This window comes from Pseudomonadaceae bacterium SI-3 (assembly GCA_004010935.1).
Classification (GTDB): Bacteria; Pseudomonadota; Gammaproteobacteria; order Pseudomonadales; family Pseudomonadaceae; genus Stutzerimonas.
This window is the reverse complement of record CP026511.1, coordinates 3,046,308-3,272,517: the sequence shown is the minus strand read 5'-3', so window position 1 is coordinate 3,272,517 and position 226,210 is coordinate 3,046,308. Positions and strand designations below refer to the sequence as shown.

Annotated in this window: 223 protein-coding genes, 6 tRNA genes, 1 other RNA gene, 3 pseudogenes and 1 riboswitch (2 of these 234 only partly in view); of the genes and pseudogenes, 156 read left to right on the top strand and 77 right to left on the bottom strand. The window is 60.2% G+C overall.

All coding sequences use genetic code 11. The features are described 5' to 3' along the window. Positions 1-92, top strand: the 3' portion of a protein-coding gene (locus tag C1896_15330) for a hypothetical protein (protein ID AZZ47694.1). It extends 682 nt beyond the left edge of the window; 92 of the gene's 774 nt are visible here — the last part of the coding sequence; its start codon lies beyond the left edge, outside the window; it ends in the stop codon at positions 90-92. Positions 93-187: 95 nt separating this feature from the next. Here C1896_15330 and C1896_15325 read toward each other — a convergent pair whose 3' ends face one another. Then, positions 188-574: an ester cyclase gene (locus C1896_15325; GenBank protein ID AZZ46149.1), complete on the bottom strand. Its 387-nt coding sequence runs from the start codon at positions 572-574 to the stop codon at positions 188-190. A 110-nt stretch (positions 575-684) separates the two neighbouring features. Beyond that, positions 685-1,788, bottom strand: a complete 1,104-nt coding sequence (locus C1896_15320) for a DUF2855 domain-containing protein (GenBank protein ID AZZ47693.1) — start codon at positions 1,786-1,788, stop codon at positions 685-687. A gap of 85 nt (positions 1,789-1,873) precedes the next feature. On the opposite strand from C1896_15320, the gene C1896_15315 reads away from it, so the two are divergent. Continuing rightward, the gene (locus tag C1896_15315) at positions 1,874-2,503 is read left to right on the top strand and encodes a TetR/AcrR family transcriptional regulator (GenBank protein AZZ46148.1); all 630 of its coding nucleotides are present in this window, start codon (positions 1,874-1,876) and stop codon (positions 2,501-2,503) included. A 444-nt stretch (positions 2,504-2,947) separates the two neighbouring features. Next, the gene (locus C1896_15310; GenBank protein ID AZZ46147.1) at positions 2,948-3,691 is read left to right on the top strand and encodes an SAM-dependent methyltransferase; all 744 of its coding nucleotides are present in this window, start codon (positions 2,948-2,950) and stop codon (positions 3,689-3,691) included. A gap of 201 nt (positions 3,692-3,892) precedes the next feature. Here C1896_15310 and C1896_15305 read toward each other — a convergent pair whose 3' ends face one another. Both C1896_15305 and C1896_15300 read right to left on the bottom strand, forming a co-directional pair. Next, complete coding sequence (locus C1896_15305) at positions 3,893-4,336, bottom strand: hypothetical protein (protein AZZ46146.1); 444 nt, start codon at positions 4,334-4,336, stop codon at positions 3,893-3,895. 275 nt (positions 4,337-4,611) lie between these two features. Beyond that, positions 4,612-5,307, bottom strand: coding sequence for a GNAT family N-acetyltransferase (locus C1896_15300; protein ID AZZ46145.1), 696 nt, complete (start codon positions 5,305-5,307; stop codon positions 4,612-4,614). Between the two features lie 315 nt (positions 5,308-5,622). On the opposite strand from C1896_15300, the gene katG reads away from it, so the two are divergent. Further along, positions 5,623-7,854, top strand: a complete 2,232-nt coding sequence (gene katG / locus C1896_15295; GenBank protein ID AZZ46144.1) for a catalase/peroxidase HPI — start codon at positions 5,623-5,625, stop codon at positions 7,852-7,854. Between the two features lie 212 nt (positions 7,855-8,066). Here katG and C1896_15290 read toward each other — a convergent pair whose 3' ends face one another. The 3 genes and pseudogenes from C1896_15290 to C1896_15280 all read right to left on the bottom strand — a co-directional run bounded on the left by C1896_15290 (position 8,067) and on the right by C1896_15280 (position 11,926). Continuing rightward, positions 8,067-8,414 carry a cupin gene (locus tag C1896_15290; protein ID AZZ46143.1) on the bottom strand — a complete coding sequence of 116 codons (348 nt, stop codon included), beginning with the start codon at positions 8,412-8,414 and terminating at the stop codon, positions 8,067-8,069. A gap of 188 nt (positions 8,415-8,602) precedes the next feature. Then, positions 8,603-10,569: pseudogene (locus tag C1896_15285) on the bottom strand (methyl-accepting chemotaxis protein). Positions 10,570-11,026: 457 nt separating this feature from the next. Then, entirely contained in the window at positions 11,027-11,926 is a 900-nt protein-coding gene (locus C1896_15280) for an EamA family transporter (GenBank protein ID AZZ46142.1), read from the bottom strand. A gap of 355 nt (positions 11,927-12,281) precedes the next feature. On the opposite strand from C1896_15280, the gene C1896_15275 reads away from it, so the two are divergent. Both C1896_15275 and C1896_15270 read left to right on the top strand, forming a co-directional pair. Next, positions 12,282-13,301: a sterol desaturase gene (locus tag C1896_15275; GenBank protein AZZ46141.1), complete on the top strand. Its 1,020-nt coding sequence runs from the start codon at positions 12,282-12,284 to the stop codon at positions 13,299-13,301. 193 nt (positions 13,302-13,494) lie between these two features. Further along, positions 13,495-14,538, top strand: a complete 1,044-nt coding sequence (locus tag C1896_15270) for a hypothetical protein (protein ID AZZ46140.1) — start codon at positions 13,495-13,497, stop codon at positions 14,536-14,538. Between the two features lie 248 nt (positions 14,539-14,786). Here the strand turns inward: C1896_15270 and C1896_15265 are convergent, their stop codons facing one another. Then, positions 14,787-15,509: an NAD(P)H dehydrogenase gene (locus tag C1896_15265; GenBank protein AZZ46139.1), complete on the bottom strand. Its 723-nt coding sequence runs from the start codon at positions 15,507-15,509 to the stop codon at positions 14,787-14,789. 117 nt (positions 15,510-15,626) lie between these two features. On the opposite strand from C1896_15265, the gene C1896_15260 reads away from it, so the two are divergent. From C1896_15260 to C1896_15250, 3 genes are all read left to right on the top strand, one after another. Further along, positions 15,627-16,532, top strand: a complete 906-nt coding sequence (locus C1896_15260; protein ID AZZ46138.1) for a LysR family transcriptional regulator — start codon at positions 15,627-15,629, stop codon at positions 16,530-16,532. A gap of 200 nt (positions 16,533-16,732) precedes the next feature. Beyond that, positions 16,733-17,305 carry a TetR family transcriptional regulator gene (locus C1896_15255; protein ID AZZ46137.1) on the top strand — a complete coding sequence of 191 codons (573 nt, stop codon included), beginning with the start codon at positions 16,733-16,735 and terminating at the stop codon, positions 17,303-17,305. Continuing rightward, complete coding sequence (locus C1896_15250; GenBank protein ID AZZ46136.1) at positions 17,302-18,282, top strand: EamA/RhaT family transporter; 981 nt, start codon at positions 17,302-17,304, stop codon at positions 18,280-18,282. The genes C1896_15255 and C1896_15250 overlap by 4 nt, the downstream gene beginning before the upstream one ends. 11 nt (positions 18,283-18,293) lie before the next feature. Here C1896_15250 and C1896_15245 read toward each other — a convergent pair. From C1896_15245 to C1896_15220, 6 genes and pseudogenes are all read right to left on the bottom strand, one after another. Next, positions 18,294-18,573: pseudogene (locus tag C1896_15245) on the bottom strand (transposase). 174 nt (positions 18,574-18,747) lie between these two features. Next, positions 18,748-19,275: a hypothetical protein gene (locus C1896_15240; GenBank protein AZZ46135.1), complete on the bottom strand. Its 528-nt coding sequence runs from the start codon at positions 19,273-19,275 to the stop codon at positions 18,748-18,750. Between the two features lie 336 nt (positions 19,276-19,611). After that, positions 19,612-20,133: a transposase gene (locus C1896_15235; protein ID AZZ46134.1), complete on the bottom strand. Its 522-nt coding sequence runs from the start codon at positions 20,131-20,133 to the stop codon at positions 19,612-19,614. A 269-nt stretch (positions 20,134-20,402) separates the two neighbouring features. Then, the gene (locus C1896_15230; GenBank protein AZZ46133.1) at positions 20,403-22,121 is read right to left on the bottom strand and encodes a reverse transcriptase; all 1,719 of its coding nucleotides are present in this window, start codon (positions 22,119-22,121) and stop codon (positions 20,403-20,405) included. A 308-nt stretch (positions 22,122-22,429) separates the two neighbouring features. After that, a complete protein-coding gene (locus tag C1896_15225) occupies positions 22,430-23,677 on the bottom strand; it encodes a ribonucleotide-diphosphate reductase subunit beta (GenBank protein ID AZZ46132.1) in 1,248 nt (415 codons plus the stop codon). 479 nt (positions 23,678-24,156) lie between these two features. After that, complete coding sequence (locus C1896_15220; protein AZZ46131.1) at positions 24,157-27,051, bottom strand: ribonucleoside-diphosphate reductase subunit alpha; 2,895 nt, start codon at positions 27,049-27,051, stop codon at positions 24,157-24,159. Between the two features lie 881 nt (positions 27,052-27,932). Between C1896_15220 and C1896_15215 the strand changes: the two genes are divergently transcribed. Further along, positions 27,933-28,655: a DNA-binding response regulator gene (locus C1896_15215; GenBank protein AZZ47692.1), complete on the top strand. Its 723-nt coding sequence runs from the start codon at positions 27,933-27,935 to the stop codon at positions 28,653-28,655. Beyond that, positions 28,652-30,253, top strand: a complete 1,602-nt coding sequence (locus tag C1896_15210) for a two-component sensor histidine kinase (GenBank protein ID AZZ46130.1) — start codon at positions 28,652-28,654, stop codon at positions 30,251-30,253. Before C1896_15215 ends, C1896_15210 begins: the two co-directional genes overlap by 4 nt. Before the next feature lie 125 nt (positions 30,254-30,378). Here the strand turns inward: C1896_15210 and C1896_15205 are convergent, their stop codons facing one another. Next, a complete protein-coding gene (locus tag C1896_15205) occupies positions 30,379-31,092 on the bottom strand; it encodes a 4'-phosphopantetheinyl transferase (GenBank protein ID AZZ46129.1) in 714 nt (237 codons plus the stop codon). A gap of 173 nt (positions 31,093-31,265) precedes the next feature. Continuing rightward, positions 31,266-32,168, bottom strand: a complete 903-nt coding sequence (locus C1896_15200; GenBank protein AZZ46128.1) for an ArgP/LysG family DNA-binding transcriptional regulator — start codon at positions 32,166-32,168, stop codon at positions 31,266-31,268. A gap of 123 nt (positions 32,169-32,291) precedes the next feature. Between C1896_15200 and C1896_15195 the strand changes: the two genes are divergently transcribed. Then, on the top strand, positions 32,292-32,918 hold the full coding sequence (locus tag C1896_15195) for a hypothetical protein (GenBank protein AZZ46127.1): 627 nt from the start codon (positions 32,292-32,294) through the stop codon (positions 32,916-32,918). A gap of 155 nt (positions 32,919-33,073) precedes the next feature. Further along, positions 33,074-35,797, top strand: coding sequence for a hybrid sensor histidine kinase/response regulator (locus tag C1896_15190; protein AZZ46126.1), 2,724 nt, complete (start codon positions 33,074-33,076; stop codon positions 35,795-35,797). 139 nt (positions 35,798-35,936) lie between these two features. On the opposite strand, the gene C1896_15185 is transcribed toward C1896_15190, so the two are convergent. Continuing rightward, complete coding sequence (locus C1896_15185; protein AZZ46125.1) at positions 35,937-37,733, bottom strand: gamma-glutamyltransferase; 1,797 nt, start codon at positions 37,731-37,733, stop codon at positions 35,937-35,939. A gap of 285 nt (positions 37,734-38,018) precedes the next feature. On the opposite strand from C1896_15185, the gene C1896_15180 reads away from it, so the two are divergent. The 5 genes from C1896_15180 (at position 38,019) to C1896_15160 (ending at position 44,545) form a co-directional block, all read left to right on the top strand. Continuing rightward, a complete protein-coding gene (locus C1896_15180; protein ID AZZ47691.1) occupies positions 38,019-38,921 on the top strand; it encodes a cysteine synthase B in 903 nt (300 codons plus the stop codon). Positions 38,922-38,954: 33 nt separating this feature from the next. Continuing rightward, on the top strand, positions 38,955-40,310 hold the full coding sequence (locus C1896_15175; GenBank protein AZZ46124.1) for a 23S rRNA (uracil(1939)-C(5))-methyltransferase RlmD: 1,356 nt from the start codon (positions 38,955-38,957) through the stop codon (positions 40,308-40,310). A gap of 99 nt (positions 40,311-40,409) precedes the next feature. Beyond that, positions 40,410-42,656 (top strand): GTP diphosphokinase, encoded by a 2,247-nt coding sequence (locus C1896_15170; protein ID AZZ46123.1) that lies wholly within the window; start codon positions 40,410-40,412, stop codon positions 42,654-42,656. 410 nt (positions 42,657-43,066) lie between these two features. Continuing rightward, the gene (locus C1896_15165; GenBank protein AZZ46122.1) at positions 43,067-43,897 is read left to right on the top strand and encodes a nucleoside triphosphate pyrophosphohydrolase; all 831 of its coding nucleotides are present in this window, start codon (positions 43,067-43,069) and stop codon (positions 43,895-43,897) included. Positions 43,898-44,005: 108 nt separating this feature from the next. Next, positions 44,006-44,545, top strand: a complete 540-nt coding sequence (locus tag C1896_15160) for a DUF2058 domain-containing protein (GenBank protein ID AZZ46121.1) — start codon at positions 44,006-44,008, stop codon at positions 44,543-44,545. A 481-nt stretch (positions 44,546-45,026) separates the two neighbouring features. Here the strand turns inward: C1896_15160 and C1896_15155 are convergent, their stop codons facing one another. Further along, entirely contained in the window at positions 45,027-45,701 is a 675-nt protein-coding gene (locus tag C1896_15155) for a phosphoribosyltransferase (protein ID AZZ46120.1), read from the bottom strand. A gap of 3 nt (positions 45,702-45,704) precedes the next feature. Further along, positions 45,705-47,036: a carboxylic ester hydrolase gene (locus C1896_15150; protein AZZ46119.1), complete on the bottom strand. Its 1,332-nt coding sequence runs from the start codon at positions 47,034-47,036 to the stop codon at positions 45,705-45,707. Between the two features lie 184 nt (positions 47,037-47,220). Between C1896_15150 and C1896_15145 the strand changes: the two genes are divergently transcribed. After that, positions 47,221-47,454, top strand: a complete 234-nt coding sequence (locus C1896_15145) for a hypothetical protein (protein AZZ46118.1) — start codon at positions 47,221-47,223, stop codon at positions 47,452-47,454. Between the two features lie 7 nt (positions 47,455-47,461). Here the strand turns inward: C1896_15145 and C1896_15140 are convergent, their stop codons facing one another. From C1896_15140 to C1896_15115, 6 genes are all read right to left on the bottom strand, one after another. Beyond that, the gene (locus C1896_15140) at positions 47,462-48,118 is read right to left on the bottom strand and encodes a DEAD/DEAH box helicase (GenBank protein AZZ47690.1); all 657 of its coding nucleotides are present in this window, start codon (positions 48,116-48,118) and stop codon (positions 47,462-47,464) included. 251 nt (positions 48,119-48,369) lie between these two features. Then, positions 48,370-50,988, bottom strand: a complete 2,619-nt coding sequence (locus C1896_15135) for a DNA ligase-associated DEXH box helicase (GenBank protein ID AZZ46117.1) — start codon at positions 50,986-50,988, stop codon at positions 48,370-48,372. Beyond that, a complete protein-coding gene (locus C1896_15130; GenBank protein AZZ46116.1) occupies positions 50,985-51,518 on the bottom strand; it encodes a hypothetical protein in 534 nt (177 codons plus the stop codon). Before C1896_15130 ends, C1896_15135 begins: the two co-directional genes overlap by 4 nt. After that, positions 51,515-53,224: an ATP-dependent DNA ligase gene (locus C1896_15125; GenBank protein ID AZZ46115.1), complete on the bottom strand. Its 1,710-nt coding sequence runs from the start codon at positions 53,222-53,224 to the stop codon at positions 51,515-51,517. Before C1896_15125 ends, C1896_15130 begins: the two co-directional genes overlap by 4 nt. A 223-nt stretch (positions 53,225-53,447) precedes the next feature. Next, positions 53,448-54,464: a DNA ligase-associated DEXH box helicase gene (locus tag C1896_15120; protein AZZ46114.1), complete on the bottom strand. Its 1,017-nt coding sequence runs from the start codon at positions 54,462-54,464 to the stop codon at positions 53,448-53,450. Positions 54,465-54,621: 157 nt separating this feature from the next. After that, entirely contained in the window at positions 54,622-55,176 is a 555-nt protein-coding gene (locus C1896_15115; protein ID AZZ46113.1) for a hypothetical protein, read from the bottom strand. Positions 55,177-55,427: 251 nt separating this feature from the next. On the opposite strand from C1896_15115, the gene C1896_15110 reads away from it, so the two are divergent. Continuing rightward, positions 55,428-55,967, top strand: a complete 540-nt coding sequence (locus tag C1896_15110; protein AZZ46112.1) for a DUF3087 domain-containing protein — start codon at positions 55,428-55,430, stop codon at positions 55,965-55,967. Positions 55,968-55,981: 14 nt separating this feature from the next. On the opposite strand, the gene C1896_15105 is transcribed toward C1896_15110, so the two are convergent. After that, positions 55,982-56,182 carry a hypothetical protein gene (locus C1896_15105; protein AZZ46111.1) on the bottom strand — a complete coding sequence of 67 codons (201 nt, stop codon included), beginning with the start codon at positions 56,180-56,182 and terminating at the stop codon, positions 55,982-55,984. A 92-nt stretch (positions 56,183-56,274) separates the two neighbouring features. On the opposite strand from C1896_15105, the gene C1896_15100 reads away from it, so the two are divergent. The 3 genes from C1896_15100 (at position 56,275) to C1896_15090 (ending at position 62,947) form a co-directional block, all read left to right on the top strand. Beyond that, positions 56,275-58,566, top strand: a complete 2,292-nt coding sequence (locus C1896_15100) for a beta-glucosidase BglX (protein AZZ46110.1) — start codon at positions 56,275-56,277, stop codon at positions 58,564-58,566. 288 nt (positions 58,567-58,854) lie between these two features. After that, positions 58,855-60,372: a glucan biosynthesis protein G gene (gene mdoG / locus C1896_15095; protein ID AZZ46109.1), complete on the top strand. Its 1,518-nt coding sequence runs from the start codon at positions 58,855-58,857 to the stop codon at positions 60,370-60,372. Then, positions 60,365-62,947, top strand: a complete 2,583-nt coding sequence (locus tag C1896_15090) for a glucans biosynthesis glucosyltransferase MdoH (protein AZZ46108.1) — start codon at positions 60,365-60,367, stop codon at positions 62,945-62,947. The genes mdoG and C1896_15090 overlap by 8 nt, the downstream gene beginning before the upstream one ends. 54 nt (positions 62,948-63,001) lie before the next feature. Here the strand turns inward: C1896_15090 and C1896_15085 are convergent, their stop codons facing one another. The 6 genes from C1896_15085 to C1896_15060 all read right to left on the bottom strand — a co-directional run bounded on the left by C1896_15085 (position 63,002) and on the right by C1896_15060 (position 67,614). Beyond that, the gene (locus tag C1896_15085; GenBank protein AZZ47689.1) at positions 63,002-63,670 is read right to left on the bottom strand and encodes a cytochrome C; all 669 of its coding nucleotides are present in this window, start codon (positions 63,668-63,670) and stop codon (positions 63,002-63,004) included. An 11-nt stretch (positions 63,671-63,681) separates the two neighbouring features. After that, a complete protein-coding gene (locus tag C1896_15080) occupies positions 63,682-64,662 on the bottom strand; it encodes a copper resistance protein CopB (GenBank protein ID AZZ46107.1) in 981 nt (326 codons plus the stop codon). Next, on the bottom strand, positions 64,652-64,987 hold the full coding sequence (locus C1896_15075) for a hypothetical protein (GenBank protein AZZ46106.1): 336 nt from the start codon (positions 64,985-64,987) through the stop codon (positions 64,652-64,654). The genes C1896_15080 and C1896_15075 overlap by 11 nt, the downstream gene beginning before the upstream one ends. Before the next feature lie 11 nt (positions 64,988-64,998). Beyond that, a complete protein-coding gene (locus C1896_15070) occupies positions 64,999-66,804 on the bottom strand; it encodes a copper oxidase (GenBank protein ID AZZ46105.1) in 1,806 nt (601 codons plus the stop codon). Positions 66,805-66,884: 80 nt separating this feature from the next. Beyond that, positions 66,885-67,328, bottom strand: a complete 444-nt coding sequence (locus C1896_15065; GenBank protein ID AZZ46104.1) for a DUF411 domain-containing protein — start codon at positions 67,326-67,328, stop codon at positions 66,885-66,887. A gap of 22 nt (positions 67,329-67,350) precedes the next feature. After that, positions 67,351-67,614 (bottom strand): copper chaperone, encoded by a 264-nt coding sequence (locus tag C1896_15060; protein AZZ46103.1) that lies wholly within the window; start codon positions 67,612-67,614, stop codon positions 67,351-67,353. A gap of 218 nt (positions 67,615-67,832) precedes the next feature. On the opposite strand from C1896_15060, the gene C1896_15055 reads away from it, so the two are divergent. The 3 genes from C1896_15055 (at position 67,833) to C1896_15045 (ending at position 70,509) form a co-directional block, all read left to right on the top strand. Then, positions 67,833-68,516, top strand: coding sequence for a DNA-binding response regulator (locus C1896_15055; GenBank protein ID AZZ46102.1), 684 nt, complete (start codon positions 67,833-67,835; stop codon positions 68,514-68,516). After that, positions 68,516-69,880 carry a two-component sensor histidine kinase gene (locus tag C1896_15050; protein AZZ46101.1) on the top strand — a complete coding sequence of 455 codons (1,365 nt, stop codon included), beginning with the start codon at positions 68,516-68,518 and terminating at the stop codon, positions 69,878-69,880. The genes C1896_15055 and C1896_15050 overlap by 1 nt, the downstream gene beginning before the upstream one ends. A 173-nt stretch (positions 69,881-70,053) precedes the next feature. Further along, positions 70,054-70,509, top strand: a complete 456-nt coding sequence (locus C1896_15045; GenBank protein AZZ46100.1) for a hypothetical protein — start codon at positions 70,054-70,056, stop codon at positions 70,507-70,509. Positions 70,510-70,532: 23 nt separating this feature from the next. Here C1896_15045 and C1896_15040 read toward each other — a convergent pair whose 3' ends face one another. Further along, on the bottom strand, positions 70,533-71,150 hold the full coding sequence (locus tag C1896_15040) for a hemolysin III (protein ID AZZ46099.1): 618 nt from the start codon (positions 71,148-71,150) through the stop codon (positions 70,533-70,535). A gap of 24 nt (positions 71,151-71,174) precedes the next feature. Next, on the bottom strand, positions 71,175-71,861 hold the full coding sequence (locus tag C1896_15035; protein AZZ46098.1) for a DUF4197 domain-containing protein: 687 nt from the start codon (positions 71,859-71,861) through the stop codon (positions 71,175-71,177). Between the two features lie 346 nt (positions 71,862-72,207). Here C1896_15035 and C1896_15030 point away from each other — a divergent pair, with 346 nt between their 5' ends. Further along, positions 72,208-72,645: a hypothetical protein gene (locus C1896_15030; protein ID AZZ46097.1), complete on the top strand. Its 438-nt coding sequence runs from the start codon at positions 72,208-72,210 to the stop codon at positions 72,643-72,645. Between the two features lie 16 nt (positions 72,646-72,661). Here the strand turns inward: C1896_15030 and C1896_15025 are convergent, their stop codons facing one another. From C1896_15025 to C1896_15010, 4 genes are all read right to left on the bottom strand, one after another. Further along, positions 72,662-73,783 (bottom strand): hypothetical protein, encoded by a 1,122-nt coding sequence (locus tag C1896_15025; protein AZZ46096.1) that lies wholly within the window; start codon positions 73,781-73,783, stop codon positions 72,662-72,664. Positions 73,784-73,900: 117 nt separating this feature from the next. Further along, positions 73,901-74,299, bottom strand: a complete 399-nt coding sequence (locus C1896_15020) for a hypothetical protein (GenBank protein AZZ46095.1) — start codon at positions 74,297-74,299, stop codon at positions 73,901-73,903. 166 nt (positions 74,300-74,465) lie between these two features. Beyond that, complete coding sequence (locus C1896_15015) at positions 74,466-76,949, bottom strand: glycerol-3-phosphate 1-O-acyltransferase (GenBank protein AZZ46094.1); 2,484 nt, start codon at positions 76,947-76,949, stop codon at positions 74,466-74,468. Between the two features lie 171 nt (positions 76,950-77,120). Further along, entirely contained in the window at positions 77,121-77,597 is a 477-nt protein-coding gene (locus C1896_15010; GenBank protein ID AZZ46093.1) for a hypothetical protein, read from the bottom strand. 153 nt (positions 77,598-77,750) lie between these two features. Between C1896_15010 and C1896_15005 the strand changes: the two are divergent. The 3 genes and pseudogenes from C1896_15005 to C1896_14995 all read left to right on the top strand — a co-directional run bounded on the left by C1896_15005 (position 77,751) and on the right by C1896_14995 (position 78,695). After that, positions 77,751-78,269, top strand: a pseudogene (locus tag C1896_15005) (ABC transporter). Next, positions 78,266-78,484: a hypothetical protein gene (locus C1896_15000; GenBank protein ID AZZ46092.1), complete on the top strand. Its 219-nt coding sequence runs from the start codon at positions 78,266-78,268 to the stop codon at positions 78,482-78,484. The pseudogene C1896_15005 and the gene C1896_15000 overlap by 4 nt, the downstream one beginning before the upstream one ends. A 1-nt stretch (position 78,485) precedes the next feature. Then, positions 78,486-78,695 carry a cold-shock protein gene (locus C1896_14995; GenBank protein AZZ46091.1) on the top strand — a complete coding sequence of 70 codons (210 nt, stop codon included), beginning with the start codon at positions 78,486-78,488 and terminating at the stop codon, positions 78,693-78,695. A 218-nt stretch (positions 78,696-78,913) separates the two neighbouring features. Here the strand turns inward: C1896_14995 and C1896_14990 are convergent, their stop codons facing one another. Next, the gene (locus C1896_14990; GenBank protein AZZ46090.1) at positions 78,914-80,569 is read right to left on the bottom strand and encodes an electron transfer flavoprotein-ubiquinone oxidoreductase; all 1,656 of its coding nucleotides are present in this window, start codon (positions 80,567-80,569) and stop codon (positions 78,914-78,916) included. A gap of 330 nt (positions 80,570-80,899) precedes the next feature. On the opposite strand from C1896_14990, the gene C1896_14985 reads away from it, so the two are divergent. The 7 genes from C1896_14985 (at position 80,900) to C1896_14955 (ending at position 86,757) form a co-directional block, all read left to right on the top strand. Next, on the top strand, positions 80,900-81,649 hold the full coding sequence (locus C1896_14985) for an electron transporter RnfB (protein AZZ46089.1): 750 nt from the start codon (positions 80,900-80,902) through the stop codon (positions 81,647-81,649). After that, complete coding sequence (locus C1896_14980; GenBank protein AZZ46088.1) at positions 81,650-82,579, top strand: electron transfer flavoprotein subunit alpha; 930 nt, start codon at positions 81,650-81,652, stop codon at positions 82,577-82,579. Positions 82,580-82,705: 126 nt separating this feature from the next. Next, a complete protein-coding gene (locus tag C1896_14975) occupies positions 82,706-83,530 on the top strand; it encodes an amino acid ABC transporter substrate-binding protein (GenBank protein AZZ46087.1) in 825 nt (274 codons plus the stop codon). A 48-nt stretch (positions 83,531-83,578) separates the two neighbouring features. Next, a complete protein-coding gene (locus tag C1896_14970) occupies positions 83,579-83,878 on the top strand; it encodes a hypothetical protein (protein AZZ47688.1) in 300 nt (99 codons plus the stop codon). After that, on the top strand, positions 83,875-84,681 hold the full coding sequence (locus C1896_14965; GenBank protein ID AZZ46086.1) for a hypothetical protein: 807 nt from the start codon (positions 83,875-83,877) through the stop codon (positions 84,679-84,681). The genes C1896_14970 and C1896_14965 overlap by 4 nt, the downstream gene beginning before the upstream one ends. Positions 84,682-84,795: 114 nt before the next feature. Next, positions 84,796-86,226 carry a PLP-dependent aminotransferase family protein gene (locus C1896_14960; protein ID AZZ47687.1) on the top strand — a complete coding sequence of 477 codons (1,431 nt, stop codon included), beginning with the start codon at positions 84,796-84,798 and terminating at the stop codon, positions 86,224-86,226. Positions 86,227-86,247: 21 nt separating this feature from the next. Further along, entirely contained in the window at positions 86,248-86,757 is a 510-nt protein-coding gene (locus tag C1896_14955; GenBank protein AZZ46085.1) for a hypothetical protein, read from the top strand. A 13-nt stretch (positions 86,758-86,770) separates the two neighbouring features. Here the strand turns inward: C1896_14955 and C1896_14950 are convergent, their stop codons facing one another. Further along, positions 86,771-89,350 carry a bifunctional diguanylate cyclase/phosphodiesterase gene (locus tag C1896_14950; GenBank protein ID AZZ46084.1) on the bottom strand — a complete coding sequence of 860 codons (2,580 nt, stop codon included), beginning with the start codon at positions 89,348-89,350 and terminating at the stop codon, positions 86,771-86,773. Positions 89,351-89,488: 138 nt separating this feature from the next. Further along, positions 89,489-89,656, bottom strand: coding sequence for a DUF2897 domain-containing protein (locus C1896_14945; GenBank protein ID AZZ46083.1), 168 nt, complete (start codon positions 89,654-89,656; stop codon positions 89,489-89,491). Positions 89,657-89,817: 161 nt separating this feature from the next. On the opposite strand from C1896_14945, the gene C1896_14940 reads away from it, so the two are divergent. Continuing rightward, positions 89,818-90,513, top strand: a complete 696-nt coding sequence (locus tag C1896_14940) for an orotidine-5'-phosphate decarboxylase (GenBank protein AZZ46082.1) — start codon at positions 89,818-89,820, stop codon at positions 90,511-90,513. 44 nt (positions 90,514-90,557) lie between these two features. Here the strand turns inward: C1896_14940 and C1896_14935 are convergent, their stop codons facing one another. After that, a complete protein-coding gene (locus C1896_14935) occupies positions 90,558-91,562 on the bottom strand; it encodes an NADP-dependent oxidoreductase (GenBank protein AZZ46081.1) in 1,005 nt (334 codons plus the stop codon). 30 nt (positions 91,563-91,592) lie between these two features. Then, positions 91,593-91,778 carry a hypothetical protein gene (locus C1896_14930; GenBank protein ID AZZ46080.1) on the bottom strand — a complete coding sequence of 62 codons (186 nt, stop codon included), beginning with the start codon at positions 91,776-91,778 and terminating at the stop codon, positions 91,593-91,595. Here C1896_14930 and C1896_14925 point away from each other — a divergent pair. After that, positions 91,777-92,538: a short chain dehydrogenase gene (locus tag C1896_14925; protein AZZ46079.1), complete on the top strand. Its 762-nt coding sequence runs from the start codon at positions 91,777-91,779 to the stop codon at positions 92,536-92,538. The genes C1896_14930 and C1896_14925 overlap by 2 nt on opposite strands. Before the next feature lie 14 nt (positions 92,539-92,552). On the opposite strand, the gene C1896_14920 is transcribed toward C1896_14925, so the two are convergent. Continuing rightward, a complete protein-coding gene (locus C1896_14920; GenBank protein AZZ46078.1) occupies positions 92,553-93,749 on the bottom strand; it encodes a hypothetical protein in 1,197 nt (398 codons plus the stop codon). 300 nt (positions 93,750-94,049) lie between these two features. Between C1896_14920 and C1896_14915 the strand changes: the two genes are divergently transcribed. The 18 genes from C1896_14915 to flhB all read left to right on the top strand — a co-directional run bounded on the left by C1896_14915 (position 94,050) and on the right by flhB (position 109,440). Further along, positions 94,050-94,379 (top strand): flagellar hook-basal body complex protein FliE, encoded by a 330-nt coding sequence (locus C1896_14915; GenBank protein AZZ46077.1) that lies wholly within the window; start codon positions 94,050-94,052, stop codon positions 94,377-94,379. Positions 94,380-94,394: 15 nt separating this feature from the next. Continuing rightward, positions 94,395-96,182: a flagellar basal body M-ring protein FliF gene (locus tag C1896_14910; protein AZZ46076.1), complete on the top strand. Its 1,788-nt coding sequence runs from the start codon at positions 94,395-94,397 to the stop codon at positions 96,180-96,182. Continuing rightward, positions 96,175-97,191, top strand: coding sequence for a flagellar motor switch protein FliG (locus C1896_14905; protein ID AZZ46075.1), 1,017 nt, complete (start codon positions 96,175-96,177; stop codon positions 97,189-97,191). The genes C1896_14910 and C1896_14905 overlap by 8 nt, the downstream gene beginning before the upstream one ends. 17 nt (positions 97,192-97,208) lie before the next feature. Then, positions 97,209-97,997 carry a flagellar assembly protein FliH gene (locus C1896_14900; protein AZZ46074.1) on the top strand — a complete coding sequence of 263 codons (789 nt, stop codon included), beginning with the start codon at positions 97,209-97,211 and terminating at the stop codon, positions 97,995-97,997. Then, entirely contained in the window at positions 97,987-99,345 is a 1,359-nt protein-coding gene (gene fliI / locus C1896_14895) for a flagellum-specific ATP synthase FliI (protein AZZ46073.1), read from the top strand. The genes C1896_14900 and fliI overlap by 11 nt, the downstream gene beginning before the upstream one ends. Before the next feature lie 3 nt (positions 99,346-99,348). After that, entirely contained in the window at positions 99,349-99,801 is a 453-nt protein-coding gene (locus C1896_14890) for a flagella biosynthesis chaperone FliJ (protein ID AZZ46072.1), read from the top strand. Between the two features lie 174 nt (positions 99,802-99,975). Beyond that, the gene (locus C1896_14885) at positions 99,976-100,281 is read left to right on the top strand and encodes an anti-sigma factor antagonist (GenBank protein AZZ46071.1); all 306 of its coding nucleotides are present in this window, start codon (positions 99,976-99,978) and stop codon (positions 100,279-100,281) included. Further along, on the top strand, positions 100,281-101,987 hold the full coding sequence (locus tag C1896_14880) for a fused response regulator/phosphatase (protein ID AZZ46070.1): 1,707 nt from the start codon (positions 100,281-100,283) through the stop codon (positions 101,985-101,987). The genes C1896_14885 and C1896_14880 overlap by 1 nt, the downstream gene beginning before the upstream one ends. Then, a complete protein-coding gene (locus C1896_14875) occupies positions 101,980-102,372 on the top strand; it encodes a histidine kinase (GenBank protein ID AZZ46069.1) in 393 nt (130 codons plus the stop codon). Before C1896_14880 ends, C1896_14875 begins: the two co-directional genes overlap by 8 nt. Positions 102,373-102,494: 122 nt before the next feature. Next, positions 102,495-103,736, top strand: a complete 1,242-nt coding sequence (locus tag C1896_14870; protein AZZ46068.1) for a flagellar hook-length control protein FliK — start codon at positions 102,495-102,497, stop codon at positions 103,734-103,736. 203 nt (positions 103,737-103,939) lie between these two features. Continuing rightward, entirely contained in the window at positions 103,940-104,470 is a 531-nt protein-coding gene (locus tag C1896_14865; GenBank protein AZZ46067.1) for a flagellar basal body-associated protein FliL, read from the top strand. A gap of 12 nt (positions 104,471-104,482) precedes the next feature. Then, complete coding sequence (locus C1896_14860; GenBank protein ID AZZ46066.1) at positions 104,483-105,454, top strand: flagellar motor switch protein FliM; 972 nt, start codon at positions 104,483-104,485, stop codon at positions 105,452-105,454. Between the two features lie 40 nt (positions 105,455-105,494). Continuing rightward, on the top strand, positions 105,495-105,965 hold the full coding sequence (fliN, locus tag C1896_14855) for a flagellar motor switch protein FliN (protein AZZ46065.1): 471 nt from the start codon (positions 105,495-105,497) through the stop codon (positions 105,963-105,965). A 1-nt stretch (position 105,966) separates the two neighbouring features. Next, positions 105,967-106,386 carry a flagellar biosynthetic protein FliO gene (gene fliO, locus C1896_14850; GenBank protein AZZ46064.1) on the top strand — a complete coding sequence of 140 codons (420 nt, stop codon included), beginning with the start codon at positions 105,967-105,969 and terminating at the stop codon, positions 106,384-106,386. Continuing rightward, positions 106,386-107,162: a flagellar biosynthetic protein FliP gene (gene fliP, locus C1896_14845; protein ID AZZ46063.1), complete on the top strand. Its 777-nt coding sequence runs from the start codon at positions 106,386-106,388 to the stop codon at positions 107,160-107,162. The genes fliO and fliP overlap by 1 nt, the downstream gene beginning before the upstream one ends. Before the next feature lie 19 nt (positions 107,163-107,181). Beyond that, positions 107,182-107,451 carry a flagellar biosynthetic protein FliQ gene (gene fliQ / locus C1896_14840; GenBank protein AZZ46062.1) on the top strand — a complete coding sequence of 90 codons (270 nt, stop codon included), beginning with the start codon at positions 107,182-107,184 and terminating at the stop codon, positions 107,449-107,451. A 36-nt stretch (positions 107,452-107,487) separates the two neighbouring features. Then, positions 107,488-108,267: a flagellar biosynthetic protein FliR gene (locus C1896_14835; GenBank protein ID AZZ46061.1), complete on the top strand. Its 780-nt coding sequence runs from the start codon at positions 107,488-107,490 to the stop codon at positions 108,265-108,267. A gap of 36 nt (positions 108,268-108,303) precedes the next feature. Next, positions 108,304-109,440: a flagellar biosynthesis protein FlhB gene (gene flhB / locus C1896_14830; protein ID AZZ46060.1), complete on the top strand. Its 1,137-nt coding sequence runs from the start codon at positions 108,304-108,306 to the stop codon at positions 109,438-109,440. A gap of 229 nt (positions 109,441-109,669) precedes the next feature. Here the strand turns inward: flhB and C1896_14825 are convergent, their stop codons facing one another. After that, positions 109,670-110,191, bottom strand: coding sequence for a superoxide dismutase [Cu-Zn] SodC1 (locus C1896_14825; GenBank protein ID AZZ46059.1), 522 nt, complete (start codon positions 110,189-110,191; stop codon positions 109,670-109,672). A gap of 204 nt (positions 110,192-110,395) precedes the next feature. Between C1896_14825 and flhA the strand changes: the two genes are divergently transcribed. From flhA to C1896_14750, 15 genes are all read left to right on the top strand, one after another. Continuing rightward, a complete protein-coding gene (flhA, locus tag C1896_14820) occupies positions 110,396-112,516 on the top strand; it encodes a flagellar biosynthesis protein FlhA (GenBank protein AZZ47686.1) in 2,121 nt (706 codons plus the stop codon). Positions 112,517-112,532: 16 nt separating this feature from the next. Then, positions 112,533-113,810 (top strand): flagellar biosynthesis protein FlhF, encoded by a 1,278-nt coding sequence (gene flhF / locus C1896_14815; protein AZZ46058.1) that lies wholly within the window; start codon positions 112,533-112,535, stop codon positions 113,808-113,810. Between the two features lie 91 nt (positions 113,811-113,901). Beyond that, positions 113,902-114,732: a MinD/ParA family protein gene (locus C1896_14810; GenBank protein AZZ46057.1), complete on the top strand. Its 831-nt coding sequence runs from the start codon at positions 113,902-113,904 to the stop codon at positions 114,730-114,732. Between the two features lie 14 nt (positions 114,733-114,746). Next, on the top strand, positions 114,747-115,472 hold the full coding sequence (gene fliA, locus C1896_14805; protein AZZ46056.1) for an RNA polymerase sigma factor FliA: 726 nt from the start codon (positions 114,747-114,749) through the stop codon (positions 115,470-115,472). Between the two features lie 105 nt (positions 115,473-115,577). After that, entirely contained in the window at positions 115,578-115,964 is a 387-nt protein-coding gene (locus C1896_14800; protein AZZ46055.1) for a chemotaxis protein CheY, read from the top strand. 23 nt (positions 115,965-115,987) lie between these two features. Continuing rightward, positions 115,988-116,782, top strand: a complete 795-nt coding sequence (locus C1896_14795) for a protein phosphatase CheZ (GenBank protein AZZ46054.1) — start codon at positions 115,988-115,990, stop codon at positions 116,780-116,782. Between the two features lie 12 nt (positions 116,783-116,794). Further along, positions 116,795-119,005 carry a chemotaxis protein CheA gene (locus tag C1896_14790; GenBank protein ID AZZ46053.1) on the top strand — a complete coding sequence of 737 codons (2,211 nt, stop codon included), beginning with the start codon at positions 116,795-116,797 and terminating at the stop codon, positions 119,003-119,005. 47 nt (positions 119,006-119,052) lie between these two features. Next, positions 119,053-120,153, top strand: a complete 1,101-nt coding sequence (locus tag C1896_14785) for a chemotaxis response regulator protein-glutamate methylesterase (GenBank protein ID AZZ46052.1) — start codon at positions 119,053-119,055, stop codon at positions 120,151-120,153. Next, positions 120,153-120,893 carry a flagellar motor protein gene (motC, locus tag C1896_14780; protein AZZ46051.1) on the top strand — a complete coding sequence of 247 codons (741 nt, stop codon included), beginning with the start codon at positions 120,153-120,155 and terminating at the stop codon, positions 120,891-120,893. The genes C1896_14785 and motC overlap by 1 nt, the downstream gene beginning before the upstream one ends. Before the next feature lie 139 nt (positions 120,894-121,032). Further along, positions 121,033-121,860 carry a flagellar motor protein MotD gene (locus C1896_14775; protein AZZ46050.1) on the top strand — a complete coding sequence of 276 codons (828 nt, stop codon included), beginning with the start codon at positions 121,033-121,035 and terminating at the stop codon, positions 121,858-121,860. Positions 121,861-121,950: 90 nt separating this feature from the next. Beyond that, positions 121,951-122,739: a cobalamin biosynthesis protein CobQ gene (locus C1896_14770; protein AZZ46049.1), complete on the top strand. Its 789-nt coding sequence runs from the start codon at positions 121,951-121,953 to the stop codon at positions 122,737-122,739. Between the two features lie 86 nt (positions 122,740-122,825). Further along, positions 122,826-123,650, top strand: coding sequence for a chemotaxis protein CheW (locus C1896_14765; protein AZZ46048.1), 825 nt, complete (start codon positions 122,826-122,828; stop codon positions 123,648-123,650). A gap of 85 nt (positions 123,651-123,735) precedes the next feature. Then, positions 123,736-124,215: a chemotaxis protein CheW gene (locus C1896_14760; protein AZZ46047.1), complete on the top strand. Its 480-nt coding sequence runs from the start codon at positions 123,736-123,738 to the stop codon at positions 124,213-124,215. A 3-nt stretch (positions 124,216-124,218) separates the two neighbouring features. Further along, entirely contained in the window at positions 124,219-124,632 is a 414-nt protein-coding gene (locus C1896_14755; GenBank protein AZZ46046.1) for a DUF2802 domain-containing protein, read from the top strand. Between the two features lie 145 nt (positions 124,633-124,777). After that, a complete protein-coding gene (locus tag C1896_14750) occupies positions 124,778-125,218 on the top strand; it encodes a sulfurtransferase (protein ID AZZ46045.1) in 441 nt (146 codons plus the stop codon). Here C1896_14750 and C1896_14745 read toward each other — a convergent pair. Together C1896_14745 and C1896_14740 are read right to left on the bottom strand one after the other, a co-directional pair. Continuing rightward, positions 125,199-125,522, bottom strand: a complete 324-nt coding sequence (locus C1896_14745) for a flagellar biosynthesis protein FlhB (GenBank protein AZZ46044.1) — start codon at positions 125,520-125,522, stop codon at positions 125,199-125,201. The two genes, C1896_14750 and C1896_14745, sit on opposite strands and share 20 nt — an antisense overlap. After that, positions 125,519-127,042, bottom strand: a complete 1,524-nt coding sequence (locus C1896_14740) for a flagellar hook-length control protein FliK (protein ID AZZ46043.1) — start codon at positions 127,040-127,042, stop codon at positions 125,519-125,521. The genes C1896_14745 and C1896_14740 overlap by 4 nt, the downstream gene beginning before the upstream one ends. Positions 127,043-127,171: 129 nt before the next feature. Between C1896_14740 and C1896_14735 the strand changes: the two genes are divergently transcribed. From C1896_14735 to C1896_14665, 15 genes are all read left to right on the top strand, one after another. Then, positions 127,172-127,807: a heme ABC transporter ATP-binding protein CcmA gene (locus C1896_14735; protein AZZ46042.1), complete on the top strand. Its 636-nt coding sequence runs from the start codon at positions 127,172-127,174 to the stop codon at positions 127,805-127,807. After that, positions 127,804-128,475 (top strand): heme exporter protein CcmB, encoded by a 672-nt coding sequence (gene ccmB, locus C1896_14730; protein AZZ46041.1) that lies wholly within the window; start codon positions 127,804-127,806, stop codon positions 128,473-128,475. Before C1896_14735 ends, ccmB begins: the two co-directional genes overlap by 4 nt. A 155-nt stretch (positions 128,476-128,630) precedes the next feature. Further along, positions 128,631-129,383 carry a heme ABC transporter permease gene (locus C1896_14725; protein AZZ46040.1) on the top strand — a complete coding sequence of 251 codons (753 nt, stop codon included), beginning with the start codon at positions 128,631-128,633 and terminating at the stop codon, positions 129,381-129,383. Then, complete coding sequence (gene ccmD, locus C1896_14720) at positions 129,380-129,556, top strand: heme exporter protein CcmD (protein ID AZZ46039.1); 177 nt, start codon at positions 129,380-129,382, stop codon at positions 129,554-129,556. The genes C1896_14725 and ccmD overlap by 4 nt, the downstream gene beginning before the upstream one ends. Then, a complete protein-coding gene (locus tag C1896_14715; GenBank protein AZZ46038.1) occupies positions 129,553-130,020 on the top strand; it encodes a cytochrome c maturation protein CcmE in 468 nt (155 codons plus the stop codon). Before ccmD ends, C1896_14715 begins: the two co-directional genes overlap by 4 nt. Beyond that, positions 130,017-131,990, top strand: coding sequence for a heme lyase NrfEFG subunit NrfE (locus tag C1896_14710; GenBank protein AZZ46037.1), 1,974 nt, complete (start codon positions 130,017-130,019; stop codon positions 131,988-131,990). The genes C1896_14715 and C1896_14710 overlap by 4 nt, the downstream gene beginning before the upstream one ends. Before the next feature lies 1 nt (position 131,991). Beyond that, entirely contained in the window at positions 131,992-132,522 is a 531-nt protein-coding gene (locus C1896_14705; GenBank protein AZZ46036.1) for a DsbE family thiol:disulfide interchange protein, read from the top strand. Further along, positions 132,519-132,992 carry a cytochrome c-type biogenesis protein CcmH gene (locus C1896_14700; GenBank protein AZZ46035.1) on the top strand — a complete coding sequence of 158 codons (474 nt, stop codon included), beginning with the start codon at positions 132,519-132,521 and terminating at the stop codon, positions 132,990-132,992. The genes C1896_14705 and C1896_14700 overlap by 4 nt, the downstream gene beginning before the upstream one ends. Next, positions 132,989-134,209 (top strand): c-type cytochrome biogenesis protein CcmI, encoded by a 1,221-nt coding sequence (ccmI, locus tag C1896_14695; GenBank protein ID AZZ46034.1) that lies wholly within the window; start codon positions 132,989-132,991, stop codon positions 134,207-134,209. The genes C1896_14700 and ccmI overlap by 4 nt, the downstream gene beginning before the upstream one ends. A 27-nt stretch (positions 134,210-134,236) precedes the next feature. Continuing rightward, positions 134,237-134,668: a hypothetical protein gene (locus C1896_14690; protein AZZ46033.1), complete on the top strand. Its 432-nt coding sequence runs from the start codon at positions 134,237-134,239 to the stop codon at positions 134,666-134,668. A 126-nt stretch (positions 134,669-134,794) separates the two neighbouring features. Continuing rightward, on the top strand, positions 134,795-135,091 hold the full coding sequence (locus C1896_14685; GenBank protein AZZ46032.1) for a flagellar protein FliT: 297 nt from the start codon (positions 134,795-134,797) through the stop codon (positions 135,089-135,091). A gap of 402 nt (positions 135,092-135,493) precedes the next feature. After that, positions 135,494-136,963: a sigma-54-dependent Fis family transcriptional regulator gene (locus C1896_14680; protein AZZ46031.1), complete on the top strand. Its 1,470-nt coding sequence runs from the start codon at positions 135,494-135,496 to the stop codon at positions 136,961-136,963. 116 nt (positions 136,964-137,079) lie between these two features. Continuing rightward, positions 137,080-138,282, top strand: coding sequence for a PAS domain-containing sensor histidine kinase (locus tag C1896_14675; protein ID AZZ46030.1), 1,203 nt, complete (start codon positions 137,080-137,082; stop codon positions 138,280-138,282). A gap of 4 nt (positions 138,283-138,286) precedes the next feature. Then, a complete protein-coding gene (locus tag C1896_14670; protein ID AZZ46029.1) occupies positions 138,287-139,693 on the top strand; it encodes a sigma-54-dependent Fis family transcriptional regulator in 1,407 nt (468 codons plus the stop codon). A gap of 67 nt (positions 139,694-139,760) precedes the next feature. Beyond that, positions 139,761-140,423 (top strand): thiopurine S-methyltransferase, encoded by a 663-nt coding sequence (locus C1896_14665; GenBank protein ID AZZ46028.1) that lies wholly within the window; start codon positions 139,761-139,763, stop codon positions 140,421-140,423. 110 nt (positions 140,424-140,533) lie between these two features. Here C1896_14665 and C1896_14660 read toward each other — a convergent pair whose 3' ends face one another. From C1896_14660 to C1896_14645, 4 genes are all read right to left on the bottom strand, one after another. After that, a complete protein-coding gene (locus tag C1896_14660; protein ID AZZ46027.1) occupies positions 140,534-141,178 on the bottom strand; it encodes a DUF2959 domain-containing protein in 645 nt (214 codons plus the stop codon). A 121-nt stretch (positions 141,179-141,299) separates the two neighbouring features. Further along, the gene (locus C1896_14655) at positions 141,300-142,172 is read right to left on the bottom strand and encodes a protease HtpX (protein AZZ46026.1); all 873 of its coding nucleotides are present in this window, start codon (positions 142,170-142,172) and stop codon (positions 141,300-141,302) included. A gap of 114 nt (positions 142,173-142,286) precedes the next feature. Next, positions 142,287-142,730, bottom strand: a complete 444-nt coding sequence (locus C1896_14650; protein AZZ46025.1) for a hypothetical protein — start codon at positions 142,728-142,730, stop codon at positions 142,287-142,289. A 6-nt stretch (positions 142,731-142,736) separates the two neighbouring features. Continuing rightward, complete coding sequence (locus C1896_14645; protein ID AZZ46024.1) at positions 142,737-143,948, bottom strand: pyridoxal phosphate-dependent aminotransferase; 1,212 nt, start codon at positions 143,946-143,948, stop codon at positions 142,737-142,739. A gap of 191 nt (positions 143,949-144,139) precedes the next feature. Between C1896_14645 and msrB the strand changes: the two genes are divergently transcribed. The 3 genes from msrB (at position 144,140) to C1896_14630 (ending at position 145,997) form a co-directional block, all read left to right on the top strand. Further along, entirely contained in the window at positions 144,140-144,538 is a 399-nt protein-coding gene (gene msrB / locus C1896_14640) for a peptide-methionine (R)-S-oxide reductase (protein AZZ46023.1), read from the top strand. 32 nt (positions 144,539-144,570) lie between these two features. Next, positions 144,571-145,053 (top strand): glutathione peroxidase, encoded by a 483-nt coding sequence (locus C1896_14635; protein AZZ46022.1) that lies wholly within the window; start codon positions 144,571-144,573, stop codon positions 145,051-145,053. A 65-nt stretch (positions 145,054-145,118) separates the two neighbouring features. Further along, positions 145,119-145,997, top strand: a complete 879-nt coding sequence (locus C1896_14630) for an AAA family ATPase (GenBank protein AZZ46021.1) — start codon at positions 145,119-145,121, stop codon at positions 145,995-145,997. Between the two features lie 172 nt (positions 145,998-146,169). On the opposite strand, the gene C1896_14625 is transcribed toward C1896_14630, so the two are convergent. Both C1896_14625 and C1896_14620 read right to left on the bottom strand, forming a co-directional pair. Continuing rightward, positions 146,170-146,853 carry a glutathione S-transferase family protein gene (locus C1896_14625; GenBank protein AZZ46020.1) on the bottom strand — a complete coding sequence of 228 codons (684 nt, stop codon included), beginning with the start codon at positions 146,851-146,853 and terminating at the stop codon, positions 146,170-146,172. A 93-nt stretch (positions 146,854-146,946) separates the two neighbouring features. Then, the gene (locus C1896_14620; GenBank protein AZZ47685.1) at positions 146,947-147,702 is read right to left on the bottom strand and encodes a hypothetical protein; all 756 of its coding nucleotides are present in this window, start codon (positions 147,700-147,702) and stop codon (positions 146,947-146,949) included. A 225-nt stretch (positions 147,703-147,927) separates the two neighbouring features. Here C1896_14620 and C1896_14615 point away from each other — a divergent pair. Both C1896_14615 and C1896_14610 read left to right on the top strand, forming a co-directional pair. After that, positions 147,928-148,003: transfer RNA gene (locus C1896_14615), tRNA-Glu, on the top strand. Positions 148,004-148,009: 6 nt separating this feature from the next. After that, positions 148,010-148,085: transfer RNA gene (locus C1896_14610), tRNA-Gly, on the top strand. Positions 148,086-148,277: 192 nt separating this feature from the next. Here the strand turns inward: C1896_14610 and C1896_14605 are convergent. Beyond that, entirely contained in the window at positions 148,278-148,568 is a 291-nt protein-coding gene (locus tag C1896_14605) for a transcriptional regulator (protein ID AZZ47684.1), read from the bottom strand. 330 nt (positions 148,569-148,898) lie between these two features. Between C1896_14605 and C1896_14600 the strand changes: the two genes are divergently transcribed. Genes C1896_14600 through C1896_14590 form a run of 3 tightly spaced genes read left to right on the top strand, consistent with a single transcriptional unit; the run spans position 148,899 to position 149,969 of the window. Then, positions 148,899-149,333, top strand: coding sequence for a YeeE/YedE (locus C1896_14600; GenBank protein ID AZZ46019.1), 435 nt, complete (start codon positions 148,899-148,901; stop codon positions 149,331-149,333). A 2-nt stretch (positions 149,334-149,335) separates the two neighbouring features. Then, a complete protein-coding gene (locus C1896_14595) occupies positions 149,336-149,755 on the top strand; it encodes a hypothetical protein (GenBank protein ID AZZ46018.1) in 420 nt (139 codons plus the stop codon). Positions 149,756-149,768: 13 nt separating this feature from the next. Further along, positions 149,769-149,969, top strand: coding sequence for a DUF2892 domain-containing protein (locus C1896_14590; GenBank protein ID AZZ46017.1), 201 nt, complete (start codon positions 149,769-149,771; stop codon positions 149,967-149,969). An 84-nt stretch (positions 149,970-150,053) separates the two neighbouring features. On the opposite strand, the gene C1896_14585 is transcribed toward C1896_14590, so the two are convergent. The 7 genes from C1896_14585 to C1896_14555 form a co-directional block, all read right to left on the bottom strand. Next, on the bottom strand, positions 150,054-150,434 hold the full coding sequence (locus tag C1896_14585) for a sulfurtransferase (protein ID AZZ46016.1): 381 nt from the start codon (positions 150,432-150,434) through the stop codon (positions 150,054-150,056). A gap of 20 nt (positions 150,435-150,454) precedes the next feature. After that, positions 150,455-152,206, bottom strand: coding sequence for a sodium-independent anion transporter (locus tag C1896_14580; protein ID AZZ46015.1), 1,752 nt, complete (start codon positions 152,204-152,206; stop codon positions 150,455-150,457). After that, on the bottom strand, positions 152,203-153,954 hold the full coding sequence (locus C1896_14575) for a TIGR01244 family phosphatase (protein AZZ46014.1): 1,752 nt from the start codon (positions 153,952-153,954) through the stop codon (positions 152,203-152,205). Before C1896_14575 ends, C1896_14580 begins: the two co-directional genes overlap by 4 nt. Before the next feature lie 22 nt (positions 153,955-153,976). After that, the gene (locus tag C1896_14570; protein ID AZZ46013.1) at positions 153,977-154,840 is read right to left on the bottom strand and encodes an MBL fold metallo-hydrolase; all 864 of its coding nucleotides are present in this window, start codon (positions 154,838-154,840) and stop codon (positions 153,977-153,979) included. Positions 154,841-155,021: 181 nt separating this feature from the next. Then, positions 155,022-155,753 (bottom strand): ABC transporter ATP-binding protein, encoded by a 732-nt coding sequence (locus C1896_14565; protein AZZ46012.1) that lies wholly within the window; start codon positions 155,751-155,753, stop codon positions 155,022-155,024. After that, a complete protein-coding gene (locus tag C1896_14560; GenBank protein ID AZZ46011.1) occupies positions 155,746-156,966 on the bottom strand; it encodes a hypothetical protein in 1,221 nt (406 codons plus the stop codon). Before C1896_14560 ends, C1896_14565 begins: the two co-directional genes overlap by 8 nt. A 5-nt stretch (positions 156,967-156,971) precedes the next feature. After that, positions 156,972-158,156 (bottom strand): efflux RND transporter periplasmic adaptor subunit, encoded by a 1,185-nt coding sequence (locus C1896_14555; GenBank protein AZZ46010.1) that lies wholly within the window; start codon positions 158,154-158,156, stop codon positions 156,972-156,974. Between the two features lie 242 nt (positions 158,157-158,398). Between C1896_14555 and C1896_14550 the strand changes: the two genes are divergently transcribed. Continuing rightward, positions 158,399-159,328 (top strand): hypothetical protein, encoded by a 930-nt coding sequence (locus C1896_14550; GenBank protein AZZ46009.1) that lies wholly within the window; start codon positions 158,399-158,401, stop codon positions 159,326-159,328. A gap of 70 nt (positions 159,329-159,398) precedes the next feature. On the opposite strand, the gene C1896_14545 is transcribed toward C1896_14550, so the two are convergent. Next, a complete protein-coding gene (locus tag C1896_14545; protein ID AZZ47683.1) occupies positions 159,399-160,385 on the bottom strand; it encodes an FAD-binding protein in 987 nt (328 codons plus the stop codon). A 303-nt stretch (positions 160,386-160,688) separates the two neighbouring features. Here C1896_14545 and ffs point away from each other — a divergent pair. The 18 genes from ffs (at position 160,689) to C1896_14455 (ending at position 174,961) form a co-directional block, all read left to right on the top strand. Further along, positions 160,689-160,785: signal recognition particle sRNA small type (ffs, locus tag C1896_14540), an RNA gene on the top strand. Positions 160,786-161,075: 290 nt separating this feature from the next. Continuing rightward, entirely contained in the window at positions 161,076-162,251 is a 1,176-nt protein-coding gene (locus C1896_14535) for an elongation factor P maturation arginine rhamnosyltransferase EarP (protein ID AZZ47682.1), read from the top strand. 133 nt (positions 162,252-162,384) lie between these two features. Next, a complete protein-coding gene (gene efp, locus C1896_14530) occupies positions 162,385-162,951 on the top strand; it encodes an elongation factor P (GenBank protein ID AZZ46008.1) in 567 nt (188 codons plus the stop codon). A gap of 824 nt (positions 162,952-163,775) precedes the next feature. Continuing rightward, a complete protein-coding gene (locus C1896_14525; protein ID AZZ46007.1) occupies positions 163,776-164,846 on the top strand; it encodes a 3-deoxy-7-phosphoheptulonate synthase in 1,071 nt (356 codons plus the stop codon). Between the two features lie 94 nt (positions 164,847-164,940). Then, complete coding sequence (locus C1896_14520; protein AZZ46006.1) at positions 164,941-165,612, top strand: 3-methyladenine DNA glycosylase; 672 nt, start codon at positions 164,941-164,943, stop codon at positions 165,610-165,612. Between the two features lie 150 nt (positions 165,613-165,762). Beyond that, a complete protein-coding gene (locus C1896_14515; protein ID AZZ46005.1) occupies positions 165,763-166,128 on the top strand; it encodes a DUF2946 domain-containing protein in 366 nt (121 codons plus the stop codon). A 102-nt stretch (positions 166,129-166,230) separates the two neighbouring features. Continuing rightward, positions 166,231-166,785: a putative natural product biosynthesis protein gene (locus C1896_14510; protein ID AZZ47681.1), complete on the top strand. Its 555-nt coding sequence runs from the start codon at positions 166,231-166,233 to the stop codon at positions 166,783-166,785. Positions 166,786-167,197: 412 nt separating this feature from the next. Further along, complete coding sequence (locus tag C1896_14505; GenBank protein AZZ46004.1) at positions 167,198-167,377, top strand: hypothetical protein; 180 nt, start codon at positions 167,198-167,200, stop codon at positions 167,375-167,377. After that, positions 167,374-169,014, top strand: coding sequence for a cytochrome d terminal oxidase subunit 1 (locus C1896_14500; protein ID AZZ46003.1), 1,641 nt, complete (start codon positions 167,374-167,376; stop codon positions 169,012-169,014). Before C1896_14505 ends, C1896_14500 begins: the two co-directional genes overlap by 4 nt. 10 nt (positions 169,015-169,024) lie before the next feature. Further along, positions 169,025-170,167, top strand: coding sequence for a cytochrome d ubiquinol oxidase subunit II (cydB, locus tag C1896_14495; protein ID AZZ46002.1), 1,143 nt, complete (start codon positions 169,025-169,027; stop codon positions 170,165-170,167). Between the two features lie 55 nt (positions 170,168-170,222). Beyond that, positions 170,223-170,348, top strand: a complete 126-nt coding sequence (locus C1896_14490; GenBank protein ID AZZ46001.1) for a cytochrome bd-I oxidase subunit CydX — start codon at positions 170,223-170,225, stop codon at positions 170,346-170,348. Beyond that, complete coding sequence (locus C1896_14485; protein AZZ46000.1) at positions 170,329-170,622, top strand: Cyd operon protein YbgE; 294 nt, start codon at positions 170,329-170,331, stop codon at positions 170,620-170,622. The genes C1896_14490 and C1896_14485 overlap by 20 nt, the downstream gene beginning before the upstream one ends. 70 nt (positions 170,623-170,692) lie before the next feature. Then, positions 170,693-171,154, top strand: coding sequence for a hemoglobin-like protein (locus C1896_14480; protein AZZ45999.1), 462 nt, complete (start codon positions 170,693-170,695; stop codon positions 171,152-171,154). A 14-nt stretch (positions 171,155-171,168) separates the two neighbouring features. After that, positions 171,169-171,744 carry a hypothetical protein gene (locus tag C1896_14475; protein ID AZZ45998.1) on the top strand — a complete coding sequence of 192 codons (576 nt, stop codon included), beginning with the start codon at positions 171,169-171,171 and terminating at the stop codon, positions 171,742-171,744. Between the two features lie 137 nt (positions 171,745-171,881). Beyond that, positions 171,882-172,529 carry a peptidase P60 gene (locus tag C1896_14470; GenBank protein AZZ45997.1) on the top strand — a complete coding sequence of 216 codons (648 nt, stop codon included), beginning with the start codon at positions 171,882-171,884 and terminating at the stop codon, positions 172,527-172,529. An 83-nt stretch (positions 172,530-172,612) separates the two neighbouring features. Then, complete coding sequence (locus tag C1896_14465) at positions 172,613-173,143, top strand: hydrolase Nlp/P60 (GenBank protein ID AZZ45996.1); 531 nt, start codon at positions 172,613-172,615, stop codon at positions 173,141-173,143. A 70-nt stretch (positions 173,144-173,213) separates the two neighbouring features. Then, positions 173,214-173,534 (top strand): hypothetical protein, encoded by a 321-nt coding sequence (locus C1896_14460; GenBank protein ID AZZ45995.1) that lies wholly within the window; start codon positions 173,214-173,216, stop codon positions 173,532-173,534. Positions 173,535-173,695: 161 nt separating this feature from the next. Further along, positions 173,696-174,961, top strand: coding sequence for a sodium:proton antiporter (locus C1896_14455; GenBank protein ID AZZ45994.1), 1,266 nt, complete (start codon positions 173,696-173,698; stop codon positions 174,959-174,961). Between the two features lie 48 nt (positions 174,962-175,009). On the opposite strand, the gene C1896_14450 is transcribed toward C1896_14455, so the two are convergent. Next, complete coding sequence (locus C1896_14450) at positions 175,010-175,813, bottom strand: DNA repair exonuclease (GenBank protein ID AZZ45993.1); 804 nt, start codon at positions 175,811-175,813, stop codon at positions 175,010-175,012. Between the two features lie 160 nt (positions 175,814-175,973). Next, positions 175,974-176,191: riboswitch (cobalamin riboswitch) on the top strand. Positions 176,192-176,300: 109 nt separating this feature from the next. On the opposite strand from C1896_14450, the gene btuB reads away from it, so the two are divergent. The 12 genes from btuB to C1896_14390 are packed head-to-tail and all read left to right on the top strand — an operon-like array spanning position 176,301 to position 187,606. Further along, positions 176,301-178,175 (top strand): TonB-dependent vitamin B12 receptor, encoded by a 1,875-nt coding sequence (btuB, locus tag C1896_14445; protein ID AZZ45992.1) that lies wholly within the window; start codon positions 176,301-176,303, stop codon positions 178,173-178,175. A 35-nt stretch (positions 178,176-178,210) separates the two neighbouring features. Beyond that, entirely contained in the window at positions 178,211-178,780 is a 570-nt protein-coding gene (locus tag C1896_14440) for a hypothetical protein (protein ID AZZ45991.1), read from the top strand. Beyond that, positions 178,777-179,388, top strand: coding sequence for a cob(I)yrinic acid a,c-diamide adenosyltransferase (cobO, locus tag C1896_14435; GenBank protein AZZ45990.1), 612 nt, complete (start codon positions 178,777-178,779; stop codon positions 179,386-179,388). The genes C1896_14440 and cobO overlap by 4 nt, the downstream gene beginning before the upstream one ends. A gap of 46 nt (positions 179,389-179,434) precedes the next feature. After that, on the top strand, positions 179,435-180,730 hold the full coding sequence (locus C1896_14430; protein ID AZZ45989.1) for a cobyrinate a,c-diamide synthase: 1,296 nt from the start codon (positions 179,435-179,437) through the stop codon (positions 180,728-180,730). Then, positions 180,727-181,377 (top strand): 5,6-dimethylbenzimidazole synthase, encoded by a 651-nt coding sequence (gene bluB, locus C1896_14425; GenBank protein ID AZZ45988.1) that lies wholly within the window; start codon positions 180,727-180,729, stop codon positions 181,375-181,377. Before C1896_14430 ends, bluB begins: the two co-directional genes overlap by 4 nt. Continuing rightward, complete coding sequence (locus C1896_14420) at positions 181,374-182,285, top strand: cobalamin biosynthesis protein (GenBank protein ID AZZ45987.1); 912 nt, start codon at positions 181,374-181,376, stop codon at positions 182,283-182,285. Before bluB ends, C1896_14420 begins: the two co-directional genes overlap by 4 nt. Continuing rightward, a complete protein-coding gene (locus tag C1896_14415) occupies positions 182,278-183,270 on the top strand; it encodes a threonine-phosphate decarboxylase (protein ID AZZ45986.1) in 993 nt (330 codons plus the stop codon). Before C1896_14420 ends, C1896_14415 begins: the two co-directional genes overlap by 8 nt. Continuing rightward, entirely contained in the window at positions 183,267-184,736 is a 1,470-nt protein-coding gene (locus C1896_14410) for a cobyric acid synthase CobQ (protein AZZ45985.1), read from the top strand. The genes C1896_14415 and C1896_14410 overlap by 4 nt, the downstream gene beginning before the upstream one ends. Next, the gene (locus C1896_14405; protein AZZ45984.1) at positions 184,733-185,254 is read left to right on the top strand and encodes a bifunctional adenosylcobinamide kinase/adenosylcobinamide-phosphate guanylyltransferase; all 522 of its coding nucleotides are present in this window, start codon (positions 184,733-184,735) and stop codon (positions 185,252-185,254) included. Before C1896_14410 ends, C1896_14405 begins: the two co-directional genes overlap by 4 nt. Further along, positions 185,251-186,300: a nicotinate-nucleotide--dimethylbenzimidazole phosphoribosyltransferase gene (gene cobT / locus C1896_14400; protein AZZ45983.1), complete on the top strand. Its 1,050-nt coding sequence runs from the start codon at positions 185,251-185,253 to the stop codon at positions 186,298-186,300. Before C1896_14405 ends, cobT begins: the two co-directional genes overlap by 4 nt. Continuing rightward, the gene (locus C1896_14395) at positions 186,297-186,890 is read left to right on the top strand and encodes a histidine phosphatase family protein (GenBank protein ID AZZ45982.1); all 594 of its coding nucleotides are present in this window, start codon (positions 186,297-186,299) and stop codon (positions 186,888-186,890) included. The genes cobT and C1896_14395 overlap by 4 nt, the downstream gene beginning before the upstream one ends. Continuing rightward, positions 186,875-187,606: an adenosylcobinamide-GDP ribazoletransferase gene (locus C1896_14390; GenBank protein ID AZZ45981.1), complete on the top strand. Its 732-nt coding sequence runs from the start codon at positions 186,875-186,877 to the stop codon at positions 187,604-187,606. The genes C1896_14395 and C1896_14390 overlap by 16 nt, the downstream gene beginning before the upstream one ends. Before the next feature lie 9 nt (positions 187,607-187,615). Here C1896_14390 and modC read toward each other — a convergent pair whose 3' ends face one another. The 4 genes from modC to C1896_14370 are packed head-to-tail and all read right to left on the bottom strand — an operon-like array spanning position 187,616 to position 190,970. Further along, positions 187,616-188,707 (bottom strand): molybdenum ABC transporter ATP-binding protein, encoded by a 1,092-nt coding sequence (gene modC / locus C1896_14385; protein AZZ45980.1) that lies wholly within the window; start codon positions 188,705-188,707, stop codon positions 187,616-187,618. Further along, entirely contained in the window at positions 188,704-189,393 is a 690-nt protein-coding gene (gene modB, locus C1896_14380) for a molybdate ABC transporter permease subunit (GenBank protein ID AZZ45979.1), read from the bottom strand. The genes modC and modB overlap by 4 nt, the downstream gene beginning before the upstream one ends. Positions 189,394-189,396: 3 nt before the next feature. Next, complete coding sequence (gene modA, locus C1896_14375) at positions 189,397-190,149, bottom strand: molybdate ABC transporter substrate-binding protein (protein ID AZZ47680.1); 753 nt, start codon at positions 190,147-190,149, stop codon at positions 189,397-189,399. A gap of 8 nt (positions 190,150-190,157) precedes the next feature. Next, positions 190,158-190,970, bottom strand: coding sequence for a molybdenum-dependent transcriptional regulator (locus tag C1896_14370; GenBank protein AZZ45978.1), 813 nt, complete (start codon positions 190,968-190,970; stop codon positions 190,158-190,160). A 156-nt stretch (positions 190,971-191,126) separates the two neighbouring features. Between C1896_14370 and C1896_14365 the strand changes: the two genes are divergently transcribed. Continuing rightward, the gene (locus tag C1896_14365; protein ID AZZ45977.1) at positions 191,127-191,675 is read left to right on the top strand and encodes a glutathione peroxidase; all 549 of its coding nucleotides are present in this window, start codon (positions 191,127-191,129) and stop codon (positions 191,673-191,675) included. A gap of 38 nt (positions 191,676-191,713) precedes the next feature. On the opposite strand, the gene C1896_14360 is transcribed toward C1896_14365, so the two are convergent. Beyond that, complete coding sequence (locus tag C1896_14360) at positions 191,714-193,036, bottom strand: Long-chain fatty acid transport protein (protein AZZ45976.1); 1,323 nt, start codon at positions 193,034-193,036, stop codon at positions 191,714-191,716. Between the two features lie 174 nt (positions 193,037-193,210). After that, on the bottom strand, positions 193,211-194,056 hold the full coding sequence (locus tag C1896_14355; protein AZZ45975.1) for a sulfurtransferase: 846 nt from the start codon (positions 194,054-194,056) through the stop codon (positions 193,211-193,213). Between the two features lie 144 nt (positions 194,057-194,200). Between C1896_14355 and rnd the strand changes: the two genes are divergently transcribed. The 12 genes from rnd (at position 194,201) to C1896_14295 (ending at position 204,071) form a co-directional block, all read left to right on the top strand. Then, on the top strand, positions 194,201-195,325 hold the full coding sequence (gene rnd / locus C1896_14350) for a ribonuclease D (GenBank protein ID AZZ45974.1): 1,125 nt from the start codon (positions 194,201-194,203) through the stop codon (positions 195,323-195,325). Next, on the top strand, positions 195,322-195,615 hold the full coding sequence (locus C1896_14345) for a hypothetical protein (protein ID AZZ45973.1): 294 nt from the start codon (positions 195,322-195,324) through the stop codon (positions 195,613-195,615). Before rnd ends, C1896_14345 begins: the two co-directional genes overlap by 4 nt. Before the next feature lie 85 nt (positions 195,616-195,700). After that, a complete protein-coding gene (locus C1896_14340) occupies positions 195,701-196,111 on the top strand; it encodes a hypothetical protein (GenBank protein AZZ45972.1) in 411 nt (136 codons plus the stop codon). Between the two features lie 125 nt (positions 196,112-196,236). After that, the gene (locus C1896_14335) at positions 196,237-196,686 is read left to right on the top strand and encodes a YcgN family cysteine cluster protein (protein AZZ45971.1); all 450 of its coding nucleotides are present in this window, start codon (positions 196,237-196,239) and stop codon (positions 196,684-196,686) included. Positions 196,687-196,738: 52 nt separating this feature from the next. Then, on the top strand, positions 196,739-197,965 hold the full coding sequence (locus C1896_14330) for a hypothetical protein (protein ID AZZ45970.1): 1,227 nt from the start codon (positions 196,739-196,741) through the stop codon (positions 197,963-197,965). A 62-nt stretch (positions 197,966-198,027) separates the two neighbouring features. Next, positions 198,028-199,032: a low-specificity L-threonine aldolase gene (locus C1896_14325; protein AZZ45969.1), complete on the top strand. Its 1,005-nt coding sequence runs from the start codon at positions 198,028-198,030 to the stop codon at positions 199,030-199,032. Between the two features lie 179 nt (positions 199,033-199,211). Further along, on the top strand, positions 199,212-201,836 hold the full coding sequence (locus C1896_14320; GenBank protein ID AZZ45968.1) for an alanine--tRNA ligase: 2,625 nt from the start codon (positions 199,212-199,214) through the stop codon (positions 201,834-201,836). A gap of 150 nt (positions 201,837-201,986) precedes the next feature. Then, positions 201,987-203,222, top strand: a complete 1,236-nt coding sequence (locus C1896_14315) for an aspartate kinase (protein ID AZZ45967.1) — start codon at positions 201,987-201,989, stop codon at positions 203,220-203,222. Positions 203,223-203,402: 180 nt separating this feature from the next. Beyond that, positions 203,403-203,588 (top strand): carbon storage regulator, encoded by a 186-nt coding sequence (csrA, locus tag C1896_14310; protein AZZ45966.1) that lies wholly within the window; start codon positions 203,403-203,405, stop codon positions 203,586-203,588. A 62-nt stretch (positions 203,589-203,650) separates the two neighbouring features. After that, positions 203,651-203,741, top strand: a tRNA-Ser gene (locus C1896_14305). Positions 203,742-203,850: 109 nt separating this feature from the next. Beyond that, positions 203,851-203,927, top strand: a tRNA-Arg gene (locus C1896_14300). Between the two features lie 67 nt (positions 203,928-203,994). Then, positions 203,995-204,071, top strand: a tRNA-Arg gene (locus C1896_14295). 49 nt (positions 204,072-204,120) lie between these two features. Here the strand turns inward: C1896_14295 and C1896_14290 are convergent. Further along, positions 204,121-204,612, bottom strand: coding sequence for a DUF4124 domain-containing protein (locus C1896_14290; protein AZZ45965.1), 492 nt, complete (start codon positions 204,610-204,612; stop codon positions 204,121-204,123). A 313-nt stretch (positions 204,613-204,925) separates the two neighbouring features. On the opposite strand from C1896_14290, the gene mgtE reads away from it, so the two are divergent. The 4 genes from mgtE (at position 204,926) to C1896_14270 (ending at position 209,705) form a co-directional block, all read left to right on the top strand. Further along, entirely contained in the window at positions 204,926-206,374 is a 1,449-nt protein-coding gene (gene mgtE / locus C1896_14285; protein AZZ45964.1) for a magnesium transporter, read from the top strand. A gap of 137 nt (positions 206,375-206,511) precedes the next feature. Next, positions 206,512-206,754, top strand: coding sequence for an oxaloacetate decarboxylase (locus tag C1896_14280; GenBank protein AZZ45963.1), 243 nt, complete (start codon positions 206,512-206,514; stop codon positions 206,752-206,754). Positions 206,755-206,776: 22 nt separating this feature from the next. Then, positions 206,777-208,558: an oxaloacetate decarboxylase subunit alpha gene (oadA, locus tag C1896_14275; protein ID AZZ45962.1), complete on the top strand. Its 1,782-nt coding sequence runs from the start codon at positions 206,777-206,779 to the stop codon at positions 208,556-208,558. A 10-nt stretch (positions 208,559-208,568) separates the two neighbouring features. Beyond that, complete coding sequence (locus tag C1896_14270) at positions 208,569-209,705, top strand: sodium ion-translocating decarboxylase subunit beta (GenBank protein ID AZZ45961.1); 1,137 nt, start codon at positions 208,569-208,571, stop codon at positions 209,703-209,705. 193 nt (positions 209,706-209,898) lie between these two features. On the opposite strand, the gene C1896_14265 is transcribed toward C1896_14270, so the two are convergent. The 3 genes from C1896_14265 to C1896_14255 form a co-directional block, all read right to left on the bottom strand. After that, complete coding sequence (locus tag C1896_14265) at positions 209,899-210,225, bottom strand: Arc family DNA-binding protein (protein ID AZZ45960.1); 327 nt, start codon at positions 210,223-210,225, stop codon at positions 209,899-209,901. 208 nt (positions 210,226-210,433) lie between these two features. After that, positions 210,434-210,622 (bottom strand): hypothetical protein, encoded by a 189-nt coding sequence (locus C1896_14260; protein ID AZZ45959.1) that lies wholly within the window; start codon positions 210,620-210,622, stop codon positions 210,434-210,436. A 32-nt stretch (positions 210,623-210,654) separates the two neighbouring features. Next, on the bottom strand, positions 210,655-210,855 hold the full coding sequence (locus C1896_14255; GenBank protein AZZ45958.1) for a hypothetical protein: 201 nt from the start codon (positions 210,853-210,855) through the stop codon (positions 210,655-210,657). A 260-nt stretch (positions 210,856-211,115) separates the two neighbouring features. Between C1896_14255 and C1896_14250 the strand changes: the two genes are divergently transcribed. After that, a tRNA-Arg gene (locus tag C1896_14250) sits at positions 211,116-211,192 on the top strand. Positions 211,193-211,817: 625 nt separating this feature from the next. Here C1896_14250 and C1896_14245 read toward each other — a convergent pair. From C1896_14245 to C1896_14230, 4 genes are all read right to left on the bottom strand, one after another. Beyond that, positions 211,818-212,567, bottom strand: coding sequence for a pilus assembly protein PilZ (locus C1896_14245; protein AZZ45957.1), 750 nt, complete (start codon positions 212,565-212,567; stop codon positions 211,818-211,820). Positions 212,568-212,640: 73 nt separating this feature from the next. Continuing rightward, a complete protein-coding gene (locus C1896_14240; protein ID AZZ45956.1) occupies positions 212,641-213,111 on the bottom strand; it encodes a flagellar biosynthesis protein FlgN in 471 nt (156 codons plus the stop codon). Between the two features lie 44 nt (positions 213,112-213,155). Further along, positions 213,156-213,485 carry a flagellar biosynthesis anti-sigma factor FlgM gene (gene flgM, locus C1896_14235; protein ID AZZ45955.1) on the bottom strand — a complete coding sequence of 110 codons (330 nt, stop codon included), beginning with the start codon at positions 213,483-213,485 and terminating at the stop codon, positions 213,156-213,158. 104 nt (positions 213,486-213,589) lie between these two features. Next, a complete protein-coding gene (locus C1896_14230) occupies positions 213,590-214,342 on the bottom strand; it encodes a flagella basal body P-ring formation protein FlgA (protein AZZ45954.1) in 753 nt (250 codons plus the stop codon). Between the two features lie 169 nt (positions 214,343-214,511). Here C1896_14230 and C1896_14225 point away from each other — a divergent pair, with 169 nt between their 5' ends. The 12 genes from C1896_14225 to C1896_14170 form a co-directional block, all read left to right on the top strand. Then, entirely contained in the window at positions 214,512-215,444 is a 933-nt protein-coding gene (locus C1896_14225) for a chemotaxis protein CheW (GenBank protein AZZ45953.1), read from the top strand. Between the two features lie 37 nt (positions 215,445-215,481). Continuing rightward, positions 215,482-216,306 carry a protein-glutamate O-methyltransferase CheR gene (locus C1896_14220; protein AZZ45952.1) on the top strand — a complete coding sequence of 275 codons (825 nt, stop codon included), beginning with the start codon at positions 215,482-215,484 and terminating at the stop codon, positions 216,304-216,306. Positions 216,307-216,508: 202 nt separating this feature from the next. Further along, positions 216,509-216,913: a flagellar basal body rod protein FlgB gene (locus tag C1896_14215; protein ID AZZ45951.1), complete on the top strand. Its 405-nt coding sequence runs from the start codon at positions 216,509-216,511 to the stop codon at positions 216,911-216,913. A gap of 14 nt (positions 216,914-216,927) precedes the next feature. Next, complete coding sequence (gene flgC, locus C1896_14210; protein AZZ45950.1) at positions 216,928-217,371, top strand: flagellar basal body rod protein FlgC; 444 nt, start codon at positions 216,928-216,930, stop codon at positions 217,369-217,371. A gap of 18 nt (positions 217,372-217,389) precedes the next feature. Next, a complete protein-coding gene (locus tag C1896_14205) occupies positions 217,390-218,070 on the top strand; it encodes a flagellar hook assembly protein FlgD (GenBank protein AZZ45949.1) in 681 nt (226 codons plus the stop codon). 31 nt (positions 218,071-218,101) lie between these two features. Beyond that, positions 218,102-219,424, top strand: coding sequence for a flagellar hook protein FlgE (locus C1896_14200; GenBank protein AZZ45948.1), 1,323 nt, complete (start codon positions 218,102-218,104; stop codon positions 219,422-219,424). Positions 219,425-219,616: 192 nt separating this feature from the next. Then, positions 219,617-220,357: a flagellar basal-body rod protein FlgF gene (flgF, locus tag C1896_14195; protein AZZ45947.1), complete on the top strand. Its 741-nt coding sequence runs from the start codon at positions 219,617-219,619 to the stop codon at positions 220,355-220,357. 46 nt (positions 220,358-220,403) lie between these two features. Further along, positions 220,404-221,189, top strand: coding sequence for a flagellar basal-body rod protein FlgG (flgG, locus tag C1896_14190; protein AZZ45946.1), 786 nt, complete (start codon positions 220,404-220,406; stop codon positions 221,187-221,189). Between the two features lie 29 nt (positions 221,190-221,218). Next, the gene (locus C1896_14185; GenBank protein AZZ45945.1) at positions 221,219-221,914 is read left to right on the top strand and encodes a flagellar basal body L-ring protein FlgH; all 696 of its coding nucleotides are present in this window, start codon (positions 221,219-221,221) and stop codon (positions 221,912-221,914) included. A 13-nt stretch (positions 221,915-221,927) separates the two neighbouring features. After that, positions 221,928-223,031: a flagellar basal body P-ring protein FlgI gene (locus tag C1896_14180; protein AZZ45944.1), complete on the top strand. Its 1,104-nt coding sequence runs from the start codon at positions 221,928-221,930 to the stop codon at positions 223,029-223,031. 10 nt (positions 223,032-223,041) lie between these two features. Continuing rightward, positions 223,042-224,241, top strand: coding sequence for a flagellar assembly peptidoglycan hydrolase FlgJ (locus C1896_14175; protein ID AZZ45943.1), 1,200 nt, complete (start codon positions 223,042-223,044; stop codon positions 224,239-224,241). 2 nt (positions 224,242-224,243) lie between these two features. Further along, positions 224,244-226,210, top strand: partial view of a flagellar hook-associated protein FlgK gene (locus C1896_14170; protein ID AZZ45942.1) — the 5' portion only. Its footprint extends 106 nt past the window's final position; 1,967 of the gene's 2,073 nt are visible here — the first part of the coding sequence; the start codon lies at positions 224,244-224,246; its stop codon lies beyond the right edge, outside the window.

Below are 226,210 nucleotides of genomic sequence, written 5' to 3'. Positions count from 1 at the left end.
CCACCATCGTGGCGGTGAATGCCGAGTCGATGTTCCGTCAGCTCAACGAAATGACCCGCCTCTACGCCGGACTGCACGACAACCAGCTTTGAATCCTGCTCCCGGTGCGTTTGACGATCAGGTGCGCCGGGATTCGCCAGCACCGTACCAGTCGGTCAGTCGCAGCGCATTCTGACGGCCCACTCGATCAGAGTTGGTCGCCAACAGCTGCCTTATCGATCACGGACCAGACGTTCCGGATCTTTCCCTCGCTGAACGCGTAGAACACGTTTTCGGTGAAGGCAACCCGTTTTCCGTTGACTGCAAAGCCGAACAAGTCCGCTATGGGCGTGCAGTCGAACAGCAGCTGCGCCGCCACGTGGGGCGGTTCGGCGATGAGCAGGCCAATCGTGAACTGCAAATCGGGAATCGCTCGAAAGTCCTCTTCAAGCATCCGGCGATAGCCACCCAGCCCCACGAAGTTGCCGTTGTAATGCACCTCGTCATGGACGAAGTGACCCAGCTCCGGCCAGTTCAGGCTGTTCAAGCAGGCGATGTAGCCTTCGTAGCAGTCGGTGATCTCGTCGCCAGTCATCATCGCTCCTCAGCGTCAGTCTGATAATCAGGCTAGCGACTTGCGCAATAGACGCCAGCCGCACGCTCAATGCGTTCGGCTGGCACGCCATAAACGGCAGTGTTAGCGGGTCAGTCGAGGACCACGGCGTGGCCTTCCAACGGATTGATATCGCCTTTGATCAAGGACTCGGACAGCGTTTGTGCCGCTTCAAGGCCGGCGTGCTCGTTCACCTGCATCCAGGGCTGCTGCGCATCGCTCACCCGAGCGATAAAGGCCAGCTGCGCTTCGTTGAAGCGGCGTGTCACCTCGGCAGGCCCCCAGTCGGCGTTGCGTTTCTTGATCTGGTAAGGCGCGAAATAGGGCTGTGGTTGCGGTCCGGCCAACGTCTGGTCACGTTTGCTGTATTCATGGCTTTGGGCAGACCCGGCGTAGCAGTCGTACACCAGAGCGTCTTTGAAATGTCCATGGATCTGCTGGCGAAGGCTGGCGCTACCAGAGAAGTCCACGTACAGCGTGAGCACGCTCGGGTCCAGCGAGGCGAGCTGGTCGTAGCCAAGCGCCTGGCGGTAGCAACCCAGGCGTTGTACGAAATCGATGTTGCCCGGGGAGGTGAGGCCGATCAGCTGCACGGCTGGATTGTCCTGCAGGCAGAACGCAGTCCCGTACGCCGTCTTGCTTGAGGCGCTGGAGACCAGGATCTGGCGCGCACCGAAGAAGGCGTTGTCATCGAGAAAGTCGGCCAGCATGAACGAGGTGATGAACAGCGGGCGCAACAACATCTGGTAGTTCTCGCTCTCGGCGCGATAGGCGTCATCGCTGCTGATGCGCTGGTACTGGTTGTAGGCTGACGTGAGTTCAAGTCGATGCTCGGCACCGTCGTAGAATCCGCGCTCGGAGACCCGCACCGGTTGCATGACCAGATGGCTGGCGATCGGCCAGAAGCCATAGAATCGCTCGCCCTTCGCCAGGCCATCGACGGTGCTCTCCACGACCTCGGCGAACCCCCAGGCAGGCATGTGAAACCACTCGGCATCGCCCGTCGGGAAGAAGTCCCAGTAGCGCAGGTGAGGGGTTTCGCCGAATGCGGCGTAAGTGACATTGTTCGTCGTCAGCGCCAGTCGGCTGATGCGCAGCAGGGCTTCGCCGGGTTTTAGCTCAGGCATCGCCTGGGTCTGAAGGCGAGTCTGCTCCATGTTTTTCTTGTTGTTCTGCAACTGGCGGATGACGCTCATCGATGGCACCTTGGGTTCGTAAATGGACGGCATTGACTGTAGCCCTTTCGTTTCTCCGCCGGGTTCGGATTTCATGAACACACGATTGCCGAGCGCCAAGCCGCTCAAACGGCCCACTCAGCAGCGCGCCAAGGTCACCGTTCAGGCGATTTTCGACAGCTATGTTCGGATATGGCAGCGCGACGGCTGGTCTCGATTGACGACCCGGGCGGTCGCGCTGGAAGCCGGTGTGGCCATCGGCACCCTGTACGACTATTTCCCGAGCAAACACGCGCTGCACTCAGGCTACGTGCGCTATTGCGTCGAGCAGTTGCTGGAGGCCATCGAGGCGCAAGCCGTAGCGCCAGTCGCCCTTGCCTGGCCCGAGCGCATCCGGCGCTTGGTGCGCACCTTGGCCGGGGCCGAACCTCAGCTGCCCTGGTTCCACCCGGACATGCTCGAACTGGAAACGCTGGTGGCTGAGCCCAAGCACCAGCGCCGGGTCTATGAGGATCTATTGGGCGCCTGGCAACGCGTCATTGACGCGGCGACCGACCTGCCGGCGCGCCCGTCTGCTGCAACCCTGGAAGCGCTTCATCTTTCGGTATGGGGCGGACGCCGCTACGCGATGCTGGTGCAGCTCGAAGCGGATCGGATGAGCGATTGGGCCGGCTGCATGGAACAGCTGTGCCTATACACGCTTGAGGGCACGCGCGGCTCAATTGGTCATGAATGACAGTGGTGATGACGTTTGCTGTGGCTCAGATCCCGAATCTGGGAAAAAGCAAATGTGATTGCCCTTGGAGCAGGCGATGCACCACGTTCACTGCCCCCGCGAGACTCATGCAGCCAGCGATGGGTATGTAGCGCACAGTCGCGAATTCCGTGCTCAGCGATCTACCCGCCGGTCGTTTCATCTTGCATGCGGGGATTATTCGATCGCTCGCATGTACATCCAAGCGTCGAGGCGAAACCTGCTGTTTGCATCAGCGGTGTTTCGGATGCTTACAAGCGGCTATGGGGAGATGCCTGCTATCGGCAGTAGTGGGCGTTCGCTGGGCTAAAGTCTTCATGGTGTTCGCTGCCGTCATCGACAGCGTCACGCCTGGCGCGACGCCGGTTTCAACTGGCGATATGATGCGCGCCCGCCAACGCTCCACGCATACTTCATCAGGCCATCATGCCCGGCACCGCCATCTATACCGACCTGTCGGGTTACTACGACCTCATGTGCGCCGATATCGACTACCGCGCGCAAAGCCACTGTGTTCATCGTCTGCAGAAGCTGTTCGGTAACGGCGGCAACCGACATCTGGATCTCGCCTGTGGCACAGGTCCGCATGTACGGCACTTTCTTGATGCTGGCTATCAGAGCAGTGGGCTCGATATCAATCAGCCCATGCTGGACAGGGCGGCCGTCCGCTGCCCGGAAGCTGAGTTTTCACGTCAGGACATGTGCGGCTTCACCGTGGCTCAGCCAGCCGATCTGATCACCTGCTTCTTGTATTCAATTCACTACAGTGCCGAAATCGCACGATTGCAGGCCTGCATCGCCAGCGTGCATGGCGCATTGGCAACCGGTGGGCTGTTTTGCTTCAACGCCGTCGACAAACACACCATCGACAACGCGTCATTCGTAGCGCACGACGCGAACCATCCCGATGGGTTGTTCAGCTTCAGCTCGGGTTGGCACTACGCTGGGGCGGGCGAGCAACAGCTGTTGAAACTGCGGATCGAAAGAACGACAGCAGGGCAAAGTCAGACATGGCACGACGAGCATCGCATGGTGGCGGTGAGTTTCGCCGAGCTGAGCAAGCTTTTGCAGCCGTACTTCGACGTGCACGTGCTGGAGCACGATTACGAAAAGATCCTGCCCTGGAACGGGACGTCCGGGAACGCAATCTTTGCGTGTGTGAAGGCGTAACGGGCTGGCATTGACGCGAGGTTTACCGTTTAGCACCCAAGTTAGGCTTTGCAACGATGGAGCTGTTTATCTAGTTTTCGGAACGCGCGATGCTTGTATATCAACAATAAAAAGCCCCGCATTTGCGGGGCCTTTTACATCTGCTTTCATCGACTGTCTAAGTCGAAAACTGAATCACCTGCGTACCGTTCATAGGGGCTGTCAGCGAGCGAGTTCGGTATTCGACACGGCCTTCTGGCCTTCGCTTTCAGCGACTTCGGTCAGCTTGGCACCGCCGACGAACACTCCCATTTTGATTGACTGGCGAACATAGTGGTTCTTGCCGCCTTGCGCGTTCAGCTCCAGCAGGTTGTCACTGAATTCCGATTCGGTGGCAAGCGTATGCGGGCCCGGCGAGACGAGGCGGTAGAAGTAAGTGTTTGCTGCAGTTTCGCCGATGACTTCTCCGTCTATCTTCACTGACTTCTTGAGCGCGGCTCCGAGCATTGAGTCGCGGAATATATACAGACCGGCCTGATCTTTCGGTGGTGCCGGGAAGGATTTGAACGCCTGGTCCTTCTCGGGAGATTCCATCGGTACCGACGCGCAGCCGGTCAGTACGGCGAAGCTCAGCGCTGCGGCGCTCATCATGAAGTGCTTGAACATATGTACTCGTTCCTGAGTGTAAGGCTGAAGCTGGTTAGCTATTAAATTGCCAGCACGCGCACATTAACCTTGGAACTTATACGGACAAGGCTTGCAAATCGATTTGGTGCTGTGGATCACGTTTTTCCAGGGGGACCGGATAGGCGGTGAACCAGTCAGCTAGGGATGCACAGTGACCGCGGCCGAATTAATTCCCGTCTCAAAAAGCATCTGTCAGCTGCATCGGATGGAAAGTAAACAGCCGTACGGCAAATGGGTTTGCATGCACAGTCAAATCAATGCAACCGATTGGCCGTCGAGGACGTCTGCGTCAGATGAATCGCCTGTTGAGCCAGCTCATCGAGTAATTGATCGCGGCTTTTTTCCGCGTCGCTCATGGCTTCGGCGCCGTGTTGTTTGACCAGATAGTTATGAATCTGGCGAACTTCCTCTGACTGGAAAATGGGCACCAGGTCCTGCACCGCCACCAGACCGCTGGACGCCTGGCTCCGGGTGTTCATGACGACCTGAGGGCCACGGGCCGCCAACGGCTGAAAGCCCAGCGATTGAAAGTACGGCACCTTGCTCGCCACGCACGCCACTTCTCCATGCGGATAACGCGCCAGCATCGCCTCGACCATGGCCCGCCCGATGCCCTGCCGGCGATGGCTGGATGGCACCGCCAGATAGAGCAGCGCACTGGCCTCTGGGTCGTCCACGTAAGGCAGATAGAGCGCAAAGCCGAGCAGACGCGCCGGGTCTTCGGCGTCCAGCGCCATGATCAGTTCGGGCTTGCCGTTCTGCGCGCCGTCCATGCTGTCCAGATAGCGATGCACCTCGAAGCCCACCACGTATTGATACAGCTGATACAGCGGGTTGCTGGATGGAAGCGAAACCGGGCTTATGTCGCTGAGATAGTCCACCACCATCTGCAGCAGCTGGCTCTCCATCGATTCCGGCGGTGGGGTATCCAGGTGGGCGAGGGTGAACATGGGCTTGGCTCCGGACGGGGTGGAACGCCGAATTGTACCGGGCGTCACAGGTGAACGACGACGCAGAAGAAGGATTCCCACTTATCTGCAGTGACATAGAGGGCAAACCTATCGTGGCGATAGGCAAATATGCTGTTCACCGCTTTGCATGCCGCGGCGCGCTATGAAGCCGCTTGATAGCAGCATGTTTAGAGCGTTTTAAAGATTATGGCGACAATAATCCGTTAGTTATGTCGTTCAGGCTGCCTGGGACTGTTTGCTAAGTTCTGTTCAGCGGCGCTCGAACGCGTCAACGACAACCCTAAGGAGCAGAATATGAATGCTGAAACTGGAGAAAACACTGGTGGCGGCTGCCCGTTCGGCCACGGCGCTGGTGCGCCACGCAAACGCCCGAGTAATAAAGACTGGTGGCCCGAGGCACTGAGCCTCAATTCACTCAACCAGCACTCGCCGCGCTCCAATCCTTATGGTGGCGATTTCGACTACGCGGCCGCGTTTAAATCCCTCGATCTTGATGCGGTGATCGCTGACCTGCATGCCCTGATGACTGACTCTCAGGACTGGTGGCCTGCAGATTTCGGCCACTACGGCGGCCTGTTCATCCGGCTCGCCTGGCATAGCGCCGGTACCTACCGGATCACCGATGGCCGCGGCGGCGCTGGCGGTGGCCAGCAGCGTTTCGCCCCGCTCAACAGCTGGCCGGACAACGCTTCGCTGGACAAGGCCCGGCGCCTGCTGTGGCCGATCAAGCAGAAATACGGGCGCAACCTCTCGTGGGCCGACCTCTACGTGCTCACCGGTAACGTGGCGCTGGAATCCATGGGCTTCAAAACCTTTGGCTTCGCTGGCGGCCGTGCCGACACCTGGGAGCCGGAAGAACTCTTCTGGGGGCCGGAAGGCACCTGGCTGGGCGACGAGCGCTACAGCGGCGAACGCCAGTTGCACCCGGGTCTCGGCGCCGTACAGATGGGCTTGATCTACGTGAACCCGGAAGGCCCGAACGGCAACCCGGACCCGAAAGCCTCAGCGATCGACATTCGTGAAACCTTCGCCCGCATGGCGATGGACGATTACGAAACCGTCGCGCTGATCGCCGGTGGTCACACCTTCGGCAAGACCCACGGTGCTGGCGACCCCTCGCTGCTGGGCCCGGACCCGGAAGGCGCTGTGATCGAAGATCAGGGCTTGGGCTGGCGCAGTCGGTTCCAGACCGGAGCGGGCGCAGACGCCATCACCTCTGGCCTCGAAGTCATTTGGAGCCAGACGCCGACCCAGTGGTCCAACTACTTCTTCGAAAACCTGTTCAACTTCGAATGGGAGCTGACCAAGAGCCCGGCCGGCGCGCACCAGTGGGTCGCCAAGGACGCACCGGAGGTCATGCCGGACCCGTTCGATCCGAACAAGAAGCGCAAGCCGACCATGCTCACCTCCGACCTGGCACTGCGCTTCGATCCAATCTACGAACCGATCTCGCGGCACTTCCTGGAGAACCCGGAGGAGTTCGCCGATGCGTTCGCCAAGGCCTGGTTCAAGCTGACCCACCGCGACATGGGGCCTATTGGCCGCTACCTCGGCCCGCTGGTGCCGCTGGAAACACAAATCTGGCAGGACCCGATTCCCGAGTGTGACCATCCTCTGATCGATGAAGCCGATATCGCTGCGCTGAAGCAGAAGATTCTGGGATTGGGCTTTTCCGTGTCTGAACTGGTGTCGGTGGCCTGGGCTTCGGCATCGACCTATCGCGGCTCGGACAAGCGCGGCGGCGCCAATGGCGCGCGTATCCGCTTCGCACCGCAGAAAGATTGGGAAACCAACAACCCGGCGCTGCTGGCACGTGTGCTGGAAAAACTGACCGAGGTCCAGACCGAGTTCAACGCGTCGGCAACCGGTGGCAAGAAGGTCTCCATGGCCGACCTGATCGTGCTGGCCGGCTGCGCCGCGATCGAAAAAGCGGCTCAGGATGGCGGTGTGAATGTCACCGTGCCGTTTACACCGGGTCGGATGGATGCCTCGGAAGAGTGGACCGATGCGCAATCCTTCGAAGCGCTACGCCCGGTCGCCGATGGCTTCCGCAACTACTACCACGAGTCGCATTTCATGGCGCCCGAGGAAGCGCTGGTCGACAAGGCGCACCTGCTTCGCCTCAGCGCGCCGGAAATGACCGCGCTGGTGGGCGGCATGCGGGTACTGGGCGCCAATGCAGACGGTGGCCAGGAGGGCGTCTTCACCGACCGCGTGGGGACACTGTCCAATGACTTCTTCGTCAACCTGCTGAGCATGCAGAGCGAGTGGGTCGCAACCGAGCACAAGAACCGCTACCAAGGGCTTGACCGCAAGACCCGCCAGCCCACCTGGACCGCCACCCGCGTGGACCTGATCTTTGGCGCGCAATCGGAGCTGCGTGCGCAGGCCGAGGTTTACGGCATGGCAGACGGCAACGAGAAGTTCGTGCAGGACTTCGTCAAAGCCTGGGACAAGGTGATGAACGCTGACCGGCTCGACATCGGCAAACCTGCCGATAACTTCAGCCAGAAGCTCTCAGCGTAAGGCAACAAGGCGGCGCCTTCGAGGCGCCGCCGACGCTGTCATGCACCGCGACGCAGAGCGGGCGACTGTAATGGTTGCCTGCGGCGAGCGGCTTCTTTTGATCCTTCCGGCGGTCCAGTCCTGGCCCGCCCATCGCGCAGCTGGCGGACGGCTCAGCTGTTCGGCCGACGCTGCCGTAGCACCAAGTCGATGCGCGGCCTGCGCATGTTCATTCAGGCAAACACGAAGTACTTGCGGACGGTCTCTACAACTTCCCAGGTGCCGGTCATGCCGGGTTCCACCACGAAGATGTCACCCGCCTTGAGGTGGATGGGCGCCAAGCCGTCGGGCGTGATGATGCAGTAGCCTTCCTGGAAGTGGCAGTACTCCCATTTGACGTATTCCACGCGCCATTTGCCGGGCGTGCAGATCCATGTCCCCATGATCTTGCTGCCGTCATCGGAGGTGTAGGCGTTGAGGTTGACGGTGTGCGGCTCGCCTTCGATTCGCTCCCACTTGCAGGCATCGACGACAGGCATGGGCTGGGTATCGCGCAGTACGGTGATCGGTGGGTTGGCCATGGGGCGCTCCGGGTAAGACGTGATCGGGCGCTTACCATAGGGCGCCGCTGCCTTTGCCGGTTGTCTGGGGTCGACGCCGGGATGCCCATCAGCGCAAGGAGCGTCGTTGGGCACGCGGTCGTCTTCTGCCAACGCGTAACCTGTCACAGCCGAGCGGGGCAGCCCCGAAGGGCTGGCCGCTTCAAGCGTTACTGCGTGCGGAAGCGCCCGACCAGCTGCCGGAGTGCGCTGCTGAGTTGCCGCTGCTGCTGGGAGTAGCTTTCGACCTCCGAGGCCTGGCTCGATACTTGGGCAACCGCGTCGCTGATGGCCACCACGTTCCGGTTGATGTCCTCGGTGACCAGATGCTGTTCCTCGGTGGCAGTGGCGACCTGCGTGGTCATGTCACGGATCATCTCGACTGCATTCTCGATCTCTTCGAACGCTCCCATGACCTCACCGGACAGCTCGATGGCTTTGCTCGATTCGGTCAGGCTGCGATCCATGCTCGCGGTCACCTCGCTGATGCGGCTGACTAGCAGGTTGAGGATCTTGTTGATTTCGCCGGTTGAATCCTGGGTGCGCCTGGCCAGATTACGCACCTCGTCGGCCACCACGGCGAAGCCGCGTCCCTGTTCGCCGGCACGTGCCGCTTCGATGGCCGCGTTGAGCGCCAGCAGGTTGGTCTGTTCGGCGATCTGCTGGATGCTCGACAGGATGGTGTTGATGCTCACCGTTTCGCGCTCGAGCTCTCGAATCACCTTGCTCGAACTCTGAATGCTGGCGCCAAGATCGTTCACCCCTGCGGTACTGCGAGCGATCACCTCCTTGCCATTGCGCGTCGCGTCCAGACCCTGCGCGGAGACTTCCGCCGTCTTGACACAGTTGTGTGCCACCTCGTTGGCCGCTGAGGCCATCTCAGTGACGGCGGTGACGATCTGCTCCACCGCGCTCGACTGGCGCTGCAAGCTGTCCGACATGGCGGTGGTGCGCTCGTTGGTCTGGCTTGAAACGCTGTCGATGCTCACCGCGTTGTCCTTGATGACGGTGATCATCGACTGCGTCGACTCGATGAACTGGTTGAACCACTTGGCCAATTCGCCGGTTTCGTCCCGGGCCAGCACGGGGAGGCGGTGGGTCAGATCACCCTCGCCCTGGGCAATCGTGCGCAGCCCGTCCTTGACCAGATTGATCGGAGTGACGATGCGGTTGGCAAATATGACCCCGGCGATACCGAACAGCACCACCAGCACGGCGCACGCCACCAGCGTCAACCACGCCAGCCTGCGCGCGCCGGCCAGGATTTCGTCGACCTGCATGAAGCCGATGAACTTCCAGCCCAGGGTCGGCGAGGTGAAGACGTTGGCCAGATAGTCGACGCCATCGATGTTTACCTCGATCAGGCCGTTCTCTGTGTTCGCGATGTTCGCGACGTAATCGCCTGGCAGCTCGCTGAGCTTCTTGAAGTTGTTCTCGGGTTGGTGGCCGTCGACCAGCAAGGTTCCGCTGTTTTCGACAAGCATGAAGAAACCGGTCTCGCCGAAGCGGGTTTTCTGGACCATGTCGGTCAGTGCCTTGAGCGACACGTCCGTCGCCACGACCCCAGCGAAGTTACCAGCCTGGTCCTTGAACGCTTTAATCACCGACACGTAGACGGCGTCGTCCGGTTCCCAGTAATAGCCATCCAGGCGCGTCAGCTGGAAATTGGCGTCCTTGCCCAGGGTAAACCAGGGACGTCCGCGTGGGTCCCAGTCGCCGTAGTCTGCGGTGCCCGGCCACTCTACGTAGCCACCCTGGGCGTCGCCCATGTAGACGTAGCCGAAGTTCGGGTTGTTGTTACCGATACCGGAGAAGTAATCGAAGATCTGTTTTTCGCGGCCGCCGTTAGCCGTGGCGGTGGCGCCGGGTTTGCTGGGTGATCCGAAGTAGGTGGTCAGCTCACCAGCCTCGGTGTCGCGGACGGCGGCAAAGTCGGCCATGGCCGACACGGTATGGCTGACCGAATCGAACAGGGTCACGAAGGTATTGTTCACCACTGGACGTCCAGGCTGCTGCTTTCCTGAAACTGGACCTTGGCCTCCTCGGTTACGTTGCGGATGGTGAACAGGGCGACGACAAGGACCGGAACAAGCGTCGCGACCAGAAAGCTTGCTAGCAGTTTGTGTTTTATTTTCATTGTTCAACGGCCTCTGGCCAGTTCATCAAGACGTCCACGCCGACCTGCGCTTCGTCCCTCGGGGAACCCTCGCGCAATCCAGTGCGCTTCGCGGCCGCGCACGCCCGATTCCTCGTCGAATCGATCGCTGGCGAGTCGCGGCCGGCAAGACGTTATCGGCACGGGTCTGTCAAGCCTTGAGGTGACCCCGCACTTTTCCGTCCGATGCGCTTATTGCGCCAGGACGCGGCATACAGGGACACCGGGTGTTTCGATGCACGTCACCTCACGGGCGCTCAGCCAAGCGCCATCGGCAGTTTCTCCAGGGGCCGTATCGGTCTGTGAAGTCTTGATCCGCTATCGCTGCTCAGTCTTCCGCGCTTCGGCGCTTATCGGTGGCCGATCTGCGGCCGGAGTGGTCGCGGTCCCGCAGCGACTTAAAGGCGGCACCCGGCGCTTATGGCGTCTCCCTTGCCGGTCACTTGTCCGCTACCAGGCAAGGCTTCGCGCCGGGGCGGGACGGTCCGGGCGATGCGGGGCGCCGACGCAGGCTCAGTCCGGCGTGAACCACCAGTGTCGCGATGACCAGCGCGCCGCCATAAAGCGTCGAGGTTGCGGGTGTCTCGTTCAGGAAATACCAGGCCCACAGCGATCCCAGCACGCTTTCCAATAGATAGAAGAGCGCGACTTCGGCAGACGGCAGATAGCGGGTCGCGTTATTGATCAGCAGCGTGGCCAGCGGCATCTGGATCAGGCCCATGATTGCCAGCGCCCAATAGCTCGTCGTACCCAGGCCCAACGGCTCGGCCTTGGGCCAGGCGATCAGCGCAGCCGCCAGGCCGCCGAGCGCGATGAGGGGCATCCGTTCGATAGCGCGATGGCGGCGCAGCAGGGTGAGATTGGCGCCCACCGCGGCGGAGGACAAAAGTGCATAACCGTTGCCAGCCAGATCGGTGGGGGTGAAGGCTCCGGCGAAGACCACCATGATCCCCAGCGCCGCCACGCCGATGGCCAGCCAGGTGTGCAACGCCACCGACTCGCCCAGGAAAAAGCGTGTAAACAGGGCGGCGAACAGGGGCGCTGTGCTGAGCACGACCACCACGTTGGCCACCGTGGTATGGATGACCGCGAGCACGAAAAAGATCGAAGTAAAGGCCAACAGCAAGGCCGAGGCGGCGCTGATCAGCGGTTGCGCCTTGAGACTCGCCCGGCTTTTGGTCGACAGCGAGAACGCACCCAGCGCCAGAAACATCAACAGGCCCCGCCAGAACACAATGCTCCAGCCATCGGCCTGTGCCAGGCGCACCAACAGGCCATCGAAGCTGAGTACGACGATGCCGCTGCTCACCAGAAGCAGGCCGCGCGTTGAATCGTTCAATCGTGGCTCCTCCGGTTACCGCTGCCCAGCGCCTGTCGTTGCCCGGGCGCGGCCTCCCTCTAAGCCGCGTCCGGACGCTGCGGCCATGATGGCTTCTTTGTTCGCCAAGCACCTACCCAGAAGCGCCCCGGCACACTGCAGTTCGCGACTTCAGGGGCTGCTATTGCTTGCCCTGCGGCGTGGCAGCCGATCCGTAAGCGGCCGTATTGGCCGGCGCATGTCACGCCGTCAGATCTCTCCCCACGAGCGCCTCGAAGGCCAAGTTATCCGTTCTTGCGGCTGATAAAGATTCGCATATACGAGCCGTTTCGCATGGCCCTATAATCCGCGACTCATTTTTTGAGGCGGCCAGACCATGGGCGTTCTTGAATCCCTCCATCATTACCTTGCCGAACCGCTGATCGAGCAGTTTCTCAGTGTTTTCGATCTGAATGGCCGTCTCGGCGTGCTGTTTCTTGCCATCTCCTACGCCACCGCTTATGGCCTGTTTCGCTTCCGATCGAGCCGCGGCCTGACTGACGCACCCTCGTTCTGGCAGTTCATCGGTGGGAATAGGGTGCACCTGCACCGTTCGGCCCTGCTCGATTACCGCTACTACTTTGTGCGCGGCGTCATAAAGGTGTTACTGGTGGTCCCCATCGTAGGCCTGGTTGACCCCTACATCCTCCGCTCGGGCGACTACATCAGCTTCTTCACCAACCTGTGGGGCGAGCGGCCACGGGTCGGGCACAACCTGTCGCTGGCGCTGCTGTATGGGCTCGGCGTATTCCTGATCAGCGACTTCACCCACTACTGGGTTCATCGCGCCTTTCACTGCAGTTGGCTGTGGGAGTTTCACAAGGTCCATCACTCGGCGCCGGTGATGGTTCCGCTGACGGCGAGCCGCGTCCATTTTCTGGAAAAAGTAGTCGGCAGGCTCGTCGATCTGGTTTTCCTCGGCGCCTATGCCGGTGCGTTCTGGTATGTCTGCGGCGGGGAGATCAGCCGCTACACCCTGTTCGGCGTGACCTATCTGGTATTCATCTTCAACGGCCTGGCCTCGAACCTGCGGCATAGCCATGTATGGCTATCATTCGGGCCGCGCCTCGAACACATCTTCAACAGCCCAGCCCAGCATCAGATTCACCACAGCGATGGCCCGCGGCATTTTCACAAGAACTTCAGCACCAACCTGTCACTGTGGGACTGGATGTTCGGCACCCTCTACGTCACCAGCCTGGTGCCGGAACGCATCGAATTCGGCACTGCCGAACGCGACTCGCATCGCTACCTGACGCTCTACAGCCTGATCGTGATGCCCTTCGTGGACACGGCACTCAAGCTCGTATCCCGCCGGCGCGCCTTCATTACGCCGAACAGCGCTCCCGACGCCTGAGATTGGCGCTGGCTTCTGCTCATAACTGGGCGAACGGGGCGGCTGTGTTGCTAGACGGGTTCGATCTGCCTCTGCTGATGGGAGCTCACCGGCGCCCTGGCAAGCGCCGCCTGCAGCTTCGCCACCCTCGCCCCCAACTTCACCTAGCAATTCGATAGCTGGCGCGAGGCAGTTAGATTCAACCGTTCGGTTTATGGTTGGCGGAGAAGCCGCAGGCTATGTTGCGCATGCCGCGCCGCAACAGGTCTGTATTCCCCAATCCTCGGCGGATTGGTTGTGGGAACAGGATGTGAACCACTATCCCAAATGGAGCTACACCATGTTCAATAAAAAGACCCTGCTCGCCCTTCTTATCTCTGCCGCTGCTGCCAATGCCATGGCCGCGTCCAGCGAAGCCTACGTAGACCAGGATGGCAACAATCAACAAGCTACCGTGACTCAGGAGGGCGGCGCCCAGCTCGCTCTGGTCTTCCAGGACGGTGAAGGCAACATCGGTACTACCTATCAAGCTGGCTCCGACAACCGTTCCGGTGTCTACCAGTCGGGCAATTTGAACACGGCTGCTGTTTCACAAAACAGCGTGAACTCGGACTCCACGGTCGCTCAATCTGGCATCGCGAACAACGCCGAGATCAAACAGGTTGCGGCTAACAACGCGTCGCTCGTTTTCCAAACGGGCGAAGCCAACAACGCCGAGGTTACTCACGGTGGCGGCGGCGGCCACTACTCCTTGGTGACTCAGAACGGCTTGAGCAACGATGCCACCCTGAAGCAAGGTGGCAATGGAAATTGGTCATATATCACCCAAGCCGGTAACGACAACAAGGCCAATGTCGGACAGTACGGTAATAACAACCTGTCAGACGTATCTCAGAACGGTAACGACAACGTCGCCACCGTCAGCCAGAAAGATACTGGTATCGTCAATGCCGACCAGATCGGAACGGGCAACGAGTTGCTCGTTACCCAAGGCGATTTGGCCGTCGCAGATATTCTCCAGACTGGTGAATTCAACGACGTTGAAATTGAGCAAAAAGGCAGTGGCAATTACGCCAATGTCGACCAGTACGGTCAGTCGAACAACGCCGAAATCGGCCAATCTGGCACCGATAATAATGCCTATATCGTTCAAAGCGGCGTGAGCAACATGGCCGTCGCTATGCAGTCTGGCGTGGGTGATCTGGCCTCTATCATCCAGGCTGGTTCGAACAACATGGCTACCGTTACTCAGAAGTAAAAGTTACTGCAGTGACACCCAGCCCGGCGAACGCCGGGCTTCTTGTTTTTAGCCGACGGAGAATTGCAGCGGCTATCGAAGCGGTTTGGCGCGCTTCGTCGACGCAGTACCGGTGGCCGCATGAACAGCTCTCGCTGAGCACGCGGCGTTGCAGCAAGCTGGCCGGCAGCGTGTGACCTCCTTGTCTGGAGCTGGTCTTCAAGGCTGGAATCGCGCAACGCCTGCTGCATCTGCTCAGTAGTTTGCGCTCAGCAAGCCTCAGCCTGTCGTTCGTAGGGCTGACTCAGAGGCGTCGCGTCAAGCGTCCCCTGTAGCTCCGCCACTAACACATTCACCTGACGCAACGCCTCGGCCACAGAGGCCGCCAACACGTCGCCGCCTGTTTCCTGCCCTTCGATGGCAATTTGGTGGATGCGGGTGATGCCGATGAAATTAAGAGCGGTCACCAGGTTCGGCTCCAGGTGGTTCATGTGCGCCATCTCGCCGCCGGGGCCGAAGCCGATGCCACCCCTTGCGCTGAGGATGACCGCATGCCGTGGTCGGTCCGCCAGCAAGGGTACGTAAGGTTCAGGTAGTTTGGTTTCGTCGACATCGACCGTCCGGCCCGGCCGCACGATCAGGTCAATCCAGGCCTTCAGCGCGGCGGGCATGCCGAAGTTGTAAAGCGGCGTGCCGATGACCAATACATCGGCGGCGATCAGCTCATCGACCAACTGGTCGCTTTCCGCCAATGTTTCCGTCATCCAAGGCTCACGGCGTTCTTCCGGCGTGAAACTGGAGGCGATCCAGTCATGGCTGATGTAAGAGGGCGGGTTCTGTCCGATGTCCCGGTAGGTCACGCTGTCCTGCGCGCGGCGGGCCAGCCACTGGCTGACGAAACGGTGGGTGAGATTACGGCTGTGGGAGCCGTGCTCGTCTTTGCCGGCAAAGCCGGGGCGGGCGCTGGCGTCGAGGTGCAGAAGGTGCGTCATGGTGGGTCTCCTCTGTGACTGAATTCATCTGTCATTCGCGATAGATCCAGCCTAGGGTTAGGCTGCATAGGCGACAAACGACCATTTCTTTCGGTTACAGATGAGGAAAACTCAACCATGGCGCACCGCTGGTTACCTTCGCTTTCTGCGCTACGTGCCTTCGAAGCCGCCGCCCGCCACGAGAGCGCCAAGCAGGCCGCCGAGGAGTTGAATGTCACCGCTACGGCCATCAGTCACCAGATTCGCTCGCTGGAAGAATCCCTCGGCGTGGCGCTGTTTCTGCGCAAACCCCGGCAGCTGGAACTCACCGCCCAAGGCCGTGACCTGCAGCAGACGCTGGAGACCGCGTTCGACAGCATCAGCGCCACGGTCGAACGCCTTAGTGCGGGGCCGTGCCGGCAGGCGATCACCCTCAGCACCACGCCGGCTATTGCCGTGCGCTGGCTGGTGCCCTGGGTCTGCCTGCTGCGCGATTCGCATCCCGATATCGACCTGCGCTTCCACACCTCGCACGAGCCGGTAGCGCTGGATGGCGTTACGGCGGATATCGCCATCCGCTACGGCGACGGGCGCTGGCCAGGGCTGGTGGCCGAGAAGCTGATCGACAACACCTTCGTCCCGGTCTGCAGCCCGCTGTTGGGCCTTCGCGACGTCGCCGACCTGCCCAACCACCCGCTGATCCACTTTCACGCGCGGGGTGCCGCCTCGGCTCCGATTCATTGGGCCTCGTGGCAAAAGCTCGCCAGCGTGCCGGGGCTGGACGTCAGCGCCGGGCTGGTCTTCTCCGACGAGACCCACGCCATCTCAGCCGCCATCGGCGCGCAGGGCGTGGCGCTGATGAGCCGTCAGTTGATCGAAGATGAATTGAGAGAAGGGCGGTTGGTGCAGCCGTTCGGCCCTGAGATGCCGGGCAAGCCGTTTCATCTGGTTTATCCCGAAAGCCGCCGAGATGATCCGACGGTGCTGGCGGTGAGGGAGTGGGTGATGAAGGTGCCGGGTGGGTTGTGTGAAGTGGGGGGTTGACGCCGCCAGCGCCTTGCAGCTGTAGGGTGGAAAACGGCGAAGCCTTTTCCACGCGTTACTTCCAGGCTACCTCGCTGTCTGTGGCTGTGTCCCGCTTGCCTCCCATGTCGTAACTGCCCGGCATTGGGGTCGTGATTGGTGTCTATCAAAACTTACCGGTCGGTATAGTCAACGACACACCCACGTCGGAGGGTCCAAAAATGGATAAAACCCGTAAGCGCCTGGTTGATGCCGCGCTAACTCTCTTTGTGTCGCAGGGCGTGCACATTACCGGTGTGGTGGCGATCGCAGCGTTGGCGGGCGTGACCAAAATGACGCTATACAGTCATTTCCCTTCCAAGGATGCGCTGATCGTGGCGTGCCTTGAAGAACGTGACCGTCGTTGGCGTGAAGAGGTGGTGAGCACCTTGGCGAAGCATGCCGAACCGATTAGCGGCATGCTTGCGTTCTTCGATTTGTATGAGCGCTTTCTGATGCACGACAGCGGCCGTGGCTGCGTGTTCGTCAACAGCGCAGCCGAATTCCCATCGTGTAGCCACCCGGTGCGTTTGGCCGTGAGTCGCCATAAGCAAGGGATTCGTGACAACCTCGCTGCACTGGCCATCAAGGCAGGCGTTAGCGACCCGACCTCGGTTGTCGATGGGCTGTTCATCTTGTTAGAAGGCAGTTTTGTCAGCGGCGCCATGGGCGAGACCACAAAGCAGTTCGACACAGCAAGACGCATGGCACTTTGCTGGATCACAGCGCAACGCGAGCAGGAGCAGAGCGCATGATAGTGGGATTGCTTGCTGCCATCGCCGCCACGTTTTCCTGGTCGCTGCTCTATATCTTTCCAAGCCTGATTGGCGAATACAGCCTCTTCGACCTTGCTGTTGTGAGCTATGGCTTCGCCGGGCTGGGTAGCCTGCTTGTTCTGTTCGTATATCGAAGCGAAGTCAAGAAACTCAAATTGACTGATTGGGCATGGGCCGCGCTATTGGGATTTCTGGGTTATATCGGATATTTCTTTCTGATTACCACCGCCGTTTTGGCAGCCGGGCCGGTGATCCCTCCAGTGATGATGGGTTCGGTACCCATCGTTCTCGCTATTGCTGGCAACATGCGCAGCGCCAGCGTGCCTTGGCGCGCCATTGCCGGCCCATTGATGGTGGCGGCTTTGGGTATAGGCCTGGTCAACTTGAGCGTGTTTGATTTCAGCAGTGCAACGCAAATGCGCTCTACCAGTTCGATACTGCTTGGGCTGTTAGTTTCCCTGCTGGCAATCGCCTCCTGGACTGGCTTCGGCTTGTTGAACGAAAGCGCCCTGGCCCGACGCCCAGGCATGTCACCCATGCTCTGGTCCGCCATGCTGATTTTTATGTGCAGCGTAGAGATGCTGGCTTTCATCCCGGTGGGGCTGTATCTGAAGCTTTCCAATTACGCCAGCCAACCAAGCGGGTTGGTTGGTACAGATGCGCTCTTTATATGCGGGTTGATCCAAGGATTCGGCGCGACGCTTGCCGGTGCCTGGGCGTGGTCTGTCGCAACCCGGCGTCTGCCTCTGGCGCTCAGCGCGCAGTTGATTGCCAGCCAAACGCTCTATGCAACCGTACTTGGCCTGCTCGTTCACGACCGCTGGCCCGCTCCCACCGAAGCCATCGGGACAGGCTTGCTCTTTTGCGGGGTGGTATGGGCCATTCAGGCCTTCTATCGCAGGCAGGCCCGCGCATACAGCATCGATGGTTCCCTGGCGAACGAAACGGCGACCTGATGCAGCCAGTGCGTATTCGGCAGCCGCTTTGCAAACGCGAACTTGTAGATATTCCAGCGCAGCGCTAAAGCGGCATCGCCGTCCGGTAGTGTTCAGAACCCATGCATGTGATCAGGCAGGACGACCCAGGCATCGATATGGACGGGGGCCGGTCATTAGTGGCGCGGACAGTTTCGCCTAGCAGATCGGCATGGCGGACCGAGTAGCTCGCGTCGACAGTTACGCAGATTGACCGTGAAGAGAGGTGGCACCTGGCACATCGGCGCGGGGGATCGGGACATGGCGGCTCATCCTTGAGCGTTGTGTTGGCGGGAGGTCCGTATCGGTGGATTAGCAAAGCGTTATCCACCCTCGTCATTTCACCTGACCTCACCCTGACGCATCGACGTTGCCGGACGGTAGGGTGGAAAACGGCGAAGCCTTTTCCACGTTTCTTCCAGGCTACTTCGCTTCCAGGCGAACTCCCTAAGTGGAACGCTCCGCGTCATGGCTTGCCTGCCGTGATGTAAGGCTCTTTGTCTTGGCCGCGAGAAGAGCAGCCTGAATCGCGGCCAGCGTGTTCTTGCCCGCCGGGTATTCAAACACTTTGCTCTCAGCCAGGGTGTAAACGCGCTCGCCGTTGTTCAGCGTCACCTGCAGAAATGCCAGGTGATCCGTCCACGAGCGATAACGGCGCACCATGAACAGGCTGTGTTTGGAGGTAACCGAGCGAATGCGGGTCAAGGGAATTTGCCGGTGGCCCCCGTCGCGGGAAATCACCAGTTCGTCGTTATGGATAAACGCAGGGCCACACTTCTTAAGGCGGACGTACTCAACGGCAAAGCGACCCCACAGGATGAAAAGCACCGGTACCACCACGGATATCTCGGAGCGCTTCATTTCCGGAAAAATGAATAACAAAAGAACACCGGTTGTCACGAAAATGGCGAGAGTAATAAATCGGTAGAAATAGACGTTCTGGAATTCCATGAGGGTTAGAAAACGGGTATCCATACGCGTGCTATCCCTCGAAGTTCTTTAATTGAGCCCTGATTGGCTATGGGTATTTCAGCAGAGCAGGACGCTGGCTGCGCTCCCCGATTTTGAAAAATGTGTTCTGCGCCCTGTTTCTCGTGGGTGCTTCTAAAGTGACGTCTGGTCGCAGCTTTTGAGTCGTTTGTATGAAGCTGTTGTACCCCATCGGTCGCCTCACTTCTTTGCTCCCAAGGCGCGGGCCGGTGCACAGAAAAGTAAGCAACGGAAACACGATCTGGACATATGGGTCTCGCCGCGCGAAAACCCCTCACCCCATCATTGCCCCGGCGTATCGGGGCACAGAGTAGGGCTTGTTTAATGCCCAGAAATAGGCAGCTGTTCGCCGCACCAGCCGGTGGGGTAGAGCCTCGCCTTCACGGCTCGGTGAAAGCTGGAGAAGGGCCAATCTGCAATGCGGGTAACCCACCCATGTTTCAATGGATTGAGGTGGACGTAGTCGACGTGGTGCCGGTAGTCGCGTTCGTCACGAATCAGATGTTCCCAATATCGCCGTTGCCAGATCCCTCGCTCACCGCGGGATCGTTGCGTTGCGGTCAGTACCTCCGTTTTCGGCAGCCGCCTTGCAAACGCGAACTTGATGACCTTCCAGCGCAGCGCGAAATCAGCGTCGCCATCCGGTAGCGTCCAGATGCAATGCATGTGATCAGGCAGGACGACCCAGGCGTCGATATGGAAGGGATGGCGGTCCTTGGTGGCGCGTACCGTCTCTCGAAGTAGGTCGATGTGACGGACAAGAATGTCGCTGCGGCGGTTACGCAGGTTAACCGTGAAGAAATAGGTTGCGCCCGGCACCTGGGCGCGGCGGTATCGAGACATGGCGGCTCATCCTTGAGCGTTGTGTTGGCGGGAGGTCCGTATCGGTGGATAAGCAAAGCGTTATCCACCCTACGCCATCTCACCCGCCCACACCGCCGACGCATCGACGTTGCCGGAACGTAGGGTGGAAAACGGCGAAGCCTTTTCCACGCGTTATTTCCAGGCTACCTCGCTCGCCATGCAAGGCGAAACCTGTCGGTTGGGCCGAGGAAAGCGTGTTGGAAATGCGAGCGAGTTGGGCCAGGAGAATAAATTTGCCCCTTTCGTGGTTAGTTGCTTTTATAGAGTCCTGCAATTTGTGTAATTTGCGAGAACATATTTCTGAATCCGCTGAAATCTATATTGCAAAATGGAGGTGCTCCGTTTGATATGTAATCAGCGAATTTGTTCTTGGATAGGGCAATATTTGCTTTTTTAGAAAGCTCGATTACGTTGTCATCGTATATTAATGTGTTTTTACTTATTCTGCAGAACAAGCCTGGCTCCAGTGTATGGCAGCCCAAAGAGTCAAATTCGTGCTTCGAATATAATCTGCGTCCGTGCGAATCCTTGATATAGATTGCTTCGTCTTTATACAAATGTTCGATGCATAGTGGTTCGTTTGCATCCCGGAAATCAGGCGTGGGTATGATCATGCTAAATACGTTATTAGTATGATCGCGGTAGTTGCTGGACGACCCGCCCATCTCTTTGATGATGTTGGGTTCGTCACGATCAAAAATGCATATGGTTAGTTGCTTTTGTGGGGCCACACTTAAGCTTTCGCACAGCGATTTCAGTGATGCGCTTCCGGGCTTTCTAGGAGTTTTTAAGACTAAATTTAAATTTGAAAATTCTTGGTTTTTCTTGAAGTTTTTCAGAGCGCTTTCAATGTGTTTCGTATCGGTTATCCCCTCCGTATATATATGTATTTCATCCGTCAGCGCGTGCAGTATTTTCTGCTCATCGATTTTATAGCTAGAATCAAGAGATTGGAGTCGTCGTGCCAGCGATAGAAACGTGGAGTCACTGTAGCCTTTGACATGAGCAATATGATTAATTTTACCTCTAATAACCCATCTTAATCGTGGTCCTTCTTTGTCTTCTTGGTTAAATCCATTTTTGGGATCAATATTTTTTCGCCAATAGTTCTCTGCTGCTTCTAGTCCAAAGCGTTCCCAAGCGTACAGGGCTGCTCTAACGGAGTTTAAAAATTCTTTGGGGATATTTGACTTTCGATTGACTATAATGCCGGTAACTATTTGTCGCTCAGAACGCATTCTTAGGGTTGTTTTACTTTTGTTTATTTGAAACCCAGAGGCGCTCACTATTTCTTGCAATGCGAGACTAAGCTCGGCAGTTCCTTCAAGGGTGCGTATTGCAATGGCTGAGGGAAAAACGCTGCCATTATTAGAGATAAAAATATCGTCTGCGTATCTTGAGTAATAGCATTTGTTTTTTGCAGCTAGCTCTTTAATTTTATAGTCGAGTCCTTTGCATAGCAGGTTGCTTATTACTGGGCTGGATGGAGATCCTTGGGTTAGACGACCATCTTTAGAGCAAATTCTGGCTATGGTTTCAGCAGGTCCTTTTGCGAGACTGTACGGAGGGCGGCGAAGTAAGCCTGAGATGCGTGATGTTTTTATTGTATGAAAAAAGTCTTTCAGATCAAATCGGAGGAGCCATCGTTGACCGATATGGATTGATGCATGTTCTACAATGCCTTTGCCTTGTACATATGCAAAAACACAGCTTCGTGGTTTGTATTGTTCGTAAAGATAAACTGAAATTGCCCTCTGGATATCTTTAAGTCCCTTAATTGGGGCTTCTATAAGCCTTGGATTGCCGTTTCGTTTTCTTATATTGAAAGACGTATATTTTTGCTCGTCTGGCAAGTAATAGGCGTAATAAGTCAGCCTAGCAACAGGAATTTTTAGTAGATTTGCAAGTTCAGTATTGTTTGAAATCTTATATGGAGGGTTAGGGATGAAGGGGTAAAAAGAATCCATACAATTCCCTGTTCTCGCCATGTTAGGTGGGTAACTCAGGACCCCAACAACCGCAAAGTAACCTTTGGCGGCAAATACGCGTTAGCGTCAGAGGTAAAAGCGCTACAAGCTGAGATGTATACATCTCAGGAATGCGGGTCCTGAGCCCCGTACAAATATTATCTTTCCCTGCTTGATTAATCAACAGTCAAGGTGGGTTTGATAGCGATCCATATTGTTTAGCTGAGGGCTGTGTCAAGGAAGTGTTTTTCAAAAAACAAAGCCGCCTAAGCGACTTTGTTCTTGTTTTGGTTATTAAGTATTTACCATCAATCCCAGCTCAACGCCCCACCAGTCTGATATTCAATCACCCGCGTCTCAAAGAAGTTCTTCTCCTTCTTGAGATCCATGATTTCCGACATCCACGGGAACGGGTTAGTAGTACCCGGATACTCTTCCTTCAAGCCAATCTGTGTCAGACGGCGGTTGGCGATGAACTTGAGGTAGTCCTCCATCATCGAGGCGTTCATGCCGAGGACGCCGCGGGGCATGGTGTCGCGGGCGTATTCGATTTCGAGCTGCGTACCCTGGAGGATCATCTGGGTCGCTTCGTCCTTCATGGCGGCGTCCCACAGGTGTGGGTTTTCGATCTTGATCTGGTTGATCACGTCGATGCCGAAGTTCAGGTGCATGGACTCGTCGCGCAGGATGTATTGGAACTGCTCGGCGGTGCCGGTCATCTTGTTGCGGCGGCCCATGGAGAGGATCTGGGTGAAGCCGCAGTAGAAGAAGATGCCTTCGAGTACGCAGTAGTAGGCGATGAGGTTGCGCAGGAACTCTTTGTCCGTCTCGACGGTGCCGGTCTGGAAGGTCGGGTCGGAGATGGAGCGGGTGTACTTGAGGCCCCAGGAGGCCTTCTTCGCGACGCTCGGGATCTCGTGGTACATGTTGAAGATCTCGCCTTCATCCATGCCCAGCGATTCGATGCAGTACTGGTAGGCGTGGGTGTGGATCGCCTCTTCGAAGGCCTGGCGCAGGATGTACTGGCGGCACTCGGGGTTGGTGATCAGGCGGTACACGGCCAGCACGAGGTTGTTGGCAACCAGGCTGTCGGCGGTGGAGAAGAAGCCGAGGTTGCGCTTGACGATGCGGCGCTCGTCCTCGGAGAGGCCGTCTGGCGTCTTCCACAGGGCGATGTCGGCGTTCATGTTCACTTCCTGCGGCATCCAGTGGTTGGCGCAACCATCCAGATACTTCTGCCAGGCCCAGTCGTACTTGAAGGGTACGAGCTGGTTGAGGTCGGCGCGGGCATTGATCATCTGCTTGTCGCCGACGTGAACGCGGGCGGATTCGCCTTCCAGTTCGTCGAGGCCTTCCTGGATGTCGAGGTCGTCCAGGGCTTTCTTGGCGCGAGCGACGGCAGCGGAGTCATCAGCGGCAACGGCGCGGGCTTCTTCGACAGAGCCTGCGGCGTCCTTGTCGAGCTTGGCCGGTGCGTCATTTGCGGCAGCGGCTTGGGGGGCGGCCTGCGCGGTGGTGGTGGTGTCTTCTTCGTCGAATTCGTCCCAGCTCAGCATGGCGGTTTCTCCTGATTGGGGACCGGTCGCGGCCGGTCGAAAATGTCTGGTGGCTTTTGGTTTGCACGCAAAAAAGCGGGTGTTTTGGTGGGGGAGGGTGGTGGTGCCCCGCGCCCTTTGTGTTCTGTATCAGGTCGGGGTTTGGCCCCGGCCTTTGTGTTGTCTGGTGGGCTGCCCCTCACCCTAGCCCTCTCCCCGGAGGGGCGAGGGGACTGGATTTGAGGTGGCGTCGGACTTGGTTAACGATCCAGACCCCGGCGTGGGCGAGTAGTGGATCGCGAGCAAGGACTAGGCGTCCCCCTCGCTCCTACAAAAGAGCAGCGCTTTTCAGCAGCAGCTCGGTGTGAGCGGTTTCCAGAGCGAGGCAGCGCTAGGCGCCTGGCGGGTCGGAGCCCCTGAGCGTACGCATGTACGTGATGGGGGCCGGCCTGCCGGGCAACAACGCGCGGTCCGCTCTGGGGACCGCGGCTTTCTACTACTTACTGGCAGGCTTCGCAGTCTGGTTCATCAATCGCACACGCCTTTGGCACCGGTGCTGGGCCGGCGGCCATTTCTGGCGCTGGTGCAGCTTTCGCCGGAGCAGGGCTGGCGCTGCCGTTGCCACCGCTGGACACGGCGTTGAGCTTGCCGGTGTTGACGGTGGACTTCTCGGTGCTGGTCGCGGCCAGGGCACGAAGGTAGTAGGTGGTTTTCAGGCCACGGAACCAGGCCATGCGGTAGGTCACGTCCAGCTTCTTGCCGCTGGCACCGGCGATGTAGAGGTTCAGCGACTGCGCCTGGTCGATCCACTTCTGGCGGCGGCTGGCAGCGTCGACGATCCACTTGGTTTCCACTTCGAAGGCGGTCGCGTAGAGGTCTTTCAACTCCTGCGGGATGCGCTCGATCTGCTGCACGGAACCGTCGTAGTACTTGAGGTCGTTGATCATGACCGCGTCCCACAGGCCGCGCGCCTTGAGGTCGCGAACCAGGTAGGGGTTGATCACGGTGAATTCGCCCGAGAGGTTCGATTTCACGTACAGGTTCTGGTAGGTCGGCTCGATGGACTGCGACACGCCGGTGATGTTGGCGATGGTCGCGGTCGGTGCGATCGCCATGATGTTCGAGTTACGGATGCCGTTCTTGACGCGAGCACGTACCGGGGCCCAGTCCAGGGACTCGGTCAGGTCGACGTCGATGTACTTCTGGCCACGCGCTTCGATGAGGATCTGCTGCGAATCCAGCGGCAGGACGCCCTGGCTCCACAACGAACCCTGGAAGGTTTCGTAGGCGCCGCGCTCGTCGGCCAGGTCACAGGAGGCCTGGATGGCGTAGTAGCTGACCGCTTCCATGGACTTGTCGGCGAAGTCGATGGCGGCATCGGAGCCGTAAGGGATGTGCTGCAGGTACAGCGCGTCCTGGAACCCCATGATGCCCAGGCCCACCGGGCGGTGCTTGAGGTTGGAGTTGCGCGCCTGCGGCACCGAGTAGTAGTTGATGTCGATGACGTTATCGAGCATCCGCACGGCGGTGCGCACGGTGCGCTCCAGCTTGGCGGTGTCCAGCTTGCCGTCGACGATGTGGCGCGGCAGGTTGATCGAGCCCAGGTTGCAGACGGCGATCTCGTCCTTGTTGGTGTTCAGCGTGATCTCGGTGCAGAGGTTAGAGCTGTGCACCACGCCGACGTGCTGCTGCGGGCTGCGCAGGTTGCACGGGTCCTTGAAGGTCAGCCATGGGTGGCCGGTTTCGAACAGCATGGAGAGCATCTTGCGCCACAGGTCTTTGGCCTGCAGGGTCTTGTGGTTCTTGATCTTGCCGTATTCGATCAGGGCTTCGTAGTACTCGTAGCGCTCCTCGAAGGCCTTGCCGGTGAGGTCGTGCAGGTCGGGTACTTCGCTTGGCGAGAACAGAGTCCACTTGCCGTCGTCGAAGACGCGCTTCATGAACAGGTCCGGAATCCAGTTGGCGGTGTTCATGTCGTGGGTACGGCGACGGTCGTCACCGGTGTTCTTGCGCAGCTCGAGGAATTCCTCGATGTCCAGGTGCCAGGTTTCCAGGTAGGCGCAGACCGCGCCCTTGCGCTTGCCGCCCTGGTTGACCGCGACGGCGGTGTCGTTGACCACTTTCAGGAAGGGCACGACGCCCTGGGATTTGCCGTTGGTGCCCTTGATGTAGGCGCCCAGTGCGCGCACCGGGGTCCAGTCGTTGCCCAGGCCGCCGGCGAACTTGGAGAGCAGGGCGTTATCGCGGATGGCGTCGTAGATGCCGCCCAGGTCGTCCGGCACGGTGGTCAGGTAGCACGAGGACAGCTGCGGACGCAGGGTGCCGGCGTTGAACAGGGTCGGCGTGGAGGCCATGTAGTCGAAGGACGACAGCAGGTTGTAGAACTCGATGGCGCGGGCTTCGCGGTTTTCTTCCTCGATGGCCAGGCCCATGGCGACGCGCATGAAGAAGATCTGCGGCAGCTCGAAACGCACGCCATCCTTGTGGATGAAGTAGCGGTCGTAGAGGGTCTGTAGGCCGAGGTAGGTGAACTGCTGGTCCTGCTCGTGGTTGATCGCAGCGCCCAGCTTGGCCAGGTCGTATTCCTTCAGGCGCGGGTCGAGCAGCTCGAACTGCACGCCTTTTTCTACGTAGGCCGGCAGCGCTTTGGCGTAGAGGTCAGCCATTTCGTGATGGGTGGCGGACTCGGCGACTTCCAGAAAGCTCAGGGCTTCGGCGCGCAGGGTGTCCATCAGCAGGCGAGCGGTAACGTAGGAGTAGTTCGGCTCACGCTCGACCAGGGTGCGGGCGGTCATCACCAGGGCGGTGTTGACGTCGGTCTGCTCGACACCGTCGTAGAGGTTCTTCAGGGTTTCTTTCTGGATCAGCGAGCCATCGACTTCTTCGAGGCCTTCGCAGGCTTCGGTGATGATGGTGTTCAGGCGACCCAGGTCCAGCGGCGCCAGGCTGCCGTCTGCACGCTTGATGCGGATGCTCGGATGCGCGTCGACCGGTGCGTCGACTGCGCCGCGCTTGCGCTCCTGGCTACGGGATTCGCGATAGATCACGTAGTCGCGGGCGACTTTCTGCTCGCCGGAACGCATCAGGGCCAATTCGACCTGGTCCTGGATTTCTTCGATATGGATGGTGCCGCCGGAGGGCATGCGGCGCTTGAAGGTAGCCGTGACCTGCTCGGTCAGGCGCGCGACGGTGTCATGGATGCGCGACGAGGCGGAGGCGCTGTTGCCTTCCACTGCGAGAAACGCCTTGGTGATGGCGACGGTGATCTTGTCATCGGTGTAGGGGACGACTGTACCGTTGCGCTTGATCACGCGCAGCTGGCCCGGCGCGGTGGCGGCCAGGTCCAGCGTGCTGTCGTTGGCGTGCGGGTTCTCGCGAATGGACTCGTTCTGCATGGGGTCTCCGGATTCTCTCTGTCTCGGTAGCACGTTAGGTGTCGGGCTCGCTTCGTGGGCGGCCCTGATCTGTATTGCGTGTCTCGTATTGCATGAACCATGCCCCGGCGAACCGGCCCATGGGTGACTCAAAACTGGAAACGATCCGGCACCTGAGGTGGCGAATCGAATGTGCCGAAGCATAGTCAGGCGTTGTGAAGATCACAACCTCAAAACACAACATGTAGTGTGACGCGCTTGGCGCATGCGCTACTGCTGGACTTGAGCGAAATCAACGTTGGGCTGCGCAGGATCGCGGTCTGTGGCGACGATCTATCGCGCCCGTGCGGACGCGGGCCGGGTAAAAATCAGAGCGAATTTATTTTGCTTGCTTTTTTCGGCGTTTGTGTCTGTTTGGCTTTCGACACCCAACATATGGGGTAAAAGGCGCCTGGAGCGACACGATAGTGGCGGTTCAGACACAGCGCAAGGCACTCAAAATGAACAACCTGTGGATAAGATGTGGGTGAGCTGTGCGCGATCAGGGCGCAGCCCGCGCCGTTTCGGGGCTGCACGATGTTCAGATGAAATGCGTGCTCGCCAGCGCTTTCGGATACCCGGCGGCGTTCAAGCGAAAACACTATATGTGGTGTTTTGTCAAAGACGGATTTATTGCGTTTTGCAGCCTGCAAGGCTTGATTTTGACGGAGCGGGCAACAGTGATGGCCCTTTGCTTAGCGCCGGACCGGGCGCAGCGATGTGCCAGTCCTGCGAAGCGGTCCTCACCGGGCGCAGCTTCCCTCGTTTCTTCTAGGTCGTGCGCCAAGCGGAGCATGTCAACCGCTGCCATCTGGCTATGCGCTGGCGCTACAATGCCGGCCGGTGTCTCGGGAGGGCGCATGGTGGATCAAGAGTCTTGGAACATCCTGATTGTCGAAGATGACCAGCGGTTGGCCGAGCTGACCCGTGAGTATCTTGAAAGTAACGGCATGCAGGTCTCCATCGAGGCGGACGGCGCCCAGGCGGCCGAACGCATCATTAATGAGCGTCCCGATCTGGTGGTGCTCGACCTGATGCTGCCCGGCGAAGATGGGTTGTCTATCTGCCGCAAGGTGCGCGATCGCTATGACGGGCCGATCCTGATGCTCACCGCGCGCGCCGACGATCTCGATCAGGTGCTCGGCCTGGAAATCGGTGCTGACGACTATGTCTGCAAGCCTGTGCGGCCGCGGTTGCTGCTGGCGCGCATCCGAGCCTTGTTGCGACGGCGTGAAGGGACAGAGGCACCGTCGACTGTGGGTGGAAAGCGCGTCCAGTACGGCCCATTGGTGGTCGACAACGCGTTGCGCGAGGCCTGGTTGCGCGGGGAGGGCATCGAGCTGACCGGCGCGGAGTTCGACCTGCTGTGGCTGCTGACCTCCAACCCGGGACGGATCATGTCCCGCGAACAGATCTTCTCTGAACTGCGCGGCATCGAATATGACGGGCAGGACCGTTCCATCGATGTGCGTATCTCACGCATCCGCCCGAAGATTGGTGACGACCCTGATCACCCACGGCTGATCAAGACAGTGCGGGGCAAGGGCTACCTGTTCGTCTCCGAAGCGGCTGAAGCGCTGCAGTGAATTCGATCTTCCTGCGCATCTACGGCGGCATGCTCGCCGTGCTGGTGCTGGTGGGGTTGCTGGGCGCGGGTGGTCTCCATCTGCTCAATCAGGTCCGGGCCGATCAGCATCGCGAGGCGCTGGCGGCCGGTACCTTTCGCCTGATGGCGCACAACATGAGCAGCATGACGCCCATCGAGCGGCGTCAGGCGGCGAACCTCTGGGGGCGGCTGCTGGGCATACCGCTGCGCGTGCGAACCCTGGAGGACATCAGGCTCGAGAGCGGCTTGGAGACGCGACTGCTGCGCGGCCAGGTTCTGGTGGAGCAGATCCGCCCTGGCAGCGTGACGATCTATTCCCTGGTCAGTGCTGAAGACCGTCTGGCGCTGACGGGCGAGGTCGAGCAGCTCAGCGAGCAACTGGCTCGCGCGACTATCTATCTGCTGATCGATGAGCTGATTCGCTACCCCGAAGCCGAACAACCCCAGCGCCTGGCCGAACTGAAGGCGGCGCGCGGTTTCGGCTATCCGCTGGAGCTGCTGACCCGCGACAGCGCCAGTCTCGATGATGATCAGCGGCGCCGGCTGGATGAAGGGGACACGGTGATGGCGCTGGTCAACGGCGGCGAGGCCATCCGGGTGTTCGCAGCAATTGCCGGAACCCCCTGGATCATGTCGCTGGGGCCGCTGCGTCAGCTCAATCCCTATCCGCCCGAGCTGCTGATTTTGATCGGTGTGCTGGGTCTGTCGTTGATCGGGCTGACGGTGTATCTGCTGGTGCGCCAGCTGGAGCGGCGTCTGCGAAGCGTCGAGCGCGCTGCCACGCGCATCGCGACCGGCCAGCTGGAAGCGCGCGTGCCGGATGCCGGCACCGATTCGGTGGGGCGATTGGCCAAAGCCTTCAATGGCATGGCGAGCCATCTGCAGCGCTTGCTCGCGGTGCAGCGGGAGATGGTCAGCGCGGTGGCCCATGAGCTGCGAACGCCAGTCGCCCGGTTGCGTTTCGGCCTGGAGATGGTCGGCTCGGCGCAGACGCCGGAAGCACGCCACCGCTATCTGGAAGACATGGACGGCGACATCGACGATCTGGATCGACTGGTGGACGAGATGCTGGTCTACACGCGCCTCGAGCGTGGATCGCCGGAGCTGACGTTCCAATCGGTCGACTTGAGCGCGCTGGTCGATCAGGTCATCGGGGAGCTGGCGCCTTTGCGCCCGGCGGTGTTGGTCGAGCGCGGGCCCTGTAAACCGGCATCGGACGGGAGCAGCGTGGTCGATGCCGAGCCGCACTACATGCGTCGCGCCTTGAGCAATCTGATCAGCAATGCCATGCGCCACGCCGAAACGCGGGTTGAGGTCAGCTTCGTCATCGATGCCGACCGGGCGAAGCTGGTAGTCGACGATGACGGCCCGGGCGTACCCGAGGAAGCGTGGGAGAAGGTCTTTGCACCTTTCCTGCGCCTGGATGACAGCCGCACCCGCGCCTCCGGCGGGCATGGTTTGGGCCTGTCCATCGTCCGGCGGATCACCTACTGGCACGGCGGTCGGTCGCAGATTGGGCACAGCGATCTGGGCGGCGCGCGTTTCACCCTGGTCTGGCCGCGCAAGCGGGTGAAGTAGGCATTGGGGACAGCGCCTTGCGCTTACTGAAAGGTCGTTGGGTGACCCACGCTGGGCTGAGCAAGCATTAGCCTCACGAGTCGGATTGAGGCGACTCGCGATGGATTTGCGCTTGGCTGTGAAGATCAGACCGGAATGCTTACAAGACTTAGCAGATAGTCATCGAATTGGACGAACTGGCCGTTCAGCTCAGCGCCGGTCTTCCAGTCTCCGGATAAATCAGTAAGCAGGCGCAGGCGGGCGTAGCCGCTGCTGTCGTGATGAATCAGTTCGGCTTCCTGAAAATAGAAGCGCTTGTTCACCAGCGGGTAGAGCGCCTTGAACAGGCTTTCCTTGAGGGAGAAGGTCAGGGTGACGCGCAGGGCGCGCTGGGTCTCGTCGAGCGCGGCGTAACCTTCCAATTCGTATGGGGTGAGGATTTCAGCGACCAGGCGGTCGGCCCGTGTGGTGGGGATCTGCTTCTCTACATCCAGCCCGATGCCGCGCCACTGCTCGCGCTGCGCCACTGCGGCCGCAGCCCAGCCGGCGCCATGGGTGATCGAACCGACCACCCCGGCAGGCCAACAGGGCGAGCGGTCTTCGTTCACGGCCGGGATGCACGGTGCGCCGGTCGCCCGGCGCAAGGCTTCGCAAGCGCATAGACGGCCGGCAAGAAATTCGGTCTGGCGCTTGCTCACCGCCGTCATGCCCGGCACGCCGCAGCGGGTGAAATCCTCGGGGTCGAGCAGGGCGGGGTCGAAGCGGGTGCTGATCAACTGCACGCCGGGCAAGGCGAGCGGCAGCGGCCAGTGATCGCTCAGGGGCGAGCAGCAGGCCGGATGATAAAGAGTAGAAGTCATGGGCGTTAGTTTGCCTCAGGGCCCGACCCGGCGCAGTCCCGACGATGCACTTCCCTTGTAGATGGGACGCTTCGCGCGCGAGCATCGCACCGATGCGGGCCAGGTTAACGCCACACGTTTAGGTAGGAGCGTGCCTGCTCGCGAACCAGGACACATCGACGGGTAATCATTCATCAAGCCCCCTCGGGCCGCGCAAGGATTTTCGGCGCCGCTTCGATGATCTGGCGGGACAGGCTTTCCATGCGCGGCGACTGCACCTTCCAGGTGTGCCAGTAAAGTGAGATGTCAAGCGGCGCGTCCACGGCCAGGTCGACCACGATGCCCTCGGCCAGTGCATCCTGCAGCAACGGCTGCGGCACCATGCCATAGCCCAGCCCGTAGCGGATCGCATTGAAGCGTGGCTCGGCGCCAGGCACGTAGTGGCAAGGGTAGGCGCCCTCGGGCAGGCCCAGCTGCCGCAGTAGGAACGAAGAGGTGAGGCGGTCCTTGTTGGTGTAGGCGACCACTGGCGCCTTGCGCGCGGCATTGCGGTTCAGGCCGTTGGGAAAGTACTGCTGCCGAAAGGCGGCGGACGCCACCAGGCGATAGCGCATGCTCCCCAGCGGGCTGGCCGTGCAGCCGCGCATGGGCTTGGGTTCGGTGCTAATACAGCCGATGGCAAGGCCGGTTTCCAGCAGGCTGTAGGTGTGGTCCTGATCTTCGACGGTGAGGTCCAACAGTACGCGCTCCTTGATCAGCACCTCGGCTAGAGCTGGAAAGAACCAGGTACCAAGACTATCGGCATTGAGTGCCGCGACGACCACCAGCGGGGCATCGCTACGTTCGGCAAGCTCTGCCATCAGATCCGCTTCCAGCAGCGTGGCGCGCTTGAGGTATTGCATCAGCCGCTGACCGGTTTCCGTGGGGCGGCAAGGCCGGCTACGTACAACCAGCGCGCTGCCCAAGGTACTTTCCAAGGCGCGCACCCGCTGCGATATCGCAGGCGGTGTCAGATGCAGGCGCAGGGCCGCTTGCTCGAAACTGCCCGTCTTGATCACGGTGCGGAAGGCTTCGGTCTGCTTGGGGTCGAGAATCAAGAGCTTCAACTCAGATTAAGTAAATATTGGTATAGCCTAAATTTACTTAGCCACACCGATTAAACAGGAGTGTGCCCCATAATTGCGCGCCTTTCAGCTTTATGCCCCACTTGGAGTCGCGCCGTGACCCTGTTACACATCATCTACCTTGTTGCCATCACGGCTGAAGCCATGTCTGGCGCCATCATGGGCATGCGCCGCGGCATGGATCTGTTCGGTATCTGCATGCTCGGCACGGTGACGGCGCTGGGCGGCGGCACGGCGCGCGATGTGCTGCTGGGGCATTACCCGATCGGCTGGATCGCCCACCCCGAGTACCTTGGTTTCACCGTGGGCGCGGCCATCGTTACGGCGATGGTTGCGCGGCACATGCATCACCTGCGGCAGGTGTTTCTGCTGGTCGACGGGCTCGGCCTGGTGGCCTTTACCGTGATCGGTTGCGGCGTGGCGATGGATATGGGCGTGCACCTTTCGATCGTCGTGCTGGCTGGGGTCATCACCGGCGTGTTTGGCGGGCTGCTGCGCGACATTCTCTGCAACCGGGTGCCGATGGTGTTGCGGCGCGAGCTCTATGCCACGGTGGCGCTGTTCACTGGCGTGCTCTACGTAACGCTGCTCTGGCTCGGGATCGACACCTCCATCGCCTCGCTGGCCACGCTCTGTGCGGGCTTCCTGTTCCGGGTGCTGGCGATGACCTTCCAGTGGCAGCTGCCGCACTTCCAGGAGCGCGACATCCGCGGGCTGGACTGAGTCCGCTACGCCAGGCGCCCAATCGGAACACGCCTGGTTCTGCCTGACACGCATTTGTCTTGCAACGCAGATTCCCGCCGTTCGAGCCGCTACACTAGCGCACTGGTCACCAGGGGAATGGAACCGTGCTGAAAGACCTAGGAATAAAGAGTCGGGTGCTGGTGCTGATCTTGTTGCCCAGCACGGTGCTAGCCGTGGCGCTGGGCATCTACTTCACCTGGATGCAGCTGTCGGAGATGCGCCATCAGCTCGATGCGCGCGGCCAGCTGATCGCCGAGCAGTTGGCCCCGTTGGCGGCGCCGGCCATGGCGCAGGGCTACGGCAAGCGGCTGCAGCGTATTCTCAATCAGGTGCTGGATCAGCCTGACGTGCGTGCGGTCTCCATCCTCGATGCCGAGCGCAATCTGCAGGCCCATGCCGGGCCAAACATGATCACCCCGTCGCCGCCAACCGATCCCGAAGCGCTGACTCAGGTCAGCAGCGTCGACACCACGCGCATCCTCCTGCCGGTGCTTGGCAAGCATCTGAATCTCGCCGAAGACAATCCCGACAACGACCTCCGCCTGATTGGCTGGCTGGAATTGGAGCTGTCGCACCAAGGCACGCTGCTGCGCGGTTACCGCAGCCTGTTTGCCAGCCTGTTGCTGATCGGCGCAGGGCTGATCATTACTGCCCTGCTGGCGCTGCGCATGAGTACGGCAATCAGCAAGCCGCTGCACAGGGTCAAGGTGGCCGTGGCGCAGCTCAAGGACGGTCACCTGGAGACTCGTTTGCCAGCGCTCGGCAGCCATGAAATGGACGAAGTCGCGGCAGGCATCAACCGTATGGCCGAAGCCTTGCTGGCCGCTCGTGAAGAATTGCAACAGAGCATCGACCAGGCCACCGAAGACGTGCAGCAGAACCTCGAGACCATCGAGATCCAGAACATCGAGCTGGACCTGGCGCGTAAGGAAGCGCTGGAGGCCAGTCGGATCAAGTCCGAGTTCCTGGCCAACATGAGCCACGAAATCCGCACGCCGCTCAACGGCATCCTCGGCTTTACCCATCTGCTGCAGAAAAGCGACCTGACGCCACGCCAGCAGGACTACTTGTCGACCATCGAAAAATCTGCTGACAGCCTGCTCGGGATCATCAACGAGATCCTCGACTTCTCGAAGATCGAGGCTGGCAAGCTGGTCCTCGACAACATCCCGTTCAATTTGCGCGATTTGATCGAGGACACCCTGACCATCCTCGGCCCTGCGGCGCACCAGAAGCATCTGGAGCTGGTTAGCCTGGTCTATCGCGACACGCCGCTGTCGCTGGTCGGCGATCCGCTGCGGCTCAAGCAGGTCCTGACCAACCTGGTCAGCAACGCCATCAAGTTCACCAATGAAGGCACCGTCATCGTCCGTGCGATGGTCGAGGATGAACGCTCCGACCGTGCGCAGTTGCGCATCAGCGTGCAGGACACCGGCATCGGTCTGACCGATCAGGACTTGCGTGCCTTGTTCCAGGCGTTCAGCCAGGCGGACAATTCGCTGTCGCGCCAACCCGGCGGTACCGGCCTCGGGCTGGTGATTTCCAAGCGGCTGATCGAGCAGATGGGCGGGGAAATCGGGGTCGACAGCATTCCTGAAGAGGGCTCCGAATTCTGGATCAGCCTGAGCCTGCCCAAAGCGCGTGACGATATCGAGGATCTGCCGCGCGCAGCGCTGCTCGGGCGCAAGGTCGGCTTGCTTGACCAGCATCCGCTGACACGTCAGGCCCTGCAGCATCAGCTGGAAAGCTGCGGCATGGAGGTGTTGCCGTTCGACAGTCTGGATCAGCTGCAGGCGGCGGTATTCGAGGCGCATACCAGCGATAAACCGATCGAAATAGCCGTGCTCGGCGTGACCCATCGAGAAATCGCACCGCAACAGCTATGCCTGCGGCTCTGGGAGTTCGAAGGGCTGGGCTGCAAATGCATCGTGCTTTGCCCGACCAGCGAGCAGGCGCAGTATCACGAGGCGTTGCCCGAATCGCACACCCATGCCCAGCTGCAAAGCAAGCCGGCCTGTACGCGCAAGTTGCAGCGAGTGCTGCTCGACCTGCTGCGCCCGCCACAGACCATGATCGAGAACGTCGCAGTGCCGGAAACCCGACCGCCACGTGTGCTGTGCGTCGATGACAACCCTGCCAACCTGCTGCTGCTGGAAACCTTGCTGACCGATATGGGCGGTGAAGTCGAAGCGGTGAGCAGCGGCGCCGAAGCATTGGAGGCGGTTAAGCACAAGCCCTTCGATCTGGTGTTCATGGACGTGCAGATGCCTGGCATGGACGGGCGCCAGACCACCGAGGCGATTCGTCGCTGGGAGGACGACAGCGCGCAGCCACCCATGCCGATTGTCGCGCTTACCGCTCACGCGCTGTCCAACGAAAAGCGCTCGCTCTTGCAAAGCGGTCTCGACGATTACCTGACCAAGCCGATCAGCGAGCGGCAGCTGGCCCAGGTGATCTTGAAGTGGACCGGTCTACCGCTGGCGCGCAGCTTTGTCGCAGCCCCCCCCGAGACACAGACGCCGGAAAACAACCTCAAAGTGCTCGATGCGGAAGAGGGATTGCGCCTGGCCGCCGGCAAAGCCGATCTGGCCGCGGACATGCTGAGCATGCTGCTGGCCTCGCTGGAGGATGATCGCCAGGTGATCCGCGAAACGCGTCTGGCCAATGACCGGCAGGCGACCATCGATCGTGTGCACCGTTTGCACGGCGCTACCCGCTATTGCGGTGTTCCGCAGCTGCGGGCAGCCTGCGAACGCAGCGAAACATTACTCAAGCAGAATCACCCGAGCGCGGCCCAGGCTCTGGATGAGCTGGACAGCGCCATCGAGCGGCTGGAGATCGAGGCGCGCGTGGTCTAGCGCAGAAGTCGTCCCTGAGTGCACTACCCGAAGGGGCTCCTCCGGCGGTGATGTTCATCACGCACTCGAACGTGCAGGGCCGCGCCCCGCGGCGACTGCCAGCCGCAGGGCTGCCTGACGGCAGGCAGTCGCCGAGGCGTTACTCGCCCATCACCACACCTTCGCGGCGCGGGTCGGCACCGCCGAACCAGCCGCTGTCGGTGCGTTGAATAGCTTGAAGTCCGCTGGTCATTTCCGTCTCGTTGACCTCATGGCCGCGTACTTTCAGCGCCTGTACTGTGCTAGCCGGAAAGCGTCCTGCTTCGAGCACCGTCGGGCCGTTGAAGCTGCCGAAGTTGGGCAGGTCGATCGCCCGTTGCGCATCCAGCCCCCACTCATACATGCCCAGCAGGGTCTTCGCGGTGAAGTGGATGATCGCCGCGCCGCCAGGGGAGCCGAGGCTCGCCAGAAACTGCTCGCCGGTGACGTCGAACACCAGCGTCGGGCTCATGCTCGAACGCGGACGCTTGTTCGGTTCGACCCGGTTGGCCACTTGCCGACCCATCGCGTCGTAAGGTTCGAAGGCAAAGTCGGTGAGTTCGTTGTTCAGCAGGTAGCCGCCGGGGAGGCCGGTGCCGCCATCGTTGAGCAGACGTGAGCCGAAGGCTTGCTCGATGGTTGTGGTCATCGCCAACGCGTTGCCCTCGGCGTCGACGATGCTGATATGGCTGGTGCCGTATTCCGGTTGTGCCGCCTGCGGGGCGAACACGATCGGCATTTCGCCGGGTTCGCCCGCTTCGGCAGTGCCCATGCTGCGCGGGCCGATCAGTGCGGCGCGCTGCTTGAGATAACTCGGTGCAAGCATGCTGTTCCAGGTGCGGCCCGGTACCGGCACGAAATCTGGGTCAGCCAGGTACTTGGCGCGGTCGGCATACGCCAGTCGTGAAGCCTCGGTATAGCGGTGCAGGAATTCGACAGAAGGCACGCCCTGATCGAGCGGCTGCACCGTCGGCAGCTGTTCCAGCATGCCGAGGATCTGCATCTGCGTAATGTGGCCCGACGACGGCGGCGGGAAACCGCAGACCTGATAGCGCTTCTGCCAGAGCGTGCAGATCGCGTCCCGCTCGCGCGGCTGGTATCCCTCGAGATCGTTCAGACTGATGCGGCCTGGGTTGGTCGGGTGAGTGTTCACCTGCAGGACCAGCGCGCGGGCGTTAGCGCCGGTGTAGAACGCCTCGCTGCCGCGTTCGGCGATGTCCTTGAGCAGTGCGGCAAGGGCCGGATTGCGCAAGCGATGGCCGACCGGCAGAGGCTTGCCATCGTCCTGGTAGTAGAACGCCGCGGCGCGCGGGTCCTTGCGCAGGGCCGGATCGCTGACCAGCAGGCCATGCAAGCGCGGGCTGACTTCGAAACCGTTTTCGGCAAGTTCGATAGCTGGTTGGAACAAGGCTTTCCAAGGCAAGTTGCCGTACTGGTCGTGCGCGCGCTCAAGCATCCTCACCACGCCTGGCACACCCACCGAACGACCACCGACGACGGCATCGAGAAATGCCATCGGCTTGCCGTCGGCAGTCAGGAACAGTCGTTCGTCGACCGCTGCCGGCGCGGTCTCCCGGCCATCCAGTGCTGCGATGTGTTCGCCATCCCAATGCAACAGAAAGGCACCGCCGCCAAGCCCGCTGGATTGCGGCTCGACCAGGCTCAACACCATCTGTACCGCCACGGCGGCGTCCATTGCGCTGCCGCCAGCCTTGAGCATTTCGTAGCCGGCTTCGGTCGCTAGCGGGTTGGCAGCGGCAACGGCAAAGCGTTCCAACGCCCAGCCTGGCTTGGCCGAGTAGCCGCTGGACGCTTCCGGGGCGGGTGGGATTTCGCTGGATGGGCCGTCCGGTTGAGTGCAGGCGGTGAGGCTGAACAACAGAATCGAGGGAACCAGGGCGGCTCGTCCGACATGCATGGGATGTTCCTTGTCTGGGCGGAAGGAAAAAGATTTAGCTGTTTACAGGGCTAGTTCACTGACCCCGGTTTGCCAAGCCTGATCGCCGCGGTTGGTAAAATCTTCGTACATTCGTCGTGCTGAGCCGTTCGTCTGCCTGCTTCGCCGAATGGGTGTGGCGTGTGGCGCATCGGCAGCGGTTTCATGGTCCCCACCTGACCGACACGAGGGTAGCGCGGTCTGCCCGTGGCCGATGGTTGCCGCTATCATGTGCGCCTCTCAAAGGCTGTGCGGTCCATCGAAGCCATGACAATTCAGTACCCGACCATTGCCGATTGTGTCGGCAACACGCCCCTGGTTCGCCTGCAGCGTCTGCCCGGCGAAACCAGCAACACCATCCTGGTAAAACTCGAAGGCAACAACCCGGCCGGCTCGGTCAAAGACCGTCCCGCGTTGTCGATGATCGCGCGGGCCGAAGCGCGGGGCGATATCAAACCCGGCAATACGCTGATCGAAGCCACGTCCGGCAACACCGGCATCGCCCTGGCCATGGCTGCGGCGATCAAGGGCTACAGGTTCATCCTGATCATGCCGGACAACTCCAGTGCCGAGCGCAAGGCGGCCATGACGGCCTATGGCGCCGAGCTGATTCTGGTGAGCAAGGAAGAGGGCATGGAAGGCGCTCGCGACCTGGCGGTGAAAATGGCTGCGGAAGGGCGCGGCAAGGTGCTCGATCAGTTCGCCAACGGCGACAATCCTGAGGCCCACTTCACCAGTACCGGGCCGGAACTGTGGCAGCAGACTCAGGGCAGCATCACCCATTTCGTCAGTTCGATGGGCACCACCGGCACCATCATGGGTGTCTCTCGCTACCTCAAGCAGCAGAATCCGGCCATCCAGATCGTCGGCCTGCAGCCCATGGAAGGTGCAGCGATCCCTGGCATCCGCCGCTGGCCGCAGGAGTACCTGCCTAAGATCTACCAGGCGGAACGCGTCGACCGCATTGTCGATATGGCGCAGGACGAGGCCGAGCACGTCATGCGCCGCTTGGCCCGCGAGGAAGGCATCTTTTGCGGCGTGTCGTCAGGTGGGTCAGTGGCGGCGGCGCTGCGTCTGTCCAAAGAGGTCGAGAACGCGGTGATCGTTGCGATCATCTGTGACCGTGGCGATCGCTACCTGTCGACAGGCGTCTATGACCAGCCCAATTGATCCTATCGTGCCGGTTGAAGGCGGTACTTGCTGATGGCCAAACGCAGTGGTGGCTTGCGCTTCCAGCCTAGCGGTGGCGAGAAGAAGCCTCAGGTTCCGACCGGCAAGAAGCAGCGGCTGAGCATTGAGCGGCTGGCGAACGATGGTCGCGGCATCGCCTTTGTCGATAACCGCACTTGGTTCGTCGAAGGGGCCTTGCCCGAGGAAGACGTCGAGGCTCGCGTACTGAACGCCCGCAGCCAGATCGTCGAAGCCCGTACCGAGCGGGTGCTGGCTGCCAGCGACCGGCGGCGTGCCGAGCCGTGCCCGCATGCGCGGGTTTGCGGAGGCTGCAACCTGCAGCACCTGAGCGCGGCCGATCAACTCGAACTGAAACAGCGCAGCCTCGCCGAGCAATTGTCCCGGGTGGCCTCGATCGAGCCGCAGCAATGGGCGGCGCCGCTCAGTGGCCCCGAGTTCGGCTATCGCCGGCGCGCGCGGTTGGCGGTGCGCTGGGACCACAAGGCGCGGCGGCTCGACGTCGGTTTTCGCGCCAGTGCCAGCCAGGATATTGTCGCCATTCGCGAATGTCAGGTGCTGGTACAACCCTTGCAGACGCTGTTGCCGGCTTTACTGGCCGTGTTGCACGCATTGGATAAGCCGCAAGCGATCGGGCATCTGGAGTTGTTCAGCGGGACGGCCGAGGCTGTGCTGGTACGCCATACCGCTGCGCTGGGGTCGGACGATCTTAAGCGTTTGGTCGACTTCGCGAATGAGCAGAACGTGCAGCTCTGGCTGCAAGGCGAGGGTCCGGCGCAGCCCCTGGACCCTGCGTACAGGTTGGGCTACCGCTTGCCGGCATGGGATCTGGAATTGGCCTGGCGACCAGGCGACTTTGTCCAGGTTAACGCGCCGGTCAACGAGGCGATGGTGACGCAAGCCCTTGAATGGCTGGCACCGGAACCGGGCGAGCGGGTGCTCGACCTGTTCTGCGGGCTGGGCAACTTCAGCTTGCCGCTGGCTCGAAAGGGTGCAGAAGTGGTGGCCGTCGAAGGTATTGGCGAGATGGTCGAGCGCGCGCGCACCAATGCGGAGCAAAACGGCCTTCAGAGTGCGCACTTTTATCAGGCGGACCTGTCGAAGCCGCTTATCGAGGCGCAGTGGGCCAAGGGCGGCTTCGCGGCGGTGCTGCTCGATCCGCCGCGTGATGGTGCGTTGGAAATTGTGCGGCAGATGGCGACTTTAGGCGCACGGCGCGTGGTCTATGTTTCGTGCAATCCTGCAACGCTGGCGCGCGATGCCGCTGAGTTGGTCGGGCAGGGCTATCAATTAAAGCAAGCAGGCGTGCTGGACATGTTTCCGCAAACCGCGCACGTCGAGGCCATGGCACTCTTCGAGCGGCCAGCGTAGTTCAGTTTTTTTGACAGGCGATCGGCCTGTGGTTCAACCGACCGGCTCCGAGAAAGCCGGCGTATTCGACGCAGATGATGCGTAGAGGGAAGGTATTAGATGGTCCAGGTCAGAGCGCTTCAGCCGATCAACACCGACGGCAGCATCAACCTCGATGGCTGGCTCGATCATGTGCTGGGGATGGACCCGGCACTCGACCGCGACGCACTCAAGCAGGCCTGCGAGTTCGCCCGAGCGGCGGAGCAGCAGGCGAACGCGGCAAAGAACCTCTGGAGTGAAGGCACCTCCAGTTACCAGATTGGGCTGGAAATCGCCGAGATTCTCGCCGACCTCAAGCTTGATCAGGACAGCCTGGTCGCGGCCGTCATCTACCGCGGCGTGCGCGAAGGCAAGATCCAGCTGGCCGAGGTGCACCAGCACTTCGGCCCGGTGGTGGCGAAGCTGATCGAAGGTGTGCTGCGCATGGCGGCCATCAGCGACAGTCTCAACCCGCGCGAGTCGCTGGTGCTGGGCACACAAACCCAAGTGGAAAACCTGCGCAAGATGCTGGTGGCGATGGTCGACGACGTCCGCGTCGCGCTGATCAAGCTGGCCGAGCGAACCTGCGCCATCCGCGCGGTAAAGAACGCCGATGACGACAAGCGCCACCGCGTTGCTCGGGAAGTGTTCGATATCTATGCACCGCTGGCCCATCGCCTGGGCATCGGTCACATCAAGTGGGAGCTGGAGGACCTGTCCTTCCGCTACCTTGAGCCTGAACAGTACAAGCAGATCGCTCAGTTGCTGCATGAGCGCCGGCTGGATCGTGAGCAGTACATCCAGAACGTGGTCCAGCAACTCAAGGACGAACTGACCGCCACCGGGATCCATCCCGAAATCGACGGGCGTGCCAAGCACATCTATTCGATCTGGCGGAAGATGCAGAAGAAAGGCCTGCAGTTCAGTCAGATCTACGACGTTCGCGCCGTTCGCGTGCTGGTGCCCGAGGTTCGCGATTGCTACACCGCGCTGGGTATCGTGCACACCCTGTGGCGACACATTCCCAAGGAGTTTGACGACTACATCGCCAACCCCAAGGAGAACGGCTACCGCTCGTTGCATACCGCGGTGCTAGGGCCGGAAGGCAAGGTGCTGGAAGTGCAGATCCGCACGCAGGCCATGCACGAAGAAGCCGAGCTGGGCGTTTGCGCGCACTGGCGTTACAAGGGCACCGACGTCAAGAGCACCTCGAACCACTACGAGGAAAAGATCTCCTGGCTGCGTCAGGTGCTCGAATGGCATGAAGAGCTGGGTGATATTGGCGGTCTGGCCGATCAGCTGCGCGTCGACATCGAACCCGATCGCGTCTACGTATTCACCCCGGACGGCCATGCCATCGATCTGCCCAAGGGCGCCACACCGCTGGACTTCGCCTACCGCGTGCACACCGAGATCGGCCACAACTGCCGGGGTGCCAAGATCAATGGGCGCATCGTGCCGCTCAATTACAGCCTGCAGACCGGCGAGCAGGTCGAGATCATCACCAGCAAGCACGGCTCGCCGAGCCGCGACTGGCTGAACCCCAACCTGGGTTACATCACCACCTCGCGCTCGCGGGCGAAGATCGTCCACTGGTTCAAGCTGCAGGCCCGCGACCAGAACGTTGCGGCTGGCAAGGCGTTGCTGGAACGCGAATTGGGTCGCCTCGATCTGCCGCCGGTGGACTTCGACAAACTGGCGGAAAAAGCCAACCTGAAGACCGCTGAAGACATGTTCGCCGCACTGGGTGCCGGCGACCTGCGTCTGGCGCAATTGGTCAATCATGCCCAGCAACTGGTGGAACCGGATAGCCATAGCGACGATCAGCTTGAGCTGATCCCGAAGCGCCCCACCAGCACCAAACCGGGCAAGCGCGGCGACGTGCAGATCCAGGGTGTCGGCAATCTGCTCACGCAAATGGCGGGCTGCTGCCAGCCGCTGCCGGGCGATCCGATTGTCGGTTACATCACCTTAGGGCGCGGCGTCAGCATCCACCGCCAGGATTGCGCCTCGGTGTTGCAGCTGTCCGGACGTGAGCCGGAGCGGATCATTCAGGTCAGCTGGGGGCCGATCCCCGAGAAGACCTATCCGGCAGACATCAGCATTCGCGCCTACGACCGTTCCGGCCTGCTGCGTGACGTTTCGCAGATCCTGCTCAACGAGCGGATCAACGTACTGGCCGTCAACACCCGCTCGAACAAGGAAGACAGCACAGCGCAGATGACGCTCACCATTGAGATACCTGGGCTTGATGCGCTGGGGCGACTACTCAGCCGAATCTCGCAGCTGCCCAATATTATCGAGGCCAAGCGCCAGCGTACCTCCTGACCTACTGCGCTCGGCCATACGGCGTTGCAAGCTTGCTGAAAAATGCTCATTGGCAGAAGCCAACTCCGCTTTTTCAGCTAGCTTGCGCCTTGTCTGGCCTTCGCTCGCGACGGTCAGGTCTGTTTTTGTTTGGTATCTGATCTGAGCTGCTGCGCTCGATCTGACGTTGTTGAAGCCCAACCGAAAAATGCTCATTGGCAACAGCCAACTCCGCTTTTTCGGTTGAGATTCGCCTAGCCAGCTCTTTGCTCGTGACGCTCGGGGCCGTACGGTCGCTGCAAGAGCTCGTAACACCGTAGGGTGGATGTCGCTTTTTACATCCACCATGACGACGCTGCGGTGGATGGATGAAGCGTCATCCACCCTACAATGGCCTCAGCTTCACTCTCAGGCTTTCACCGAGGAATCTCATGTACCAGCTCAATGACCTTCTGCACCTGATGGCCCGGCTGCGTGATCCGCAGCATGGCTGCCCGTGGGATCTGCAGCAGGATTACGCCAGCATCGTGCCGCATACTCTGGAAGAAGCCTATGAGGTGGCGGATGCCATCGAGAGCGGTGACTTCGATCATTTGCCGGGTGAGCTGGGCGACTTGCTGTTCCAGGTTGTCTATTACAGCCAACTGGCGAAGGAGGAGGGCCGCTTCGAGTTCGATGCGGTCGTTGATGGCATCACCCGCAAGCTGTTGCGTCGGCACCCGCACGTGTTCCCTGACGGCGATCTCTACGGCTCGCCGGAGTTGCCCCGTCTCGACGAAGCGCAGATCAAGCAGCGTTGGGAAGAAATCAAGGCCGAGGAACGCGCGGAGAAGTCAGCAGTGCCCGAGCAACTGTCGCTGCTTGATGATGTGCCCAGCGCGTTGCCCGCCTTGAGTCGCGCCGCCAAGCTGCAGAAGCGCACCGCTCAGGTCGGCTTCGACTGGCCGGACGCGTTGCCGGTGGTGGACAAGGTGCGTGAGGAACTCGACGAAGTCCTCGAGGCCATGAGCGAGAACGACCCGGAGGCCATTGCTGAGGAAATCGGCGATTTGCTGTTCGTCACGGTCAATCTGGCGCGGCACCTGAAGGTCGATCCGGAGAATGCATTGCGAGCGGCCAATCGCAAGTTTGAGCGACGCTTTCGCTTTATCGAACAAACCTTGCGGGATAGCGGCCGGCCCATTGAAAATTGCGACCTGGAAGAGCTCGACGCGCTATGGGGCGAGGCCAAGAAAGCCGAAAAGATACCGACCTGCGGTTGATAGCCGGAGCGTAATCGTGGAAGTTGTCAGGGCCACGACCCCGCTCGGTGGATCCTGGTTGATCCGCCCTTACGTCTAATTTGAATTCACGACGAGACGAGCCGACACATGAGTCTTTCCCTTCGCGATCAGCTGCTCAAAGCCGGGCTGGTCAATGAAAAACAGGCCAAGCAGGCCGGCAAGCAACAGCAGAAACAGCAGCGCCTGGTGAAGAAAGGCCAGGCTGAGCAGGACACCTCGCAACGCGATGCGGCACTTAAGGCTCATGCCGAAAAACTCGCCCGCGACCAGGAGCTGAACCGTCAGCAGCAGGAAAAAGCCGAACAGAAGGCCCGTATCGCGCAGGTCAAGCAACTGATCGAAGGCAGCCGCTTGCCTAAGTTGACCACCGAGGACTACTACAACTTCGTCGACGACAAGAAGGTCAAGCGCCTGTCGGTGAACAAGCTGATGCGCGACAAGCTCTCCAGTGGCTCGCTGGCTATCGTCCGCCATGGCGGCGGTTATGAAGTGATCCCGCGTGAGGCAGCACTGAAGATTCAGGAGCGCGACCCGCGCCGCATCGTGCAGCTCAATGTTCAGACCGAAGCGCCGGATGCCGATGATCCTTATGCCGCTTACCAGATCCCTGACGATCTGATGTGGTAAGAGCCCGCCGATCCTCAGTGCGGCCAGTCAGTAAGGCGTATTGCCGAGGCGGTCGACCTGTTGGCTGCCGTAAGGGTCACTGTCCTTGGCTAGTGCGTTCTGGGCTCACTGCGACCACCGCGCAGGCGCCTCTGTAGAGCCAGCTTGCTGGCGAATGCGTATATCGGTTCGCGAGCAAGCTCTTTTGGCGACTGCGCTTGCGGATGTAGCCGTTAGAAGCGTTCCCGAGCACCTCCGACGGGAGGATGGATTTATGGCCGCCTTGTGGCGTCTACTGCAATAGCCCGACCGGGCTTTCGGTTACAGCAGGAGGACTCAAATGGAAACCACACGTTATTCGGAAGAGATCGATACGCTCAGCTGGCAAGCCCACGGCGTGCCCGGTGACCCCGAAGAGCCTGGCGTGCCGGACCTGCCGAGCGAGCCCGGCGAGCCGACTATCCCGGATCAGCCGCCGCCAGACCCGGTAGCCTGACAGCCATCACCACGCCGGACCAGCGGCCCGCGCGAGCAGGTCGACCACCTGCTCGTCGCTGGTTTGTTCGAAGTTGCCGTAATGACAACCAACCCCGATGAACGGCTCGGGCATTGCCAGGCAGATCAGCTCGTCCACTTCTGTTTTCAACATTTCGATCACATCCCGTGGGCCCACTGGCGCGGCTAGGACCACGTGGCTCGGCTTCGATTGCTTGAGCCCCTTCAACGCTGCCCGCACCGTGGCACCGGTGGCGATGCCATCATCGATCACGATGACGCAGCGATCCGTGAGCACGGGGGCTGGTCGCTCGCCACAGTAGCGATGCCGACGGCGTTCCAGCTCGGTCAGTTGACGCTGCATTTCTTCTTCGAACCAGCTCGGTGGTGGTGCGATCTGGTTAAGCAATTCCTGGTTGATCACCCACTTCGGCTCGGCGCCGTCGATCACCGCGCCCAGCGCCAGCTCTTCGTTACCCGGCGCGCCGATCTTGCGCACCAGCACCAGATCCAGTGGCGCCCTCAAGCGCTGCGCCACTTCGAAGGCGACCGGAACCCCTCCGCGCGGCAGGGCCAGCACCAGAGGCGAATCCGCCGCAAGGTGCTGCAGGGCTTCGGCCAACTCCTGGCCGGCATGGGTGCGGTCGCGAAACAGTTGCGATTCGGGCATTAAGACGCGCATGACTCATTCTCCGAATGGGTAGGTATCCGGAACGCTCTCTTCATCGATCTGCTGGGGGCCGATCGGTTTGACCGCGTGGGTCTGTTCGAGCCAGAGTAGGGCGTCGAACTGTTCAGACAGTATGGCTTGGAAATAATGGCTCTGGCGTTCGGTAGCCGGACGGTAGATCACCCCAATGGCCCGCTCGAGGCGCGGCCTGGCCAGTGCTTTGCGGAGCTGCGGATCATCGCGCCACGTGGTTAGCGAAGCCGGTAGTTCAGTGCGCAAGAACAGCTGCTCCCAGCTGTCCGGGCGCGACGGCCGAACCTGTTTGACCTGCATGGGTTCGTCCCAGTTGTCAGCCGCTGCCACCTCGCCGCGGTCGGTACCCATGCCGATCAGCACCGCATCGCGACCGAAGGCGGTGCGGCACAGCTCACCGATATTGAATTCGCCGCCCCAGCCCATGGAGGTCGAAGCGGCGTTGCCGATGTGCGAGTTGTGCGCCCAGACCACCGCCTTGGCACCCTCACCGCGATGCGCCAGTAGGGCCTGCAAGGTGTCGAACATGTGCCGATCACGCAGGTTCCACGATTCGGTCGAGCCCTGGTACATGGCTCGGTAGTACTGCTCGGCGGCGAGCACGACGCGTGCATTCTGCTCGGCATTGAAGAAGCTGCTGCCGTCCTTCTTCATGTATTCCAGCCGCTGGTCGAGCAAGGCGCGTAGCTGTTCGACCACGGCGCTCTCGCAGGAGGGTTCGCCGCGCATCACGTTGCGACCGTAGATCGCCGGCTCGTCATGCCAAGGGCTGAGACAGCCATATCGGCGCCGCGCGGTCGCGGCGGCGTCCGGGTCGACCCGGTCGAGATAGCCGACCACCTCCTGGATCGAGGCACCCAGGCTGTAGACGTCCAGCCCGCGAAATTCCACCCGTTGTTCGGCGGGTAGGCCATCGTTGTGGTCACGCAGCCAACGGGCGAAATCAGCGACCTCCTGGTTGCGCCACATCCAGATCGGAAAGCGTTTGAAGCCTTCCTCGACCCAGGCGGGTGGCTGGTGTTGACGCACGTAGCGGTCGATCTTTGCCGCATCCGGCCAGTCGGCTTCGACGGCGACGATGCTGAAGCCGTGTCGCTCGATCAATCGGCGGGTTATCGCCGCTCGGGCGCGGTAGAACTCCGACGTGCCGTGGCTGGCTTCGCCGATCAACACCACCCGTGCGTCAGCGAACTGCTCGAAGGCGTCGGCAAATTCCGGATCATCAATGGCAGGCAATACGGTTGCGCTACGGCGCAGCAGCTCTACCAGCTGTTCCTCGGTCGTTTCTTTAGATCGTGGACGTGACTGGATCATGGTCTCGTCTCCTGGTCTGCTTTCTAGGATGACCGACGGCGGATTGCCCCGTTCAGACCGTCCGGCAGCTGATTCAACAAGCACAAGCGGCAGAACTGAATGCGACGAACTAGTCTCTAACCAAAGCGACGCCAATCTCGGCGAGCGAGTTTCCGCCGAAGGCGCTAAGACACGAGGGGCACCCATGACGACTTGGATCATCGCTTACAGCAAAGACGGCAATACCTCCATTCTGCGGACCGAATCCGATCGCCAGCCGGATATAGACGAGGCAGTAGAGCTGGTTACCCGCAAGGCCGAGCAGGATTACGCCGGAGAAGAAGATGCCTACGAGCACGACCCCGATGTGGAGGAGACCCCTGCCACACGTTTGAGCGAGCGCTTTGGTATCACCGTAACCGGCATCTCACAGGCTTAAACCCACGTCACGCCACCTGCCATACCCCATCACCCCCAACCACGAAAAGACGCCGGCCCGGGTCGGCGTCTACTTCCATCATTCCGGTGAAGCTGCCGAAGGCCGGCAGCAGGCTGACCCGCTCGCCTAGGCAGAAACAGGGTAGACGCAACGACTGACGGCCGCGTCCATGCAGGCGGAACGCCGGGTGCAGATGGCCTGCCAGGACGTGATGGCTGGGATGCGGATCGGGTTCGTGTTGCAGGGCGAACGGGCCGAGCAGCAGCGGTTCGGGGACCACGGTCATTGCCAGGCTGGCAGGCGGGTCGCCGGCGCGACGGTCGTGGTTGCCCCGTATCAGGGTCACCGCAAGCTCTGGGTGTCTGGCGCGCCAGTCGAGCAATTGGCTGAGCGTGGCGGGCGTCTGTGATTCCGGCGCATGGAGGAAATCACCGAGGAAAATCAGCTGCTCGCAGCGGTAGCGGTCGAGCAGGGCGTCGAGCCGTTGCAGGTTGGCCTGGGTGGTGCCGTGTGGCACCGGTTGGCCAAGACGACGATAGGCAGCGGCCTTGCCGAAATGGATATCGGCGATCAGCAGTGCTTTTCGATCAGGCCAATAGATGGCTTTGTCGGGGAGCAACCAGAGCTCCGTCTGCTCGAGTTCGATGGGTAGGTGCGGGGTCATGTGGCCGAGTTTATCGCGGGCGGTTGCGGGTTCCCATCGCTGGGCGGCGTTCGCGGGCAAGCTCGCTCCTACGGTTCCCTGCATGGGTCCCGAGGCCTCGAGAGCGCTCATGGGGGGCGGCAAAGTGATGTGTCCGATGGCGTATGCCAGTAGGCCGAGCGTGGATTAGCGGTGAACTGAGCGTACGCCGGCAAGCTTGCGCTTACCCGGGCGTCTCCTCACGTAGCAGCGGAGCGATCCATCGGGCGTGTCTATCGGGTGGCGCGTCGCGCCTTTTTCGGCCTTGGCGTGCCGTCCTTGGTTGCGCGCGGTTTGCGCTTGGGGCTGGTTTCCCGTTCCACGGCAATACTGGCGTCGCCCTCTGGCTGATAGCCACCGGGACCTGCTGCCTTGTCCAATTCCGCGACCATGCGGCGGATGCGATCAGCGAGCTTTTCCGAACTCATGCTTTCGCGGAAGCGTTCGACCATAAGCGGGAACGCAAGCGGCGTTGTGCGCTTGACCGGGTGAATGTCCAATTGCCGCTGTTGCAGACGGTTCATGGTCTGCTCCAGTCGCTCGACTTCCAACTCCTGGCGCAGCACTTCTTCCTCGGCCTGATTCAATAGGAGATTGGCCGGGTCGTACTGGCGAAACACGTCGAAGAACAGGCCGCTGGAGGCCTGCAGTTGGCGCGCGCTTTTCTGAGCCCCGGGGTAGCCGGAGAAGACCAGTCCGGCGATCCGCGCAATCTCCCGGAAACGACGGCGCGCCAGCTCACCGGCATTGAGGCTGGCAAGCACGTCATGCAGCAGATTGTCCTGACTGAACAGATCAGGCGTCAGCCACTGCAACCAGTCCACTTCGGTCGCCGAGAGCAGTTCGAACCCGTAGTCATTGACGGCGATGGAGAAGGTCAGCGGCTGGTGCTGGCCCATGCGCCAGGCCAGCAGGCTGGCGAGCCCCAGATGTACGTGGCGACCCGCGAAAGGGTAGAGGAAAAGGTGCCAGCCCTCGCGGGACTTCATCACCTCGGCCAGCAGGGTGGTTTCGGTGGGCAGCGCCGACCAGTCCATCTGCACGCGCAGCAACGGCTCGACCAGACGCATCTCGGGCGTGGTGAACTGCCCGCGCGAGGCGGCGCCGAGCTGCTCGACCACCGCATCGGCCAGTTCGCTGGACAGCGGCATCCGACCGCCGTTCCAGCGTGGCACGGCGGCTTTTTTGCCCGTGGCGCGACTGACGTAGGCGGTCATGTTCTCCACCCGCACCAGTTCCAGCAGGCGCCCACCGAAGAGAAAATTGTCGCCGGGCCGCAAGCGCGCGACGAACCCTTCCTCGATGGTGCCCAGCGAACGGCCGCCGCCTCCCTTGGCCCAGAATTTCACCGTCAGGCTGGCATCGCTGACGATGGTGCCGATGCCCATGCGATGACGCAGCGCCACGCGGCGGCTCGGGACCTTCCACAGCCCGGTCTCGTCCGGCTCGACACGCTGGTAATCCGGGTAGGCGGTTAGCGAATGCCCGCCATGACGGACGAAGGCCAGCGCCCACTGCCAGTGCTCGTCGTTCAGCTCCCGGTAGGACCAGGCCTGGCGCACTTCGGCAAACAACTCGTCAGGTCGAAAGCCTCCGCCCAGCGCCATACTCACCAAGTGTTGCACCAGCACATCGAGCGGTCGCTGCGGGGCGCTGCGGGCTTCGATCCGGCGTTCGGCAATGGCGACCTGCGCAGCGGCGGCTTCTATCACTTCCACGCTATGGGTGGGGACCAGCGTGACACGGGAGGTGCGCCCCGGTGCATGACCCGAGCGCCCGGCGCGCTGCATAAGCCGCGCCACGCCTTTAGGCGAACCGATCTGCAACACCCGCTCGACCGGGAGAAAGTCGACCCCAAGATCCAGGCTTGAGGTGCAAACGACAGCCTTGAGCGCGCCTTGCTTGAGGCCCAGTTCTACCCAGTCACGTACCTCGCGCGACAGCGAGCCATGGTGCAGCGCGATCAGCCCGGCCCAGTCCGGCCGCGCACCGAGAATCGCCTGATACCAGATCTCCGACTGAGAGCGGGTATTGGTAAAGACCAGTGTCGTGGCGGCGGAGTCGATCTCTTCGACCACCTGCGGCAGCATGCGCAGACCCAAGTGACCGGCCCAGGGGAAGCGCTCGATGCTCGCGGGCAGCAAGGTGTCGATCCGCAGATCCTTGTCGACCTTGCCTTGTACCAGCTTGCCGCTGTTCGGGTGCAGCAGCACCTCCGACGCATGCGGCTGATTTCCCAAGGTGGCCGATAGCCCCCAGACGATCAGTTCTGGCATCCATTGGCGCAGCCGCGCCAGCGCCAGTTGCAACTGCACGCCGCGCTTGTTGCCCAGCAACTCGTGCCACTCGTCCACTACCAACATGCGCAGCCCGGCGAATGCTTGGCGCGCGTCGGCGCGGGTCAGCAGCAGGGTGAGGCTTTCCGGGGTCGTGACCAGCGCACTGGGCAGCCTTCTTCCCTGGCGCGCCCGTTCTGAACTGCTGGTATCACCGGTTCGCAGGCCGATGCTCCAGTTGATGCCGAGGTCGTCCAACGGGGCTTGCAACGCGCGGGCCGTGTCAGCGGCCAGCGCGCGCATGGGTGTGATCCAGAGGACGGTGAGCGGCGCAGGTTTGTCCGATGGCTTGGCAGACGGCTGCGGGTCTTCTGTGGACCAATCGGCTACGGGAGAAGCGAATCGATTGAGCGCGCCAAGCCAGACGGCGTAAGTCTTGCCCGAGCCCGTGGTGGCATGGAGCACGCCCGATTCGCCCTTGTGTACTGCCTGCCAGACCTGCTGCTGGAAAGGGAACGGCTTCCAGTTGCGGTTGGCAAACCAACGGTCGGCAAGCGACGCGGGCGTCTTACTCATAACCTGAAGGCCACCCGATGAAAGCGAAGGGCGTGCTTCCGCTTTTCGTAGGAGCGAGCTTGCTCGCGAACCTCGGATTCCGCAGGGTTGCTGATCGCCAGCAAGCTGGCTCCTACAGGGGAGTCGTGCTTCGGCTTTTGGTAGGAGCGAGCTTGCTCGCGATCCTCGGATTCCGTGGGGGTGGTGATCGCCAGCAAGCTGGCTCCTACAGGGGAGTCGTGCTTCTGCTTTTCGTAGGAGCGAGCTTGCTCGCGATCCTCGGATTCCGCAGGATTGCTGATCGCCAGCAAGCTGGCTCCTACATGGGCGTCATGCTTCTGCTTTTCGTAGGAGCGAGCTTGCTCGCGAACCTCGGACTCCGCGCGGATGGTGATCGCCAGCAAGCTGGCTCCTACAGGGGACTCGTGCTTCCGCTTTTCGTAGGAGCGAGCTTGCTCGCGATCCTTGGGCTCCGCGCGGATGGTGCTCGCCAGCAAGCTGGCTCCTACATGGGCGTCATGCTTCTGCCCGACTTCTCTAGGCCGCTTCATCCGAGCAATTCCTTTAGCGTCTCCAGCGTATCGGCCTCATCCACCGGCTTGTCGAGACGCCAGCGCAGCATGCGGGGGAAGCGCACGGCGATGCCGCTTTTGTGTCGGCTGCTGGCGGCAATACCTTCGAAGCCCAATTCGAACACTAGCGTTGGCGTCACGCTGCGAACAGGGCCGAACTTCTCTACGGTGGTCTTGCGCACGATGGCGTCGACCTTGCGCATTTCCTCGTCGGTCAGCCCGGAATAGGCCTTGGCGAAGGGCACCAGCTTGCGCTCGGGGTCGCCTGGCTCGCCGTCCCAGACGGCAAAGGTGTAGTCGGTATAGAGGCTGGCGCGTCGCCCGTGCCCGCGTTGGGCGTAGATCAGCACGGCATCGATGGAATACGGATCGATCTTCCATTTCCACCAGACGCCGACGTCTTTGGTCCGGCCAACGCCATACTGCGCGGCACGCGCCTTGATCATCATGCCCTCGACGCCAAGCGCGCGTGACGCCTCGCGCTGGCGTGCCAGATCGGTCCAGTCACGGCCGGTCACCAGCGGCGACAGCATCAGCCGTGGATTGGGGCATTGCGCGACGACGGATTCGAGCTGTTGCCGACGTTCGTGGTGCGCTCGCTGGCGCCAGTCGTCGCCCTGCCATTCCAGGAGGTCATAACTGAGCACCGCAACCGGGGCGTCCTGCAGCACTTTGGCGGTCAGGTTCTTTCGGCCGATCCGCTGTTGCAGCAGGGCGAAGGGCTGCACGCCGAAGCGCTCGGTTGCTTCGCTATCGTCGCGAGTGGGCTGCTGGAAAAAGTCGGTCGCACGCTCGCCGGGCGCGTGCTTCCAGACCAGTATCTCGCCATCGATCACCGTGCCGTCCGGTAGGCAGCCGGCCAGCTCGCAGAGTTCCGGAAAGCGCTCGCTGACCAGCTCTTCGCCGCGCGACCAGACCCAGATCTGCCCGTCGCGCTTGACCAGCTGGGCGCGGATGCCGTCCCACTTCCACTCGATGAACCAGTTCTCTGGCGCACCGAGCAACGTGTCGAACTCCTCGACCGGCGCCTGCAACGGATGGGCGAGGAAAAACGGGTAGGGCTGGCCGCCGCGTTGTGCATGCTCGTGTTCGGACTCTTCGGCGACCAGTGCGCGGTAGCCTTCAGCGCTGGGACGATGAGACAGGTCGGTGTATCCCACCAGCCGTTGCGCGACGCGTTTGGGGTCGAGATCGCCCAGCGAGGCCAGCGCGCGGGTGACCAGTAGTTTCGACACGCCGACGCGAAAGGCGCCAGTGATCAGTTTGATGCAGACCATCAGGCTCAGTCGATCCAGCTGTGCCCAGAGTGCGGGCAGGCGTTCGGTCAGCTCTTCCGGCGGCAGGCCGCGCAGCGGCAGCAACTTGTCCTGCATCCACACGGCAAGCCCGTCGTCGGAACTGTGCTCGGCTTCGGGCATCAGCAGTGAGATGGTTTCGGCCATATCGCCGACCGCCTGGTAACTTTCCTCGAACAGCCATTCCGGCAACACAGAGGCATGCATGGCGGTTTCGCGCAGTACCCGTGTCGGGACCAGTTGGCGCGGGCGGCCGCCGGCCAGAAAGTAGACCGCCCAGGCCGCGTCGGCGGGATCGGCGTCGCGGAAGTAGTCCCGCATCGCCGCGAGCTTGGCGTTGCTTGAGGTGGTGGCATCGAGGCGGCTGTATAGAGTGGCGAAAGCTTTCATTTCGGCCCGCCTTTAGCGGCGGAGGCAGCCTCTTCGCGAGCAAGCTCGCTTCTGCGAGGGTGGTGGCGAAGCGCGGTGTTGATACTCTTTGGTAGGAGCCAGCTTGCTGGCGATCCATGGCGACGCAAGGGTTCCGGATCGCGAGCAAGCTCGCTCCTACAGGGGCGGCGTCGTATTTCAGCGGCGGTTTTCTTCCGTAGGAAGCGTAAGGCACGACTGCGGGTCATTCGGCCTCCTGGGACGTGGCGTCATCCTCATCACCGTATTCGGTCTCGAAGGCCTGGGCGTCGAGGCCGCGCATCTCACGCAGGTAGCGCACCAGGACCGCAACTGAACCATGGGTCACCATCACCCGCTCGGCGCCGGTCTGCTCGATGGCCCAGAGCAGGCCCGGCCAGTCGGCATGATCGGAGAGCACAAAGCCGCGGTCGACCCCGCGCCGGCGACGGGTGCCGCGCAGCATCATCCAGCCACTGGCAAAGGCGTCGGCGTAGTCACCGAAGCGGCGCATCCAGGTGCTGCCGCCGGCGGAGGGCGGGGCGAGGATGATGGCGTGCTTCAAACGCGGGTCACCTTTTTTCAGGTCGCCGGCATAGACGGTGGGTGGCAGATAGATGCCGCCTTCGCGGTAAACCTTGTTCAGCGGCTCGACGGCGCCATGGACGACGATGGTGCCGATGCTTTCGTCCAGGCCATGCAGGATGCGCTGCGCTTTGCCGAAGGCGTAGCAGAACAGCACGCTGGCGCGCCCGGCCGCCGCGTTGGCTCGCCACCAGTCGTTGATCTCGCGGAATATCTCGGCCTGGGAGGGCCATTTGTAGATCGGCAGACCAAAGGTCGATTCAGTGATGAAGGTGTGGCAGCGCACCGGCTCGAAGGGTGCGCAAGTGCCGTCCGGCTCCACCTTGTAGTCGCCCGAGGCGACCCAGACTTCGCCCTTGTATTCCAGTCGTACCTGGGCGGAACCGAGCACATGGCCGGCGGGATGGAAGCTGAGCCTGACCCCGTGGTGCTCGATGGACTCGCCATACGCCAGCGTCTGCAGTGGCATGTCAGCGGCGATGCGTGAGCGCAGGATGCCTTCGCTGTCGCGGGAGGCCAGGTAATGGCCCATGCCCCAGCGCGCGTGGTCGCCGTGGGCGTGGGTAATGACGGCGCGCTCTACCGGCCGCCATGGGTCGATGTAGAAATCACCAGGCGGGCAATACAGGCCTTCGGGGCGGGCAACGACAAGATCCATGAATACAGACACTTTGCGGGCTTGTAGCGTTGGAGCGCGGGTCGGCGTTGGGAGTTCGCCTGCAAGGTCGCGTCGGTGGGCTGAAGCCCACCCTACAGGGCCGGGAGGTCGCCTCTGGTCAGGTGGGTGGAGTAAAAGCCATCCTGCGGGGCGGGGATCAGTCCACCAACTTCAGATGGGAGGTGTCCGGCACAGGCGCATCGCTGGCACGGCGCCGTTCGCCCATATCGCTGCCCACCGGTGCCAGGCTGAACTGTGACAAGTCGACAACAGGCGGCTGCACGGGCGCGCGGGCGTCCTGAAGATCGACGCCGACCGGTGCAATGCCGAAGTCCGGCGCCTCGACGTCGACGAAGGCCGCCATGTATTCGTCGCGCGGAGCGACCCTCAACGGTTGTGGCGATGCTGCAGGGGCAGACGGCTGTTGTGCCGGAACTGCGTCTTCCGACGGCGGCGGGGCGAGCTCGATTTCCTCGACTTCCACCGGCATCGGTCGCACTTCGGCAATGGCACCCGCGCGGGCCATGGCCTGGCGATACTTCTCGACGCTGGCATGGTCGAGGTCCTGCTTGATCACGATCCGCCGACCGGAAAACAGCACGGCGATGCGCTGGGCGTCGGCCTGAAACAGGCGAGTCAGGTTGGCCTCGACCTGCTCCAGCTTTGCGCCCGGAGCGAGTTCGCCGGAAAACGATATTTCATAGCGGCTCATGATAGAGGCCCTTTTGACTGCCAAGGAAAGGATGCGCTGATCATAGAGCCTGGCACTGACGCTTGAAAGCCAGCGGGTTGGTCGTGCTGTCTGTGCTGCGACGTCGTTGGCATGCCGGGTCCGTCAGCCCCGATGGTGGTCTTCGACGGGCGACACAAAGGCTGTCCCGTATCAGCTGCCCAAAGCTTGGCTGGGTAATAATGCAACGCCGTCGGCACTTTCTCCCCGTCCAGCCCAAGGATCGCGAACTCATGGTGGTATTCGAAATCAAGTCGCTCAGCCCGGAAACCTACCGGCAGAAGACGCGACGCAGCACGCTGGTTGTCGCCGTGACCTTTGCAGTGCTGGCGATGGGGCTGGCGACCCTGGCCGTTGCGCTGTTCGGCGAGGCGGGTGCAGATAACCTGAAGTGGAACGTGGCAGGGGTCGTGGCCGGTTTGCTGCTGACTGCCGCATTGGTGCGCTTTGTCTATCTGCAGCAGTCCTGGATGGCTTGCGCTGCTTACGGCTGGAACCTCAAACGCAGCCTGATGAGCGTCACTAACGTCATGCACCATGTCACGGCGGGTGTGGCAGCAGGTGATCCCGAGGCGATAAAACTGCTGCGGTTCTACCATCTCGGGCTGACGCAGATGCATCAGCTGGATGGCAACAGCGCCTCGCTCAGCGAAGTGATAGAAGAAATCAATCAGCATCGCGACATGATGGAAGCGCGCGGGATGGATATTGATCAAAACCGTCTGGATGACGCCTGGCTAGCCTCCGTGAAGCGTTTCCCCGCAGGAAAGTGACCCTGTGAGGCGGGTCACTGACGAAGTGGTCCGATCCCGTCCATGCCAGCCGCGCTTGCCGATTGGCTGGCGTACCCCCCGGCGGCCTGATCAACTGATCGCTGCCGGTTCCTGGTGAGACGAACGGCGTGCCCCGCACACCTGTAATCCCGAATGCCCATAGCGGCGCGCTGCAATGGCTGCGCCGCCGTTGGATAGCGCTGGTTGTAATCCATCGGAAAACTCATACTCGGCAACGCTTAATCCGGCGATGCCAGAATCAGATGGTTCGTCCCATTAGCCTCTCAGGCTCAGGAATCTCCCAATAATGAAACGGCTGTTTATGCTCGGCCTGATGGCCGGTCTTTCGCTGCAATCCATCGCCGCCGAACCTCGTTCCCCTTTGCTGGATGACAAGCCGGCCTTTATCGCCAGCCTTATCGAGCAGATGACGCTGGAGGAGAAAATCGGCCAGTTGCGGTTGATCAGCATCGGCGGCGATATGCCGCGCGAACGCATCCTCGACGAACTGAAAGCGGGCCATATTGGCGGCACCTTCAATACCGTCACCCGCCACGACAACCGGCCGATGCAACAGGCAGCCCTGCGCAGCCGGATGAAGATCCCGATCTTCTTTGCCTATGACGTGGTGCATGGTCATCGGACGATCTTTCCCATCGGCCTGGGCCTGGCCTCAAGCTGGGATCTCGACACAATCGCCACCAGTGGCCGCGTGCAGGCCATCGAAGCCAGTGCTGACGGCCTGGACATGACCTTCGCGCCTATGGTCGACATTTCCCGAGATCCACGCTGGGGCCGTACATCCGAAGGCTTCGGCGAAGACCCTTATCTGGTTTCGGAAATCGCGCGCACCATGGTGCAGGCCTATCAGGGCGATTCGCCAGCTGCGGCGGACAGCGTGACCGCGAGCGTCAAGCATTTCGCCCTGTACGGTGCGGTCGAGGGCGGGCGTGACTACAACGTGGTGGATATGAGCCCGATGCGCATGCATCAGGACTACCTGCCGCCTTATCACGCTGCTATCGACGCCGGGGCGGGGGGCGTGATGGTGGCGCTGAATTCCATCAACGGAGTGCCAGCCAGCGCGAATACCTGGCTACTGCAGGATCTGCTACGGCGCGACTGGGGCTTCGACGGCGTTGCTCTCAGCGATCACGGGGCGATCAGCGAACTGATGCGTCATGGCGTAGCCAAAGACGGCCGCGAGGCGGCAAAGCTGGCGATCAAGGCCGGCATCGATATGAGCATGGCCGACTCGCTGTATCGCGAGGAACTGCCGGGGCTGGTGGCATCGGGTGAGGTCGGCATCGGCGAAATCGACACGGCTGTGCGCGAGGTGCTTGGCGCCAAGTACGACATGGGCCTGTTCCACGACCCGTTCCGACGCATCGGCTCGGCCAAAGACGATCCGGCGGACGTCAACGCGGAAAGCCGTTTGCATCGCGAGGCCGCCAGAGCCGTCGCGCGTGAATCGATCGTGCTGCTGGAAAACAAGGGTCAGACCTTGCCGCTGCAAAAGCGCGGCACCATTGCGCTGGTCGGTCCGCTGGCCGATTCGCCGGTCGACATGATGGGCAGCTGGTCCGCTGCAGGCGTCGCTAAACAGTCGGTGACCCTGCGCCAGGGCTTGCTCGACGCGTTGGGTGACAAAGCCGTTCTGCGTCACGCCCGCGGCGCCAATATTACCGACGACCCGCACATGGTCGAGTACCTGAACTTTCTCAACTGGGACAACCCCGAAGTAGTGCAAGACCCACGCTCACCCGAAACGATGGTTGCCGAAGCGGTCGCCATTGCCAAACAGGCCGACGTGATCGTTGCCGCAGTCGGTGAGTCGCGCGGCATGTCCCATGAAGCGTCGAGTCGCACCAGTCTGCAGATCCCGAAAAGCCAGCAAGCACTTCTGAAAGCGCTCAAGAAGACCGGCAAGCCGCTGGTGCTGGTGCTGATGAATGGCCGTCCGCTGGATCTCAACTGGGCGAAGGCCAACGCCGATGCAGTTGTAGAAACCTGGTTCAGTGGTACCGAAGGGGGACATGCCATCGCGGATGTGCTCTTTGGCGATCAGAATCCCGCCGGCAAGCTGCCGATCTCTTTCCCGCGTTCGGTGGGGCAGATTCCTACCTATTACAACCACCTGCGCGTCGGCCGGCCCTATGTCGAGGGCAAGCCGGGCAACTACACCTCGCAGTACTTTGAGGAGCCCAATGGGCCGCTCTATCCCTTCGGCTATGGCCTGAGCTACACCGACTTCGAATTGTCCGAGGTGCGCTTGTCCAGCCCGAACATGCCGCGCGGCGGCGGCCTGGAAGCAAGCGTGACGCTGAAAAACACCGGGTCGCGTGACGGTGCGACGGTCGTGCAGTTGTACGTTCGGGACGAGGTGGCATCGGTGATTCGTCCGGTGAAGGAGCTCAAAGGATTTCGCAAGGTTTTCCTCAAGGCCGGCGAGACGCGGGAGGTCCGATTCAAGCTCGAAGAGGAGGACCTGAAATTCGTTAACGCGCAACTCGAGCGGGTTGCTGAGCCCGGCGTGTTCGAGGTGCAGATAGGGTTGGATTCGGAACGGGTCAAGCGGGGGCAGTTCACGCTTCTGTAAGACATCGAACTGACCGCAGGTCGCCTGGCCTCAGCCCTTTACCGCCGGGCGTTAGGCGACGGCACGCAATGTGAAAAAAGACCTCTCCAGGTAGCTATCCGGCGCACATGCGGCGTGGGATGATTTGCCGCTTTGCTTGGCTCCGCAGGGAATCATTTGCCGCTGCGGAAGACCAACAACAGCAAACCGGGCCGCAACGCGGTCAGCGGTAATCGTGATTGCTCAGGAGGCGATGTGTCACGTACCTATCATTTCAAATCAGGGGCTCGCTCAGGTCGGGCACTGGGAATGACGTTGAGTCTGTGTTTGGGTCTGTTTGCCTGCAGTAGCTGGGCATTCAGCCTCGATGATGTCGCGGCCAAGGCGGAAAAACTGGCGGCCGAAGGCTATGCAGCGCCGAAGAGCAATCTGCCGCCCGTGTTCCGCAACATGGCGTTTGCTGACTATCAGCAGCTGCGCTTCCGCGGTGACAAGGCGCTCTGGCATGACGCGCCGACGCCTTTCGAAGTGCAGTTCTACCATCAGGGCATGCACTTCGATGTTCCGGTGCGAATCAACGAGATCACCGCCAAAGGCGTCGAGAAGGTGCGCTATAGCCCGGAGATGTTCGAGTTCGGCAACGTTGAGATCGAACCTGCTGCGCTGGAAAACCTTGGGTTTGCCGGTTTCAAAGTGCTTTATCCGCTGAACAAGCCGGATAAGGCCGATGAGCTGATGACGCTGCTTGGCGCCAGCTATTTCCGGGTCATCGGCAAGGATCAGGTATACGGCCTGTCTGCACGCGGTCTGGCTATCGATACAGCGCTGCCGAGCGGAGAGGAGTTTCCACGCTTCCGCGAATTCTGGATCGAACGCCCCGAAGCTGACCGTCGCAACCTGGTGATCTATGCGCTGCTTGACTCCCCGCGCGCCACCGGCGCTTATCGGATGGTGGTCACGCCCGGCAAGGACAGCACGGTCGATGTCAAAGCGCGCGTCTATCTGCGTGAGCCCGTGGAGAAGCTGGGCATCGCTGCGCTCACCAGCATGTATCTGTTCGGCGCCAACCAGCCAAGCGAACTGCTCAACTACCGGCCGCAGCTGCACGACTCCGAGGGGCTGGCGATTCATACCGGCGCTGACGAGTGGATCTGGCGGCCGCTGAACAATCCCAAGCGGCTGGCTATCAGCAGCTACGCGGTCGAAAACCCGCGCGGTTTTGGGCTGCTCCAGCGTACCCGCGACTTCGGCCGCTACGAGGATCTGGACGACCGCTACGAGCTGCGGCCCAGCGGCTGGGTCGAGCCCAAGGGCGATTGGGGCAAGGGTCGCGTGGAACTGATCGAGATTCCTACGCCTGACGAAACAAACGACAACATCGTTGCCTTCTGGGTCCCGGAGCAGCGACCGGAGCCCGGCGAGCCGCTGGATTTCGAGTACCGGCTGCACTTCACTATGGATGAACCCGCGCTGCATGATCCGAAACTTGCCTGGGTCAGCCAGACACGTCTGTCGGCAGGCGATGTCAAACAGTCCAACCTGATTCGCCAGCCTGACGGCAGCACGGCGCTGATCGTGGATTTCATCGGCCCCAACCTGGCCGAGCTGCCTGCAGACGCGCCGGTCAGCACGCGGGTCAGCATTGGTGACAATGCCGAGCTGGTGGAAAACAACCTGCGGCATAACCCGGTGACCGACGGCTGGCGTCTGACCTTGCGTTTGAAGGTTCGAGATCCCAAACAACCGGTTGAACTAAGGGCAGCGCTGGTGGATGGCGAGAAGACGCTTTCCGAAACCTGGAGCTACCAGATCCCGACCAATGAATAGTCCCGTGGACCCTTCGATAACAGGGCGCTATATCAGCCAGTTGCCCCTTGATGACCCGCAACGCCAAGCCCTGATCAAGAATATGGCTCAGGGCGATGGAGCGCTGGAGGATATTCATCGGGCATTGGGCCGGGCGGTGCCAACTGCCAGTGACGTGGAGCCGAGCGGAGGCGATTTGCTGGGCTCGGTCGCCGCTCGTCTGAAGCTTGGCTGGGGCGAAACCCTGGAGCGTGCCAAGGCGCTAACGCGCGACCATCAGGGGCGCGTCTGCATTGAGTCGACACCGCCCATCGTGCGCACGCGCATGGTGCCGGAGCCTTGGCATACCAACGTGTTACGACTCAGCTGGTGGCGCTTGCTGCGCAAGAAGAACCGCACGGTGGAAATGCCTCCGGCTCAGTCCGCCGATCGTTCGGGTTGGCGCCGGGTGGCGGCGGTCCGGCGCGCTACATTGCTGGTGCTGATGCTGCTGCAGACGGTGGTTGCCACTTGGCACATGAAATCGGTGCTGCCGTATCAGGGCTGGGCACTGGTCGATCTGCAGGAGGTGTTCCAGCAGCCGCTGCAAGAATCGGCACGGCAGATTCTTCCGTATGTTGTGCAAACCAGCATTCTGTTGCTGTTCGCCCTGTTGTTCTGCTGGGTGTCGGTGGGTTTCTGGACCGCGCTGATGGGCTTCTTTCAGCTGCTCAAGGGCAATGACCGCTACAACATTTCGGCGACTACCCTTGGCGACGAGCCAATCCCACGCGAGGCGCGCACGGCGTTGGTGATGCCGATTGCCAACGAGGATGTGCCGCGTGTATTCGCCGGGCTGCGCGCGACCTTCGAGTCGCTCAAGGCGACGGGACAGCTAGAACATTTCGACATCTTCGTGCTCAGCGACAGCAATGATCCCGACACCTGTGTCGCCGAGCAGAAGGCCTGGCTGGAGGTCTGTCGCGAAGTCGATGGCTTCGGCCATATCTTCTACCGACGTCGCCGCCGCCGGGTGAAGCGCAAGAGTGGCAACATCGATGACTTCTGCCGTCGCTGGGGCAGCAGCTACCGCTACATGGTGGTGCTCGATGCCGACAGCGTGATGAGCGGCGATTGCCTGACCAGTCTGGTGCGGCTGATGGAGGCCAACCCCGGCGCAGGTATCATCCAGACGGCGCCGAAGGCTTCGGGCATGGATACGCTGTACGCGCGCATGCAGCAGTTCGCCACACGGGTCTACGGTCCGCTGTTCACGGCCGGGCTCAATTTCTGGCAGCTGGGCGAGTCGCACTACTGGGGCCACAACGCGATCATTAGGGTCAAGCCGTTCATTGAGCATTGCGCCTTGGCGCCCTTGCCCGGCACGGGCTCGTTCGCTGGCGACATCCTCTCCCACGACTTCGTTGAAGCGGCGCTGATGCGTCGCGCGGGGTGGGGGGTGTGGATCGCCTATGACCTACCGGGCAGCTACGAGGAGTTGCCGCCCAACCTGCTTGACGAACTCAAGCGCGACCGCCGCTGGTGCCACGGCAACCTGATGAACTTCCGGCTGTTTCTGGTCAAGGGGATGCACACGGTGCATCGCTTTGTGTTCTTGACCGGGGTGATGTCCTACCTGTCTGCGCCGCTGTGGTTCGTCTTCCTGGCGTTGTCGACGGGGCTGCTGGCGATTCACACGCTGATGGTGCCGGAATATTTCCTGCAGCCGAACCAGCTGTATCCCTTGTGGCCGCAATGGCACCCGCAGGAAGCCATCGCGCTGTTCACGGCGACCTTGACCCTGCTGTTCCTGCCGAAGCTGCTCAGCGTATTGCTCATCTGTATTCAGGGCGCTCACGAGTACGGCGGGCGCACTCGTCTGTTGTTGTCGATGCTGCTGGAGAGCCTGTTCTCGATGCTGGCCGCGCCAGTGCGCATGTTGTTCCACACGGTATTCGTCAGCGCTGCGTTTCTAGGCTGGTCGGTGCAGTGGAATTCACCGCAGCGCGCCGATAACGCGACACCGTGGAGCGAAGCCTTGCGTCGACACGGCCCGCAAATGCTGCTGGGCGTGCTCTGGACGGCATTGGTGGGCTGGCTCGACCCTGCCTTCCTCTGGTGGCTGGCGCCAATCGTGGTTTCGCTGATCCTGTCGGCGCCTGTATCGGTGATCACCAGCCGTACCGGTCTCGGTCTTGCGGCGTTTCGCCGTAAGCTGTTTCTGATCCCGGAGGAGTTCAAGCCGCCGCAGGAGCTGGCGTCGACCGACCGCTATACGCGGGAGAACCAGGCCAATGCCCTGACGAAAGGCTTTATCGCAGCCACTGTCGATCCGATCTACAACGCGCTGGTGTGCGGGATGGCGCGGGCGCGGCATGCCAAGGTGGTGCCGGGTGCCGAGTTGCTGCGTGAGCAGCGGATGCAGCAGATCCTCGATGCAGGACCGAACGGTGCTGCCGAAGCGGCCCGCTGGCGCTTGCTGAACGATCCGGACGGTATGGCGCAGCTGCACTCGCGGGTCTGGCAAGATCAGCGCTACCAGGCCTGGCGCGACGCCTACCGCCAGCCTGACTTCGGTAAAGAAGCCTCCGGCATCGAACCAGTTGCAGCGTCCTAGGGCTAAACCGAAGGGCCTCCGCGGCGTCTGATCGAGACGCGGCGGGGCAGCCGATCAATGAGCGTGATCGCTGCCGTCGGCGTGACGGTGGATTTCAGGCTTGGCCTCCATCGCCCGATGATGCTCTTCAGCCGAGCGCATGTCGCCATGGTGATCGGCTGTAGCACCGGGTGCACCGCTGGGCATGTGAGTCTCGCCGCCGCCGTGATGATGGCCATTGCTGGTTGCCACCAGTGTTCTATATTCCATGGCTGTTAGCGCTGGCAGCTGCTCGAGCAGGGCGACCAGTTCCCAGATGTAGCGATCGTCCATGCTCTGGCCCCAGGCGGGCATGCCGGTGGCTTTGATCCCATGTTTGATCGTCCAGAAATCCTCGGCCGGGTCGCGCTTGCGGTTGGCGTCAGTCAGGTTCGGCGGCGCAGGGTTGAGGTTCTCGCTCAGTTCTGTCGGGCCGGACCCTGGCGCGAGATGGCAGGCGACGCACATGGCCTCGTAGTTACCGGCGCCCGAGCGAATCAGTTCAGCATCGCTCAGTTCTGGCACTTCTATAGCTTCGGCGCGAACCGCGACGGAGCGTTGGCGGGCCGTCTCCAATAGCGCCCGGATCGGCCCGCTATGCGGAACGTCGGCCGCGACATTGACGACTCCAAAGTACACCACGGCGGTAGCTGCCAGAATCAAGGCCAATGCAGCCAGTAGCAATGTCGTCAGGGTTTTGAGCATCATCCATTACCTCAGAACCAGAATCGGATGCCCGCCACCAGACGGGCCTCGCTTGTGTCTTCACCTTCAGCCCGCTGCAGCTCGGCGCTGTTGCCGTAAGCCCGGCTCCAGCTGACGCCCACGTAAGGCGCAAACTGTCGACTGATTTCATAGCGCAGCCGGAGCCCAATGCTGGCATCGCTGAGCCCGGAGCCGATGCCACGGGATTCGTCCGTGCGACCATGAAGATTGATCTCTGCCGTGGGCTGAAGCACCCAGCGCTGAGTCAGCAGCATGTCGTATTCGGCTTCCAACCGGAGCGCTGACTGGCCGCCCTCGCCAATAAACGCCGTGGCTTCGGTTTCCAGCCCATACAGTGGCATTCCCTGCAGGCCGAATGCAGCCCAGGTTTGCGGCGAGCCGGGTTTGAAGTCCTGGCGGACACCGGCGACGGTTTCCCACCAGGGTTCGATGGCATGGCTCCAGAGCAGCTGCAGTTCGGCTTCTTCGGTATGCCCATTGGTTCGCTCGCCTTCCGAGCGAAAGGCCAGCCGATCGATATCGCCGCCAGCCCAACCACTCAGATCCCAGGCCAGCGCGCTTCCGGCATCGGCGTCCTGCCATTCCAGCTCGTCGGCGACGAACATGAAATGGCTGCTGCCCTGATGCATGCCGTGTTCGGGCAGGTCGGGAAAGGCCGCCTCGATGTCGGCGGGACTAAGCGTCGGGACAGGCGGGCGATCTGCCTCGCCTGGCGGGATCCCCGTTGGGGGGGGGTGCGGCATGGCGTGATTTGAATGGTCTATCGTCCCATGATCCATAGCCTCATGATCCATCATGCCGCGGTCCGATTGCGTGTGGTTCGGCTGCGAGTGGTTCTGACCGTGACTTTCAGCGGGAACGGCGGCGGCCGGTGAGTGGTCGGCATGGCCGGAGTGGTCCATCGCTTCCTGCGCGTGGCTGGTGGCCGCAGCCAGGCAGAGCGCGCCGAGCAGCGCGACCTTAATGGTCATGCTGGGGGCTCTTTTCGTCGCTCCCTTGGGGTGGCTGCGGGCTCTTGCCCATGCTGCCGTGGTCCATCTGCCCGGACCCCATATGCTCTTTGTGCATCTGCATCATCTTGTCGTGATCCATGCCCTCATGGTCCATCCCCATCTCTTCACTGGGCACCATTCCACCTTGTTGCGTCTGCGGGTGGCCGGCCTTGGGAACGGATTGCTGCGGCGGGGCTCCTTCCGGATGGTGGCCGTCGTGCTCGGTCTGCGCCTGCAGCGCAGTAAAGGGCAACGCCGTGAGGAAGCCGAAAGCAATCAGCGAGTTGCGTTTGAAAATGCTCATGAGGTTCTCCTTCATTCTTCGACCCGGACTTCGCGGAACATCCCGAGGTCCATGTGCATCAGCATGTGGCAGTGATAGGCCCAGCGCCCCAGTGCGTCAGCCGTGACGCGATAGCTGCGTTTGGAACCGGGTGGCATGTCGATGGTGTGCTTGCGTACCTGGAAATGGCCGCTTTCGTCCTCCAGGTCGCTCCACAACCCGTGCAGGTGAATGGGGTGGTGCATCATGGTGTCGTTGACCAGCACGAAGCGCACCCGCTCGCCGTACTTAAGACGGATCGGCTCGGATTTCGCGTACGGAATGCCGTCGAATGACCAGGCGAAGCGCTCCATATGGCCGGTCAGGTGCAGCTCGATGGTGCGTGTCGGCTCACGGCCGTCCGGGTCAGGAAAGATGCTGCGCAGGTCAGCGTAGGTCAGTACTCGGCGGCCGTTGTCGCGCAGGCCGATACCCGGATCATCCAGCTTTGGCACCGGCATCATCGTCTGCATGTCGACCAGCGGATTGCCGCTCTCACTGGCAGGGTGCGTCTGCATCTGACCGCTGACCACGGCGCCGCCACCATGGCCCATAGCCGAATGATCCATGCCGCCCATGCTTGATGGTTGCATCTGGCTGTGGTCTATCTGGCCGTGTTGTGGCGCTTCGTGCTGCATGGACGGCTGGGCAGCATGCGCGTCGTGATCGCCATGGCCCATGTCTTCCATGCTCAGCTCAGGACGCGCGTCGGGCTCTGGCACCGGCGCGCTCAGGCCTTGGCGAACGGCCAGGGTGCCACGGGCGAAGCCGCTGCGGTCCATCGACTGGGCGAAAAGCGTGTAGGCCGGCTGGCTGCCGTCCGGCGAGACGATGACGTCGACCGTTTCGGCGACGGCCAGGCGCAGTTCGTCGACCTCGACCGGCTCGACATACTGGCCGTCGACAGCCACCACGGTGAGCTTCAGGCCGGGAATGCGAAAGTCGAAATAGGTCATCGCCGAGCCGTTGATCAGGCGCAGGCGCACCGGTTCGCCTGGCTCGAAAACGCCAGTCCAGTTGTCGTCCGGAGCCTGACCGTTGAGCAGGTATGTGTAAGTTTCGCCGCTGATGTCGGCGAGATCGGTGGGCGTCATCTTCATCTTCGCCCAGGCCCAGCGATTACTCATCGTCTCGCGCCAGCCCTGGTCCGCCACATCATTGATAAAGTCGCCCAAAGTCCGCCGTCCGCGGTTGTAGTAGTCGGACTGCTTTTTCAGCTTGTCGAGTACGCGCGCCGGGCCTTCATCGGTCCAGTCGGTGAGCATCACCACGTAGTCCCGCGCATATTCGAAGGGCTCGGGCTCGAGCGGATCGATAACCAGTGGTCCGTAGACACCAAGCTGTTCTTGGAAGGCCGAATGGCTGTGATACCAGTAGGTGCCGCTCTGTTTGACGTGAAACCGGTACTCGTACATGCCGTTCGGCGCGATGCCGGCGAAGCTGAAGCCCGGCACGCCATCCATGTTGGCGGGCAGCAGGATGCCGTGCCAGTGGATCGAGGTGTCCTGCGGCAGGCGGTTACGCACCCGTAGCGTCACGGTGTCGCCTTCGCGCCAGCGCAGCAGCGGGCCCGGGATGCTCCCGTTGATCGCCATCGCGGTGCGTTCACGGCCGCTGAAGTTCACGCCGAGCGAGTCGATGGTCAGGTCGAATTCGGTGCCTGCCAATATACCTTGGTCGTTCGACTGGCCGGGGCGTGCCACAGCCCATACGGGCTGACGCCAAACGCCCAGCCCGGCGACAAGGCCTCCGGCGGCCAGGCTTTTGACAAAGGTACGGCGCGAGGATGTACTGCGCATGGAGATCCTGTTTGGTCAGCTCTGAGTGCAATTACGCCCGCCAACGCTGAGGCAGGCGGGCGAAGAGGTTTCGGCCAGATTCACTCTGCCGGGTAGTCTGCCAGGACCAGGTCAGTGCCCTTGGCGGTCAGGCCGATGACCTGATAGGCCTGGGCCGGCTGGCCATAATCCATGCCGGGCGAGCCAGCTGGCATGCCGGGCGCAGCGACACCAAGCAGGTCGTCGCGCTGTTGCAGCTCACGGATCTGTGCGACTGGCACGTGTCCTTCAACGAATTTGCCGTCGATCACGCCGGTGTGGCACGAGCCTAGCCGCGGGGCGACGCCCAGGCGCTGCTTGACGGCTGACATGTTGCTTTCTACGTGGTCGCGGACTTCGTAGCCATTGTCCTGCAGGTACTTGACCCAGTCCTTACAGCAACCGCAGTTGGCGTCCCGGTGCACGTCGATCACATCGGCGGCATGGGCGCTGCCGGCCATGAACAGAGCGGCGATGATCGCGAGTTTGGGTTTGATGAAACGCATGACAGCTCTCCTGAATGAGAAATCAACGACAACCGCAGCCGCTGCCGCAGCCTTTCTTGGGTGCGGCGTCCGGGGTAGTCTGGGTCGCGAGCTGAGCGGGATAGCCGGCCTCGTCCAGCGCGGCAATCAGCGCAGCATTGTCGGCATCCCCGTCGACGCGTACCCGTCCGCTTTGCAGGTCGACCTCGACGGCATTGACTCCGCTAACGGTGTTCAACGCTTGAGTGACGTGTCGAACGCAGGCGCCGCACGTCATGCCTTGAACCTGAAGCTGGGTGAAATTCATGAGAAGCCCTCCGTTGGTGCCGGTCAGTCCGGCTAGGCTTGATCATCAACCTTGTCTTTATGGCAAGGTCAAGGTGCTACAACGAACGCTTTGTCTGAATACCAACATAGCCTGATGCGGCTTTCTGCAAGCTGAGCGGAACATTACTTTTCTGTCAGCTTGTGGTTCGTTAGCGGTGATACCGGCAGACTTGGACGATGGAAAAGAGGACGAGCCGAATGAAGCTTCTGGTCGCTGAAGACGAACCGAAAACCGGGACCTATCTGCAACAGGGCCTCAGTGAGGCAGGATTCTCCGTCGACCGTGTTACCAGCGGCACCGACGCCTTGCAGCATGTGCTGAGTACGCCTTACGACCTGCTGATCCTGGACGTGATGATGCCGGGGCTGGACGGATGGGAAGTGCTGCGTATGGTTCGTGCGGCAGGGCAGGAGGTGCCGGTGTTGTTTCTCACCGCGCGCGATCGAGTAGAGGACCGGGTCAAGGGGCTGGAACTGGGTGCTGATGACTACCTGATCAAACCCTTCGCCTTTTCCGAACTGCTGGCGCGGGTACGCACGTTGCTGCGCAGGGGCAGTGCGGCTGCCTTGCAGACCCAGCTGAGCATTGCCGATCTGGAGGTGGATCTGCTCAAGCGCCGCGCTATCCGTGCCGGTCAGCGCATTGACCTGACCGCCAAGGAGTTCGCCTTGCTGGAGCTGCTGCTGCGTCGGCGCGGCGAAGTACTCCCAAAATCGCTGATCGCGTCGCAGGTCTGGGACATGAATTTCGACAGCGACACCAACGTCATCGAGGTGGCGATTCGCAGGCTTCGCGCCAAAATCGACGATGGTTTTGAGCCCAAGCTCATCCACACCTCGCGAGGCATGGGCTACATGCTCGACGAGCCGGACCCAAGCTGATGAAGCAGTTGTCGCTAACCGCCAGGCTGAGCCTGATGTTCATGTTGGCGGTCACCGGCGTACTCGGCGCGGCGGGCTTCTTCTTCTATCAGCTGAGTCAGCACCATTTCGACGAACTGGACCGGCACACGCTGGAAGACAAGCTCCGGGCCGGCCGCGAGCTGCTGAAAGGCGTCGATGACCTAGCCCAATTCGATGCGCTGCGCCCGCAACTGCAGGCCTTGCTCGGCGGCCATAGTGATCTGGTGGTAAGGATTGTCGACGCCAAGGACAGGTTGCTGTTCGCCGCGAGCGGTGCCACTAGTTCGGCGAAAACGCATGCGCACGGCTCCGCCGACGGCGGGGTGCGGCGTGAAACCCGGGTATGGCGCCGCAAAGCCGGTGTGGTCGAGGTGGCGGGGAAGCCCCTGAGCATCGAGTTGGCGCTCGATATCACCACACACAAGGTGTTCTTGCGCACCCTTGCGGGTTGGCTTTGGGGGGCGTTGGTTCTCTGTGCGCTACTCAGTGGCGTGCTCGGCTGGCTGTTGGCGCGCAGCGGCCTGAAGCCGTTACGCGAGGTCACCCTGGTGGCGGCATCGGTGTCAGCGAAGTCACTCACCGAGCGCATTCCGACCGAGTCGACACCGGCCGAACTGCAGCAACTGGTGGTGGCCTTCAATGCGATGCTGGCGCGGTTGGAGGATGCCTTCGTGCGGCTGTCGAACTTCTCAGCCGACATCGCCCACGAGTTGCGCACGCCGCTGTCCAACCTGATGACGCACACCGAGGTGGTGCTGACCCGTGCACGCAGCCGCGAGGATTATCAGGAGAACCTCTATTCGAACCTGGAAGAATTGCGCCGCATGGCGCGGATGATCGACGACATGTTGTTCCTGGCGAAAGCTGATAACGGCCTGATCATCCCCGAGGAGCAATCGATCGAATTGCACGCGTTGTGCGAAAAACTGCTGGATTTCTACCAGCTGACCGCCGATGAGCGCGGTATCCGCTTCCTGCTATCAGGTGATGCGCAGCTCCGGGGCGATCCCGCCATGCTGCACCGGGCACTGTCGAATCTGCTGTCCAACGCACTGCGTTACACGCCCGATGGCGGCACGATCCGGCTGGATATCACGGCGACCGGCCAGAATGTGGCGTTGAGCATCGGCAATCCCGGTGCGAGCATCCCAGAACAGCACTTGCCGCGACTGTTCGACCGTTTCTATCGCGTCGACCCGGCGCGGCGTGAGGGCAACCCGAACAACGCTGGACTGGGCCTGGCCATCACCCGTTCGATCATCGAAGCGCACCATGGCGAGATCCATTGCAGCAGCCGCGACGGCTGGACGTCGTTCGACATCCTGTTCCACACCCGTGGCTGATCATGGGCGGTAGCGTTCGCTGGCTTTGGAGCGGTTCGTTAACGGTGAACACGTCGCTGATCGATACCCAGCACTGGCCAATCCGGGCTGCACGTGTTTGCATCGGTCTACCGCTTTACCTGCAACTTGCTGGCTATCCTGCTCGGCAAACAGACGCGGCGGATGGAGGTGCCATGAACATCGAACGATGCGAAGAGCTGCTCGACTGGACCAGCCACGCCCATACCCGACTGTCCACCTGCATGACCGAGGGCGCAGAGGACCGCAGCGACTCGTTGGCCAAGATGCTGCTGGTCTATCTCGCGCAGCACGAGCAAGAGTTGACCCGTACGATTGCACGGATCAAGGAACACGCCGACCCGCGCGCCCTGCAAGCCCGGCTGCCCGAGGCGCTAGAGGGTGACGTGGTTGCGCTGGACCTCGACGGTGAGGCCTATGCACAGATGGGTGTCGACGATATCTCACGAGAAGTGTTCGCCATCCACAACCGGATCATCGATCTGTATCGCTCGCTGGAAAAACGGCCTGGACTGGGCAAGGCGAGCGAGCTGCTCGGCGAGATGCTCCAGCTCGAGGAGCACGAGACCATGCGGCTGGCGCAACAGGTCAATCGTATGCACGAACTGTGATCGACACGCTCAGCTGAACGGGGTCAGACCACATAGCGCAGGATGGCCACGAAATGCAGCAGGCTGCCGCCGATGACAAACAGGTGCCAGATGCCGTGCCAGTGGCGGAAGCGCTGATCATAGGCAAAGAAGACGATGCCCACCGTATAGAGCACGCCGCCGGCAACCAGCCAGCTGAAGCCGGCAGTGCCGAGTGCGGCGAGCAGTGGTTTGACCGCCACCAGCACAATCCAGCCCATGACCGCGTAGATGACAATCGACAGCACCCGCGCTTCCGACCGCGGTTTGATCTCCTGCAGCATGCCGATGACCGCCAGTGACCAGACGATCCCGAACAGCCACCAGCCCCAGCTGCCGCGCAGGGTGACCAGGCAGAAGGGTGTGTAACTGCCGGCGATCAACAGATAGATCGACAGATGATCGAGCTTTTGCATCACCGCTTTGGCGCGGCCACGGACGCTGTGATAGAGCGTCGAAGTGCTGTACAGCAGCACCAGGGTGAAACCGTAGATGGCGACGCTGACGATCTTCGTCAGGTCTCCATCCATGGCTGCCAGGACCAGCAACCAGACCGTTCCGATGAGCGCTAGCACACCACCGGTCAGGTGCGTCCAGGCGTTGAATTTTTCTCCGTGATACATCGTGTGCAGCCTTGAAACCGTTGATCAATTACCCATCAATGCGCCGAACACCTTTTTCGCCACACTAGTGGCGGCCTGTGCTGGGTTCTGGCGAATGGCTGCCTCCTGTTCGGCAATGACGGTGAACAGCCCGTCGAGCGCCTGTTCGGCTACGTAGCCTTCGACAGTGCCGTACTTGGCGTCGATCGCGCCCAGCCCGGATGCCTTACCGGCCAGCGCGTTGTACTGCTGGGCGACGCCGACTTTGTCGGTCGCTTGCTTGATGATCGGCATGAACCTGGCACGAATCTCGTCTCGGCTGGTCTTGTTCAGGTATTGCGTTGCCGAGTCGTTGCCACCGGCAAGAATGGCCTTGGCGTCGGCTACGGTCATCTTCTTCACCGCATCCAGCAATAACGCCTGCGCTTGCGGTACAGCTGCTTCGGCGGCCTTGTTCATGCCGGTTTCCAACTGTTCGACCTGGTCGCCCATACCCATCATTTTCAGCATGCGCGAAGCCTTGCCGATGTTGCCCGGCAGCTCGATGCGCAGCTCCGGGTCATTGCCGAAACCGCCTGGTCGCCCAAGCTGCTGCACCGCGACTTTCGTCCCTTGGCTCAGCGCGTCTTTCAGTGCCTTGTTAGCATCGCCCTGACTTAGGTCGGACAGCGAAAGCGCCCAAGCGCTGGCGGAGAGGATCAAACCGGTGAGCAAAGCAGTGGTGCGTAGCATGGACAAATCCTCTGAGTGATGCAGCGAGCTTAATAGGCCGGGCGCGGCGTGCCAAACGGTGGCAGCAGCTTGTTTCGACCGTTTCGTTGACGCTTGTCCGCGCCATTCGCTGCCGGCCGGCGGCATCCAGCGATGTCTGCCGCTCGGTCTAGCGCAGGTGCGGGGCGCTATAACGGTCGCGTTGGTGCAACTTTTACCCGCTTCACGGCTACAAAAAGATCATCATGAGGCGGATTCATCAATCTGCCAAAGCGAACATCCGCTACGCGCTGACCGACGACACGATTGCGGCTGAACCTTCGCCGCGGATCCGTTCGAATACCAACCCGTGTAGAGGAATGAAACCATGCTCAAAGCACTCAAGTCGCTGTTCGACCGCAGTGGGGAAGATCAGCCTACGGGACACAGCGTTGAAGTGGCCGCAGCGGCGCTGCTGATCGAAGTCGGCCGTGCGGATTACGAAAGCGATGCAGGCGAACAAAAAGCCATTATCGAAGCCATCCGCCTCGGCTCGGGGTTGGAAGACGGCGAGCTCGAATCGCTGGTCGCCTCCGCGCAGGAATCCGCCGAGCGATCGACGTCACTGTATGAATTCACTACGCTGATCAACGCTCAATATTCGATGGACGAAAAATTTGTTCTGATCAAAACGCTATGGCGCGTCGCCGCCGCCGATGGCGATATCCACCGATACGAAGACCACCTGATCCGCCGTATCGCCGATCTGTTGTATGTGCCGCATTCAGACTTCATACGTGCCAAGCTGGAGGTGCTCGGCACCTGACTGCCGGCCATGCGGGTCAGAACTCGAAAGCGCCCGGGTCGCACTGCCGATCGTCACGCGGGTTGCCGCGCTGGTCGGTGTCCGGGCAAAGCACGCCGCCCATGTCGATGGGGTCGAAATAGGGGCTGTCTTCGAACGGCTCGCGCAGCGCGACGGTGCGGGTCGGACCTCCATTGTCCTGCAGTGATCCGAGCGCCAGGCGAACCCCTGCTTCGTCCGCGGTGGTGGGTGTGAAGCCGCAGCCACCCAGGAAGTCGAAGAGTCCTCCTCCGGAGCCACCGATGGCATTGAAGCTGCCACTGGTCAGCGCGCCACTGCAGAACGGCATGTCGCCGAAGGTGCGGATTTCGACCAGGCTGTTGGCCAGGCGGAACTCGCCAGTACCCGAATGGCTGAACAGCTGCGAGTGATTGCTGAAGGTCGCGTTGCGGACCGAGACTTTGCCGTCGATGTTGCCGATTTCTGCGGCTCGGACACCACCGGTGGTACTGCGATTGTCGACAAAGGTGCTGTTCAAAATGTCGACGGTGCCCTGATAGTTCAGCAGCCCACCCCAAAAGCGAGCGTCATTGGCGGTTATCAGGCTGTTGCGCAGATACAGCTGCGCCGCCGAGCCCATATTGGAAATGCCACCGCCATGGCCGGACTGGTGCCCGGTCGAATTCTGTTCGATGGTCGAGCGCGCCACCAGCGCCTGTCCCTCGTTGAACAATCCCGCGCCACGGTTGCACAGGCGTCGGCTGGGAAAGGCCGCGCAGGAGGTTTCCAGTTCATGGTCGATGGTGTTGCCACGTAACAGCATCCGGTCCATGCGCAGGTTGCCTCGATTCCATATCGCGCCGCCGCCGCTGCCCATGGGCCTGCCGTTTTCCAGCCGCAGATAGCTGAGCGTTACCGCCCTCGGCGCGGCAGCATAAATATCGAAAATCCGGTCGATGGCCCCGCCGTCGATGATGACTTGCAAGTCATCGTTTTTCGCGGCTCGCCCGAGGCCCGATAGCGTCAGACCGTCCGTGATGTCCAGATCGCCAACCGCGTCGTTCGGCACGTCTGCGGTCTCTGTGCCGGTCAACGAGAGCACGTAATGCCCTGACGGCACCTCTATCAAATCGTGGCCCTGGTGCGCGTTGCTCTCCATCACCGCCGCTCTCAGTGTGCAGCGATTTGAAATGGATCGGCAGTTGCCGTCGCCCGGCTCGGTATCCACCTCGTCGGCCGTACTATCCACACGCAGGGTCAGGCCGATGGAGGCGGCTCAATCACTGGGCAGCGGGTCGCCAGTGACGTTCATGACGTAACCGGAAGCTTCCGGAAAGCGTTTCTCATGGACGGTGCTCGAATAGCCGGAGCCGAGCCAGTTGCGGCGCTGATAACCGACACTGAAGTGATAGGGAATGTTGGTTTCGCAGGTGTCGGCGAAGTAGCCCACCGCGTATTGATCACTCGGCAACGGCATCATGGCCCAGGGCGTGCCATGGATGACCACGTTGACCTGTGCGATGCGATTGCCACGCCTATCCACTTGCGCTCGCAATGGGTAGAGCGGCACCGGTGAGCGGGCAACCGAGGAGGGTGTTAGGTTGGTCAGGCTGGGCGTCGCGCAACCGCCCATCCCCAAGACGAGTGACACGGCGATCACACGGCTGTGCGTCATACAGTCCCCTCTCGGCAGGTCGCCGACGTTTTCGGTGGGTGACCTGCTGAGTATGGGTGCCGCATCTGTCATCAATCGAACGTTTCGGCATTAAGCCTGGCCGTTTTTAGCGTGGTTGCCACTGAGGACTTGGCTGCGAGCGTCCGTGCTTGAGCTTCGAGCGCAATCAGTCCGAGGGGTGTTCCTCGTCGTGTCGCTCCAGCGCCACCTGGCGAATCGACAGGCGAATCTCAGCCGGGAGCACACGCTTGGCCACGCCTTCAGCCAGTTCGCCCAGCTTGGCGTGGTAGCCGAGCTTGCCCGCGCCGTCCTGCTGAAGCACGTCCTGGTCCAGCAGGCTCTTGATAAAGTGGCGGAACAGGCTCTTGTCGAAGAACTCCGGCGCGTTCAGGCCATGCAAGATCGACAGGCGCTGAGCCATGACCGTGCAGAGGTTTTCCAACTCTTCGGCGTCAAGGGTGTTCTGGCCGCTGTTGAGCAGCAGCGCAATGGCCATGTAGAAGCGTTGCAACGTCTGCATGATCGTCCGCGCCAGCAGGGTCAGCAGGACGAACTGACGCGAGCTTGGCGCCGGTCGCACGTAGGTTTCGCCGTCGCGCTTGAGCAGCCCCTGTTCGACGAAGGCTGCCAGCCATTGATCAATCACGGCGGGCAACTCTTCTGGCTCCCAGCGGATGAACAACTCGGCGCGCAGATAGGGATAGAGCGCCTCGGTGAAACGCAGAATTTGTTCTCGGCTGATGCGTGAGCTGCTCTGGAAGAAGCTCGCCAGCAACGCTGGCAGGGCGAAGATGTGCATTACGTTGTTGCGGTAATAGGTCATCAGAACGGCGTTTTGCTCATTCAGATAGAGGATGTTGCCCAGCGCATCCTTCTGTTCGGCCAGCAGGTCGAGTTCTTTCACGTAGCTGATCAGCGCCTCGCCATCACCGTCCGGCAGTGTGGTGTGGGGCGAGTAGGGCACGGCCCTCAGCAGGTTCTGGTAGAGGTCGAGGATTCGCGCCAGTGAACGGCGATCCAAGGCCTGACGGCTGGTGGAGAGCATCGCCAGCGCCACCAGGTTGACCGGGTTGACCGCGGCGGCTTCGTTGAGCCGCTGGGCGATGCGTTCGGACAGTTTATTGGTGGCCTCGTTGAGCCAGTCGGGGCGGAAGTTCGGTGCCAAATCCTGCTTGCGCCAGTCCGGCTGCTGCTGGTCGAGAAATTCGTTGAGTTTCAGCGGTTCACCGAAGTTCACCCAGACCTGGCCGAAGCGCTGCTTCAGCGCGCCGATGACCTTGAAGATGTCGAAGATCGATTCCTTTTTCTTCGCCGCGCCGCGTAATTCGCCCAGATAGGTGCGGCCTTCGAGCACTCGCTCGTAACCGATGTAGACTGGCACGAAGAGGATTGGCAGACGCGACGAGCGCAGGTAGCTGCGCAGGGTGATGGCGAGCATGCCGGTCTTTGGCTGCAACATCCGCCCGGTCCGTGAGCGACCGCCTTCAACGAAGTACTCGACCGGAAAGCCCCGGCTGAACAAGGTGTGCAGGTATTCGTTGAACACCGAGGTATAAAGCGGGTTGCCCTTGAACGAACGGCGCATGAAGAAGGCGCCGCCGCGGCGAAGCAGGCTGCCGATGACCGGCATGTTGAGGTTGATGCCGGCGGCGATGTGCGGCGGTGTCAGGCCGTTGCGGAACAGCAGGTAGGAGAGCAGCAGATAGTCAATATGGCTGCGGTGGCAAGGCACGTAGATGACCTCGTAACCCTGGACGGCTTCCTGCAGCGGCTCCAGATGATTGACCCGGATGCCGTCGTAGATCTTGTTCCAGAACCAGGACAGCACCACCTCGAGAAAGCGCACGGCGGTGTAGGCGTAGTCCGAGGCGATTTCGTTGCCGTAGCGCAGCGCACGGGCTTCGGCCTTTTCCAGTGAAATGTTTTCGCGCTCGGCCTCGTCCTTGATCGCCTGACGCACCTGCGGTGCGTGCACCAGACCCTTGACCAGGTTGCGACGGTGCGACAAGTCGGGACCGATCACCGCCGTCTTCTGGTGGCGGAAATGCACGCGCAGCATGCGATGGGCCATGCGCAGGGTGCGCTCGTGGCCCTTGTTCTGCGCGACCAGTTCGTTCAGTTGGATGGGCGCGGAAAACTGCACACGGGTCTGGCGCCCGAGCATGACGATGCTGAGCAGCTTGCGCATCCGTCCCGTCACGGCCCAGCTGTCGGCGAAAAGCAGCTTCCAGGCACTGGTCTCGCGAGCCGGCGAGCGACCCCAGAATACGGTCACCGGGATGATTTGCGCGTTGTCTACTGCGTTCTGTTCCAGTGCACCGACCAAGCGCACCAGTGGCTCTGGCGTAACAGCACGCGTGCGCGTGCCGAACCAGCTGGCGGCCGGGTTGAGAAAAATGAAGGCTGCCGGTTCGATGTGATCGCCCACCGCCACATCGGCCACCGGTCGCGGCAGCCCAGCTTTACTGCACTCATGATCGAGCACCGCCAGATCGCTCAGCGAGGCGCGTTGCAACACGTAGAACACCGGTTTGCTGCGGTCCAGCTTGAGCGTGAAAGCGGACTGGTTGATCGTCTCCGAGCGCACCCAGAAATAGAGCAGGCGACGCACGATGGAGAAGACGAGACGGCGGAGCGGGGAACGAGTCATACGGCAGATTCGACTGTAGAAGGGTTAATGCCCTTGAGGCGCGCAAGTGTGCCGCATGCGGTGTTGGTGAGCAAAATCTCTGGTAAGGGAAGGGCGCTGGTCAGTGTGCTGACGCGCCGGGGTAGAGGGAGGGTGTCGTCATTCAAAATCGCTGTTATCGGCCGTCCCGGCTCACTTCATGTTTTTCCATGCGTAGACGGCCGAGAACACCACCAGGCTTACGGCCGCTCCGAAATACAGTGTTTCCAGTTGTGCGCCCACTTCGACCGCATGCTCAAGAAACAGGATGACGATGATCACTACCGAAACCTGGATCAGGGTCTTCTTCAGGTCATGGAAAGATCTGATATCCAGCGGCCCGAGAGAGGCGCTTTGTTCTGCGGGCAGTGGTTTGACGAAAAGTCGGTACAGGCTGATGGCAATCAGCTGAAAGGTGATCGCGATCAGCAGGAGGTCCAGCAGCTTTAACAGTTTTACGGCGAGACTCTTGCTGTCGTTCGCGCTGCTAGGAAACTGCTGAGTCAGCTTTAGCAGCAGGTGAATCATGGTGTTCAGGCTGACCCCATACAGCAGCACGGCAGAGACCGCCGTCGTGGCAACGGCAACCAGTACCAGAAAGCGGCTGCTGCGAAAGATTCGTTCGATCATGTCGTGAGCTCCGCGTTGCTCGTTGCTTCGCTTGAGGCTAGTGCAAGTCGCGAAACTGCGATGAAGATATCGAACGCCCGCCCGGCCCGGTTGCAATAGCGCTGCGGCTCTCCTTATATTTCGGCGCGCATTGGGCCGGTCTCGCCTCACGTGGATACCGACCTGCTTGCCGATCGCATGTGGGTGCAAATCAATGATTTCTTTGGCCAGCGTATGCCCCAGCCCTGGGCAGACAACGGCACCTGCGTGATCAATGCGCTGGACAATTTGTCCGGCACCGATGCGTTGATCAGCGTGCGCTCACGAGGTCGATTCGCTCGCCCGTTTACAGTCGTCGAGGACTTACAGCGCCAGGCGGAGAATCGCTTTCGGGAGAAGGAAGAAGTGCTGCAGCAGCGTCTGGCTGCCACCGAGGCACAACTCGCCGAGCTGCAGGAGCCGGACGCCGAAGGAGCTGTACAGCTGACGGCTGAGCAACAGGCCGCGCTGCAGGATTTCATGCAGCAGAAGCTGCTCATTCGCAAGGAGTTGCGTGAGGTGCGTTACCAGCTCAACGCGGACATCGAGGCGCTGGGGCGGGTGCTGAAATTCTTCAATATCGGTCTGGTGCCGCTGATACTCACGCTCGGGATGCTGCTGCTGTGGTTCTGGCGCAGGCGCCGATCAGTATGAGCGTGGTGAGCTGGCTGGCCTGGCGGTTTGCTTGGCTTGTGTTGCGTGCTGAGCGCCCCGACCCCAATCGGGCCGACGCTGATGCGCCGGCGAACGCCAGAAACGTACTTGTCATGGCCGCTGCGCTATATTTGGCGCTGGCGTTGATTCTAAGAAGATCACGCCTATCCGTTGATCCCCGAGCGGGAATAATAAGAATCGAGTTGGAGAAGTAGGATGGCTGAGCGCGAAACCGGAACCGTTAAGTGGTTCAACGATGCCAAGGGTTATGGATTCATCCAGCGTGGCAGTGGTGCGGATGTGTTTGTGCATTACCAGGCGATTCGTGGCGAAGGCCACCGCTCTCTGGCCGAGGGGCAACAGGTCGAGTTTTCGGTCACCCAGGGACAGAAGGGCCTGCAGGCGGAGGATGTGGCTGGGTTGTAACCGCCGGCTATTCGCTAAACAGCCCTTCGGCTGTTAGCGGAACTGTGACAGAGCCCTGGCCCAGGCCAGGGCTTTTCGTTTTCAGGGCTTTTTGCTAGGTGGCTGCGCTCTGGTGACCTTCTCGATGGAAGATGTTTCTTTCGCAGTCGCCGAAGTGGTGGATCTTAAAAAGCAAAACCCCGCCGAGGCGGGGTTCGCTAAGCTGCAGGGCAGCCTTATCACATGTTGGGGTAGTTTGGTCCCCCGGTGCCTTCCGGCGCGACCCAAACGATGTTCTGCGCCGGGTCTTTGATGTCACAGGTCTTGCAGTGCACGCAGTTCTGCGCGTTGATCTGGAAGCGTTTGCCACCGTCATCGCTGTCCACTACCTCGTAGACGCCGGCCGGGCAGTAACGCTGGGCAGGTTCGTCGTACATCGGCAGGTTCTTTTCGATCGGAATGCTCGGATCGATCAGTTTGAGGTGAACCGGCTGCTCCTCTTCATGGTTGGTGTTGGAGAGGAATACCGAACTCAGCTTGTCGAAGCTGAGCTTACCGTCCGGCTTGGGATAGTCGATCTTCTTCGACTCTGCGGCGGTCTTCAGGCACGCGTAGTCCGGCTTGGTGTCGTGCAGCGTGAACGGAATCTTACCGCTGAAGATGTTCTGGTCGATGAAGTTGAACGCACCGCCCTTGACGGCGCCCCACTTGTGAATCGCTGCGCCAAAATTGCGGCTGGCGTATAGCTCCTGGTAAAGCCAGCTGGCTTTGAAACCCTCTTCATAGCCGGTCAGCTCGTCGCCCCCTTCACGGCCGGCGAACAAGGCGTCCGCTACCGCTTCTGCCGCCAGCATGCCGGACTTCATGGCGGTATGGCTGCCCTTGATCTTGGCGAAGTTCAGGGTGCCGGCATCGCAACCGATCAATGCGCCGCCATTGAACACCATCTTCGGCAGCGAATTGATGCCGCCTTTGGCGATCGCCCGCGCGCCGTAGGAAACGCGCTTGCCGCCCTCCAGGTACTGCTTGATCACCGGATGATGCTTGTAGCGCTGGAACTCATCGAACGGGGAGAGGTACGGGTTGCTGTAGGAGAGATCGACGATCAGCCCGACCACGACCTGGTTGTTTTCCAGGTGATAAAGGAACGAGCCGCCGGTGTTGTCGTCGTTCAGTGGCCAGCCTGCAGTGTGCACGACCAAACCCTGCTCGTGCTTGGCTGGGTCGATGTCCCAGAGCTCCTTGATGCCTATCCCGTAGTGCTGCGGATCGACATTGGCGTTGAGCTGGAAGCGGTTGATCAGCTGCTTGCCGATATGCCCACGGCAGCCTTCGGCGAACAGGGTGTACTTGGCCCGAAGTTCCATGCCGGGGGTGTACATGCCTTCCTTCGGATTGCCTTCACGGTCCACGCCGAGGTCGCCGGTAAGGATGCCGCGAACCACACCCTGCTCGTCGATCAGCGCTTCCTGGGCTGCGAAGCCGGGATAGATCTCGACGCCGAGATTTTCAGCCTGCTGGGCCAGCCAGCGGCAAAAGTTGCCCAGCGAAATGATGTAATTGCCTTCGTTGTGCATGGTTTTGGGAACCAGCGCATTGGGCAGCTTGCGAGCGGCTTCGGCAGTCTTGAGCAGGTAGATGTCGTCACGCTTGACTGGCGTGTTGAGCGGCGCCTCCAGTTCTTTCCAGTTGGGAAAGAGTTCATTCAGCGCGCGCGGCTCGAACACCGCACCGGATAGGATGTGGGCGCCAACTTCGGAACCCTTCTCAACGACGCAGACGCTGATTTCCTTTCCGGCATCGGCGGCTCGCTGCTTCAGTCGGCAGGCAGCGGACAGGCCCGCGGGGCCGGCGCCGACGATGACTACGTCGAATTCCATGTATTCGCGTTCCATTGGCTATCTCCTACTCAAGGCTTGATTGTTTTATAGATAGTGGAGGGCTGGATCGTATCCCTGACCAAGCCGAGCTGCCGCATTATATATAGACGCCCGAAAGGGTCCAATACAAACGTTTGTTTGAATTTCTCTCAAGCCTGATAGAATCCGGAAACAGCGGCTTATAACGGGTCATTTGCGTTGTTGACCCCAGCTGTTGCCTGCAGTCAAGATACGGGCAGTTTTGTGCTCGCCGAACAGGTCCGAAGGCTAATGGCGGCCCGGTCCTTGAGCATGGCTCGGTTCGCCTCGGCGAAATTCTATTCACCGGAGAGTAACGAGGAATCCATGAAGATTCTTGTAGCTGTCAAACGAGTGGTCGATTACAACGTCAAGGTTCGCGTCAAGGCGGACAACTCCGGCGTCGACCTCGCCAACGTCAAAATGTCGATGAACCCCTTCTGCGAAATCGCTGTTGAAGAAGCCGTACGCCTGAAAGAGAAGGGCGTGGCGAGCGAAATCGTTGTGGTTTCCATCGGTCCGACCGCTGCGCAGGAGCAGCTGCGCACCGCGCTGGCACTGGGTGCCGACCGCGCCGTGCTGGTCGAGTCCAGCGAAGAGCTCAATTCCTTGGCCGTTGCCAAACTTCTGAAGGCTGTTGTCGACAAAGAGCAGCCGCAGCTGGTGATCCTTGGCAAACAGGCCATCGACAGTGACAACAACCAGACTGGCCAGATGCTCGGTGCGCTGACTGGGTTCGCTCAGGGCACTTTCGCCTCGAAAGTCGAAGTGTCGGGCGACAAGGTTAACGTTGAGCGCGAAATCGACGGCGGCGCGCAAACCGTTGCGTTGAATCTGCCGGCAATCGTGACCACCGATTTGCGCCTGAACGAGCCGCGCTATGCGTCGCTGCCTAACATCATGAAGGCCAAGAAGAAGCCGCTGGAAGTGCTGGCGCCGGACGCGCTCGGCGTAACCACCACTTCCACCGTGAAGACCCTGAAAGTCGAAGCGCCGGCCGCACGCAGCGCAGGTATCAAGGTCAAGTCCGTGGCTGAACTGGTCGAGAAACTGAAGAACGAGGCGAAGGTAATCTAAATGACTATCCTGGTTATCGCTGAACACAACAACGCCGTTCTGGCTGCTGCCACCCTGAACACCGTGGCCGCGGCCAAGGCGATCGGCGGCGACATTCATGTGCTGGTTGCCGGTGCCGGTTGCGCTGCGATCGGTGAGGCGGCAGCCAAGATCGAAGGCGTTTCCAAGGTACTGGTCGCCGACGATGCTGCTTACGCCAATCAGCTGCCGGAAAACGTAGCGCCGCTGATTGCCGATCTGGCGAAGGACTACAGCCACGTACTGGCTGCTGCCACTACCAACGGCAAGAACTTCCTGCCACGCGTCGCCGCCAAGCTGGACGTCGATCAGATCTCTGAAATCATCGCCGTTGAAAGCCCGGACACCTTCAAGCGTCCGATCTATGCCGGTAACGCCATTGCCACCGTGCAATCCAGCGCGGCGATCAAGGTTATTACCGTGCGTGCCACTGGTTTTGATCCGGTCAATGCTGAAGGGGGTTCGGCAGCTGTCGAGCAGGTTTCCGGTACTGGCGATGCGGGCATTTCCTCGTTCGTTGGTGAGGAACTGGCCAAGTCTGATCGTCCTGAGCTGACGGCTGCGAAGATCGTTGTCTCCGGTGGCCGCGGCATGCAGAACGGTGACAACTTCAAGCACCTCTACTCGCTGGCCGACAAGTTAGGCGCCGCCGTTGGTGCCTCGCGTGCCGCGGTCGATGCCGGTTTCGTGCCGAACGATATGCAGGTCGGTCAGACGGGCAAGATCGTTGCGCCGCAGCTGTACATCGCAGTCGGTATCTCTGGAGCGATCCAGCACCTCGCGGGCATGAAGGACTCCAAGGTAATCGTCGCGATCAACAAGGACGAGGAAGCGCCTATCTTCCAGGTTGCCGACTATGGCCTGGTTGGCGATCTATTCGAGATCCTGCCAGAGCTTGAAGAGCTGGTGTGACCGACTAGGTTGAAAAACCCGCTCTCGCAGCGGGTTTTTTTATGGGCGCTTGGCTGCGTTGCCCAATGGTAAGATTCCTGCAGGCGCGAGAAGGCGCCTGTCCGATTTTGAACAATGAGGTTTTCCATGCGCTGTGCCGTTCCGCTGATGTCCGCCTTGCTCGCCTTGTTGTTGGCAACACCTCTCGCGGCGCACGCGGCGGCAGCAAAGTGTGATCGGCTGATCGCGACTGGCGGTGCGGACAACCCACCTTTTCTCTGGCGTGATCCGCAAAACCCCAAGCGTCTAGTGGGTGCGAATGCCGATCTGCTGAAAAAGATTACCGACTCGCTCGATTTGAAACTTGACGTGCTCTACACAGGTGACGCGCCGAAGGCGCTTGAGCAAGTGCGCAGCGGCCGAGTGGACGTACTGGCCGATGCGGTACTGTCTCCCAGCGAGCTGGCCTATCTGGACTTTATCCATCCATCGATCACTAACTTGCAGATGTCTGCCTGGGTACGTCAAGAGCCGGGGTTCCTCTACTCTAATCGGGAGGATCTGGCAGGTCGCTCGGGCATTTATGTCACGACGGCTGGCTTTGGCAGTGCATTCGACAGCTATGCCAAAGACAACCTCAATCTGCGCTCGGTGCCGAGCCTGGCCAAGGCCCTAAGCGCACTGTTGGCGGGCAAAGCTGATTATGTACTGCACGAGCGCTACAGCCTGATTGCATATGCAGCCCGACAGGGATTGCTAGCCGATATACAGCGGTTGGACCCACCGGTTTTCATCCGCGGTTTGCATTTTGCGGTCGCTCACGACTCGGCCTGCAACGGGCCATGGCTACGCGGACAGCTGGCGATAAAAATGACAGAATTGCGAGCCGCGGGAGTGCCGCAGCAACTGCTGGTGGACAACATCGAGCGCTGGAAGCAGCAGTCAGCGTCGACACGCAATTCGCAACGGTAGGATTTTCACTTGATAAAACATCTTTGCGGCACGCTCGTGCTGTTCGCAATGGTTGGTTGTGCCAGCGATCCCGCTCCCATTGAACAGCTGCGACTTACCGAGCAGGCGTTGAACCAGGCACGCTCGTTGGGCGCTTCGGATCTGACACTGGCTGAGCAGAAACTGGCGGCTGCGGAGGCAGCGATGAAGAGCGAGCATTATCGAGAGGCACGCCTGCAAGCCGAGCAAGCCGAACTTGACTCGCGACTTGCCGAGGCCCGCTTGCTTAATGAGAAAAGTCAGCAGGGGCTGGCGGAGTTGCACCGCCGTATCGCGCGCTTGCGAGAACAGCTGGGAGCGTTGCAGTGAAGCCGGTCTATCTAATACCCGCGCTGCTGGTAGCGCTTGGCGCACTTTCAGGTTGCGCGACGCACGAGTCGCAGCAACAGCTGGAAGACGCAGCCATGACTTTTCAGAGCATCAGTGAAGTGCCGCAGATCCTTCAGGATGCGCCCAAGGACGTTATGCGGGCGGGCGAGTCACTGGAGCGCGCAAAGCGCTTCGCTGGCTACTGGGGTAGCGCAGAGGATGTCATTCATTATGCCTACCTCAGCAAACGTTATAGCGAGATTGCGCGCCAGCACAGCGAACAGTTACAGAATCAAAGGCGCGCGACCCAGCTGAGCATGGAGCTAGAGCGTCTACGTCAGGCTGTACAGGAAGCCAGGATGCTCGACATGCAACATCAGGGGCGCTGGCTGGAGGATCAGATGGTCAGCCTGGCGGCGGCCGAGACCGATCGCGGTCTGGTCATGACCCTGGGTGACGTGCTGTTCAGGGCGGCCAGTGCCGAACTAGGCGCATCCGCCAACCGCACGCTGCTCAAGGTCGTCCATTTCCTGCAGCTCAATCCCAAGCGGCGGGTCCGGATCGAGGGCTATACGGACAATCGCGGGGATGCGGCCGAAAACCTCGCCTTGTCCAAGGCGCGTGCGCAAACGGTCGGCGACTTCATGCAAAGCCTCGGGATCGATGCGGGGCGTATCGAGGTGGTCGGCTATGGCGAGCAATATCGCGTCGCCGAGAACGCGTCGGCGCGCGGACGTGCACAGAATCGGCGGGTCGAGGTTTTGTTTTCTGACGAGCAAGGACGTCTGAGCAGCCCCCGTTGAACTCAGATAGTTATAAAGGTAACTGACTGTGTCGGCGAGTTAGCGGGTAACTGTATTGGTCGTGCATAACGGTGTTGTACTACTGTTATGGTCCAGTTGGCGGAGACGGACGAAATGACCAATCTGTTGCTTTATCAGCGTATTGCACACCAGCTCGCCGACGATATCCGGCGAGGCGTCTATCGCCCGGGCGAGCGGGTGCCCTCGGTGCGCAAAATGAGCATGCAGCTGAACGTCAGCCACGCGACGGTCCTGCAGGCCTATGCCAATCTGGAAGACCAGGGCATGATCCGCGCCCGTCCGCAATCCGGTTTCTACGTTCATCACACTCCCGCACTGACCGCGCCCACACCGGATATCGCTCAGGTCGAACGGCCGACGTTGGTCACCCGCAGCAGCATCATCAATCAGGTGCTCAGTGAATCGCGCCGTGACGGGCTTATACCGCTAGGTGCCGCCGTACCGCACGTGGACTATCTACCGGCTCGTGCGTTACATCAACAGCTCGCCAAGGTCACTCGTTTCCAGAGTCAGCAGGCATTCAGCTACATGTTCAGCCCCGGCTACGAGCCGCTACGCCGGCAGGTGGCGATTCGCATGCGCGACGCGGGCGTGGTCGTCGGACCTGACGACGTGGTGATTACGCACGGCTGCGTCGATGCGCTGCAGATGTCCTTGCGCGTGCTGACCAAACCCGGCGATTTGATCGCAGCGGAGTCGCCCAGTTACTACGGTTTGCTGCAATTGGCCGATTTGCTCGGGCTCAAGGTGATCGAGATCCCTTGTGATCCGGATACCGGGCTTAGCCTCGAAGCGTTGCAGCTCGCGGCCAGCCAGTGGCCGATCAAGGCGCTGGTACTGACGGCGCGTTTAAGCAATCCGCTCGGTGGCAGTGTTCCCGACGTACGGCAGAAGCAGTTGCTGAAGCTGGCAGCGAATTTCGACATTCAGATTGTCGAAGACGATATCTACGGCGAGTTGTTGTTCGACGTCGGGTCGATCAGGGCGCTCAAATCCAATGATACCGAGGGGCGGGTGATTTATTGCTCAAGCTTCTCCAAGACCATTTCACCCGGTGTGCGTATTGGCTGGATTATTCCTGGCCGCTACCGTGAGGAGATTAAGCGTTTGCAGACCTTCAGCACGCATTCGGCCTGCAGCGTTACGCAGATGGGCGTTGCCGCGTATCTGGAAAATGGGGGTTATGACCGCCATTTGCGCTACATCCGCCACGAGTACCGAAAGAATCTCAGCGCTTTCCAATTGGCCGTGCAACGTTACTTCCCGGAAGGCACTCAGATGACTCGACCTACGGGCGGTTTCATTCTCTGGGTCAGTTTACCGGCCCGGGTGAATACCAAGGATCTGCATGTCCAGGCGTTGCAGCGGGGGATCAGCATCGCGCCGGGTCTGATTTTCAGCAACACTGAGCAGTTCAATCACTGTGTGCGGCTCAACTGCGCGCTGCCCTGGACGGCCGAGGCGGAGCGAGCATTGAAGACCTTGGGTGAGCTTGCTGGAGAGCTTTGCCGACAATCGAGCTAATTGATACGAGGAGGGCGGCAGATGAGATGGCTGATGCTGGTGGGGCTATCGCTCCTTGGCGCCTGCGACAAGGTTCCGGATCAGCCTGCGCCTCCTGCACCGCCCAAGGTCACTGTTTCGACGCCTGATACTGCTGCGCCGGTAATAGCCGAGCCCAAGCTGGATGCGAGGGATCGCCCGGAGAGCATCGAGATCGAAACCGAGTCGGCTTTGGTAGCGAACCCCGAACCATCACCAGCCGAACCCGCGGCCCCTCCGCCAAAGGTCAAGGGTGCACCCGCCGCTGCGCCAAAGACCAAGCTGGAGAAGGTGGAACTGCCCGAGCCGGATCTCGACCTGAGCCTACCGGAGGATTGGACCGAAAGCCTCGGTCCAGCGGACGAACCGACGTCCCTGAGTTTGCTTCCGCCGCTGTTCGAATCCAGTCAGGACTCTCGCTCGCTGCAGATGAGCGGCGAGCTTTTGCCAGGAATGGTCCAGGACGAAGCCATCATCGATGGGGCGCAGATCAATTTCGAACTCAAGCGTTGAATGTGCTGACGGATTATGGATTCGCCTCGTCGGCCGGACGGGCCTTGCTGAGCAACGCGCTGAGCTCCTTCGCGGGCAGCGGATGGCTCATGTGGAACCCTTGCAGTTCGCTACAACCGTCAGCCAGCAGTAGGTTCAGCTGTTCCAGCGTTTCCACACCTTCAGCGGTAACGCGCATACGCAAACCACGGCCGAGGTCGATCAACGCTTTGACAATGGAATGGTTTTCTACTGAGAGGGACATGCCCGCAATGAAACTGCCGTCGATCTTGATCATGTCGAACGGGTAGTTACGTAGGTTGCTCAGCGATGAGTAGCCAGTGCCGAAGTCATCCATTGCCAGTCGCAGGCCGAGCGATTTCAGCCGATTGAGCACACCCAGAGTGCTCTCGTTTTCCTGCAGCAACGCGGTTTCGGTAATCTCCAGTTCCAGTCGGTTTGCGGGCAAGCCACTATCACCGAGCGCGCTGAGTATCACCTGGTGGAGATCGCCAATGCGAAGTTGCAGCGGCGATAGATTGACAGACACAACCAGGTCATCACTCCAGTTTGCCGCCTCGAAGCAGGCCTCGCGCAGCACCCATTCGCCCAGTGGCACGATCAGCCCGGTCTCTTCTGCCAGCGGAATGAATTGTTCGGGTAGCAGCAGACCCCGGCTGGGATGGTGCCAGCGCAGCAACGCTTCAGCACCATTGATACGCATGTCTTCGCTCAGATAACGGGGCTGGTAATACGCTTCGAACTGACCTTCGGCAATCGCTTGGCGCAGCTCGTCTTCCTGACTGCGCCGTTCATGCAGTCGCTTGTCCATCTCAATGCCATAGAAGCACCAGGTGCCACGCCCGTCGGCCTTGGCCTGATACAAGGCGATGTCGGCGCACCGCAGCAGCTCGCTGGCCTGGCTGGCATCGGTAGGCGCCAAGGCAATTCCGACGCTGGCGCCTATGTGGATCTGCTTGTCCTCATAGCTGAATGGCTCGCTGATGGCACCGACAACGCGGGCACATAGCGCCTCGATGTCTTCGTTGTGTTGTAAGCGGCTCATCACCATGACGAACTCATCGCCGCCCAGGCGGGCGACCAGATCGTCACCTCGGATGCACTGTTTCAGACGGTTGGCGACACCGATAAGGACCTCGTCGCCGGCGCCATGACCGAGGGTGTCATTCACCGGCTTGAAGCGATCCAGATCGATATAGAGAACGGTCAGCCGCGACGCGGTGGTTAGCGAATTGAGTTTGCTCTCGAGGTAATCGCGCAGCCGATTTCGGTTGGGCAAGCCGGTCAAGGCGTCATGCTGAGACAAGTATTGGACACGAGCCTGTGCCTTGGTCTCTTCGGTGACATCGCTGGCAGTGCCGCGATATCCCAGCAGTCGGCCGCCATCGCGGATCTCCCGGGCAGACAGGCGACAATGCCGCACGCATCCATCCGCGGCGTGATAGCTGCAACGCAGCGGCACGTTGTGTTTACCGCTCAGCCATTCCTGCAGTGCGGCGTGATCAGTGACCAGCAGGCCGATCAGCGGGCGGCCAATCCAGGTCGCAGGCACATGCCCGGTAATTTCCTCGAAGCGAGCAGACAGGTAGGTGAGCTGGACATGATGGTCCGTTTCCCATATCCAGTCGGAAGCAGCTTCCGCCACGTCACGAAAGCGCTCTTCACTGGCCGCCAATGCGGTGCGGCTGATCACCAGGCGCCTGTAGCTGGCGTCCATGATGCGGACGGTTTTGAGTGCCTGGCACAACAGCAGCCAGGCCAGCAGGCTGAGCCCGAGAGTGACTGCACCGAGCACCGGCAACGTGATCCACAGCAGATATTCACCGGGTTGCGACACGCTCCAGGTAAAACGCACTGGCGAGCCATCGAGCCTGTTGAGTTCGACCTGTGCACCCTCGATATGCTCGTTGCCGCGGTCTACGCGCAGGCCTTCGACGGCGTAGGCTTCTCCGAGGTCAAGCAGCCACTCGGGGTCCATCAGGTCAACGAAGACCAATACCGAGGCAGGGCCGGGTTGCTCTTCGATATCGCTGCCCCCGGTGGTCATCACTGCAGCAGTCGCCATGGCCGGATGGCCTTCGGCGGTGAGTATGCCAGCGGACGTCTCGTCATCCTCAAGGGCTATCCGCGCATCGATCAGCAGCGTTTTTAGCCCGTTCTTGAGCCATTGCTGCGCATCGACCTGAACAAGTTCACCGCGAATGACCGAGTAGGTGGTTTTCCCGTCCGGATCGATCACGAAAACGGCGTCGTAGCCAAAATCCTGGTACAGCGAAGGCCCCAGGTTTTCTTGTTCGTATGCCCAGTTCAGGTTCACCCGACTGCTCAGATTGGCATAGGCATCACCCCAGAACGCGTTATCCGCTACGTGGCGGCTCATGCCGCGTTGGTGCGCTTCAAACGCCTTGCCCGTCAGGAAGCGCTCCCGCACAAGCGCATCACTGTCAATAGTGCTGGCGATTTGGATAACCGCAACCGCAGCCGCCAGAAGCGCGGCCGCCAATAGGCAGGCGATGCCGGGCAGGGTGCGACGAGCGAAGGCGCTTTTAGCGTTGGGGTCGAGGTTATCGGTGAGGGAGCGAGATGCTGACATTCAATCATCCTGTTGAGAGGATGAATGATCGCCTGAATCATGGCCAAAGGCCATCGATGGCCGCTGATTGCAGCACTTTATAGACGCGCGGTTCATGGGTGCCAAGCCGAGTGGACGCAGTGCTACGCAAGGCTGTGTTCAGCGATCCCGAGCGTCTTGGGCATCTGCCTCGGCATTACGCTGAGCGATGCGCTGTTTTTGCTCGTCGGTCAGCGGAATCTTGCGGGCCCCTGCGCGCAACATCAGCAAGCCGCCGATAATTGTTCCGATTACGAGAGCCAGTAAAAGCCAGATATACCAAGGCATGTGAGTTCTCCAGTAGCTTGATCGGTATGTACACCACCTTACGCCCGGCTGCAGCGTTAGGCCATCCCGGCGCGGACTGTGGCCTTGCGGGCGTCTGAGCAGCTCCGCCGGTTACCGGTTTTTCTGCGACAATACGTGCCGAATTTTGCCGAGGACGTGCCATGCCCTGCCACACTCCGATCATCGTTGCGCTCGATTTCCCCTCCCGTGATGCTGCGCTGGCATTGGCCGGCCAACTAGACCCGGCTCTGTGTCGCGTCAAGGTCGGCAAGGAACTGTTCACCCGTTGCGGCCCACCGGTGGTGGAAGCTTTGCAGGCCAAAGGCTTCGAGGTGTTTCTCGACTTGAAATTCCACGACATCCCCAACACCACGGCTATGGCCGTCAAGGCGGCAGCAGAGCTGGGCGTGTGGATGGTCAACGTGCATTGCTCGGGCGGCCTGCGGATGATGACTGCTTGCCGGGAAGCGCTGGATAAGCTGAGCGGGCAGAAGCCACTGCTGATCGGCGTTACGGTGTTGACCAGCATGGAGCAGGCAGACCTTGCTGACATCGGCCTGGATCTGCCACCGCAGCAGCAAGTATTGCGTCTCGCAGGGCTGGCTGAGAAGGCGGGCCTGGATGGGCTGGTCTGCTCGGCTCAGGAGGCGCAACCCTTGAAAGCGCAGTTCGCCGGTTTGCAGCTGGTGACGCCGGGCATTCGTCCCGCCGGCAGCGCAGCGGATGATCAGCGGCGCATTCTCACCCCTGCGCAGGCGATTACAGCAGGTTCAGATTATTTAGTGATCGGCCGTCCGATCGCCCAGGCCGCCGATCCAGCTCAGGCGTTGGCAGCAGTCGTTGCAGAACTGGCGTGATCAACTAGCCGGCCGCCATCGCGGCGACCGGCGATTTAGCGCGCTCAGCTGACCTTCAGCACCAGCTTGCCGAAGTTGCCGCCAGTGAACAGCTTCATCAATGTCTCTGGGAAAGTCTCCAGGCCCTCGACGACATCTTCCTTGCTCTTCAGCTCACCGCTCTGCATCCAGCCAGCCATGTCTTTCATGGCTTCTGGATAACGTGAGACATAATCCATCACCACCATGCCTTGCATACGTCCGCGGTTGACCAGCAACGACAGGTAGTTGGCCGGGCCTTTGACTGCCTCCTTGTTGTTGTACTGGCTGATAGCACCGCAGATCACGATGCGCGCGCCAACGGCAATGCGCGTCAGCACTGCATCAAGGATGTCGCCACCCACGTTGTCGAAGTACACGTCAACGCCTTTCGGGCATTCACGCTTCAGGCCTGCTGCCACATCCTCGCTCTTGTAATCGATGGCGGCGTCGAATCCGAGCTCCTCGGTGAGGAAGCGGCACTTGTCGGCGCCACCGGCGATCCCAACTACGCGACAGCCTTTGATTTTGGCGATCTGTCCCGCGACGCTGCCAACTGCTCCGGCTGCACCGGAAATCACCACCGTTTCGCCGGCTTTCGGCTCACCCACAGACAGCAGGCCGAAGTAGGCGGTCATGCCAGTCATGCCTAGCGCAGACAGGTAGCGAGGCAGCGGCGCCTGGTTCGGATCAACCTTGTAGAAGCCTTTCGGCTCGCCGAGGAAGTAGTCCTGCACGCCCAGCGCGCCATTGACGTAATCGCCTTCGGCAAACCCAGGATGTTGGGAAGCGATGACCTTTCCCACGCCGAGGGCACGCATCACCTCGCCAATGCCGACCGGGGGAATGTAGGACTTCGCATCGTTCATCCAGCCTCGCATGGCTGGGTCAAGCGACAGGTATTCGTTCTTGACCAGTATCTGGTTCTGGCCGAGTTCGCCCAGCGGTTTTTCCGCGTACTCGAAGGTTTCGCGGTTAGGTGCGCCGACCGGGCGCTTGGCCAGCAGGAACTGGCGATTGGTCTTGTCCATGGAAACCTCTTGTGTGTGCAAACCCTTGGTTTAGCCTCCCTGGAGCAGCACTGCAAGCAAGGCGGGCGTGCTGGAATGCATTGGCATCCGCGTGAGTGATATCGCCATCCCCTGCTTAATCGGAGGGAAGGATAGCGGTATAACCATGACCAGCGTTTGGCTTGCAGTCACATTCGGACTCGGCGCCTTCATTAAATCGATCAGGGTATCTAGCATGAGCATGTCTTTTTCCGGTCAGGTTGCATTGGTTACCGGCGGTGCGGCAGGCATTGGCCGCGCGACAGCATTGGCGTTCGCCGAGCAGGGGCTGAAGGTAGTCGTGGCTGATGTGGATGAGCAAGGCGGGGCGGCTTGCGCCGAAGCCATTCGTGAGGCTGGCGGCGAGGCTGTATTCGTGCGCTGTGACGTTACCCGCGACGCGGAGGTCAAGGCGATGGTCGAGCAGGCGGTGGCGACTTATGGTCGCATCGACTACGCCTTCAACAATGCCGGAATCGAAATCGAACAGGGCCGCCTGGCTGAAGGCAGTGAAGCCGAGTTCGACGCCATCATGGGGGTCAACGTCAAAGGCGTCTGGCTGTGCATGAAGCACCAGCTGCCGCTAATGCTCGCACAGGGCGGCGGCGCCATCGTCAATACGGCGTCGGTGGCAGGCCTGGGGGCAGCGCCGAAGATGAGCATCTATTCGGCGTCCAAGCATGCGGTCATCGGCCTGACCAAGTCGGCAGCCATCGAGTACGCCAAGAAGAAAATCAGGGTCAACGCCGTCTGCCCGGCGGTGATCGATACCGACATGTTTCGTCGTGCTTATGAGGCGGACCCACGCAAGGCAGAGTTTGCCGCTGCCATGCATCCGGTAGGTCGTGTAGGCAAGGTTGAAGAAATTGCCGCTGCAGTGCTCTATCTCTGCAGCGATGGTGCGGCCTTTACCACCGGCCACGCGCTGGCGGTCGACGGTGGTGCCACGGCAATCTGATTCGCTGGGGCGATTCAGGCCGATCCCTTGGGTGCGCTGACGATCAATAGCGTCAGCACACCCGCTACCAACCCCCACAGCGCTGAGCCGATGCCGAATAGGGTCAGGCCCGACGCCGTCACCATGAAGGTAATCAGCGCCGCTTCGCGTTCACGCGGTGTTTGCATGGCCTGGGTCAGGCCGCTCCCGATCGAGCCGAGCAGCGCCAATGCTGCGATGGATAACACCAGGGCAGCCGGGAAGGAGGCGAAGAGGGCGGCCAGGGTGGCGCCGAAAATTCCGGCGATGCCATAGAAGACGCCGCACCAGACGGCTGCGGTATAGCGCCTTGCCGGGTCCGGATGTGCTTCCGGGCCACTGCAGATGGCCATGGTGATCGCGGCCAGATGGATGCCATGAGAGCCAAAGGGTGCCAGCAGCACCGAGGCGATGCCGGTCACCGAGATCAGTGGCGATGCCGGCACCGGATAGCCCTCAGCGCGAAGCACGGCCAGCCCCGGCATGTTCTGCGAGGCCATGGCGATCACGAATAGCGGAATGCCAATACTGAAGATGGCGGCAAGCGATAGATCCGGTGTAGTCCAGACCGGCGCCGCGACTTCCAGGCTCAGCTCACTGAAGTTCAGTAGACCCATCATTGCCGACAGGCCACAGCCAATCAGCAGCGCCGAAAGCACCGCATAGCGGGGTTGAAAGCGCTTGGCGAGCAGGTAACTGAAGAACATACCCAGCACCAGCACTGGCTGGACTTCTACCGCGCGAAAAATCTCGCTGCCGATGTTGAACAGGACGCCCGCCAGCAACGCCGTTGCCAGCGACGCGGGCACCTTGCGCATCAGCCGCTCGAAGCTGCCGGCTAGCCCGCACAGGGCGATCAGCGCCGAGGCGAAGATGAAGGCACCGATCGCCTCGCCGTAAGGAACGCCCGGCAGGCTGCTGATCAACAGCGCCGCACCGGGCGTCGACCAGGCGATGACCACAGGCGTCCGGTAGCGCAATGACAGGCCAATACTGCAAATCGCCATGCCGATCGACAGTGCCCAGATCCAGGAGGAGATCTGTCCGCCGCTGAGCCCAGCGGCCTGCCCGGCCTGGAACATCAGCACCAGCGAGCTGGTGTAGCCGGTGAGCATGGCAATGAAGCCGGCCACGACGGTGGAGGCCGAGCTGTCCTTGAACAGGCGTTGAGATGGAGCGGCGGTGGCGGTCATCGTCGGCTTTGGGTCCGGATTCAGGGATGGATACGCAGGGGCGAAATCGCTGACGGACCGGGGCTTGGCCTACTTCAACGCATCGTGCCAGCGATACACGACAGGCTAGGGGGTTGCGCGCTTCGCGTCGCGGTACAGCCAGCAGCGTGATCAGCGTAACAGTGCCCTAACCCTGCTTGGCGCCGTTCGTCTCCCGCGCGGCAGCGGATCGGAATGGTCGTGCGGACACTGGCACCGATGTTGCTATTACTCCTGTGCCTGCTGCGAGGCGTCAAAAAAACCGCAGCTGTTGGAGGAATGATGAGTCAGGGTATTGAATTCAATCGCTTGATGCTGGAAATGCGGGCCATGCAGACCGATGCAATGGCACGCTCCAAGCCCGTGACTGCGGCTCCAGAAGTGGGCGCGGCGAGCTTTTCCGACATGCTCGGCCAAGCCGTCAATAAAGTGAACGAAACCCAGCAGGCTTCCAATCAGTTAGCTACCGCTTTCGAGATGGGCCAGGGTGGCATTGATCTGACCGAAGTCATGATCGCGTCACAGAAAGCCAGCGTTTCCTTTCAGGCCATGACCCAGGTCCGCAACAAGCTGGTCCAGGCGTATCAAGACATCATGCAGATGCCGGTCTAAGGCAGGATTTGAACTATGGCTGACGCGCTTAGCAATGCCCCGGTGCCGGTTGGTTCGGATGCTCCGAAGAAGCCTTTGCTGGGTCTTTCCTTTCTGGAAAACCTGTCTGAAATGTCGATGCTGCGGCAGATCGGCCTGCTGGTCGGTTTGGCGGCGAGCGTTGCTATCGGTTTTGCAGTCGTGCTTTGGTCGCAGCAGCCGGACTACCGGCCATTGCTGGGCAGCCTCGCCGGAATGGACGCCAACCAGGTGATGGAAACCTTGGCGGCCGCCGACATTTCCTACACGGTCGAGCCCAATTCCGGCGCCCTGCTGGTCAAGGCCGATGACCTTGCGCGTGCGCGGTTGAAGCTGGCCAGTGCTGGTATCGCTCCGACCGACAGCAATATCGGTTTTGAAATTCTCGACAAAGAGCAAGGCCTCGGCACGAGCCAGTTCATGGAAGCGACCCGCTATCGCCGTGGTCTTGAAGGCGAGCTGGGTCGCACCATTTCCAGTCTGAATAACGTCAAGGGCGCGCGCGTCCACCTGGCCATTCCGAAGAGCTCGGTATTCGTCCGCGACGAGCGCAAGCCGAGCGCATCGGTACTGGTCGAACTCTATCCGGGTCGCAATCTTGAGCCAAGCCAGGTGATGGCGATCATCAATCTGGTCGCGACCAGCGTGCCTGAGCTGACCAAGTCACAGATCACTGTAGTCGATCAGAAGGGCAACCTGCTATCCGATCAGCAGGAGTTGACCGAGCTGAGCATGGCCGGCAAGCAGTTCGACTACAGCCGTCGTATGGAGAGCCTTTACACCCAGCGCGTGCACAACATCCTGCAGCCGGTGCTGGGCAGCGGCCGCTACAAGGCTGAAGTGTCTGCTGATGTGGACTTCAGTGCAGTCGAATCCACGTCCGAGACCTTCAACCCCGATCAGCCCGCGCTGCGCAGCGAGCAGAGCGTCAGCGAGCAGCGTCAGAGCAGCCTCGGCCCGCAAGGTGTGCCTGGGGCCCTCAGCAATCAACCACCGGGCCCCGCTGCTGCGCCCGAGAATGCTGTTGCCGGGCAGGCCGGCGCGGCGGGTGCCATCGCTCCGGGCCAGCCGTTGCTGGATGCCAATGGTCAGCAAGTCATGGACCCCGCGACCGGGCAACCGATGTTGGCGCCGTATCCGGCAGACAAGCGTGAGCAGGCGACCCGCAACTATGAGTTGGATCGGTCGATCAGCTACACCAAGCAGCAACAGGGACGCCTGCGTCGGCTGTCGGTTGCCGTGGTGCTCGATGACCAGATGACCATTGCCGCTGACGGCACCACCACTCGGGTACCGCGTACCGCCGAAGAACTGGCGCGCTTCACCCGGCTGGTACAGGACGCGGTCGGTTTTGATGCAAGCCGTGGTGACAGCGTCAGTGTGATCAATGCGCCGTTCGCCGCTGACTCGCTCGACGAGACCTTTATTGAAAGTCCGTTCTACTCGCAGCCGTGGTTCTGGGACATCGTCAAGCAGGTGCTCGGTGTCCTGTTCATCCTGGTTCTGGTGTTCGGCGTGCTGCGGCCCGTGCTGAACAACCTGACCAACGCCGGCAAGAGCAAGGAACTGCAAACAGTGGGCGGTGATGCCGAGCTCGGTGACATGGAAGGCATCGACGGGGCGCTGTCCAATGATCGAGTCAGTTTGAGCGGGCCGCAGAGCATCATGCTGCCAAGCCCGACCGAGGGATACGATGCGCAATTGAATGCCATCAAGAATCTGGTAGCAGAAGATCCGGGCCGGGTGGCTCAGGTCGTCAAAGAGTGGATCAACGCAGATGAGTGATGCTCGAGTTCCGGTCAAGCTGAACAAAATCGACAAGGCGGCGGTCTTGCTGCTTTCGCTGGGCGAGGCCGACGCGGCGCAGGTGCTGCGTCATCTCGGCCCGAAGGAAGTACAGAAGGTCGGCACGGCAATGGCGCAATTGCGCAACGTGCAGAAGAACCAGATCGAACAGGTGATGGGTGAGTTTGTCGAGATCGTCGGCGACCAGACCAGCCTTGGCGTAGGTTCGGACGGCTATATCCGCAAGATGCTCACGCAGGCCCTCGGTGAGGACAAGGCGGGTGGCCTGATCGACCGCATCCTGCTCGGTGGTAATACCAGCGGCCTGGACAGCCTGAAGTGGATGGAGCCGCGTGCCGTTGCCGATGTGATCCGCTACGAACACCCGCAGATCCAGGCGATTGTGGTGGCCTATCTGGACCCCGATCAGGCTGGCGAGGTGCTCTCTCACTTCGACCATAAGGTGCGGCTGGACATCGTCCTGCGTGTATCGTCGCTCAACACGGTGCAGCCCGCCGCGCTGAAGGAGCTGAACCTGATCCTTGAGAAACAGTTCTCCGGCAACGCCAATACCACGCGAGCAACGCTGGGCGGCGTCAAGCGTGCCGCGGACATCATGAACTTCCTGGACAGCTCCGTTGAAGGCCAGTTGATGGACGCCATTCGCGATGTCGACGAGGATCTGTCGTCGCAGATCGAAGACCTGATGTTCGTCTTCGACAATCTCGCCGATGTCGACGACCGGGGCATTCAGGTGCTGCTGCGCGAAGTATCCTCCGATGTGCTGGTCATGGCGCTCAAGGGCGCTGACGAAGCGATCAAGGAAAAGGTCTTCAAGAACATGTCCAAGCGCGCCGGCGAACTGCTGCGCGACGACCTGGAAGCCAAGGGGCCGGTGCGCATCAGCGAAGTCGAAGGCGCCCAGAAAGAAATTCTCACCATCGCTCGCCGCATGGCCGAAGCCGGAGAAATCGTGCTCGGTGGCAAGGGCGGCGAGGAAATGGTCTAGCAAGGCACTGAAACCGAATGTCCAAGGAAAACCCCAGCGATGTGATCCGCGCGAAAGACGTCAACGTTTTCGATCGCTGGGCCTTGCCGAGCTTCGACCCCTTGGGCGCAGAGCCGGAAGCCGCGGAGATTGGCGAGGCGCCGGCCGAAGACGAAGAACTGTCACGCAGCGAAGACGTACCGGTCGAGGAAGTCAAACCGCTGACGCTCGACGAACTCGAGGCGATCCGTCAGGAGGCCTACAACGAAGGTTTCAGCACTGGCGAAAAGGATGGCTTTCACGCCGGTCAGCTCAAGGCCAGGCAGGAGGCAGAGGCGGCGCTGACGCCCAAGCTGGACAGCCTGGAAAAGCTGATGGGGCAGCTGCTCGAACCCATCGCCGAGCAGGACCGCAACCTCGAGCACGCCATGGTCACCCTGGTCAGCCAGCTGGCCCGCGAAGTGATTCAGCGCGACCTGCTGATCGATTCCAGCCAGATCCGTCAGGTGCTGCGCGAGGCGCTAAAATTGCTGCCCATGGGCGCCAGCAACGTGCGCATCTACATCAACCCGCAAGATTTCGACCTGGTCAAAGCGCTGCGCGAGCGTCACGAAGAGACCTGGAAGATCGTCGAGGACAGTGATCTGCTGCCGGGCGGCTGCCGGATCGAGACCGAGCAGAGCCGGATCGATGCCAGCGTCGAGACGCGCCTGGGACAGGCCATCACGCAGCTGTTCGAACAGCAGCGGGAAAACGCCACCAGCCCGCCGGACGCCGATCTGCACCTGGACCTGCACCCAGGCACGGAGCAGCCAGATGCGCCTTGAACGAACCAGTTTTGCCAAGCGCTTCGAAACCTATGGCGAGGCGATCAAGCTTCCCAGCCAACCGATCCTCGAGGGTCGGTTGTTGCGTATGGTCGGGCTGACGCTGGAAGCGGAAGGCTTGCGCGCCGCTGTCGGCAGCCGCTGCCTGGTGATCAACGAGGACAGCTACCATCCGACCCAGGTCGAAGCCGAGGTAATGGGATTTTCAGGCGGCAAGCTCTACCTGATGCCGGTCGGTAGCCTCGCCGGCATTGCCCCCGGTGCTCGGGTGGTGCCCTTGGCCAACACCGGCCGCCTGCCCATGGGCACCTCGATGTTGGGGCGCGTGCTGGATGGCGCCGGGCGTGCATTGGACGGCAAGGGTGGGATGAAGGCCGAAGACTGGGTGCCCATGGATGGCCCGGTGATCAACCCGCTCAAGCGTCACCCCATCAGCGAGCCACTGGACGTCGGCATCCGCAGCATCAATGGCCTCCTGACCGTCGGGCGCGGTCAGCGTCTCGGCCTGTTCGCGGGCACCGGCGTCGGTAAGTCGGTCCTGCTGGGCATGATGACGCGCTTCACCGAGGCCGACATCATTGTCGTCGGGCTGATTGGCGAGCGTGGCCGTGAAGTGAAGGAATTCATCGAGAACATCCTTACCGAGGAAAGTATCAAGCGTTCGGTGGTGGTGGCTTCGCCGGCAGACGATGCGCCGTTGATGCGTTTGCGCGCCGCCATGTATTGCACGCGCATCGCCGAGTATTTCCGCGACAAGGGCAAGAATGTGCTGCTGTTGATGGACTCGCTCACGCGATTCGCCCAGGCCCAGCGCGAGATCGCCCTGGCCATTGGCGAGCCGCCCGCGACCAAGGGCTACCCGCCATCGGTATTTGCCAAGCTACCAAGCTTGGTTGAGCGCGCGGGTAATGCGGAGGAGGGCGGCGGCTCGATCACCGCGTTCTATACCGTCCTGTCCGAAGGTGATGATCAGCAGGATCCGATCGCCGATGCGGCGCGCGGCGTGCTCGACGGCCATTTTGTGCTTTCTCGCCGCTTGGCTGAGGAGGGGCATTACCCGGCCATCGACATCGAGGCGTCAATCAGCCGAGTTATGCCGCAGGTGGTCAGCGCCGAGCATATGCGTAATGCCCAACGCTTCAAGCAGCTTTGGTCGCGCTTTCAACAGAGCCGCGACCTGATCAGCGTTGGCGCCTATGTACCCGGCGGTGATCCGGAAACCGACCTCGCCATCGCCCGGCAGGCCGAAATGGTTCGCTATCTACGGCAGGGCCTGAACGAGGCCGAGCACCTGGCGCAGAGCGAAGCGCTGCTGGCCAGCGTGTTCAACCCCAAGGCCGCGGGCTAATCCGTGGCAGCCAGCCGTGCGGCGCGTCTGGCGCCGGTGATTGAGATGGCCGAGCGTGCCGAGCGAGAGGCTGCGAAGCTGTTTGGACAAGGCCAGACGCAAGTTGCACAGGCCGAAGCCAAGCTGGGCGAGTTACGGCAGTACTTCGCCGATTACCAGCAGCAGTGGATGGCCCAAGGCAGCCAAGGCGTGTCCGGCCAGTGGCTGATGAACTACCAGCGTTTTCTCTCTCAGCTCGAGTCGGCCATCGGGCAACAGCAGCGCAGCCTGGACTGGCACCGCAACAACCTCGACAAGCTGCGCGAGCAATGGCAACAGCGACGTGCCCGGCTCGACGGCCTGCGCAAACTGGTCGAGCGCTATCTGCAGGAGGCCCGGACCGCAGCGGACAAGCGAGAGCAAAAATTGCTGGACGAATTTTCCCAGCGACTCTCGAGTCGCCCTAAACAGGATTGAGGCTTGCTGCGCTGGGCTTAGGGTGCTAAATCTTCATCAGCTTCTTTACATTAGCGCGGTTGGAATTGAAGCTGCAGGCCCTGGACGTGGCGCCACGCTGCGCGCCGGCACCAACCCAGCAATAACGACAGCCGTGGCGAAAGGCCACGACCTCGTTCGGATCAGGAGTGCTAGATGACCATCAGTTCACAGCTATCGGCAGATGGACAGGAGCTGACCATAACGATTCGAGGGCGCTTCGATTTCAACACGCACCAGGCTTTTCGCGATGCCTATCAATGCGCTGGGAGTTCGCCGCGACGCTATGTGGTCGACCTCAACGGCGCGACCTATCTCGACAGTTCTGCCCTTGGGATGTTGTTACTGTTGCGCGATCATGCGGGCAGCGATAAGGCCGATATTCGCCTGATCAATTGCAACCCTGATGTCCGCAAAGTCCTTTCGGTTTCCAACTTCGAACAACTGTTCGCGATCGCCTGATGCCTCGTCGGCTCTCCATACTCATTGCCGAGGATGGTGCGGCTGATCGCATGCTGTTGGCGGCTATCGTCCGCCGCCAGGGCCATCACGTGGTGACCGCCGCCAATGGCGCCGAAGCGGTGGAGCTGTTCGAGCGCGAGCGCCCACAGCTGGTATTGATGGATGCATTGATGCCGGTGATGGACGGCTTCGAAGCGGCGCAACAGATCAAGCAATTGGCTGGCAATGAGCTGGTGCCAATCATCTTTCTTACTTCGTTGACCGAAAACGAAGCGCTGGTTCGCTGTCTCGAGGCGGGCGGCGATGACTTTATCGCCAAGCCTTACAACCCGATCATTCTGGAGGCGAAGATCCAGGCCATGCATCGCTTGCGCCGACTGCAAGCGACGGTGCTGGAGCAGCGTGATCTGATCGGCCGCCGCAATCAGCAATTGCTCGACGAGCAGCGCGCGGCCAAGGCCATTTTCGATAAGGTCGCTCACGCCGGCTGTCTTAACGCCCCCAACATCCGTTATCGACAATCTCCTCGGGCGCTATTCAATGGCGACCTGCTGCTCGCTGCCCAAGCGCCGGCCGGTAGGATGTTCGTGCTACTTGGCGACTTCACCGGCCATGGTTTGCCGGCCGCGATCGGCGCCATGCCGCTGGCGGAAACTTTTTACGGAATGACCGCCAAGGGCTACTCGAGTAATCAGATCCTTCGCGATATCAACGCCAAGCTAAAGCTGATCCTGCCGGTCGAGATGTTCTGCTGCGCCACTTTTCTCGACATCAACCTCGAGCAAGGAATCTTGCGGGTGTGGAACGGTGGCTTGCCAGACGGTTATCTGATCAACGCCGTGGACGGCGCACGGTTGCCCTTGCGGTCCAGGCATTTGCCGCTAGGGGTACGAGAGGCGACGTCATTCGATGACACCTTCGAGACACTGCCTCTAGCGTTGGGCGATCGCCTGCTGTTGCTGTCGGACGGGTTGTTGGAGAGCTGCAACGCCGATGATCAGCTGTTCGGCGAGCAACGGCTGCTAGCCGTGTTGAAGTCCAACTCCGACCCCGCGACGCTGTTCGACGACATTCAGGAGGCGCTGCATGCCTTCCATGGTCAAATACTTGACGACCTGAGCTTGGTTGAAGTGAGCATGATCGCTGAGCCGGGCGCGGTTGCGCCTCATCCGCTTCATGTCTACCCACTCGGAAGCCGAGAGCTACGGCCGAGAGACTGGTCGACTTGCTTCGAACTACGACCCGGCAGCCTGCGCTCGGCTGACCCTTTGCCGATGGCGATGCAGCTTTTGCTGCAGATTTCGCCCCTGCGGTACCGTGTCGGCACCATTTTTACGGTGTTGACTGAGCTTTATGCCAACGCGGTGGAGCATGGGGTGTTGTTGCTCGATTCGTCCATCAAAGCTGACGCGGAAGGCTTTGCCAGCTATTACCAGGAACGCCAGCGGCGGCTGGACGCGCTTAGCGAAGGCTTCGTGTCTATCGAGTTTACCGTCAAGTCTGAAGGGGCCAAGGGCTACCTGCGCATCGCTGTTCGCGATAGCGGACCGGGCTTCGACGTGCAGCGTGCATTGAACCAGCAATATTGCAGCGAATACCTGGGAGGGCGAGGGCTACGCATGATTCGCCAGTTAAGCGAGCGATTTTATTGGCAGCCCGATGGGAAGGTGCTCAACGTGGAGTTTCACTGGTCCGGTCATGCATAATCCGCCGTTTACCGCCAGGAGCATCTCCGTGGCCGAGCATATCGACACCAGCGTGCTGGTAACCCTTCAGGAAGTGATGGAGGCGGAGTACCCGGTGCTGCTGGACACCTTTCTCGTCGATTCCGAAGAGCGACTGCGGCTGTTGCAGGCGGCCTGTCGGAGCGGCGAAGCAGAGAGCTTGCGTCAGGCTGCGCACAGTTTCAAAGGTAGCTGCAGCAACATGGGCGCCGCGCTGCTGGCAGAACTTTGTCGTGAAATGGAGGAATCTGCCAGGCGCGACCAACTGGATGAGGCGCCGGTCCTGATTGAGCGCATCGAGCGCGAATTTGCCATTGTGCGCATTCTCTATCGCGCCGAACGCCAGCGTTGGGGAGGACCTGGCTAACAGGAACCTTTTTGCCGCAGTCCCGCAGGGGGCGCGACGCTGCCGCTGAACCTTCATTCGCTACCGAGTGGCCCGGAGTTTGCTTGAGCATGAGTACGTCTCCATCCTCAGCGGAAAGATCCATGGCCGTTTCCCCCGATCTGTTGCTCAATATCAAGGCCCCGACCGCCGCCGCCAAGGCAGCGAACGCATCCCCCAAGCCTGCCCAACAATCCAGTCGTGACGAGGCCTCCAGCTTCGCTAACGTCTACGCGAAAGAGCGCCAGGGTAAGCCTGCCGAGGCGCAAAACGCGGCGGCGAAGCCGGCCCGGGACAAGTCGACTAGCGAGGAGCCGAGTCAGGAAACCGACAAGGCAAGCGGCACCGAAAAGCCGGCAACGGCCGAAACCGGCAATGACTTGCCTGCCAGCCTCGAGACGGTCGATGACAGCGTGCCGAACCCCGAGGCCGAGCTTGATCCGCTGTTGCTGTTCGGCATGGGCGGGCAGGGCGCTGTCAGCGAGGCGGCGCCCGTCGACGAACTGCCGCTGCCAGACAGCGAGTTACTGGTTGGCCTGGCACTGCCGGTTGTGGCTGCCGAGAGTCTCGAGGCAGAAGGCGAGACGGTACTGGCAGGGCAACGTACGCTGGAGCTTCAGTCGGCGACCCAGAAAAGCCCTGTCATGACTTCCGTCTTGGTTGAGGAAGGCGCGAGCGATGCGCAAGAAACCCTCCCCGCGGCTCTGCTTGAAGGCGAGGCCCTGGTCGACGAGAGCGAAGATCGCTCGCTGGAGGAAGGTTTCGGTGAACTGCTCGAGAAGTTGGACGCGTCGAAGGATAGTCGCCCAAGCGCCAGCGGAGAGGTGGCACTCAACCGGCTCAACCCATTGACTCAGGCGCTTGCTCAGCAGAATCAGACCCAGCAGCTGCAGCGGCCTACGATGGTGCCGGGACAACCTGTGCAGATGCAGCAGACCGGCTGGAGCGAAGCCGTGGTCGATCGAGTGATGTGGTTGTCCAGCCAGAACCTAAAGTCGGCCGAAATTCAGCTTGATCCGGCCGAGCTGGGCCGCATGGAGGTTCGTATCGACATGACCAAGGATCAAACCCAGGTGACCTTCCTCAGCCCCCATGCAGCCGTACGCGATGCGCTGGAAGGGCAGATGCAGCGGCTGCGCGATATGTTCACTCAGCAGGGGATGACGATGGACGTGAACGTTTCTGACCAGTCGCGAGGTTGGCGTGGTGACGGCGGCGGCGAGTCGCGTGATCGTGGCGCCGCCGGTGTATCGACTGCAGGGGATGATGAGGTCGTTCAGGGCAGCATGGAGATCAGCTCCGCGCGTACCGGTGGTGATCGCGGCTTGGTGGATTACTACGCGTGACCGTAACGTGCTGACAGGAACCGGGCTTTGCGCCCGGTTTTTTTTGCTCAGGGCAACCTGAGTCTCCGACTATTCGTCTACAAAAGACGGACGCGCCATGGCAATCGTTTACGCTGCCTGTTCGCTAGCCGATACTTTGGCACAGCAGTTGCTCGCTTCCTTAATGAGGCGAGTGAAAACACTTGTAATGACGGATATTTGGCATGGCAAAGAAACAAGGACCTCCGGACGTTCCGAGTCCTGCGGCTGCGACCGAAGAAAAGGGCAAACTCAAGCTGATCATTCTGATTGTCTTAGGATTGCTATTGGCCGTCGGGGTGTCAGTGGGCGCTACCTTGTACTTCATGTCTCAAGGCGAGGCAGATAAGCCGGCGGACGATGCTGCCAGCGAGGATGCTGCGCCCCAGCGCCAAGCGGCAATCTACGAAGTGCTGGCGCCGGCTTTCATTGTCAACTTCACCAATGCCGGTGGGCGCCAGCGCTACATGCAAGTCAGCGTTGCGCTGATGTCGCGTGATCAGGCAGCGCTCGACGGATTAAAGGAACACATGCCGTTGTTACGCAATCAACTGGTCATGTTGTTCTCCAGTCAGGACTTTGCCAGCCTGGCGACGCCTGTCGGCCAGGAGATGCTGCGGCAGCAGGCGACCGCCAGCGTGCAGGAGCTGGCGCAGAAGGAAATCGGCAAGCTCGCGATCGAGCAAGTCCTGTTCACCAACTTCGTATTGCAATAGGGGTCGTTTCAGATGGCTGTTCAAGACCTGCTCTCGCAAGACGAGATCGATGCGCTCCTGCACGGAGTCGATGACGGTCTGGTCGATACCGAAAGCGATTCCGAACCGGGCAGCATCAAGAGCTACGACCTGACCAGCCAGGACCGGATCGTCCGTGGGCGCATGCCTACCCTGGAAATGATCAACGAACGTTTTGCCCGCTACACACGCATCAGCATGTTCAACCTGCTGCGCCGTTCGGCAGACGTATCAGTAGGCGGTGTACAGGTGATGAAGTTTGGCGAGTACATTCACTCGCTGTATGTGCCGACCAGCCTCAATCTGGTGAAGATCAAGCCGCTGCGCGGAACGTCACTGTTCATCCTCGACGCCAAGCTGGTGTTCAAGCTGGTGGATAACTTCTTTGGCGGTGACGGGCGCCATGCAAAGATCGAGGGCCGTGAATTCACGCCCACCGAGCTGCGTGTGGTGCGCATGGTTCTGGACCAGGCATTCGTCGATCTGAAGGAAGCCTGGCACGCGGTACTCGACGTCAATTTCGAATACGTGCATTCGGAAGTGAACCCGGCGTTGGCCAACATCGTCAGCCCCAGCGAAGTGGTGGTCGTGTCGACGTTCCATATCGAGCTCGAGAGTGGCGGTGGCGATCTTCACATCACCATGCCGTATTCGATGATCGAGCCGATCCGCGAAATGCTCGATGCCGGTTTCCAGTCCGATGTAAGCGATCAGGACGAGCGCTGGGTAAACGCGCTGCGCGAGGACGTCCTCGATGTAAGCGTGCCGCTCAGTGCGACGGTGGTGCGGCGTCAGCTCAAGCTGCGCGAGATTCTCAATATGCAGCCGGGCGATGTGATCCCGGTGGAAATGCCGGAAGACATGATCATGCGCGCCAATGGCATGCCGGCTTTCAAGGTCAAGCTGGGTGCGCACAAGGGCAACCTGGCACTGCAAGTGCTCGAATCCGTATTGCGACCACGTTGATTCAGTCTTTATTCAATTACCCGCCGGTCGAGGATTAGCGATGGCAGACGAACACGAAAACACTTCCCCCGAGGAGCAGGCGCTGGCCGACGAGTGGGCTTCGGCACTGGCCGAGGCCGGTGACGCCAATCAGGATGATATCGATGCCATGCTGAGCCAGGGCCCGGCGGCAGCGCCGGCACCGCCTCGTGCGCCGCTGGAGGAGTTTGGTAGCAGCCCCAAGTCGGCTGCTGTGCCCGCAGGTCTCGAAGGGCCGAACCTGGACGTTATTCTGGATATCCCGGTGTCGATCTCGATGGAGGTCGGCAGTACCGAAATCAGCATTCGCAACCTGTTGCAGCTCAACCAGGGTTCGGTGGTCGAGCTCGACCGCCTGGCTGGCGAGCCGCTGGATGTGCTGGTCAACGGCACGCTGATTGCGCACGGCGAAGTGGTGGTGGTGAACGAAAAGTTTGGCATTCGTCTGACTGACGTGATCAGTCCGAGCGAACGCATCAAGAAGTTGCGCTGACATGCGGTTCCTGGCGCTCCCCTCGCTGTTACTGGCTTTGCCAGCGGTGGCCGCTGAGCCCGCAGCAAGCATGAGCAGCACTGGCATGGGCACACAAATGACCAAGTTGCTGCTTGGGCTGCTGCTGGTGATCGGCCTGATCTTTCTGCTTGCCTGGTTACTGCGCCGGATGCAGCAACTGAACCCGCGCAGCAACCAGGCGATCAAGCTGATTTCCAGCCACGCGCTGGGCCCTCGCGAGCGGCTAGTGCTGGTTCAGGTCGGCAGTGAACAAGTGCTGCTCGGCCTGAGCGCCGGTCGGATCACCCCACTGCATGTGCTTGAGGAACCGGTACACCTGCCGGATGCCGAGCCCGCCAACCCGGAGTTTGCCCAGCGCCTGATGGAGCTGCTCGGGCGGGACCATAAGGACAAGCCCTGATGCTTCGATTGTTGTTGGCGGCCCTGTTGATTCTGGCCGCCCCGTTCGCCGTGGGCCAGGATGCGGGTGGTTTGATCGCGCAGGGCGACAATCCTCTGTCGATACCGGCCATTACCCTAAGCACGGATGCCCAAGGACAGCAGGAATATTCGGTCAGCCTGCAGATTCTGCTGATCATGACAGCGCTGAGTTTCATCCCTGCGTTCGTCATGCTGATGACCAGTTTCACCCGCATCATCATTGTCTTTTCGATCTTGCGTCAGGCGCTGGGCCTGCAGCAGACGCCATCGAACCAGATCCTGGTGGGCCTCACCATTTTTCTGACGTTGTTCATCATGGCGCCGGTGTTCGAGCGCATTAACAACGAGGCGGTGCAGCCCTATCTAAATCAGCAGCTGTCGGCGCCAGAGGCGATTTCACGGGCCGAGGTGCCGTTGAAGAACTTCATGCTCGCGCAGACCCGCGAGAGCGATCTGGAGCTGTTCGTGCGGCTGTCGCGCCGGACCGATATCCAAACCCCGGACGCGGCGCCGCTGACCATCCTGGTTCCAGCATTCGTGACCTCCGAACTGAAAACCGCGTTCCAGATCGGCTTCATGATCTTCATCCCGTTCCTGATCATCGACATGGTGGTCGCCAGCGTGCTGATGGCGATGGGCATGATGATGCTCTCGCCGCTGATCATCTCGCTGCCGTTCAAGATCATGCTGTTCGTGCTGGTCGATGGCTGGGGTTTGATCATCGGTACGCTGGCCAGCAGTTTCGGCACACTCTAGGGTCTATACGGAGACACGCATGACACCCGAAGTCGCGGTTGACTTGTTTCGTGAGGCCCTCTGGATGACCGCCATGATCGTTGGCGTGCTGGTCGTGCCCAGTCTGCTGGTCGGCCTCGTGGTGGCGATGTTTCAGGCGGCCACCCAGATCAACGAACAAACCCTGAGTTTTCTGCCGCGCCTGTTGGTCATGCTGTTGACGCTGATCTGGGCCGGGCCTTGGCTGGTTCGAGAGCTGATGGAGTACACCCAGGGTCTGGTCCAGAACATTCCGCTGATCATCGGTTGACCCTGATGATCGATACTTCGCGCAAGGTGCGCGCCCGTGCTTGAACTCAGCGACGCGCAGATCGGCGCCTGGGTCGGGCAGTTTGTGCTGCCGTTGTTTCGCATTGCGGCACTGCTGATGAGCATGCCGATCATCGGTACCCAGCTGGTGCCGATGCGGGTTCGGCTCTATCTGGCGGTCGCGATTGCGGTCGTCCTCGTGCCTGGGCTGCCCGCAGTGCCGATGGTGGACGCGTTGAGCGGGCAGGCGCTGGTGTTGATTGCGGAGCAGATCCTGATTGGGGTGATGCTGGGCTTCGTGCTTCAGCTGTTCTTTCAGGTGTTCATCGTGTCCGGACAACTGCTCGCCATGCAGATGGGCTTGGGCTTCGCGTCAATGATCGATCCGGCTAATGGTGTTTCGGTGCCGGTGATCGGCCAGTTCTTCAATATGCTGGTGATTCTGCTGTTCTTCGCGATGAATGGGCACTTGGTGGTGCTGGAAATCCTCACCGAAAGCTTCGTTACTCTGCCGATCGGTGGCTGGCTGGTTGGCACCAACCATTTCTGGGAAGTGGCCGGCAAGCTTGGCTGGGTGCTCGGCGCCGGCCTGTTGTTGGTACTGCCAGCAATCACGGCACTGCTTGTGGTCAACCTGGCGTTCGGCCTGATGACCCGCGCTGCGCCGCAGCTGAACATTTTTTCGATCGGTTTTCCGCTGACGCTGGTGCTCGGCTTGATCATCGTCTGGATCGGCATGGCCGACATTCTTGCCCAATATCAGACCTTCGTCAGCGAAGCGCTGGCGATGCTGCGCGAACTGATCGGTCTACGCTGATGCTGATTCGTTCCTTAATGCTGCCGGAGGCCGTGCATGGCTGAGAGCGAAAGCGGTGCTGATAAAAGCGAGGAACCCACGGAGAAACGCATCCGTGAGTCCCGTGAAAAAGGCCAGCTGGCCCGCTCTCGTGAATTGAACACCGTAGCGGTGACGTTGGGTGGCATTGGCGGTTTATTGGCGTCTGGTGGCAGCCTGGCCGGCAGCCTGATGGCCATCATGCAGGGCAGCTTCGAACTCAGCCGCGAAACCCTGCTGGACGAAGGCTCCATGGTGAGGCTGTTGATGGGCAGCGGCATGATTGCGCTGGAAGCCATCATGCCGCTGCTGATCGTGCTGCTGCTCGTCTCGATCATTGGCCCGATTTCGCTGGGTGGCTGGCTTTTCTCAGCCAAGGCGATGGCGCCCAAGTTCAGCCGTATGAACCCCGGGCCGGGCCTCAAACGGATGTTCTCGACCAAAGCGCTGGTCGAGCTGCTAAAGGCGCTAGGTAAATTTGTCGTGGTGCTGATGGTGGCGCTTGCCGTACTCAGTGCCTATCAGGACGATCTGCTGTCGATCGCCAAACAGCCATTGGATCTGGCCATCATGCACAGTGTCGAGGTGGTGGGATGGTGTGCACTGTGGATGGCCTGCGGGCTGATTCTGATTGCCGCGGTGGATGTCCCTTTCCAGCTTTGGGACAACAAGCAGAAGCTGATGATGACCAAGCAGGAAGTGCGCGACGAGTACAAAGACAGCGAGGGTAAGCCCGAGGTCAAATCTCGAATTCGGCAGCTGCAACGTGATGCCGCCCAACGCAGGATGATGCAGGCCGTCCCTGACGCCGATGTGGTCATCACCAACCCGACCCACTTTGCCGTAGCGCTGAAATACGACGGCAGCAAAGGCGGGGCGCCGATGCTGGTGGCCAAGGGTGGGGACTTCGTCGCTTTGAAGATCCGCGAAATTGCCAACGAGCATAAGGTGACGGTGCTCGAATCCCCTGCTCTGGCCCGAGCGGTGTACTACTCAACCGAACTCGATCGGGAAATTCCAGCGGGGCTGTACCTCGCTGTGGCCCAGGTACTGGCGTACGTGTATCAGCTACGCCAGTACCGCTCCGGCAAGGGCAAGCGGCCAGATCCGTTGAGCAGCTTGCCGATTCCGCCAGACTTGCGCCGCGATGAATGATCGAGTGAAAACATGCTCGGCGTGAAGCGCGAACCTGGCGCCTTGCAGAGTGAATAAAAGCAGGGGTGAGTTCGCCAGAGGCAGATTGATTGGCCCGCCAGGCCAGGTTCTTTCTTCCTCTTTGGCCGAAGCCCACCCTGTATCCGCATTCGCGAAAACGCACCCACGGACAGGGCCCGGTAGGGTGGGCTTCAGCCCACCTGCTTTATGGCTTAAGGCGCCAGTGGCGTTACTCGATCACGCCGCAGGCCACCCGAGCGCCTCCACCGCCGAGCGGTTTGGGTTCATCAGAATAATTGTCGCCGCCTTCATGAACCATCAGCGCATGCCCTTTGAGATCGCCAAGGCTTTTCAGGCGGGGCGCCAGGACTGGCTGGTTGGCCTTGCCTCCGGCGTCAACTATCAGGACCGGCAGATCACCCATATGGCCTTCGCCCCAAGGTTCGCCGTGCTTGCCAGCATTCTTCGGATCCCAGTGGCCGCCGGCTGCAACGGCTGCGGCCTGCTTGCCGTCTTTCTCCGCGGGCTGGCAGCTGCCATTGGCGTGGACGTGGAAGCCATGCGCACCCGCGTTCAGGCCTGACAGATTCGGACGAAATACAAGACCCTGATCGGTGGTTTCGATCTTCACGGTGCCGACAGAGCTGGCAACGCCTTGATCGTTGACCTTGTTCATTTCGACTGAAAGGGTTTCGGCCTGTACGCCAACCGCGGCGCAGCTAGCCATTGCGGCGATTAACCACTGTTTCATAGCACGCTCCTGTTTGACTGAAGGAGGGCGGCGTCACGCCACCCGTCGACTGTCTGACTGCCTCAGCCCAGGCGCGTTCGATTGGCCCGTTATGGCCTGGTGGGGCCGTATCGATGCGGGATCAAAAATTGGACTCCTTCTTGCTATAGCTCGAACAGGATGCGTTTTCGCGTCAATTCTTTGTTCTTGTCTGACGGGGTCTACGTGGATCGCACGCAACTCATCAATTTCGGCAATGGCCTAGCGGGCGCAGGGCGGGGCAACCTGGGTGTGCCGCTGCTGTTGCTGGTGATGATGGGCATGATGATGTTGTCGGTGCCGCCGTTCCTTCTGGATCTGCTGTTCACCTTCAACATCGCCTTGTCGATCGTCGTGCTGCTGGTCAGCGTCTATGCATTGCGGCCGTTGGATTTCGCCGTGTTCCCGACGATTCTGCTGGTCGCCACGCTGATGCGTCTCGCGCTCAACGTGGCGTCGACGCGAGTGGTGCTGATCAACGGCCATGAGGGCGGATCGGCGGCGGGCCATGTGATCGAGGCCTTCGGTAACGTAGTAATCGGCGGCAACTACGTCGTCGGTATCGTCGTCTTCGCGATCCTGATGATCATCAACTTCGTCGTGGTCACCAAGGGTGCCGGGCGAATCTCCGAAGTTAGCGCGCGCTTCACCCTTGATGCCATGCCAGGCAAGCAAATGGCCATCGACGCCGACCTCAACGCCGGTTTGATTGATCAAACCGAAGCGAAGTTGCGCCGGGTCGAAGTCGCCTCCGAGGCGGATTTCTACGGCTCGATGGACGGTGCGAGCAAGTTTGTGCGTGGTGATGCCATCGCCGGACTGCTGATCCTGTTCATCAACCTGATCGGCGGTGTCGGCATTGGCATGGTGCAGCACGGCATGAGTTTCAGCGACGCAGGCCAGGTATATGCGCTTCTGACCATTGGCGACGGCCTTGTGGCGCAAATACCGTCGCTGTTGCTGTCGACCGCTGCAGCCATCATGGTGACCCGTGTCACCAGCTCCGAAGACATGGGGCAGCAGATCAACCGGCAGATGTTCGCATCGCCGAAAGCACTGGCTGTTTCGGCAGGCATCATGATCGCCATGGGTTTGGTGCCTGGCATGCCGCACATGTCCTTTCTTGGTCTCGGTGGAGCTGCAGCCGGCGCCGCTTACTGGATATGGCACCGCCAGAGGCAGGTCAAACAACTGGCCGAACAGGACGTACAGAAGCAGCAGGAAATGCTCCCTGCCCAGCGCACCGCCGAGACTAAAGAGTTGGGCTGGGATGATGTGACAGCGGTGGACATGGTTGGTCTGGAGGTCGGTTATCGGCTCATTCCGCTGGTCGACCGCAACCAGGGTGGACAGCTGCTGGCTCGAATCAAGGGTGTGCGCAAGAAGCTGTCCCAAGACCTCGGATTTTTAATGCCGTCGGTGCATATTCGCGACAATCTTGACTTGCTGCCCAACGCCTATCGCTTGACGCTGATGGGTGTAAGCCTGGCGGAAGCAGAGGTGTACCCGGATCGTGAGTTGGCGATCAATCCGGGTCAGGTGTTCGGCCCGCTCAACGGCATCGCCGCCAAGGATCCGGCCTTCGGCCTGGAAGCGGTGTGGATCGAGGCCAGCCAGCGCGATCAGGCGCAATCGCTCGGCTACACGGTGGTGGACGCCAGCACCGTGGTGGCGACCCACCTCAATCAGATACTGCACAAACATGCCCATGAACTGCTCGGCCACGAGGAAGTCCAGCAACTGCTGCAGTTGCTGGCCAAGAGCTCACCCAAGCTTGCCGAGGAGCTGGTGCCTGGGATGATCTCGCTGTCTACGTTGCTCAAAGTGCTGCAGGCGCTGCTGCAGGAGCAGGTGCCGGTGCGTGACATCCGAACCATCGCTGAGGCCATCGCCAACGTTGCCGCCAAGAGTCAAGATCCCGCCGCGATGGTGGCTGCGGTACGTGTCGCGCTGTCTCGTGCAATCGTGCAAAACGTTGTCGGGCTTGAGCCGCAGCTGCCTGTCATCACGCTTGAGCCCAGGTTGGAACAGATATTGCTCAATAGCCTTCAGAAGGCAGGACAAGGTTCGGAAGATGGCATCCTCCTCGAGCCGGGAATGGCCGAAAAGTTGCAACGTTCTCTGGTAGAAGCGGCACAGCGTCAAGAAATGTTAGGTAAGCCGGCGATTTTGCTGGTGGCAGGTCCGGTCCGCGCGATGCTGTCGCGATTCGCCCGGCTCGCTGTACCGAACATTCATGTCCTGGCCTATCAAGAAATACCGGATAACAAGCAGGTCACCATCGTTTCGACGGTGGGTCAGAATTAACTGAGGGCTACAGGCCATGCAGGTCAAACGTTTCTTCGCAGCCGACATGCGTATCGCCATGAAGATGATTCGTGACGAGCTGGGCGCCGATGCCGTGATCACGGGAAACCGTCGGGTCGCTGGTGGCGTCGAGTTGACCGCAGTGCTTGATTATCCGATGGAGTCGGCGGCGGCGAAGCAGCCGAACCCGGCCCTGGAAGCCGAGCTGCGCAAGACTCAGGCTCGTCTTGCCAGCGCGCATGCCGAAATGAGCGCGCCATCGCGTGGTTCGGTCGGCCAGGATCGTCAGCTGCTTGACGAAAAGCCGGCTGCGGCTGCCCAAGCAGCTCCGGTTGCCGCAACTTCGTCGTTCGAGTCGCGTGCGGTCGAGGCGATGCAGTCAGAGCTACAGGGGCTGCGCGAACTGATCGAAGTGCAGCTCGGTTCGATTGCCTGGGGACAGGAGCAGAGCCGCCGTCCACAACAGGCTGGCCTCTGGCGCCGCCTGCAGCGCATCGGTCTGCCTGCCGAACTGTCGCGCGCCTTGCTGGAAAAGGTTTCGACCGTATCGGAGCCACGTCAGGCCTGGCGGATGTTGTTGGCGTACCTGGCGCAATCGATCAAGGTCAGCAAGGTTGAGCCGCTGGAAGAGGGCGGCGTCATTGCCCTGGTCGGGCCGGCCGGTGCCGGCAAGACCACTACACTGGCCAAGCTCGCCGCGCGCTACGTGCTCAAGCACGGTCCGCAAAGCATCGCTTTGGCGAGCATGGATAACTACCGCATCGGAGCTCAGGAACAGCTGAAAACCCTAGGACGGATTCTCGACGTTCCGGTCATTCAGCTGGACCCCAGCCAGCCCTTGAGCAAAACCTTGGCGCCGCTGGCCCGTAAGCGCCTGATTCTTGTCGACACCGCCGGCCTGCCAGCGGGTGACTCGATGATGAAGGTGCAACTCGAGGCCCTGGCGGACCGCGGCATCAAAGCGAAGAATTATCTGGTCCTGCCTGCAACCAGCCAGAGTCAGGTGCTTAAGGCGACCTGGCACAACTACCGTCGTTGCGGGCTGGCAGGCTGCATTCTGACTAAACTGGATGAAGCCGGGAGCCTGGGTGACGTACTTGGTCTTATCATCAGTCAGCACCTGCCCATCGCTTACCTCGCTGATGGGCCGCGCATTCCTGATGACCTGCATCTGCCACGCAGTCACCAGTTGGTCAGCCGCGCGGTGAGCCTGCAATCGGAAGAGGCTCCTAGCGAGGAAACCATGGCTGACATGTTCTCCGATCTGTACAACGGTTCTAGGAAGGTCGGATGAACGCAATGCTCCGAGAGACACACAAAGAAGACGCGTTCCCGCTGAACGCATCGATGGCCCAAGGGCTCCAGCAAGAGATAGGCGTGTGAAAATGGGTATGCATCCCGTACAGGTTATTGCAGTGACCGGCGGCAAGGGTGGCGTCGGCAAGACCAACGTGTCGGTCAATCTGGCCTTGGCGCTGGCCGATCTCGGGCGTCGAGTGGTATTGCTCGACGCCGACCTTGGTCTGGCTAACGTCGACGTGTTGCTCGGCCTGACGACAAAACGCACCCTGGCTGATGTCATTTCCGGTGAATGTGACCTGCGCGATGTGCTGATTCAGGGGCCGGGCGGCATACGTGTTGTTCCGGCCGCTTCCGGCACTCAGAGCATGGTGCAGCTGTCGACGCTTCAACACTCCGGTTTGATCCAGGCTTTCAGCGACATCGGCGATGATATCGATGTGCTGATCATCGACACTGCCGCTGGCATTGGTGATGGTGTGGTGAGCTTTGTTCGCGCCGCGCAGGAAGTGTTGCTGGTGGTCACCGACGAGCCCACGTCAATCACCGATGCCTATGCGCTGATCAAACTGCTCAATCGTGACTACGGCATCAGCCGCTTCCGGGTCTTGGCCAACATGGCCCATGCGCCGCAGGAAGGGCGCAACCTGTTTGCCAAGCTGACCAAGGTGACTGAGCGCTTCTTGGACGTGGCGCTGCAGTACGTCGGCGCCATCCCGTATGACGAAGCTGTGCGCAAGGCCGTGCAGAAGCAGCGTGCCGTTTATGAGGCCTACCCGCGTGCAAAGTGCTCGCTGGCGTTCAGGGCTATCGCGCAGAAGGTGGACACTTGGCCGTTGCCGGCAACGCCACGCGGTCATCTGGAGTTCTTTGTGGAGCGCCTGGTTAGGCCCGCCGCAGAGCCTAACGAACAATAGCGGCTGGATTCGGTATGTATTACAGCAAAGCTCAGGCTAAAGACTCGCAATATCAACTCATTGATCAGTATGCACCGCTGGTCAAGCGCATTGCCTATCACCTCCTGGCGCGTTTGCCGGCAAGCGTGCAGGTCGACGACCTGATGCAGGCCGGCATGATCGGCTTGCTGGAGGCGTCAAAAAAATATGACGCCGGAAAAGGGGCGAGTTTCGAGACCTACGCCGGTATCCGCATCCGAGGCGCCATGCTCGACGAGGTGCGCAAAGGTGACTGGGCGCCGCGTTCGGTACACAGAAACTCGCGCATGGTCAGTGAGGCGATTCGGGCAATTGAGGCTAGAACAGGACGCGACGCTAAAGATCAGGACGTTGCGGCCGAACTTAAATTGAGTCTCGATGAGTACTACGGCATTCTGGGCGACACCCTGGGCAGCCGCCTGTTCAGCTTCGATGATCTGCTTCAGGAAGGCGAGCACGGGGAGTTCGAGGAGGATGCAGCCAGCACCCATCCGGAACCGTCCCGCGATCTTGAAGACGAGCGTTTCCAACAGGCGTTGGCCGAGGCCATCAGTAACCTGCCCGAACGTGAAAAGTTGGTGCTTTCGCTGTATTACGACGAAGAGTTGAACTTGAAGGAAATCGGTCAGGTACTGGGCGTCAGTGAATCACGGGTGAGCCAGTTGCACAGTCAGTGCGCGGCCCGTCTGCGGGCTCGTCTTGGCGAGTGGCGCGCGCGTTAACGACCGGTTTGCGACAAAAGCATTAGAGACCGCTTACGAGCTTCATTCATGAGGCTCGCAAACAGACCGTGAGCAGGTCTCGATTCGGGATTTACGGAGGTGTACTTGGACAAGAACATGAAAATCCTCATCGTCGACGATTTTTCGACCATGAGACGGATCATCAAGAACCTCTTGCGCGATCTGGGTTTTACCAACACTGCCGAGGCAGATGACGGCACCACTGCGCTGCCGATGCTCAAGAGCGGAAGTTTCGATTTCCTCGTCACCGACTGGAACATGCCCGGCATGAGCGGCATCGACCTGCTGCGCGCAGTGCGTGCCGACGAACGTCTCAAGCATCTGCCGGTATTGATGGTTACCGCTGAAGCCAAGCGCGACCAGATCATCGAAGCCGCGCAGGCTGGCGTTAACGGATACGTGGTCAAGCCATTCACGGCTCAAGTGCTCAAAGAGAAGATCGAAAAGATCTTCGAGCGCGTCAACGGCTGAAGCAGTAACGCCGCGAGGGCACTATGACGCAAGCAGACCAAACCCTGGCAGAGTTCGAAGCAACTCTGAAGGCTCACGCACCCCAATTGATTGAAAGTCTGCAACAGGGTCGTTTCGACGAAGCGACGCAGATGTTCAATGAGCTCAATCAGGCGCGCAATCACGGGATCTACCTGGAAGTTGGCAAGCTCACCCGCGAGCTGCACAACGCCATCGTAAAACTCGAGATGGACACCTGTGCCACCGGGGGGGATCCGTCACCGATCACCGATGCGACTGATCGGCTGTCGTACGTGGTGGAGATGACCGAGAAAGCGGCCAACCGCACCATGGACCTGGTTGAAGAATCGGCGCCCCTGGTCAATTACGTGAGTTACGAGGCGCAGAGCCTCACTGCTGATTGGCAGCGTTTCATGCGGCGCGATATGAACGCTGAACAGTTCCGTGAGCTGGTCAAGCGCATCGACCAGTTTCTCCAGCGCAGCATGAACGATGGCAGTCAGCTGTCGCAGAACCTTAGCGAAATCATGCTGGCTCAGGATTTCCAAGACCTTACCGGTCAGGTGATCAAAAGAGTGACCCGGCTCATTACCGAACTCGAAAGTAACCTGCTTAATCTGGTGCTGATGGCCGGCCAGGTTGACCGCGTGGCGGGCATCCAGCACGACCGCGACGCGATGCGCGCCGAGCAGGAAATGAAAAAACAAGAAAAACAGCCTTCCAATGGTGAAGGTCCGCAGATGCATGCCGATATACGTGAAGATGTCGTATCCGGGCAGGACGACGTTGATGATCTGCTTTCGAGCCTGGGCTTTTAGGGGAAGTTAAATATGAGCTTCGACGCCGATGAAGAAATCCTCCAGGATTTCCTGGTAGAGGCCGGCGAGATTCTCGAACTATTGTCAGAGCAGCTGGTGGAGCTGGAAAGCAGCCCCGATGACACAGCCTTGCTCAATGCGATTTTTCGCGGTTTCCATACGGTAAAAGGCGGTGCCGGGTTTCTCCAGCTGCATGAGTTGGTGGAGTGCTGCCACATCGCTGAAAACGTCTTCGACATCCTGCGCAAGGGTGAGCGTCGCGTCGACTCGGAATTGATGGATGTCGTGCTGCAGGCCTTGGACTCCGTCAATGAAATGTTTAGCCAGGTGCGCGAGCGTACCGAAGTAACCCCGGCGACGCCCGAGCTGCTGGCAGCGCTGGCCCGTTTGGCCGAGCCGGCCGGAGCGCAGGAGCCCATAGTCGAAGCGTCTGTCGAAACTGAGGCTGAGTCTGAGCCCGCTACGACCGTCGACACCGAGTTCGAGCAGTTTCTTGGCGCGCTAGACGAATCTGCCGAGGCGCCGTCTTCAAACGCCCCAGATGAAATTACCGACGAGGAGTTCGAATCGCTGCTCGATCAGCTCCATGGAAAGGGTCATTTCGCGACGGAGCAGCAATCGGCTCCGGTCGCTCCTGCTGCTCCGGTGGCGGGACGGTCTGCCAGCGACGAGATTACCGACGACGAATTCGAGGCATTGCTCGATCAACTGCATGGCAAAGGGCAGTTCGCCGAACCGGTTTCCGCTGCGCCTGCTGCCCCCGCCGGGTCCGTTGACAAGCCTGCCGCGGCGGGTGGCGATGACATCAGCGATGACGAATTCGAAGCGCTGCTGGACCAGCTGCATGGTAAGGGCAAGTTTGAACCCGATGCGGCCGCGCCAGTCGCGGCTGAAGCTGTTCCTGCCACCAAGCCCGCACCGGCTGCCGCGCCTGCCGAGAAAAAGGCTGCGCCAACGAAACCGGCAGCAAATGCCGTAGCGAGCAAGGCTGCTGCCCCGGCGAAAGCGGAGCTTGCGTCCAAGCCTGCTGCAGCTCCGGAGAAGCCCGCGAGCGAGGCTGAGACCACCGTTCGAGTCGACACTGCGCGGCTCGATGAAATCATGAACATGGTGGGTGAACTGGTACTGGTGCGTAACCGCTTGGTGCGCCTGGGGTCCAACAGCGCCGATGAAGCCATGGCCAAGGCCGTGTCGAACCTCGATGTAGTGACAGCCGACCTGCAGAGCGCCGTGATGAAGACGCGCATGCAACCGATCAAGAAGGTGTTCGGTCGCTTCCCCCGTCTTGTTCGTGATCTGGCTCGTAGCCTCAAGAAAGAAATCAATCTGGAACTGGTCGGCGAAGAAACCGACCTGGACAAGAATCTCGTCGAAGCCTTGGCTGATCCGCTGGTGCACTTGGTGCGCAACGCGGTGGATCACGGCATCGAGACACCGGAAGAGCGCGAAGCTGCCGGCAAGCCACGCACCGGCAAGGTCGTGCTCTCCGCCGAACAGGAAGGCGACCACATCCTGTTGCTGATCACCGATGACGGCAAAGGCATGGATGCAGATGTTCTGCGCGCCAAGGCAGTAGAGAAGGGCTTGCTCGATAAGGACGCCGCCGATCGCCTGAGCGATTTGGAATCCTACAATCTGATCTTTGCGCCGGGCTTCTCGACCAAGACGGAGATCTCCGACGTGTCCGGCCGCGGCGTTGGCATGGACGTGGTCAAGACCAAGATTTCGCAGCTCAACGGCACGGTCAACGTCTTCTCCAACAAAGGCCAGGGCTCACGCGTTGTAATCAAAGTGCCCCTGACGCTGGCGATCATGCCAACCCTGATGGTGATGCTGGGCAACCAGGCATTCGCTTTCCCGCTGGTCAGTGTTAACGAGATCTTCCACCTCGACCTGTCCCGTACCAACGTGGTTGATGGTCAGGAAGTGGTGATCGTTCGCGACAAGGCGCTGCCATTGTTCTATCTCAAGCGCTGGCTGGTGCGCGGTGCCGAGCTCGAAGAGCAACGTGAAGGGCACGTGGTGATCCTCAACGTCGGCAACCAGAGTATCGGCTTCGTCGTCGATCAGCTGGTGGGGCAGGAAGAGGTAGTGATCAAGCCGTTGGGCAAGATGCTGCAGGGCACTCCGGGAATGTCCGGTGCGACTATCACTGGCGACGGTCGTATCGCCTTGATCCTGGATGTCCCGAGCATGCTTAAGCGTTACGCACGCCGGATCTGATCAGTAGGCAGCGGTTTTTCACGGACCGCTGCCGCTAGGAGTTGTTTATGGCAGTCAAGGTCCTGGTGGTGGACGATTCCGGCTTTTTCCGCCGCCGTGTATCGGAGATCCTTTCTTCAGATTCGAATATCCAGGTGATCGGAACCGCGACCAACGGGCGCGAGGCAATCGACCAGGCGCTGGCGTTGAAACCGGACGTCATCACGATGGACTACGAGATGCCGATGATGGACGGCATTACCGCGGTCCGGCAAATCATGCAGCGCTGTCCAACACCCGTACTGATGTTCTCATCGCTAACCCACGAAGGCGCACGGGTCACACTCGACGCGCTGGATGCGGGAGCCGTCGACTTTCTGCCGAAGAACTTCGAGGACATCTCGCGAAATCCGGACAAGGTCAAGCAACTGCTTTGCGAAAAGGTTCACTCCATTTCGCGCAGCAATCGCCGCTTCAGCAGTACCAGTGTCGCTCCGGCTGCTACGGTGCCGGGCCCCCGGTCAGCTAGCGTCGTGTCGGGCACGGCTCCTGTTGCCCGGCATACGACGCCCGCCCATACGGCGCCGGCTTCGGCGCCTCGTCGGAAATCGTACCGGCTGGTCGCCATTGGCACTTCAACTGGTGGGCCGGTGGCGCTTCAGCGCGTGCTAACGCAGCTGCCCGGCAATTTTCCGGCGCCTATCGTGCTGATCCAGCACATGCCGGCCGCGTTTACCAAAGCCTTCGCCGAACGTCTGGACAAGCTCTGCAAGATCCGCGTCAAGGAGGCCGAAGACGGCGATCTATTACGTCCAGGCTTGGCACTGCTGGCGCCGGGCGGCAAACAAATGATGGTCGACGGGCGAGGTACGGTGCGTATCCTGCCGGGCGACGAACGCCTCAACTACAGGCCCTGCGTCGACGTCACCTTTGGATCAGCCGCCAAGGCGTACGGAGACAAGGTACTGGCGGTCGTGCTGACCGGTATGGGGGCTGATGGTCGTGAAGGCGCGCGGATGCTTAAGCAGAGCGGCAGCCAGGTCTGGGCGCAGGATGAGGCCAGTTGTGTGATTTATGGGATGCCGATGGCAGTGGTTAAGGCCAACCTCAGCGATGCCGTCTACGGGCTCGATGATATCGGTCGCCACTTGAGCGAGGCGTGCATCTGATGGATGTACTCAGCCTGATCGGGCTGGTCCTTGCGTTTGTTGCCATTGTCGGGGGTAACTTCCTCGAAGGCGGGCATGTGTCGGCGCTGCTCAATGGCCCGGCCGCACTGATCGTGCTTGGCGGTACGCTCGGTGCGGTGCTGCTGCAAACGCCAATGGCGGTATTCATGCGAGCGATGTCGGTGATGGGGTGGATTTTGTTTCCCCCGCGTATCGACATGGTCCGTGGTATCAGCTTGGTCACGAGCTGGAGCGCCACGGCGCGAAAGGAGGGTTTGCTGGGGCTTGAGCCGATCGCCGAAACCGAGCCTGATCCCTACGCACGCAAAGGCTTGCAGCTGCTGGTCGATGGTGCTGAGCCGGAAGTGATTCGCAGCATTCTCGAGGTTGACCTGTACACGCAGGAAACCCGCGATCTGAGGGCGGCTAAAGTATTCGAGAGCATGGGTGGCTATTCGCCCACGGTAGGCATCATCGGCGCGGTGATGGGGCTGATACATGTCATGGGCAATCTCGCCGATCCCAGTCAGCTGGGCAGTGGTATTGCGGTTGCATTCGTTGCCACGATTTACGGTGTGGCCTTTGCCAACCTGCTGGTTTTGCCGATGGGCAACAAGCTCAAAAGCGTGGTGCAGAAGCAGACCGCTTATCGCGAAATGTTGCTCGAAGGCGTTCTGTCGATTGCCGAAGGAGAAAACCCTCGTTCAATCGAAATGAAGCTCCAGGGTTTCATCGATTAACTGACGGAATGCCAACGGCACCCTTGCCGCTGCGGTCCTGGGAACGAAGATGGAAAAGGCTCCAGTCAAGACGATCATCCGCTCAGGCTCTGAAAAGCCTAGCTCGATGAGTTGCGCGCTAAACGCTGGAGGCATCTGAATGGCCCGTCGCCGCACTCACGAAGAGCCGGAGAATCACGAACGTTGGCTGGTGTCCTACGCGGATTTCATCACCCTGCTGTTTGCTTTCTTCGTGGTGATGTATTCGATCTCTTCGCTCAACGAGGGCAAATACAAGATTCTGTCCGATTCGTTGGTAGGCGTTTTCAATCAGGTCGACCGAGCGGTCAAGCCGATTCCGATCGGTGAAGAGAGACCACGCACCACGCAGCCGGATGCATCTCAGATCGACGAGCCGCAATCGTCTCAGCAGCCAATCGATCCGCTGCAAAGCATCATGCAGAGCATGCAGGCGGCCTTTGCCGATCTGATCGATTCGAAGCAACTGACGATTCGCGGCAACGAGCTCTGGGTTGAAATCGAACTGAATTCGAGCCTGCTGTTTCCCAGCGGCGATGCGTTGCCTAACGATCATGCGTTCGATCTGCTAGAGAAGATTGCCGGGATTCTGGCGCCTTTCGACAATCCCATCCATGTCGAAGGATTCACCGATAACCTGCCGATCAACACCGAAAAGTTTCCTACCAACTGGGAGCTTTCCGCCGCACGTGCAGGCAGTGTGGTGCGAATGCTAGCGGCCGACGGTGTCGACCCGGCACGCCTGGCCGCAGTGGGTTACGGCGAATTTCAACCCATTGCGGATAATTCGACCGCCGAGGGCAGGGCGCGTAATCGTCGGGTGATTCTGGTTGTTTCACGCAACCTGGACGTTCGCCGCAGCGTCAGTGGCGTGGGAAGTGGGAATGCTCGACCTGTCGGGGTGGCCCCGCAACCTGGCACACAACGTGCTGTTCCTTCTGATCGTTAGGTGCCGCTCGCGGCGTCGTCAATTCTCCGTCGCCGGCCAAGGCCGAGACGGCCGATCCCGGTCTGGTTCGATCCGGATGGAAAGACACATATGAGAGTCTGGGCTGTAGCCAATCAAAAAGGTGGAGTGGGCAAGACCACTACCTCCATAGCACTCGCCGGTTTGCTGGCCGATTCGGGCAAGCGGGTCGTGGCGCTGGATCTCGACCCCCATGGCTCGATGACGAGCTATTTCGGTCATGACCCGGATAACCTCGATCACAGCGTCTTCGATCTGTTCCAACACCAGGGCACGGTTCCCGAAGGTTTGCCTTGGCAACTGCTGCTGCCGACGAGCCACGAGCGCCTTTCCCTCTTGCCATCCAGCACGGTACTGGCGACGCTGGAGCGTCAGTCCCCCGGCCAGAACGGTCTCGGTCTGGTCATCGCCAAGAGTCTTTCTCAGCTCTGGCAGGATTTCGACTACGCCATCATCGATAGCCCGCCGCTGCTTGGGGTCCTGATGGTAAACGCGCTGGCAGCCAGCCAGCAGTTGATCATTCCGGTGCAGACTGAGTTTCTGGCTATGAAGGGCTTGGAGCGGATGGTCAGCACGCTGAGCATGATCAATCGGTCGCGCCGGCAGGCCTTGCCTTACACCATCGTGCCGACGATGTTCGATCGCCGCACTGCAGCCTCGATGAGCACACTCAGGGTCTTGCGTAATGGCTACCAGGACAACCTCTGGCAAGCCTTCATTCCGATCGATACACGTTTGCGCGATGCCAGTCGTGCCGGTTTGACGCCGTCCCAGCATGATCCGAGCAGCCGGGGCGTGCTCGCCTATCGCGCGCTGCTCAAAACACTGCTGGCGGCTCAAGCTTCGCCTCAGGAGGCCTGAATGACGACGTACGGCCGCGTTCGCCGTTCAAGTTCGACATGGGTGCGGCCGATAGCCTATCCAGTGGGTTCGCACGAGTTGGTTCCATGAGTAGTACCGTTCTTAAAGAAAGCCGATCGCAACAGACGCTGCAGTCATATCTCGACGCCCTGTTGCAGGACGCCGTCATTGGATTGGCCGAATCGGTCAGTGCAGACGAGTTTCAGGCTGCCGTGCTCGAGGAGCAACAGCGCGATACACAGCGGGTGGTTGCGCTGCGCCCGGTTACTCCGCCCGAACCCAAAGCTGTTGCCGTTCCGGTGATAGTCGAGGCGCAGCCGTTGCTCGAATTGCCACCCGAGTTACCCGCGAAAGCGCCGCCTGTACCAGTCGAACCCGTTGCTATTCTTGAGTCGCAGGGCCAAGCGCCGGGCGGTCCGCCAGCGATCCTGAGCCGCCAGCCAGAGTGGGGCGAGGAGCCGTTCGAGTGCCTATTGTTCGACGTGGCCGGGCTGACGCTGGCGGTGCCGCTGGTCAGTCTCGGCTCGATCTATCCGCTTGCCGGGCAGGAGCTGACGCCGTTGTTCGGCCAGCCGGCCTGGTTCCTCGGCATCTTGCCGAGCCAGGCTGGCAATCTGAAAGTCCTGGATACCGCACGCTGGGTGATGGCTGAGCGGTATCGCGATGATTTCCGCGACGGGCTTCAGTATGTGATTTCGGTGCAGGGCTATGAGTGGGGGCTGGCAGTGCATCAGGTCAGCCGCTCGATTCGTCTGGACCCGAAGGAAGTGAAGTGGCGCACTCAGCGTACTCAGCGCCCTTGGCTCGCTGGGACGGTGATTGACCACATGTGTGCGCTGGTGGACGTGACCGCGCTCGCCGAGCTGATCGCCAGTGGAGCGACCCGACATCTCAAGGGCGTTCCGTCGTAACGACTTGAACAAACAGAGGGGCACGCAAGCGCCCCGAGTAACCGATAGAATCAACCGCCAGTGCGGTACATGAAGAGGTGGGGCTATGAAGATGACTTCCGCACAGGGTTCCGATGATCCGGTCCTGCAATGGGTAACCTTCCGTCTGGATAATGAGACCTATGGCATCAACGTGATGCAGGTCCAGGAAGTGCTGCGCTATACCGAAATCGCCCCCGTGCCGGGTGCGCCCAGCTATGTGCTGGGCATCATCAACCTGCGCGGCAACGTCGTCACGGTGATCGATACGCGCCAGCGCTTTGGTCTCGACACGGCGCCGGTATCGGACAACACCCGTATTGTCATCATAGAGGCTGACCGCCAAGTGGTCGGCATCCTGGTCGACAGCGTTGCCGAGGTGGTCTACCTGCGCCAATCGGAGATCGAAACCGCACCGAACGTCGGTAACGATGAATCCGCGAAGTTTATCCAAGGCGTGTGCAACAAGAACAATGAGCTGCTGATTCTGGTCGAACTGGACAAGATGATGAGCGAAGAAGAATGGGCGGAACTTGAGAGCATCTGAAACATGATCGCGTCGCTGGTAGCGGCGGTCGTTGCGCTTGCCTTGTGCTGCCTCGCATTGCTCGGTTGCTGCATCTGGCTGTTCCGCCGCCAGCGCCAGCAGGCAGAAACGCAAGCGCTCGCAGACGCTGCCCGTGACCAGCGCATCAAGGCGCTCACCACCCGGTTGGATAACTACCTGGAAAGCAACGTTCGGATGGGCAAAGACCTGCATGAGCTGTCGCGCATCGTTGCCCCGTTGCCAGAAAAGCTGGGCCAGCTCGAGCAGCGCGATCCGAACAATTTCTCCTTTTCCCAAGCGGCGAAACTGGTTGGTATGGGTGCCAGCGTCGATGATTTGACGCAATCCTGCGGTCTGTCCCAGTCCGAAGCCGAGCTGATGCGCAAGTTGCATCAGGCGCGCCGCAATCGTGACTAGTGCCAGGAGGTATATCGCCGCCCTCCGGTGACAACCGTCGGCCCTCTGGCCGTGGGAGTGAACGATATGACTATTGCTTCCTCCAAACTGGACAAGGTTTCGCCATGTCTGGTGCAGCCCTGTGCCCGAGGGCAAGGAGGATGTGATGCTGCGCATTCTAATGCTGTGCCTGCTGGCGAGCCCTGCTTGGCTCTGCGCAGCGGAAGCGCCGGCGCAAGTAAATGGCGCAATGACCGTCAATGTTTACCAGGCTCGGCAGCTCCATGCGCTTGGCGCCGTGTTCATCGACGTGCGCCCGCGGCACGAGTGGGCCTGGGGCCACGTTGAGGGCGCGGTGCACATGAGTCTAGCGCGTGAGTTCTTCGGACTGTCGCGGACCGAATGGCCAAGAAGCGTCCCTCTGGTGGTCTACTGCAACAGCGAGGTCTGTCCGGCCAGTGCCGAGGCGGTTCGCCTCGCGGTCGCGTGGGGTTACCAGCACGTGTTTTACTTCCGAGAAGGCTATTTCGCGTGGATGCTGGCTGATTTTCCTCAGGAGAAGGGCCAGATCAACAGCATCGCAACGCTTAATGCCCAGGCCCATTGAGCCGCGGGACGTCCGGTGTGTCTTTGGGACCGCTAAAGCCTGGCGGACATTTGCCTTTCAGGTACCAGGCGAAGGCGATGATCTCGGCGATGGTGCGATAGAGCGCTTCCGGAATCGCATCGCCCAGTTCCAGGCGCGCCAGCAATTTAACCAGTTCGGCATTTTCGTAGATCGGCACGTCGTGTTCGCGGGCGATAGCCAGTATCGCTTCGGCCAATTCGTCGTCCCCCTTCGCTGAAAGGGTTGGTGCGGTGGCGCCATCATAGGTGAGAGCGATGGCCTGGCGCGATGTGCGGGTGGTCATGCGGTTTCATCCACGAAGCGTTGATCCAATGAAGTACGCGGCCCCTGCGGCGGCGTTCCCTGCCGGCAGGCCAGTTCGCCGACATTCAACCCGGCCGTGACCAGGCGTTGGCGTAGGTGCTCGAGCTCTGCCGAGATCAGCTCGGCGGTACCGCTGCGCTCGGCCCAGATCTGGCTCGAAAGGCTACCCTGAAGCAATTGTGCCTGGACTTGCAGCGGGCCGAGGGGAGCGACATCGAATGCGAGCTCGACCTTCCACAGCGTTTCCGGTTTGTCCTTGCGGTTTTGCTGAGACTCTTCTTCACGTTGGAATTTCACCTGCAGTGGCACGATATCGCGCTGGTCGCGCATCGGTACCTCAAGCTGCCAGGTTGTGACCTGGGTACCGTCCGGGTTGGTCTGCGTCTGGGCAAGGCTGGACAACTGATGTGTCTGTAGCCGCGACACTGCAGCCGCGGCCAGTTTTAGCAGGATCTCAAGGTCGGCTTCTTCATCGGCGTTGGGCAGCAGTCGGCTCGGCAAAGGGAAGTTTTGCGCCAACTGGCGCGGATTTGGCTGGCCAAGCGCACCGAGTGCATTACGGGCGAAAGCCGGCAGAGCCTGGCCGAGGTTTGCACCGGCCTGCGCCGCTGTTAGCGGCCCTCCACCCGGCAGGCCCGGTAGTTGCGCGATTAGGCGTAGCAGAGCGGCTTTCATGTCTGTCGGCAGATTGCTTGCTTCGCCACGCAGAAGACTACTTTCGAGAAACACCCCGCTGCGCGCCAATGCCTGCGCCAACGTCTTGGTATCGCCAAGCTGTTGCATATCCGGCACCAGGCCGAGCAGCCGCTCGGCTGCCCCGCGCAACTGGTCGGGCAGAGCCGAGCTGGATCCGAGCGCGCTGAGCAGCCCCTCAATCGAGCCTTGGCGGCCATGCTGCGCGGTCAGCTGTTGACCTAGCACCAACTGATCGAGGCGGCCACTCAGTGGCACGAAAGCCAACGACTGGTCGCCCTGAACGCGTGCTGTGATCAGGCTGCCCGGCGTGAGCGGCATAGCGGATTCGACGTTGAGCTTCTGTCCAGCGAGCGGCGAATTGAGCAGAGTGATCACGACCTTGAAAAGAACCTTGCCGTCCTGCTGGGTCTGCTGGCTGGCCGTCACCTTCCCTTGCACCACGCTGCCCATTGGCAGTTGCGAAAGATCGATGCTGCTCTGCGGCTGGCGATGGCCGGGCTGCAGCGTGGCCATCAGGCGCGAATCGGACACGGCGGTGATGAGCAGGGCGGCTCCGGGAGTGGCAGCCTTCGGGCTGGTCGTTTCGACCGTTGCCTGTCGTCCGTTGGTCAGGGTCAGGCGCAGCGTCAGCTGAAAGCTCTGCAGCGCCTCCTTGATACTGATGACTTCCGCCTCGGCACTCTCGCCAGCGGCAAGCAGTCCCTGCATCGGCTGTAGCAATTTCAACGCGAGGTCAGCAGGCGCCACTGCCGGGCGAGCTGGACCAGCGGCGGGAATTGCCTGAGTGCTTTTGATCTCGGTCATCTTACTTAAATGCTCTTACAACCTTTCTACGTTGTGGTCTTTGGCGCTAGGGTTCGGCATGTATAATTCCGCCGCCCGCCCGATCACGATGTAGCGGCCGGGCTCCTTTCATCTTGAGGTTGCCCTAGCGTGTCCAGTCCCTTTCTTGAAACTGTGGCGCTTTCCTGCGAGCGAGACTGGCGCCTGCTGTTCGAGAGGTTAGACCTGCAGATCGTCAAAGGGGAAATGTTGCAGATCGCCGGCCCCAATGGCAGTGGCAAGACGAGCTTGCTGCGGTTGCTGTCTGGCTTGATGCAGCCAACCGCCGGGGAGGTCTTGCTACAGGGGAAAACGCTAGAAAGCCAGCGCGGCGAATTGGCCCGCAATTTGTTGTGGATCGGTCATGCGGCTGGCATCAAGGGCTTGCTAAGCGCCGAGGAAAATCTCACCTGGCTATGCGCATTGCATCAGCCGGCGTCGCGTGATGCGATCTGGCAGGCGCTTGATGCTGTGGGGCTGCGCGGTTTCGAAGACGTGCCCTGCCATACGCTCTCCGCCGGTCAACAACGCCGGGTTGGGTTGGCCCGGCTGTACCTATCGCCGCCCCCTTTGTGGATTCTTGATGAGCCCTTCACGGCGCTCGATAAGGGTGGCGTGGCCCAGCTTGAACGGCATCTGGCGACCCACTGCGAACAAGGCGGCATGGTCGTGCTGACCACTCATCATTCGCTCGTTGAGAAACCCGCGGGCTTCCGCGAGATCGATCTGGGGCAGCGAGCCGTATGAGCAACGTCTTTACGCTGTTGCTGGCTCGCGAAAGTCGGCTGTTGTTCCGTCGACCGGCAGAACTGGCCAATCCATTGGTGTTCTTTGCCATCGTCATCGCGCTGTTCCCGCTGGCGGTCGGTCCTGAGTCGCAGCTGTTGCAGACTATTTCGCCCGGGCTGATCTGGGTCGCCGCGTTATTGGCAGTGCTGCTTTCGCTGGACGGCCTGTTTCGCAGTGATTTCGAAGATGGATCGCTTGAGCAGTGGGTCGTTTCGCCGCACCCCTTGGCGCTTCTGGTTCTCGCCAAGGTGCTGGCACACTGGATGTTCTCCGGATTGGCGCTGGTGCTTCTGGCGCCGTTGCTGGGCCTCATGCTGGGCATGCCGGTCAGCGCACTGCCGGTGCTGCTGATGTCGCTGCTGCTAGGTACGCCGGTGCTGAGCCTGTTGGGGGCAGTCGGGGCGGCCTTGACCGTCGGGCTCAAGCGCGGCGGTTTGCTGCTGGCGCTGCTTATCCTCCCGCTATATATCCCCGTTTTGATCCTGGGCAGCGGAGCATTGCAGGCAGCCCTGCAAGGGTTGCCTGCGCTCGGTTATCTGTTGTGGCTTTCCAGCTTGACTGCCCTGGCAGTTACCCTGACACCCTTTGCAATAGCGGCCGGCCTGAGAATCAGCGTCGGCGAATGACGGATTGGCAGAATGTTTCTATCCAATAGCGGAACGCAGTTAGCCGATGCGAGGCGAGCGGTTATCGCAACGATGGGTTTCATGATTCCGAACAAGCGGCGGTTGCCCCGTTTCGGCGCAGTATCGGCAAACGTAGCAGGCGTGAGGCAGGCTCTATGAACTGGACATGGTTCCACAAGCTGGGTTCGCCTAAATGGTTCTACGGCATCAGCGGTCGTTGGCTGCCATGGTTGACCTGGGCCGCATTGTTGTTGGTTGGGGTCGGGGTGGTCTGGGGCTTGGCGTTTGCGCCGCAGGATTATCAGCAGGGCAACAGTTTCCGGATTATCTATATCCACGTTCCGGCAGCGTTTCTAGCACAGTCTATTTATGTGATGCTGGCGGTGGCGGGGCTGGTCGGTCTGGTGTGGAAAATGAAACTGGCCGACGTTGCGCTCCAGCAAGCGGCGCCCATTGGTGCCTGGATGACCTTCATCGCATTGGTCACCGGTGCGGTGTGGGGCAAGCCCACCTGGGGGGCTTGGTGGGTGTGGGATGCACGTCTGACTTCGATGCTGATCCTGCTGTTTCTGTATTTCGGCATCATTGCGCTGGGGCAGGCCATCACCAATCGAGACAGCGCAGCCAAGGCTTGTGCCGTGCTCTCGATCGTGGGAGTAGTGAACATCCCGATCATCAAATATTCGGTGGAATGGTGGAACACGCTTCACCAACCGGCCACCTTCACCGTGACGGAAAAGCCGGCCATGCCGATGGAAATGTGGCTGCCTCTGCTGGTTATGGTGCTGGGCTTTTACTGTTTCTTTGCTGTGGTTCTGCTGATGCGCATGCGCCTCGAGGTGCTACGGCGTGAGTCGAGAAGCAGCTGGGTCAAAGCGGAAGTGAAAGCACTGGTGGGTAAAGCATGAATTTTTCGTCGTTTTCGGAATTCATCGCCATGGGTAACCATGGTCTGTACGTTTGGACGTCCTACGGCATCAGCCTGGCGGTTCTGATTCTCAACGTGGCGCTGCCAGTCATGGCGCGTCGGCGTTATCTGCAAGACGAGGCGCGTCGTTTGCGCCGGGAGGAAATGAAGTGAATCCTGTGCGCAAGAAGCGTCTGTTCATCATTCTGGCGATTCTGGCTGGCGTCGGTGTTGCGGTAACGCTGGCATTGTCCGCCCTGCAAGAGAATATCAACCTCTTCTACACACCGACGCAGATCGCGGCAGGCGAAGCGCCTGAAGGCACGCGAATTCGGGCAGGCGGTATGGTCGAAGAGGGCTCGGTACAACGCAGTAACGATTCGCTGACGGTGACCTTTCGTGTCACCGATTATGCCGAAGCGGTCACTATCCAGTACCAGGGGATCTTGCCTGATCTGTTTCGTGAGGGGCAGGGCATCGTTGCCTTGGGGCGCGTGAACGCGGACGGCGTCCTGGTCGCTGACGAAGTGCTGGCCAAGCATGACGAAAACTACATGCCGCCTGAAGTCACCGCAGCGCTGGAGAAAAGTGGCAAGAGCAAGCCCTACAGCGGTGGCGAGCAGGAGTACGCGAAATGATCCCTGAACTCGGTCATCTCGCGATGATTCTGGCGCTGTGTCTGGCCGTTGTGCAGGGCACGCTGCCGCTGATCGGTGCCTGGCGCGGCGACAGCCAATGGATGGGGCTGGCGCAACCGGCCGCCTGGGGCCAGTTTTCATTTTTGGCGTTTTCTTTCGCCTGTCTCACCTATGCCTTCATGGTGGACGATTTCTCCGTTGCTTACGTGGCGCAGAATTCCAACAGCGCTTTGCCCTGGTACTACAAGTTCAGCGCCGTATGGGGCGCACACGAGGGCTCGCTATTACTGTGGGCGTTCATTCTGTCCGGCTGGACCTTCGCGGTTGCGATCTTCTCGCGCCAGTTGCCGGAGGACATGCTGGCGCGGGTGTTGGGTGTAATGGGTCTGATTAGCATCGGCTTTTTGCTGTTCCTGATCGTCACGTCGAATCCGTTCGAGCGGCTGCTGCCGCAGGCGCCGATGGACGGGCGAGATCTCAACCCGCTGCTTCAGGACTTCGGGCTGGTGGTGCATCCACCCATGCTCTACATGGGCTATGTCGGCTTCTCGGTAGCTTTTGCGTTCGCCATCGCCGCATTGCTGGGTGGACGCCTGGACGCGGCCTGGGCGCGCTGGTCGCGTCCCTGGACGTTGATCGCCTGGGCCTTTCTGGGTACCGGTATCGCCCTGGGTTCCTGGTGGGCCTACTATGAGCTCGGCTGGGGCGGCTGGTGGTTCTGGGACCCAGTAGAAAACGCATCCTTCATGCCGTGGTTGGTGGGCACCGCTTTGATCCACTCGCTGGCGGTTACGGAAAAGCGTGGCGTGTTCAAAAGCTGGACCGTCTTGCTGGCAATCGCTGCTTTCTCGCTCAGCTTGCTAGGCACTTTTCTGGTCCGCTCTGGGGTGCTTACGTCGGTACATGCCTTCGCCACCGACCCGGCGCGCGGCGTCTTCATTCTGGCTTTTCTTCTGGTAGTGATCGGCGGCTCGCTCACGCTGTTTGCACTGCGTGCGCCGGTTGTAAAGAGCCAGATCGGTTTTGGCCTGTGGTCGCGTGAAACGCTGCTGCTGGTAAATAACCTGCTGTTGGTTGTTGCCACCTCGATGATTCTGCTGGGCACCTTGTATCCGCTGCTGCTAGACGCACTATCCGATACCAAGCTTTCGGTCGGCCCGCCTTATTTCAACGCGATGTTCCTGCCGCTGGTTGGCGCCCTGATGCTTGCCCTTGGTGTGGGCGTGCTGGTGCGCTGGAAGAACACGCCGGTCAAATGGTTGATCGGCATGCTGACCCCCGTGCTGATCACCAGCGCCATTCTTGGCGGTCTGGGCTCGATGCTCTTCGGTGACTTCCACTGGGCTGTGCTGGCTGTATGCATGCTTGCCGGCTGGGTGGTGAGCGCTGGTGTGCGCGATATCCTCGACAAGACCCGCCACAAGGGATTGCTGAAGGGATTGCGTAGCCTTGCGCCGAGTTACTGGGGCATGCAGCTAGCGCATTTCGGTCTGGTGGTCTGCGCGTTGGGTGTGGTGCTGACGAGTCAGCAGAGCGACGAGCGCGATCTGCGCCTGGCTCCAGGCGAGTCGCTGCAGCTCGGTGGTTACAGTTTCGTGTTCGACGGTGCCAAGCACTTCGAAGGTCCCAACTTCACCTCTGACAAAGGCACCATTCGCGTCTTCGAAGGTGACAAGCAGGTGGCGACACTGTATCCGGAGAAACGCCTCTACACCGTGCAACAGATGCCGATGACCGAAGCGGGCATTGACGCGGGCTTCACTCGGGATCTCTACGTGGCGTTGGGTGAGCCGCTGGAAAACGGTGCTTGGGCGGTCCGGGTGCATATCAAGCCGTTCGTGCGCTGGATCTGGTTAGGTGCGCTGATGATGTCGCTGGGGGGCGTGCTGTCGGTGAGCGACAAACGTTACCGGGTGAAGGTCAGGACCCGTGTACGCGAGGCGCTCGGTTTGGCGCAGCAAGGAGCCTGAGATGAAAAGATTGTTGATGTTGCTACCGCTGGCGATCTTCCTACTCGTCGCCGTGTTTCTTTATCGCGGTCTGTTTCTGGACCCGACCGAGTTGCCATCGGCGTTGATCGGCAAGCCGCTGCCTTCGTTCTCGCTGCCCTCGGTCGAGGATCCCCAGAGGGTCGTTACCGCCGAGGACATTAAGGGCAAGCCAGCGTTGGTTAACGTTTGGGCAACCTGGTGCGTCGCCTGCAAGGTCGAACACCCAGTGTTGAACAAGCTTGCAGAGCAGGGCGTGGTCATCCATGGCGTCAATTACAAGGATGACAATGCGGCAGCGCAGAAATGGCTTAAAGACTTTCACGATCCCTACCAGCTGAACATTCGCGACGAGCAGGGCAGCTTGGGGCTGGATCTGGGTGTGTATGGTGCGCCCGAAACCTTCTTCGTCGACAAGCAGGGCATCATCCGTCACAAGTATGTCGGCGTCATAGACGAGCGTGTTTGGCGTGAACAGCTTGCCGCGCTTTATCAACAACTGGTGGACGAATGAAGCAGCTGATTCAGGGGCTTCTGCTGACGCTGTGTCTGCTGGGCAGCGCGTCGGCTGCGATTGATGCCTACGAGTTCAAAAACGAGGCCGAGCGCGAGCGGTACCGGACGCTGGTGGAAGAGTTGCGCTGTCCGAAGTGCCAGAACCAGAACATTGCCGATTCCAATGCGCCGATCGCCATGGACCTGCGCCGTGAAATCTACCGCATGCTGGAAGAGGGGCAGAGCAACGAGCAGATCGTCGACTACCTGGTCGCCCGTTACGGCGACTTCGTTCTCTACAAACCGCCCGTCAATGCCAAAACGCTTGTTCTCTGGTATGGACCAATTGTCCTGCTGGTGATTGGATTCGCCGTCTTGGCGTTCATCCTGATACGTCGTCGCCGTGCGTCCGATAAGCCCGCGTCGAACACCCTTTCCGAGGCCGAGCGTGAGCGCCTGGCCACGTTGTTGGATAGAAAAGAACCATGATCGATTTCTGGATAGGTGCAGGCCTGCTGCTGCTGGCCGCCCTGGCGTTCCTGCTGCTGCCGTTGTTGCGTGGGCGTGGTGTACAGGCCGAAGAAGACCGGACGGCGTTGAATGTCGCGCTTTACCAGGAGCGGCTTGGAGAGCTGGCGGCGCAACAGGCGGCCGGAACCCTTGATTCAGAACAGCTCGAGGCCGGGCGCGCCGATGCGGCGCGCGAGTTGCTTGATGACACCGAGGGCACCACCACTACTCGCCACAATAACCATTTGGGTCGGGCTGTGCCGCTGATCGCGGCTATCCTTGTGCCTTTGGTTGGATATGGTCTCTACCTGCACTGGGGTGCGAGCGACAAGCTGCAGTTGGCGCGGGAGTTCACTGAGCAGCCCGCGACGATGGAGGAGATGGTCGGACGGCTGGAGCGTGCCGTGAAGGCTCAGCCCGAGTCTGCGGAGGCCTGGTATTTCCTGGCCAAGACCTATATGAACCGAGAGCGCCCAGCGGATGCTGCTACCGCTTTCGAGCAGGTCATCAAGCTGGCGGGGCGTCAGCCGGAACTCCTGGGTCAGTGGGCGCAGGCGCTCTATTTCGCTGGTGACCGTCAATGGTCCAAGCAGCTGCAGCAGCTGACCGACGAGGCATTAAGCGGTGATCCACACGAGGTCACTAGCCTCGGGCTGTTGGGTATCGCGGCCTACGAAGAAGAGCGGTTCGCGGAGGCGATAGGGTTTTGGGAGCGGTTGGTGGCAACGCTGCCTGCTGAAGATCCATCGCGTGATGCCATTCAGGGCGGTATCGCTCGTGCGCGCGAGCAGCTCGGCGAGTCGGCTCCGGCGAGCGTGACCAAACCGGCCGGCGAGATGGTTGCCGAGACCGGGGCGGGACTGACGGTCGAAGTGCAACTGGCTGCCGAGGTGGTCGACAAGGTTCGACCGACCGATGCCGTATTCATCTTCGCCCGTGCGTTGTCCGGCCCGCCGATGCCCTTGGCTGTGAAACGTATAACGGTTGCCGATTTACCCGCGACGGTTAACTTGAGTGATGCAGATGCAATGACTCCACAGCTTCGATTGTCCAACTTTGAACAAGTCAGATTGTTCGCCCGCGTATCCCGAGATGGGAACGCTACTCGCGGTGAGTGGCAAGGCAGTAGCGAACCGTTGGCGCCGGATGATGCGGATGCGGTCAAGCTGACTATCGACCAACCTGTAGCACCCTGATCGCAGGGGTTCGGGAGACGACTGATTATGCTGGAGGAGCGGGTTTCAACAAGGTTTCAGCGCCTGGCCAGAGTTAGCGCAGTAGTAACGCTGGCGTTGCTGCTTGGGGCCTGTGCGGGCAATCCTTACCAGGCGTCCGGACCTACACGCGACCCGGCACCGCCCGAATCGGCGCCGCCTCGCGAACCGGTTGCTACGCCTCCCCCAGTGCGCACCCCACCGGCACCGCGCCCGCCGGCAACCCAGAAAAGCCATCCACGTTATGCGCCGCCGCCTCATGCTGCTGCGCATTGGGACAACCGTCTGGGCGTCTACGTTGTGGAAGGGCAGGACTTGTTCTATCGCGAGCGTCTCTACTACCGCTGGGATGGCGACTGGTATTGCGCCGGTCGGCCTGGTGGTCCCTGGGAGCCGGTAGCGCCACCTAGCGTCCCAACGGGGCTGCGCAGCCTGCACTGACCGTACATTTTTCCGCTGTGGCAATTAAAGGCGACGTGGAGGTTGCCGATAAGGTATCAGGCGCCGCGGACAGAGGTTCAGGCGGTATCGGTTCGGCCTTGTTGCCAGTTCATTCGGAGCGGATTCATGAGTGCAGCAGTCAAACGTCTTGAGGAAACCGGCAACGCCTTGCGTGACGCCATGGCTCAGCAGGACTGGACAGCGATCAGCGTGCTTGACCTGCAATGCCGTCAAGTTGTTGAGGCTGCGATGGTCGAGCCTCGTGAGGACGACTCAGCAATTCGGCAGCGTCTGCAAGAGCTGGTGTATCTCTACCGTGAACTGGTCACCACTTGTCAGAGCGAGAAGCAGCGTGTTGCGGATGAGCTGATACAGCTCAACCAGTCGCAGCAAGGAGCCAACATTTACAAGTTATTCGGCTGATAGTTCCTGAAAGCTGCCGCGACCATTGGTCGCGGAGAGTTGCCGATTTTCACCGCCCGATTTTGACGGATCAGGTACACCAAAGCAGCTCAAACGCACGCGTTGGCGACGGTATTCTTAGCCGTACAGTTGAGCTTTCCGCTCGAAATCAGACGGTTCTGTCTCGATCTCCTGAGCTAGTCCAAACGCGCCAAAGCTGAACGCGTTATCTCCCGACTCGTTCCTAACGAGTTGCTCTACGTCAATAACAGAATGCATTCCTTGCTATTTTGTCGTTGAATCACGTCATAAATTTGACTCAGGCCGTTTTTTTTAATTAACTACCGGCTATCTGCCGATGGCGCTGCCGTTCTGCCAAGGACGAGTGCGGGCTTTCTTTCAGCCTCTAGAGCTATAAACAAGATGTGGCGTGAAACCAAAATTTTGTTGATAGACGACGATCAGGATCGTCGCCGGGATCTGACGGTCATTCTGAACTTTCTCAGCGAAGATCATTTGTCATGCGCCAGCAGCGATTGGCAGGCTGCGGTCGATTCACTGGAATCAAGCCGCAGCATACTCGGCGTGATGCTTGGTGATGTTGCAGCGAAGGGCGGCGCCGTGGAGTTGCTCAAGCAGATCAGCAAGTGGGACGAAAACCTGCCCCTGCTGTTGATTGGAGAGCCAGCACCGGCCGAATGGCCGGATGAGATACGCCAGCGCGTGCTAACTAGCCTCGAGATGCCGCCGAGCTACAACAAACTGCTCGATTCGCTTCACCGGGCCCAGATCTACCGGGACATGAACGATAAGGCGAAGGCGCGTGGTCGGCAGCGCGAGCCAAATCTGTTTCGTAGCCTGGTAGGCACCAGTCGTGCAGTTCAGCATGTACGTCAGATGATGCAGCAGGTTGCAGACACTGAAGCGAGCGTACTGATTCTCGGTGAGTCGGGAACCGGCAAAGAGGTTGTTGCACGCAACCTGCACTATCATTCCAAGCGTCGTAATGGGCCTTTCGTTCCTGTCAATTGCGGAGCGATTCCGGCGGAGTTGCTTGAGAGCGAGCTGTTCGGTCATGAAAAGGGGGCGTTTACCGGCGCGATCACCTCGCGAGCCGGTCGTTTCGAGCTGGCCGAAGGCGGGACGCTGTTCCTCGATGAGATCGGCGACATGCCGCTGCCTATGCAGGTCAAGCTGCTGCGCGTCCTGCAGGAGCGCACCTTCGAGCGCGTGGGCAGCAACCGTACGCAAAACGCCGACGTACGCATCATCGCTGCAACGCACAAAGACCTGGAAAAAATGATCGTGGATGGCAGCTTCCGCGAGGATCTCTATTACCGGCTTAACGTGTTTCCCATCGAAATGGCCCCTTTGCGCGAGCGCATCGAGGATATTCCGCTGCTGATGAACGAGCTCATCTCGCGCATGGAACACGAGAAGCGGGGCTCCATCCGTTTCAATTCGGCGGCGATCATGTCCCTCTGTCGCCACGATTGGCCCGGTAACGTACGGGAGCTGGCTAACCTCGTCGAGCGCATGGCCATCATGCACCCGTACGGCGTGATTGGTGTGATGGAGCTGCCAAAGAAATTCCGCCACGTCGATGACGACGATGAGCAGTACGCGACCAGCCTGCATGACGAGATGGAAGAGCGTGCAGCAATAAACGCCCCGATCATTCCGGCGGATGCGCATGCCATGCTTCCCGTAGAAGGCCTTGATTTGAAGGATTACCTGGGCAACCTAGAGCAAGGGCTTATCCAGCAGGCGCTGGAAGATGCAGGCGGCGTTGTGGCGCGTGCTGCAGAGCGTCTGCGGGTACGGCGAACCACGCTGGTAGAAAAGATGCGTAAATACGGAATGAACCGTCGCGAAGACGATCTCGACGAGTAATTTCCTTTGCCACGCCGCTCTTGCTTGCGGCGTGGCCCTTCCTTGATCTGTCATCTCGGGCATGATCCTTGCTGACCTTCACGTTACCGACCATCTTTTGACGGAAACGTGTGCCAGTGACTTCAGCGACCTGCTCTCCTGATCCCGTCCAATTCCCGGCCAAGGCCGGCTCAAGCGACGAGCTTGAACAATCGCTCGCACTGTTCCATCACATGTCCGGCCGGTTGGGCGAGTCCCAGTTCATGCTGCAGGCACGGGTAGCCGAGTTGAAGGATCAGCTTGCGGAGAGCGCTGCGCAGCGCCTGCAGGAATTCGACGAGAAGGAGCGCCTGGCGAGCCGCTTGCGAAGCCTGCTGGACCTGTTGCCTGGCGGTGTGATTGTCATCGACGGCCAGGGTATGGTTCGCGAAGCGAATCCGGTTGCGCTCGAGCTGCTTGGCGCACCGCTCGAAGGGGCGCTCTGGCGCGAGGTGATCGCGCGGAGTTTCTCGCCTCGTAGGGATGACGGTCACGAAATCTCATTGAGGGATGGGCGTCGCGTTTCTATCGCTACCCGTTCCTTGAACGTTGAGCCTGGGCAGCTGGTGCTGCTGACCGATCTGACGGAGACACGGCGGCTGCAAGAGCAACTGGCGCGTCATGAGCGTTTGTCTGCGCTGGGCCGTATGGTGGCGTCGCTGGCTCATCAGATCCGCACCCCGCTATCGACAGCACTGCTGTATGCAAGCCATCTGGAACAGGGCGGATTGTCGGTCGAGCATCAGCAGCGGTTTGCTGGTCGTTTGAAGGACCGGCTGAACGAGTTGGAACACCAGGTTCGTGACATGCTGGTTTTCGCGCGGGGTGATCTGCCGCTGGAGGACCGGCTAACACCCGCTGAGTTGCTGGGAGCGCTGCGTGCGGCGACCGAGATGAAGTTAGAGGGCGTCGCCGTTCGCTGGCAATGCGACGCCCGGACCGGTGCACTGTTGTGCAATCGCGACACCTTGGTCGGTGCACTGCTCAACCTGATCGAAAATGCGCTCCAGGCGGCGACTGGCGATACAAAACTGAAGGTTCATCTCTTTGCACGAGGTTCAATGCTGCGTATCAGCATCAGCGACAACGGTGTAGGCATCGATGCAGCGACCTTGGCCCGACTTGGCGAGCCCTTTTTCACCACACGGGCAACCGGGACCGGCCTCGGCCTGGCCGTCGTCAGCTCGGTAGCGCGAGCGCATTCGGGCGCGCTTGAACTGCGTTCTCGCCCGGGCAGAGGAACCTGCGCCACGTTGCAGCTACCGCTGCTTCCGCTGGCCTCGCTTGCACATTCGGAGTAGCCCTATGGGCGTTAAAGTTCTACTGGTCGAAGATGATCGTGCTTTGCGCGAAGCGCTGGGCGATACCCTCGAACTGGGCGGCTATGCCTACCGCGCGGTGGATTGCGCTGAGGCCGCGTTGCATGCGCTTGATCAGGAGAGTTTCGGCCTGCTGGTCAGTGATGTAAACATGCCTGGCATAGACGGCCATGCCTTGCAGGCAATTGTGCGCGAACGGTATCCGCAAACGCCTGTCTTGTTGATGACTGCCTATGGTGCCGTCGAGCGCGCCGTCGAGGCCATGCGCCTAGGGGCTGTGGATTACCTGGTCAAACCGTTCGAACCCAAGGTGTTGCTCGACCTGGTCGGCCGGCATGCCTTTGGCCAGCTTGGTGCGACCGAAATGCAGGGGCCTGTGGCGGTTGAACCTGCGAGTCGGCAACTGCTGGCGCTGGCGGCACGGGTGGCACAAAGCGATTCGACGGTGCTGGTTTCAGGAGAGTCGGGCACTGGCAAAGAAGTGCTAGCTCGTTTTATTCATCAGCAGTCATCGCGAGCCGACAAGCCGTTCGTGGCCATCAACTGCGCTGCGATTCCAGAAAACATGCTGGAGGCGACGCTCTTCGGTCATGAGAAGGGCGCCTTCACTGGTGCCATCGCGACGCAGCCAGGCAAGTTCGAGTTGGCTGATCACGGTACGCTACTGCTTGACGAGATCTCCGAAATGCCGCTGGCATTACAAGCCAAGTTGCTGCGTGTATTGCAGGAGCGTGAGGTCGAGCGTGTGGGTGGACGCAAGCCGATACCGCTCGACATCCGTATCGTCGCCACGACCAACCGTGATCTGGCTGAGGAGGTTCGCAGCGGGCGCTTCCGTGAAGACCTGTTCTACCGTCTCTCGGTCTTTCCGCTCGCCTGGCCGGCATTGCGCGATCGGCCGGCGGATATCGTGCCGCTGGCCGAGCGGTTGCTGGCCAATCATGCGGCAAAGATGCGTCAGCCAGGCGCGAGACTGACAGCTGAGGCGCGTCAGTGCCTGCTCGGATATTCCTGGCCCGGCAACGTGCGTGAGCTCGACAACGCGATTCAGCGAGCCCTTATCCTGCAGCAGGGCGGATTTATTCGGCCGGATGACCTCTATCTGACAGCTGCTGCCGGCTTCGCCTCGCTGGCGCGTACTGCCGCTAGCGCAATCGTGTCGACGCAATCTGCCCCGGCGACCGTTTCAGTGCCGGCCGAGGTCGCTGGCGCGTTGGGTGAAGACCTGCGCCGTCGTGAGTTCGAACTCATTCTCGAGACCCTGCGTGCCGAGCGCGGGCGCCGTAAGGAGACGGCTGACCGTCTAGGTATCAGTGCACGGACGCTTCGTTACAAACTGGCTCAGATGCGCGATGCCGGTATGGACCCGGAGTCGGCGCTGCGCTCCGGTTGAAGCGGGGTTCCGGACGAAGGTGGCTCTGATAAGCTCCCCGACCAACATCGCTCAAGAGGGTCTCTACATGGACGAAGCGTTCTGGCAGCGTCGCTGGGCACGTAACGAAATCGGCTTCCATCTAAACGAGGTCAACCCCTACCTGCGCCGCCATTGGCCCAGCTTGAAGTTAGCGCAAGGGACTCGTGTCCTGGTGCCGTTGTGTGGGAAAAGTCTCGACATGGCCTGGCTCGCCGATCAGGGTTTTGCGGTGTTGGGCGTAGAGCTGAGCGAGCGCGCAGCCGAGGATTTTTTCTCCGAGCACGGGCTAGTCCCGAACGTCAGCATCCAGGGTGAGTTCAAGGTTTACCGGGCAGGTATGGTGGAAATCCGCTGTGGCGATTTCTTCGCCATGACACCGGCTGATGTGGCCGACTGCCAGGCGCTATACGACCGCGCTGCGCTGATCGCATTGCCCGCCGACATGCGTCAGCGTTACGTCAACCATCTAGTCAGCATCCTTGCGCCAAACTGTCAGGGGCTGCTGATCACATTGGATTACCAGCAGGAGCAGATGTCCGGCCCGCCATTCGCTGTGAGTGATGCTGAAGTTCGAATGTCTTTGAGCGCGCACTGGAAAGTCGATCTGCTGGAGCGCGCCAACGTGTTGAACGAAAGCAATTGGAGATTTCTTCAGCGTGGCCTCACTCGCCTAGAAGAAAGCTGCTACCGACTCGGTGAACTCTCCTAGCGCGCATCGACTGTCGTGCTGATAGCTGTTGAGATGACGGGCGCGCCGCGGTGTGCCCGTTGTGGTTTTCGCCCGACCATTTCGCCACCAGCGTTAGCCGGTTATCTCGGTTATTGGTTGCGCTGGAGTTGACGGATAAACACGTCGGCTTCGTCTATGGCCCGTTGCATTTCAGCGAGGAGCTGATCGACATTCCCTTCCAGCGTGCGGTATTCGCCCTGCAAGGCGCCGATCGCGCGTGCGTTGAGGTTGTGCTTGAGAAACAGTACCTGGTCGCGCAATACGTCTAGCACCGGATCGATACGCTTTTCCGCTGCCTTCATGCGTTGCAGCAGCACACGATAATCTTTCTGGGTGCGTTCCAGATTTCGTTGACTGGCCGCTTTCAAGCTTGCGTTGCTGTACTCGCCGAGTTCCTGTTTCCATTCCTCGAAAAGCGCCTCGGCGACATCCTCGACGGCTTCGATCCTTTCCCGCACTTCGCGAGCGCTGTTTTCGCTGGCTTCGAACTCATTGTTCAGCGCCTCGTAGCGCTCTTCAAGCTCACCGCCCTTAACCTGAACCACACTGCGATAACGCTCCAAGGCATCCTTGAACTGCTCCTTGGCTTCCTGCTGTGAGTCGCGCGCATCCTCGACGCGGTCAACCAGAATGTCGCGCTTATGCAATCCGACCTTCTCCATTGCCGAGTAATAGGCGCTCTGGCAGCCGGCCAGGGTGAGCAGGGCGATGACGAGTAGAACGAAGCGGCGCATGTTGAGATGTTCCTTTTCTGAAGACGGCGCTTGCTTCGACAGGCATACAGCCACTACGTGCAAATCGCAGACGAAAAAAAAGGGCGGCTTGTGTATGCCGCCCTTGTTTCGGTTCGCTCGCTTAGCCGCGCTGGCGCAAGGCTTCGATACGATCTTCCAGCGTTGGGTGAGTCATCAGCAGGCCGGCCAGGCCGTTGCGCAGGGCACCGTTGATGCTGAAGGCCTTGAGGCTGTCCGGCATGTCGACTGGCACGCCCTGTTCTGCGCGCAGACGCTGCAGGGCGCCGATCATCGCGCTGGTCCCGGCAAGCTGAGCCCCCGCTTCGTCAGCGCGGAACTCACGCTTGCGTGAGAACCACATGACAATGATGCTGGCGAGGATCCCCAGCACAAGTTCGGCGAAGATCGTCGCAACGAAATAGCCGATGCCATGGCCATCTTCGTTCTTCAGGATCGCCTTATCGACGAAGCTGCCGAAGATGCGTGCAAAAAACATGACGAAGGTGTTTACCACGCCCTGGATCAATGCAAGCGTGACCATGTCGCCGTTGGAAACGTGGCCAATCTCGTGGGCCAGTACGGCCCTGACTTCGTCCGGGGAAAAGCGCTCGAGCAACCCTTGGCTGACTGCGACAAGCGCATCGTTCTTGTTCCAGCCGGTGGCGAAGGCGTTGGCTTCATAAGCAGGGAAGATACCCACTTCTGGCATCTTGATGCCGGCATCACGGGCCAGCTGCTCGACGGTTTGTAACAACCACTGTTCGTGACGCGTGCGCGGCTGGGTGATGATCTCTGTACGGGTACTCATTTTCGCCATCCATTTGGAGATGAACAGCGAAATCAGTGCACCAGCGAAACCAAAGACGGCGCAGAAAGCCAGCAGGCTGCCGTAGTTCTGACCCGTGTAGCGATCTACCCCAAGCAACTTGAGGGTGATGCTAGCGACGACCAGCACAGCCAGGTTGGTGGCCAGAAACAAGAAAATGCGCATCATGTTGCGGCAGACTCCAAGAGGAACAGTAAAGAACGATAGGCTATATAAGGGGCGGCCCGGCTCGATTCAACCGAGCGACTATTTCAAGCTATGTCGCCTGCCGCCCGGCTGGGCTTAGCTGCGCTCAGGCAGTGAGCTGTCGAACAGCTGGCGCGTCAGTTGTGCCAGCCGCTCGCTGTCCGCTTCACGCAACGCTTCGCGTAGCTGATGCGCCAGGCTGGACTGGACCCGACGGACACTCGGCGGCAGTGAGTCGAGACCGGCAAAGGCATCGCGGATGGTGGCAGTCAGTCGCAGGAATGCCTTCTCGGTGAGAACAGCCTGGTCGAGCGCCTGAAAATGAATGGTGCTCTCGAAGCGCAGATAGCCCTCCTCGGCGAGCCATATCAGCGCGCCGAGGCAGCCTTGGTGGCGCTTGCTGGGCAAGCCGAACTCATCGGGTTCTTCATGGCCGATGATGTCCTCGACGTACAGCGCGACTTTCCGCGGAAAGGCCTGATAGAGCGTCAGCAGGCCGGCCGCGGCGTCCCGGTAGAAGTCATCGATTTGCAGATCCATCCAACACTACTGGCTGTAGGTCTTGAGGAAGTTCCCGATTCGGCCAATAGCCTGCTCAAGGTCGTCCACGCGGGGCAGGGTGACCACGCGGAAGTGATCCGGCCACGGCCAATTGAAGGCCGTACCCTGAACAATCAGTAGCTTCTCTGATAACAGCAGGTCGAGGACGAATTTCTCGTCGTTGTGGATTGGGCAGATTTTCGGATCGATCCGTGGGAACGCATAAAGCGCACCCATCGGCTTGACGCAGCTGACGCCGGGAATGTCGTTGAGTAGTTCCCAGGTCCGGTTACGCTGCTCAAGCAGGCGGCCTGGTGGTAACACCAGATCGTTGATGCTCTGGTAGCCGCCCAAGGCGGTCTGGATGGCGTGCTGAGACGGCACGTTGGCACATAGGCGCATGTTGGCCAGGATGTCGATGCCTTCGATGTAGCTCTGCGCTTTGTGCTTGGGACCGGAGATCGCTACCCAGCCGGAGCGGAAGCCAGCAACGCGGTAGGACTTCGATAGCCCGTTGAAGGTTAGACACAGTACGTCAGGCGCAAGCGATGCGGTGCAGATGTGCACTGCCTCGTCATACAAAATCTTGTCGTAGATCTCGTCGGAGAAAAGCACCAGCTTGTGCTGACGGGCCAGCTCGACCATGCCTGCCAAAATTTCGCGTGGGTATACCGCACCGGTCGGGTTGTTCGGGTTGATCAGCACCAGCGCTTTGGTGTTGGGCGTGATTTTGGCTTTGATATCGGCCAGGTCCGGCCACCAGTTAGCCTGCTCGTCGCAAAGGTAATGCACCGGTTTGCCGCCCGCCAAGCTGACGGCGGCCGTCCACAGCGGGTAATCGGGGGCCGGGATCAGCACTTCATCGCCGTTGTTGAGCAAGGCCTGCATGGACATCACGATAAGCTCGGACACGCCGTTACCGAGATAGATGTCTTCGATGGTGATGCCTTCTACCTGCTTCTGCTGGTAGTACTGCATGATCGCCTTGCGTGCGCTGAATAGGCCTTTGGAATCGCTGTAGCCCTGCGCGGTGGGCAGATTGCGGATCACGTCCTGAAGGATTTCCTCAGGGGCTTCGAAACCGAATGGCGCCGGATTGCCGATGTTCAGCTTGAGGATGCGATGGCCTTCCTCTTCCAGGCGTTTGGCGTGCTTGAGCACTGGCCCACGGATGTCATAACAGACATTGGCGAGCTTGTTCGATTTGCTGACCTGCATGATCCTTGTGTCCCGAAGTGATGACGCGCCTGCCGTTCTGAAGGGCTGGCTGCGTACGGCGTGAACCCGGGCGCCTTGGCAGTGTGAAACCCCGCTGCCAGACTAGGCGTCTTAAGAGCACCGCATCATACGTGCGGCCTGATCCCCGGAAAAGGTACAGAGGTGCCTTTTTAAGCTCATGAGGTGTACCGATGGATAAGCTTGAGAAACCGCTCGAAACCTGGCGTGAAGAACTTTCCGACGAGCAATTCCAGGTCTGCCGTCTGGGTGCGACCGAGCGACCGTTCACCGGCAAGTACAACGACACCAAGGCGCCCGGCATCTACCACTGCGCCTGCTGTGATGCACCGCTGTTCGATTCTGACGCCAAGTTCGATTCAGGCTGTGGCTGGCCGAGCTACTTTCAGCCGGTTAGCGATACAGCCATTGCCAGCATTGACGACTTCAGCCACGGCATGCATCGCATTGAGGTCAAGTGCGCTCGCTGTGATGCCCATTTGGGGCATGTATTCCCGGATGGCCCGGCACCGACCGGGCTGCGCTACTGCATCAATTCAGCGTCTCTCAATCACAAGCCGCGCGACGCGTAAAGGCGCTTCGCAACGCTTCAATGGAGCACCCCATGAACGATGCGCTCTTGGATATTCCCTGCGTCACGATCGATGGCCAACAGAAGACCTTGTCTGATTTTGGCGCCAAGGCTCTGCTGGTGGTTAATACGGCCAGTCAATGTGGCTTCACGTCCCAATACAAGGGGCTGGAAGCGCTCTGGAAGCGCTATCGCGAGCAGGGGCTGGTGGTGATCGGGTTTCCCTGTGATCAGTTCGGCCATCAGGAGCCGGGGGACGAGGCGCAGATCGCTGCGTTCTGCGAGCGTAACTTCGGCGTCAGCTTTCCGATGTTCGCCAAGATCCGGGTCAACGGAAGTGATGCTCACCCTTTGTTCCTGGAGTTGAAAAAGCGCGCGCCCGGTTTGCTGGGCAGCAAGGCGATCAAGTGGAATTTCACTAAGTTTCTGGTCACCGACGATGGGCGTTCGGTGAGGCGCTTTTCGTCTCGAACCTCGCCGGACGCGCTGACAGCGCATATCGAAGCTTGCCTGTAACCTATATTTCCCGGCCGCCACAGCGCTTTTGTACGTTGCAGCCGTGATCGTTTTGGAGACGTTGAATGGATGCCGAGCTCAAAGCTTTTTTACAGCGTGCTGATGCGCTGATGTCGCGCCTGGAACCCTTGCTTCCTGCGCAGCGTGCGCCGCTGGATTGGGATACGAGCTTGGCCGCGCGTTGGCATCGTGAAGGGCAGGGCGGCTACCTGCAGGCGCTAAATGTGTCGCTCGACATGAAGCTAAACGACTTGATCGGCATTGACCGGCAGTGCGAGCTGTTGTCGCGCAATACCCGTCAGTTCGTTTCAGGGCTGCCGGCGAATCATGTCCTGCTCTGGGGTGCGCGCGGTACCGGAAAATCTTCTTTGATCCGAGCATTGTTGGCTGAATATGCACCGGCGGGCCTGCGCCTTATAGAAATCGAACGCGACCATCTGGCTGATCTGCCGAAACTGGTCGATCAGCTTGCCGGGCAGGCACAACATTTCGTGGTGTTCTGTGATGATCTTTCGTTCGAGGCCGGCGAGGGCGACTATCGGGTCTTGAAAAGCGTGTTGGACGGCTCGCTGGAGCAGGCCCCCGAGAATGTCTTGCTGTATGCCACTTCGAATCGCCGGCACCTTGTGCCTGAGCGTCAGAGCGACAACGAAAACTGGCGGATGGTGGATGGAGAGCTGCATCCAAACGAGGCGGTAGAGGACAAGATCGCGCTGTCGGATCGCTTTGGACTTTGGCTGTCGTTCTACCCGTTCAGCCAGGCGCATTACCTCAACGTGGTGCGGCATTGGATCGGCTCGCTGGCGACACGGGCGGGGCTGAGCTGGAGCTGGGACGACGAGCTGGAAAAGGACGCCATTCGCTGGGCCACAGCTCGCGGCAATCGCAATGGCCGTTGCGCTTATCAGTTTGCTCGGCAGTGGGTGGGGATTCGCCTGCTGTAGGCAAGCGGTTAGGCTGCTGCCGGACCTCCAATTGACCAACGCGTGCGTTATAAACAGGCCATGCCCTGCGGGACACACCTGTTGGTGAGCCTCGGCGCTCTACTGCTCATTTGCGGGAGGCCCGCCTAGGAACCGAAGCTGGTGCTTGGTTCCGGGGCGGCGCGCGTCAGGTTCAGTTCGGCGGTGTTGGCCTTTTGCCCATTTCGATGAGCTTGGCGGTCATACGCTGCTCGCCGGGCAGCACGTTCTCTATCGATGCGCGTGCTTTCAAACGCGAGTAGTGCGCGACCAGGGCCGGCCAGCGACCCGCGTCGACCACCTCGCCGCCGTGTTCCATGTTGATCAGCTGGCACGCAACGGCGATGTCGGCCATCGACAGTTGCTCGCCAATGAAAAAGTCGTTCTCCCCCAGCTGACGCTCAAGGTAGTCGAAGTGCGGTGGCAGCTTCTCGTTCAATGCGGCCTGTACGGTTTCCTCGTTGCAGGGCTTGCCCGAGCTCGGCTTCAGGACGCGGTTGCGGAAAACCCCGAATGTCGTCAGCGGTGCGAGCTCGTAATCGGCATATTTTTCCAGCCAGCGTATCTGCGCTCGATCGGTCGGGTTAGCGCCATACAGCCGAACAGTTTGATCGTAAGCTTCGTCGAGGTATTGGCAGATCACGCTGGAGTCGGCCAGGCAGAGCTCGTCATCCTTCATGGCTGGGATGCGGCCGAGTGGATTGAGTTGCAGATACCATTCGGGCGGCGTGAATGGCATTACGACTTCTAGCCCATAGTCCAGGCCTTTTTCCTGCAGGCAAAGGCGAACCTTGCGAACGAAGGGCGATAGCGGGGCACCGAATACGGTTATGGGCATGACGAGTTCTCCACGGCAGGGCAGGGCAGCAGGCGGACGCCGGAGGATCAATTAACATGGCGCTCGGGCCGTCTCAATTCGTCCGCTCTGTACCTAGTAGATGTTGTTCTTTTTCCAATCGTCTTCGCTTTCGAGGCTCTTCAGACCTTCGGCGAGCTGGCTCGGTTCGTCAAGCTTCGGTTGTTGTTCCGTCTGCTCGAGCTTATTAGCGTGGCTGTAGCTCGCTTCGAGCTTGCTCAATTGGGTTTGATACTCGGCCGGGTTGGGCTGTTTGCGGATGTGCTGGATACCGCGCTCGAAAGCCAGGCGCGCTTTGTGCGCACTACCCTGCTGAAGCGACTGCTGACCGATATTGCTGAAGTATTCGACATGCAGCATCACCATCATCCGCTGGATCTGTTGGATCCAGCGCTTGGCTGCGGTGGTATCCAGCTGGTTCTGCTTGTTGGCCCAGACAATCTGAGCATGCAGGTCTTCCATAAGCAGGCGAATCTCCTTCGCTTGTGCTTCGGTGGTGACCTTGACTGGCGCGTTTGCTACGGGAATGTCTTCGCCTTCGGCAACAGCGCTACGTAGAGCAGCGAGCCGGGGGCCGAGCGTGGCGTTCTTCTTGTCTAGGGGAAGCAGCTGCTCGCCCAGACCCAGCTCCAGACGTGTCAGCAACAGCTTCAGTGCCGGCGTCATCATCTGGCCAGGAAAACTCTCGGAGAGGTTGGCACAGCGGCGCATGCGGTCGCTGAGTTCGGCGCGGACGCGCGCCTTTTCCAAGCCGTTCTTCTCTACGATCTGATTGATGACGCCAATTGCAATCAGGATGAACAGGCCGGCAATGACCAATCCAGTAATCAGAACTGGGGACACGAAACGCACCTCTCTGACCGAGCGATTTTTTCCGAGTGTAGAGCGTTGGCTGGCAAGCTGATAGCTCAACGCTTGCTATACGTTGGGTTCATAAAATATTTCTAGATGGTGCTTGACGACCATGAACGACCTCCATAGAATGCGCGCCACTTGCAGCGTGAAGCCTTAAAGCGAAACGTTGAAAGCCGGATAAAGCAGTAGCTTCCGGGCAGCGTCCCCTTCGTCTAGTGGCCTAGGACACCGCCCTTTCACGGCGGTAACAGGGGTTCGAGTCCCCTAGGGGACGCCATTATTTGCGGGAATAGCTCAGTTGGTAGAGCACGACCTTGCCAAGGTCGGGGTCGCGAGTTCGAGTCTCGTTTCCCGCTCCAAATTTGCTCCGATTCTTTTTGAAAGATATCGAAGCGCTAAGAAAGCGACCCTAAAGGGTCGCTTTTTTCGTTTCTGGACACTCGTTTATCCGCTTGCCGCTGCGGATATCTGGATGGTCCGGGTAGTCGCCTTCTGACGTTTCTTCGAAGGTTATGGCTATCTCACAGACGCCACTGCGCGCACCTTTTTGTTCAGGTGTACTTGGTAAAAATGCTGCGCACGCGCGCCAGCGTCTCGCCTGTGTCCTGAGCCTGATCGTGCATAGCCTCTTCAATCAGGCAAGTCAGCATCAGCCGATAGGCCTTGTCCAATGCGCTGCGAGCGGCGGAAAACTGCTGGGCTATCGATTCGCAGTCCTCGCCGCGTTTGATCATGGCCTGGATGCCCCGCACCTGCCCTTCAACCCTCGCCAGCCGTTTCAGCATGGCCTGCTGTTGATCCTGTAACTGTACGGATTCGGTGGGAGTTGTCTGATCATTCATGCTGATACCTGGCGTCACGAAAAGGGCGTCTGCTGACATGCTCGGTCGCCGGGATCGGTCAGCCTGGCATACCGGTAGGGGCATGCTATCGATGCCACCGCTTACGGCCAACTTCTTTTAGTCTATGGGGCATAACAATATATTGAAAAATATATTGTTATGCGATTAACTATGTTCATTGATGGGGACCAGGCTGGATAAGCCTGTGACGCTGTTGCGAACACTCCTCGGCATCGGGCGTCAGGGCGAACAGGCCCGTCGGAGAGGCGGGCTTCGGTGGTGTCGGCCATGACATCTCCCATTGCCACTTGTTTCGGAAATGGACCAGCTATGACGATCGATTGGGGCAACTTCACTCCTTGGACCGCGCTGTCCGGCGGCGTGCTGATTGGTGCGGCGGCCGGGCTGTTCGTTCTGCTCAATGGCCGTATCGCCGGTATCAGCGGTCTGCTCGCCAGCCTGCTGGAGCGCGATGCTGAGGGGCGGGGGGAAAAGTTGGTGTTCATTCTTGGCGTGTTGCTGGCGCCGTTGTTGTGGGTGTCGTTTACCCCCTTACCAGCCTTGGAGTTTCAGTCGGGTTGGCTTGGGCTAGGAGTGGCTGGGTTGCTGGTCGGCATCGGTACTCGTTATGGCTCCGGTTGCACCAGTGGCCATGGAGTGTGCGGCATCTCCCGGCTGTCCCCGCGCTCGATCGTGGCGACCCTGACCTTCATGGCTGCCGGTTTCGCTACCGTGTTTGTCCTTCGTCATCTTCTCCGGGGCTGACTATGCGTAAGCTGACCTCGTTTGCCGCCGGGCTGCTATTCGGGCTGGGGTTGCTGCTGTCGGGCATGGCCAACCCAGCCAAGGTGATTGGCTTTCTTGATCTGTTCGGCGCCTGGGATCCGTCGCTGGCGATGGTCATGGTCGGAGCGATCGGGACGGCGCTGGTGCCCTTCAGCCTGGCCAAGGCGCGCCAGCGCTCGTTGCTTGACGCCCCGATGCAATTGCCCAGCAAACGCGAGCTTGATGGTCGTTTGGTCGGCGGTAGTTTGCTGTTCGGTGTGGGCTGGGGCATCGCCGGTATTTGTCCGGGCCCGGCGATCGCCGTGTTGCTCAGCGGTCACTGGCAGGTGCTCTTGTTTGTCCTTGCCATGCTCGGCGGGATGTTGCTGTTCTCCGCGCTGGAACGCCGGCGCGCTTGCTGACCTGGAGGTCATTATGAAAGCCAACATCGGAACCATCGACCGCACACTGCGGATCGTCATCGGCCTTGCGCTAATCGGCCTTACTCTAGCTGGCATGATTGGCGTCTGGGGCTGGATTGGTCTGCTGCCCCTAGCCACCGGCCTTTTCCGCTTTTGCCCGGCCTATACGCTGCTCGGAATCAAGACTTGCAAGGCGTGCAGTACCAAGCCCTGACCAGGATGCGGAGGCAGGCTTGTCCAGCAGAAGACCGACGTTGACGTCGGTTTTCTGCTTTATGGACATACTGATTTTGCGAGGTTACTCAAAGCTCGGCAGGCTCGGTTTCGCTACCGGCTTGCCGGCTTCGGTCCAAGCATCGAAACCGCCGGCGATCGATTTCACGTGTAGATAGCCCATGTCTTGCAGCGATGCAGCTGACAGCGCTGCGCGGCCACTGGTCTTGCAGTAGAGCACGATGTTCATGTCTCGTGCGCCCAGCTCGGGTGTACCGCTTAGCTTGAATTCCAACAGGCCACGCGGAATGTTTGTGGCGCCATTGATATGGCCTTCGCGAAACTCATCGGCTTCGCGTACATCGATCACAATATCCGCCGCCTGGATTGCCGCTTCGGCATCGCCAAGGAGTATTTCCTGGATACGGGTCCGGGCCTGTTCGACGAGGTCGTGTGCATTTTTCATCTACGGTCTCCCATGCTGGTTCAGTTGCAACGTTGCCGTTCAAGGGCGTGTCGAGTGGTCTGCGAATCCAGGGCGAGCAGCGCTTCGTACTGGCTGATGAACACCTGCCCGCCGAAGTGTTCGAGGAAATCGGTGCGGCGCAGCCGGTCCATCACGGGCCCCTTTACTTCGGAGAGGTGAAGCTGGACGCCAGCAGTGTGAAGACGTGCGGAGATGGCTTCGAGGCTTTCCAGTGCGCTGGCATCTATCAGATTGACCCCGGGACACATCAGCACGAGATGCTCGGCGTGCGGGTATTGGCCCAACAGCTCGGCAATGCGGTCCTCGAGAAACCGCGCGTTGGGAAAATAGAGGCTTTCATCGACCCGCACCGAAAGCACCCTGGGGCTCTGTACCACGGCGAAACGCTCGATGTTGCGAAAGTGCTCGCTGCCGGGGAGCTGTCCTACGACCGCAATATGCGGTTGGCTGGTTCTCCAGAGAAACAGCAGCAATGATAGGCCCACGCCCATGATGATGCCGGTCTCGACGCCGATCAGCAGTACGCCGAGCATGGTGGCAGCCATGGCGGCCGCATCCTGGCGGGAGTAACGCCAAGTGCGGGTGAGCGCGGTGAGATCCACCAGGCTGAGTACGGCCACGATGATGGTGGCGGCCAACACAGCATGTGGCAGGTTGTGAAACAGCGGTGTGAAGAACAATACCGTCACGCCGATGCCGAATGCTGTTAGCGCACCAGCCAGTGGCGTCTGTGCACCGGCATCGAAGTTAACCACCGAGCGGGCGAAACCGCCGGTGACCGGAAAACCTCCGCTCAGCGCCGCGGCTATATTGGCACCACCCAGGGCGACTAGCTCCTGATTGGGTTCGATGCGTTCGCGGCGTTTGGCGGCCAGGGTTTGTGCCACTGAGACCGACTCGACGAAGCCAACCAGACTGATCAGCACTGCCGCAGGCAGAAGCTGAGCAATAAGGGCCAGGTCTAGCGGTGGCAGGCTCAATGATGGAAGCCCCTGGGGCACTTCGCCGACCACCCGAACCCCTGCAGCGGCGAGGTGAAAGCCGCTGACCGCCGCTATCGCCAGGAGCAGGGCAACGACCGGCCCGATTTTGGTCAGCGTGCCAGCGGTGCGGGCGTCCATGCCCAGCCGTTGCAGCCAGCGGCCCAGGCGGCTACGCACTAAAAACAGGAAAACCAGACTGCTGGTGCCGATGGCGAGTGTGGGCAGGTGCGTTTCTGGCAGGCCTTGGATCAATCCTCGTAGCAGCTGCAGCGCGTTGTCACCAGTGACTGGGATGCCGAGAATGTGCTTGAACTGACCGAGGGCAATCAGTATGCCCGAGGCGCTGATGAAGCCGGAGATCACCGGATGGCTAAGGAAATTGGCGAGGAAACCCAGCCGTAGAACCGCCATGGCCAGCAGGGTCGCGCCGGACATCAGTGCCAGCAGCAGTGCTGCGCCTGCATACGCGGCGCTGCCGGAAGCGAACAAAGGGCCGAGGGCGGCAGCCGTCATCAGCGATACCACGGCGACGGGGCCGACCGCCAAAGTGCGGCTGGTGCCGAAAAGCGTGTATGCGATCAGTGGCAGGATACTGGCGTACAGGCCTGCCACCGGTGGCAGGCCTGCAAGCATCGCGTAGGCCAGGCTCTGCGGGATCAGCATTAGCGTTACGATCAGCGCGGCCAGGCTGTCCTTGGCCGCATCGGCCTTGTCATACTGTTTCCCCCATTCCAGACACGGTAGGTGGCGGGCGAGCCGCTGCATCATCCTTTCTTCTCCTGAGTAAAATCACAGGCGTTGAGCGCCTCGGCTGGCCGTGGCTCGAAGTCCAGATGTTTCGGCTCGGCCAGCCACTCATGGCCCTTGAGCATCATGTCGAAGTAGATCGACGGCATCCACCGTGTTTTCAGTTTCCAGGCCAGACGCCGGGGCACCCTGGGGTCAAGGGGGAAAGTCGGCAACAGTTTGCCGCCGTATCCAAACTCGGCGAGGATCACTTTGCCAAACTCGACAGTTAGTGGGCAGGAGCCATAGCCGTCATAGATGGCTTGCGGTCCCTTGCCGCTGAGCACGCTCAGTACGTTCTCCGCCACAACCGGTGCTTGCTTGCGCACTGCTGCAGCAGTCTTCGCGTTTGGTGCAGAGCACACGTCACCGAGACTGAAGATATTGCCGAAGCGGGGGTGGCGAAGGGTTTCATGCTCGGCTTCGAACCAGCCATCGGCGTTGCTCAGTGGGCTTCGGCGAATGAAATCGGGTGCATGCTGCGGCGGCACGACGTGCAGCAGATCGAACTCGCGTTCGACCGTGCTGCTCTGGCCGGTTCCGTCAGACACCTTGAACCAGGCTTTACGCGCCGGGCCGTCTACTGCGATCAGGTTGTTATTGAAGTTGAGTGTGGCGCCGTAACGTTCCACGTAGCGCATCAGGTCAGGCACGAACTCGGCGACGCCGAACAGCACCGCCCCAGCTGAGCAGAAGTCCACCTGTATGTCCTTCAGCACGCTTCCCTTGAGCCAGTGGTCGCAGGATAGGTACATGGCCTTCTGCGGTGCACCGGCACACTTGATGGGCATGGGCGGCTGGGTGAACAGGGCTTTGCCATGGCGCAGATGCTGTACCAGTTGCCAGGTGTAAGGCGCCAGCTCGAAGGCGTAATTGGACGTCACGCCGAATTTTCCGAGACTGTCACGCACGCCTTCGATAGCGTCCCAGTCGAGGCTCAGGCCCGGACAGACCACCAGCGAGCGGTAACCGATGCGGCTGCCGTCCTCAAGCACCACCTGCTGATGCTCCGGATCGAAGGCCTCGACGGCTGCGCGAATCCACTGTGCCTTTGTCGGGATACAACGGCTCATGGCGCGTTCGGTGTTGGCGCGATCGAACACGCCGGCACCGACGAGCGTCCAGCCCGGCTGATAGTAATGCTGTTCCCGTGGTTCGATGATTGCGATGCGCAGGTCGGGATCGCGCTTGAGCAAACTGGCCGTCACGGCGCAGCCAGCCGCTCCGCCGCCGACTACCAGCACGTCATAACGTGGCGTGGCGGCGAACGTGGGGGTAGGGCTCAGCGGCGGTCCGCCCGCTGCATATTGCCAGTACTGCTCCAGGCGCGGTCGCAGGGCAGTCAAATCGTAATCAGCCTGTCGAGCGGTTTGGATGAGTTGATCAGGGTCCAGATGATGAGCCTCGGCCAACGCCCAGAGAGATGCTGAACGGGTGCCGGTCCGGCAGAACGCCAACACGGGGCCTTTGACCCGCTCCAGAAGCGCGCGAAAGGCTGCGACATCGGTATCGCTGATCTGCCCGGAAACTACCGGAAGGTGGTGGTACTCAAGGCCTGATTGCTCGGCCGCAGCGCGTATAGCATTACTGGACGGCTGGCCTTCGCCCTCGTTGTCCGGACGGTTGTTGATGACGCAGCGAAAGCCGCTTCCCGCCAGCAGGGCCATATCGGCCGGATCCAGCTGGGCGGCCACCGAGATGAAGGGTGTCAGGCGTTTTAAGGTTTGCATATGACGTCCTCCACAGAGGCAGTTACAGCGCGTCCAAAGGGATCTTCAAATAGCGAGTACCGTTGCTTTCAGGCGCTGGCAGCTCACCGCCACGCATGTTGATCTGCACCGACGGCAGAATCAGCGTGGGCATCGCCAGGGTGGCGTCGCGCGCGGTGCGCATGGCGACGAAGTCGTCTTCGCTGACGCCGCTGTGTACGTGGATGTTGTGCTCACGTTCGGCTGCAATGCTGGTCTCGTAGCGAAACTCTTCGCGTCCCGGTGCCTTGTAGTCGTGGCACATGAACACCCGGGTCTCGGCTGGTAGCGTGAACAGTTTCTGGATCGACTGGTACAGCGTCCGCGCATTTCCACCGGGGAAGTCGCAGCGCGCGGTGCCGTAATCTGGCATGAACAGGGTGTCGCCGACGAACGCGGCGTCGCCGATCACATAGGTCATGCAGGCTGGCGTGTGGCCTGGCGTATGAATCGCCCGCGCCTGGATGTGGCCAACCTGAAAGACATCACCGTCGTGGAAGAGACGATCGAACTGACGGCCATCCGTGGCGAACGCGCTACCAGCGTTGAACAGGGCGCCAAAGGTGTCCTGTACTACGGTGATCTGATCACCGATCGCCAACGTCCCACCCAGCCGCTGTTTTAGGTATGGCGCGGCGCTCAGGTGGTCGGCATGCACATGGGTTTCGAGCAGCCATTGCACCTTCAGGTCGTGCTCGCGCACATAGTCGACCAGGCGCTCAGCCCCAGCATGTGACGTACGGCCCGACGCCGGATCGTAATCCAGCACCGAGTCAATCAACGCACACTCACGCGTTTCTGGGTCGCTGACTACATAGCTGTACGTAAAGGTCGCGGGATCGAAGAACGCTTCAACACGGGCATTCATGGCTTGCTCCTTCGCTTGGCTTGATACGGGTGGGGGTATACCTGGAAGGATCTTAGCGCTAGATACGGTTATATGCTTAGATTTAATAGTTATTAAGAGGGGCGAGCCAATTCTGCCGGTATTTCAAGGCGAAGCTGAGTTCGCTGACGAAAGCTTTGACCGGCTCGGCCGGGGGCAGGGATCAGCGTGTTTCGGTGCGGGAGTGGTCGCTGACGATACGGCCATCAACCAATTGAATGGTTCGCGCGCAGTCGGCGGCCAGTCGCGGATCATGGGTCACAACCAGTACGGCGCAACCGAACTGGACATTAATACGGTGGAACAGCTCGAACACGCTTTGCGCGGTGCGAGTGTCGAGATTCCCGGTCGGCTCGTCGGCCAGCAGCAGCGGAGGGCGGGTAACCAGCGCGCGGGCAATCGCGACCCTTTGTTGCTGACCACCGGATATTTGCGTGGGTTTCTTGTCGGCGAACGCGTCGAGCCCGACTTCGTTCAACAGACTGCGGGCCAGGTCGATATCCGCACTCGAGGGCCTCCCATGGCGGATCATCAATGGCATCAGCACATTTTCCAGTACGTTGAATGCCGAAATCAGATGGTGAAACTGAAACACGAAACCGATGGCCTGATTGCGCAGACGTGTGCGGGTTTCATCATCACTGATGCGGGTGGGCTGGCCGAGCAGATAAAGCTCGCCTGAGCTGGGCGCGTCGAGCAGCCCGATCAGGTTGAGCAGGGTGCTTTTGCCGGAGCCGGATGGCCCGATGAGCGCGGTCAGTTCACCGCGGCACAGACGTAAGTCGATACCGTGCAGCACTTCCGTTTCCAGAGGGGTTCCGAAGTTGAATGCCTTGCGTACCTGTTCGAGACGCAGCACTTCTTCGACGTTCTGGCTGGCAGCGGATTCAGACATAGCGGATCGCCACGGCCGGGTCGTAGCGAGCCGCGCGGCGCGCTGGCATGGCGGCTGCCAGCACACCGGTAACTGTTGCGACCAGCATTGCCAGTGGTACCAGCGTCGGGTCGACCGGTATGAAAAATAGACGTGGCCCCGCTAGATTGAAGACCTGTACCAGACCCCAGCCGACCGCGCCGCCACAAGCCGAGCCGAGCAAACCGAGCAAGCCCCCTTGCAGCAGGAACACGCGGAGTATCTGCCCACGCGGGCTGCCCATCGCCCGCAGGATGCCGATCTCGCGGGTACGTTGGACGACACTCACGGCCAACACGCTGGCGATGCCAAAGGCAACGGAAATCCCGACAAAGATGCGGATCATCTCGGTGGTCATGCTTTGCGAACTGAGCGCGTTGAGCAGCTGACCGTTGGTTTCCATCCAACTTTCGGCACGCAGGCCGGTCAGGCGGGCCAGGCGTTTGGCAATGCGGTCGGCTTCGAAGATTTCACCGACGGTGGTGTCGATGACGGTGACGCCTCCAGCCAGGTCGAGCAGCGTCTGGGTTTGCTTCAGGTCGAGGTAGACATAGCGCGCATCCAGCTCGCGCACCCCTAGTTCGAAGATCCCGGCGATGTCGACCACCGCCTCGCGTCCTTCGCCGGCGTCTAGCTTTAGCTTGTCGCCGATGCCAAGGCCCAGGTCACGGGCGAGTTCTTTGCCGATCACCGCATTGCCGGCGCCGACTGTGAACTGGCCGGCTCTCAGGTCATCGGTCAGTGGGATGATCTGCTGATACCGCACCGGATCGATACCGAGCAGCGCGACGGATGCACGGGCGACGCCGCGCCGGGCGATAGCCGGACCGCTGATGACTGGCGACACGGCAAGTACCTGCGGATCTTCATCGAGCACGTCGCGAATGTCCTGCCAGTTGATGATCGAGCGCAGGCGCTGCGCTCGTGGATTCTCCAGTACCAGTGACCAGCTGCCATCGTCGATAGGTAGAACGCGGTTGACCTCATCGGGCGGCAGGATACGGATATGCGCCTGGGTGCCCAGGGTCCGTTCGATGACGTTGGCCTGCAGCCCAGTGATCAATGCGGTGATGAACACGATGACCGCAGAGCCGACTGCAATGCCGAAGATGATCAGAAGCGACTGCATGCGGTTGTCCAGGAGGAAGCGCAGGGCAATCAACCATTCCGTCCAGAGTGAATCCGCCAGGCGCACGGCAGTCAATCCTGGATGCCGCGAGGCATCGGTTGCTCACGAACTCGCACGCGCTGGCCAGCTTCGGCATCGCCAGCGAGCACCAGGTCGCCAGCAGCCAGGCCTTCGACCACCTCGCTCAGTGCAGTACCCAGCAGGCCCAGGCGAACATCGACGCGCTCGACCACACCGTCGTTTACCCGTAGCACCTGAGCGAGAGTGCCATTGCGGGCGAGGAGAGCATCGTTGGGCAACACCAGTGCCTGTTCACGGCGACCCGTCTCGATGTTCACCGATACCGTCATCCCCTGACGCAAGAAATCGGCTGGCCCCTGCAGGTCGAGGTGGACATCGATGGTGCCGCGAGCCGTATCGACGCTCGGGGCGATGAAGCTGACCCTCGCTTGCAGCACCCGTTCGGGATAAGCATCAGCGACGACTTTGGCTGCCTGCCCGAGCTCGACTGGCGCCAGGTTCTTCTCGTCCAGAGGCAGGAGGATTTCGCTGCTGCCGGAGCGCGCGATAGTCAGCAGTGTTCGGCCTGGCTGGACCAAGTCACCGGGTTCGACGTCGCGTGTCTGTACGATGCCCTCCACCTGCGCTTGGATGCGCGTTTTCGCCAGCGCCGCGCGTGCTGCTTCCAGGCGCTGGCGCTGCACCTGCTCTTCGCTACCGCCCGCGGCCAGCGCTGCAGCGGCGAACCGTGCACGATCACGCACAGCACGCGCCGTCAGTTCCGCGCGGCGCGCCTGTTCAAGCGGTTCGGAAGCCAGCAACTTGCGGTTGAACAGTACTTGCCGGCGTTTCAGCTCGCGGCTTGCCTGCTCGAAGTTGTGTTGGGTCTCGCGTGCTGATGCTTCTGCCTGCGGGCGAGTGGAGTCGATCAGTTGCTGCAGGGCAGCTTCGGCTTCGCGCAAACGGGCCCGCTGCTCGTCGTCGCGCAGCTCCAGCAGCAAGTCACCGGCTTTCACCGCATCGCCTTCACGCACATGCCGCTCGGCAACGACGCCAGTGATCTCGCTGCCGATCTGGACCAGCGACTGGGTGTCCACCTCTCCACTGGCGACCACGCGTTGAACCAATGGCCGTGTTTCCAACCGGTAACCAGGCAGCTCCGGTCCTTGCAACTGACGCCAGCCCAGCCAGCCTGCAATCAAAAGCAGCACAATGAGTAATACAAACGCGCGGCGGATTGATTTGGCGGCAGGCAAAACGGACCACTCCCTGTGCGGCACATGACGACCATCGGACGCCACAAGCTTACGGACAATCACGCGTTATGGGTACAGCGCGGGTATCACTCGGCGGAGACAGCCCAACAGCGTTGAATCATCAGCAGACTCTTGGGTTCAAACAGTGAGTCCCTTCGTAGTGCAGGACTATCACAGCCATAGCCTCGCCCTGATAAGAGGCTGCGTACAATCAATTTTCCCGCTGTCAGGATTTGCTGATCATGGCGTCAACCGCTCAAAGCCCCGCTGCCACTTTACGCTCCGTCTGGCTCGCTCAGGCCCAGGCCAGTCCGTGGATTACCTTCAGTCTTGCCGCTGCCGCGGTGGTCGTCCTCTTGCTGCTGGTGGCCGGTGGTGTCAACGCTTTCAATAATGAGTCCAGTCACGTTCGCTACGCCATGCTGGGCGGGAGCGCCGGTTTCGTTGCCACGGCTGTTGGCGCTTTTTTGGCGATCGGCCTGCGCGACCTCTCTACTCGCAGCCAGGACAGCATGCTGGGTTTCGCGGCCGGGATGATGCTGGCAGCCAGTGCATTTTCGTTGATCCTGCCCGGACTGGAAGCCGGCCGTGAGCTGTTTGGCAACGGGCTCGCTGCGGCTTTGACCGTAGTGGTCGGGCTTGGCCTCGGCGTTTTGCTGATGCTCGGGTTGGACCACTTCACACCGCATGAGCATGAGAGCACAGGACCCCGCGGCCCCGAATTCGCGCGGCTTAACCGAGTGTGGCTGTTCGTGCTCGCCATCGCCCTGCACAACATTCCAGAGGGCATGGCCATTGGCGTGAGTTTCGCCAATGGCGACCTGAGTGTCGGTCTGCCATTGACCACTGCGATCTCGATTCAGGACATCCCGGAGGGCCTTGCCGTTGCACTGGCGCTGCGCACGACAGGGTTGTCCGCGCGGGCCTCCGTGCTGATAGCGGCAGCCTCCGGGCTGATGGAACCCATCGGTGCGCTGGTTGGCATCGGCATGTCCAGCGGATTCGCCATTGCCTATCCGGTCAGTCTCGGCTTGGCGGCTGGCGCCATGATCTTCGTGGTGTCCCATGAAGTCATCCCTGAGACCCACCGCAACGGCCATCAGACGCCCGCGACGCTCGGATTGATGTTGGGCTTCGCCGTGATGATGTTTCTGGACACCGCGCTGGGTTGAGCTCAGCTAGCGCCGGGCTGCCGCATTTAGGCAGCCCGGCGGATGTGATCGAGCAGGTACAAGGCTTTGCTTATAGATTTTCCAGCAGCCGGCGGGCGGCTTCCTGGCCGCTGAGCCAGGCACCTTCGACCCGGCCGGACAGGCACCAGTCACCACATGCATACAGGCCCAGCCCGGCGTCGGCTAGCGCCGTCCACTCATGGGCCTGGGCTGGCCGGGCATACAGCCAGCGATGTGCCAGGGTGAACTCCGGTGCCGGCACTACGCAGTCGATCAGCTCCGCGAAAGCGCCGTGGAGGCGCTCGATCACCGCTTCCTTTGATAGGTCGAGATGCTGGCGGCTCCAGTTGCTGGTGCCGTGCAGCACCCAAGTGTCGAATTCACCGTCTCGCCCCGGTTTGCTGCGGTTGCGAGCGATCCAGTCCAGTGCATCGTCCTGAACGAAACAGCCTTCCACCTGGGTGCTCAACGGTGTGGCAAATCCCAGCGAAACCGCCCATGTCGGTTCCATAGCGACGCTTGCCGCAACGGCCGCGAGCTTGGGGGCGCTTGGTAGCAACGCCGCAGCCTGGGGTGCCGGAACCGCAACCACCACGTGGCTGAAGGGGCCGTGGCTGGCGCCGGAGGCGTCGACTAGTGTCCAAAACTGCTCACCGCGAAACACCTCTGTGATGCGGCAACTGAAGGTAACCGGCAGTTCGCCCAACAGGCCTCGGGTGATTGCGCTCATGGTCGGCGTGCCAACCCAGCGCACTTGCTCGTCGGCAGAAGGCGTCAGCTGTCCGTCGCGAGCCTGGAAAAGGCTCGGCGACCACTGGTCGACCCAGCCCTCGGCGTGCCACTGACGCAGGGCGTCGGTAAAGCGGCGATCCCTGGCGGTAAAGTACTGCGCGCCCAGATCGAGCGAGCCTGCATCGCTGCGTTTACTGGCCATGCGGCCACCACTGCCGCGGCTCTTGTCGAACAGATGTACGGGCTGCCCGGCATCGTGAAGTGTACGGGCTGCGGAAAGGCCCGCGATCCCGGTACCGATGATGGCGATTGGAGCCTTGCTCATGATTACCTCGTGTGCTGGTGCGATCAGCCGCACAAACGATTGGTTGCGGCATGATTTCATGACAAGCGTTCGATAGCGCTTAGCCTCCCCATCCTCGGACAGACGCCCGTCTTTGGCTAGAGGGTTTCGACGCAATGCGGTAAACAGCTCCCCGGTTTCCGGGGTTGCTGACCGACGGTCATGCGCCCGTTGAGCAGCGCATTCGGCCGGGGTATTCGCCGTTCGTAGGCGGTGGTTGTAAGTTGCTGATAAGCCGGTACAATGGCGCCGCTCGCCGCCAGGCGGGTTTGTCATGGTGGGCCCTGCCGGTCCCCCCGCAACGATCAGCCGTGAACCCGGTCAGGCCTGGAAGGGAGCAGCCGCAGCGGTGACATTGTGTGCCGGGGTGTGGCTGGTAGGGTTCACCTCCATGACGATAGTATTTTCCCCTCTTTATATTCCCCCCTAGCATCGGCTTCCGGTGAGCCGGAGCGAGTTCTCACGCCTTCTTATCGGCCTGATGGGCGACAGCTTACCGACTGCAATGCTCAAAAAAACGCATACAAGCTTGCCCGCGGAAGCAGCCGAGAGCGCTTGGCATTGTCGACACGCGGCTCGCTTTAAACGTGGTTGGTAGGCCGTTGGCAGTATTCTTTTGCAGGCATCCTGCAGGCACAAACAGCCTGGAACGGTTCATTCAAGGGGTTTCGTTTGTCAGTTAAAACAAGCTGGGACATCTTTTGCGTAGTCGTCGACAACTACGGTGACATCGGCGTGACCTGGCGGCTGGCGCGGCAGTTGGTGGCAGAGCACGGCCAGCGAGTGCGGCTGTGGGTCGATGATCTCGATACCTTCGCTAGGCTTTGTCCGGGCAGCAGCACCACCGCCGATCAGCAATGGCATGAAGGTGTAGAGGTGCGTCATTGGACACCTGTTTGGCCCGGCGCAGAGCCGGCCGATGTGGTGATTGAGGCTTTTGCCTGCCAGCTTCCCGACGCTTATATAAAGGAAATGGCTGGCAGCGGGCGCCGTATCCTCTGGCTCAACCTGGAATACCTCAGCGCAGAAGACTGGGTGGTGGGCTGCCATGCGCTGCCTTCTATGCAGCCCGATGGCTTGCAGAAGTATTTCTTCTTTCCGGGCTTCGAGCAGGGCACCGGCGGATTGATTCGCGAGGGCGATCTGCTGGCACGTCGGGAGGCGTTTCAAGCCAACCCGGTGCTACGTGAAGCCTTTCTGCAGAGCTTCGATTTGACCGCGCCGGCCGGCGCGCGCTTGCTCTCACTGTTCGCCTATGAGAATCGCGCCGTCGCCGGATGGCTCGATGCGCTGGCTGCTGATGCGCGCCCATCGCAGCTGCTGGTGCCTGAGGGCCGGGTTCTGGGCGACGTGGCTGCCTGGCTGGGGCTCGAGCAGCTGCGAGCCGGTGACCGTCATGCCCGTGGTGCGCTGCAGATTGCAGTGCTGCCGTTCATGACCCAGAACCAGTACGACATGCTGCTGTGGTGCTGCGATTTCAATGCCGTGCGCGGCGAGGAATCCTTCATCCGGGCGCAGTGGGCAGGGCGGCCGTTGGTCTGGCATATCTATCCTCAGGATGAAGATGCGCACTGGGACAAACTCAACGCTTATCTGGACCTATACGTCCGCGACCTTTCCCCGCAGGCCGAGCTAGCGCTACGTGAGTTCTGGCGGGCCTGGAACGAGGGCACAGGCAGCGGCAAGGCCTGGACCGCGATGTTGGAGCATGAGGCAGAGCTGCAGGCGCATGCTGACCGCTGGACACACAAGCAGGTTGCCAACGGCGATCTGGCCGGGAAACTGATGCTTTTTTACGCAGACTGGTTAGGGCCTGCTTCGGTCCGACCCGTGGCTGCTCCGGCTTGACCGTTCGGCAAGGCTGCCAATATAGGGGCGGCAACGGCGCCATACGTCGCAGTAACGCGGCTTGCGACGAAACAGGAACAGACCCTATGATACGCGGCCTGTTTTATGTCTCTAATTCCATTCGGATATTCGTATGAAAACCGCACAAGAGTTCCGTGCCGGCCAAGTGGCCGTTATCAACGGCGCACCCTGGATCATCCAGAAAGCCGAGTTCAACAAGTCCGGTCGTAACAGTGCCGTGGTCAAGATGAAGCTGAAGAACCTGCTCAATGGTTCGGCGACCGAGACCGTTTACAAGGCTGACGACAAGCTGGAGCCGGTCATTCTCGAGCGCAAGGAAGTGACCTATTCCTACTTCGCTGACCCGCTGTACGTCTTCATGGACGAAGAGTTCAACCAGTACGAAATCGAAAAAGATGACCTCGAAGGCGTGATGACCTTCATCGAAGACGGCATGAGTGACGTCTGCGAAGCTACTTTCTATAACGACAAGGTGATCTCGGTCGAACTGCCGAACACCATCGTTCGTGAAATCGTTTACACCGAGCCGTCCGTTCGCGGCGACACGTCCGGCAAGGTAATGAAGACTGCGCGCCTGAAGAATGGCGCCGAGCTGCAGGTTTCTGCTTTTTGCGAAATCGGCGACTCGATCGAAATCGACACTCGCACCGGCGAGTACAAGTCCCGTATCAAGGCCTGATTTCAGCCCTGCGCGGACAAGCCCGGCCTGGCGCCGGGTGACTTGAGACCGAACCCCGCTTAATGCGGGGTTTCGTTTTTTTTGGGGACGGTGACTAGTGGCGGCCGCCTGCACGGTGTCTGCGTTCATCGCGGTACGCAGGAAACGCGTCATGTAGAAGGTTTCATACTGAAGCGTGGAAGCTGGCATGAGAGGGGTGCGCTTACCCTGCGAAGAAGCGTTCCTTCACCTTGCTTCGGGAGGGGTGGCTATGATGCTCAGCCGAATAGGCGTGTCTCCAGCCCGGAACCCCAAGCAGCGACATTGCGACTGAGGTGAGCTCAGGTCCGCTGAACAGAGCAGCGGGGTACCGATTCCGGCGCTCTACCGGTTGAAACGAGTCGACGCGCTGGAGTATGGTTCGGACATCCTCTGGAGAACAGCATGCTGCTCAACCTGATTCCTTTGATCCTTGCAAATACTAGCGCCATGCGCTCGGCGTTGCTGCGTGGTCAGGCGATTACGGCTGACGGTTATTTTTTTGGGTATTGGTTTAGCCATCGGCGCGCCTGATACCCCACAGGCGCCCTAGCAACCAGGGTCGCCACCAGACAGTTTTCGAACCCCCGGTCGGCCACCCGACCGGGGGTTTTGTTTTTTTCTGGCCTGAGAAGGCCTCACGTACCGAGGGCAGCACCATGTACAACGACACCAGCGCTTACCGCACCTACCGCTATGACTGGCGATTTAGCAGCTTCACCGCCGCCGCACCCACACACCTAGACCGAACACTTCGCTAGCGCCGACGCGGCACAGATGCCGCGCCGGCCAAAGGACCGCCAGTCATGAATGCACCACTTAACGCTCCAGCCATCACCTGCAACGGTTCCTCCGCCCCAGCCAGACGTAGCGCTCTTCCATTACCAAGTCCCGCTTTACTGCGGCAACGGCTGCCCCTCAGCGCATCGCTTGACGAGCGCGTCCAAGATGATCGAAAGGCCATTCGCGCCGTACTCAACGGCGATGACCCGCGCTTGCTGGTGGTGGTTGGCCCTTGTTCGTTGCACGATCCGGTGTCCGCACTCGAATATGCGGCGCGGCTGGCTGAATTGGCCCCGCAGGTCAGCGATCAGCTGCTGCTGGTGATGCGTGCCTACGTCGAGAAACCACGTACAACGGTCGGCTGGAAGGGGCTGGTTTACGATCCGCAGCTCGATGGTAGCGGTGACATGGCGGAAGGGCTGCACATATCGCGCCGGTTGATGCTGGATATCCTGGCGTGTGGGCTGCCGATCGCCACCGAACTGTTACAACCCCTGGCCGCGGGCTATTTCGATGACCTGCTTGGCTGGGCGGCGATCGGAGCACGTACCAGCGAATCGCAAATCCATCGTGAAATGGTCAGCGGGCTCGACCTGCCGGTGGGTTTCAAGAACGGTACCGATGGCAGCCTCGGGATTGCTTGCGATGCCATGCGCTCGGCTGAGCATCCACATCAGCACTTCGGAATCGACGAGCTCGGGCATCCAGCGCTGCTGAGCACGAGCGGCAATGCCGATACCCACCTGGTGTTACGTGGCGGGCACTCGGGGCCAAACTATGATGAAGATAGCGTCGCAAAGGCGCGGGATACGTTGCAGCGCCAGGGTATTGCCCCGCGCATCATGGTCGACTGCAGTCATGCCAACAGCGGTAAAAACCCACTGAGTCAGCCAGCGGTGCTGGCGTCCGTTGTCGATCAGCGCACGGCTGGCGATTCGACTCTGCGTGGCGTGATGCTCGAAAGCCACCTGTTCGACGGCTGCCAGCCACTGTCCGGCGAGCTGAGATATGGAGTATCCATTACCGACGGCTGCCTTGGCTGGAGTGCGACCGAGCGGATGCTGCTTCGCGAGGCGGATCGACTGCGCCGCTAGGGTGAACGAGCCCGGCCGCGACGGTCGGGCTTGCGACGTTGGGTAGCCGAGGGCAACCTGTGCGGCTCGTTTCGATCGATGACTCAGGACTTGCATGCGCGACTACAAATGGCTGCACGAATACTGCCTCAATCGTTTCGGCTCGGCCGCAGCACTGGAGAGCCGCCTGCCGCAACCCAACAGTGGCGATGAGCTTCGCGCCATCGCGGATGACCGTTACCTTTCGCTGATCAGCCTCAGAATATTTCGGGCTGGACTCAAGCACAGTCTGGTCGACGCCAAGTGGCCGGCGTTCGAAGAGGTGTTCTTTCGTTTCGATCCCGAAAAGCTGGTGTTGATGGGAGGCGAACACATCGAGCGACTGATGCAGGACGCCCGCATCATCCGCCACCTAGGCAAACTCAAGAGCGTGCCGCGCAACGCCCAGTTCGTGCTAGACGTGGCGAAAGAGAAGGGGAGTTTCGGCAACCTGATCGCTGATTGGCCGGTCACCGATATCGTCGGCCTGTGGCGCTATCTGGCCAAGCACGGCACCCAGCTGGGAGGCCTGTCGGCGCCGCGTCTGCTGCGCATGGCGGGTAAAGATACGTTCATCCCCAGCAATGACGTTGTTGCTGCGCTCAAGGCGCAAAAGGTAGTGGACAAGGTGCCCAGCAGCCAGCGGGATCAGGCGGCCGTGCAATCGGTGTTCAACCAATGGCACAGCGAGAGTGGCCGACCCATGTCTCAGCTCTCGGCAATGCTGGCGTTTACGGTCAACCACTGACGAGCTGGGCCTACGAGCGGAGTGTCGAAGCCTGTACGCCTTGGCGTCGTTGGCCGGCGATGCCTCTCGTGACAGAAACAGCGCATAGCCCGATGTTCTGCGGCAGTTTGGCGCAGCGCCGCCCAAGCGCAGGCGGTGTACAGTCAAAACATGACCATCGTCAAAGACAAGCGTATTCAGATCATATGGGTGCTCTTCACGTGCATCCTGCTCAACGCTTTTGTCTGCAGTCTGAACCACGGCTCCCACATGGGATTCGAGCTGGCCATGGGGCAGGAGCCGTTCTGTGCCAGCACTGCATCGTCAGCTAGCGGCGATGCGTTCCCCGCCGATGTTCATGAGCTGGCTGAGCACGGGCTGGATTGCCCGCTATGCGGCTCGGTCTTTCTTGCCATTGCTGTGCTGTTTGCGCTGGGTTGGCTGGGGTTTGCGGCAACCGTGCCGCTGCCTCGACCTGGTCCGCAACAGCGTGGTCCGCGCTACCACTGGCCATCGCTGAATCCCCGCGCACCCTGATACCCGACCGGACTCCCTCGCCGTCCGAATGCAGCCTGGCTGCGCAGCGGACGAAAAGATCGTCGGTTACCCGACGGGATGGTCAATACAGGGGCTTTCACCATGGCCATGATGGAAAAATTCGCTCGCACCGAAGGCCGCATCGGCTTTCGGCTTCCCTTCCCGGATTACCCTAGCAATGCCCGCAGTTTTGTCCACCTGGACGCCCGGTTATTGCCGTACTGGCATGCCTTGTTCGACGTTTGCCCGAGGTTGCTCAAACTCGATCCGCCAGATGGCCTGAACGTCTTTCGTCAGTTCATGACCTGGGCCTACGGCTGCCAACTGGCGCTTGGCTGGACCTTTCACCTCGGCGTCTGCCGCTGGCTGCTGAGTTCCGGTTACCGGGATCTGGTCGAGCCGGAGCATATCGAAACCATGATGATCGCCGCTGCGGCGCGCTGGGTGGCCAGCGACGACAGCGCGGCAATCGGCATCGTGCTTGGCTGGCAAGGCGGTGATCAGCACGTATTCGACTGGAAGCCGCGGGTGCGCCTGGGGATGCGGCCACCCGCGGCCGAGCAGGAGGAGCTTCCTCCTGCTCCTTGGGACTTCGCCTGGAGCCCGCTTTCCACGACGAGTGGCAACGGCTTTCGACGCTGGCTGAGGGTGCCCTGACTGCGACAGTGCGCCGCGGGGGTGTTTTGGCGTTTGTCAGCCAGGCGTTGAGCGCGCGTTGTGATGTTGTGGCCAGACCTCGCGAGGCCTTCTAGCGGGCACCGTGCTGCCGATGTTGCGTCTGCTCCGGTCGCGTGGTTTGGCCGCGCTCGCGTGTGACGGCCTGCCTGCAGTCTGTGGTGTTGCTGGGGCGAGGCAGGTTGTCGCAGTTGCCGCTGTGACGGCCGCACCGGACACTTTCCCTGCCTCGGATCCGAGCAGAGTTCCACGGTAGATTCGAGGTAAAGCGATTGGGCCCGGGCCGCGACAACCGGGCTTCGGCCCCCTCCCCAAAGGGGGCTTCAATCGCCTCATGCGGTCGGAGTTCGATGCGCTCGCACAGGGTTCGACACTGAAATGCAAGGAGCTAGGCATGTTTAGGTCATCGCTCAGACGGGACATCGCGCTGGTTCTGCTGGTCAAGCTCGCGATCCTCATAACCATAAAAACGATCTGGTTCGATGCGCCCAGCACTCCGGAAAACGGCTCGGCGCGGGTTGCCGAGTATTTGCTTTATTCACGGGATTCTATCCCTGAGGGAGGACCGAGATGATCTCGGAAAGCGTTGTCGATCTGTCACGCCTGCAGTTCGCCATGACGGCGATGTATCACTTTCTTTTCGTGCCGCTGACCTTGGGGCTGGCCTTCCTGCTGGCCATCATGGAGTCGGTCTACGTCATGACCGGCAAGCAGGTCTACAAGGACATGACCCAGTTCTGGGGCAAGCTGTTCGGTATCAATTTCGCCCTCGGCGTCACCACCGGACTGACCATGGAGTTCCAGTTCGGCACCAACTGGGCCTACTACAGCCACTACGTGGGCGACATCTTTGGTGCCCCGCTGGCGATCGAAGGCCTGATGGCGTTCTTCCTCGAGTCGACCTTTATCGGCTTGTTCTTCTTCGGCTGGGATCGACTGAGCCGGGTGCAGCATCTGGCGGTCACCTGGTTGGTGGCGCTAGGGTCGAACCTGTCGGCATTGTGGATCCTGATCGCCAACGGCTGGATGCAAAATCCGGTTGGCTCGGAATTCAACTTCGAAACCATGCGCATGGAGCTGGTGGATTTCGGCGCGCTGCTGTTCAACCCGGTGGCACAAGTCAAATTCGTGCACACGGTGTCGGCCGGTTACGTCACCGGGGCGGTCTTCGTGTTGGCGATTTCGTCCTTCTATATGTTGAAGAAGCGTGACCTGGGCTTCGCTCGTCGCTCCTTCGCCATCGCTGCGGTGTTCGGCCTGGCTTCGACCCTCTCCGTGATCATCCTCGGCGACGAGTCCGGCTATGAGATTGGCGACGTGCAGAAGGTCAAGCTGGCGGCCATCGAGGCCGAGTGGGAAACCCACCCGGCGCCGGCCGGCTTCACCCTGTTCGGGTTGCCCAATCAGCAGGAACAGCGAACCGATTACGCGGTGAAGATTCCCTATGCGCTGGGGCTGATCGCGACGCGTTCGCTGGACGAGGAGGTCAAGGGCATCAAGCAGCTAGTCGCCGAGCATGAGTTGCGCATTCGTAACGGCATGCTGGCCTATCAGCGATTGCAAACACTCCGTAGCGGGGACAAGTCACCGCAGGCCATCGCCGCGTTCAACGAGGTCAAGCAGGACCTGGGTTACGGCCTGCTGCTCAAGCGCTATACCGACAAGGTGGTTGACGCAAGTGATGAGCAGATCCGCCTGGCCTCACTGGATACCATCCCCGATGTGTTCAGCCTGTTCTGGACCTTCCGCGCAATGGTTCTGGCGGGCTTCCTCATGTTGCTGCTATTTGGTCTGGCCAGCTGGGCTTCGATCAAGCGCAATGCCGAGAACAAACCCTGGTTGCTCAAGTTCGCGTTGTTCAGCCTGCCGCTGCCATGGATCGCAGCGCAAACCGGCTGGTACGTCGCCGAGCATGGCCGTCAGCCCTGGTCGATCGCCGAATTGCTGCCGACGCATCTGTCCGCCTCGACGTTGGCGGCGGGGGATATCTGGGGTTCGCTGGTGGCGCTGGTGGCTTTCTACACGCTGCTGCTGGTGGTGGAAATGTTCCTCATGATCCGTTTCGCCCGCCTCGGGCCAAGCAGCCTGCACACCGGCCGCTATCACTTCGAACTCGAAGCAGCCGCCGCCAACCACATGCGCAAGCTGCGCGACGCCGTTGCCGTGCCGAAAGCCGCAAAAGACGCGCCCACCGAACCGACCGCTGTGTGAGGTAAACAAGATGTTCGACTACGAAGTTCTCAAGCTCATCTGGTGGGTATTGATCGGCGTGCTGCTGATCGGCTTTGCCCTTACCGACGGCTTCGACATGGGCGCCATGGCGTTGATGCCTTTCGTCGGTAAGACCGATAACGAGCGTCGCGTGGCGATCAATACCATTGCGCCGCACTGGGATGGCAACCAGGTGTGGTTCATCACCGCTGGCGGTGCGCTGTTTGCAGCCTGGCCGATGGTCTATGCAGTGGCGTTTTCCGGGCTTTACTGGGCAATGCTGCTGGTGCTCTTCGCACTGTTCTGCCGGCCGGTGGGCTTCGACTACCGTAGCAAGGTGGAAGACCCGCGCTGGCGCAGCGCCTGGGACTGGGCCCTGTTCGTCGGAGGCGCGGTGCCAGCGCTGGTGTTCGGTGTGGCCTTCGGCAACCTGTTTCTCGGCCTGCCGTTCCAGCTCGACGAGCTGATGCGGTCCAGTTATCACGGCTCGTTCTTCGAATTGCTCAATCCCTTCGCGCTGCTTTGCGGCATCGTCAGCCTGAGCATGCTCTGCGCCCATGGCGGTGCCTGGCTGATGATGCGCACTGAAGGTGCACTGGGCGAGCGCTCGCGTCTGGCTACCCGCTTGTGTGCGCTGGTATTTCTGATTGGCTTCCTCGGGGCGGGCCTGTGGCTGGCGTTCGGCATTCAAGGCTTTAACCAGTTATCGGTCACGGATCCGGGGGCGGCGCTCAATCCCCTGCTGGACAAGCAGGTGATGCAGAACAACGCGGGTTGGCTGGGCAACTACAGCCGTTACCCCAGCACCCAGATCGCACCGATCGCCGGAATCATTGGCGCGCTGATAGCGCTGCTGGGCGTTCGTCGCAACAGCGGCGGGGTGAGCTTCCTCGGTACCAGTCTGATGATTGTCGGCAGCATCTGCACCGCGGGCTTCGCCCTGTTTCCCTTCGTCTTTCCGTCAAGCCTCGATCCGGCCTCCAGCCTCACCCTGTGGGACGCCGTATCGAGCTACAAGACGCTGGGCATCATGTTCGTCGTGGTCTGCATCTTCGTGCCGCTGATTCTCTGCTACACGCTGTGGAGCTATATCCGCATGTGGGGCCGGCTCAACGATAAGACCATCGAAGCCAATCCGCACGGTTTGTACTGAACCCCTGGCTTGGCGCCAGCGCGCCTGGCTCTGACGTCCCAACGGAGAAATCATCATGTGGTACTTCACCTGGATTCTCGGCGTACTGCTGGCTTGCAGTTTCGGCATCATCAGCGCGCTCTGGTTCGAAGCGACCCAAGACCTCGATGCGGAGCTGAGCAGTGATCGGCTCGGCCAATAGCGTCGTCTACAGCAGGCCCGGCTGCGTGCTCTCGCTGCTGCTGGCCACGCCGCTGGCCCTGCTGTTGTTGATTCACCCTGCGGCGATGCTCGACGGAGCAGGTGGATATGACCATTCGCGGCTGATGCTGGTGATGTGGGGCATATCGGCGGGCTTCATTCATGGCGTCGGCTTCGTGCCGCAGCATTGGCTATGGCGCCTGCTGTTCCATCCAGCCGCCGCCTGGCTGCTGATGGGGCTTGGCTACCTGATCCTGTGGCGGGCGCAGCAGTAGCGCGGCTGGCCGATCTGCCGCGGCGGCACAGTTCTTTGCAACCGTTTCGGCTTATTCAGAGGAGCAATACGTGAACGCAACCGTTGAACCCACTCCTTACCAGCAACTGGGCGGCGATACACCGCTACGCCAGCTGGTCGACCGCTTCTATGACGTCATGCTCAGCGAGCCCAGCGTCGAGACAGTGCGCGACATGCACTGCGCGGATACCACTCAGATCCGCGAGCGGCTCTTCGACTTTCTCTCCGGATGGCTGGGCGGCCCTTCCCGCTTCATTGAAAAGCACGGCCATCCGCGGCTGCGAATGCGACATCGCTTTTTCCAGATAGGTGAGGCCGAGCGCGACCAGTGGATGCTGTGCATGCGCCAAGCATTGGCAGAGATCACCATGGACACCACCCTGAGGGATCGCCTTGAGCAGGCGATCATGCAAATGGCCGAGATGCTGCGCAATGATGCGCCACGTACTTGCGATGGTGGCGGCTTCGGTTGCTCGGCCTCGACGCCTGGGGGCGAGCGCTGTGGGCGTTGAACAGCGGGACGATCATGGCTGAACGTTGGGATATCAAGTTGCGCCTGTTGCACTGGGCCGTCGCCGTGACCGCGATGTTCCAGCAGTTCAGCAGCTTGTGGATGTCCGATCCTGGTAGCCAATACCTGTTTCCCTGGCATCGGTTGGTCGGCATGCTGGCGGCACTGATCGTGCTGCTGTTCTGGCTTTACAGCTATGCCGTGTACGATCTGCAGCGCTTGTTTCCGTGGGGGCGCGACGGGCGCCGTATGGTGTTGCGTGAGGGTTTTGACCTGGTGCACGGCAAGTTGCCGCCAAGCGGCCCGCGTCGTGGACTTTCCAGCTTCGTGCATGGGCTGGGCCTGCTGGCACTCAGCGGCTGTGCAGCTACCGGTATGGTTCTGTTCGCGATGATCCCGCCCGGGCACGTCGGCCCACCAGCCGACGGTTTGGCGTTCACCCGCTACACCTTGCAGCATAAATTCTTCGGCCAGCTGCTCTGGTACTACTGGTATGGCCACGTAACGTTCGCTGTGGTCCACCAACTCAGAGGCGATAACCTGTTAGGGACGATCTTCGGTTTGGGCCGAGAAAATCGCCGCGACGGATGATCAACTGTGAGTTGAAGTGCAGGCCGCGTAGACGTTTTGCCGCAGCTAGTCGGTCACATTTTCCGCAATAGAATTTGCTCATCGGAACGATGGCAGGCATAGTTTCGCCACTTTCGACTTCCCGGCCTGTCAGTGCTATGCGCCAACGCCTCGCACCCCTGTTGCCCTTTGCTCTGATCACGTTGTTGACGGCTTGTGCCATGCAGCCGGAGCAAACCGAAAGTCCGCTGCTGACGCAGCGCTTTCAATTCGATTTCCTGATTGAAACGTCGGAGGCGGATGCCGACCCTGAAGCGGTAACAGCCGAACCCACCGAGCAGCAACTTTCTGAGTTCGCCGATGACGAGAGCTACGAGTTGCCGGCTCTGGCCGACAGCCTGCTTGAGCGCGGTTTCACGCTGGTGGGCACACCGTACCGCTACGGTGGTAGCTCCAGGAAAACTGGTTTTGATTGCAGTGGCTTCGTCAGCTTCCTGTTTCGCAAGGAGGCTGGCATCGAGCTGCCACGCTCGACCCGCGAAATGATCAATCTGGACGCGCCGAAGATCAAACGCAGCGAGCTGGAGCCGGGCGATGTGGTCTTCTTCAATAACCGCGGGCGCGGCCAGGTCAGCCATGCCGGCATCTACATTGGCGGTGACCGGTTCATTCACTCGTCCAGTAGTCGCAGCGGCGGCGTTCGCGTCGATAGCCTTGATGACAAGTACTGGCGCTCCAGCTTCATGCAAGCCAAGCGTGTCCTGGCGCTGGCCCATAATTCAAGCACCATTCCCACTCATCACTGAGTGTTGAGATAGGCCCGCATCAGGCTTGCATCCACTTCCGCATGCCGGCAGAGTGATGGCTCATTTGCCTGGACTGCTCTGCCATGCCTTCTCTGGCTCGTTCTACAGCTGTTCTGCTGGCCGCGATGCTGCTTGCTGCTTGTTCCAGCCAAGCGCCGGTCGAGCCCATAGTCGTCGCGCCTTCACCACCACCCCAACAGTTTCCCGGCACAGCTGAGGAGGTTCTGTTCTCCGCTTTGGGTCTGGTCGGTACGCCGTATCGCTACGGCGGCAACACACCGGATGGCGGCTTCGATTGCAGCGGTCTGATCAACTATGTCTACCGAGGCGCGGCCGGTGTCGCTTTGCCACGTACGACTCGCGAGATGAACGCCATGCGGGGCGCCACTATCAGGCGTAATGACTTGAAAGCGGGTGATCTGCTGTTCTTTGCCACCAGCGGCGGGCGTCGTGTCAGCCACGCGGCAATCTATGTCGGAGAAGGGCGTTTCGTCCATGCGCCCTCAACCGGCGGAACGGTACGTCTGGACAGTCTTTCCAACAGTTACTGGCAGAAGAACTACCTCAGCGCCAAGCGTGTACTCGACAGTGAGCGTCTCGCGCAAAATCCGTAACGCTGGCTGGAGCCGAACATGACAGGCGCGGTCACTTTTCTGTTTGGGGCTGCGACTGTGGAATCGTTAGATGACGCCTCTCCTGCGTTTGCCTGACCCACCTGAAGCGTGCGAGCTGTGCCTACGTCAGACGCCTTTGACCCGCCATCACCTGATTCCCAGGGCGTTGCATGGCAAAAGCTACGTACGCAAACGCTTCGGGCGCGAAGAACGAATCACCGCAACACTGTGGGTCTGCCGGCCCTGTCATAACCAGATTCATCGCCTGTTCAGCGAGAAGGAGCTGGCGCTCCGCTATAACAGCCGCGACGCATTATTAGCCGATCCAGGTCTGCGCACTTTTGTGGACTGGCTGTCGACCAAGCCGGCCGGGTTCGTGCCGCGCCATTAGTTTCGACAGCGTCTGGGTCAGCGCGTCGGAATAATTCGAAATATTCTCCTGTTTGACATTTGCCAGGTGTCGAGTTGTCGCACTTTGGCTATGATCGGCGCCCCAACTTCTCGGGTGCGCATCCTGCGCACAGACCGTCCCCCTTATGCCCTAGGTGCCCCATGCCTGAAATACTTCAGTACGTGCTGATCGGCCTTGCCGTTGCCGCTCTGCTCGGTGTCGTTCTTGAAGAAATCACCCACATCAACAAAGCCAAGGTCACGCTGTTTTTTGGCACCTTTGCTTGGATGTTGCTGTTCATTTTTTCCCCAGAAGGCGCCGAGCGCGATCTGGTTCTGGAAAGTCTCAACGAGAACATTGCCGAAATCGCCGGGCTGTGGATATTCCTCGTCGCCGCGATGACCTTCGTCGCCTATCTGAACAAGAAAGGGTTGATTGAAAACCTGATCTATCTGGTCCTGCCCAAACAAATCAGCGAACGGCAGTTGCTGTTCCTGACCGCGACGTTCTGCTTCGTGTTTTCCTCGTTGGCGGACAACATTACCGCCACGCTGGTATCGATCACGCTGATCATGTCGCTCAAGCTCAGCGCCGAAAAGACGATCAAATATGCGGCGCTGGTGGTGTTTGCGGTGAACTCGGGTGGCGTGGCGCTGATCACTGGTGACGTAACCACCTTGATGATCTTCCTTGCCGGGAAAGTACAGATTCTGCAATTGCTGCTGTTGGCACTTCCCGCGTTCCTGGCGGTCATGCTGCTGGCGGCGATGCTCTCGCTGGGCATGAACGGTCAGGTGGTGGTGGAAAGCCATCGCACCGATGTCCGCCGGGTCGATATTGCCATCGCGCTGATCTTCCTTGGCACCATTCTGTGCACCATCGCTGGTAACTTCTTCTTCCAGATACCGCCCGTGCTGACCTTCCTGACCGGCTTGTCGATTATGTTTCTGGTGGCGCGCTTCTTCAGCGATGACATTGAAACCGATCCGATTTTGGAATATGTGCGCCAAGTCGAATTCGAGACCCTGCTGTTCTTCCTCGGCATTCTGCTCTTGGTCGGCATGCTTAAGGAAATCCATGTGCTCGATGGGTTGGTGCAAATCTACGATCAGGTGCCTGCAGTGGTGGCCAACTACCTGATGGGCATCTTGTCCGCAGCGATCGACAACGTACCCCTGACTGCTGCACTGCTGAAGTCCGGGCTCGAGATGGGGATTGCTGAGTGGATGGTGCTGACCTATGCAGTCGGCGTGGGCGGTTCGCTGCTGGTCATCGGGTCCGCGGCGGGCATTGTGGCCATGAGCAAGGTGCCGGGGCTCACCTTCGGTAGCTATCTCAAGTACAGCCTGTACCTGTTTATCGCATTCAATCTTGGCTTCGCCGGCGTCTATCTGACCGGCCTGGTGGTGGCGGGCTCGCTGGGCTGAGTCGCGCTTGGGCGCGGCCGCTCATAGCCGTTGGATGAGCTGCCGCGCTTACCAGTGCAGGTTGAAGTGCGAGCCGAGCACGAATTGATCATCGAGCAGGTCCCAGCGTTCGACGCAGACCTTCTTGTCGACGCCAGGGTGCAGCTTCATACGATTGAACGAGTTCGGCGATGTCCCACGGACTCGTGATGACAGGGTGGTTCCGGCCTGAACCATCCAGATCTCCCGTGACAGCGCGGTGTACTGCTTGGACAACGGCAATACATAGGGCAGGTGGATGTGCCCGCCCATAACCAGGTCCAATCCTTCATCGGCCCAGCGGTGCAGCGCAGCATCGGCGTTGTGCTGCAGATTGCTCAGATCGCTCAGCACCATCGCGCCGAAAGGCTGGTGCGCCACGACAATACGCACCTTGTTCGGATCGCTCTGCTTGAGCCGCCGCGTGACGGCCTGCACTTGCTCGTCCGTCACCAGTCCATCCTTGTGCCGCCGTGGGTGGGTGGTATTGAGACCGATCACCAACATCTCGTCGTTCTCGAAGCTTGGCTCCAGATCCTCACCGAAGTGGCGGCGATAGTTGCGGTAGGGCATGAGGAAGCGAGCAAAGACGTTGTACAGCGGGATGTCATGGTTACCCGGAATCACCAGCGCTTCTGGGATGCCGTGACCATGCAGGCGCTTGACGAAGGCCTGGGCGTCGGCGAACTGTTCGGCCTTGGCGCGCTGCGTGATGTCGCCGGAAAAGATCAGCAGATCTGCGCCATGCTCGCGCACGTGGTCTTCCATGGCTTGCACGACGGCGGCCTGTTCGGTGCCGAAGTGGGTGTCGGAAATCTGCACGATGCTGGTCATGGGTGGGCGTCTTCTCGTCTGGTGTGCGTGACGGGGGGGCATTGTTGCATTCGAAGCCATTCGGCGCCCGGCGTTCCGGTAAATCGCAGGCAGCGGTATCGAAACCTGTTGCGGCGTTGGCCCTGATCGCTTTCGGTTGCGCTGTGCAGGGCCTTGGACTAACCTCCGCGCTGCTTCAGGTGCCCCCTGGCTAAAAGCCAGTGGGTGAAACAGGGAAGCCGGTTCATTCGATGAAGATTCCGGCGCTGCCCCCGCAACGGTAGGCGAGACAGGACACCGCTCACAGCCACTGTGCCACAGGCATGGGAAGGCCGCGGTTCCGGGATGCAAGGCATCCGCTCGCAAGCCCGGAGACCGGCCTGTCGCATTCCACGGCAGTGCGGCGGGCGCTGATCGGGGTGCGGCTGCTTGCACCTGCGCTCCTTTCGCATTCTCCGTCTGCCCTTATCGACTGATGTCGTGCGGCGGGCACGACGGAGACCTGAACTTGATCTGCAAGACCCTCAATACCTCAGCGGCGTGCCTGCTGCTTGGCTATGTTTCGCTTTCCCATGCTCAGCCGGTCCAACCGCTGAACCTCAACGACCAGGTGGTTACAGCCACGCGCACCGAGCAGGCGCTCAGCCGTATTGCTTCCACCAGCGTCATTACTCGCGAACAGATCGTACGCAGCCAGGCGCAGAGCGTTTCCGAGCTGCTGCGCGGCCTCGCGGGCGTCAATGTGGCCTCCAACGGCGGCCGTGGCAAGACTTCAGCCGTCTATGTACGTGGCACCAGCAGCCAGCATCTGCTGGTTTTGGTCGATGGGGTGAAAATCGGCTCGGCCACATCAGGTGGTGCATCGCTGGAGAACATTCCGGTCGAGCAAATCAAGCGCATTGAACTGGTCCGCGGCCCTCGTTCCAGTCTGTACGGTTCGGAAGCGGTAGGCGGCGTCATGCAGATCTTCACGCGGCGTGGAGAGGGCGAAGGGTTCAAACCCTATTTTTCCGCTGGCGCGGGCAGCCGCTCCAGCTTCGACGGCGCCGCGGGCATATCCGGTAGCCAGGGTGCCGGATGGTTCAATCTCGGCGTGGCGAGCGCGTCAACCGACGGTATCAATTCGAGGGCCTATCGGCCGTCAGCACCACGCTCCTACGAACCCGATGCGGACGGTTATCGCGAGCTGTCCGGAGCCTTGCGAGGTGGATATCGCTTCGACAATGGATTGGAGCTGGACGGCAGTTGGCTGCATGTCGACACCCACAGTGACTACGACTCTCGGTCTACCTCAGGTGCGACAGGTCGCTTCGCCTATAGCGACGGAAGCCAGCAAGTCATCGGTGGCCGGGCACGATTCAAGCCGCTCGAGCCGTGGTTGGTGACCCTGCAGGCCGGTCACAGCGAAGACAACACAGACAACTTCCGCGACGGTCGTTTCTATTCTCGCTTTGACACCAAGCGTGATTCTTTCAATTGGCAGAACGACTTCAGCGTGGCCGACGACCAGTTGCTCACTCTGGGTTTTGATTACCAGCAAGACCGCATCGACGTCACGGACGACTATGCAGTGGACGCCCGCGATAACAAGGGCGCCTACCTGCAGTACCAGGGCCGTTTTGGCCGCCACGGCTTGTTGGCTGGCCTGCGTCGCGATGACAACGAGCAGTTCGGGAACCATGACACCGGCAATCTCGGCTGGAGCTATGACCTGCGCGACAACCTGATGCTGAGCGCGTCCTACGGCACGGCTTTCAAAGCGCCCACTTTCAATGATCTCTACGCACCGGACACCGGCTTCACGGCGGGCAATCCTGATCTGCTGCCGGAAGAGTCGCAAAGCTATGAGCTGGGTCTGAAGGGTGAACAGCAATGGGGCGAGTGGAGCCTCAACGCGTTCGAAAACCAGATTGAGGATCTGATTGTCTGGACGGGAAGTAGTCCCATGCAGCCCCAGAACGTCGACGTGGCGCGCATTCGCGGGATCGAAGGCGTTGTCGGTACCGAGCTGCTGGGCTGGGATGTCGTGACCTCGGTGACCTTCCTCGACCCGCAGGATCGCAGCAAGGCCAATCACGGGCATCTGCTGCCGCGTCGCGCCAAACGGACGTTGAATGTCGACCTGGACCGTGCCATTGGGCGCTTTGCCGTCGGCACGACGCTGTACGCCGCAAGCGAGCGTTTCGACAAATCCAGCAACACCGACGCCGAGCGCTTGCCCGGCTATGCCCTGGTCGATCTGCGTGGCGAATACCGTCTCGATGATGCCTGGCGACTGCAGGCAAAACTGAGCAACCTGTTCGACCGCGATTACGAAACCGCCCAAACCTACGAACAGCCCGGCCGCGCGATCCATTTCACGGTTCGCTACCAGGCACTTTAATCGCGCTTCGGCGCTTCGCCCCAAGGAGAACACCGATGATCAAACTGTCCCCTAGAGCCCAACTGGCTGTCGGAATTGCGCTGGTCGCGCTGATGGCAATGACGCGCGGCCAGCACTTCGCTTCGGTCAACCTGCCAAGCGCCTCTTGGGCGGTGTTCTTCCTCGCGGGCGTGCTGTTGGCGCCGCGCTGGGTGTTTCCGGCTTTGTTCGTCGAGGCGTCGCTGCTGGATTTCGCCGCCATCGAATGGCAGGGCGTGAGCAGCTACTGCATGTCACCGGCGTACTGGATGCTGGTGCCTGCCTACGGCTCGCTGTGGTTCGGCGGACGGATGTATGCGCGGTTGCACCGTGACCACCTGAGTAGCCTGGCATTGCTGGCGGGCGTCGTGGTGCTCAGCGCCTTCGTCTGCTACTTGTTTTCGGGCGGCGGTTTCCTGTTTTTCTCCGGCCGCTATCCAGACCCGAGTCTGGCGCAGCTGGCCGAGCGCATTGGCGTCTACTACCCGCGCTACCTGGGTAATTTGGCGCTGTATGTGGGAACCGCAGCGGTCATGTTCGTCGGCCTGCGTGCTTGGAGCGCACAGCGTGAAGGCGCTCGCGCATGAGTGAGTCCAGCGCACGCGATGATCGCCATAAGGCACGGATGCAACGCAAGAAGGCAGTCATCGACGAGAAGATCGCCGAAGCGCAGGACGAGTACGGCCTGCTGCTGGTGCACACCGGTAACGGCAAAGGCAAGAGCAGCTCGGCGTTCGGCATGGTCGCCCGCGCACTCGGCCATGGCATCAAGGTGGGCGTGGTTCAGTTCATCAAGGGCGCGGCCAGTACTGGCGAAGAAAGCTTTTTTCGTCGATTTCCTGATGAGGTCCGCTACCACGTGATGGGGGAAGGCTTCACCTGGGAAACCCAGGACCGCCAGCGTGACATCGCCAAGGCAAAGGAGGCGTGGAACGTCGCCGCACAGCTACTGGCTGATCCGGACGTTGGTCTTGTCGTGCTGGATGAGCTGAACATTGCCCTTAAGTACGGCTATCTGGAGCTCGACCCGATCCTCGCTGACATCGAGTCGCGACCGCTATTGCAGCATGTGGTGGTCACCGGCCGCGGCGCGCCGCCGGGTTTGATCGAGGCAGCCGACACCGTGACTGAAATGAGCCTGATCAAACATGCCTTCAAAGCCGGCGTGAAGGCGCAGAAGGGAATCGAGTTCTGATGTTTGCAATCAAGGCATACGCAATTGCTGAGCGCTGGGGAGGGCAATGAATACGCCACATGATTGCCCGGCGCTGCTCATTGCCGCGCCAGCTTCCGGCCAGGGTAAAACGACCGTGACCGCTGGCCTGGCTCGCTTGCATACGCGCCAAGGCAAACGCGTGCGTGTCTTCAAGTGCGGCCCGGACTTCCTCGATCCCATGGTGCTGGCCCGTGCCAGTGGTCACCCGGTCTATCAACTCGATCTGTGGATGGTGGGGGAAGCTGAAAGCCGCCGCCTGCTATGGGAAGCGGCGCGTGATGCCGACCTGATCCTCATCGAAGGCGTGATGGGACTGTTTGACGGCACGCCGTCGGCTGCCGATCTGGCGCGGCAGTTTGGCGTGCCGGTATTGGCGGTGGTCGATGGATCGTCCATGGCGCAAACCTTCGGCGCGCTGGCTCACGGTTTGGCCAGCTATCAGCCGGATCTTCCGTTTGCCGGTGTGTTGGCCAATCGGGTCGGCAGCAGCCGCCATGGCGAGATCCTGCGCGACTGTTTGCCAAAGCAGATTGGTTGGTTCGGAGCCCTGCCACGCGGCGATTCGGTAGGCCTGCCCAGCCGCCACCTGGGTCTTGTACAGGCGCAGGAACTGGCAGATCTGGACGCCCGGCTCGACGCGGCTGCCGACGCTCTGGCGGCGAGCGCGGATTGCAGAATGCCGACGGCGATCAGCTTTCCGCCACCGGCACCCGAGACGTTGCCGAAACTGTTGAGCGGTGTGCGTATCGGTGTGGCACGTGACGCTGCCTTCTCCTTCGTCTATCAGGCTAACCTCGACCTGCTGCAAGCGCTCGGTGCAGAACTGTTGTTCTTCTCGCCACTGCGATTCGCCCGCCTGCCCGCAGTCGACAGTCTGTATCTTCCGGGCGGCTACCCGGAGCTGCATATGCGGGCATTGAGCCGTAACCGCACGATGGCTGAGGCGATACGCGCCCATCACGAGGCGGGCAAACCGACCCTTGCCGAGTGCGGGGGCATGCTCTATCTGCTCGACGGCCTGACCGGCCAGGATGGGGTGCGTGAGAGCATGCTTGGCCTGATGCCCGGCGAAGCGACGATGCAGAAGCGTTATACCGCGATGGCGCTGCAGGAAGTGCAGCTGCCGGAAGGGCGCCTGCGCGGCCACACCTTTCACCATTCCTCCCTTGAGTCGCCGATGCAGCCGCTGGCGCGAGGTGAATGTCCGAATTACAAGCGCACGGCCGAGGCGGTTTACCGGCAGGACCGGCTGACGGCTTCCTACATCCATTTCTACATGCCGTCCGATCCGTTCGCGGCTGCGGCGATGCTTAGTCCATGAGCGAGTTTGCCTTTACCGCGGAGCAGCGCGCTGGGGTTTACCGGGCGATTGGCGAGCGTCGCGATATGCGGCATTTCAGCGGAGGCGAGGTTGCCCCCGAGTTGCTGGCCCGCCTGCTCGAGGCCGCGCATCAGGCGCCCAGCGTGGGCTTGATGCAGCCCTGGCGGTTTCTTCGCATCAGCCGTCCCGAATTGCGCAGCGCCATTGCCAGGCTAGTCGAGGAGGAGCGTTTGCTCACTGCCGCTGCGCTGGGCGAGCAGGGCGAGGCATTCATGAAGCTCAAAGTCGAGGGCATTCACGATTGCGCCGAACTACTGGTCGTCGCGCTGATGGATGGCCGCGAAACACACGTGTTTGGTCGTCGCACGCTGCCGGAAATGGACGTCGCTTCGGCCGCCTGCGCGATCCAGAATCTCTGGCTCGCTGCGCGGGCCGAGGGCCTGGGCATGGGTTGGGTATCGCTGTTCGATCCGCAGGCACTGGCTGATCTGCTGCAGATGCCCGCTGGGGCTAAACCCGTTGCGGTGATCTGCTTGGGTCCGGTGGCTGAGTTTTATCCCGCGCCAATGCTCGCGCTCGAAGGCTGGACCAAGCCGCGACCGCTCTGTGAGTTGCTGTTCGACAACTTTTGGGGCCAGCAGTCGTGAGCGTTGCCCTGAGCTGCTTGGGCGGTGTTGCACTCGACGTACTGCTCGGCGAACCCCGTCGCGGTCATCCCCTGGTTGCGTTCGGCAAGCTGGCTGATTGGCTCGAGCATCACTTCAACGGGCCCGGCGGTCGTGGCTGGCGCAGCCATGGCGTTACCGCCTGGTGTCTCGCCGTGCTGCCGCTGACGGCAGTGGCGTGGCTGCTCGGTTCGTTGCCGACTGTTGGCTGGCTGGTTGAGATCTGCTTGCTCTACATGGCGTTGGGACTGCGCAGCCTTGGCGACCATCTGCTGCCGGTAGCCCGGGCGCTGCGTCAGGGTGATTTGGCTGAAGCGCGCCAGCGCGTCGGTTTCATTGTCAGCCGCGATACACGCGAACTCGACGAGCAGGGCGTCGCCCGAGCCGCGACCGAGTCGGCATTGGAGAATGGTAGCGATGCGGTATTTGCCGCGCTGTTCTGGTTCGTGCTGGCAGGCGCACCCGGTGTGGTGCTGTACCGGCTGAGCAATACGCTCGATGCTATGTGGGGCTACCGCAACGAGCGCTTCGAGCGATTCGGCTGGGCCGCGGCGCGTATCGATGATGTGTTGAATTTCATTCCGGCCAGGCTGGTTGCCCTCACATATGCGCTGTTGGGCCATACGCGCCGTGCCTGGCGTTGCTGGCGTTCTCAGGCACCGCTGTGGGACAGCCCCAACGCCGGCCCCGTAATGGCTGCTGGCGCCGGTGCGTTAGGCGTGGCGTTGGGCGGTCCAGCCGTCTACCACGGCGAGGTGCATCACAGACCCATGCTCGGAGAAGGCGAAGCGCCTCAGGCTCGAGACATCGAGCGCGCACTGGACATGGTCTGGGCCGGCGTCGGTCTTTGGTTGCTGGCATTGCTGCTTGGAGGCTGGCTGCATGCTTGAGCACGGCGGGAAACTGCGTAGGGCGGCCGAGCATTTTGATATACCGCTGCAGGACTGGCTGGATCTATCTACAGGCATTGCGCCATACGGTTTCGATCTGCCAGCCATTCCCACCGAAGCCTGGCTACGCCTGCCGGAAACCGAAGACGAACTGGAGACAGCTGCGCAGGGCTATTTTGGTGCCGCCTCGCTGTTGCCAGTGGCTGGCTCTCAGGCTGCGATCCAGATGTTGCCGCGCTTGCGCAGGCCATTGCAGGTCGGAATCGTCTCGCCCTGTTATGCGGAACATGCCGAAGCCTGGCGCCGCGAAGGGCATCGTCTCAGCGAATTCAGCGAGGGCAGTGTGCCGCGGGCCCTCGACGGGCTTGACGTGCTGGTCGTGGTCAATCCCAACAACCCCACCGGCCGCCTTTTACCGCCGGAGCAACTGCTCGCCTGGCACGGCCGTCTCGCCGAGCGTGGCGGTTGGTTGATCGTTGACGAAGCGTTCATGGATCCGACCCCGTCTCACAGCCTGGCGCCCCATAGCCATTTGCCGGGGCTGATTGTGCTGCGCTCGTTCGGCAAGTTTTTTGGTATGGCCGGTGCGCGGCTTGGGTTCGTGCTGGCGGAACAGAGTCTGCTGTCTGTGCTGAGTGATGCACTCGGGCCATGGCCGATTGCCGGCCCGTCACGCTTCATTGGCACCGTATTGCTTGCCGATCGCGACGGGCAGCGTCGTCAACGCGAGCGCTTGCTCGGCGACAGCGCGCGTCTGGCGCAGCTGCTCTCAGAGCACGGGTTGCCACCTGCCGGCGGCTGCGGGCTTTTCCATTGGGTTGTGACGGAGGAGGCGACGATGCTCCGTGAGTTTCTAGCCTGCCAGGGCATTCTGGTGCGCCGCTTTCTGTATCCGCCGAGTGTGCGCTTCGGGCTGCCGGCGGACGAAGCGGGATGGGCGAGGCTGACGCGGGCGCTGAGCAGTTACCAGGCGTTGAACGCATGAGCACCTTGATGGTTCAGGGCACAACCTCCGATGCCGGCAAGAGCACCTTGGTGACCGCGCTGTGTCGCTGGCTCAAGCGCCAAGGTGTCGCCGTCGTGCCGTTCAAGCCGCAGAACATGGCACTGAACAGTGCGGTAACCGCTGACGGCGGCGAGATCGGCCGCGCACAAGCGGTGCAGGCCCAGGCCGCAGGATTGCCGCCGCATACCGACATGAATCCCATCCTGCTCAAGCCCAACAGCGATGTCGGTGCGCAGGTGATCATCCACGGTCGCGCCGTCAGCAACATGGATGCCGTGGCCTACCACGACTATAAGCGCGTGGCGATGGAGGCGGTGCTGGCTTCGCACCGGCGCCTGCGCGATGCCTATCAGGTGGTAATGGTCGAAGGCGCGGGTTCGCCGGCCGAGATCAATCTGCGCGCCCACGATATCGCCAACATGGGCTTCGCCGAAGCAGTCGACTGCCCGGTGATCCTGATCGCCGATATCGACAAGGGCGGCGTGTTCGCGCACCTGGTCGGCACGCTGGAATTGCTCAGCCCCAGTGAGCAGGCGCGGGTCAAAGGCTTCGTGATCAACCGTTTTCGCGGCGATATTGCGCTACTGCAGCCTGGCCTCGACTGGCTCGAACAGCGTACAGGCAAGCCCGTTCTCGGGGTGCTGCCGTACCTTATGGATTTCCACCTCGAAGCAGAGGACGCCGTTGACGTGCGTCAGTCCGCGAAGAACGAGCAGACCTTGAAGGTCGTGGTGCCGGTCCTGCCGCGTATCAGCAATCACACCGACTTCGATCCGCTGCGTTTGCATCCTCAGGTTGATCTCTGCTTTGTTGGGCCCGGACAAGCAGTGCCGCCTGCCGATCTGATTATCCTGCCGGGCTCGAAAAGCGTGCGCGCTGACCTCGCCTGGCTGCGCGAGCAAGGTTGGGAATCGGCGATACAGCGGCATCTGCGTTACGGCGGCAAGCTGCTCGGAATCTGCGGCGGGCTGCAAATGCTCGGCGAGTGCATTGCTGATCCGCTTGGCCTGGAAGGGCCGGCAGGGCAGAGCGACGGGTTGGGATTGCTTCGGTTCTCTACAACGCTGGCTGCCCACAAGCAGCTGCGGAACGTGCATGGACGACTGGGGATCGATGACGTCGAGATCAGCGGCTACGAGATTCACGCAGGAATCAGTGACGGACCGGCACTGGAGCGTGCCGCCGTACGACTCGACGACGGCCGCCTGGATGGTGCGATCAGCGAGGACGGTCAGGTGCTCGGCACCTACCTCCACGGCCTGTTCGAGTCACCAGCTGCCTGCGAGGCGCTGTTGCGCTGGGCGGGGCTGGAGAGTCCGCAGCGGGTCGACTACCAGGCATTGCGAGAACGCGACATCGAACGTCTGGCGGACCTGGTCGAGAAGCACTTGGATGTCGGGCGACTGCTGACGCTTTGCGGCCTACCAACGGAGACGGATGCATGATCGAACTTATCCTCGGCGGCGCGCGGTCCGGCAAGAGTCGTTTGGCCGAGCGGCTTGCGGTTGAAAGTGGCCTGGCGGTTACCTATATCGCCACGAGCCAGCCATTGGATGGCGAGATGAACGAACGCATCGCTCATCACCGTGCCCGGCGCCCCGCCAGCTGGGCCTTGATTGAAGAACCGCTGACGCTGGCGTCTGTCCTGCGTGAACACACCCGTGCGGACCGCTGCCTGCTGGTGGACTGCCTGACGCTTTGGCTGACCAATCTGCTGATGCTGGACGACCAGGTTCGCCTGACGGAAGAACGTGCGGCCTTGCTTGAGTGCCTCGCTGACCTACCGGGGCGGGTGCTATTGGTCAGTAACGAAACAGGGCTGGGCGTGGTGCCGCTGGGGGAGTTGACTCGCCGATATGTCGATGAGGCGGGCCTGTTGCACCAGGCCCTCGCCGAGCGTTGTCAGCGCGTGGTGTTCACCGTGGCGGGTTTGCCAATGACCCTGAAAGGAGCGGCGCTTTGAACAAGCAATGGTGGCTGGAACCCTGCCGGGTTCCGGACGAAGCGGCCCGCCAGGCGGCACGCCAGCGCGATGCCCAGTTGACCAAGCCGGCGGGTTCGCTGGGACGTATCGAAGCGGTAGTGCCGCAGTTGGCGGCTTTGCAGGGTCGCGCTCGTCCGTCAGCGGAGCACGTTTTCATCGCCATTTTTGCGGGTGATCATGGCGTTGCCGAAGAAGGCGTCTCGGCGTTCCCGCAATCGGTGACTGGGCAGATGCTTGCCAACTTCGTCAACGGTGGAGCAGCGATCAGTGTGCTGGCGAAGCAGCTCGAGGCGACCCTGGAAGTGGTTGATTTGGGGACAGCGGCACCGTTGTCGTTGCCTCGGGTGCGCCATCTTTCGCTGGGGCCGGGCACCCGCAATTTCGCCAGGGAATCGGCGATGAGTGCCGAGACCTGCCAGCTCGCCATGCAGGCCGGGCGCGACAGCGTGCTGCGGGCGCAACAGCAGCGGAGCGAGCTGTTTATTGGTGGCGAGATGGGCATCGGCAATACCACTACTGCGGCCGCGCTGGCCTGCGCTTTGCTGGGTTGCTCGCCGCACGAATTGGCCGGGCCGGGCACCGGCTTGGACCTGGCTGGAGTGGCGAATAAGCGTGCAGTCATCGCGCGGGCACTGGCGCTGCACGCGGGATCGCACGACACCCTCGGCTGGATGCAGCGGCTCGGTGGTTTCGAACTGGCTGCGCTCACTGGCGCCTATTTAGCGTGCGCACAGCAAGGCATCGTCGTGCTGGTCGACGGCTTTATCTGCAGTGTGGCGGCGCTGTGTGCGGTGCGTCTGAACCCAGCCTGTCGTGACTGGCTGCTGTTCGCCCACCGCTCGGCTGAGCCGGGCCATGCCGCTGTGCTCAGCGCATTGGATACTCAGCCGTTGCTCGACCTTGGCCTGCGTCTGGGCGAGGGCAGCGGCGCGGCGCTGGCGGTTCCGCTGCTCCGGATGGCCTGTGCGCTGCACGACGGTATGGCCACATTCGAAGAAGCCGCCGTTGCGGTGAAACACTCATGAGCGTGCAGCTGGAGTTGCTGCGTCACGGTGAAACTGAAGCCGGCGGCGGTTTTCGCGGGCGGCTGGATGATGCCCTTACCGCAACAGGCTGGCGGCAGTTGCGAGCAGCCGTTGTCGGCGCCGGGCCCTGGGACCGCATCATCAGTTCACCCCTGCGCCGCTGCGCGGATTTCGCAGCTGAGCTCGCCGAGCAACGGTCACTTGAGTTCGAACTTGAACCCGACCTTCGCGAACTGGACTTCGGCGATTGGGAAGGGCGCACCGCTGCGGATCTGATGGTGGATCAGAGCGAAGCCCTGGGCCGCTTCTGGAGCGACCCGTACGGCTTCACTCCTCCCGGCGCGGAGCCCGTCGCTGACTTCGAGGCGCGCGTGCTTGCAGCAATCGAGCGGCTGACCGATCGATGTGCAGGCGAACGCGTACTGCTGATCACGCATGCGGGCGTGATGCGGCTGCTGCTGGCGCAGGCGCGTGGGTTGCCGCGCGAAGGTCTGCTGCAGGTTGAGGTCAGTCATGGGGCGTTGTTCGGGCTGAGAACCGGTTTCGCCGACGCCACGCTCTGGCTGGAAGAACGATGCAGCCCTTTCTGATCGCGCTGCAGTTTCTCACCTGCCTCCCGGTACGGCTGCGCGGCATGCCCGAGCCGCAGCAAATCGGCAGGTCGCTGCTGTATTACCCGCTGGTGGGGTTGCTGCTCGGCAGCATGCTCTGTTTGCTCGGCGTGGCTCTCGGCAATGCGGCGCCACCCTTGAAGGCCGCTTTGCTGTTGGCCGCGTGGGTTTGGCTCACCGGTGCGCTGCACCTCGACGGCCTGGCCGACAGTGCGGATGCCTGGCTGGGCGGCTTCGGCGACCGGGAGCGAACCCTGGAGATCATGAAAGACCCCTGCAGCGGCCCGGTTGCGGTCGCCGTGCTGGTGTTAGTCCTGCTGCTAAAGTTCGTCGCGTTATGGACCCTGCTTGCGCAAGGCAATCCATGGGTGCTTTTGGCGGTGCCGCTGGTAGGGCGAAGCGTGATGTTGGGGTTGTTTCTGACTACGCCCTACGTGCGGCCCGGCGGTTTGGGACAAGCCCTGGCCGAGCACATGCCGCGATCAGAAGCGCGGGTGGTGTTGGGGCTGATCGTGCTCGGTGGCGTCCTGATGGGTGCTGGTGGTTGGGTTGCGCTGGCCGTTGCCGCTTGTGTGGGAGTGCTGGTGCGCCGCGCCCTGGTTCAGCGGTTGGGCGGTACCACGGGTGACACGGCCGGTGCGTTGTTGGAGTTGGTGGAGTGTGCGGTGCTGGTCGGCTTGGCGGTGCTGGGCTAGGGCGAGCCCTCAACCCAGCAATGCGACTGTCTTGATCTGCGCCCAGAGCGCCTTGCCCTCGGTAACTCCGAGCTGATCGGCCGAACGCCGCGTAATGCGCGCCAGCAGTGGTGTGCCTTGGGCGTCCAGGCGAACCAGAACATGGGCTGGCGTATCGGCGGTGACCACTTCAGCAACCCGCACCGGTAGCAGGTTGCTGATGCTGGTGCCTTCCGCACGTTCCAGCGTCAAGCTGACGTCCCGCGCATGGACGCGAAAGCGCAGCCGATGACCGACCGATTCGCTCCGTTGCGCCACCAGGACCTCACCGCCCTGAAACGTCAGGCGAGTGAGGTGGTAATCGGTATCGTGCCCAGCAATTTCCGATTCGATGACGACGCCTGCATCCTCACCGAACGCAGTCGGTAGATCGAGGCGTGCAAGGGTTTCGTGCAGCGGCCCCTGCGCAACGACCTGGCCCTCATCGAGCAGAACCAGGTGATCAGCCAGTCGCGCCACTTCGTCTGGTGCGTGGCTGACATAAAGCAGCGGTATCTCCAGCTCGTCGTGCAAACGTTCGAGGTACGGCAGGATTTCCTGTTTGCGCTTCACGTCGAGCGCAGCCAGAGGCTCGTCCATCAGCAGCAGACGGGGGCTGGTCAGCAGTGCGCGTGCGATGCCGACCCGTTGTCGCTCGCCACCGGAAAGTCGCTCTGGTATGCGATCCAGAAGATGCTCGATGCCCAGCAGTTCGACAGCCTTATTCCAGACGACACGCCGGTCCTGTGATGGGACGCGCTTCATGCCGAATTCGAGATTGCCTTTGACGGACAGATGGGCGAACAGATTGGCATCCTGAAACACATAACCAATCGGGCGCTGATGCGGTGGCACGAACCACTGGCGGCTCGAGTCTTGCCAGCAGTCACCATTGACCACCAGTGTTCCGGTGCTGCTGCGCTCGAGCCCGGCGATGCAGCGCAAGCAACTGGTCTTGCCCGAGCCCGAGGGGCCGAACAGGGCGCTCACACCACGGCCCGGTAGTTTGACGTCCACGTCGAGAGCGAAGCCCGGATGAGCCAGACGCAGCTGTGCATGTATCCCGCTCAGGTTGTTGTTCATCCGCGCCACCCCTGCCGCAGCGGGCTTGCATAGAGAACGAGTAGCACCAGAAAGGAAAACAGCAGCATCCCGCCGGCAAGCCAGTGCGCCTGGGCGTATTCCAGGGCTTCGACGTGATCGTAGATCTGTACGGACAACACGCGGGTTTTCTCGGGGATGTTCCCGCCGATCATCAGTACGACACCAAACTCGCCCACCGTATGGGCGAAGCCGAGAATGCTGGCCGTTACGAAACCTGGCCGTGCCAGCGGAAATACGACGGTGAAGAAGGTGTCCAGCGGGCCCGCACGCAAGGTTGCTGCGGCTTCTAAGGGACGTTCGCCAATCGCTTCGAAGGCGTTCTGCAACGGTTGCACCACGAAGGGCATCGAGTAGAAAACCGAGCCCACGACCAGGCCGGCAAAGGTGAACGGCAGGACGCCCAGACCGACCGTTTGGGTCAGTTGCCCAACGGGGCCATTGGGGCCCATCGCTACCAGCAGATAGAAGCCGAGCACACTAGGTGGAAGTACGAGGGGGAGCGCAACAACGGCGCCAATGGGGCCTTTCAGACGTGAGCGGGTCCTCGCCAGCCACCATGCGATGGGGGTTCCGAGTAGTAACAGCAGAACGGTGGTGATGCTGGCGAGTTTGAGCGTCAGCCAGATAGCCGAAAGACTGGCGTCATCCAGGGCGGGTATTTCCATCACCTACCGACCATAACCGTAGGCGTTGATCACCTCGGTTGCCTTTGCGCTTCGCAGGTAATCGAGCAGTGCGTGCGCCGCCGGGTTGTCGCGACCTTTGGTCAGCAGCAGAGCGTCCTGGCGAATCAGTGGATGATAGGTGGCGGGTACAACCCAGCCGGACCCCTGCCGGATTTCACCGCTTTCGATTACCTGAGAGAGCGCGACGAAGCCGAGTTCGGCGTTGCCGCTGGCGACGAATTGATGGGTTTGTGCAATGTTTTCGCCTTGCACCAGCTTGCCCCTGACCGAATCGGCAAGACCCAGCTTTGCCAGCGTCGCCATCGCTGCGGCGCCGTAGGGTGCGGTTTTCGGGTTGGCGATCGCGAGGTGACGATATGCCTGATGGGTAAGCACCTTGCCCTGATCGTCGACATAACCCTCGTTGGCTGACCACAACACCAATGTACCGATGGCGTAGGTGAAGCGGCTTCCAGCAACGCCCAACCCTTCGTCTTCCAGCCTGATTGGAATCTGTTCATCCGCTGCCAGCACTATTGAGAAAGGCGCACCGTTGCGAATCTGCGCGTAGAGCTTTCCAGTCGAGCCGAAGGACAGCAGTACCTTATGGCCGGTGTCGCGTTCGAACTCTTCAGTGATGACGCGCATGGGCGAGGTGAAGTTCGACGCCACCGCAACCTGGATTTCATCGGCATGGCCGGTCAAAGGCGCAAGTGCAGCGAGCGCTGCGACTAGGGTCATACGAATACGATTCATCATGCTCATCAATCTACCGCGATGATTACGTGAGAGGCTTTGATCAGCGCCGTACAGGGCTGACCGACGGCCAATCCGAGCGCTTCGGTGCTTTCATTGGTGATGACTGCCCCCAGCGTTCGGTTGCCGGGAAGTAGCAGCTTGACCTCGCAGCTGACCGCGCCAGGCGTGATGGTTCCGATGGTTCCGCTCAGGCGATTGCGGGCGCTGATCTTCACGTCGGGATCAGGTGACAGCAGGACAAAGCTGGCTTTGACCAAAGCCATGGCGATCTTGCCCGGTGCCAGCTGAAGCTCGTCGATACTGTCGTTGGTCAGCGTCGCGGTCATCGTTTGTCCGTCGCCGATATCCAGGCTGACGCTGCCGTTCACAGCGCCTCTTTCGACCTGGGTAATGCGGCCCCGAAACTGGTTGCGTGCGCTGGTCTTCATCGCGATTGCCCTGAGCAGCTTGTCGAAATCCTCGAACCCATCGATACCCTGGGCGACCTGCGCCAGGAAGCGTTCGTACTCGTGTTGCATGCGCTGCCAGATATGCAGCATCTCCCGACCGAATTCTGTCAGTTGCGTCCCGCCGCCCTTGGTGCCGCCCGCTGAGCGTATGACCAGCGGGCGCTCGGAGAGATTGTTCATGGCATCCACCGCATCCCAGGCCGCCTTGTAGCTGAGCTTGATGGCCTTGGCGGCGCGACTGATCGAGCCCGTCGCTTCGATCTGTTCGAGCAGCTCAATGCGCTTGCCACCGAGATAGCCCTTCTCGCCACGGTTGAACCAGAGCTGCCCGTCTATGCGCAACGGTTCGAATGGTCTCGGATCGCTCATGTCTGCCTCCCATAAGGAGCGGCCATTTTGGCAAGCGCTATATAGAATTGTATATAGCGTTATCGCGTGGGCCTCATATATTGAGATTGAGCGACCGTTGCTCCGGGTGCGACTCGGGAGTAGCGTGGCCTCGATACCGCTTTCTGGAGCTTCGTCATGAGAATTGAATGGGTTGCCGCCTCACTTGCGCTGCTCCTGTTGGCTGGTCCCGCAGCGGCCGAACAGTGCCCGGCGTTGCTGCAACATGAACTTCCGAAGCTGCGATCAAAGGAAACCATTGATCTGTGCGAGCAGTTTCAGGGTAAGGCGTTGGTTGTGGTCAATACCGCCAGCTTTTGTGGCTTCGCACCGCAGTTCAAGGGGCTGGAGGCGCTGTATCAGCGCTACAAAGATGATGGGTTGATGATTCTTGGCGTGCCGTCCGATGATTTCTTTCAGGAGTCAGACGATGCGGCAGAGACGGCTGAGGTCTGCTACGTAAACTACGGCGTGACCTTCCCGATGGCGCAGACACAGCCAGTGCGTGGCGGCGACGCAATTCCATTATTTCGCGAGCTGGCCGAGCAGGCCGGCGGGGCCCCGCGCTGGAATTTCTACAAGTACGTGGTCGATCGCAACGGCAAGGTGGTCGACTATTTTTCGAGCAAAGTCGAACCGGATGATCCGGAGCTGATCGCTGCGGTGGAAAAGGCGTTGGCGAAGTAGCGGAGGGATGCCCCGACCGAGCGGTCGGGGCGGGTACATCAGAAGCGGTAGGTCATGGCAGCGCCGAAACCGTGAGCTCTGTTCTTGTAGCTAGCATCGTAATTCGCTTCTAGCAGGCCACCTGAATAGGAACGGTCGCGGCTGATCTCGACCTCCTCCTCGCGGAGGTACGAGTAGGCAAGGTCAACGGTTACGTCTTCGGTCGGATTCCATGCCAGGCCCAAGCTGATTGCAGTGCGGTCGCCCGTTGGGATGCGCGGAGAACGATGGGTGTTATTGGTTGGGCTCTGATCAAACGCCAAACCGGTCCGCAGCGTCCACTCGCTGTTCAGCTTGTAAGCTGCGCCGATGGCATAGGACCAAGTGTCATGCCAATCCTGTTCCTCGACGATAGGTGCTAGGTTGCCCTGTAGGGGAGCAGGAATACCGTCGTTTTCAATGACGATTGCTTCGAAACGGCTCCAGCGTGTCCACATTGCCCCGCCGTACAGCGTCCACTGATCGTTGAGCTCATGGGTAAGCGACACGTCAACCGATTCGGGTGTGTCAAGTTCAAGCGACGCGTCGTAGTCGCGCGCTGCACCTGTCAGAGCAAAACTGCCACCGGAAAGCTCGGTGTCCCCCTCGAGCTTATAAGCGACTTTAGAGCGATAGGTTACGCCCGCGCGGGTTTGCGGTGTGAATTCATACAAGACCCCGGCGTTGAAGCCTAGCGCAGTGTCAGTGCCAGTCACCTTGACCCGACCGTCATTGGATCCCAGCGGGCCGACGGCGTTGGGAGACTTGCTTTGCAGCTCACCGTCAATACGGTTGATGGTCGGCCCGAAGCCTACCGACAGCTTTTCATTGAAGCGATAGCTAACAGTGGGCTGCACTGTGATCACGCGCACTTCGCTGTAATCGCCAAAATAGCGGCCCTGAAAGCCGCTTTCATAATCGGTCACTAGACCGAAAGGCACATAGATGCCAACCCCAACGGCCCATTTTTCGTCGATCGGTTTAACGTAGTAACCCATCGGAACAGCAGTGAATGGGACCATATCCCCGTCGCTACTTCCACTGTAGGGCAAAGTTGCCCCACCTAAGGCTGGGCCAGAAAAAGAGCCGGAACTATCGCTTATGTCAGTTTTGGCATGGATCGCCGCCATTCCCAAGCTCACCTGCTCGCGCTTCAGGAGCGCCATACCTGCAGGGTTTCCGAAAACGGTAGTGGCGTCATCGGCAGAAGAAGAGCGACCGGCGAATGAGGTGCCCATGCCGCTGATGCTTTGTTCGTTAAGCGCGAAGCCGGCAGCCATGACCTGAGTGGAAAGGGCACCTACGGCTACTGCAATCGCGGTCTTCAACCATGTTTTTTTCATTGTTGTACTCCAGGGGAAAAAGCGGCTCGGACCCTACCAAGCTTCTCTGATCTGTCGCAAACGAAAGAGTGCAATTTTTCGTAAAGAACGACGATCGGCGCCGATAAAAGGTCGAATTGCCGATAAAACCCGCTGGGCTGAAGCTGACCGATCAGTCGCGCTTGATCGCCTGGATCAGGCAATAGGTCGTTGTGGATCGGTGATCCATTCGCTCCAGGAACCTGGGTACAGTTTGGCCAGCGGGTAGCCGGCCAGGCAGAGGGCAAACAGGTTATGGCAGGCCGTCACGCCAGATCCGCAATAGGCCACCAGATCGTCTGCTGGCTGGTCGGCTAGGTGCCGGTCGAATCGTGAACGCAGCTGTTCGGGGGAGAGAAAATATCCGGCGGCATCAAGGTTTTCGGTAAACGGCACACAGCGAGCACCAGGAATATGCCCAGCCACAGGATCGATAGGCTCTTGTTCGCCGAGAAAGCGAGGCAGGGCACGCGCATCGAATAGGGTCAGACCAGGCTGCCCGAGGCGTTTTGCCAGCTGTTGCGTGGAAACCAGCAAAAGGTCGTCGGGAGCCCCGTGGAACTGGCCGGGCTGAGCGTTGGCCGGTTCTCCAGTTACTGGCCCGCTGGCATCATGCCAGGCTTTGAACCCACCATCCAGCAAATACACACCGCTGCGTTTGCCCAGCCATGCCAGCAGCCACCATGCCCTTGCGGCAAATGCGCCGGGGCCGTCGTCGTAGATCACGACTTCGCTGTCATCATTCAGGCCTGCCGCGCGGAGTCGCGCAACCAACTGCCCCGGCTGCGGCAACGGGTGTCGACCGGTCTGGCCGCGGACAACCGGGCCTGACAGGTCGTTTTCCAGATCGAGAAAGCGCGCACCGGGAATATGCGCCTGTTCGTAACTACGCCTCCCGTATTCAGGGTCTTCAAGGGCGAATCGGCAATCGAAAATGCACAGATTCGGCTGCGAAAGGCGTGCGGTCAGTTCCGCAGTGTCGATCAGTTGAGCAAGCGGCATGGCAGGGCTCCGTTCGAATTCGGGGGAAACGTTATCACGCAGGCGGACACGGCGATCAAAGCGCTGGAGTTGGGGGGCGCGATATATACTGCGTGCCTTTTCGCCCGCTCGTCGGTCGTAACATCGGACAACAAGGAGGGCCTAGTGGCCATCGAAACTCAATGGGTGCTGGATGATGCGCAACTGACCCGCCTGTGTGCCGAATGGCGCCAGCTGCCTTATATAGCAGTGGATACGGAGTTTATGCGGGTCGATACCTTCTACCCGATCGCCGCGCTGCTGCAGGTGGGTGATGGACGTTGTGCCTATCTGATCGATCCATTGCTGATTACCGATTGGGCTGCTTTTGCCGGTCTGCTGACGGATCCGGCGGTCGTGAAAGTCTTGCATGCGTGCAGTGAAGATCTGGAAGTGCTCTGGCGGTTGACCGGTAGCCTTCCGGTGCCGTTGTTCGATACGCAGCTGGCTGCTGGCTATCTGAATATCGGCTTTTCCATGGGCTACTCGCGGTTGGTGCAGAGCGTGCTGAACATCGAGCTGCCCAAAGGTGAGACGCGCTCCGATTGGCTTCAGCGGCCCTTGAGCGAGATGCAGGTGCGCTATGCAGCCGAAGACGCCCAGCATCTGGCTGAGCTGTACGAGGCCCTGCTGCCGAAGCTGTCCGACGAGAAGCGCGCCTGGGTCATACAAGACGGCGCCGAGTTGGTCGCCAATCTCCAGCGCGAGACCGATCCGGATGAAGCCTATCGTGACGTCAAGCAGGCCTGGCGATTGAAGCCGCGTCAGCTGGCGGTGTTGCGAGTCCTGACGGGGTGGCGTGAGCGGCAGGCGCGTGCACGTAACCAACCCCGTAATCGCGTATTGCGTGAACACAGCTTGTGGCCACTGGCCCGCACCCAGCCAACCGATCTGGTAAGCCTGGCGCGTATCGATGACATGCACCCGCGAACGGTACGCCAGGATGGCGAGGCGTTACTCGAGCTGATCCGTACTGCCGCTGCGACGCCCGAGCAGGACTGGCCTGAATCTTTACCGGAGCCATTGCCACTCGACGCGTCGGCGCTGCTGAAAAAATTGCGTACTGTCGGTCAGCGCGAAGCCCAAGCCATGAACATCGCGCCGGAATTGATGCTGCGCAAGAAGGTGCTGGAAGCCTTGTTGAAATCCGGATATCCCGACGGTCCTTATCAGTTGCCTGAGTCGCTGCGCGGTTGGCGCCGCGAACGAATGGGGCAAGCCCTTCTCGACGTGCTGGAAGAGAAATCATGAAACGCATCTGCTCCATCTATAGAAGCCCGCGTAAAAAAGGAATGTACCTGTACGTCGAGCGCAGCGAAGCGCTCGCCCGGGTGCCGGAAGCTTTGCTTGCCGCTTTCGGTCCGCCGCAGCTTGCCTTCGATATCGTCCTTACGCCTGAACGCAAGCTGGCGCAGGAGGACATCGCGACGGTGCTCGATAACCTCGAGAAACAGGGTTATCACCTGCAAATGCCACCGCCTGAGGATGACTATATCGAGCACCTGCCTGAAGAGCTTTTGCGCAGAAACGACCCGATGTAAACCGTACGCGTTACTGACGAGCGACAAGAAACAATAGCAGGGGCGGGCCTATGCTCAGATGACATCAACAAAACGGAGATGGCTCATGAACATTCGCTCTTGGATTATTGTTCCTGTTCTGACTGGTCTGGTAATGACAGCTCAGGCTCAGCCTGCGCCAGACTATGATGAGCAAGCTTGGCAGCAACACTGGCAGAAGATGCAGGAGTACCGTCAGGCTTGGGAGAATGCAAAGACACCTGATGAGAGGCAAAAGCTTCGCGATCAGCACTGGCAGAGCATGCAGTCAGGGTTCGGCATGATGGATGGCTGCCCGATGGGTGGGGCGGGTGCCGGCATGGGCAAGTCTGGAGGTAAGACCATGCAGGGCGGGATGAGCGGCGGTCGTATGATGGGCATGCAGCCTTCCAAGGAAATGCTGGACCTGCGCATCCAGCAGATGGAGCGGATGCTCGAGCAAATGCGGAGTCACCGGGATTTGCTGGACAAAAGTTGACGGTGCGAGGGCCGTCTTAGGAGTCAAAGGCGGCCTTGCATGTCGTTTGGTCTACCGGCAGGCCCTTTGCTATTGGCCGGCCGTCTGCTGCCGGCTAGACTCGCAAGTTTCCGAGATGGCTATTCATGGCAGCAAAAGTCGAACCCTTCTGGATGCGCAAGACTCTGGCCGAGCTGGACTCAGCCGAGTGGGAGTCGCTTTGCGATGGCTGTGGTCTTTGCTGTCTGCAAAAGCTTGAGGATGAAGAGGATGGAAGCGTTTACTACACCCGTATCGCCTGCAAACTGCTCGATCTGAAAAGCTGCCGTTGCACCGACTATCCCAACCGCCGCGCCAGTGTCCCTGACTGCGTCCAACTGACAGCGGTGGACGCTGCGCAATTCAAATGGCTGCCGCCTACCTGTGGCTACCGCCTCGTAGCCGAAGGTAAGGATCTACCGCTTTGGCATCATTTGGTGTGTGGCGATCCAGATGCCGTGCATGCCGAGCGGATTTCCCAATCGGGCCGGATGATTACCGAGGGCTCTGTGGCTGATGAGGACTGGGAAGACCATCTGATATTCCGGGCCGGTTGAATCTACCTCAGTCCGCGTCGTCATAGCACTGAACCCAATCTGGAGCCGCTCGATGTCCCGCCGTCAGTTACCGCTGCTTGCCGTTCTGTTGCTTTCGTTCGTTGCGCCACTTCAGGCGGCCAAGCGGGTCGACCTGAACTACACCGTCAAGTTCGTTCCCGAGCAGGGTATTGCGGAAGTGGAGCTCGCCCTCGAAGACGGCGGCGCGGTTAAATTTCTAGATCTGAATCTTGGCAAGGAACAGGCCTATAGCGATTTCCAGACCAACAGCGAAAGCAGCTGGGAGGAAGAGAGTGGGCGCGGAGTCTGGCGGCCAGGGCCTGGCAAAGCACATTTGCGTTATCAGGTTAAGGTCAGTCATCAGCGCAAAAGCGGCCGCTTCGATGCGCGGATGACGGATGACTGGACGTTACTGCGCGGAGACGATCTGGTGCCCGCCGGTCGCCTTGATCAGCAGGACGGAGTCAGACTGGTTTCTCGGCTGCAGTTCGAACTACCCAGCGGCTGGAAGAGCGTCGAGACCGGTTGGCCACGTATCGGGAAGAATCGCTTTCGCATCGACAATCCCGAGCGCCTGTTCGATCGCCCGACCGGATGGATCCTCGCCGGCAAGCTTGGCAGTCGCCGCGCCCGACTCGGTGAAACCGACGTGGCGGTTTCTGCCCCGGTGGGCGAAGGGATGCGCAGGATGGATATCCTTACGCTGCTGACCTTCGTCTGGCCCGAAATGCAGAACGTATTCCCGCGGGATCCTGAGAAGCTGCTGGTTGTCGGGGCCGGCGACCCGATGTGGAGAGGCGGTTTGTCTGGCCCCAATTCGCTGTTCATGCACGCCGACCGTCCACTGGTCAGCGAGAACGGGACCAGTTCGCTGGTGCATGAGCTGGTGCACGTGTTCAGTCGAATCTCCGATGCCGATCGCAGTGACTGGATAAGCGAAGGGCTGGCCGAGTATTACGCGATCGAGCTGATGCGCCGCGCCGGTGGCATGAGCGAGGATCGCTACCAGGCGGTTCGAGAGCATCTGACTGAATGGAGCCGCAAGGTCGATAGCCTGCGAACCGAGCGATCCAGTGGTCCGGTCACAGCCAGAGCCGTGCTTCTGCTGCAGGAACTCGATCGGGAGATCCGCCAGCGCAGCAAAGGACGCCACTCGCTTGATGATGTTGCGCGGGGTTTGATGCGACTGGATCGGGTAACCACCGACGACTTCATCAACATCACTGAAACCATGCTGGGTGGCGGATCGAAGGTTCTTGATAGCCGGTTGTTGCGCTAGGGTCGGCGTGGTGCGTAGGCGGTGCCTGTGGTGATGAATCCATTCGACCAAAGGACCTTGTGATGAGTCTGATTGATCTCCGGAGCGATACGGTCACCCAGCCGACCTTGGGCATGCGCGACGCCATGCTGGGTGCAACCACTGGCGATGATGTGTATGGCGAGGATCCGACGGTCCGCCAGCTGGAACAGACGTTGGCGGCGCAGCTGGGTTTACAGGCTGGATTGTTTGTGCCCAGCGGAACCATGAGCAATTTGTTGGCGCTGATGGCGCATTGTGAGCGGGGCGATGAGTACATCGCTGGGCAGTTGGCGCACGCCTACAAGTACGAAGCCGGCGGTGCTGCAGTGCTTGGCTCGATCCAGCCGCAGCCGATCGAGATGGATCCGGATGGCTCGTTGGATCTGGCGCGCGTCGCGGCGGCGATCAAGCCGGACGACTTTCATTTCGCCCGCACGCGTTTGCTGGCGCTTGAAAACACGATGCACGGCAAGGTCCTGCCGCTCGCCTACCTGGCTGAGGCAAGAGCGTTCACGCATGAACGTGGGCTTGCACTTCATCTAGACGGGGCTCGCTTGTTCAACGCGGTGGTCAAGCTGGGTTGCACCGCTGGAGAGATAGGGCGCCACTTCGATTCGGTGTCGGTGTGTCTGTCAAAAGGCCTGGGGGCGCCTGTCGGTTCGGTGCTCTGTGGTGATGAGTCCTTTATTGTCAAGGCACGGCGATTGCGCAAGATGGTCGGCGGCGGCATGCGCCAGGCCGGAGTGCTGGCCGCGGCAGGCCTCTACGCTTTGGATCATCAGGTCCAACGTTTGGCAGACGACCACCAGCGCGCCAACGACATCGCCGAGGGGCTGCAAGCGCTGGGCTATCGCGTCGAGCCAGTCCAGACCAATATGGTCTACGTTGATATGGGTGACCGCGCAACGTCGCTGAAAGCGCTCTGTGCCGAGCGCGGCATCGTCATCACTGCTGCGCCTCGACTGCGGTTGGTGACGCATTTGGACGTGCTGCCAGAGCATGTCGATCCGATTCTCGAGAGCTTTGCAGCATTCCTCAAAGCATAGGTTCGAATCGCTGTCGAATAGCTTGATTCAATCTTATTTATCCTCTATGCGTGCGGCACAGGGCCGATATAATGCGGCCCTTTGCCGGCTATCCGTTTGGGTAGCTGTGAACCGGCTCCCGGTGCCGCCTCGCCGCGTCGTTTTGCAGCCGTTCGGCCGCAGTCCTCTGGAAGAGATCTATGAAAAGCGCAGAAATCCGTGAAGCCTTCCTCCGCTTCTTCGAAGAGAAGGGCCACACTCGCGTGGCCTCCAGTTCGCTGATTCCCGCGAACGATCCGACACTGCTGTTTACCAACGCCGGCATGAATCAGTTTAAAGACTGCTTCCTCGGGCTGGAAAAGCGCGCCTATACCCGCGCGACCACCAGCCAGAAATGCGTACGCGCCGGCGGCAAGCACAACGACCTGGAGAACGTCGGCTATACCGCACGCCATCACACCTTCTTCGAGATGCTCGGCAACTTCAGTTTTGGCGACTATTTCAAGCGCGACGCGATCACCTTCGCCTGGGAGTTTTTGACGTCCGATAAATGGCTGAGCCTGCCGAAAGAAAAGCTCTGGGTCACCGTCTACGCCAGCGATGACGAAGCCTATGACATCTGGACGAAAGAGGTGGGCGTGCCGGCCGAGCGCATGGTTCGCATCGGTGATAACAAGGGGGCGCCGTACGCGTCTGACAACTTCTGGGCAATGGGTGACACCGGGCCCTGCGGTCCTTGTACCGAGATCTTCTTCGACCATGGCGAACATATCTGGGGTGGCCCGCCGGGTTCGCCAGAAGAAGACGGCGACCGTTACATCGAGATCTGGAATAACGTCTTCATGCAATTCAATCGCACTGCGGATGGCGTGATGCATCCGCTGCCGGCGCCGAGTGTCGACACCGGTATGGGCCTGGAGCGCATCAGTGCGGTGCTGCAACACGTTAACTCGAATTACGAGATCGACCTCTTCCAGAGCTTGCTGAATGCCGCCGCTCAGGCCATCGGTTGCGGCAACGAGGGTCAGGCTTCGCTCAAGGTGGTTGCTGACCACATCCGCTCTTGTGGCTTCCTGATTGCCGACGGTGTGACGCCATCCAATGAAGGACGCGGTTATGTGCTTCGCCGCATCGTTCGTCGCGCCTGCCGCCATGGCAACAAGCTCGGCGCCAAGGGCAGCTTCTTTCACAAGATAGTCGCCGCGCTGGTGGCTGAGATGGGTGACGCTTTCTCCGAGCTGAAAACCCAGCAGGCGCACATAGAGCGCGTGCTGAAAACCGAAGAGGAGCAGTTCGCCAAGACACTGGAGCAAGGTCTGAGGATTCTCGAGCAGGATCTGGCCGATCTTCAGGGGAACGTGATTCCGGGCGAAGTGATATTCAAGCTGTATGACACCTACGGTTTTCCGATGGACCTGACCGGCGACATCGCCCGTGAGCGTGAGCTGACGCTGGACGAAGAAGGGTTCGAACGCGAGATGCAGGCGCAGCGTGAGCGGGCGCGTTCGGCCAGTGCCTTTGGCCTGGACTACAACAGCTTGGTCAAGGTCGAGGGCGAAACGCGTTTCACGGGTTACCTCGGTACATCCGGCAGCGGTAAGGTGCTGGCGCTGTTCAAAGAAGGCATGGCGGTGCAGAGCCTGTCGGCGGGCGAGGAGGGCGTGGTCGTGCTCGACCAGACGCCGTTCTACGCCGAGTCAGGTGGGCAGGTGGGCGATTGCGGATACCTCTCGGCGGACGGTCTGCGCTTCGATGTGCGTGACACCAGCAAGGCCGGCGGTGCGTTCCTGCACCACGGCATTCTGGACAGTGGCAGCCTGCAGGTCGGTGCGACCGTCGAAGCTACGGTCGACGCATCAGTACGTCAGTCCACTGCGTTGAACCACTCTGCGACTCACCTCCTGCACGCGGCACTGCGCCAGATTCTCGGTGAGCATGTCAGTCAGAAAGGGTCATTGGTTGACAGTCAGCGGCTACGCTTCGACTTCAGCCATTTCGAGGCGATTAAGCCTGAACAGTTGAAGGCCCTGGAAGACAAGGTCAATGCCGAAATTCGCGGCAACACGGCAGTGGAGATCGAGGAAACCGACATCGAAACTGCTAAGAGCAAAGGCGCTATGGCCCTGTTTGGCGAAAAGTATGGGGACCAGGTGCGCGTATTGACCATGGGGGGCGGCTTCTCAGTCGAGCTGTGCGGCGGAACTCACGTCAAGCGTACTGGAGACATCGGTCTGTTCAAGATCATCAGCGAAGGTGGTGTGGCTGCGGGTGTGCGACGCATTGAGGCAGTTACTGGCGAGCAGGCGCTGGCCTATCTGAACACTGCCGAAGAGCAGCTGAAAGAAGCAGCTTCGCTGGTCAGGGGCACTCGCGACAATGTGCTGGACAAGCTGGGCGCCGTCCTCGAGCGCAATCGGCAGTTGGAAAAGGAACTCGAGCAGCTCAAGGCCAAAGCGGCCAGCGCCACCGGCAATGACCTAGCCAGTTCCGCTGTCGAGGTGAAGGGCGTCAAAACCCTGGCCGCGCGCGTGGATGGCCTGGATGGCAAGGCGCTTCTGGCATTGGTCGATCAACTGAAGAACAAGCTTGGCAGCGGCGTCATTCTGCTCGGTGGCGTGCAGGATGAAAAAGTCGTACTGGTCGCTGGTGTCACGCAGGATCTCACCGGCCGTTTGAAGGCCGGCGATCTCATGAGACAGGCTGCTGCAGTTGTTGGTGGCAAAGGTGGTGGTCGCCCGGATATGGCGCAAGGCGGTGGGAGCGACGCGAATCGCCTCGACGAAGCATTAGCCATTGCCGCGGCGTTCGTCGAGCAGGGCGTGTAGCAGGAGCGTGTCAGGTTGGGTTGGTCGCGATGGGCTGTTCGTCTGGTGACCACCTAGGTCAGCGGCTGGTCCGGTCGCTGTCCGTAGGCATTTTGTGGTGCTGGGTTGATTGTTTAATAAGCGCCCTTGACGGGCTTAGGCGGCGATGAGATGGCTTTGATCGTACAGAAGTTTGGAGGTACCTCGGTGGGCTCCGTCGAGCGCATCGAGCAAGTGGCGGCGAAGGTCAAAAAATTCCGTGATAACGGAGACGACATTGTCGTGGTGGTCTCGGCCATGAGCGGTGAAACCAACCGACTGATCGATCTTGCCAAACAGGTCAGCGAACAGCCGGTCGCCCGCGAGTTGGACGTAATGGTGTCGACGGGCGAGCAGGTCACTATCGCTCTGCTCGCGATGGCGCTGATGAAGATCGGCGTCCCAGCGGTGTCCTATACGGGTGCCCAAGTCCGCATCCTGACCGACAGTGCCCATACCAAAGCGCGCATCCTGCAGATTGATTCGCAGCAGATTCAGAAGGAGCTCAAGGCCGGGCGAGTCGTGGTCGTGGCCGGATTCCAGGGCGTGGATGAAGCCGGCAATATCACCACGCTTGGCCGTGGCGGTTCAGACACTACCGGTGTGGCTCTCGCTGCAGCGTTGAAGGCAGACGAGTGCCAGATCTATACCGATGTCGATGGGGTTTACACGACCGATCCTCGCGTCGTTGCCAAGGCGCAGCGCCTGGACAAGATTACCTTTGAAGAAATGCTTGAGATGGCAAGTCTCGGGTCGAAAGTGTTACAGATTCGCGCCGTGGAATTCGCAGGTAAATACAGCGTTCCGTTGCGCGTGTTGCATAGTTTTCAAGAGGGTCCAGGAACCCTCATTACCCTTGATGAAGAGGAATCCATGGAACAGCCCATCATTTCCGGCATCGCTTTCAATCGTGATGAAGCCAAGCTGACCATTCGTGGTGTGCCGGATACCCCCGGGGTGGCCTTCAAGATCCTTGGCCCGGTCAGTGCGGCCAATGTCGAGGTGGACATGATCGTGCAGAACGTCGCGCACGATAACACCACGGATTTCACCTTCACTGTCCACCGGAACGATTACCATAACGCGCTGCAAGTGCTGGAAGGTATCGCCCGCGACATGGGCGCCCGCGAGGTCATTGGTGATATCGACATCGCCAAGGTATCGATTGTCGGCGTAGGTATGCGCTCTCATGCGGGCGTCGCGAGTCGGATGTTTGAGGCACTGGCGAAGGAGAACATCAACATACAGATGATCTCTACCTCTGAAATCAAGGTCTCGGTAGTGATTGAGGAAAAATACCTGGAATTGGCGGTACGGGCATTGCACACCGCATTCGAGCTGGATGCTCCCGCTGGCAAGGGGGAATGACGCGCTGACTGCGGACTGATTCGAGCCTTCCGTCGTTTTCGCCGGGGGCAAAGGAACTTTAGAGTCGTTGTTACTGGTCAATAGCTGGTGAAAGGCTCTAGGTCGATGTTTCACGGAACATTATCCGTCTTTATCTTTGCAGACTGTTTACTGAATTGAATCCGTTTTAAGGAGAAAGGAATGCTGATTCTGACTCGCCGGGTCGGAGAGACCCTGATGGTGGGTGACGATGTGACTGTCACTGTACTGGGTGTCAAAGGAAATCAAGTGCGTATAGGAGTGAATGCACCCAAAGAGGTAGCGGTGCATCGCGAGGAGATTTATCAACGGATCCAGAAAGAAAAAGATCAAGAACCAAGCCATTAATATTTATGTGATTTTTGGCTTTGCAAGCGGGGCGAAGATGGGTATCATGCGCCCCGTGTTGCGGAGAGGTGGCCGAGTGGCCGAAGGCGCTCCCCTGCTAAGGGAGTACATCTCAAAAGGGTGTCGGGGGTTCGAATCCCCCCCTCTCCGCCATTTTGCATGATTGGTTTGTGGGTCGGTTTTAGCGGTGCGGTTTGATAAAAAACATTGAACCAAAAAGCTTGACCACCGAGTTCACAAACTTATAATGCGCACCCTCAGTGCACTCATAGCTCAGCTGGATAGAGTACTCGGCTACGAACCGAGCGGTCGGAGGTTCGAATCCTCCTGAGTGCACCATATTGTCGGATCTCAGAAATGTGGTTCGTGTTGTAGCCAGCGGTGACCTGGTTTATCAATCGCCTTTGCACTCATAGCTCAGCTGGATAGAGTACTCGGCTACGAACCGAGCGGTCGGAGGTTCGAATCCTCCTGAGTGCACCAAATCGGAAAAGGGTCTGCAGCGATGCAGACCCTTTTTTCGTTTGGGGAGTTAGCGTTTCCCCCGAACGCAGCCGTTTTCATCGAAGGTGACGGTGCGTGTCCTGCCCTTATCGTTGCTGTAGCGGTACTGCATCTGGCCATTGCGAGTGGCCACCGTGTCGGGTGTGCCGAAGGTGCTCTCGATATCGGTGCGGGTCATGCCGGGATGAATCTGCTTTTTGATCAGCGCATCTCGCCTTGCGCTCCCGGTTATGCGGTTTCCGCATCCATCATCCTGTGCGCCTACAACGGTAAGGCTTCGCGCCGACTCTTTTTTTGACGTCTTACGTCGTCCTTTAGATTTGGCCAGAGGTACGGCTTTGCCGGAACTGGGTGTGGGATTCGCTGCCTCCTGAATCTGAGCGGTCTGATCGATCGGGCATCCCTGTCGAGTAAACGTGAGGTTCCCTGCGGCGTCACTGCAGCGATAGATGCTTGCAGCAAACGTTGGGGCGGTGGAGAGGAGAAGGGCACAGCAGCTTCCTGCGATCAGTTTGTTCATAGTCGTCCTCCTTGACGATGGGTCGAACCAGCCTAGCCAAATACCGCTTGGCTCGCAGCGGTGCCTTTCCGCAACGTGAATGCGTCCACATTGATAGCGCGATCCTTCGGTGGCGACGCGCAAGCGATTGTATTGCCTGTATTTCGCGGTCGTGCATCACAGTTGCGGTGGTATTATTGCGCGGTCCGCCCGTTTGGGCTTCTGGATCCGCCTCATGGATTTGCCCAGTAGTCGTATAAAACCCTCGCTTGCCAATCACGTTTTGAATGATTGATCCCCTGGCGCGCTCCAACCGCTGGGGGTGGAGTGCGCCATGACTGAAGTTGAAGCAAAAAAGCCGCAGGAAAGTCTCCAGGATCGTCTGGCGCAGGTCGTCGAGTTGCTCCACCGGCACAGGATCGTCGAGGATCTGGCGCATCGTCAGAGTCAGGAAGGGCAGCATCAGGATCTTGTCGAAAACCTGGTGCATCGTCAGAACCTCGTCGAACTGCAGCGCAAGCTGGAGGCGCTGCACCCCGCTGACATCGCGCATATCCTCGAAGCTTTGCCCCTTGATGACCGCCTGACGGTCTGGCAGCTGGTCAAGTCCGATCGCGATGGCGATATCTTGCTCGAGGTTTCCGACGCGGTCCGCGAGACGCTGATCGCCGACATGGACGATCACGAGCTCCTCGCTGCTGCCAAGGAAATGGACGCCGACGAACTGGCGGATCTGGCGGCCGAGTTGCCTCGAGACGTCGTTCACGAGCTAATGGAAACGCTGGATGCGCAACAGCGTGAGCGTGTCCGCTCGGCCTTGTCTTACGAGGAAGATCAGGTTGGCGCTCTGATGGACTTCGAGATGGTCACGATCCGCGAGGACGTAAGCCTTGAAGTGGTGCTGCGCTACCTGCGACGGCTGAAGGAGCTGCCCGGTCATACTGACAAGTTATTCGTAGTCGATTACGACGGCGTGCTCAAGGGCGTTCTACCCATCAAGCGATTGCTGGTCAATGATCCGGAGCGGCATGTGGCCGAGGTGATGGCCAGTGATCCAGTGACATTCCATCCGGATGAGGATGCGTATGAGGCGGCTCAGGCATTCGAGCGCTACGACTTGGTTTCGACACCGGTAGTAGACAAAAGCGGCAAGCTTATCGGGCGCCTGACCATCGACGAGATGGTTGACCTGATCCGTGAGGAGAGCGAAAGCGAAGTGCTCAATATGGCGGGTCTGCGCGAAGAAGAAGACATCTTCGCCTCGGTCTGGAAATCGCTGCGTAACCGTTGGGCCTGGCTTGCAGTCAATCTCATCACTGCCTTTGTTGCCTCGCGTGTGATCGGCCTATTCGATGGCTCGATCGAGAAGCTAGTTGCATTGGCTGCGCTGATGCCGATAGTCGCTGGCATTGGCGGCAATTCAGGCAATCAGACCATCACCATGATTGTCCGAGCAATGGCTCTGGACCAGATGGGTACCGGCAACAGTGCTCGCTTGCTGCGCAAGGAGGCTGGTGTTGGGATGCTGAATGGCTTGATATGGGGTGGGGTTATCGGTGTCGTGGTCTACTGGCTGTACGGCAGCTGGTCGTTGGGTGTGGTGATGACTGCGGCGATGACGCTCAATCTTTTGCTGGCGGCCTTGATGGGCGTGCTGATTCCGGTGACTTTGGCGCGAATGGGGCGAGACCCGGCGCTGGGTGCCAGTGTCATGATTACTGCCGTTACCGACAGTGGCGGTTTCTTTATTTTTCTCGGGCTCGCAACAATTTTTCTTCTCTGACTCGTTCCGCCTGCGTCGACTTGGCGTTTGCCTTGCGCCTGTTGTTCGGGCTACTGTTCTGAGGTTTCGCACTAGCGAAGGCCCTAACTCGAAGCGAATAACAGGCGGCTTGAGCCGCTGATAGAAAGGGAATCCCGATGACCCCCAGCGAACTCCTCCTAGAAGGCGTCGAACTTATGCTGTTCGGCTTAGGTTCCGTTTTTGTCTTCCTCGTGTTGTTGATTGCTTGCATTCGCCTGATGTCTTTTGTGATCGGCCGCTTCGACAGTGCGCCCACCGCTCAGTTGGCTTCCAGCGAACCCGCCGTGGCTGAAGTGGATGCCGATCTCATTACGGCAATCCAGACCGCTATCCATCAGCACCGCGCTCGTCGTGGTTGATTCAGAACAGGGAGTTCCCTTCATGACATCTGTCAAACAGCCGCTCGGCATTACCGATGTGGTGCTTCGTGATGCGCATCAATCCATTCTGGCTACCCGCGTTCGCCTTGAAGACATGCTACCGATTGCCGGCAAGCTCGATCAGGTTGGCTTCTGGTCGGTCGAGTCCTGGGGCGGGGCAACCTTTGATTCTTGCATTCGTTATCTGGGCGAAGATCCCTGGGAGCGCATCCGCGAACTGAAGAAGGCGATGCCCAACACTCGGCAGCAAATGCTGCTGCGTGGCCAGAACCTGCTGGGCTATCGGCATTACGCCGATGATGTGGTTGAAAAGTTCGTCGAGCGAGCTGCGGCTAACGGCGTCGATGTGTTCCGTGTGTTCGATGCGATGAACGATCCACGCAACCTGGAAACCGCTCTGCGCGCGGTCAAGCTGCAGGGCAAGCATGCGCAAGGTACCATTTCCTACACCACCAGCCCGGTGCATACCCTGGAAATGTGGGTCGACCTGGCCAAGCAGATCGAGGACATGGGTGCCGACTCGGTGGCGATCAAGGACATGGCCGGCATTCTCACGCCGTATATGGCCTATGAGCTGGTCTCGCGCTTGAAGGCAAGCCTGTCCATTCCGATCCATATGCAGTGTCACGCCACGGCGGGCCTTTCCACAGCTTCCATTCTCAAAGCGGTCGAGGCGGGGATCGATAATGTCGATACAGCCATTTCCTCCCTCTCAATGACCTATGGACATTCGCCAACCGAGTCGGTGGTGGCGATTTTCCAGGGCACCGAGCGCGATACCGGGCTCGATCTGCTGCTGCTGGAAGAGATCGCTGCGTACTTCCGCGAGGTGCGCAAGAAGTACGCAAAGTTCGAAGGCACGCTCAAGGGTGTTGACTCGCGCATCCTTGTGGCTCAGGTGCCGGGTGGCATGCTGACCAATATGGAAGGCCAATTAAAGGAGCAGGGCGCACTCGACAAGTTCGATGAGGTGCTCGCCGAGATTCCTCGCGTGCGTGAAGATCTCGGGTTCATTCCGTTGGTAACGCCGACCTCGCAAATCGTCGGTACCCAGGCCGTCATCAACGTGCTCACCGGTGAGCGCTTCAAATCTATTACCAAGGAAACCGCAGGCATCCTCAAGGGCGAGTACGGAGCGGCACCAGCCCCGTTCAATGTCGAACTGCAGCAGCGCGTCCTCGACGGTGCAGATGTCATCACCTGCCGCCCGGCCGACCTGCTGCAGCCGGAAATGGAGAAGCTAACGGCCGAGCTTAAGGGGTTGGCGCAGGAAAAAGGCATCAAGCTGGCCGAGAACGAGATTGATGACGTCCTCACCTATGCGTTGTTTCCTCAGATCGGCCTTAAGTTCCTTGAAAACCGAGGCAATGCCTCTGCTTTCGAACCGGTGCCGACCGGCAAGGAGCAAGCGCCACGGGAGGCGGGCGTACCCGAGGTCTACACCGTCGAAGTCAACGGCAAGTCCTTCGTAGTTCAGGTCAATGAAGGCGGTGACATAGAGGGCATCAAGGCTATTGGCAGTGGCTCCGCCGCCCCGTCGACGGTCGCTAGCGCGCCGGCGTCTGGTACAGGCGAACCTCAACCGGCTCCGTTAGCTGGCAATATCTTCAAGGTTCTCGTGCAGCCCGGTCAGCTGGTTCAGGAAGGAGATCTGGTGATCATCCTCGAAGCCATGAAGATGGAAACTGAAATCCGTGCGTTCAAAGCCGGTACCGTTTCAGGTGTGAACGTCAAGGTCGGCGACGCGGTGTCGGTGGGCGATAGCCTGCTGACCATCGCTTAAGGAGCGCTGCATGGATAAGTTGCTCAAGCTGTGGCACAGCACTGGTCTTTATCATATAGAGCCCGGTCAGCTGCTGATGATCGTGGTGTGTCTGGGGCTGATCTATCTGGCGATTCGCAAGGGGTTCGAACCTTTGCTGCTGATCCCAATCGGATTTGGCGGCGTGCTTGCCAATATTCCCGTTGCCAACATGGCCGAGGGTGCGGGCATCCTCCACCTGTTCTATGAAGTGGGTCTGCCGACCAGTGTGTTCCCGTTGTTGATATTCATGGGCGTCGGCGCCATGACAGACTTCGGTCCAATGCTGGCTAACCCCAAGACTTTGCTGCTCGGTGCGGCGGCGCAATTCGGTATCTTCGCCACCTTGCTTGGTGCCCTGTCGCTTGCGGCAATGGGGGTTCCGGGGATGGAATTCACACTGCGTGAGGCTGCTTCGATTGCGATCATTGGCGGTGCAGACGGCCCCACTTCAATCTTCGTGACGGCAAAGCTCGCTCCGCATCTGCTGGGGCCGATCGCTGTCGCGGCCTACTCTTACATGGCGCTGGTTCCGTTGATTCAGCCACCCATCATGCGAGCGCTGACGACCAAGGAAGAACGCGCCATTGTCATGACGCAGCTGCGCCATGTCGGTCAGGCAGAAAAGATCGTCTTTCCGCTCATGCTTGCTCTGATGGTGGGTTTGCTACTGCCGGATGCCGCGCCGCTAGTAGGCATGTTCGCCTTTGGTAACCTGTTGCGCGAGTGCGGGGTCGTGGATCGTCTGGCCGACACCTCGCGTAACGCGCTGATCAACATCGTGACCATCGCGTTGGGGCTGACTGTTGGCTCTAAGCTGTCCGCCGAAGCCTTTCTGCAGATGAAAACCCTTGGGATCTTGCTGCTTGGAATGGTTGCCTTCTGTGGCGGTACGGCGGCGGGCGTGCTGATGGCCAAGGTCATGAACATGTTCAGCGCGAACAAGATCAACCCGCTGATTGGGTCGGCCGGCGTTTCGGCAGTGCCAATGGCGGCGAGAGTATCGAACAAGGTCGGGCTTGAGGCGAATCCTCAGAACTTCCTGCTCATGCATGCCATGGGCCCGAACGTAGCGGGGGTGATTGGCTCGGCTGTTGCGGCGGGCGTTCTGCTTAGCTTTGTAGGCTAACGCCACTGCTGATGCGTGGCGTGGGAAAGAGGCACGAGAAAATGCCTACGCTGATAAGGCGTAGGCATTTTCGTTTCATGTTGCTGGTAAATCCACCCTATCGCCAAGGTGGCTAACAATGCGTCTTACCAAATGCAAACCGCCCTGTCGTGCTGTCAGGGCGGTTTGCGCTAGTCGTCAGCACTGAACGGATTCAATCTTCTTCTTTCGCAGCTTCGGCATCCTGCGCGATAAGGGCGATCAGTGCGTTTTGCTGACGGTGGGCCAACTGGCGAAAGCGTTGCAGCAGTTCGCGCTCATGCAGCGACAGTTCCGGGCTGTCCAGGCGCATTGCGGAATCGTCATCAAGCGCACCTTCTTGAAGAAGGCTTTGCTCTAGGCGTGCAATGATCTCGGAGTTCATGCTTCGATGGTGGTTCCGCGCAACCTCTGCAATGCGCTCTCGCATTCCGTCTGGGAGCCGAACCACGAATTTGTCAGCCGTACGGCTGGAGTAAACTGCCTGCTTCATTGGGCGCATATTAAACCGGTTAGTCAGGTGGGCGATGGTGGCTTATTGCCGTTCTAGTCACCGGTCTGACACCAAACAGCACATGCTGTTCCACGACCTGCGAAAAAGATGCTGGACAACTTAATGACGCCAATTATACGGCGACAAAAGCAGGAGTAAAGGCTCTGTGGTGGCCAATAGCCTTTATTGTGATCCAGCGCTTATCTCGTCTGCGTCGCTAGCGCAGCACTGGGTCGAATTTGATTCGCCGACCTAGCAGCAGCGTAATCGTAAACAGCACCGCGAATAGCACTGTGCCGCCTGTGACAAGCGTATCCCAGAACTCAGGAAGGGTTGAGCCGATACTCAGGGCGCCGCACAGTATGCCAAGCGCAAGGAATAGATATCCGTAAATAGACATTTTCATCTCCGATAAAGCCTGCACGCAGCCATCTTGGTCTAGAAAATCCAGCGCTGTGCCTGAGCGGGCTTGCTTTGCGCGCTGCTGCTAATGGTGCTTGCCGGCACAGAAAGCCTAGGTGTCGTCACCTGAGAGGGGTTCGATGCTGTCTTCATAAGGTCCGTCGGCATGGTCTCAAGCAGCGGAATTGCGACAGCGGCCAAAAGGGCGGTACTGAGTAGGTAGGCTGGGCGTGGCATCGGCGTCTCCTTCGCGTTACGGTCAGGTAATTAAGCACCTCTCGTGCCAACAGGTTGTTGTTAAATAACCGTTATATATCAATGACTTATCAGTGATTTTCAAATTTGACCAATGCGCTTTGCAAGATTTCCGGTTCTCGTTCATGCAAAATGCAATGGGTGGTGTGTGCTGTCATGGTTAGCCATTGGTCGTTGCTGCTTTATAAGTGGGGCGGGCATGACAAACGAGCCAATGCTCGCTAACATGCTGCCGCCCGCGTGTCCCAGTAGCTCAATTGGATAGAGCATCCCCCTCCTAAGGGGAAGGTTGTGAGTTCGAACCTCGCCTGGGACGCCACATGGGAGCATTCATCCACCTGGCCTAGATGGACAGCTCCTGCAGTCATTGCCTTTAGGTCTGCTTCGATGGCACATCTCCGTGCGGATTGAAGCCGGCTTCGGCCCCTCCGTTCCGGTCTATCCTCACAACTGCCGCTTAGTGCTGGATCTACGTACCTACTGCAGTGTCACAGCTGCACGGACGCTCGGCGGCTCCATAACGGACCGCGAACCAGCGGGTCCTTTCACGCTGTTGGCATGTTTCGGAGAAGGCGTGCCATTGCCATCGTCTCTGCTGCCACCGATCGGGTCGATCTCTGTCTCAGCCGACTACAGACGCCATCGACACGTACCGAGTGCCCGATAGCTCAGGCCTTCCAAGGTGGTCTGGACGTGCGGGGACGCGTTTGCGGGGGGCATTTGAAGATAGGCGCCAGGCATCACACTGGCTCAATATTCGAGCCTCTAGCTAATCACACCGTGCATAGGGTCAGCTATCAATACGAGCCGGTGTTTTGCGCTGTCGTTTTCTATGCGCAGGCTGACTCGCCGTTTGCTTTGGTCGCGAGCTGATGAGTAGGTGCCGGGTAGAGAGGGGGGGTAGCTTTTGATGAGCGCCGACCAGTAGCGTGCGTGTTGCTGTATCAACTAAACCGGTCGGTCACCTGATCACGTCGGGCTTCGCGTTGTAGCTGATAGACGAACCGTTCAACCTGTCTCTGCGTTAAACCGCTGATTCGGTGGAAGCGTATCCCGCAGAACGTCAGATCAAGTTTCTCATCGTAGATAACGTGGCGCAGCTCAGCTGCGGTTGTTATGGCGCCGAAAGGCAAGTCTACGGAAAGTTGATCATAGACTTGGCCGGACTTTAGGCCAGCTTGTAGATTCCCTGGGAAGCTCAGCTTGCAACCTGTTGCAGACATGTCCAGGACTTTGCCCACCAGCGGTTTCCTGATCGTCCTTCCGTTCAGTTGCGCTGCGATTGGCTGCCCGCTCAGTGTGGCGCGATAGGCGTTTCGCCGCTGGTGATAGAGAATTTCGTCTGGCAGGTGAGCCCAATAGCAGCGCGCATCGTCCAATTCGCCAAGATGAACCGGATGGGGATTATTCCAGGCAATTCGCACGCCCTCGTAAAAGCCTTCTATTTGGAAAGCTTCTCCTGACGCCATTAGTCGCTCACCATCGCTAGGTATCAGCTCGTCTAACGCAAGCCAGCCCTTTTCGCGGTTTATCTCTACCAGGTAAGTCTGGTACCGCTGAGCGCGCTCGGCAAAACGGACCTGCAGTGGGATATGGTTATCCAGCAGGGGGCGTAAATTTGCCTGAATTTCGACTGGAGTCTTGAGTATCTGAGGGGGCTGAGGGCCTTCTCCCTCGGCGAAAGGACTAGACACTTGGCGTTGCTCTCCGGCATGTAACGACGACAGCCCAATGATAGCACTTTGATGCTATCCGGCTGCGGATGGTTCAGGCCTGGCTGAGCGGGCGATGAGGAGTGCTTTTGGCTGCAGCTCCCCGGCGATCATAAACGTCCGGGGTCTGGGAGGTGCCTTGCAGTATTTGCAGCATGGTGCCTACGGCGCTCTGGTTGGCCCGGATAAGCTTGCCATTGCGTTCATTGGCTTTGCGGCAGTCCTCAAGGATGATCTCCAGCTGTTCTGCCTGGGCAAGGATCTCGCCGCCTATCTCTGAAGCTGCGGCAAACTGTGCCAAGCCGTTCCGGTCGGCGCTCAGCTGTGCCCTAGCTAATGCCTGGCTGCGTAGTGTGCCATGTTGGCCCAAAAGTGCCAGCAGTGCTTGCTTTTGCGTGAGCAGCTGCTCCAGTCCACCGAGATTACGCTCAGAGAGCGCCAGATATTCCGCGTCGGTGAGCTCGCGTAGCGTTCTGGCGGTGTCGATATCGTTGGTCAGCTGCTGGAGCAATTCGGAATCTAGCATAGTGGCCTCTGTTGCACTCACGCCCGCTCGCATTGGTGTCAGGCTCAGCGCTGGCTTTCGAACGACAGTAGCTTCGACGCCACTCGCTGGCTGTCCACCTGATAGCTACCATCGGCGATTGCCTGCTTGATCTGAGCAACACGCTCTTGATCAACGGCGGGCTGCTGGTTCAACTTCTCGGTGGTCTGCTGCAGGCGCTGGGCTTCGGGGCTCAGCTGAACGCTCTCCCCCGATACCGGGCTGTTGCCGGTGGTCTTTGCTTCGTCAGTGGAGGGCTGCTGAGCCGTTGGTCGCTCAGTGTTCTGGACGTTGCTGCTACGCCCATTGCTGGTTGAATTGACGGCGCTGTTGGGCCGATTGAAATCGATAACCATGATCGAAACCTCGAATAAGTCAGGACGCTTGCCTGCTTTTCGGCAAATCCAAATAAAACTTTAGTCTTTTTTCATATGGGCGGCTGGCGTAGCGGCGCCCGACTTCACATTGCGACTTCTACCTGCCCGGGACCAACGACGCGGGCTTTGATGGTTCGTCCGGAGCGCTGGTTTTTGACTCTGATCTGAGAGCCAAGCGCGCCGTCGGACAGCGCCTCACCAGGCATTCTTACATTTATCGTAGAGTTTTTCGCGCTGATTACCACCTGGTCGCCTTTTCGGACTATTTCAGCTGCGGATAAGTAGGTTGGAGATAGCACCTGGTCGGGGAGGGCGCTGCGGGTAATCTTATTGCCCAGCACTTGGTCGAACGAGGTCAGATAGCCTTGATTCAGCAAGCTGACGTCGCGCTCGGCAAGGGTGACATCGGCTAGCTCTACGACACTCTCTCGGGCCAGGGGTCGTTTGGCTACGATTACCTCGCGGAACAAATGGACCTGTGCAGGGACGAAAACGGACCAGGGCGAAGTAGCTTCACAGCTAACCCGCACGGTAATGCGACCAACGGGTTGTGCCGGGCTTTCGAGTCTGGTCGTCAATTCTTGATCGCAGGCCGCTAGCCGTAGGCGCGGGTCCAGTCTGTTCAGCTCGATCTCGTAGCGCGCCTGAATTTGACTACGCTGTAAATAGTCAGTTACTTCCTGCTCAAGAAAAGCGCGGGTCGCGTCGATAAGCTGTTCAGGTCGCGTAAAGCTTGCTGAGTCAGCCAACTGGCTGAGCCCGCACAGAGTCGCCAATAGAAACGTTTGGAAAAGCGTCTTGCACGGATGCCGGAAAAAAGTCGTCTGTCTGCTCATGTCTTGGTTGAAGCAAGGGGCGTGCCGTTTGCTGGTCGCTCAGAAACTGACTGAACAGGCGAGGCAGGTATTTTTGCAAACCCGTGTTGGTAATGCATGCCACTTCAGCGCCAGATAGTCTGAGCTACAGATGTCTGCCCGCCCATCTCACACGCAAGAGGAAACTGGCATGGCCGGTGTATTGGATTCGGTTAACCAGCGTACGCAGCTGGTGGGACAGAACCGTTTGGAGCTGCTGCTGTTCAGACTGGACGGCAAACAGCTTTATGGCATCAACGTGTTCAAGGTCAAAGAGGTGCTGCAGTGCCCTCGGCTCACGGTCATGCCTCGGTCGAGCCCGGTGGTGAGGGGGGTGGCAAACATTCGGGGAAGTACGCTTTCTATCCTCGATCTGTCCGCTGCTACCGGAAAGCCAGTGCTACAGGATTTGCCGAATAGCTTTGCCATCATTGTCGAATACAACACCAAGGTGCTTGGTTTTCTGGTCCGCTCGGTGGAGCGGATAGTCAACATGAACTGGGAAGATATTCTTCCGCCGCCTAAGGGTGTTGGGCACGACCATTATTTGACGGCCGTGACTCATGTAGATCAACAGATGGTAGAAATCATCGACGTTGAAAAGATACTCGCCGAAGTGGCGCCGGTGTCCGAAGTGCTCTCGGTCAGCATTGCGGACGAGGCAACCAGTAACAAGGCCTCAACCAGCCGGGTATTGATTGTCGATGACTCGTCTGTGGCGCGAAAGCAGATCATGCGTTGTCTACAAAATCTGGGAATCGAGGTCGTTGCGCACAATGATGGGCGGCAGGCGCTCACCTATCTGCGGAAGCTTGTAGCGGACGGCAAGAAGCCGTCTGACGAATTCATAATGATGATTTCCGATATCGAAATGCCAGAAATGGATGGTTACACCCTGACGACGGAGGTTCGTCAGGATCCGTCTATGCGTGATATGCATATTCTGCTGCATACTTCGCTTTCCGGTGTGTTCAACCAGAGCATGGTCAAGCGGGTCGGAGCGGACGATTTTCTCGCCAAGTTTCAGGCAGATGATCTGGCCAATCGAGTGATAGAGCGGATCCGGACTACGGATAAGAATTGAGGCTTCGTCCTCTTAATATGACTGGTGGGCATTATTAGTGTCAGGTGATCCGGATTTCGATCAGTTCCGAATATTCCTCGAGAAGACGTGCGGCATTCTGCTGGGCAGCAACAAGCAATACCTGGTGTCCAGCAGGTTGAACAAGCTTATGGAGCAACAAGGGCTCAAAACGCTTGGCGATTTGGTCAGGAAGATTCAGTCCCAGCCACGTAGCGGCCTGCGCGAGCAGGTCGTGGACGCCATGACAACCAACGAGACGCTCTGGTTTCGTGACACCTATCCTTTTGAGGTGATGAAAAACCGCGTTCTGCCTGAGCTGCTGAAAAACGCGCCGGGACAGCGCTTGCGTATCTGGTCGGCGGCTTGTTCATCGGGGCAAGAGCCTTACTCGCTGTCGATGACCATCGACGAGTACGAGCGCAGTAGTCCTAGCCAGCCGAAAACGGCAGTTCAGATCGTGGCTACTGAGTTGTCAGGCGCCATGCTTGCTGCATCGAAGGCAGCCGAATATGACAGTCTCGCTATCGCTCGAGGTTTATCCAGTGAGCGGCTGCAGCGTCATTTCGAGGTGAAAAGCCCGGGTCGTTGGGTGGTTAAGCCGGCAATTCGTAGTCGTGTTGAGTTTCGGGTGCAGAACCTTCTCGACAGCTATGCAGTGCTCGGCAAGTTCGATGTGGTGTTCTGCCGCAACGTGCTGATTTATTTTTCTGCTGATGTAAAGAAAGACATCCTCAAACGAATCCACGCGACGTTGAAGCCAGGCGGATACCTCTTTCTGGGAGCATCAGAAGCGCTGAACGGTCTTCCTGAGCTGTATCAGATGGTGCAATGCAGCCCGGGCATCATCTACAAAGCAAAGTAATGGTTAATTCATAGCAAAAGGCGGCAGGAATCTGTCGCTGTGGGCTGGATGAGCGGCAAAAACATAGGTCACGCTTTGCCGCTTTTGACGCCTAGGCCAATCCACTCTTCGTAAAAGTCTTATAGATCAGTCAGTTGCTGAAATGGCATGGGCTTTGCTGTAAGTTTGCTAAGCAGACTTGTACCCGGCAAAGGGCTAGATCATGAGCATCAGTTTCGACAAGGCACTCGGCATCCATGAGAAGGCGCTCGGTTTTCGCGCTCAGCGTGCCGAGGTGCTTGCCAACAACATTGCCAACGCTGACACCCCTAACTACAAAGCGCGTGATCTGGATTTCAGCTCGGTGCTTGCTGCGCAAAACAGCAAGAACCAGGGCGGATTCGGCGTGGCCGTGACCAGCAGCAAGCATATTGCCGCCGAAGGCATGGAGATTGCCGATCCCGGCTTGCGTTTCCGCACGCCGGCGCACGCTTCGCTCGATCAAAACACTGTTGATGCCCAGGTTGAGCAAGCGGCCTATGCCGAGAATGCTATCGACTTTCAGGCAAGTTTCACCTTGCTCAACAGTAAATTCCGGGGGCTCATGAGCGCCCTGCGCGGCGAATAAAAGGAGCAAAAACCATGTCCCTCAGCAGTGTATTCAGCATCGCCGGCAGCGGCATGAGTGCCCAGAGCACTCGTCTCAACACCATTTCCAGCAACATTGCTAACGCCGAAACGGTGTCGTCTAGCGTCGATCAGACTTATCGCGCGCGTCACCCCGTGTTCGCAACCGTGCTGCAGCAGGCCAACGGGTCGCCGAACGAGTCGTTGTTCGCTGAGCAGGACCAGGCAGGGGCAGGCGTGCAGGTGCTGGGAGTGGTGGAAGACCAGAGCGAACTGCAAGCCCGGTACGAGCCCAGCCATCCGGCGGCGAATGCCGAAGGCTACGTGTATTACCCGAACGTCAATGTCGTTGAAGAAATGGCCGACATGATTTCCGCCAGCCGGTCGTTTCAAACCAATGCTGAGCTGATGAATACAGCCAAAACCATGTTGCAGAAAGTACTGACCCTGGGCCAGTAACCACTACGAGATATAGCCATGAGCACGACAGGCGGCGTCAGCGGTACCGGCTCGGTACTTGACCAATACCAGATCAAAGATCGCGAAGTAAAAAGCAACGACCTCGGCAAAAACGAGTTTCTCGAGTTGCTGGTTACTCAGCTGAACAACCAGAACCCGCTGGAGCCGCAAGAGAACGGTGAGTTCATCGCGCAGCTGGCACAGTTCAGCACCGTTGAAGGTGTGGAAAAACTGAACTCGAGCATGGAAACCATGCTGTCCGGGTATCAGTCATCCCAGGCGCTGCAAGCATCGTCACTCGTCGGCCGCAAAGTAATCGTGCCAACCGATAAAGCCGTTGTGGATACCAGCGAAACCTTCAAGGCCAGCATCGTTCTCCCGACAACCAGCAGCAACGTGGCGGTCAACGTCTATGACAGCGCCGGTACGGTAGTGAATCGGATCAACATGGGTCAGCAGGAAGCTGGCAATGTTTCGTTTATGTGGGATGGCAAAGACTCGAGCGGCAAAACCTTGCCGCCGGGTACTTATCGATTCGAAGCACAAGCCACTTATCAAGGCGAGACGAAGGGGTTGTACACCTTGCTTCCTGCCAACGTAGACAGCGTCACTCTCGGACAAAACGGCGGTGAGCTTCAGCTCAATCTGGCCGGTGTCGGCAGCATCGGGCTATCTCAAGTCCAGGTTATCGGTCAGTAACTACCGGCGCGCCCGGTAACAGGAGCAATTCATGTCGTTCAATATCGGCCTTAGCGGCATGCGTGCCGCCAGCAAAGACCTCAATGTCACGGGTAACAACATTGCCAACGCTGGCACGGCGGGCTTCAAGCAGTCCCGTGCTGAGTTCGCGGATGTTTACGCGTCTTCAGTGCTAGGCACTGGCAAGAATCCTCAGGGCAGCGGGGTGCTTCTTGCAAACGTGTCGCAGCAGTTCAATCAGGGCAACATCAACTACACCCAGAACGCGCTGGACCTCGCTATCAACGGCAACGGCTTTTTCCAGGTTAGCAACAACGGTGCGTTGAGTTACACCCGCGCCGGCTATTTCGGAACGGACAAGGAAGGCAATCTGGTCGACAACTTTGGCTATAATCTTCAGGGCTACTCGGTCGACGACAACGGTAATATCCAGACTGGCCAAGTGAGCGACCTGAAGATTCAGACGGCCAGCCAAGAGCCCAAGGCCACTACTAAAGTAGTCCAGGGATTCAACCTGAACTCGACCAACGTTCAGCCGGTAAACACGCCGTTCAACCCGGCTGACCCGCTGAGCTATAACTCGTCCACCTCGACCAACATTTATGACCAGCAAGGTAACGCGCACGTGATGACGCAGTACTTTGTGAAAACCCCGACTGATGGCGCGACTCCACCTAACGACACGCCGAACACATGGACGATGCATGTGCTCATTGACGGCCGCAACCCTCAACAGCCAGCTGATGCGGACCCGGTTGTCGCAACAACGCCTAGCTCTACTCAGCTGACCTTTACTCCGTCCGGAGCGTTGCTCACCCCGACCGGAGGGATTACGCCTGTGGCCGGCTGGCAGCCTGCAGTCAAGAATACCGATGGCACCTGGGCGCTGAACAATGCCGCACCGGCAGGCGGCCTGGACGTAACGGTCGACATGCGTGGATCGACCCAGTACGCCAGCGCCTTCGCCGTCAACAGTGTGAGCCAGGATGGGTACACGACCGGAGAGCTAGCCGGCCTCGAGATCAGCGAAACCGGCGCCATCTTTGCTCGCTACACGAACGGCCAGTCCAAAGTACAGGGCCAGATCATTCTCGCCAACTTCGCCAACGTTCAGGGGCTCACTCCGGTCGGTAAGACGCAGTGGGTGCAGTCCTTCGAGTCGGGCGAGCCCGTGCGCAACCCGCCTGGTAGCGGCACCCTCGGTTCCCTTCAAGCCGGCGCACTGGAAGATTCCAACGTCGAGCTTTCAGATCAGCTCGTCAACCTGATCGTGGCGCAGCGCAACTACCAGGCGAACGCCAAGACCATCGAAACAGAAAGCGCGATTACCCAGACGATCATCAATCTGCGGTAATTGCTACCTAGCACTGCGCGGGGTGGCGGGAAACTGCCGCTTCGTTTTCAGAAGGCCCTTCGGGGCCTTTTTTTTGTAAACAAAAATCTTTTATTTCAAAGGCTTAAGCCTGATTTCAATGTTTGGCACATGGCTTGCTTTGTTTCGCTACATAAGTCTGATTAGTGTCAATTCGAGTGCAGCGGAGGTTCCATGGACAAGATGCTTTATGTGGCGATGACGGGAGCGAGCCAGAACGCTCAAGCCCAGCAGGCGCATGCCAACAACCTGGCAAACATCTCGACCACGGGCTTCCGGCGTGACTTCGAGCAGGCGCGCTCCATGCAGGTCTTTGGCGACACTTTTCCAGCACGTGTGTATGCCATGACCGAGCGGCCGGGTACGGACTTCAGCTCCGGCACCTTGCAAGAGACAGGTCGGGATCTGGACGTTGCGATCGAAGGGGATGGCTGGATTGCCGTGCAGGCGCCTGACGGCAGCGAAGCCTATGCCCGTACTGGCAGCCTGAACATCGACACACTAGGCATGCTCCGGACCGGCGATGGTTTGCCGGTACTCGGCAACGCCGGGCCGATTGCCGTGCCGCCGGAAGAGAAAGTGGAGATCGGCGCTGACGGCTCAATCAGCATCCGTGCGCTGGGTGAAGATCCGAACGTAGTGGTAACCGTCGATCGTCTCAAGTTGGTCAACCCTGATCTCAAACAGCTGGAAAAGGGCACCGACGGCCTTATACGTATGAAGAATGGACAGCCTGTCGAGGCTGACGCCGCGGTTCGTGTGACCTCAGGCTTCCTTGAGGCAAGTAACGTCAACGCTGTTGCCGAGATGACATCGATGCTGGCCCTGTCCCGGCAGTTCGAGCTGCACGTGAAAATGATGCGTACTGCCGAAGAAGATGGTGCCGCTGCGGCCCGAGTCTTGCAGATCAGCTAATTAAACTAGTCGGCGCGACCAGATTCCGGCGCCATAGGAGAACGACATGCTTCCAGCACTGTGGGTGAGTAAGACCGGTCTGTCCGCGCAGGATATGAACCTGACCACCATTTCCAACAACCTGGCGAACGTCTCGACCACCGGCTTCAAGAAAGATCGGGCTGAGTTCCAGGACTTGCTATATCAGATCCGCCGCCAGCCTGGTGGCCAGTCCAGCCAGGACAGTGAGCTGCCATCGGGTCTGCAATTGGGTACCGGTGTGCGGATCGTCGGTACGCAGAAGCAGTTCACCGCCGGCAGTCTGCAGACCACCGAACAGCCGCTCGACATGGCAATCAACGGCCGTGGCTTCTTTCAGGTGCTGCTGCCCGACGGCACGGTTTCCTACTCGCGTGACGGCAGTTTCCATCTGAATGCTGAAGGCCAGATCGTGACCTCGAACGGTTACTCACTGGAGCCGGCGATTGTCGTGCCGCCGGAAACGCAGACATTCACCGTAGGCGAGGACGGCACTGTTTCCGTCACAACGCTGGGTAACCCGGCACCACAAATCATTGGCAACATCCAGACCGCTGACTTCGTAAACCCGGCTGGTCTGCAGGCGATGGGCAGCAACCTGTTTCTGGAAACCGCCGCAAGCGGTGCGCCACAAGTCAGTACACCTGGTCTCAATGGCCTGGGTACCGTGCTGCAAAACACCTTGGAAAACTCCAACGTGAGTGTGGTCGAGGAACTGGTGAACATGATCACCACTCAGCGCGCCTATGAGATGAACTCGAAAGTCATCTCCACGGCCGACCAGATGCTGTCCTTTGTTACCCAGCAGCTTTAACCGCTGTCAGCCGCTGGATTGAGGTGAATATGCGCCGCTTGTTGATTGTCCTTCCGCTGGTGTCCGCCGTGATTGTGTCTGGTTGCATGGCGCCAGCTCCGAAGCCTAACGATCCTTACTACTCGCCAGTTCTGCCGCGCACACCGCTGCCTGCTGCGCAGAACAACGGGGCGATCTACCAGGCGGGCTTCGAGACTAATTTCTACGACGACCGGAAGGCCTACCGCGTTGGCGACATCATCACCGTCACGCTCAACGAGAAGACACAGGCCAGCAAAAATTCAAACTCGAAAATCTCCAAGGACAGCAGTGCCAACATCGGCCTTGGTTCCCTGTTTGGCGGCGCTGTTTCGATGGCCAATCCGCTGACCGACAACAAGATGACGTTGGGCGCTGAGTATGAAGCGGCGCGTGATACCTCTGGTTCTGGTCAGGCCGGGCAGAGCAACAGTCTCTCCGGTTCGATCACAGTGACCGTCTCGGACGTGCTGCCTAACGGCATCCTAGCGATCCGTGGAGAAAAATGGATGACGCTCAATACGGGCGATGAGCTGGTGCGAATTGCCGGTTTGGTACGTTCGGACGATATCGCCACCGACAACACCGTCCCGTCGACCCGTATCGCTGATGCCCGTATTACCTACTCTGGCACCGGCGCTTTCGCTGATGCCAGCCAGCCAGGTTGGCTGGACCGTTTCTTCATCAGCCCGTTGTGGCCGTTCTAAGCAGGTGCAGGCAATGAAACTGTTCAGCTCGATTCTGATTGCCTTGCTTTGCTTTGCAGTGCTTCCCGCCCATGCCGAGCGGTTGAAGGACATCGCCTCCATTCAAGGCGTACGTAGCAACCAGCTGATCGGTTACGGTCTTGTGGTTGGTTTGAACGGCAGCGGCGACCAGACGACCCAAACGCCTTTCACGGTGCAGACCTTCAATAACATGATGGCGCAGTTTGGTATCAAGGTGCCCGCGGGCGGCAACGTTCAGCTGAAAAACGTGGCGGCTGTGTCGATACACGCCGAGCTTCCGCCGTTCGCCAAGCCGGGCCAGACGATTGATATCACCGTTTCGTCGATCGGTAACGCCAAAAGCCTGCGCGGCGGCAGTCTGTTGATGGCACCGCTTAAAGGGATTGACGGAAACGTCTACGCCATTGCCCAGGGCAACCTGGTGGTTGGTGGTTTCGATGCGGGCGGCGCGGATGGTTCGCGGATCACCGTCAACATCCCGTCGGCCGGTCGGATCCCTGGAGGGGCGACTGTGGAGCGGCCAGTGCCGAGCGCATTCAACCAGGGTACGACCCTGACGATGAATCTCAATCGCCCCGACTTCACTACCGCCAAGAACGTTGTCGATCATATCAATGAGCTGCTCGGCCCAGGCGTGGCTCAGGCACTCGATGGTGGCTCGATCAGCATCACGGCACCGCTGGATCCAAGCCAACGTGTGGATTACCTGTCCATCCTGGAAAATCTGGAAGTGGACGTGGGTCAAGCGGTCGCAAAGGTCATCATCAATTCGCGCACCGGCACCATCGTGATCGGTCAGAACGTCCGAGTTCAACCTGCAGCTGTTACCCACGGCAGCCTGACGGTGACCATTTCGGAAGACCCGCAGGTGAGCCAACCGAACCCGCTTTCGGACGGCCAGACAGTCGTCGTCCCTAACTCCAAAGTGAAGGCGGAGCAGGAGGCCAAACCGATGTTCAAGTTCGGCCCTGGCACCACGCTCGATGAAATCGTCCGCGCCGTGAATCAGGTAGGTGCTGCCCCCAGCGACCTGATGGCGATCCTCGAAGCGCTCAAGCAAGCCGGTGCGCTGCAAGCCGACCTGATCGTTATCTGAGGAACGGGACATGGAAAATCGTCTGGGACTGGGTCGTCGTACCCCTGATAGCGGTAGTTACTCCGACCTCAACCGGCTGAACCAGCTCAAGGTTGGCAAGGACCGCGACGGCGCCGAGAACGTGCGCAAGGTCGCTCAGGAGTTCGAGTCCTTGTTCATGAACGAGATGCTCAAGTCGATGCGTTCGGCCACCGAGGTCATGGCGAAGGACAATCCGTTCAACAGCCAGGCCAGCAAGCAGTACCAAGATATGCATGACCAGCAGCTCTCAGTCACGCTGTCCAAGGAAGGCGGTGGCATAGGGCTGGCCGATGTACTGATTCGCCAGTTGAGCAAGGATCAGAAACCTGTCGAGAAGCCTAATCCGTTCGCACAGGTTGCACAGACTGAAGGTGCCAAATGGTCGAGCAACCCTAACGCCAACACGACGCTCGCTAAGGTTGACCCAGCCCGTAACGATACCCAGCTGCTCAACCAGCGTCGTCTGGCCCTGCCGGGCCGTCTGGCCGAGCGGGCGCAGGCGGATGTCGCTGCCGCGAGTCCCCAGGCCGAGCAAGCAAACCAAGCGGGAGTGACTCAGCCGTTGGTCAATCTCGACTGGAAGCCAGCCACCGCTTTCGCGGCGCCCAAAGAAGCAGCTTTGACCATCAATGGCGTCGAAGCGAGCGCCCCGAGCGCCCCGAGCAAGACGCGCTTCAGCTCTCCGGCTGAATTCATTGCGACCATGTTGCCCATGGCAGAAAAAGCAGCCAAGCGTCTCGGCGTAGAACCGCGTTTCCTCGTGGCCCAGGCTGCGCTCGAGACAGGTTGGGGCAAGTCGATGATCAAGCAGAAAGACGGCAGCAACAGCCACAACCTGTTTGGTATTAAGGCTAATGGCTGGAGCGGGGAGTCGGCGAAAGTCACCACGACCGAATACGTAAACGGCAAAGCGACCAAGCAGGTAGCCGGGTTCCGGGCTTACGACTCGTTTGAGCAGAGCTTCAACGATTACGTCCGGCTGTTGGAGAACAACGAGCGCTATAAGCCCGCGATCCAGGTCGCCAGCGTCTCTGGTGACTCCGAGCGTTTCGTCAACGAATTGCAGCGGGCCGGGTATGCAACCGATCCTCAGTACGCGAATAAGATCAATCAGATCGCCCGTAAGGTGCAGACCTATCAGGCTATCGCTGACGCCAGCACGTCGCCCGCAATGCGGACTAGGGGTTAAACATGGCTGACTTATTGAATATTGGCCTGTCCGGCCTGAGTGCCAGCAAAAGCCAGCTTTCCATTACCGGCCACAACATCAGCAACGTCAACACGCCAGGCTTCAGCCGTCAGGATGCCTCCCAAGCGACCCGCACGCCGCAATTCAGTGGCGCTGGATACGTCGGTTCAGGTACGACGCTTGTCGAGATCCGCCGTAGCTACAGCGAATTCCTCACCAGTCAGCTGCGCAGCAGCACGTCGCTGAGCAGTGACGTTGAAGCCTACAAAAGCCAGATTGACCAGCTTGATTCGTTGCTAGCCGGCAGCACGACAGGTATCACCCCATCGTTGCAGAAGTTCTTTTCAGCGCTGCAAACGGCGGCGGAAGACCCAGCCAATATTCCGGCACGTCAGCTGGTGTTGGCTGAAGCCGAAGGCTTGGCACGCCGTTTCAATACCGTGTCTGACCGTCTGACTGAGCAGAACAACTTCACCAATAAGCAGATGGCTGCAGTTACCGATCAGGTCAATCGCCTCGCTGGCAGTATCGGCAGCTTGAACAATGCGATCTCGATTGCCTCGGCCAACGGCCAGAAGCCCAACGACCTCCTTGACGCGCGGGACGAGGCGGTGCGTCAGTTATCCACGTACATTGGCGTCACGGTGACGCCTCAAGACGACAATAGCTTCAATATTTCAGTTGGAACGGGCCAGCCGCTCGTAGTGGGCAGCACGGTTAGTCGCCTCGAAGTCGTACCGGGCCAAGGCGATCCCAATCGTCACGAGATCCAATTCGTAAGCGGGAGCTCCCGTCAGGGCATTACCTCCCAGATCAGTGGCGGTGAGCTGGGCGGACTTATTCGCTACCGCAACGAAGTGCTGGACCCAACATTGAATTCACTGGGGCGACTGGCGCTGGCTGTCAGCGACCAGGTCGATACGCAGTTGGGGCAGGGCCTGGACCTTAAGGGCCAAGTGGGGAAGGCACTGTTCGGCGACTATAACGCTCCGGCGCTAGCGCAGCTCCGGGTTACCGCTTTTTCTGGCAACAGCTCCAATGCACAGCCAGCGCTAAACATTACCAATACCAGTGCACTGACCACCAGTGACTACCTCATGGAGTACGACGGTGCTGCCTATAAGGTACGTCGGCTAAGCGACAATCAGCTGATGACCGTAGCTGGAGCCCCGAGTGGCCCCTTGTCTTTTACCGACAAGGATGGTCGCGATCAGGGTTTCCAGGTTGCCTTGGGCAGCACGTTGCCGGCTGCGGGTGACAAGTTCAACCTTCAGCCAACCCGTCGTGGCGCGGCGGACGTCAGAGTGGCCCTGGATCAGGCCGATCAATTGGCCTTCGCTGCGGTAGCAAGCGGACAGAGCAATCTTCAAAATGGCGGAACGGGTGCTATCAGCCAACCGGATATGACGTCGGCTCCATCTCCGATTGACATCAGCTCCCTGAAAACGGCATTTGGCAGCGGGCTGAGCCTCACCACAACCGCCAACACCGACGGCACTTACACCTTGACCGATGCTGGCGCCCTACCCACAGGTTGGGCTTACGTGGATGCGAAGGGTAATCCGCTGGTCGACGGTGGTGGCAACCCACTGGCCCCAACGCTTCAGTCCGGTACGACCAACACTGTTCGCTTGGCATACACGGCCACGCCAGGAGAAACCTATCAGTTTGAATTCAATGTCAGCGGAAGACCCCAAACAAGCGACAGCTTTTCGCTGACCTACAATCAAGGTGGGGTTTCAGACAACCGCAACGCATTAAAGCTTGTTGACCTCCAAACGAAGCAGACCGTTGGAGTTGACCCAGGCTCAGTGGGGTCCGGTTTCAGTTTCACTGACGGCTACGGGGAGTTGGTCGAGCGCGTCGGGACGCTGACGGCTCAGGCTCGTATGGACAGCGAAGCGACCGGCGCGATTCTCAAGCAGGCCACAGATAATCGCGATTCGCTTTCGGCTGTTAACCTCGATGA

What these genes read in the sequence shown, in the direction of transcription:
- C1896_15105 (AZZ46111.1), bottom strand. Translation starts at nt 56,182, where the DNA reads ATGGATTACAACCAGCGCTATCCAACGGCGGCGCAGCCATTGCAGCGC.
- C1896_14935 (AZZ46081.1), bottom strand. Translation starts at nt 91,562, where the DNA reads ATGGACAAGACCAATCGCCAGTTCCTGCTGGCCAAGCGCCCGGTCGGC.
- C1896_14340 (AZZ45972.1), top strand. Translation starts at nt 195,701, where the DNA reads ATGAACATTCGCTCTTGGATTATTGTTCCTGTTCTGACTGGTCTGGTA.
- C1896_14940 (AZZ46082.1), top strand. Translation starts at nt 89,818, where the DNA reads ATGCCCTGCCACACTCCGATCATCGTTGCGCTCGATTTCCCCTCCCGT.
- C1896_14370 (AZZ45978.1), bottom strand. Translation starts at nt 190,970, where the DNA reads ATGAGCGATCCGAGACCATTCGAACCGTTGCGCATAGACGGGCAGCTC.
- fliP (AZZ46063.1), top strand. Translation starts at nt 106,386, where the DNA reads ATGCTTCGATTGTTGTTGGCGGCCCTGTTGATTCTGGCCGCCCCGTTC.
- fliO (AZZ46064.1), top strand. Translation starts at nt 105,967, where the DNA reads ATGCGGTTCCTGGCGCTCCCCTCGCTGTTACTGGCTTTGCCAGCGGTG.
- C1896_14810 (AZZ46057.1), top strand. Translation starts at nt 113,902, where the DNA reads ATGGGTATGCATCCCGTACAGGTTATTGCAGTGACCGGCGGCAAGGGT.
- C1896_15225 (AZZ46132.1), bottom strand. Translation starts at nt 23,677, where the DNA reads ATGCTGAGCTGGGACGAATTCGACGAAGAAGACACCACCACCACCGCG.
- C1896_15135 (AZZ46117.1), bottom strand. Translation starts at nt 50,988, where the DNA reads ATGAGTAAGACGCCCGCGTCGCTTGCCGACCGTTGGTTTGCCAACCGC.
- C1896_14510 (AZZ47681.1), top strand. Translation starts at nt 166,231, where the DNA reads ATGGCCATGATGGAAAAATTCGCTCGCACCGAAGGCCGCATCGGCTTT.
- C1896_14750 (AZZ46045.1), top strand. Translation starts at nt 124,778, where the DNA reads ATGCTGCGCATTCTAATGCTGTGCCTGCTGGCGAGCCCTGCTTGGCTC.
- C1896_14880 (AZZ46070.1), top strand. Translation starts at nt 100,281, where the DNA reads ATGCCTCGTCGGCTCTCCATACTCATTGCCGAGGATGGTGCGGCTGAT.
- C1896_14775 (AZZ46050.1), top strand. Translation starts at nt 121,033, where the DNA reads ATGGCCCGTCGCCGCACTCACGAAGAGCCGGAGAATCACGAACGTTGG.
- C1896_14515 (AZZ46005.1), top strand. Translation starts at nt 165,763, where the DNA reads ATGACCATCGTCAAAGACAAGCGTATTCAGATCATATGGGTGCTCTTC.
- C1896_15300 (AZZ46145.1), bottom strand. Translation starts at nt 5,307, where the DNA reads ATGTTCACCCTCGCCCACCTGGATACCCCACCGCCGGAATCGATGGAG.
- C1896_14760 (AZZ46047.1), top strand. Translation starts at nt 123,736, where the DNA reads ATGAAGATGACTTCCGCACAGGGTTCCGATGATCCGGTCCTGCAATGG.
- C1896_14455 (AZZ45994.1), top strand. Translation starts at nt 173,696, where the DNA reads ATGCCTGAAATACTTCAGTACGTGCTGATCGGCCTTGCCGTTGCCGCT.
- C1896_14990 (AZZ46090.1), bottom strand. Translation starts at nt 80,569, where the DNA reads ATGGAACGCGAATACATGGAATTCGACGTAGTCATCGTCGGCGCCGGC.
- C1896_14290 (AZZ45965.1), bottom strand. Translation starts at nt 204,612, where the DNA reads ATGAACAAACTGATCGCAGGAAGCTGCTGTGCCCTTCTCCTCTCCACC.
- C1896_14365 (AZZ45977.1), top strand. Translation starts at nt 191,127, where the DNA reads ATGAGAATTGAATGGGTTGCCGCCTCACTTGCGCTGCTCCTGTTGGCT.
- C1896_14200 (AZZ45948.1), top strand. Translation starts at nt 218,102, where the DNA reads ATGTCGTTCAATATCGGCCTTAGCGGCATGCGTGCCGCCAGCAAAGAC.
- C1896_14545 (AZZ47683.1), bottom strand. Translation starts at nt 160,385, where the DNA reads ATGAGCAAGGCTCCAATCGCCATCATCGGTACCGGGATCGCGGGCCTT.
- C1896_14765 (AZZ46048.1), top strand. Translation starts at nt 122,826, where the DNA reads ATGAGTAGTACCGTTCTTAAAGAAAGCCGATCGCAACAGACGCTGCAG.
- C1896_14605 (AZZ47684.1), bottom strand. Translation starts at nt 148,568, where the DNA reads ATGAATGATCAGACAACTCCCACCGAATCCGTACAGTTACAGGATCAA.
- C1896_14315 (AZZ45967.1), top strand. Translation starts at nt 201,987, where the DNA reads ATGGCTTTGATCGTACAGAAGTTTGGAGGTACCTCGGTGGGCTCCGTC.
- C1896_14770 (AZZ46049.1), top strand. Translation starts at nt 121,951, where the DNA reads ATGAGAGTCTGGGCTGTAGCCAATCAAAAAGGTGGAGTGGGCAAGACC.
- modB (AZZ45979.1), bottom strand. Translation starts at nt 189,393, where the DNA reads ATGGAAATACCCGCCCTGGATGACGCCAGTCTTTCGGCTATCTGGCTG.
- C1896_14465 (AZZ45996.1), top strand. Translation starts at nt 172,613, where the DNA reads ATGCCTTCTCTGGCTCGTTCTACAGCTGTTCTGCTGGCCGCGATGCTG.
- C1896_14360 (AZZ45976.1), bottom strand. Translation starts at nt 193,036, where the DNA reads ATGAAAAAAACATGGTTGAAGACCGCGATTGCAGTAGCCGTAGGTGCC.
- C1896_15065 (AZZ46104.1), bottom strand. Translation starts at nt 67,328, where the DNA reads ATGCGTTTCATCAAACCCAAACTCGCGATCATCGCCGCTCTGTTCATG.
- C1896_15235 (AZZ46134.1), bottom strand. Translation starts at nt 20,133, where the DNA reads ATGTCTCGATACCGCCGCGCCCAGGTGCCGGGCGCAACCTATTTCTTC.
- C1896_14865 (AZZ46067.1), top strand. Translation starts at nt 103,940, where the DNA reads ATGGCAAAGAAACAAGGACCTCCGGACGTTCCGAGTCCTGCGGCTGCG.
- C1896_15045 (AZZ46100.1), top strand. Translation starts at nt 70,054, where the DNA reads ATGAACATCGAACGATGCGAAGAGCTGCTCGACTGGACCAGCCACGCC.
- C1896_14255 (AZZ45958.1), bottom strand. Translation starts at nt 210,855, where the DNA reads ATGCCACGCCCAGCCTACCTACTCAGTACCGCCCTTTTGGCCGCTGTC.
- C1896_14500 (AZZ46003.1), top strand. Translation starts at nt 167,374, where the DNA reads ATGATCTCGGAAAGCGTTGTCGATCTGTCACGCCTGCAGTTCGCCATG.
- C1896_14710 (AZZ46037.1), top strand. Translation starts at nt 130,017, where the DNA reads ATGATCCCTGAACTCGGTCATCTCGCGATGATTCTGGCGCTGTGTCTG.
- C1896_14505 (AZZ46004.1), top strand. Translation starts at nt 167,198, where the DNA reads ATGTTTAGGTCATCGCTCAGACGGGACATCGCGCTGGTTCTGCTGGTC.
- C1896_14520 (AZZ46006.1), top strand. Translation starts at nt 164,941, where the DNA reads ATGCGCGACTACAAATGGCTGCACGAATACTGCCTCAATCGTTTCGGC.
- C1896_14970 (AZZ47688.1), top strand. Translation starts at nt 83,579, where the DNA reads ATGGTTGGTTGTGCCAGCGATCCCGCTCCCATTGAACAGCTGCGACTT.
- mgtE (AZZ45964.1), top strand. Translation starts at nt 204,926, where the DNA reads ATGACTGAAGTTGAAGCAAAAAAGCCGCAGGAAAGTCTCCAGGATCGT.
- C1896_15010 (AZZ46093.1), bottom strand. Translation starts at nt 77,597, where the DNA reads ATGATCGAACGAATCTTTCGCAGCAGCCGCTTTCTGGTACTGGTTGCC.
- C1896_15070 (AZZ46105.1), bottom strand. Translation starts at nt 66,804, where the DNA reads ATGCGCAGTACATCCTCGCGCCGTACCTTTGTCAAAAGCCTGGCCGCC.
- C1896_14390 (AZZ45981.1), top strand. Translation starts at nt 186,875, where the DNA reads ATGCAGCCCTTTCTGATCGCGCTGCAGTTTCTCACCTGCCTCCCGGTA.
- C1896_14490 (AZZ46001.1), top strand. Translation starts at nt 170,223, where the DNA reads ATGTGGTACTTCACCTGGATTCTCGGCGTACTGCTGGCTTGCAGTTTC.
- C1896_14335 (AZZ45971.1), top strand. Translation starts at nt 196,237, where the DNA reads ATGGCAGCAAAAGTCGAACCCTTCTGGATGCGCAAGACTCTGGCCGAG.
- fliI (AZZ46073.1), top strand. Translation starts at nt 97,987, where the DNA reads ATGCGCCTTGAACGAACCAGTTTTGCCAAGCGCTTCGAAACCTATGGC.
- C1896_14795 (AZZ46054.1), top strand. Translation starts at nt 115,988, where the DNA reads ATGACGCAAGCAGACCAAACCCTGGCAGAGTTCGAAGCAACTCTGAAG.
- C1896_14670 (AZZ46029.1), top strand. Translation starts at nt 138,287, where the DNA reads ATGGGCGTTAAAGTTCTACTGGTCGAAGATGATCGTGCTTTGCGCGAA.
- C1896_14225 (AZZ45953.1), top strand. Translation starts at nt 214,512, where the DNA reads ATGGCCGGTGTATTGGATTCGGTTAACCAGCGTACGCAGCTGGTGGGA.
- C1896_14410 (AZZ45985.1), top strand. Translation starts at nt 183,267, where the DNA reads ATGAGCACCTTGATGGTTCAGGGCACAACCTCCGATGCCGGCAAGAGC.
- bluB (AZZ45988.1), top strand. Translation starts at nt 180,727, where the DNA reads ATGAGCGAGTTTGCCTTTACCGCGGAGCAGCGCGCTGGGGTTTACCGG.
- C1896_14215 (AZZ45951.1), top strand. Translation starts at nt 216,509, where the DNA reads ATGAGCATCAGTTTCGACAAGGCACTCGGCATCCATGAGAAGGCGCTC.
- C1896_14745 (AZZ46044.1), bottom strand. Translation starts at nt 125,522, where the DNA reads ATGACCACCCGCACATCGCGCCAGGCCATCGCTCTCACCTATGATGGC.
- C1896_15325 (AZZ46149.1), bottom strand. Translation starts at nt 574, where the DNA reads ATGACTGGCGACGAGATCACCGACTGCTACGAAGGCTACATCGCCTGC.
- C1896_15230 (AZZ46133.1), bottom strand. Translation starts at nt 22,121, where the DNA reads ATGGATTCTTTTTACCCCTTCATCCCTAACCCTCCATATAAGATTTCA.
- C1896_14790 (AZZ46053.1), top strand. Translation starts at nt 116,795, where the DNA reads ATGAGCTTCGACGCCGATGAAGAAATCCTCCAGGATTTCCTGGTAGAG.
- C1896_14440 (AZZ45991.1), top strand. Translation starts at nt 178,211, where the DNA reads ATGATCAAACTGTCCCCTAGAGCCCAACTGGCTGTCGGAATTGCGCTG.
- C1896_14325 (AZZ45969.1), top strand. Translation starts at nt 198,028, where the DNA reads ATGAGTCTGATTGATCTCCGGAGCGATACGGTCACCCAGCCGACCTTG.
- C1896_14450 (AZZ45993.1), bottom strand. Translation starts at nt 175,813, where the DNA reads ATGACCAGCATCGTGCAGATTTCCGACACCCACTTCGGCACCGAACAG.
- fliN (AZZ46065.1), top strand. Translation starts at nt 105,495, where the DNA reads ATGGCAGACGAACACGAAAACACTTCCCCCGAGGAGCAGGCGCTGGCC.
- msrB (AZZ46023.1), top strand. Translation starts at nt 144,140, where the DNA reads ATGGATAAGCTTGAGAAACCGCTCGAAACCTGGCGTGAAGAACTTTCC.
- C1896_14585 (AZZ46016.1), bottom strand. Translation starts at nt 150,434, where the DNA reads ATGAAAAATGCACACGACCTCGTCGAACAGGCCCGGACCCGTATCCAG.
- fliA (AZZ46056.1), top strand. Translation starts at nt 114,747, where the DNA reads ATGTATTACAGCAAAGCTCAGGCTAAAGACTCGCAATATCAACTCATT.
- C1896_14240 (AZZ45956.1), bottom strand. Translation starts at nt 213,111, where the DNA reads ATGCTAGATTCCGAATTGCTCCAGCAGCTGACCAACGATATCGACACC.
- C1896_14885 (AZZ46071.1), top strand. Translation starts at nt 99,976, where the DNA reads ATGACCATCAGTTCACAGCTATCGGCAGATGGACAGGAGCTGACCATA.
- C1896_15255 (AZZ46137.1), top strand. Translation starts at nt 16,733, where the DNA reads ATGGATAAAACCCGTAAGCGCCTGGTTGATGCCGCGCTAACTCTCTTT.
- C1896_14600 (AZZ46019.1), top strand. Translation starts at nt 148,899, where the DNA reads ATGACGATCGATTGGGGCAACTTCACTCCTTGGACCGCGCTGTCCGGC.
- ccmI (AZZ46034.1), top strand. Translation starts at nt 132,989, where the DNA reads ATGATCGATTTCTGGATAGGTGCAGGCCTGCTGCTGCTGGCCGCCCTG.
- C1896_15320 (AZZ47693.1), bottom strand. Translation starts at nt 1,788, where the DNA reads ATGAGCGTCATCCGCCAGTTGCAGAACAACAAGAAAAACATGGAGCAG.
- flhF (AZZ46058.1), top strand. Translation starts at nt 112,533, where the DNA reads ATGCAGGTCAAACGTTTCTTCGCAGCCGACATGCGTATCGCCATGAAG.
- ccmB (AZZ46041.1), top strand. Translation starts at nt 127,804, where the DNA reads ATGAGCAACGTCTTTACGCTGTTGCTGGCTCGCGAAAGTCGGCTGTTG.
- C1896_14205 (AZZ45949.1), top strand. Translation starts at nt 217,390, where the DNA reads ATGAGCACGACAGGCGGCGTCAGCGGTACCGGCTCGGTACTTGACCAA.
- C1896_14910 (AZZ46076.1), top strand. Translation starts at nt 94,395, where the DNA reads ATGGCTGACGCGCTTAGCAATGCCCCGGTGCCGGTTGGTTCGGATGCT.
- C1896_15115 (AZZ46113.1), bottom strand. Translation starts at nt 55,176, where the DNA reads ATGAGCCGCTATGAAATATCGTTTTCCGGCGAACTCGCTCCGGGCGCA.
- C1896_15000 (AZZ46092.1), top strand. Translation starts at nt 78,266, where the DNA reads ATGAGCGTGGTGAGCTGGCTGGCCTGGCGGTTTGCTTGGCTTGTGTTG.
- C1896_14175 (AZZ45943.1), top strand. Translation starts at nt 223,042, where the DNA reads ATGGAAAATCGTCTGGGACTGGGTCGTCGTACCCCTGATAGCGGTAGT.
- C1896_15020 (AZZ46095.1), bottom strand. Translation starts at nt 74,299, where the DNA reads ATGACGCACAGCCGTGTGATCGCCGTGTCACTCGTCTTGGGGATGGGC.
- C1896_14355 (AZZ45975.1), bottom strand. Translation starts at nt 194,056, where the DNA reads ATGCCGCTTGCTCAACTGATCGACACTGCGGAACTGACCGCACGCCTT.
- C1896_14330 (AZZ45970.1), top strand. Translation starts at nt 196,739, where the DNA reads ATGTCCCGCCGTCAGTTACCGCTGCTTGCCGTTCTGTTGCTTTCGTTC.
- C1896_15140 (AZZ47690.1), bottom strand. Translation starts at nt 48,118, where the DNA reads ATGACCCCGCACCTACCCATCGAACTCGAGCAGACGGAGCTCTGGTTG.
- C1896_14470 (AZZ45997.1), top strand. Translation starts at nt 171,882, where the DNA reads ATGCGCCAACGCCTCGCACCCCTGTTGCCCTTTGCTCTGATCACGTTG.
- C1896_14260 (AZZ45959.1), bottom strand. Translation starts at nt 210,622, where the DNA reads ATGAAAATGTCTATTTACGGATATCTATTCCTTGCGCTTGGCATACTG.
- C1896_14995 (AZZ46091.1), top strand. Translation starts at nt 78,486, where the DNA reads ATGGCTGAGCGCGAAACCGGAACCGTTAAGTGGTTCAACGATGCCAAG.
- C1896_15270 (AZZ46140.1), top strand. Translation starts at nt 13,495, where the DNA reads ATGGTTGGCGGAGAAGCCGCAGGCTATGTTGCGCATGCCGCGCCGCAA.
- C1896_14660 (AZZ46027.1), bottom strand. Translation starts at nt 141,178, where the DNA reads ATGCGCCGCTTCGTTCTACTCGTCATCGCCCTGCTCACCCTGGCCGGC.
- C1896_15260 (AZZ46138.1), top strand. Translation starts at nt 15,627, where the DNA reads ATGGCGCACCGCTGGTTACCTTCGCTTTCTGCGCTACGTGCCTTCGAA.
- C1896_14925 (AZZ46079.1), top strand. Translation starts at nt 91,777, where the DNA reads ATGAGCATGTCTTTTTCCGGTCAGGTTGCATTGGTTACCGGCGGTGCG.
- cobO (AZZ45990.1), top strand. Translation starts at nt 178,777, where the DNA reads ATGAGTGAGTCCAGCGCACGCGATGATCGCCATAAGGCACGGATGCAA.
- C1896_14950 (AZZ46084.1), bottom strand. Translation starts at nt 89,350, where the DNA reads ATGTCAGCATCTCGCTCCCTCACCGATAACCTCGACCCCAACGCTAAA.
- C1896_15050 (AZZ46101.1), top strand. Translation starts at nt 68,516, where the DNA reads ATGAAGCAGTTGTCGCTAACCGCCAGGCTGAGCCTGATGTTCATGTTG.
- C1896_14570 (AZZ46013.1), bottom strand. Translation starts at nt 154,840, where the DNA reads ATGAATGCCCGTGTTGAAGCGTTCTTCGATCCCGCGACCTTTACGTAC.
- C1896_14595 (AZZ46018.1), top strand. Translation starts at nt 149,336, where the DNA reads ATGCGTAAGCTGACCTCGTTTGCCGCCGGGCTGCTATTCGGGCTGGGG.
- C1896_14635 (AZZ46022.1), top strand. Translation starts at nt 144,571, where the DNA reads ATGAACGATGCGCTCTTGGATATTCCCTGCGTCACGATCGATGGCCAA.
- C1896_14755 (AZZ46046.1), top strand. Translation starts at nt 124,219, where the DNA reads ATGATCGCGTCGCTGGTAGCGGCGGTCGTTGCGCTTGCCTTGTGCTGC.
- C1896_14955 (AZZ46085.1), top strand. Translation starts at nt 86,248, where the DNA reads ATGAGATGGCTGATGCTGGTGGGGCTATCGCTCCTTGGCGCCTGCGAC.
- C1896_14930 (AZZ46080.1), bottom strand. Translation starts at nt 91,778, where the DNA reads ATGCTAGATACCCTGATCGATTTAATGAAGGCGCCGAGTCCGAATGTG.
- C1896_15145 (AZZ46118.1), top strand. Translation starts at nt 47,221, where the DNA reads ATGACGACTTGGATCATCGCTTACAGCAAAGACGGCAATACCTCCATT.
- C1896_14575 (AZZ46014.1), bottom strand. Translation starts at nt 153,954, where the DNA reads ATGCAAACCTTAAAACGCCTGACACCCTTCATCTCGGTGGCCGCCCAG.
- C1896_15035 (AZZ46098.1), bottom strand. Translation starts at nt 71,861, where the DNA reads ATGCTACGCACCACTGCTTTGCTCACCGGTTTGATCCTCTCCGCCAGC.
- C1896_15130 (AZZ46116.1), bottom strand. Translation starts at nt 51,518, where the DNA reads ATGAAGCGGCCTAGAGAAGTCGGGCAGAAGCATGACGCCCATGTAGGA.
- csrA (AZZ45966.1), top strand. Translation starts at nt 203,403, where the DNA reads ATGCTGATTCTGACTCGCCGGGTCGGAGAGACCCTGATGGTGGGTGAC.
- C1896_14630 (AZZ46021.1), top strand. Translation starts at nt 145,119, where the DNA reads ATGGATGCCGAGCTCAAAGCTTTTTTACAGCGTGCTGATGCGCTGATG.
- C1896_15110 (AZZ46112.1), top strand. Translation starts at nt 55,428, where the DNA reads ATGGTGGTATTCGAAATCAAGTCGCTCAGCCCGGAAACCTACCGGCAG.
- C1896_15015 (AZZ46094.1), bottom strand. Translation starts at nt 76,949, where the DNA reads ATGACTCGTTCCCCGCTCCGCCGTCTCGTCTTCTCCATCGTGCGTCGC.
- C1896_14945 (AZZ46083.1), bottom strand. Translation starts at nt 89,656, where the DNA reads ATGCCTTGGTATATCTGGCTTTTACTGGCTCTCGTAATCGGAACAATT.
- C1896_14180 (AZZ45944.1), top strand. Translation starts at nt 221,928, where the DNA reads ATGAAACTGTTCAGCTCGATTCTGATTGCCTTGCTTTGCTTTGCAGTG.
- C1896_15160 (AZZ46121.1), top strand. Translation starts at nt 44,006, where the DNA reads ATGAGTCTTTCCCTTCGCGATCAGCTGCTCAAAGCCGGGCTGGTCAAT.
- C1896_14665 (AZZ46028.1), top strand. Translation starts at nt 139,761, where the DNA reads ATGGACGAAGCGTTCTGGCAGCGTCGCTGGGCACGTAACGAAATCGGC.
- C1896_15055 (AZZ46102.1), top strand. Translation starts at nt 67,833, where the DNA reads ATGAAGCTTCTGGTCGCTGAAGACGAACCGAAAACCGGGACCTATCTG.
- C1896_14690 (AZZ46033.1), top strand. Translation starts at nt 134,237, where the DNA reads ATGCTGGAGGAGCGGGTTTCAACAAGGTTTCAGCGCCTGGCCAGAGTT.
- C1896_14320 (AZZ45968.1), top strand. Translation starts at nt 199,212, where the DNA reads ATGAAAAGCGCAGAAATCCGTGAAGCCTTCCTCCGCTTCTTCGAAGAG.
- C1896_15265 (AZZ46139.1), bottom strand. Translation starts at nt 15,509, where the DNA reads ATGACGCACCTTCTGCACCTCGACGCCAGCGCCCGCCCCGGCTTTGCC.
- modC (AZZ45980.1), bottom strand. Translation starts at nt 188,707, where the DNA reads ATGAACAACAACCTGAGCGGGATACATGCACAGCTGCGTCTGGCTCAT.
- flgG (AZZ45946.1), top strand. Translation starts at nt 220,404, where the DNA reads ATGCTTCCAGCACTGTGGGTGAGTAAGACCGGTCTGTCCGCGCAGGAT.
- flgF (AZZ45947.1), top strand. Translation starts at nt 219,617, where the DNA reads ATGGACAAGATGCTTTATGTGGCGATGACGGGAGCGAGCCAGAACGCT.
- C1896_15090 (AZZ46108.1), top strand. Translation starts at nt 60,365, where the DNA reads ATGAATAGTCCCGTGGACCCTTCGATAACAGGGCGCTATATCAGCCAG.
- C1896_15040 (AZZ46099.1), bottom strand. Translation starts at nt 71,150, where the DNA reads ATGTATCACGGAGAAAAATTCAACGCCTGGACGCACCTGACCGGTGGT.
- C1896_15080 (AZZ46107.1), bottom strand. Translation starts at nt 64,662, where the DNA reads ATGACCATTAAGGTCGCGCTGCTCGGCGCGCTCTGCCTGGCTGCGGCC.
- oadA (AZZ45962.1), top strand. Translation starts at nt 206,777, where the DNA reads ATGACATCTGTCAAACAGCCGCTCGGCATTACCGATGTGGTGCTTCGT.
- C1896_14785 (AZZ46052.1), top strand. Translation starts at nt 119,053, where the DNA reads ATGGCAGTCAAGGTCCTGGTGGTGGACGATTCCGGCTTTTTCCGCCGC.
- C1896_14825 (AZZ46059.1), bottom strand. Translation starts at nt 110,191, where the DNA reads ATGAAACAGTGGTTAATCGCCGCAATGGCTAGCTGCGCCGCGGTTGGC.
- C1896_15310 (AZZ46147.1), top strand. Translation starts at nt 2,948, where the DNA reads ATGCCCGGCACCGCCATCTATACCGACCTGTCGGGTTACTACGACCTC.
- C1896_14655 (AZZ46026.1), bottom strand. Translation starts at nt 142,172, where the DNA reads ATGATGCGCATTTTCTTGTTTCTGGCCACCAACCTGGCTGTGCTGGTC.
- C1896_15030 (AZZ46097.1), top strand. Translation starts at nt 72,208, where the DNA reads ATGCTCAAAGCACTCAAGTCGCTGTTCGACCGCAGTGGGGAAGATCAG.
- C1896_14740 (AZZ46043.1), bottom strand. Translation starts at nt 127,042, where the DNA reads ATGACCGAGATCAAAAGCACTCAGGCAATTCCCGCCGCTGGTCCAGCT.
- C1896_14565 (AZZ46012.1), bottom strand. Translation starts at nt 155,753, where the DNA reads ATGTCTGAATCCGCTGCCAGCCAGAACGTCGAAGAAGTGCTGCGTCTC.
- C1896_15185 (AZZ46125.1), bottom strand. Translation starts at nt 37,733, where the DNA reads ATGCATGTCGGACGAGCCGCCCTGGTTCCCTCGATTCTGTTGTTCAGC.
- C1896_15220 (AZZ46131.1), bottom strand. Translation starts at nt 27,051, where the DNA reads ATGCAGAACGAGTCCATTCGCGAGAACCCGCACGCCAACGACAGCACG.
- cydB (AZZ46002.1), top strand. Translation starts at nt 169,025, where the DNA reads ATGTTCGACTACGAAGTTCTCAAGCTCATCTGGTGGGTATTGATCGGC.
- C1896_14645 (AZZ46024.1), bottom strand. Translation starts at nt 143,948, where the DNA reads ATGCAGGTCAGCAAATCGAACAAGCTCGCCAATGTCTGTTATGACATC.
- flhB (AZZ46060.1), top strand. Translation starts at nt 108,304, where the DNA reads ATGGCTGAGAGCGAAAGCGGTGCTGATAAAAGCGAGGAACCCACGGAG.
- C1896_14980 (AZZ46088.1), top strand. Translation starts at nt 81,650, where the DNA reads ATGACTATCCTGGTTATCGCTGAACACAACAACGCCGTTCTGGCTGCT.
- C1896_14975 (AZZ46087.1), top strand. Translation starts at nt 82,706, where the DNA reads ATGCGCTGTGCCGTTCCGCTGATGTCCGCCTTGCTCGCCTTGTTGTTG.
- C1896_15025 (AZZ46096.1), bottom strand. Translation starts at nt 73,783, where the DNA reads ATGGAGAGCAACGCGCACCAGGGCCACGATTTGATAGAGGTGCCGTCA.
- C1896_14280 (AZZ45963.1), top strand. Translation starts at nt 206,512, where the DNA reads ATGACCCCCAGCGAACTCCTCCTAGAAGGCGTCGAACTTATGCTGTTC.
- C1896_14875 (AZZ46069.1), top strand. Translation starts at nt 101,980, where the DNA reads ATGCATAATCCGCCGTTTACCGCCAGGAGCATCTCCGTGGCCGAGCAT.
- ccmD (AZZ46039.1), top strand. Translation starts at nt 129,380, where the DNA reads ATGAATTTTTCGTCGTTTTCGGAATTCATCGCCATGGGTAACCATGGT.
- C1896_15250 (AZZ46136.1), top strand. Translation starts at nt 17,302, where the DNA reads ATGATAGTGGGATTGCTTGCTGCCATCGCCGCCACGTTTTCCTGGTCG.
- motC (AZZ46051.1), top strand. Translation starts at nt 120,153, where the DNA reads ATGGATGTACTCAGCCTGATCGGGCTGGTCCTTGCGTTTGTTGCCATT.
- C1896_14650 (AZZ46025.1), bottom strand. Translation starts at nt 142,730, where the DNA reads ATGGATCTGCAAATCGATGACTTCTACCGGGACGCCGCGGCCGGCCTG.
- C1896_14590 (AZZ46017.1), top strand. Translation starts at nt 149,769, where the DNA reads ATGAAAGCCAACATCGGAACCATCGACCGCACACTGCGGATCGTCATC.
- C1896_15060 (AZZ46103.1), bottom strand. Translation starts at nt 67,614, where the DNA reads ATGAATTTCACCCAGCTTCAGGTTCAAGGCATGACGTGCGGCGCCTGC.
- C1896_15170 (AZZ46123.1), top strand. Translation starts at nt 40,410, where the DNA reads ATGGTCCAGGTCAGAGCGCTTCAGCCGATCAACACCGACGGCAGCATC.
- C1896_14525 (AZZ46007.1), top strand. Translation starts at nt 163,776, where the DNA reads ATGAATGCACCACTTAACGCTCCAGCCATCACCTGCAACGGTTCCTCC.
- C1896_14185 (AZZ45945.1), top strand. Translation starts at nt 221,219, where the DNA reads ATGCGCCGCTTGTTGATTGTCCTTCCGCTGGTGTCCGCCGTGATTGTG.
- C1896_14625 (AZZ46020.1), bottom strand. Translation starts at nt 146,853, where the DNA reads ATGCCCATAACCGTATTCGGTGCCCCGCTATCGCCCTTCGTTCGCAAG.
- C1896_15205 (AZZ46129.1), bottom strand. Translation starts at nt 31,092, where the DNA reads ATGACTTCTACTCTTTATCATCCGGCCTGCTGCTCGCCCCTGAGCGAT.
- C1896_14430 (AZZ45989.1), top strand. Translation starts at nt 179,435, where the DNA reads ATGAATACGCCACATGATTGCCCGGCGCTGCTCATTGCCGCGCCAGCT.
- katG (AZZ46144.1), top strand. Translation starts at nt 5,623, where the DNA reads ATGAATGCTGAAACTGGAGAAAACACTGGTGGCGGCTGCCCGTTCGGC.
- C1896_14550 (AZZ46009.1), top strand. Translation starts at nt 158,399, where the DNA reads ATGGCGTCAACCGCTCAAAGCCCCGCTGCCACTTTACGCTCCGTCTGG.
- C1896_14960 (AZZ47687.1), top strand. Translation starts at nt 84,796, where the DNA reads ATGACCAATCTGTTGCTTTATCAGCGTATTGCACACCAGCTCGCCGAC.
- C1896_14270 (AZZ45961.1), top strand. Translation starts at nt 208,569, where the DNA reads ATGGATAAGTTGCTCAAGCTGTGGCACAGCACTGGTCTTTATCATATA.
- C1896_14870 (AZZ46068.1), top strand. Translation starts at nt 102,495, where the DNA reads ATGGCCGTTTCCCCCGATCTGTTGCTCAATATCAAGGCCCCGACCGCC.
- C1896_14415 (AZZ45986.1), top strand. Translation starts at nt 182,278, where the DNA reads ATGCTTGAGCACGGCGGGAAACTGCGTAGGGCGGCCGAGCATTTTGAT.
- fliQ (AZZ46062.1), top strand. Translation starts at nt 107,182, where the DNA reads ATGACACCCGAAGTCGCGGTTGACTTGTTTCGTGAGGCCCTCTGGATG.
- C1896_15275 (AZZ46141.1), top strand. Translation starts at nt 12,282, where the DNA reads ATGGGCGTTCTTGAATCCCTCCATCATTACCTTGCCGAACCGCTGATC.
- C1896_14680 (AZZ46031.1), top strand. Translation starts at nt 135,494, where the DNA reads ATGTGGCGTGAAACCAAAATTTTGTTGATAGACGACGATCAGGATCGT.
- C1896_14475 (AZZ45998.1), top strand. Translation starts at nt 171,169, where the DNA reads ATGGCTGAACGTTGGGATATCAAGTTGCGCCTGTTGCACTGGGCCGTC.
- C1896_14900 (AZZ46074.1), top strand. Translation starts at nt 97,209, where the DNA reads ATGTCCAAGGAAAACCCCAGCGATGTGATCCGCGCGAAAGACGTCAAC.
- C1896_14920 (AZZ46078.1), bottom strand. Translation starts at nt 93,749, where the DNA reads ATGACCGCCACCGCCGCTCCATCTCAACGCCTGTTCAAGGACAGCTCG.
- C1896_14395 (AZZ45982.1), top strand. Translation starts at nt 186,297, where the DNA reads ATGAGCGTGCAGCTGGAGTTGCTGCGTCACGGTGAAACTGAAGCCGGC.
- C1896_15155 (AZZ46120.1), bottom strand. Translation starts at nt 45,701, where the DNA reads ATGCGCGTCTTAATGCCCGAATCGCAACTGTTTCGCGACCGCACCCAT.
- C1896_15150 (AZZ46119.1), bottom strand. Translation starts at nt 47,036, where the DNA reads ATGATCCAGTCACGTCCACGATCTAAAGAAACGACCGAGGAACAGCTG.
- C1896_15125 (AZZ46115.1), bottom strand. Translation starts at nt 53,224, where the DNA reads ATGAAAGCTTTCGCCACTCTATACAGCCGCCTCGATGCCACCACCTCA.
- C1896_15240 (AZZ46135.1), bottom strand. Translation starts at nt 19,275, where the DNA reads ATGGATACCCGTTTTCTAACCCTCATGGAATTCCAGAACGTCTATTTC.
- C1896_14725 (AZZ46040.1), top strand. Translation starts at nt 128,631, where the DNA reads ATGAACTGGACATGGTTCCACAAGCTGGGTTCGCCTAAATGGTTCTAC.
- C1896_14460 (AZZ45995.1), top strand. Translation starts at nt 173,214, where the DNA reads ATGACGCCTCTCCTGCGTTTGCCTGACCCACCTGAAGCGTGCGAGCTG.
- mdoG (AZZ46109.1), top strand. Translation starts at nt 58,855, where the DNA reads ATGACGTTGAGTCTGTGTTTGGGTCTGTTTGCCTGCAGTAGCTGGGCA.
- C1896_15100 (AZZ46110.1), top strand. Translation starts at nt 56,275, where the DNA reads ATGAAACGGCTGTTTATGCTCGGCCTGATGGCCGGTCTTTCGCTGCAA.
- C1896_15085 (AZZ47689.1), bottom strand. Translation starts at nt 63,670, where the DNA reads ATGCTCAAAACCCTGACGACATTGCTACTGGCTGCATTGGCCTTGATT.
- flgC (AZZ45950.1), top strand. Translation starts at nt 216,928, where the DNA reads ATGTCCCTCAGCAGTGTATTCAGCATCGCCGGCAGCGGCATGAGTGCC.
- C1896_15165 (AZZ46122.1), top strand. Translation starts at nt 43,067, where the DNA reads ATGTACCAGCTCAATGACCTTCTGCACCTGATGGCCCGGCTGCGTGAT.
- C1896_14685 (AZZ46032.1), top strand. Translation starts at nt 134,795, where the DNA reads ATGAGTGCAGCAGTCAAACGTCTTGAGGAAACCGGCAACGCCTTGCGT.
- C1896_14905 (AZZ46075.1), top strand. Translation starts at nt 96,175, where the DNA reads ATGAGTGATGCTCGAGTTCCGGTCAAGCTGAACAAAATCGACAAGGCG.
- C1896_15305 (AZZ46146.1), bottom strand. Translation starts at nt 4,336, where the DNA reads ATGTTCAAGCACTTCATGATGAGCGCCGCAGCGCTGAGCTTCGCCGTA.
- C1896_14580 (AZZ46015.1), bottom strand. Translation starts at nt 152,206, where the DNA reads ATGATGCAGCGGCTCGCCCGCCACCTACCGTGTCTGGAATGGGGGAAA.
- C1896_15075 (AZZ46106.1), bottom strand. Translation starts at nt 64,987, where the DNA reads ATGAGCATTTTCAAACGCAACTCGCTGATTGCTTTCGGCTTCCTCACG.
- C1896_14345 (AZZ45973.1), top strand. Translation starts at nt 195,322, where the DNA reads ATGAAACGCATCTGCTCCATCTATAGAAGCCCGCGTAAAAAAGGAATG.
- C1896_15120 (AZZ46114.1), bottom strand. Translation starts at nt 54,464, where the DNA reads ATGGATCTTGTCGTTGCCCGCCCCGAAGGCCTGTATTGCCCGCCTGGT.
- C1896_15290 (AZZ46143.1), bottom strand. Translation starts at nt 8,414, where the DNA reads ATGGCCAACCCACCGATCACCGTACTGCGCGATACCCAGCCCATGCCT.
- modA (AZZ47680.1), bottom strand. Translation starts at nt 190,149, where the DNA reads ATGAATCGTATTCGTATGACCCTAGTCGCAGCGCTCGCTGCACTTGCG.
- flgM (AZZ45955.1), bottom strand. Translation starts at nt 213,485, where the DNA reads ATGGTTATCGATTTCAATCGGCCCAACAGCGCCGTCAATTCAACCAGC.
- C1896_14265 (AZZ45960.1), bottom strand. Translation starts at nt 210,225, where the DNA reads ATGCGCCCAATGAAGCAGGCAGTTTACTCCAGCCGTACGGCTGACAAA.
- C1896_14700 (AZZ46035.1), top strand. Translation starts at nt 132,519, where the DNA reads ATGAAGCAGCTGATTCAGGGGCTTCTGCTGACGCTGTGTCTGCTGGGC.
- C1896_14705 (AZZ46036.1), top strand. Translation starts at nt 131,992, where the DNA reads ATGAAAAGATTGTTGATGTTGCTACCGCTGGCGATCTTCCTACTCGTC.
- C1896_14230 (AZZ45954.1), bottom strand. Translation starts at nt 214,342, where the DNA reads ATGAGCAGACAGACGACTTTTTTCCGGCATCCGTGCAAGACGCTTTTC.
- C1896_15180 (AZZ47691.1), top strand. Translation starts at nt 38,019, where the DNA reads ATGACAATTCAGTACCCGACCATTGCCGATTGTGTCGGCAACACGCCC.
- C1896_14915 (AZZ46077.1), top strand. Translation starts at nt 94,050, where the DNA reads ATGAGTCAGGGTATTGAATTCAATCGCTTGATGCTGGAAATGCGGGCC.
- C1896_14860 (AZZ46066.1), top strand. Translation starts at nt 104,483, where the DNA reads ATGGCTGTTCAAGACCTGCTCTCGCAAGACGAGATCGATGCGCTCCTG.
- efp (AZZ46008.1), top strand. Translation starts at nt 162,385, where the DNA reads ATGAAAACCGCACAAGAGTTCCGTGCCGGCCAAGTGGCCGTTATCAAC.
- C1896_14405 (AZZ45984.1), top strand. Translation starts at nt 184,733, where the DNA reads ATGATCGAACTTATCCTCGGCGGCGCGCGGTCCGGCAAGAGTCGTTTG.
- C1896_14985 (AZZ46089.1), top strand. Translation starts at nt 80,900, where the DNA reads ATGAAGATTCTTGTAGCTGTCAAACGAGTGGTCGATTACAACGTCAAG.
- C1896_15175 (AZZ46124.1), top strand. Translation starts at nt 38,955, where the DNA reads ATGGCCAAACGCAGTGGTGGCTTGCGCTTCCAGCCTAGCGGTGGCGAG.